The 221,952-nt window shown below is 62.5% G+C and carries 249 protein-coding genes and 3 pseudogenes (2 of these 252 cut by a window edge); 120 read left to right on the top strand and 132 right to left on the bottom strand.

All coding sequences use genetic code 11. The features are described from left to right. On the bottom strand, window positions 1-277 hold the 5' end (the start) of the coding sequence (gene phnY, locus FVF58_RS10105; RefSeq protein ID WP_149669759.1) for a phosphonoacetaldehyde dehydrogenase. Its footprint begins 1,181 nt before the window's first position; 277 of the gene's 1,458 nt are visible here — the first part of the coding sequence; its start codon is at window positions 275-277; its stop codon lies beyond the left edge, outside the window. Window positions 278-290: 13 nt separating this feature from the next. Further along, complete coding sequence (gene phnA / locus FVF58_RS10100) at window positions 291-1,526, bottom strand: phosphonoacetate hydrolase (protein ID WP_149669758.1); 1,236 nt, start codon at window positions 1,524-1,526, stop codon at window positions 291-293. A 225-nt stretch (window positions 1,527-1,751) separates the two neighbouring features. Between phnA and FVF58_RS10095 the strand changes: the two genes are divergently transcribed. The 5 genes from FVF58_RS10095 (at window position 1,752) to FVF58_RS10075 (ending at window position 8,487) form a co-directional block, all read left to right on the top strand. After that, window positions 1,752-2,807 (top strand): putative 2-aminoethylphosphonate ABC transporter substrate-binding protein, encoded by a 1,056-nt coding sequence (locus tag FVF58_RS10095; protein WP_149669757.1) that lies wholly within the window; start codon window positions 1,752-1,754, stop codon window positions 2,805-2,807. 157 nt (window positions 2,808-2,964) lie between these two features. Further along, window positions 2,965-4,056 carry a putative 2-aminoethylphosphonate ABC transporter ATP-binding protein gene (locus FVF58_RS10090; protein ID WP_149669756.1) on the top strand — a complete coding sequence of 364 codons (1,092 nt, stop codon included), beginning with the start codon at window positions 2,965-2,967 and terminating at the stop codon, window positions 4,054-4,056. Beyond that, the gene (locus tag FVF58_RS10085; protein WP_149669755.1) at window positions 4,053-5,780 is read left to right on the top strand and encodes a putative 2-aminoethylphosphonate ABC transporter permease subunit; all 1,728 of its coding nucleotides are present in this window, start codon (window positions 4,053-4,055) and stop codon (window positions 5,778-5,780) included. The genes FVF58_RS10090 and FVF58_RS10085 overlap by 4 nt, the downstream gene beginning before the upstream one ends. 34 nt (window positions 5,781-5,814) lie before the next feature. Continuing rightward, window positions 5,815-6,981, top strand: coding sequence for a 2-aminoethylphosphonate--pyruvate transaminase (locus FVF58_RS10080; protein WP_246217004.1), 1,167 nt, complete (start codon window positions 5,815-5,817; stop codon window positions 6,979-6,981). 117 nt (window positions 6,982-7,098) lie between these two features. After that, window positions 7,099-8,487 carry an FAD-dependent oxidoreductase gene (locus FVF58_RS10075; RefSeq protein ID WP_149669754.1) on the top strand — a complete coding sequence of 463 codons (1,389 nt, stop codon included), beginning with the start codon at window positions 7,099-7,101 and terminating at the stop codon, window positions 8,485-8,487. A 57-nt stretch (window positions 8,488-8,544) separates the two neighbouring features. On the opposite strand, the gene FVF58_RS10070 is transcribed toward FVF58_RS10075, so the two are convergent. From FVF58_RS10070 to FVF58_RS10055, 4 genes are all read right to left on the bottom strand, one after another. Next, entirely contained in the window at window positions 8,545-9,273 is a 729-nt protein-coding gene (locus FVF58_RS10070; protein ID WP_149669753.1) for a phosphonate utilization associated transcriptional regulator, read from the bottom strand. Window positions 9,274-9,369: 96 nt separating this feature from the next. Next, a complete protein-coding gene (locus tag FVF58_RS54690; protein ID WP_149669859.1) occupies window positions 9,370-9,672 on the bottom strand; it encodes a YitT family protein in 303 nt (100 codons plus the stop codon). Window positions 9,673-9,875: 203 nt separating this feature from the next. Then, on the bottom strand, window positions 9,876-10,283 hold the full coding sequence (locus FVF58_RS10060; protein WP_149669752.1) for a PPC domain-containing DNA-binding protein: 408 nt from the start codon (window positions 10,281-10,283) through the stop codon (window positions 9,876-9,878). Between the two features lie 229 nt (window positions 10,284-10,512). Beyond that, window positions 10,513-12,063: a bifunctional AfsR/SARP family transcriptional regulator/alpha/beta hydrolase gene (locus FVF58_RS10055; protein WP_149669751.1), complete on the bottom strand. Its 1,551-nt coding sequence runs from the start codon at window positions 12,061-12,063 to the stop codon at window positions 10,513-10,515. A gap of 118 nt (window positions 12,064-12,181) precedes the next feature. Between FVF58_RS10055 and FVF58_RS10050 the strand changes: the two genes are divergently transcribed. Next, window positions 12,182-13,564 carry an NAD(P)/FAD-dependent oxidoreductase gene (locus tag FVF58_RS10050; protein ID WP_149669750.1) on the top strand — a complete coding sequence of 461 codons (1,383 nt, stop codon included), beginning with the start codon at window positions 12,182-12,184 and terminating at the stop codon, window positions 13,562-13,564. A gap of 123 nt (window positions 13,565-13,687) precedes the next feature. On the opposite strand, the gene FVF58_RS10045 is transcribed toward FVF58_RS10050, so the two are convergent. After that, window positions 13,688-14,593 carry a LysR substrate-binding domain-containing protein gene (locus FVF58_RS10045; protein WP_149669749.1) on the bottom strand — a complete coding sequence of 302 codons (906 nt, stop codon included), beginning with the start codon at window positions 14,591-14,593 and terminating at the stop codon, window positions 13,688-13,690. 125 nt (window positions 14,594-14,718) lie between these two features. On the opposite strand from FVF58_RS10045, the gene phnX reads away from it, so the two are divergent. Both phnX and FVF58_RS10035 read left to right on the top strand, forming a co-directional pair. After that, window positions 14,719-15,609 carry a phosphonoacetaldehyde hydrolase gene (gene phnX, locus FVF58_RS10040; RefSeq protein ID WP_149669748.1) on the top strand — a complete coding sequence of 297 codons (891 nt, stop codon included), beginning with the start codon at window positions 14,719-14,721 and terminating at the stop codon, window positions 15,607-15,609. A gap of 97 nt (window positions 15,610-15,706) precedes the next feature. Beyond that, window positions 15,707-17,152: an MFS transporter gene (locus tag FVF58_RS10035; protein ID WP_246217003.1), complete on the top strand. Its 1,446-nt coding sequence runs from the start codon at window positions 15,707-15,709 to the stop codon at window positions 17,150-17,152. 25 nt (window positions 17,153-17,177) lie between these two features. Here FVF58_RS10035 and FVF58_RS10030 read toward each other — a convergent pair whose 3' ends face one another. Continuing rightward, window positions 17,178-18,098: an AEC family transporter gene (locus FVF58_RS10030; RefSeq protein ID WP_149669747.1), complete on the bottom strand. Its 921-nt coding sequence runs from the start codon at window positions 18,096-18,098 to the stop codon at window positions 17,178-17,180. Between the two features lie 536 nt (window positions 18,099-18,634). Here FVF58_RS10030 and FVF58_RS10025 point away from each other — a divergent pair. The 3 genes from FVF58_RS10025 to FVF58_RS10015 all read left to right on the top strand — a co-directional run bounded on the left by FVF58_RS10025 (window position 18,635) and on the right by FVF58_RS10015 (window position 21,900). Next, a complete protein-coding gene (locus tag FVF58_RS10025) occupies window positions 18,635-20,368 on the top strand; it encodes an IlvD/Edd family dehydratase (protein WP_149669746.1) in 1,734 nt (577 codons plus the stop codon). A gap of 349 nt (window positions 20,369-20,717) precedes the next feature. Next, window positions 20,718-21,257 carry a FadR/GntR family transcriptional regulator gene (locus FVF58_RS10020; RefSeq protein ID WP_246217002.1) on the top strand — a complete coding sequence of 180 codons (540 nt, stop codon included), beginning with the start codon at window positions 20,718-20,720 and terminating at the stop codon, window positions 21,255-21,257. Between the two features lie 94 nt (window positions 21,258-21,351). Beyond that, window positions 21,352-21,900: a glutathione peroxidase gene (locus tag FVF58_RS10015; protein WP_149669744.1), complete on the top strand. Its 549-nt coding sequence runs from the start codon at window positions 21,352-21,354 to the stop codon at window positions 21,898-21,900. 48 nt (window positions 21,901-21,948) lie between these two features. On the opposite strand, the gene FVF58_RS10010 is transcribed toward FVF58_RS10015, so the two are convergent. After that, the gene (locus tag FVF58_RS10010; RefSeq protein ID WP_149669743.1) at window positions 21,949-23,346 is read right to left on the bottom strand and encodes an MFS transporter; all 1,398 of its coding nucleotides are present in this window, start codon (window positions 23,344-23,346) and stop codon (window positions 21,949-21,951) included. 617 nt (window positions 23,347-23,963) lie between these two features. Here FVF58_RS10010 and FVF58_RS10005 point away from each other — a divergent pair. Together FVF58_RS10005 and FVF58_RS10000 are read left to right on the top strand one after the other, a co-directional pair. After that, a complete protein-coding gene (locus FVF58_RS10005; RefSeq protein WP_149669742.1) occupies window positions 23,964-24,917 on the top strand; it encodes a 2-hydroxyacid dehydrogenase in 954 nt (317 codons plus the stop codon). A gap of 251 nt (window positions 24,918-25,168) precedes the next feature. Further along, entirely contained in the window at window positions 25,169-26,068 is a 900-nt protein-coding gene (locus FVF58_RS10000; protein WP_149669741.1) for a LysR family transcriptional regulator, read from the top strand. Between the two features lie 115 nt (window positions 26,069-26,183). Here FVF58_RS10000 and FVF58_RS09995 read toward each other — a convergent pair whose 3' ends face one another. Then, window positions 26,184-27,365: a porin gene (locus FVF58_RS09995; protein ID WP_149669740.1), complete on the bottom strand. Its 1,182-nt coding sequence runs from the start codon at window positions 27,363-27,365 to the stop codon at window positions 26,184-26,186. Between the two features lie 298 nt (window positions 27,366-27,663). On the opposite strand from FVF58_RS09995, the gene FVF58_RS09990 reads away from it, so the two are divergent. Then, window positions 27,664-28,470: a MetQ/NlpA family ABC transporter substrate-binding protein gene (locus FVF58_RS09990; RefSeq protein WP_149669857.1), complete on the top strand. Its 807-nt coding sequence runs from the start codon at window positions 27,664-27,666 to the stop codon at window positions 28,468-28,470. A 170-nt stretch (window positions 28,471-28,640) separates the two neighbouring features. Here the strand turns inward: FVF58_RS09990 and FVF58_RS09985 are convergent, their stop codons facing one another. From FVF58_RS09985 to FVF58_RS09975, 3 genes are all read right to left on the bottom strand, one after another. Beyond that, window positions 28,641-29,756 (bottom strand): succinylglutamate desuccinylase/aspartoacylase family protein, encoded by a 1,116-nt coding sequence (locus FVF58_RS09985; protein ID WP_149669739.1) that lies wholly within the window; start codon window positions 29,754-29,756, stop codon window positions 28,641-28,643. 319 nt (window positions 29,757-30,075) lie between these two features. Beyond that, window positions 30,076-30,858, bottom strand: coding sequence for an ABC transporter substrate-binding protein (locus FVF58_RS09980; protein ID WP_149669738.1), 783 nt, complete (start codon window positions 30,856-30,858; stop codon window positions 30,076-30,078). A gap of 413 nt (window positions 30,859-31,271) precedes the next feature. Further along, window positions 31,272-31,514, bottom strand: a complete 243-nt coding sequence (locus tag FVF58_RS09975) for a hypothetical protein (protein ID WP_149669737.1) — start codon at window positions 31,512-31,514, stop codon at window positions 31,272-31,274. A 634-nt stretch (window positions 31,515-32,148) separates the two neighbouring features. On the opposite strand from FVF58_RS09975, the gene FVF58_RS09970 reads away from it, so the two are divergent. Continuing rightward, complete coding sequence (locus FVF58_RS09970) at window positions 32,149-33,177, top strand: extracellular solute-binding protein (protein ID WP_425468945.1); 1,029 nt, start codon at window positions 32,149-32,151, stop codon at window positions 33,175-33,177. After that, window positions 33,177-34,997, top strand: coding sequence for a diguanylate cyclase domain-containing protein (locus tag FVF58_RS09965; RefSeq protein WP_149669735.1), 1,821 nt, complete (start codon window positions 33,177-33,179; stop codon window positions 34,995-34,997). Before FVF58_RS09970 ends, FVF58_RS09965 begins: the two co-directional genes overlap by 1 nt. Window positions 34,998-35,086: 89 nt before the next feature. Here FVF58_RS09965 and FVF58_RS09960 read toward each other — a convergent pair whose 3' ends face one another. Then, complete coding sequence (locus FVF58_RS09960) at window positions 35,087-36,586, bottom strand: mannitol dehydrogenase family protein (protein WP_149669734.1); 1,500 nt, start codon at window positions 36,584-36,586, stop codon at window positions 35,087-35,089. 258 nt (window positions 36,587-36,844) lie between these two features. Here FVF58_RS09960 and manD point away from each other — a divergent pair, with 258 nt between their 5' ends. The 5 genes from manD (at window position 36,845) to FVF58_RS09935 (ending at window position 42,945) form a co-directional block, all read left to right on the top strand. Continuing rightward, window positions 36,845-38,053 (top strand): D-mannonate dehydratase ManD, encoded by a 1,209-nt coding sequence (gene manD, locus FVF58_RS09955; RefSeq protein ID WP_149669733.1) that lies wholly within the window; start codon window positions 36,845-36,847, stop codon window positions 38,051-38,053. A 54-nt stretch (window positions 38,054-38,107) separates the two neighbouring features. After that, window positions 38,108-39,508, top strand: a complete 1,401-nt coding sequence (locus tag FVF58_RS09950) for an MFS transporter (RefSeq protein WP_246217001.1) — start codon at window positions 38,108-38,110, stop codon at window positions 39,506-39,508. Between the two features lie 31 nt (window positions 39,509-39,539). Beyond that, on the top strand, window positions 39,540-40,586 hold the full coding sequence (locus tag FVF58_RS09945; RefSeq protein WP_149669731.1) for an L-idonate 5-dehydrogenase: 1,047 nt from the start codon (window positions 39,540-39,542) through the stop codon (window positions 40,584-40,586). Window positions 40,587-40,699: 113 nt separating this feature from the next. Continuing rightward, entirely contained in the window at window positions 40,700-41,992 is a 1,293-nt protein-coding gene (locus tag FVF58_RS09940; protein WP_149669730.1) for an MFS transporter, read from the top strand. A 119-nt stretch (window positions 41,993-42,111) separates the two neighbouring features. Then, window positions 42,112-42,945, top strand: a complete 834-nt coding sequence (locus FVF58_RS09935) for a GntR family transcriptional regulator (protein WP_149669729.1) — start codon at window positions 42,112-42,114, stop codon at window positions 42,943-42,945. Between the two features lie 51 nt (window positions 42,946-42,996). On the opposite strand, the gene FVF58_RS09930 is transcribed toward FVF58_RS09935, so the two are convergent. The 7 genes from FVF58_RS09930 to phnG all read right to left on the bottom strand — a co-directional run bounded on the left by FVF58_RS09930 (window position 42,997) and on the right by phnG (window position 49,027). After that, window positions 42,997-44,130 (bottom strand): alpha-D-ribose 1-methylphosphonate 5-triphosphate diphosphatase, encoded by a 1,134-nt coding sequence (locus FVF58_RS09930; protein ID WP_149669728.1) that lies wholly within the window; start codon window positions 44,128-44,130, stop codon window positions 42,997-42,999. A gap of 123 nt (window positions 44,131-44,253) precedes the next feature. Beyond that, window positions 44,254-45,018 (bottom strand): phosphonate C-P lyase system protein PhnL, encoded by a 765-nt coding sequence (gene phnL / locus FVF58_RS09925; protein ID WP_149669727.1) that lies wholly within the window; start codon window positions 45,016-45,018, stop codon window positions 44,254-44,256. An 8-nt stretch (window positions 45,019-45,026) separates the two neighbouring features. Continuing rightward, entirely contained in the window at window positions 45,027-45,797 is a 771-nt protein-coding gene (phnK, locus tag FVF58_RS09920; protein WP_149669726.1) for a phosphonate C-P lyase system protein PhnK, read from the bottom strand. Continuing rightward, window positions 45,794-46,726 carry an alpha-D-ribose 1-methylphosphonate 5-phosphate C-P-lyase PhnJ gene (locus tag FVF58_RS09915; protein ID WP_149669725.1) on the bottom strand — a complete coding sequence of 311 codons (933 nt, stop codon included), beginning with the start codon at window positions 46,724-46,726 and terminating at the stop codon, window positions 45,794-45,796. Before FVF58_RS09915 ends, phnK begins: the two co-directional genes overlap by 4 nt. Further along, window positions 46,723-47,898: a carbon-phosphorus lyase complex subunit gene (locus FVF58_RS09910; RefSeq protein WP_149669724.1), complete on the bottom strand. Its 1,176-nt coding sequence runs from the start codon at window positions 47,896-47,898 to the stop codon at window positions 46,723-46,725. Before FVF58_RS09910 ends, FVF58_RS09915 begins: the two co-directional genes overlap by 4 nt. Further along, window positions 47,898-48,509, bottom strand: coding sequence for a phosphonate C-P lyase system protein PhnH (gene phnH, locus FVF58_RS09905; RefSeq protein ID WP_149669723.1), 612 nt, complete (start codon window positions 48,507-48,509; stop codon window positions 47,898-47,900). Before phnH ends, FVF58_RS09910 begins: the two co-directional genes overlap by 1 nt. Next, a complete protein-coding gene (gene phnG / locus FVF58_RS09900; protein ID WP_149669722.1) occupies window positions 48,509-49,027 on the bottom strand; it encodes a phosphonate C-P lyase system protein PhnG in 519 nt (172 codons plus the stop codon). Before phnG ends, phnH begins: the two co-directional genes overlap by 1 nt. A 181-nt stretch (window positions 49,028-49,208) precedes the next feature. Between phnG and phnF the strand changes: the two genes are divergently transcribed. From phnF to phnN, 3 genes are read left to right on the top strand one after another with little or no spacing between them, the layout of a single operon-like run. Further along, window positions 49,209-49,967, top strand: a complete 759-nt coding sequence (gene phnF, locus FVF58_RS09895) for a phosphonate metabolism transcriptional regulator PhnF (RefSeq protein WP_149669721.1) — start codon at window positions 49,209-49,211, stop codon at window positions 49,965-49,967. Continuing rightward, entirely contained in the window at window positions 49,964-50,686 is a 723-nt protein-coding gene (locus tag FVF58_RS09890; RefSeq protein WP_149669720.1) for a DUF1045 domain-containing protein, read from the top strand. The genes phnF and FVF58_RS09890 overlap by 4 nt, the downstream gene beginning before the upstream one ends. A gap of 2 nt (window positions 50,687-50,688) precedes the next feature. Then, on the top strand, window positions 50,689-51,243 hold the full coding sequence (gene phnN, locus FVF58_RS09885; protein ID WP_149669719.1) for a phosphonate metabolism protein/1,5-bisphosphokinase (PRPP-forming) PhnN: 555 nt from the start codon (window positions 50,689-50,691) through the stop codon (window positions 51,241-51,243). 6 nt (window positions 51,244-51,249) lie between these two features. On the opposite strand, the gene FVF58_RS09880 is transcribed toward phnN, so the two are convergent. Further along, a complete protein-coding gene (locus FVF58_RS09880) occupies window positions 51,250-52,158 on the bottom strand; it encodes a LysR family transcriptional regulator (RefSeq protein WP_149669718.1) in 909 nt (302 codons plus the stop codon). 132 nt (window positions 52,159-52,290) lie between these two features. Here FVF58_RS09880 and FVF58_RS09875 point away from each other — a divergent pair, with 132 nt between their 5' ends. Both FVF58_RS09875 and FVF58_RS09870 read left to right on the top strand, forming a co-directional pair. Continuing rightward, the gene (locus tag FVF58_RS09875) at window positions 52,291-53,493 is read left to right on the top strand and encodes a M20 aminoacylase family protein (protein ID WP_149669717.1); all 1,203 of its coding nucleotides are present in this window, start codon (window positions 52,291-52,293) and stop codon (window positions 53,491-53,493) included. 81 nt (window positions 53,494-53,574) lie between these two features. Continuing rightward, window positions 53,575-54,876 (top strand): MFS transporter, encoded by a 1,302-nt coding sequence (locus FVF58_RS09870; RefSeq protein ID WP_149669716.1) that lies wholly within the window; start codon window positions 53,575-53,577, stop codon window positions 54,874-54,876. Between the two features lie 62 nt (window positions 54,877-54,938). On the opposite strand, the gene FVF58_RS09865 is transcribed toward FVF58_RS09870, so the two are convergent. Then, complete coding sequence (locus FVF58_RS09865; RefSeq protein ID WP_149669715.1) at window positions 54,939-55,763, bottom strand: IclR family transcriptional regulator; 825 nt, start codon at window positions 55,761-55,763, stop codon at window positions 54,939-54,941. Window positions 55,764-55,968: 205 nt separating this feature from the next. On the opposite strand from FVF58_RS09865, the gene FVF58_RS09860 reads away from it, so the two are divergent. From FVF58_RS09860 to FVF58_RS09820, 9 genes are all read left to right on the top strand, one after another. Next, a complete protein-coding gene (locus FVF58_RS09860; RefSeq protein WP_149669714.1) occupies window positions 55,969-56,673 on the top strand; it encodes a FadR/GntR family transcriptional regulator in 705 nt (234 codons plus the stop codon). Window positions 56,674-56,757: 84 nt separating this feature from the next. Further along, window positions 56,758-57,648 carry an L-threonate dehydrogenase gene (gene ltnD / locus FVF58_RS09855; protein ID WP_149669713.1) on the top strand — a complete coding sequence of 297 codons (891 nt, stop codon included), beginning with the start codon at window positions 56,758-56,760 and terminating at the stop codon, window positions 57,646-57,648. Window positions 57,649-57,662: 14 nt separating this feature from the next. After that, window positions 57,663-58,973, top strand: a complete 1,311-nt coding sequence (otnK, locus tag FVF58_RS09850) for a 3-oxo-tetronate kinase (RefSeq protein ID WP_149669712.1) — start codon at window positions 57,663-57,665, stop codon at window positions 58,971-58,973. Continuing rightward, window positions 58,970-59,632, top strand: a complete 663-nt coding sequence (otnC, locus tag FVF58_RS09845; protein ID WP_149669711.1) for a 3-oxo-tetronate 4-phosphate decarboxylase — start codon at window positions 58,970-58,972, stop codon at window positions 59,630-59,632. Before otnK ends, otnC begins: the two co-directional genes overlap by 4 nt. A gap of 67 nt (window positions 59,633-59,699) precedes the next feature. Continuing rightward, window positions 59,700-61,034, top strand: a complete 1,335-nt coding sequence (locus FVF58_RS09840; protein ID WP_149669710.1) for an MFS transporter — start codon at window positions 59,700-59,702, stop codon at window positions 61,032-61,034. Window positions 61,035-61,112: 78 nt separating this feature from the next. Then, a complete protein-coding gene (otnI, locus tag FVF58_RS09835) occupies window positions 61,113-61,901 on the top strand; it encodes a 2-oxo-tetronate isomerase (RefSeq protein ID WP_149669709.1) in 789 nt (262 codons plus the stop codon). Window positions 61,902-61,926: 25 nt separating this feature from the next. Then, complete coding sequence (gene denD / locus FVF58_RS09830) at window positions 61,927-62,907, top strand: D-erythronate dehydrogenase (protein WP_149669708.1); 981 nt, start codon at window positions 61,927-61,929, stop codon at window positions 62,905-62,907. Between the two features lie 459 nt (window positions 62,908-63,366). Next, on the top strand, window positions 63,367-64,569 hold the full coding sequence (gene pcaF, locus FVF58_RS09825) for a 3-oxoadipyl-CoA thiolase (protein WP_149669707.1): 1,203 nt from the start codon (window positions 63,367-63,369) through the stop codon (window positions 64,567-64,569). Window positions 64,570-64,809: 240 nt separating this feature from the next. After that, window positions 64,810-65,388, top strand: a complete 579-nt coding sequence (locus tag FVF58_RS09820; protein WP_149669706.1) for a hypothetical protein — start codon at window positions 64,810-64,812, stop codon at window positions 65,386-65,388. Window positions 65,389-65,505: 117 nt separating this feature from the next. Here FVF58_RS09820 and FVF58_RS09815 read toward each other — a convergent pair whose 3' ends face one another. Further along, entirely contained in the window at window positions 65,506-65,886 is a 381-nt protein-coding gene (locus tag FVF58_RS09815) for a DUF2917 domain-containing protein (protein WP_149669705.1), read from the bottom strand. Window positions 65,887-66,262: 376 nt separating this feature from the next. Between FVF58_RS09815 and FVF58_RS09810 the strand changes: the two genes are divergently transcribed. From FVF58_RS09810 to FVF58_RS09800, 3 genes are all read left to right on the top strand, one after another. Beyond that, window positions 66,263-66,634, top strand: a complete 372-nt coding sequence (locus FVF58_RS09810) for a lysozyme inhibitor LprI family protein (RefSeq protein ID WP_223191140.1) — start codon at window positions 66,263-66,265, stop codon at window positions 66,632-66,634. Between the two features lie 275 nt (window positions 66,635-66,909). Then, window positions 66,910-67,992, top strand: coding sequence for a hypothetical protein (locus FVF58_RS09805; protein WP_149669704.1), 1,083 nt, complete (start codon window positions 66,910-66,912; stop codon window positions 67,990-67,992). Window positions 67,993-68,003: 11 nt separating this feature from the next. Further along, window positions 68,004-68,372 (top strand): hypothetical protein, encoded by a 369-nt coding sequence (locus FVF58_RS09800; RefSeq protein WP_246217000.1) that lies wholly within the window; start codon window positions 68,004-68,006, stop codon window positions 68,370-68,372. A 37-nt stretch (window positions 68,373-68,409) separates the two neighbouring features. Here the strand turns inward: FVF58_RS09800 and FVF58_RS09795 are convergent, their stop codons facing one another. Then, on the bottom strand, window positions 68,410-68,898 hold the full coding sequence (locus FVF58_RS09795; protein WP_149669703.1) for a GNAT family N-acetyltransferase: 489 nt from the start codon (window positions 68,896-68,898) through the stop codon (window positions 68,410-68,412). Between the two features lie 107 nt (window positions 68,899-69,005). Beyond that, on the bottom strand, window positions 69,006-70,142 hold the full coding sequence (locus FVF58_RS09790; protein ID WP_246216999.1) for a sensor histidine kinase: 1,137 nt from the start codon (window positions 70,140-70,142) through the stop codon (window positions 69,006-69,008). On the opposite strand from FVF58_RS09790, the gene FVF58_RS52615 reads away from it, so the two are divergent. Next, a complete protein-coding gene (locus FVF58_RS52615) occupies window positions 70,071-70,856 on the top strand; it encodes a response regulator (RefSeq protein WP_246216998.1) in 786 nt (261 codons plus the stop codon). The two genes, FVF58_RS09790 and FVF58_RS52615, sit on opposite strands and share 72 nt — an antisense overlap. Window positions 70,857-70,905: 49 nt before the next feature. Here the strand turns inward: FVF58_RS52615 and FVF58_RS09780 are convergent, their stop codons facing one another. After that, on the bottom strand, window positions 70,906-71,808 hold the full coding sequence (locus FVF58_RS09780) for a LysR family transcriptional regulator (RefSeq protein ID WP_149669700.1): 903 nt from the start codon (window positions 71,806-71,808) through the stop codon (window positions 70,906-70,908). Window positions 71,809-71,946: 138 nt separating this feature from the next. Between FVF58_RS09780 and FVF58_RS09775 the strand changes: the two genes are divergently transcribed. Beyond that, window positions 71,947-72,828, top strand: a complete 882-nt coding sequence (locus FVF58_RS09775; RefSeq protein ID WP_149669699.1) for an aldo/keto reductase family oxidoreductase — start codon at window positions 71,947-71,949, stop codon at window positions 72,826-72,828. A 183-nt stretch (window positions 72,829-73,011) separates the two neighbouring features. Here the strand turns inward: FVF58_RS09775 and FVF58_RS09770 are convergent, their stop codons facing one another. Continuing rightward, window positions 73,012-73,905, bottom strand: coding sequence for a LysR family transcriptional regulator (locus FVF58_RS09770; RefSeq protein WP_149669698.1), 894 nt, complete (start codon window positions 73,903-73,905; stop codon window positions 73,012-73,014). 89 nt (window positions 73,906-73,994) lie between these two features. On the opposite strand from FVF58_RS09770, the gene FVF58_RS09765 reads away from it, so the two are divergent. Then, complete coding sequence (locus FVF58_RS09765) at window positions 73,995-74,771, top strand: NAD(P)H-dependent oxidoreductase (RefSeq protein ID WP_149669697.1); 777 nt, start codon at window positions 73,995-73,997, stop codon at window positions 74,769-74,771. 221 nt (window positions 74,772-74,992) lie between these two features. Next, window positions 74,993-75,862: an alpha/beta hydrolase gene (locus FVF58_RS09760; protein ID WP_149669696.1), complete on the top strand. Its 870-nt coding sequence runs from the start codon at window positions 74,993-74,995 to the stop codon at window positions 75,860-75,862. 22 nt (window positions 75,863-75,884) lie between these two features. On the opposite strand, the gene FVF58_RS09755 is transcribed toward FVF58_RS09760, so the two are convergent. Next, entirely contained in the window at window positions 75,885-77,177 is a 1,293-nt protein-coding gene (locus FVF58_RS09755; RefSeq protein ID WP_149669695.1) for an aspartate carbamoyltransferase, read from the bottom strand. Window positions 77,178-77,941: 764 nt separating this feature from the next. Here FVF58_RS09755 and FVF58_RS09750 point away from each other — a divergent pair. Genes FVF58_RS09750 through FVF58_RS09725 form a run of 6 tightly spaced genes read left to right on the top strand, consistent with a single transcriptional unit; the run spans window position 77,942 to window position 79,982 of the window. Next, window positions 77,942-78,235, top strand: a complete 294-nt coding sequence (locus tag FVF58_RS09750) for a hypothetical protein (protein WP_149669694.1) — start codon at window positions 77,942-77,944, stop codon at window positions 78,233-78,235. Window positions 78,236-78,239: 4 nt separating this feature from the next. Next, window positions 78,240-78,470: a hypothetical protein gene (locus tag FVF58_RS09745; RefSeq protein ID WP_149669693.1), complete on the top strand. Its 231-nt coding sequence runs from the start codon at window positions 78,240-78,242 to the stop codon at window positions 78,468-78,470. Window position 78,471: 1 nt separating this feature from the next. Further along, a complete protein-coding gene (locus FVF58_RS09740) occupies window positions 78,472-79,077 on the top strand; it encodes an ATP-dependent DNA ligase (RefSeq protein WP_246216997.1) in 606 nt (201 codons plus the stop codon). After that, window positions 79,074-79,400, top strand: coding sequence for a phage protein NinX family protein (locus FVF58_RS09735; protein ID WP_188130771.1), 327 nt, complete (start codon window positions 79,074-79,076; stop codon window positions 79,398-79,400). Before FVF58_RS09740 ends, FVF58_RS09735 begins: the two co-directional genes overlap by 4 nt. 37 nt (window positions 79,401-79,437) lie before the next feature. Further along, window positions 79,438-79,719 carry a hypothetical protein gene (locus tag FVF58_RS09730; RefSeq protein WP_149669691.1) on the top strand — a complete coding sequence of 94 codons (282 nt, stop codon included), beginning with the start codon at window positions 79,438-79,440 and terminating at the stop codon, window positions 79,717-79,719. Continuing rightward, the gene (locus FVF58_RS09725) at window positions 79,716-79,982 is read left to right on the top strand and encodes a hypothetical protein (protein ID WP_149669690.1); all 267 of its coding nucleotides are present in this window, start codon (window positions 79,716-79,718) and stop codon (window positions 79,980-79,982) included. The genes FVF58_RS09730 and FVF58_RS09725 overlap by 4 nt, the downstream gene beginning before the upstream one ends. Window positions 79,983-80,305: 323 nt before the next feature. Here FVF58_RS09725 and FVF58_RS09720 read toward each other — a convergent pair whose 3' ends face one another. From FVF58_RS09720 to FVF58_RS09705, 4 genes are read right to left on the bottom strand one after another with little or no spacing between them, the layout of a single operon-like run. Further along, a complete protein-coding gene (locus tag FVF58_RS09720; RefSeq protein ID WP_149669689.1) occupies window positions 80,306-81,016 on the bottom strand; it encodes an alpha/beta hydrolase family protein in 711 nt (236 codons plus the stop codon). A 1-nt stretch (window position 81,017) separates the two neighbouring features. After that, a complete protein-coding gene (locus FVF58_RS09715; protein WP_149669688.1) occupies window positions 81,018-81,461 on the bottom strand; it encodes a hypothetical protein in 444 nt (147 codons plus the stop codon). A gap of 9 nt (window positions 81,462-81,470) precedes the next feature. Further along, a complete protein-coding gene (locus tag FVF58_RS09710; RefSeq protein WP_149669687.1) occupies window positions 81,471-81,782 on the bottom strand; it encodes a hypothetical protein in 312 nt (103 codons plus the stop codon). After that, window positions 81,779-81,973 (bottom strand): hypothetical protein, encoded by a 195-nt coding sequence (locus tag FVF58_RS09705; RefSeq protein ID WP_149669686.1) that lies wholly within the window; start codon window positions 81,971-81,973, stop codon window positions 81,779-81,781. Before FVF58_RS09705 ends, FVF58_RS09710 begins: the two co-directional genes overlap by 4 nt. Window positions 81,974-82,045: 72 nt before the next feature. Between FVF58_RS09705 and FVF58_RS09700 the strand changes: the two genes are divergently transcribed. Beyond that, window positions 82,046-82,918: an NUMOD3 domain-containing DNA-binding protein gene (locus FVF58_RS09700; RefSeq protein WP_188130770.1), complete on the top strand. Its 873-nt coding sequence runs from the start codon at window positions 82,046-82,048 to the stop codon at window positions 82,916-82,918. Here the strand turns inward: FVF58_RS09700 and FVF58_RS09695 are convergent. From FVF58_RS09695 to FVF58_RS54685, 7 genes are all read right to left on the bottom strand, one after another. Beyond that, on the bottom strand, window positions 82,842-83,213 hold the full coding sequence (locus tag FVF58_RS09695) for an HNH endonuclease (protein WP_149669684.1): 372 nt from the start codon (window positions 83,211-83,213) through the stop codon (window positions 82,842-82,844). The genes FVF58_RS09700 and FVF58_RS09695 overlap by 77 nt on opposite strands. A 45-nt stretch (window positions 83,214-83,258) precedes the next feature. Further along, entirely contained in the window at window positions 83,259-83,579 is a 321-nt protein-coding gene (locus FVF58_RS09690; protein WP_149669683.1) for a phage fiber-tail adaptor protein, read from the bottom strand. Between the two features lie 6 nt (window positions 83,580-83,585). Beyond that, window positions 83,586-84,218, bottom strand: a complete 633-nt coding sequence (locus FVF58_RS09685) for a phage tail fiber protein (RefSeq protein WP_149669682.1) — start codon at window positions 84,216-84,218, stop codon at window positions 83,586-83,588. A 10-nt stretch (window positions 84,219-84,228) separates the two neighbouring features. Continuing rightward, window positions 84,229-85,149 (bottom strand): hypothetical protein, encoded by a 921-nt coding sequence (locus FVF58_RS09680; protein WP_149669681.1) that lies wholly within the window; start codon window positions 85,147-85,149, stop codon window positions 84,229-84,231. Between the two features lie 898 nt (window positions 85,150-86,047). Next, window positions 86,048-86,491, bottom strand: a complete 444-nt coding sequence (locus FVF58_RS09675) for a lysozyme (RefSeq protein WP_223191139.1) — start codon at window positions 86,489-86,491, stop codon at window positions 86,048-86,050. 3 nt (window positions 86,492-86,494) lie between these two features. Next, entirely contained in the window at window positions 86,495-86,713 is a 219-nt protein-coding gene (locus FVF58_RS09670; RefSeq protein ID WP_149669680.1) for a holin, read from the bottom strand. 107 nt (window positions 86,714-86,820) lie between these two features. After that, on the bottom strand, window positions 86,821-87,030 hold the full coding sequence (locus tag FVF58_RS54685; protein WP_149669679.1) for an Arc family DNA-binding protein: 210 nt from the start codon (window positions 87,028-87,030) through the stop codon (window positions 86,821-86,823). Between the two features lie 90 nt (window positions 87,031-87,120). On the opposite strand from FVF58_RS54685, the gene FVF58_RS09660 reads away from it, so the two are divergent. The 3 genes from FVF58_RS09660 to FVF58_RS09650 all read left to right on the top strand — a co-directional run bounded on the left by FVF58_RS09660 (window position 87,121) and on the right by FVF58_RS09650 (window position 89,269). Next, window positions 87,121-87,558: a GIY-YIG nuclease family protein gene (locus tag FVF58_RS09660; protein WP_149669678.1), complete on the top strand. Its 438-nt coding sequence runs from the start codon at window positions 87,121-87,123 to the stop codon at window positions 87,556-87,558. A 53-nt stretch (window positions 87,559-87,611) separates the two neighbouring features. Then, entirely contained in the window at window positions 87,612-88,379 is a 768-nt protein-coding gene (locus tag FVF58_RS09655) for an antA/AntB antirepressor family protein (RefSeq protein ID WP_188130769.1), read from the top strand. Window positions 88,380-88,462: 83 nt separating this feature from the next. Further along, complete coding sequence (locus tag FVF58_RS09650) at window positions 88,463-89,269, top strand: SGNH/GDSL hydrolase family protein (protein WP_149669676.1); 807 nt, start codon at window positions 88,463-88,465, stop codon at window positions 89,267-89,269. Between the two features lie 75 nt (window positions 89,270-89,344). Here FVF58_RS09650 and FVF58_RS09645 read toward each other — a convergent pair whose 3' ends face one another. The 62 genes and pseudogenes from FVF58_RS09645 to FVF58_RS09365 form a co-directional block, all read right to left on the bottom strand. Further along, window positions 89,345-90,439, bottom strand: a complete 1,095-nt coding sequence (locus FVF58_RS09645) for an acyltransferase family protein (RefSeq protein WP_149669675.1) — start codon at window positions 90,437-90,439, stop codon at window positions 89,345-89,347. A 129-nt stretch (window positions 90,440-90,568) separates the two neighbouring features. After that, on the bottom strand, window positions 90,569-92,317 hold the full coding sequence (locus FVF58_RS09640; protein ID WP_149669674.1) for an autotransporter outer membrane beta-barrel domain-containing protein: 1,749 nt from the start codon (window positions 92,315-92,317) through the stop codon (window positions 90,569-90,571). Further along, entirely contained in the window at window positions 92,314-93,204 is an 891-nt protein-coding gene (locus FVF58_RS09635; protein ID WP_149669673.1) for a RodZ family helix-turn-helix domain-containing protein, read from the bottom strand. Before FVF58_RS09635 ends, FVF58_RS09640 begins: the two co-directional genes overlap by 4 nt. Window positions 93,205-93,210: 6 nt before the next feature. Further along, window positions 93,211-93,342 carry a hypothetical protein gene (locus FVF58_RS54135; RefSeq protein ID WP_281291169.1) on the bottom strand — a complete coding sequence of 44 codons (132 nt, stop codon included), beginning with the start codon at window positions 93,340-93,342 and terminating at the stop codon, window positions 93,211-93,213. Window positions 93,343-93,425: 83 nt separating this feature from the next. Further along, window positions 93,426-93,953, bottom strand: a complete 528-nt coding sequence (locus FVF58_RS09630) for a DUF4376 domain-containing protein (RefSeq protein WP_149669672.1) — start codon at window positions 93,951-93,953, stop codon at window positions 93,426-93,428. After that, entirely contained in the window at window positions 93,953-94,951 is a 999-nt protein-coding gene (locus FVF58_RS09625) for a hypothetical protein (RefSeq protein ID WP_149669671.1), read from the bottom strand. Before FVF58_RS09625 ends, FVF58_RS09630 begins: the two co-directional genes overlap by 1 nt. Before the next feature lie 15 nt (window positions 94,952-94,966). Then, window positions 94,967-95,812: a DUF2612 domain-containing protein gene (locus FVF58_RS09620; protein WP_149669670.1), complete on the bottom strand. Its 846-nt coding sequence runs from the start codon at window positions 95,810-95,812 to the stop codon at window positions 94,967-94,969. Between the two features lies 1 nt (window position 95,813). Then, window positions 95,814-97,226: a baseplate J/gp47 family protein gene (locus FVF58_RS09615; RefSeq protein ID WP_149669669.1), complete on the bottom strand. Its 1,413-nt coding sequence runs from the start codon at window positions 97,224-97,226 to the stop codon at window positions 95,814-95,816. 54 nt (window positions 97,227-97,280) lie between these two features. After that, entirely contained in the window at window positions 97,281-97,631 is a 351-nt protein-coding gene (locus tag FVF58_RS09610; RefSeq protein WP_149669668.1) for a contractile injection system sheath initiator, read from the bottom strand. Then, window positions 97,631-98,230, bottom strand: a complete 600-nt coding sequence (locus tag FVF58_RS09605; protein ID WP_246216996.1) for an oxidoreductase — start codon at window positions 98,228-98,230, stop codon at window positions 97,631-97,633. Before FVF58_RS09605 ends, FVF58_RS09610 begins: the two co-directional genes overlap by 1 nt. Before the next feature lie 112 nt (window positions 98,231-98,342). After that, the gene (locus FVF58_RS09600; RefSeq protein ID WP_149669666.1) at window positions 98,343-99,206 is read right to left on the bottom strand and encodes a baseplate hub protein; all 864 of its coding nucleotides are present in this window, start codon (window positions 99,204-99,206) and stop codon (window positions 98,343-98,345) included. 1 nt (window position 99,207) lies between these two features. Further along, window positions 99,208-99,537: a phage baseplate plug family protein gene (locus FVF58_RS55185; protein WP_149669665.1), complete on the bottom strand. Its 330-nt coding sequence runs from the start codon at window positions 99,535-99,537 to the stop codon at window positions 99,208-99,210. 2 nt (window positions 99,538-99,539) lie between these two features. Next, complete coding sequence (locus tag FVF58_RS09590) at window positions 99,540-100,139, bottom strand: phage baseplate protein (protein ID WP_149669664.1); 600 nt, start codon at window positions 100,137-100,139, stop codon at window positions 99,540-99,542. Beyond that, window positions 100,139-101,803, bottom strand: coding sequence for a phage tail tip lysozyme (locus FVF58_RS09585; RefSeq protein ID WP_149669663.1), 1,665 nt, complete (start codon window positions 101,801-101,803; stop codon window positions 100,139-100,141). Before FVF58_RS09585 ends, FVF58_RS09590 begins: the two co-directional genes overlap by 1 nt. A gap of 1,135 nt (window positions 101,804-102,938) precedes the next feature. Then, a complete protein-coding gene (locus tag FVF58_RS09575) occupies window positions 102,939-103,367 on the bottom strand; it encodes a hypothetical protein (protein WP_149669661.1) in 429 nt (142 codons plus the stop codon). Then, a complete protein-coding gene (locus FVF58_RS09570; RefSeq protein ID WP_149669660.1) occupies window positions 103,368-103,799 on the bottom strand; it encodes a phage tail fiber protein in 432 nt (143 codons plus the stop codon). 64 nt (window positions 103,800-103,863) lie between these two features. Then, window positions 103,864-104,418 carry a hypothetical protein gene (locus tag FVF58_RS09565; protein WP_149669659.1) on the bottom strand — a complete coding sequence of 185 codons (555 nt, stop codon included), beginning with the start codon at window positions 104,416-104,418 and terminating at the stop codon, window positions 103,864-103,866. Between the two features lie 94 nt (window positions 104,419-104,512). Further along, complete coding sequence (locus tag FVF58_RS09560) at window positions 104,513-106,021, bottom strand: DUF3383 domain-containing protein (protein WP_149669658.1); 1,509 nt, start codon at window positions 106,019-106,021, stop codon at window positions 104,513-104,515. 62 nt (window positions 106,022-106,083) lie between these two features. Next, window positions 106,084-106,836 (bottom strand): phage neck terminator protein, encoded by a 753-nt coding sequence (locus tag FVF58_RS09555; RefSeq protein WP_149669657.1) that lies wholly within the window; start codon window positions 106,834-106,836, stop codon window positions 106,084-106,086. Next, window positions 106,800-107,183: a hypothetical protein gene (locus FVF58_RS09550; protein WP_246216994.1), complete on the bottom strand. Its 384-nt coding sequence runs from the start codon at window positions 107,181-107,183 to the stop codon at window positions 106,800-106,802. Before FVF58_RS09550 ends, FVF58_RS09555 begins: the two co-directional genes overlap by 37 nt. Then, window positions 107,180-107,893, bottom strand: a complete 714-nt coding sequence (locus FVF58_RS09545) for a hypothetical protein (protein WP_149669655.1) — start codon at window positions 107,891-107,893, stop codon at window positions 107,180-107,182. The genes FVF58_RS09550 and FVF58_RS09545 overlap by 4 nt, the downstream gene beginning before the upstream one ends. Before the next feature lie 52 nt (window positions 107,894-107,945). Then, window positions 107,946-108,362: a DUF4054 domain-containing protein gene (locus FVF58_RS09540; RefSeq protein WP_149669654.1), complete on the bottom strand. Its 417-nt coding sequence runs from the start codon at window positions 108,360-108,362 to the stop codon at window positions 107,946-107,948. Then, window positions 108,359-108,754: a hypothetical protein gene (locus tag FVF58_RS09535; RefSeq protein WP_149669653.1), complete on the bottom strand. Its 396-nt coding sequence runs from the start codon at window positions 108,752-108,754 to the stop codon at window positions 108,359-108,361. Before FVF58_RS09535 ends, FVF58_RS09540 begins: the two co-directional genes overlap by 4 nt. Before the next feature lie 98 nt (window positions 108,755-108,852). Continuing rightward, entirely contained in the window at window positions 108,853-110,007 is a 1,155-nt protein-coding gene (locus tag FVF58_RS09530) for a major capsid family protein (protein ID WP_149669652.1), read from the bottom strand. 114 nt (window positions 110,008-110,121) lie between these two features. Further along, a complete protein-coding gene (locus tag FVF58_RS09525; RefSeq protein WP_149669651.1) occupies window positions 110,122-110,634 on the bottom strand; it encodes a structural cement protein Gp24 in 513 nt (170 codons plus the stop codon). An 18-nt stretch (window positions 110,635-110,652) separates the two neighbouring features. Next, a complete protein-coding gene (locus tag FVF58_RS09520) occupies window positions 110,653-111,939 on the bottom strand; it encodes a DUF2213 domain-containing protein (protein ID WP_246216993.1) in 1,287 nt (428 codons plus the stop codon). A 36-nt stretch (window positions 111,940-111,975) separates the two neighbouring features. After that, window positions 111,976-112,311, bottom strand: a pseudogene (locus FVF58_RS54680) (NUDIX hydrolase); the annotation flags it as partial. Continuing rightward, window positions 112,308-112,475 carry a hypothetical protein gene (locus FVF58_RS51330; protein ID WP_188130768.1) on the bottom strand — a complete coding sequence of 56 codons (168 nt, stop codon included), beginning with the start codon at window positions 112,473-112,475 and terminating at the stop codon, window positions 112,308-112,310. The pseudogene FVF58_RS54680 and the gene FVF58_RS51330, both read right to left, overlap by 4 nt. Next, window positions 112,465-113,280 (bottom strand): phage head morphogenesis protein, encoded by an 816-nt coding sequence (locus FVF58_RS09515; RefSeq protein WP_149669649.1) that lies wholly within the window; start codon window positions 113,278-113,280, stop codon window positions 112,465-112,467. The genes FVF58_RS51330 and FVF58_RS09515 overlap by 11 nt, the downstream gene beginning before the upstream one ends. Continuing rightward, complete coding sequence (locus tag FVF58_RS09510) at window positions 113,261-114,745, bottom strand: phage portal protein (RefSeq protein ID WP_149669648.1); 1,485 nt, start codon at window positions 114,743-114,745, stop codon at window positions 113,261-113,263. Before FVF58_RS09510 ends, FVF58_RS09515 begins: the two co-directional genes overlap by 20 nt. A gap of 3 nt (window positions 114,746-114,748) precedes the next feature. Next, the gene (gene terL / locus FVF58_RS09505) at window positions 114,749-116,128 is read right to left on the bottom strand and encodes a phage terminase large subunit (RefSeq protein ID WP_149669647.1); all 1,380 of its coding nucleotides are present in this window, start codon (window positions 116,126-116,128) and stop codon (window positions 114,749-114,751) included. A gap of 1 nt (window position 116,129) precedes the next feature. Next, window positions 116,130-116,651, bottom strand: coding sequence for a hypothetical protein (locus tag FVF58_RS09500; RefSeq protein ID WP_149669646.1), 522 nt, complete (start codon window positions 116,649-116,651; stop codon window positions 116,130-116,132). A gap of 252 nt (window positions 116,652-116,903) precedes the next feature. Next, the gene (locus FVF58_RS09495) at window positions 116,904-117,629 is read right to left on the bottom strand and encodes an HNH endonuclease (RefSeq protein WP_149669645.1); all 726 of its coding nucleotides are present in this window, start codon (window positions 117,627-117,629) and stop codon (window positions 116,904-116,906) included. A 102-nt stretch (window positions 117,630-117,731) separates the two neighbouring features. Next, complete coding sequence (locus FVF58_RS09490) at window positions 117,732-118,907, bottom strand: oxidoreductase (RefSeq protein ID WP_149669644.1); 1,176 nt, start codon at window positions 118,905-118,907, stop codon at window positions 117,732-117,734. Window positions 118,908-119,350: 443 nt separating this feature from the next. Then, the gene (locus FVF58_RS54130; protein ID WP_281291167.1) at window positions 119,351-119,479 is read right to left on the bottom strand and encodes a hypothetical protein; all 129 of its coding nucleotides are present in this window, start codon (window positions 119,477-119,479) and stop codon (window positions 119,351-119,353) included. A 62-nt stretch (window positions 119,480-119,541) separates the two neighbouring features. Continuing rightward, a complete protein-coding gene (locus FVF58_RS09485) occupies window positions 119,542-119,826 on the bottom strand; it encodes a hypothetical protein (RefSeq protein WP_149669643.1) in 285 nt (94 codons plus the stop codon). A gap of 149 nt (window positions 119,827-119,975) precedes the next feature. Continuing rightward, window positions 119,976-120,740 (bottom strand): hypothetical protein, encoded by a 765-nt coding sequence (locus FVF58_RS09480; RefSeq protein WP_149669642.1) that lies wholly within the window; start codon window positions 120,738-120,740, stop codon window positions 119,976-119,978. After that, window positions 120,737-121,450, bottom strand: coding sequence for a metallophosphoesterase (locus FVF58_RS09475; protein ID WP_149669641.1), 714 nt, complete (start codon window positions 121,448-121,450; stop codon window positions 120,737-120,739). Before FVF58_RS09475 ends, FVF58_RS09480 begins: the two co-directional genes overlap by 4 nt. Then, entirely contained in the window at window positions 121,447-121,959 is a 513-nt protein-coding gene (locus FVF58_RS09470) for a hypothetical protein (protein WP_149669640.1), read from the bottom strand. Before FVF58_RS09470 ends, FVF58_RS09475 begins: the two co-directional genes overlap by 4 nt. A 123-nt stretch (window positions 121,960-122,082) precedes the next feature. Beyond that, entirely contained in the window at window positions 122,083-122,289 is a 207-nt protein-coding gene (locus FVF58_RS09465) for a hypothetical protein (protein ID WP_149669639.1), read from the bottom strand. Beyond that, complete coding sequence (locus FVF58_RS09460) at window positions 122,286-122,540, bottom strand: hypothetical protein (protein ID WP_149669638.1); 255 nt, start codon at window positions 122,538-122,540, stop codon at window positions 122,286-122,288. Before FVF58_RS09460 ends, FVF58_RS09465 begins: the two co-directional genes overlap by 4 nt. Continuing rightward, entirely contained in the window at window positions 122,537-123,133 is a 597-nt protein-coding gene (locus tag FVF58_RS09455) for a hypothetical protein (protein ID WP_149669637.1), read from the bottom strand. Before FVF58_RS09455 ends, FVF58_RS09460 begins: the two co-directional genes overlap by 4 nt. A gap of 38 nt (window positions 123,134-123,171) precedes the next feature. Beyond that, on the bottom strand, window positions 123,172-123,621 hold the full coding sequence (locus FVF58_RS09450; protein WP_149669852.1) for a hypothetical protein: 450 nt from the start codon (window positions 123,619-123,621) through the stop codon (window positions 123,172-123,174). Beyond that, the gene (locus FVF58_RS09445) at window positions 123,618-124,013 is read right to left on the bottom strand and encodes a hypothetical protein (protein WP_149669636.1); all 396 of its coding nucleotides are present in this window, start codon (window positions 124,011-124,013) and stop codon (window positions 123,618-123,620) included. Before FVF58_RS09445 ends, FVF58_RS09450 begins: the two co-directional genes overlap by 4 nt. Continuing rightward, the gene (locus FVF58_RS09440) at window positions 124,010-124,423 is read right to left on the bottom strand and encodes a recombination protein NinB (RefSeq protein ID WP_149669635.1); all 414 of its coding nucleotides are present in this window, start codon (window positions 124,421-124,423) and stop codon (window positions 124,010-124,012) included. Before FVF58_RS09440 ends, FVF58_RS09445 begins: the two co-directional genes overlap by 4 nt. Beyond that, the gene (locus FVF58_RS09435; RefSeq protein ID WP_149669634.1) at window positions 124,420-124,647 is read right to left on the bottom strand and encodes a hypothetical protein; all 228 of its coding nucleotides are present in this window, start codon (window positions 124,645-124,647) and stop codon (window positions 124,420-124,422) included. The genes FVF58_RS09440 and FVF58_RS09435 overlap by 4 nt, the downstream gene beginning before the upstream one ends. 178 nt (window positions 124,648-124,825) lie before the next feature. Continuing rightward, window positions 124,826-125,059, bottom strand: a complete 234-nt coding sequence (locus FVF58_RS09430; protein WP_149669633.1) for a hypothetical protein — start codon at window positions 125,057-125,059, stop codon at window positions 124,826-124,828. Next, window positions 125,056-125,283 (bottom strand): hypothetical protein, encoded by a 228-nt coding sequence (locus tag FVF58_RS09425; protein ID WP_149669632.1) that lies wholly within the window; start codon window positions 125,281-125,283, stop codon window positions 125,056-125,058. Before FVF58_RS09425 ends, FVF58_RS09430 begins: the two co-directional genes overlap by 4 nt. Continuing rightward, window positions 125,280-125,444, bottom strand: a complete 165-nt coding sequence (locus FVF58_RS51325; protein ID WP_188130767.1) for a hypothetical protein — start codon at window positions 125,442-125,444, stop codon at window positions 125,280-125,282. Before FVF58_RS51325 ends, FVF58_RS09425 begins: the two co-directional genes overlap by 4 nt. A 3-nt stretch (window positions 125,445-125,447) precedes the next feature. Then, entirely contained in the window at window positions 125,448-125,720 is a 273-nt protein-coding gene (locus tag FVF58_RS09420) for a hypothetical protein (RefSeq protein WP_149669631.1), read from the bottom strand. Continuing rightward, complete coding sequence (locus FVF58_RS09415) at window positions 125,717-126,403, bottom strand: HNH endonuclease signature motif containing protein (RefSeq protein ID WP_149669630.1); 687 nt, start codon at window positions 126,401-126,403, stop codon at window positions 125,717-125,719. Before FVF58_RS09415 ends, FVF58_RS09420 begins: the two co-directional genes overlap by 4 nt. A 178-nt stretch (window positions 126,404-126,581) precedes the next feature. Continuing rightward, the gene (locus tag FVF58_RS09410) at window positions 126,582-127,106 is read right to left on the bottom strand and encodes a hypothetical protein (protein WP_149669629.1); all 525 of its coding nucleotides are present in this window, start codon (window positions 127,104-127,106) and stop codon (window positions 126,582-126,584) included. Further along, a complete protein-coding gene (locus tag FVF58_RS09405; protein WP_149669628.1) occupies window positions 127,106-127,594 on the bottom strand; it encodes a hypothetical protein in 489 nt (162 codons plus the stop codon). The genes FVF58_RS09410 and FVF58_RS09405 overlap by 1 nt, the downstream gene beginning before the upstream one ends. Beyond that, window positions 127,591-128,067 carry a RusA family crossover junction endodeoxyribonuclease gene (locus FVF58_RS09400; RefSeq protein ID WP_342802398.1) on the bottom strand — a complete coding sequence of 159 codons (477 nt, stop codon included), beginning with the start codon at window positions 128,065-128,067 and terminating at the stop codon, window positions 127,591-127,593. Before FVF58_RS09400 ends, FVF58_RS09405 begins: the two co-directional genes overlap by 4 nt. A gap of 5 nt (window positions 128,068-128,072) precedes the next feature. Then, window positions 128,073-128,240 (bottom strand): hypothetical protein, encoded by a 168-nt coding sequence (locus tag FVF58_RS51320; RefSeq protein WP_188130766.1) that lies wholly within the window; start codon window positions 128,238-128,240, stop codon window positions 128,073-128,075. Next, window positions 128,237-128,506 carry a hypothetical protein gene (locus tag FVF58_RS09395; RefSeq protein WP_149669627.1) on the bottom strand — a complete coding sequence of 90 codons (270 nt, stop codon included), beginning with the start codon at window positions 128,504-128,506 and terminating at the stop codon, window positions 128,237-128,239. The genes FVF58_RS51320 and FVF58_RS09395 overlap by 4 nt, the downstream gene beginning before the upstream one ends. Then, a complete protein-coding gene (locus FVF58_RS09390) occupies window positions 128,503-130,236 on the bottom strand; it encodes a DnaB-like helicase C-terminal domain-containing protein (protein ID WP_149669626.1) in 1,734 nt (577 codons plus the stop codon). Before FVF58_RS09390 ends, FVF58_RS09395 begins: the two co-directional genes overlap by 4 nt. After that, window positions 130,233-131,063, bottom strand: coding sequence for a hypothetical protein (locus tag FVF58_RS09385; RefSeq protein ID WP_149669625.1), 831 nt, complete (start codon window positions 131,061-131,063; stop codon window positions 130,233-130,235). The genes FVF58_RS09390 and FVF58_RS09385 overlap by 4 nt, the downstream gene beginning before the upstream one ends. Window positions 131,064-131,066: 3 nt before the next feature. Then, window positions 131,067-131,267, bottom strand: coding sequence for a hypothetical protein (locus FVF58_RS09380; RefSeq protein ID WP_149669624.1), 201 nt, complete (start codon window positions 131,265-131,267; stop codon window positions 131,067-131,069). A 113-nt stretch (window positions 131,268-131,380) separates the two neighbouring features. Next, window positions 131,381-131,569 (bottom strand): hypothetical protein, encoded by a 189-nt coding sequence (locus FVF58_RS09375; protein ID WP_149669623.1) that lies wholly within the window; start codon window positions 131,567-131,569, stop codon window positions 131,381-131,383. An 87-nt stretch (window positions 131,570-131,656) separates the two neighbouring features. Next, the gene (locus tag FVF58_RS09370) at window positions 131,657-132,022 is read right to left on the bottom strand and encodes a hypothetical protein (RefSeq protein ID WP_149669622.1); all 366 of its coding nucleotides are present in this window, start codon (window positions 132,020-132,022) and stop codon (window positions 131,657-131,659) included. A 113-nt stretch (window positions 132,023-132,135) separates the two neighbouring features. Then, window positions 132,136-132,447 (bottom strand): transcriptional regulator, encoded by a 312-nt coding sequence (locus FVF58_RS09365; protein ID WP_149669621.1) that lies wholly within the window; start codon window positions 132,445-132,447, stop codon window positions 132,136-132,138. A gap of 74 nt (window positions 132,448-132,521) precedes the next feature. On the opposite strand from FVF58_RS09365, the gene FVF58_RS52610 reads away from it, so the two are divergent. The 29 genes from FVF58_RS52610 (at window position 132,522) to FVF58_RS09245 (ending at window position 148,762) form a co-directional block, all read left to right on the top strand. Further along, window positions 132,522-133,286 carry a LexA family protein gene (locus FVF58_RS52610; RefSeq protein ID WP_246216992.1) on the top strand — a complete coding sequence of 255 codons (765 nt, stop codon included), beginning with the start codon at window positions 132,522-132,524 and terminating at the stop codon, window positions 133,284-133,286. A 577-nt stretch (window positions 133,287-133,863) separates the two neighbouring features. Continuing rightward, window positions 133,864-134,001, top strand: coding sequence for a hypothetical protein (locus tag FVF58_RS51315; RefSeq protein WP_188130765.1), 138 nt, complete (start codon window positions 133,864-133,866; stop codon window positions 133,999-134,001). 206 nt (window positions 134,002-134,207) lie between these two features. Then, complete coding sequence (locus FVF58_RS54125) at window positions 134,208-134,333, top strand: hypothetical protein (RefSeq protein ID WP_281291166.1); 126 nt, start codon at window positions 134,208-134,210, stop codon at window positions 134,331-134,333. Further along, entirely contained in the window at window positions 134,330-134,452 is a 123-nt protein-coding gene (locus tag FVF58_RS52275; protein WP_223191138.1) for a prepilin-type N-terminal cleavage/methylation domain-containing protein, read from the top strand. Before FVF58_RS54125 ends, FVF58_RS52275 begins: the two co-directional genes overlap by 4 nt. Window positions 134,453-134,460: 8 nt before the next feature. Then, window positions 134,461-134,607 (top strand): hypothetical protein, encoded by a 147-nt coding sequence (locus FVF58_RS51310; protein ID WP_188130764.1) that lies wholly within the window; start codon window positions 134,461-134,463, stop codon window positions 134,605-134,607. Continuing rightward, window positions 134,604-134,810 (top strand): hypothetical protein, encoded by a 207-nt coding sequence (locus tag FVF58_RS09355; RefSeq protein WP_149669620.1) that lies wholly within the window; start codon window positions 134,604-134,606, stop codon window positions 134,808-134,810. The genes FVF58_RS51310 and FVF58_RS09355 overlap by 4 nt, the downstream gene beginning before the upstream one ends. Window positions 134,811-135,151: 341 nt before the next feature. Further along, the gene (locus tag FVF58_RS09350) at window positions 135,152-135,547 is read left to right on the top strand and encodes a hypothetical protein (protein ID WP_188130763.1); all 396 of its coding nucleotides are present in this window, start codon (window positions 135,152-135,154) and stop codon (window positions 135,545-135,547) included. Next, window positions 135,544-135,732 (top strand): hypothetical protein, encoded by a 189-nt coding sequence (locus FVF58_RS09345; protein ID WP_149669619.1) that lies wholly within the window; start codon window positions 135,544-135,546, stop codon window positions 135,730-135,732. The genes FVF58_RS09350 and FVF58_RS09345 overlap by 4 nt, the downstream gene beginning before the upstream one ends. 1 nt (window position 135,733) lies before the next feature. Then, on the top strand, window positions 135,734-135,919 hold the full coding sequence (locus tag FVF58_RS09340; RefSeq protein WP_149669618.1) for a hypothetical protein: 186 nt from the start codon (window positions 135,734-135,736) through the stop codon (window positions 135,917-135,919). Beyond that, a complete protein-coding gene (locus FVF58_RS09335; RefSeq protein ID WP_149669617.1) occupies window positions 135,916-136,440 on the top strand; it encodes a hypothetical protein in 525 nt (174 codons plus the stop codon). Before FVF58_RS09340 ends, FVF58_RS09335 begins: the two co-directional genes overlap by 4 nt. 33 nt (window positions 136,441-136,473) lie before the next feature. Continuing rightward, window positions 136,474-136,794 carry a hypothetical protein gene (locus tag FVF58_RS09330; protein ID WP_149669616.1) on the top strand — a complete coding sequence of 107 codons (321 nt, stop codon included), beginning with the start codon at window positions 136,474-136,476 and terminating at the stop codon, window positions 136,792-136,794. Beyond that, entirely contained in the window at window positions 136,791-137,984 is a 1,194-nt protein-coding gene (locus FVF58_RS09325; protein WP_149669615.1) for a coiled-coil domain-containing protein, read from the top strand. Before FVF58_RS09330 ends, FVF58_RS09325 begins: the two co-directional genes overlap by 4 nt. Beyond that, entirely contained in the window at window positions 137,981-139,000 is a 1,020-nt protein-coding gene (locus tag FVF58_RS09320) for a recombinase RecT (protein WP_149669614.1), read from the top strand. Before FVF58_RS09325 ends, FVF58_RS09320 begins: the two co-directional genes overlap by 4 nt. Further along, a complete protein-coding gene (locus tag FVF58_RS09315) occupies window positions 138,997-139,641 on the top strand; it encodes a lambda exonuclease family protein (protein WP_223191137.1) in 645 nt (214 codons plus the stop codon). Before FVF58_RS09320 ends, FVF58_RS09315 begins: the two co-directional genes overlap by 4 nt. Before the next feature lie 112 nt (window positions 139,642-139,753). Next, entirely contained in the window at window positions 139,754-140,125 is a 372-nt protein-coding gene (locus FVF58_RS09310; RefSeq protein ID WP_149669613.1) for a hypothetical protein, read from the top strand. Between the two features lie 2 nt (window positions 140,126-140,127). Then, on the top strand, window positions 140,128-140,289 hold the full coding sequence (locus tag FVF58_RS51305; protein WP_188130762.1) for a hypothetical protein: 162 nt from the start codon (window positions 140,128-140,130) through the stop codon (window positions 140,287-140,289). Beyond that, window positions 140,289-140,669: a hypothetical protein gene (locus FVF58_RS09305; protein ID WP_149669612.1), complete on the top strand. Its 381-nt coding sequence runs from the start codon at window positions 140,289-140,291 to the stop codon at window positions 140,667-140,669. The genes FVF58_RS51305 and FVF58_RS09305 overlap by 1 nt, the downstream gene beginning before the upstream one ends. Next, complete coding sequence (locus FVF58_RS09300) at window positions 140,666-141,613, top strand: phiTE_015 family protein (RefSeq protein ID WP_149669611.1); 948 nt, start codon at window positions 140,666-140,668, stop codon at window positions 141,611-141,613. The genes FVF58_RS09305 and FVF58_RS09300 overlap by 4 nt, the downstream gene beginning before the upstream one ends. Then, the gene (locus FVF58_RS09295) at window positions 141,606-141,857 is read left to right on the top strand and encodes a hypothetical protein (protein WP_149669610.1); all 252 of its coding nucleotides are present in this window, start codon (window positions 141,606-141,608) and stop codon (window positions 141,855-141,857) included. The genes FVF58_RS09300 and FVF58_RS09295 overlap by 8 nt, the downstream gene beginning before the upstream one ends. Further along, entirely contained in the window at window positions 141,854-142,417 is a 564-nt protein-coding gene (locus FVF58_RS09290; RefSeq protein ID WP_149669609.1) for a hypothetical protein, read from the top strand. The genes FVF58_RS09295 and FVF58_RS09290 overlap by 4 nt, the downstream gene beginning before the upstream one ends. Further along, window positions 142,414-142,800, top strand: coding sequence for a hypothetical protein (locus FVF58_RS09285; RefSeq protein WP_149669608.1), 387 nt, complete (start codon window positions 142,414-142,416; stop codon window positions 142,798-142,800). Before FVF58_RS09290 ends, FVF58_RS09285 begins: the two co-directional genes overlap by 4 nt. A gap of 38 nt (window positions 142,801-142,838) precedes the next feature. Then, window positions 142,839-143,090 (top strand): hypothetical protein, encoded by a 252-nt coding sequence (locus tag FVF58_RS09280; RefSeq protein WP_149669607.1) that lies wholly within the window; start codon window positions 142,839-142,841, stop codon window positions 143,088-143,090. A gap of 389 nt (window positions 143,091-143,479) precedes the next feature. Beyond that, entirely contained in the window at window positions 143,480-143,665 is a 186-nt protein-coding gene (locus tag FVF58_RS09275) for a hypothetical protein (protein ID WP_149669606.1), read from the top strand. A 303-nt stretch (window positions 143,666-143,968) separates the two neighbouring features. Further along, entirely contained in the window at window positions 143,969-144,217 is a 249-nt protein-coding gene (locus tag FVF58_RS09270; RefSeq protein WP_246216991.1) for a DUF4224 domain-containing protein, read from the top strand. 2 nt (window positions 144,218-144,219) lie between these two features. Next, a complete protein-coding gene (locus FVF58_RS09265; RefSeq protein ID WP_149669605.1) occupies window positions 144,220-145,305 on the top strand; it encodes a site-specific integrase in 1,086 nt (361 codons plus the stop codon). Window positions 145,306-145,537: 232 nt separating this feature from the next. Further along, a complete protein-coding gene (dapA, locus tag FVF58_RS09260; RefSeq protein ID WP_149669604.1) occupies window positions 145,538-146,458 on the top strand; it encodes a 4-hydroxy-tetrahydrodipicolinate synthase in 921 nt (306 codons plus the stop codon). Between the two features lie 330 nt (window positions 146,459-146,788). After that, window positions 146,789-147,769 (top strand): M23 family metallopeptidase, encoded by a 981-nt coding sequence (locus FVF58_RS09255; RefSeq protein WP_149669603.1) that lies wholly within the window; start codon window positions 146,789-146,791, stop codon window positions 147,767-147,769. Next, window positions 147,762-148,172: a hypothetical protein gene (locus FVF58_RS09250; RefSeq protein WP_149669602.1), complete on the top strand. Its 411-nt coding sequence runs from the start codon at window positions 147,762-147,764 to the stop codon at window positions 148,170-148,172. The genes FVF58_RS09255 and FVF58_RS09250 overlap by 8 nt, the downstream gene beginning before the upstream one ends. 119 nt (window positions 148,173-148,291) lie before the next feature. Then, entirely contained in the window at window positions 148,292-148,762 is a 471-nt protein-coding gene (locus FVF58_RS09245; RefSeq protein ID WP_149669601.1) for a bactofilin family protein, read from the top strand. 44 nt (window positions 148,763-148,806) lie between these two features. Here the strand turns inward: FVF58_RS09245 and FVF58_RS09240 are convergent, their stop codons facing one another. From FVF58_RS09240 to FVF58_RS09230, 3 genes are read right to left on the bottom strand one after another with little or no spacing between them, the layout of a single operon-like run. Continuing rightward, window positions 148,807-150,876 carry a putative bifunctional diguanylate cyclase/phosphodiesterase gene (locus tag FVF58_RS09240; protein ID WP_149669600.1) on the bottom strand — a complete coding sequence of 690 codons (2,070 nt, stop codon included), beginning with the start codon at window positions 150,874-150,876 and terminating at the stop codon, window positions 148,807-148,809. A gap of 30 nt (window positions 150,877-150,906) precedes the next feature. Beyond that, window positions 150,907-151,230 (bottom strand): rhodanese-like domain-containing protein, encoded by a 324-nt coding sequence (locus tag FVF58_RS54675; RefSeq protein WP_425468940.1) that lies wholly within the window; start codon window positions 151,228-151,230, stop codon window positions 150,907-150,909. A gap of 3 nt (window positions 151,231-151,233) precedes the next feature. After that, window positions 151,234-152,151 (bottom strand): LysR family transcriptional regulator, encoded by a 918-nt coding sequence (locus FVF58_RS09230; RefSeq protein WP_149669599.1) that lies wholly within the window; start codon window positions 152,149-152,151, stop codon window positions 151,234-151,236. A gap of 103 nt (window positions 152,152-152,254) precedes the next feature. Between FVF58_RS09230 and mdlC the strand changes: the two genes are divergently transcribed. The 7 genes and pseudogenes from mdlC to FVF58_RS52605 form a co-directional block, all read left to right on the top strand. Further along, complete coding sequence (mdlC, locus tag FVF58_RS09225) at window positions 152,255-153,913, top strand: benzoylformate decarboxylase (protein WP_149669598.1); 1,659 nt, start codon at window positions 152,255-152,257, stop codon at window positions 153,911-153,913. 33 nt (window positions 153,914-153,946) lie between these two features. Continuing rightward, window positions 153,947-155,398, top strand: coding sequence for an aldehyde dehydrogenase (locus FVF58_RS09220; RefSeq protein ID WP_149669597.1), 1,452 nt, complete (start codon window positions 153,947-153,949; stop codon window positions 155,396-155,398). Between the two features lie 27 nt (window positions 155,399-155,425). Further along, window positions 155,426-156,349, top strand: coding sequence for a ketopantoate reductase family protein (locus tag FVF58_RS09215; protein ID WP_281291172.1), 924 nt, complete (start codon window positions 155,426-155,428; stop codon window positions 156,347-156,349). A 152-nt stretch (window positions 156,350-156,501) separates the two neighbouring features. Continuing rightward, window positions 156,502-157,914: an MFS transporter gene (locus FVF58_RS09210; protein WP_149669595.1), complete on the top strand. Its 1,413-nt coding sequence runs from the start codon at window positions 156,502-156,504 to the stop codon at window positions 157,912-157,914. Between the two features lie 236 nt (window positions 157,915-158,150). After that, window positions 158,151-159,287 carry a porin gene (locus FVF58_RS09205; protein ID WP_149669594.1) on the top strand — a complete coding sequence of 379 codons (1,137 nt, stop codon included), beginning with the start codon at window positions 158,151-158,153 and terminating at the stop codon, window positions 159,285-159,287. 684 nt (window positions 159,288-159,971) lie between these two features. Further along, window positions 159,972-160,355 carry a nuclear transport factor 2 family protein gene (locus tag FVF58_RS09200; RefSeq protein WP_149669593.1) on the top strand — a complete coding sequence of 128 codons (384 nt, stop codon included), beginning with the start codon at window positions 159,972-159,974 and terminating at the stop codon, window positions 160,353-160,355. Window positions 160,356-160,509: 154 nt separating this feature from the next. Then, window positions 160,510-161,088 (top strand): annotated as a pseudogene (locus FVF58_RS52605) (tetratricopeptide repeat protein); the annotation flags it as partial. Between the two features lie 312 nt (window positions 161,089-161,400). On the opposite strand, the gene FVF58_RS52600 reads toward FVF58_RS52605, so the two are convergent. Continuing rightward, a complete protein-coding gene (locus FVF58_RS52600) occupies window positions 161,401-161,889 on the bottom strand; it encodes a hypothetical protein (RefSeq protein ID WP_246217020.1) in 489 nt (162 codons plus the stop codon). Between FVF58_RS52600 and FVF58_RS52595 the strand changes: the two genes are divergently transcribed. The 3 genes from FVF58_RS52595 to FVF58_RS09185 all read left to right on the top strand — a co-directional run bounded on the left by FVF58_RS52595 (window position 161,788) and on the right by FVF58_RS09185 (window position 166,816). After that, window positions 161,788-162,081 carry a glycosyltransferase family 9 protein gene (locus FVF58_RS52595; RefSeq protein ID WP_246217016.1) on the top strand — a complete coding sequence of 98 codons (294 nt, stop codon included), beginning with the start codon at window positions 161,788-161,790 and terminating at the stop codon, window positions 162,079-162,081. The two genes, FVF58_RS52600 and FVF58_RS52595, sit on opposite strands and share 102 nt — an antisense overlap. Before the next feature lie 365 nt (window positions 162,082-162,446). Further along, window positions 162,447-163,871: an ABC transporter substrate-binding protein gene (locus FVF58_RS09190; RefSeq protein ID WP_246216990.1), complete on the top strand. Its 1,425-nt coding sequence runs from the start codon at window positions 162,447-162,449 to the stop codon at window positions 163,869-163,871. Next, a complete protein-coding gene (locus FVF58_RS09185) occupies window positions 163,868-166,816 on the top strand; it encodes a bifunctional diguanylate cyclase/phosphodiesterase (RefSeq protein ID WP_149669591.1) in 2,949 nt (982 codons plus the stop codon). Before FVF58_RS09190 ends, FVF58_RS09185 begins: the two co-directional genes overlap by 4 nt. Before the next feature lie 110 nt (window positions 166,817-166,926). On the opposite strand, the gene FVF58_RS09180 is transcribed toward FVF58_RS09185, so the two are convergent. Continuing rightward, complete coding sequence (locus FVF58_RS09180; RefSeq protein ID WP_149669590.1) at window positions 166,927-167,985, bottom strand: serine hydrolase domain-containing protein; 1,059 nt, start codon at window positions 167,983-167,985, stop codon at window positions 166,927-166,929. A gap of 34 nt (window positions 167,986-168,019) precedes the next feature. Further along, window positions 168,020-169,312 (bottom strand): MFS transporter, encoded by a 1,293-nt coding sequence (locus tag FVF58_RS09175; protein ID WP_149669589.1) that lies wholly within the window; start codon window positions 169,310-169,312, stop codon window positions 168,020-168,022. Window positions 169,313-169,612: 300 nt separating this feature from the next. On the opposite strand from FVF58_RS09175, the gene FVF58_RS09170 reads away from it, so the two are divergent. Together FVF58_RS09170 and FVF58_RS52590 are read left to right on the top strand one after the other, a co-directional pair. Further along, a complete protein-coding gene (locus FVF58_RS09170) occupies window positions 169,613-170,518 on the top strand; it encodes a LysR family transcriptional regulator (protein ID WP_149669845.1) in 906 nt (301 codons plus the stop codon). A gap of 211 nt (window positions 170,519-170,729) precedes the next feature. After that, a pseudogene (locus FVF58_RS52590) lies at window positions 170,730-171,044 on the top strand (DNA-binding protein); the annotation flags it as partial. A 384-nt stretch (window positions 171,045-171,428) separates the two neighbouring features. On the opposite strand, the gene FVF58_RS52585 reads toward FVF58_RS52590, so the two are convergent. After that, window positions 171,429-171,614, bottom strand: coding sequence for a hypothetical protein (locus FVF58_RS52585; RefSeq protein WP_246217019.1), 186 nt, complete (start codon window positions 171,612-171,614; stop codon window positions 171,429-171,431). 90 nt (window positions 171,615-171,704) lie between these two features. Here FVF58_RS52585 and FVF58_RS09165 point away from each other — a divergent pair, with 90 nt between their 5' ends. The 12 genes from FVF58_RS09165 to FVF58_RS09110 all read left to right on the top strand — a co-directional run bounded on the left by FVF58_RS09165 (window position 171,705) and on the right by FVF58_RS09110 (window position 187,515). After that, window positions 171,705-173,525 carry a coiled-coil domain-containing protein gene (locus tag FVF58_RS09165; RefSeq protein WP_246217018.1) on the top strand — a complete coding sequence of 607 codons (1,821 nt, stop codon included), beginning with the start codon at window positions 171,705-171,707 and terminating at the stop codon, window positions 173,523-173,525. A gap of 164 nt (window positions 173,526-173,689) precedes the next feature. Next, a complete protein-coding gene (locus tag FVF58_RS09160) occupies window positions 173,690-174,100 on the top strand; it encodes a rhodanese-like domain-containing protein (protein WP_188130761.1) in 411 nt (136 codons plus the stop codon). Window positions 174,101-174,252: 152 nt separating this feature from the next. Beyond that, the gene (gene ftrA, locus FVF58_RS09155; RefSeq protein ID WP_149669587.1) at window positions 174,253-175,218 is read left to right on the top strand and encodes a transcriptional regulator FtrA; all 966 of its coding nucleotides are present in this window, start codon (window positions 174,253-174,255) and stop codon (window positions 175,216-175,218) included. 430 nt (window positions 175,219-175,648) lie between these two features. Continuing rightward, window positions 175,649-176,581: a hypothetical protein gene (locus FVF58_RS09150; RefSeq protein ID WP_149669586.1), complete on the top strand. Its 933-nt coding sequence runs from the start codon at window positions 175,649-175,651 to the stop codon at window positions 176,579-176,581. A 172-nt stretch (window positions 176,582-176,753) separates the two neighbouring features. Next, window positions 176,754-177,968 carry a DUF2252 domain-containing protein gene (locus tag FVF58_RS09145; protein WP_149669585.1) on the top strand — a complete coding sequence of 405 codons (1,215 nt, stop codon included), beginning with the start codon at window positions 176,754-176,756 and terminating at the stop codon, window positions 177,966-177,968. 434 nt (window positions 177,969-178,402) lie between these two features. Then, window positions 178,403-179,806 (top strand): GH1 family beta-glucosidase, encoded by a 1,404-nt coding sequence (locus FVF58_RS09140; protein WP_149669584.1) that lies wholly within the window; start codon window positions 178,403-178,405, stop codon window positions 179,804-179,806. A gap of 74 nt (window positions 179,807-179,880) precedes the next feature. Beyond that, a complete protein-coding gene (locus FVF58_RS09135) occupies window positions 179,881-181,119 on the top strand; it encodes an ABC transporter substrate-binding protein (RefSeq protein ID WP_149669583.1) in 1,239 nt (412 codons plus the stop codon). Window positions 181,120-181,129: 10 nt separating this feature from the next. Then, window positions 181,130-182,071: a carbohydrate ABC transporter permease gene (locus FVF58_RS09130; protein ID WP_149669582.1), complete on the top strand. Its 942-nt coding sequence runs from the start codon at window positions 181,130-181,132 to the stop codon at window positions 182,069-182,071. After that, the gene (locus tag FVF58_RS09125; RefSeq protein WP_149669581.1) at window positions 182,071-182,982 is read left to right on the top strand and encodes a carbohydrate ABC transporter permease; all 912 of its coding nucleotides are present in this window, start codon (window positions 182,071-182,073) and stop codon (window positions 182,980-182,982) included. Before FVF58_RS09130 ends, FVF58_RS09125 begins: the two co-directional genes overlap by 1 nt. Window positions 182,983-183,010: 28 nt before the next feature. Then, window positions 183,011-184,183, top strand: coding sequence for an ABC transporter ATP-binding protein (locus tag FVF58_RS09120; protein WP_149669580.1), 1,173 nt, complete (start codon window positions 183,011-183,013; stop codon window positions 184,181-184,183). Between the two features lie 48 nt (window positions 184,184-184,231). Then, window positions 184,232-185,287: a LacI family DNA-binding transcriptional regulator gene (locus tag FVF58_RS09115; protein WP_188130760.1), complete on the top strand. Its 1,056-nt coding sequence runs from the start codon at window positions 184,232-184,234 to the stop codon at window positions 185,285-185,287. Window positions 185,288-185,802: 515 nt separating this feature from the next. Next, window positions 185,803-187,515, top strand: coding sequence for a SulP family inorganic anion transporter (locus tag FVF58_RS09110; protein WP_188130759.1), 1,713 nt, complete (start codon window positions 185,803-185,805; stop codon window positions 187,513-187,515). A 28-nt stretch (window positions 187,516-187,543) separates the two neighbouring features. Here the strand turns inward: FVF58_RS09110 and FVF58_RS09105 are convergent, their stop codons facing one another. The 3 genes from FVF58_RS09105 to FVF58_RS09095 all read right to left on the bottom strand — a co-directional run bounded on the left by FVF58_RS09105 (window position 187,544) and on the right by FVF58_RS09095 (window position 189,684). Then, the gene (locus FVF58_RS09105; protein WP_149669578.1) at window positions 187,544-187,900 is read right to left on the bottom strand and encodes a hypothetical protein; all 357 of its coding nucleotides are present in this window, start codon (window positions 187,898-187,900) and stop codon (window positions 187,544-187,546) included. Between the two features lie 70 nt (window positions 187,901-187,970). Then, entirely contained in the window at window positions 187,971-188,609 is a 639-nt protein-coding gene (locus FVF58_RS09100) for a LysE family translocator (protein WP_149669577.1), read from the bottom strand. A 202-nt stretch (window positions 188,610-188,811) separates the two neighbouring features. Continuing rightward, window positions 188,812-189,684 (bottom strand): LysR family transcriptional regulator, encoded by an 873-nt coding sequence (locus tag FVF58_RS09095; protein ID WP_149669576.1) that lies wholly within the window; start codon window positions 189,682-189,684, stop codon window positions 188,812-188,814. A gap of 120 nt (window positions 189,685-189,804) precedes the next feature. On the opposite strand from FVF58_RS09095, the gene FVF58_RS09090 reads away from it, so the two are divergent. The 6 genes from FVF58_RS09090 to FVF58_RS09065 all read left to right on the top strand — a co-directional run bounded on the left by FVF58_RS09090 (window position 189,805) and on the right by FVF58_RS09065 (window position 198,960). Then, the gene (locus tag FVF58_RS09090; protein WP_149669575.1) at window positions 189,805-190,239 is read left to right on the top strand and encodes a VOC family protein; all 435 of its coding nucleotides are present in this window, start codon (window positions 189,805-189,807) and stop codon (window positions 190,237-190,239) included. A gap of 374 nt (window positions 190,240-190,613) precedes the next feature. Beyond that, window positions 190,614-193,862: an efflux RND transporter permease subunit gene (locus FVF58_RS09085; protein WP_149669574.1), complete on the top strand. Its 3,249-nt coding sequence runs from the start codon at window positions 190,614-190,616 to the stop codon at window positions 193,860-193,862. 37 nt (window positions 193,863-193,899) lie between these two features. Further along, a complete protein-coding gene (locus tag FVF58_RS09080) occupies window positions 193,900-195,123 on the top strand; it encodes an efflux RND transporter periplasmic adaptor subunit (protein ID WP_149669573.1) in 1,224 nt (407 codons plus the stop codon). Next, window positions 195,120-196,634 (top strand): efflux transporter outer membrane subunit, encoded by a 1,515-nt coding sequence (locus FVF58_RS09075; RefSeq protein WP_149669572.1) that lies wholly within the window; start codon window positions 195,120-195,122, stop codon window positions 196,632-196,634. Before FVF58_RS09080 ends, FVF58_RS09075 begins: the two co-directional genes overlap by 4 nt. 188 nt (window positions 196,635-196,822) lie before the next feature. After that, the gene (locus FVF58_RS09070; RefSeq protein ID WP_149669571.1) at window positions 196,823-197,509 is read left to right on the top strand and encodes a heavy metal response regulator transcription factor; all 687 of its coding nucleotides are present in this window, start codon (window positions 196,823-196,825) and stop codon (window positions 197,507-197,509) included. Further along, window positions 197,506-198,960: a heavy metal sensor histidine kinase gene (locus FVF58_RS09065; RefSeq protein WP_149669570.1), complete on the top strand. Its 1,455-nt coding sequence runs from the start codon at window positions 197,506-197,508 to the stop codon at window positions 198,958-198,960. The genes FVF58_RS09070 and FVF58_RS09065 overlap by 4 nt, the downstream gene beginning before the upstream one ends. On the opposite strand, the gene dinB is transcribed toward FVF58_RS09065, so the two are convergent. The 4 genes from dinB to FVF58_RS09045 all read right to left on the bottom strand — a co-directional run bounded on the left by dinB (window position 198,927) and on the right by FVF58_RS09045 (window position 202,313). Continuing rightward, a complete protein-coding gene (dinB, locus tag FVF58_RS09060) occupies window positions 198,927-200,093 on the bottom strand; it encodes a DNA polymerase IV (RefSeq protein WP_149669569.1) in 1,167 nt (388 codons plus the stop codon). The genes FVF58_RS09065 and dinB overlap by 34 nt on opposite strands. A gap of 365 nt (window positions 200,094-200,458) precedes the next feature. Further along, window positions 200,459-201,037, bottom strand: a complete 579-nt coding sequence (locus FVF58_RS09055; RefSeq protein WP_149669568.1) for a YceI family protein — start codon at window positions 201,035-201,037, stop codon at window positions 200,459-200,461. A gap of 48 nt (window positions 201,038-201,085) precedes the next feature. After that, window positions 201,086-201,661 carry a YceI family protein gene (locus tag FVF58_RS09050; RefSeq protein ID WP_149669567.1) on the bottom strand — a complete coding sequence of 192 codons (576 nt, stop codon included), beginning with the start codon at window positions 201,659-201,661 and terminating at the stop codon, window positions 201,086-201,088. Between the two features lie 97 nt (window positions 201,662-201,758). After that, entirely contained in the window at window positions 201,759-202,313 is a 555-nt protein-coding gene (locus FVF58_RS09045; RefSeq protein ID WP_149669566.1) for a cytochrome b, read from the bottom strand. 209 nt (window positions 202,314-202,522) lie between these two features. Here FVF58_RS09045 and FVF58_RS09040 point away from each other — a divergent pair, with 209 nt between their 5' ends. Then, window positions 202,523-203,773: an arsenic transporter gene (locus tag FVF58_RS09040; protein ID WP_149669565.1), complete on the top strand. Its 1,251-nt coding sequence runs from the start codon at window positions 202,523-202,525 to the stop codon at window positions 203,771-203,773. Window positions 203,774-203,842: 69 nt separating this feature from the next. On the opposite strand, the gene FVF58_RS09035 is transcribed toward FVF58_RS09040, so the two are convergent. From FVF58_RS09035 to FVF58_RS09025, 3 genes are all read right to left on the bottom strand, one after another. Then, the gene (locus FVF58_RS09035) at window positions 203,843-204,751 is read right to left on the bottom strand and encodes a formate/nitrite transporter family protein (protein ID WP_149669564.1); all 909 of its coding nucleotides are present in this window, start codon (window positions 204,749-204,751) and stop codon (window positions 203,843-203,845) included. Further along, window positions 204,748-204,993 carry a hypothetical protein gene (locus tag FVF58_RS09030; protein ID WP_149669563.1) on the bottom strand — a complete coding sequence of 82 codons (246 nt, stop codon included), beginning with the start codon at window positions 204,991-204,993 and terminating at the stop codon, window positions 204,748-204,750. The genes FVF58_RS09035 and FVF58_RS09030 overlap by 4 nt, the downstream gene beginning before the upstream one ends. A 311-nt stretch (window positions 204,994-205,304) precedes the next feature. After that, window positions 205,305-205,646 carry a hypothetical protein gene (locus FVF58_RS09025; protein WP_149669562.1) on the bottom strand — a complete coding sequence of 114 codons (342 nt, stop codon included), beginning with the start codon at window positions 205,644-205,646 and terminating at the stop codon, window positions 205,305-205,307. 472 nt (window positions 205,647-206,118) lie between these two features. On the opposite strand from FVF58_RS09025, the gene FVF58_RS09020 reads away from it, so the two are divergent. The 5 genes from FVF58_RS09020 (at window position 206,119) to FVF58_RS09000 (ending at window position 209,181) form a co-directional block, all read left to right on the top strand. After that, on the top strand, window positions 206,119-206,412 hold the full coding sequence (locus FVF58_RS09020; RefSeq protein WP_149669561.1) for an EF-hand domain-containing protein: 294 nt from the start codon (window positions 206,119-206,121) through the stop codon (window positions 206,410-206,412). Window positions 206,413-206,662: 250 nt separating this feature from the next. Next, window positions 206,663-206,926, top strand: a complete 264-nt coding sequence (locus FVF58_RS09015; protein ID WP_188130758.1) for a hypothetical protein — start codon at window positions 206,663-206,665, stop codon at window positions 206,924-206,926. Next, window positions 206,923-207,105 carry an efflux RND transporter permease subunit gene (locus FVF58_RS09010; protein WP_425468937.1) on the top strand — a complete coding sequence of 61 codons (183 nt, stop codon included), beginning with the start codon at window positions 206,923-206,925 and terminating at the stop codon, window positions 207,103-207,105. The genes FVF58_RS09015 and FVF58_RS09010 overlap by 4 nt, the downstream gene beginning before the upstream one ends. Window positions 207,106-207,121: 16 nt before the next feature. Next, entirely contained in the window at window positions 207,122-207,832 is a 711-nt protein-coding gene (locus FVF58_RS09005; protein WP_149669560.1) for a response regulator, read from the top strand. Beyond that, the gene (locus tag FVF58_RS09000; RefSeq protein WP_149669559.1) at window positions 207,832-209,181 is read left to right on the top strand and encodes an ATP-binding protein; all 1,350 of its coding nucleotides are present in this window, start codon (window positions 207,832-207,834) and stop codon (window positions 209,179-209,181) included. Before FVF58_RS09005 ends, FVF58_RS09000 begins: the two co-directional genes overlap by 1 nt. A gap of 40 nt (window positions 209,182-209,221) precedes the next feature. Here the strand turns inward: FVF58_RS09000 and FVF58_RS08995 are convergent, their stop codons facing one another. The 3 genes from FVF58_RS08995 to FVF58_RS51300 all read right to left on the bottom strand — a co-directional run bounded on the left by FVF58_RS08995 (window position 209,222) and on the right by FVF58_RS51300 (window position 210,019). Next, a complete protein-coding gene (locus tag FVF58_RS08995) occupies window positions 209,222-209,488 on the bottom strand; it encodes a hypothetical protein (protein WP_149669558.1) in 267 nt (88 codons plus the stop codon). Between the two features lie 103 nt (window positions 209,489-209,591). Continuing rightward, window positions 209,592-209,756, bottom strand: coding sequence for a DUF1634 domain-containing protein (locus tag FVF58_RS52580; RefSeq protein ID WP_246216989.1), 165 nt, complete (start codon window positions 209,754-209,756; stop codon window positions 209,592-209,594). Continuing rightward, window positions 209,744-210,019 (bottom strand): hypothetical protein, encoded by a 276-nt coding sequence (locus FVF58_RS51300; RefSeq protein WP_188130783.1) that lies wholly within the window; start codon window positions 210,017-210,019, stop codon window positions 209,744-209,746. Before FVF58_RS51300 ends, FVF58_RS52580 begins: the two co-directional genes overlap by 13 nt. Before the next feature lie 169 nt (window positions 210,020-210,188). On the opposite strand from FVF58_RS51300, the gene FVF58_RS08985 reads away from it, so the two are divergent. After that, window positions 210,189-211,064: a hypothetical protein gene (locus FVF58_RS08985; protein ID WP_149669557.1), complete on the top strand. Its 876-nt coding sequence runs from the start codon at window positions 210,189-210,191 to the stop codon at window positions 211,062-211,064. A 226-nt stretch (window positions 211,065-211,290) separates the two neighbouring features. Here the strand turns inward: FVF58_RS08985 and FVF58_RS08980 are convergent, their stop codons facing one another. The 4 genes from FVF58_RS08980 to coxB form a co-directional block, all read right to left on the bottom strand. After that, window positions 211,291-212,616, bottom strand: a complete 1,326-nt coding sequence (locus tag FVF58_RS08980; protein WP_149669556.1) for a ferredoxin reductase family protein — start codon at window positions 212,614-212,616, stop codon at window positions 211,291-211,293. Window positions 212,617-212,700: 84 nt separating this feature from the next. Next, on the bottom strand, window positions 212,701-213,039 hold the full coding sequence (locus tag FVF58_RS08975) for a hypothetical protein (protein ID WP_149669555.1): 339 nt from the start codon (window positions 213,037-213,039) through the stop codon (window positions 212,701-212,703). Next, complete coding sequence (ctaD, locus tag FVF58_RS08970; protein ID WP_149669554.1) at window positions 213,036-215,573, bottom strand: cytochrome c oxidase subunit I; 2,538 nt, start codon at window positions 215,571-215,573, stop codon at window positions 213,036-213,038. The genes FVF58_RS08975 and ctaD overlap by 4 nt, the downstream gene beginning before the upstream one ends. Beyond that, window positions 215,570-216,232 (bottom strand): cytochrome c oxidase subunit II, encoded by a 663-nt coding sequence (gene coxB / locus FVF58_RS08965; protein WP_246216988.1) that lies wholly within the window; start codon window positions 216,230-216,232, stop codon window positions 215,570-215,572. Before coxB ends, ctaD begins: the two co-directional genes overlap by 4 nt. A gap of 75 nt (window positions 216,233-216,307) precedes the next feature. Here coxB and FVF58_RS08960 point away from each other — a divergent pair, with 75 nt between their 5' ends. Continuing rightward, window positions 216,308-216,820: a DUF2231 domain-containing protein gene (locus FVF58_RS08960; RefSeq protein WP_149669552.1), complete on the top strand. Its 513-nt coding sequence runs from the start codon at window positions 216,308-216,310 to the stop codon at window positions 216,818-216,820. On the opposite strand, the gene FVF58_RS08955 is transcribed toward FVF58_RS08960, so the two are convergent. The 5 genes from FVF58_RS08955 to FVF58_RS08935 all read right to left on the bottom strand — a co-directional run bounded on the left by FVF58_RS08955 (window position 216,784) and on the right by FVF58_RS08935 (window position 220,964). After that, the gene (locus tag FVF58_RS08955; RefSeq protein ID WP_149669551.1) at window positions 216,784-217,296 is read right to left on the bottom strand and encodes a CopD family protein; all 513 of its coding nucleotides are present in this window, start codon (window positions 217,294-217,296) and stop codon (window positions 216,784-216,786) included. The genes FVF58_RS08960 and FVF58_RS08955 overlap by 37 nt on opposite strands. Further along, window positions 217,293-218,018 (bottom strand): cytochrome c oxidase assembly protein, encoded by a 726-nt coding sequence (locus FVF58_RS08950; RefSeq protein ID WP_188130756.1) that lies wholly within the window; start codon window positions 218,016-218,018, stop codon window positions 217,293-217,295. The genes FVF58_RS08955 and FVF58_RS08950 overlap by 4 nt, the downstream gene beginning before the upstream one ends. 323 nt (window positions 218,019-218,341) lie before the next feature. After that, window positions 218,342-219,841 (bottom strand): CHASE2 domain-containing protein, encoded by a 1,500-nt coding sequence (locus FVF58_RS08945; protein WP_246216987.1) that lies wholly within the window; start codon window positions 219,839-219,841, stop codon window positions 218,342-218,344. A gap of 23 nt (window positions 219,842-219,864) precedes the next feature. Next, complete coding sequence (locus FVF58_RS08940) at window positions 219,865-220,482, bottom strand: OmpA family protein (RefSeq protein WP_149669550.1); 618 nt, start codon at window positions 220,480-220,482, stop codon at window positions 219,865-219,867. Then, window positions 220,479-220,964 carry a FecR family protein gene (locus FVF58_RS08935; RefSeq protein WP_149669549.1) on the bottom strand — a complete coding sequence of 162 codons (486 nt, stop codon included), beginning with the start codon at window positions 220,962-220,964 and terminating at the stop codon, window positions 220,479-220,481. Before FVF58_RS08935 ends, FVF58_RS08940 begins: the two co-directional genes overlap by 4 nt. 365 nt (window positions 220,965-221,329) lie before the next feature. Between FVF58_RS08935 and FVF58_RS51295 the strand changes: the two genes are divergently transcribed. After that, window positions 221,330-221,479 (top strand): hypothetical protein, encoded by a 150-nt coding sequence (locus FVF58_RS51295; protein WP_188130755.1) that lies wholly within the window; start codon window positions 221,330-221,332, stop codon window positions 221,477-221,479. 164 nt (window positions 221,480-221,643) lie between these two features. Here FVF58_RS51295 and FVF58_RS08930 read toward each other — a convergent pair whose 3' ends face one another. Continuing rightward, window positions 221,644-221,952, bottom strand: the final stretch of a protein-coding gene (locus tag FVF58_RS08930; protein WP_149669548.1) for a LysR substrate-binding domain-containing protein. Its footprint extends 636 nt past the window's final position; only the last 309 of its 945 coding nucleotides appear in the window; the start codon falls outside the window, past its right edge — the gene reads right to left on this strand; it ends in the stop codon at window positions 221,644-221,646.

Raw genomic sequence — 221,952 nt, 5'->3', positions numbered from 1 at the left:
CGGCGATCTCGCCGGTCCGAGCGCGCACGGCGTCGGCGGCGCGGCGCAGGATCGCCGCGCGGTCGTAACGCGTGAGCGTCGGGCGGTAGGCGCGCGCCACCTCGAACGCGCGCTGCACGTCTTGCAGCCTCGCTTTCGGCACCGTGCCGACGAGCGTTCCGTCGTACGGGTTGCGTACTTCGATCACTTCGTCGCGAAAGATCTTTTCCCCGTCGATGCGCAGCGCTTCGTGACGAACCTGAGTGTCGAGCTTCGTGGTTTCCGCAATAGCGTTCATGTCCAGATCCTCTTCACTGAAGATGGTTGAGTGCGATGTCGATCACGTCGAAGTTGCGCAGCCGCTGGCGTTGCGCGGCGGACCTGGCGACGGGCTGGCTGAAGATCAGCGGCACCACCTGCTCCGCGAGGCCGCCGTGCGAGCGCAGCGGCACGTCAAGTCCCGACAGGTCATGCTTAATACGGCGCGTGCCTAGCACCACGTCTTGCGCCGAGATCACGATAAGGTCGCCCATGCGCGCTGGCGGCAACTCGAACCGCGCGCAACCCTCGGCGCCCGTCAGCACCAGTTCGATGCTGGGCAGCGCGGCGAGCTTGCGGCTGATCGCCTCGCCGTCCGCGGATTCGGGCAGATACACGGTCGCAAACGAGCCGAGCGCGCCGTGATGGACCACATACGGATCGGTGATCGGCAGAATCACGCGGGCCGTGTCCTCGCCGAGCCATTCGTCGAGGCGTTCCTGCAGATAGATCACATTGGGCTCGCCTTCGTCGTTGTGCTTCGCGTTCATGCCGTGATCGGCGGTGATCGCGACGATCGCGCCCAGTTCGTCGAGCCGTTGCAGATAGCCGTCCATCATCTGATAGAAGGCGTTCGCGCCGGGCGTGCCGGGCGCGCACTTGTGCTGCACGTAGTCGGTTGTCGACAGGTACATCAGGTCGATCTTGCGTGTCTCCAGCAGACGCACGCCCGCCGCGAAGACGAACTCGGAAAGCTCCGCGCTGTACACGCTCGGCACGGGCTTGCCCACCAGCTCGATCACCTTGTCTATGCCGTTTTCTTCGATCGACGCTTCGTCTGCCTTCTCCGACGAAAAGCAGATGCCCTTGAGCCCCTTGCCGAGCAGGCGGCGCAGCTTGTCCTTCGCGGTCACGACGGCAACCTTGGCGCCGGCATCGGCGAAGCGCGCAAGCACAGTCGGCGCGACGAGGTACTTCGGATCGCTCATCAGCACCTCGGTGCCGCTCTCGCGATCGAAGAAGTAGTTGCCGCTGATGCCGTGCACCGCAGGCGGCACGCCCGTCACGATCGACAGGTTGTTCGGGTTCGTGAAGCTCGGCACCACGCACTCGCCCTTGAGCGCCGTGTCCGGGTGCAGAAGCTGCTTGATGAAGGGCGCGACGCCCGCCGCTGCGGCCATCTCCAGATATTCATACGCGCAACCGTCCACGCAGACAACCACGACGGGGCGGTGCATCCAGTTGTAGTGACGGCCGTTCACTTCGATAGACCGAGGCATTTCGCTCATGGGGCTGCTCCTTTGACCAGGGGTAATCAGGGAATTGTCGATGAGGCGTTTTGTGGCATCGTGTGGCAATACTTGACATTAAAATTGAGTCTTTGTAGATTGTCAACAACAGACAACCAACAAGAACAACAGGCAGGCGGTGGGGTAGCAGTTCGTTTGCAGTAGAGATCGGTTTCCGTTGATTTCGCGTCGCGCCGCGACGGCACTTATCAAAGGGGTGTGGAGATGAAGGAAGAATCGGGATTCACGCGTTGCAAGGCGCTTCTAAAGGCGGTGGCACAGTGCCTCGTGGCCGCGTCGGTGACGTTTGGCGTCGCCCAGTCGGCTCAGCCGAAAACGCAGTTGCTCGTCTACACGGCACTCGAAGACGAAGCGATGAAGCCGTACAAGGACGCGTTCGAAAAGGCGAACCCGGATATCGAAATCCGCTGGGTGCGTGATTCGACGGGCGCGGTCACGGCGAAGCTGCTCGCGGAAAAGGGCAATCCGCGTGCTGACGTCGTGCTCGGCCTTGCTGCATCGAGCCTGACGCTGCTGGACCTGCAAGGCATGCTGATGCCGTACACGCCGAAGGACTTCGACAGCCTCACGCGCAAATACAGCGACACCAACAATCCTCCGCACTGGGTCGGCATGGACGTGTGGGGCGCGACGATCTGCTACAACCGCATTGAAGCCGAGAAGCGTCATCTGCCTAGGCCCACCTCATGGGAAGACCTCGCCAAGCCCGTCTACAAAGGGATGATCGTGATGCCGAGTCCGGTGTCGTCCGGTACGGGCTATCTGGACGTCACGTCGTGGCTGCAAACGTTCGGCAACGAGAAGGGCTGGCAATACATGGACGCGCTGGACAAAAACGTCGCGCAGTACGTGCATTCCGGTTCGAAGCCGTGCACGCTCGCCGGCACCGGCGAATTTCCCATCGGCATCTCGTTTGAATTCCGCGGACACGAACTGCAGGCGCAAGGCGCGCCGATCGACCTGATCTTCCCGAGAGAAGGCCTCGGTTGGGACATGGAAGCGACGGGCATCATGAAAACGACGAAACAGCCCGAAGCCGCGAAAAAACTGGCCGATTTCATGGCGAGCAAGCAGGCCAACGAGATCACCGCGCAATGGTGGGCGATCGTCGCGTATCCGGGCGTGGCGAAAAAACTGTCGGGCATCCCGGACAACTATCCGCAACTGCTCGTGAAGAACGACTTCGTGTGGTCCGCGAAAAACCGCCAGTCGATTCTCGACGACTGGCAGAAGCGCTACGGCAGCAAGGAACAGAAGTAAGGCCGGCTACAACCGTAGTTAGTTCGACGGGTGCGCGAGCCAGCGGCGGCGAGCGCACTGAACGATGCGGCGGCGCGGCATCCGATGCGCGTCCCTGCAATCCAGGCGCAATACAGACGTACAAGCCAGGCATACAAGCGGCCCAGCGGAGGAGCACATGACAGCGTATTTGAGCGTGCAGCAGGTCTTCAAGCGGTTCAACGACACGCCCGTTCTGCACGGGATCAATCTCGGCGTGAAGAAAGGCGAAATGCTCTGTTTTCTCGGGCCGTCGGGATGCGGCAAAACCACCTTGTTGCGCATCATCGCGGGACTGGAGACGCAAAGCGCTGGCCAGATCATGCAGGACGGCCGCGATATCTCGCGGCTGCCGCCACAGCTTCGCGACTACGGGATCGTGTTCCAGTCGTACGCGCTGTTTCCGAACCTGACGATCTTCGATAACGTCGCGTACGGACTCGTCAATCGCAAGATGAAGCGCGCGGCGATTGCCGCTCGTGTGCACGAACTGCTGGAACTCGTCGGCTTGCCCGATTCGCACCGCAAGCATCCGAACCAGTTGTCTGGCGGTCAGCAACAGCGCATCGCACTTGCGCGCGCGCTCGCCACGTCGCCGGGCTTGTTACTGCTCGACGAACCGCTGTCCGCGCTCGATGCGCGAGTGCGTGTCCGTCTGCGCCAGGAAATCCGCCAGTTGCAACAGCGCCTCGGCGTCACGACGATCATGGTGACGCACGATCAGGAAGAGGCGTTGTCGATGGCGGACCGCATCGTCGTAATGAATCACGGCGTGATAGAACAGATCGGCACGCCGCATGAAATCTATCGCGAACCGGCGTCGCCATTCGTGGCGGATTTCATCGGTAAGGTCAACATGATTTCCGCTGAAGTCATGCGCGACGGCAGCCTGAAAGCAGGCTCAGTCGCGCTGCGCTATGGATGCGGCACGGCAGAGCCGCTGCCGGGCTCGCAGGTATCCGCATTCGTGCGGCCGGAAGACATACACATCGGCACGCCCGGTAGCAGCTCGGACAACATCCTCCCGGCGCAGGTCGAGAAGCTGGAGTTTCTCGGCGCTTTTTGCCGCGTGAGTTTCAAGGTAGATGGACTCGCAGGTCAGGAAGTCATCGCCGATCTCTCGTTTCATGAGATGCACCGCGCGGGCGTGCAGGCCGGCGCACGCTTCGACCTCGCGATCAGCCGCGACCACGTTTGCGTCTTCACGGAAGCGAAGGAGCGTTTGCAATGAGCGCCGTTCTGATTGAACGCCGCGACGGCGTCGAGGCACACGTCGAAGTGCGGCAAATCACGCATTGGCACGACCGGATCGCACAACTTGCGCTGGTGCTGATGTCGGCTTCGCTGGCGATATTTTTGCTCGTGCCCCTCGCGCTGGTGATCGGCAAGTGTTTCGTGAACGCCGACGGACATTTCATCGGCTTCACCAACTTCAGCGGTTATCTGGCCAATGACGGCGTGTGGACCTCGGCGCTGCACTCAGTGGCGGTGGCGAGTACGGTCACATCGATCGTCATTCCGATGGCGTTCACGTTCGCCTATGCGCTCACGCGCTCATGCATGCCGATGAAGAACGCCGTGCGCACCGTCGCACTGCTGCCATTGCTCGCGCCCACGCTGCTGTCGGCAGTGTCGTTCATCTACTGGTTCGGCAACTCGGGGCTTCTCAAGCCGCTATTGCATGGACATTCGATCTATGGCTTTCCGGGTATTGTTTGCAGCCTGGTTTACGCGGCATTTCCGCATGTATTGATGATCCTCGTGACGGCATTGGCGCTTTCCGATGGCCGTCTGTACGAAGCCGCCGATGCGATGGGCACGAGCCGCATGCGAAAGTTCATGACCATCACGCTGCCGGGCGCGAAATACGGCCTGATCAGCGCGACGATGGTGTCCTTCACGATCTGCATCAACGATTTCGGCGTGCCGGTGGTGATTGGCGGCCCGTACACGGTTCTGTCGACGGACATCTACAAGCTCATCATCGGCTTGCAGGACTTCAATCGCAGCGCGGTGGTGAGCCTGTTGCTGCTGTGCCCGGCGCTGGTTGCGTTTGCCGTCGACTTCTTCGTTCGACGCAAGCAGCAGTCGCAACTCGGCGCACGCTCGACGCCCTACCAGCCGAAGCCGTCCCGTGGATTCGACATGATGATGCTCGCGTATTGCGCGCTGGTGTGCCTGTTGCTGATTGCCGTGGTTGGCATTTCGGTGTTCGCGTCGTTCGTGAAGTTCTGGCCGTATCAGATGAGCCTTGGCTTGCAGCACTACAAGATGGGGCTCATCGGCGCGGGCATCTTCGACGCCTACGAAAACAGCCTGAAAATGGCCGCGTGCGTGGCGCTGGGCGGCACCGCGATTGTGTTCGGCGGCGCATATCTGGTCGAAAAAACACGCGGACCCCGCTGGCTGCGCGGCTTCATCAACCTGTGCGCGATCCTGCCGATGGGCGTGCCGGGGCTCGTGCTCGGCATCAGCTACATCTTTCTGTTCAACTCGCCCGCCAATCCGCTCAATGGTTTGTACGGCACGCTCGCGCTACTCGCCATCGTGACCGTGGTGCATTACTACTCGTCGAGCCATCTGACGGCGGTCACCGCATTGCGGCAGATCGACAACGAATTTGAAGCCGTGTCTGCGTCGCTGAAAGTGCCTTTCTACAGGACGTTTTTTCGCGTCACCGTGCCGGTGTGTCTGCCGGCCATTCTGCAGATCGCGCGCTACCTGTTCGTCAACGGAATGACGACGGTCTCTGCAGTCGCGTTTCTGTATTCGCCGGACACGCAACCTGCCTCCGTGGCCATTCTCAATCTCGACGACGCCGGCCAGATCGGACCCGCCGCCGCGATGGCAACCCTCGTGCTCGTGACCGCATCGTTTGCCTGTCTGCTGTTTGCCGGCGTGTCGCACGGCGTACTGCATAGAACCCAGGCTTGGCGCACGTCACGCCATGGCTGAACACAATCTTCATCGAGACGTTCAAGGAGAGACCGTGAAAAGTGCCGCGAAAGACACCCTGACCAATGCCGGAAACCCGCCGAGCCAGCCGATTCTGCTCACGCCCGGTCCGCTCACGACTTCAGATCGCACGCGTCAGGCGATGCTGCGCGACTGGGGGTCGTGGGACGGCGACTTCAATCAGATCACCGCGCGCATCCGCAAGGAAACGCTGCGGATCGTGCACGGCGAGGCGACGCACGAATGCGTGCCGTTGCAGGGCAGTGGGACGTTTTCGGTGGAAGCCGCAATCGGCACTATCGTGCCGCGCGATGGACACGTGCTTGTGCCGAACAACGGCGCGTATTGCCAGCGTATCGCGAAGATCTGCCGCGCGCTCGGCCGGCGTTACCGCACGCTCGACTACTCCGAGGATGCGCAGGTCAAAGCCGCTGACGTCGACCGCGCCTTGGCCGCCGACCCGAGCATTACCCATGTCGCGCTCGTTCATTGCGAGACGGGCGCGGGTGTGCTCAATCCATTGCATGAAATTGCGGTGGTGGTCGCGAAACACGGGCGCAGTTTGATCGTCGATGCAATGAGTTCGTTCGGCGCAATCGAGATCGACGCGCGCAAGACGCCGTTCGACGCCGTGATCGCCGCGTCGGGCAAGTGTCTCGAAGGGGTGCCGGGAATGGGCTTCGTGATCGTGCGGCGCAGTACGCTGGAGCGCTGCGAAGGCAATAGCCCTTCGCTCGCAATGGACCTCTACGATCAATGGGCCTACATGAACCGCACGATGCAATGGCGCTTCACGCCGCCGACGCATGTCGTCGCGGCACTCGATGAAGCGATTGCGCAATACGTGGAAGAGGGCGGCCTCGAAGCGCGTGGCGCACGTTATGCACGTAATTGCCGCGCGCTGATTGCGGGAATGGCGGAGTTGGGATTCCGGCCCTTCCTCGATCAATCGATTCAGGCGCCGATCATCGTGACCTTCCATGCGCCCGACGATCCTGCCTATGACTTTAAGAGGTTCTATCAGGAAGTGAAGTCGCGCGGCTACATCCTGTACCCAGGCAAGCTGACCCAGATCGAAACATTCCGTGTCGGCTGTATCGGGCATTTCGGTGAAGCGGGCATTCCCGGGGCTGTCGCCGCGATTGCCGATACCTTGAAGGCGATGGGCATTACCCAGGTGTCGCCCAAGGCGATCGCGTAGTGGCGTAGGGCGGGAAAACGTTTCGGTTAACTGAAGAATGCCGGCGTGCGGAGACTCGTTCAAGCGCGAGTCTTTTCCGCGCCGGCACGGCTAATCCACTTTACTGCGGCTAAAACCATGCGACCGTTCTGGATCGAACAGGCACTTTTCGCCGATGGCTCATTAGCGCCGGCGTTACAAGGCAACACGACCGCCGATGTGTGCATCGTCGGCGGCGGTTTTACCGGTTTGTGGACGGCCATTCAGGCGAAGCTGCTGAAGCCCGACCTGGATATCGTGATCATTGAAAGCGATCTGTGCGGCGCTGGCGCGAGTGGGCGTAACGGCGGATGCATGCTCACGTGGTCGGCGAAATTCTTCACGTTGCGGCGCCTTTTCGGCGAAGCGGAGGCCGTGCGGCTCGTCAAGGCGTCGGAGGCGGCGGTGTACCGGATTCGCGACTTCTGCGGCCGCAATGGCATCGACGCGGAACTGCGCATGGACGGCACGCTTTATACGGCGACGTCGCGCGCGCAAATCGGTGTGCTCGATCCGGTGATTGCGGCGTTGCGCGAGCACGGCATTCATTCGTATCAGCATCTGCGGCCGGAAGAAGTCGCCCGGCGATCCGGCTCGGCGCGCAACCTGGGCGGCGTGTTCTCGCCCGTTGCGGCCACCGTGCATCCGGGCAAGCTGGTACGCGGGCTGAGGCGCGTCGCGCTCGGCATGGGCATACGCATCTACGAACGCACGCCGATGCTCGATTTCGCGGGTGGCGAGCGCGTGAGCGTTCGCACGCCGGCGGGCAGCGTGACGGCCGGCAAACTCGTGCTGGCGATCAACGCATGGATGGCGAGCCGCTTCAAACAGTTCGAACGGACGCTCGCGATCGTGTCGAGCGACATGATCGTCACTGAGAAGTGTCCGGAACTGCTCGAAAGCACGGGGCTCACAGACGGCGTCTCGGTGCTCGATTCGCGCATCTTCGTGTACTACTACCGCAGCACGCCCGACGGACGCCTGATGATCGGCAAGGGCGGCAACACCTTCGCGTGGCGCGGCAGGATTGCGCCGGTGTTCGATCAGCGCTCGCCTTACGAAGCCGATCTGACGCGTGGATTGCATGCGTTTTTCCCGGCGCTGCGCGACGTGGCGGTGACGGCGAGCTGGAACGGTCCATCGGATCGCTCGGTGACGGGCTTTCCGTTTTTCGGGCAGCTAGACGATGCGCCGAACGTGTTCTATGGCTTCGGTTATTCGGGCAATGGCGTCGGACCCACCTATATGGGCGGGCAGATTCTGTCGTCACTGGTGCTCGGGCTCGATAACGAATGGACGCGCAGTCCATTGACGCGTGGCCCGCTCGGGCATTTCCCGCCAGAACCGATCCGCTACGTTGGCTCGATTACCGTACGCAATGCGATTCGCCGCAAGGAGCGGGCAGAGGATGAAGACCGTGAGCCGTGGCTCGTCGACCGCTGGTTGAGCCGGTTCGCGAGCGCTGCGGGAAAGTCGGATAAAGCTTGAGCGCTCGCGCCATGACCGTTTGGGCGATGTGCACGAGCGTCGGCGCGGTGGGCCTCGTCAGGTCTGCGTGAGTGCCGTCGATGACGGTCCCGTGGACGCGGCCCAGTGCTCATGTGCGCGCCGCATTCTGCCAAGACCGTGCGCGACGTGCTCGCGCACCAGCGCGACCGCTTGCGCTTCGTCTCCGGCGGCAAGCGCATTCACGATCTTCTCGTGTTCGGCGACGGATTCGCTCAACGCGCTGAGGTCCGCTTCAAGCGCTGCCTGACGCAGCAGCCCGAGCTGACGCACCAGATGCCGGTAGGTCCCGGTCAGATGCTGATTGCCGACACCGGCAACCATCGCATCGTGCAGTTGGACGTTCAGTGCCGTATAGCGCGCGATATCGCGTGTTTTTCTTGCTGCTTTCATCGCCACGATGATGGCTTTGAGCGCGGCCAGCGTCTGGGGCGTCATATGGTTCGCGAGCCTGCGTGCGACGGATTCGTCCAGCATCGCGCGTACTTCGTAGATCTCTTCCGCTTCGCGAAGCGAGACGATCCGTACCATGACGCCGCGGTTCTTTTCGGTCTTGAGCAGGCCGGCCTGTTCCAGAGCGCGAAACGCCTCGCGCAGCGGGCCACGTGAGACGTTCAGCCGCGTGGCGATTTCCACTTCGTTGAGTTTTTCACCTGGCGCGAATTCGCCGGACACGATGCTGCGTTCCAGGCTTTCCTGCACAAGCATCGCAAGCGAGTGCCGTTGAAGCAGTTCGATGGCGGTAGTCGAAGACTCGTTGCTGCTCATATCAGGGTGGCACGTCGAAGGGATGAAGGGACGATCCCCAGACGTTAATATGCGTCGTTGCCGACTGTCAACAATCTCCGTGGTGTTCCTCCGCTGTTACCCGCCACGCTGCCAGCGACTGCCCAATTGCATAACCCAATCAACTCCTTTTCCTGCGAGGAATATCGCGGTCAGGGTGGCCAACATACTTGCCCACCCAAGAAAAGCCCCGGAAATCACGATCACCGAGGTATTCAAGAGAAGTGAAAGTTGGCCGATGCTAAAACGTGGGTACCTGCGAGACAGCACCACGCAGAGGATATCCATCCCGCCGGTGGATCCACGACACATCAGGATCACGGCAATCGCTGCGCCGTTCAGCAAGCCCCCGAGCAGCGCTCCGAGGACTAGCCCATGAATGCCCGGTACGCCTAAATCGGCAACCCATTAACGCCTTGGGATTGACCTGCAACACGGTCGGCCGGTTTATAGGCACGAGGCCTTCTTGTCTCCACCGTGAGGAGTGGTCCAGACGGATGAGATTGATCTATGAATCGAACCGTCAACCGATCTTGCTAAATCGGGGAAGTCCTGATGAGCGTGAGTGCCGGAAAGTTCGACCTCTACTCCGGAGGCGGTTCACTTCGTATCACCAGTTCCATGAACCCTGAGCTCAAGTCGTACTCCCGGGAGAAGCGATGTTCGGGAAGAAGCGCCAACAATATCTCCGCGGTTGTACGGACCGCGCAGCCGTGTGCCACATGACCGCCGAACACTCGACCGCGCGGGTCGGCAACCGACATGTGCAAGTGCGCTCCATCAGATGATATGGATCCGGCGAGCGTCAGGATTTCCAGATTGTCACGCAGTTCGGTCGGATCGTCGTTCCCGGCAAATCGCAATTGGGCGACGCTGAGGCTTCCGATGCCCTGGATGACGAAGGCAGCTCTCAACTTGCGCTGACGCAGCACGTCTTCGAGGGCGAGACGCAGATCGTCGCCGGGAGAGAGGCGCAAAGGATGTGCTTGCATCGCACGGTTCCAGGTTGGGGACTCGGTGACAGGTTAAGGCGGATCGGGGTCGGCGGCAATTGAGTGCAAGCCTGGCCACGATCGGGCACCCGGAGAGTGGTTAGCGATTAGCACTCGATCGGCCGGTTCGCATGGATATCGGACCATTACCGCGCGTCGGTACGGCGGATTTCCTCTGAATCGTACTCGGCCCCAGCTGGCGCCTTGTGCCGCATCTCCCGCTCACAGTTTACCCAGCGAGACTGCCGACAAATCGCCTGATGTTGTCAAGGACGGGTTGCTGATCGCCCGCGAAGGCCCAGTGATCGGCGCCGTCGAGTTCGACGAATCGCGCCTGCGCGATGTGGCTGGCGAGATGCCGGCCGGCGCCGATGCGAACGGCGCGGTCATCGTGACGATGCAGCACCAGGGTCGGCATCGAAATTCGGCCCAGGAGATGTCGCACGTCCATATCGCGTAACGCCTCGAGCACGCCCTTGATGGCTCCCGGGCTCGACGCCGCGCGAAGCAAGCCTGCCCACCAGGCTCTCGTCTGAGGATCGCCCGACAGACTCGGCGCGAACGTCTCAATGCCCGCGGGCCCGCCCCAAACTGCGACGAGTTGCTGCAGCCACCAGTCATATTGACCAGCCTCCAGTGCGTGGGAATAGTCGTGCGTTGCGCTCCCTTTGGCCAACGAGGCGAACAGAATGAGGCCAGCGACGCGATCGGGGTGATCGACGGCAAACTTGATGCATGCCGGTCCGCCCTCTGACGCGCCGAACAGCACGACCCGGCGGCTGCCGGCGGCGTCGAGCACGGTGCCGATATCCTGCGCGGTCGCGTCGACGCTCGGATTGAACCCGACCCGGTCGGAAAGCCCGATGCCGCGACGATCGAGCAAGATGAGACGACCCATCCCGGCGAGGGAGGACAGGAACGCCCGGCAGCGGGGCTCCTCCCACACCCGTTCGACGTGGGACACGAAACCGGGCAGCACCAGAACATCAATGTGGCCGGCGCCGTAGGTCTGGAATGCAAGATGGACGCCGCCACCGCGGACGTAACGCGTCGGCGGCGGTTCCTCGATCGGCAACGTTGCGCCGGCGTTCAGCAGCGCGCGGGTCTCGGCTTCCGGGGCCACGTTGAACTCGTCGCGAAGGCGCTGCGTCAGGGCTTCGAGGTGCCGCTGGGCCGTGGCCCGGTCTCCGGCGAGCAGAAGGTTGCGGATCAGGTGACGGCCGTACACTTCGCTGAGCGGATCGAGCTCGACAAGACGGCCGGCGTGCGCGGCCGCGGCCGCGAAATCGCCGCCCGCATTCTTGTCGTGTACCACGCGCTCGAGCGCCTGGATCGCCCGGCCTCGCAAGGCCTCCCGGCGAAAGAAAGCCCATTCGTCAAACTGCGGGCAGTCGCCGGGCGAAAAACCTTCGAGAAAGTCGCCGAGATAATGGCGGCATGCCCGCTCGAACTCGCCGCGGTCGCAGGCTTGCTCGAACAGTTGGGAATCCACCTGCAGAATGATCGCTGCCGACCATCGAACGGTTGACCGGTCGGTGGTGAGAACGCCGTCGCCAAGCGTAAGCTGGAGGCGATGCAGCAGACGCCGCAGCCGCGCGCGTACAACTTCTTCGCCGTCTTCCGGCCACAACATCGCGGCGAAGACGTCGCGCCCGACTGAGCCCTTCGCTTCGGCCAGATAGACCAGCAAGGCCAGGCCTTTGCGCAAGGCCAACTGGCACAGCCGGTCGTCCCGACGGATCTCCGGAAATCCAAGCGTCCGCACGCTGAACAGAGCCATGGCGAGGCGACCCTCAATGACGGCGTCCGGGGGACGCTCAGGGGACGAGGCAATCCTACCATTCCCTGCAGATGATGGTCGCTGCACTCGTTGCGACCGATCGAACTGGAGGATTGCCATGAAGAACCTGGGTGAGCATGCGATCGTAATCGGCGCCAGCGTGAGCGGGCTGCTGGCTGCCCGCGTATTGTCGGATTTCTATACCATCGTCACCGTGCTCGAACGCGATGCGTTTCCGGCAGCGGACACACCGCGCAAGGGCGTGCCACAGGGTCGTCATACCCATGGGCTCCTTGCGCGCGGCAGCGCGGTGCTCGAGGAATTCTTCCCCGGATATAACAACGAGGTCGTCGCGCAAAGCGGTGGCTTGATCGGTGATGTAGCCAACGATGTGATCTGGATAGGTCGCAACGTCAGGCTTGCTAACGGCGCGAGCGACCTGAGCGGTCTGCTTGCGAGCCGTCCTGTGCTTGAGGGCCATCTACGCCGAAGGCTCGTGAGGTTGCCGAACGTGCGCGTCATGGAAAGTTGCGCGGTGCAAGGTCTTGCGACCGACCCCGGTCGCAGGAGCGTGACCGGTGTACGCACATGTGTCGAGGGCAAGCAGGAAGAGATCATCAACGCGGACCTTGTCGTTGATGCGACTGGCCGTGGCTCATCCAGCGCGGCGTGGCTCGGCGAACTCGGCTACCCACCTCCCGCCGATGAGAAGGTCGAGATCGGCATCTGCTATATGACCCGTACCTATCGACGTCGTCCGACTGATCTCGATGGTAAGCAGGGTATCGTTGTCGCAGGTAGTGCGCCGAACTGGCGCAACGGCGTCATGCTCGCGCAGGAAAACGACAGCTGGATCGTCAGTACCGGCGGTTTTCTTGGCGACGACGCACCCGACAACGACCAGGGCTTTCTCGCGTATCTGGCGACGCTGCCGACCATGGAGATTCACGACGTTGTCGCAAGAGCGGAGCCGCTAACCGATTACAGGCGCTACCGCTACGTGTCCAACCTGCGCCGGCGGTATGAGAAGCTCGCACGCTTCCCCGGCAATTACCTCGTTTTCGGCGACGCCATCTGCAGCTTCAATCCTGTCTACGGGCAGGGCATGACGGTCGCGGCAGAGGAAGCGCTGACGCTGCAGCGGTGCCTGCGCGCGGGTTCGAACGATCTTGCACGTCGCTTCTTCAGGGCGGCCGCGAAGATCGTCGATATTCCGTGGGACATCGCGGTTGGCAACGACCTCCGCCATCCACAAGTCAAGGGCGCGCGCCCGCCGATGCTGCGTTTCATCAACTGGTACATTGGCAAGCTTCACGTCGCCGCGACGCGCGACAGCACGCTGTCGACCGCGTTTCTGAAGGTTGTAAACCTGATGATGCCGCCGTCGTCGCTGCTCAGCCCTGCGATCGTCAGGCGGGTCTGGCAGGGCAACAGGCGGCCCGTGCTATCGGTTCGCTCGCCTGCAATCGAAGCAGCGAGGCGCAGTAGCGGATCGTCATGACCGGGCGTCGCGCTGTTGAGCGGCGCAGGCGTCTAACGCGTGCGCCAGAAAGTAGACCACTACACCTGTCGAGGGCGAAGCAAATACATGAGTTCTTTGCGCGGATTGGCGAATCGCCATTAGCTACATGGAAGGAATCTGCATTGGTCGGGCGCTCAAGGCTAGTTGGCCAAGCGCCGACACGGCCTCAAAAAATGATGCGACCAATCGACTCTCGCGCCGCTCGCGAAGACAGCACACGTGGATATGCGTCGTCACAGGGTCGCCGTCTATTCTCACCGCCCTCAGACGCTCGTCCGGCACATATTCCGATTTCGACACCGTACCCACTCCGAGTCCACGTGCCACGGCTTCGCGCAACGCCTCGCGGCTGCCTATCTCCATCGCCACGCGCGGGCGTGCGCCGATTTCGTGCAGTGCATCCTCCAGCGCCTTACGCGTCGTAGATCCGGGCTCGCGCATCAGCAACGGCTCGTCAGCCAGTTCGGGCAGCGTGATCGAACCGCGTCGCGCGAACGGATGACTCGCATGGACAAACGCAATCACCGGATAGCTCGCGTACGGCCGCATCGCATACCGCTCGTCCGCGAACGACCTCGCAATCACGCCTACGTCGCAAGCGTACTGGTCCAGAGCGCGCAGCACGATCTCCGAATTGCCAAGCGTCACCGAGACCCGGATCTGTGGATGCATCACGTGATAGGCCTCGATCATCTCGGTCACATGAAACGGACCGACCGCGCCAATCTTCAGCGAGCCGTGCCGCAGTGCGCAGCTATCGCGCAGTAACGAAGAGGCGTCGGTTTCCAGTGCGCTGATTTGCCGCGCCAACGGAAGAAAGCCTAGCCCAATCGCAGAGAGCTCGATGCGCCGGCCGCGCCGGTAGAAGAGTTCCACTCCATGTTCCTGCTCGAGCGCCTGGATCTGCGACGTGATCGTGGTTTGGCTGGTGGAGAGCGCACGGGCGGCGGCCGTGAAGCCGCCATGCTGAACCACCGCGATGAATGCGCGAATTTGCGTCAAGGTCATGATGGTTCATCCATCGAAGATTTCGTTAGAACCATTGGGTATCAACGGGTATTTCCATCATAGCCGCGTCACCTGTCAAATTTATTCTACGGTTCGCACCTCCTTGTCATTTTCTCTATACGAGCATGAAGCAGCTAATCGGTAAGCCTTGCGCAGATGGTCTGCGTTCTCATCACCGCGCATACAGCGGTCCTGTCACTGCGGCGATCTTCGACTGGGCCGGCACCGTCCTCGATTTCGGTAGCATCGCGCCGGTCGTGTCGTTTCGTCAGGTATTCGAAGACGCCGGTGTACCGATCTCCGAAGCGGAAGCGCGCGCACCGATGGGCGCCGCGAAGCGCGAGCACGTCGCGCTGATCCTGCAGAACCCCGCGGTGCGCTCGCGCTTTCAGACCGCGCGCGGCCGGGCGCCAAACGAGCACGATATCGACACGCTGTACTCCGACTTTCTGCGCGAGGACGAACTCAACGTCACGCGGCACAGCGCTCTGATTCCAGGTGCGCTGGAAACGATTGCGGCGCTACGCTCGCGTGGTATCCGCATTGGCAGTACGACCGGCTATCCACGCGAAGTGATGGCCAATCTCGCGCCCGTCGCGGCAAGTCTGGGCTATCGGCCCGATCACTGCTGCACCGTCAGCGATGTTGCGCGCGGCCGTCCGTGGCCTGATATGTGCCTTGCGAACGCGTTGGCACTGGGTGTGCCGGACGTGCGCAGTTGCGTGGTAATCGACGACAGTCCGACCGGCTTGCAGGCGGGCCTCGCTGCCGGCATGTGGACCGTGGGCATTGCCGCGAGCGGAAACGAAGTGGGCCTGCCGCTCGACGCGTGGCTCGACCTCGACGACGCGCAGCGTGCCGCCCTTGTCGAACCGGCACGTGAGCGGCTCGCGCGTGTCGGCGCACACTTCGTGATAGACAGCATCGCCGACTTGTTGCCGGTGATCGAAGCGATCGAAGCACACCTCGCTGCTTCCGCCTGCCCCGAAAACGTTCCACAGGGAACAGCTTCGTGAGCGCCAGGCGGCGCGCAATCGACTGCGGATTTGTTACGTTTCGACTTCGGGCAATCCTTGCCTGCTGTCATCGATCACTGGTAATCAGGAATCCTGTATGACCCCGCAAGTTACCATCAAAACAGATGCTCTCACACGGCTCGACAATATGCCGTGGACGCGCTTTCACACGCTGATGCTGATCGCGCTCGGGGTGGGGTGGGCACTCGACTCGTTCGAAACCAACATCATCGGCAGCGTGTTCGGCGTGCTGAAAGCACAGTGGCATCTGAGCGCAGCGGAAGGCTCACTCGCCGTGAGCGTCTGGGTATTCGGCACGCTGGTTGGCGCGATCGCCTTTGGCTACCTGGCCGATCGTTTCGGCCGCAAAAAACTGTTTCTCGCGACCTTGCTGTGGTACGCGCTCTTCAGCGTGGCCACAGTCGTCTCGTGGAACTACGACTCGTTCCTGTTCTTTCGCGCGATGACCGCGCTCGCGGTTGGCGGCGAATATTCAGCCGTGACCGCAACGATGGGCGAGTTCATGCCGATGCGCCAGCGCGGCAAGACAGATTCGCTGATTCTCGCAGGCTTTCCGGTGGGGGCGCTTCTTTCCGCGGCGGTTTCATACTTCGTGCTGAACCACCTGCGCCCCGACTTGTCGTGGCGCGTGGGTTTCGGCTTCGGCACGACGATGGCATTGTTGTTCTTCTGGATTCGCCGGGTGATTCCCGAGTCGCCGCGCTGGCTGTTGCAGCAGGGCCGCGTGGACGAGGCGGAGGCCATCGTCGAGGCGATCGCCTGCAGTGCACAGCGCGCCGGCAGCCCGCGGTCCGTGTGCGATGCGGCCGCGCGCCGTTATGCGGGCACGGGCATCGTGACTGCGCGTCCGACCTTCTGGCGTAACGCGCGCGAGCTTTTCGGCGCGTACCGTCTGCGCTGCGGTCTCGCGAGCGCGCTGAATTTCTCGCAGGCGGCGATCGTGTATGGCGTGCTTACGCTGATGGCGCTCGTGATTCTTCCGTACATGAAAGTGCCGGCCGCGGATATGCCGCTCTACTACCTTTACGGGAATGCCGCCGCGCTGCTGGGAGGCATTGCCGCCGCGGTACTGGTGCAAGCATGGGGCCGACGCCCGTCGCTATTCTTCGGCTATACGTTCACAACGCTTGCGATCATTGTGATTTACGCGATGCACACGCTGGCGGGCATGGTGCTGGGCTACTGCCTGATCCAGTTTGGCGTGACCTGGGCGTATATCTCGGGCTACGTGGTGTCGTCGGAAATCCTGCCCACGCGGATCCGCGCGAGCGGGCTGGGGGTCTCCGTCGCCATCGGCCGGCTGGGCGCGGTGATTGCGCCGCTGATGCTGACCAGGATGTATGCGGCGTCGGGTACGCCGTCCGCGGCGCTCGTCGGGCTGCTGGTTCTGGCGATACCTGGACCGCTTGCAGCCGCGCTATGGTGGTTGTGGGGCCACGAGACGCGTGACCTTTCGCTTGAGGAAGGCAGCGTTCAAGAGGCTGGCGAGTCATGGCAGAGAACGTCTGCAACCGCGCGATGACACAGACATCGCGGGGGAGAGACCGCTAGAAAATGTGCAGCCAGGCGAGCAGCGTGACGACTGAGAACAGTGTGGTCATCGAGATGACGCCGCTCACGACCGCTTTTTCGACGTCGTATTCAACTGCGAGCACGTATGCGCTCTTCGCGGTCGGCACGGCGGCGCACACCACCGCGGCGACGGTTGCCGTGCGATCGAGCGCCGTCGCCAGGCATAGCAGGTACACCACGAGCGGCACGATTGCCAGCTTGAGCGCGGTCAGTAACGCATAGAGCCTCAGGCGTTGGTGCCGTTCGCTCAGCGTCAGATCAAGCCCGATCGAGAAAAGCGCACAAGGAGTCAACGCTTCGCCCAGAATCGTGAGAAGCGACTTCACCGGTCCCGGCAACGTCACGCCGACGATCGACCAGGTCACTCCGCAAATTGTCGCAAGGATAACGGGGTTGGTCGCGATCTGCCGGATCAGTGCCGCCCCGCGTAAGCTGCGCGAGGTGTCGGGCCGATCGATTTCGAGGAGCACGACCAGCACCGGAAAGATGATTGCGCCGACGAATACCGTCGCAATGGCCGCCGCGAGCACACCGGGTCCGCCGAGCAGGCTCTTCAGTATCGGCAGTGCGACGAAACCGGTGTTGGTCATCGAAACAGCGGCGGCGAGCATCGCGCTCTTTCGCACGCTGGCTCCGCGCGCGATGCGCTCGAATATCATCACGGCCGCAAAGCAGAGCATCGAACCGCCGCCGAACGCGGCAACGAAGCGCCAGTCGAGAAGCGAGTGAAGCGTCTCGTCCGCGATCGTCAGAAACACTAACGCTGGCATCGCGACGTAATAGGCGAAGCGCATCAGCGGCGCGGCCAATTCCCGCGATATGTATCCGGAGACGCCGGCAAGCCACCCCGCCAGGATGATCGCGAAGATCGGAAGGATGGTGCCGGCGAGATGCATAACGACCTCCGTGACGAGCGGACGCCTGGGCGAGAATGAACGCCATTATCCGTGAAAGCTTCGCGCGAAGTCGGTCGAGGGCGGTGGGCTGAACTTCGACGCGGCGCTTCATTTGCATTCCGAGGCTCGGCTGCTCCCACAGCCGGCGGCAACGAACAGGCGACCGCCAGCGCATACGTGAGGAAGACGCATACGCGCATGCTGCGCGCATTCGCGCAACGCCCGGACGTCAAAGCCCTGAGTCGCCGGCAAGCTGCAGCGGGGTTCAACGGCCCCCACCCTGGCTTCATACCAAAACCGATATCAATACCGCCAAAAATTTAATTGGAAAGATATCAACCTGCTCCGTACACTTCAGCATTCCCATAAATTGAGCAACAGCTTTCCGTGACCCGCATTTCAAAGTCTGGCGACGACAGAGCGAGCGCGGAACACGCTGTCGCCATCCGCTTAACCGTCGAATCGCCGGTCGCGCCGCGCCGGTTCGGTTCAACTGGCCGGTGCTGTGTCCCGGCATGTGCATCAAGGAAATAGGCATGTCGGAAAAAAAGCGGAAACTGCGCTCAGCTGAATGGTTCGGCACAGCTGACAAGAACGGCTTCATGTATCGAAGCTGGATGAAGAATCAGGGCATTCCGGACCATGAGTTCGACGGTCGCCCGGTCATCGGCATCTGCAACACCTGGTCGGAGCTCACGCCGTGCAACGCGCACTTTCGCAAGCTCGCCGAGCACGTGAAACGCGGCATCTACGAAGCCGGCGGCTTCCCCGTCGAATTCCCCGTGTTTTCGAACGGCGAATCGAATCTGCGTCCCACTGCGATGCTCACGCGCAATCTCGCGGCGATGGATGTCGAAGAGGCGATCCGCGGCAATCCGATCGACGCGGTCGTGCTCCTCACCGGCTGCGACAAGACCACGCCCGCGTTGCTGATGGGCGCGGCAAGCTGCGACGTGCCGGCGATCGTCGTCACCGGCGGCCCGATGCTGAACGGCAAACTGGACGGCAAGGACATCGGCTCGGGCACGGCCGTATGGCAACTGCACGAATCGCTGAAGGCAGGCGAGATCAACCTGCATCAATTCCTGTCGGCCGAGGCAGGCATGTCGCGCTCGGCGGGCACCTGCAACACGATGGGCACCGCGTCGACGATGGCTTGCATGGCCGAAGCGCTCGGCACGTCGCTGCCGCACAATGCTGCGATTCCGGCTGTCGATTCGCGCCGCTACGTGCTCGCGCATATGTCAGGAATCCGTATCGTCGAGATGGCCCACGAAGACCTCAAGCTGTCGAAGATCCTCACGCGTGAAGCCTTCATGAACGCCATTCGCACCAATGCCGCGATCGGCGGGTCGACCAATGCGGTAATTCATCTGAAGGCGATCGCGGGCCGCATCGGCGTCGAACTCGAACTCGACGACTGGGTGCGTATCGGACGAGACACGCCGACGATCGTCGACCTGATGCCGTCGGGCCGTTTCCTGATGGAAGAGTTCTATTACGCAGGCGGTTTGCCGGCCGTGCTGCGCCGGCTCGGCGAAGCCGACCTGCTGCCGCACCCGGACGCGCTGACCGTGAACGGGAAGTCGTTGTGGGAGAACGTCAGGGACGCGCCGAACACCAACGACGAAGTCATCCGGCAGATCGACAAGCCGCTCGTCGCCGATGGCGGCATCCGTGTGCTGCGCGGCAATCTCGCGCCGCGCGGCGCGGTGCTCAAGCCGTCGGCGGCCACGCCCGAACTGCTGAAGCATCGCGGACGCGCGGTGGTGTTCGAGAACCTTGAGCATTACAAGGCGCGCATCGTCGACGAAGCGCTCGATGTCGACGCCAACTCCGTGCTCGTGATGAAGAACTGCGGCCCGAAGGGTTATCCGGGCATGGCTGAAGTCGGCAACATGGGACTGCCGCCGAAGCTGCTGCGTCAGGGCGTGAAGGACATGGTGCGGATTTCGGACGCGCGCATGAGCGGTACCGCCTACGGCACCGTCGTCCTGCACGTGACGCCGGAAGCAGCGGCGGGCGGTCCGTTGGCGGCGGTGCAGGATGGCGACTGGATCGAACTCGATTGCGACGCCGGCACGCTGCATCTGGATATCAGCGACGCGGAACTGGAGCGGCGCATGGCGCAACACGTGCCGCCACAGCCGCCGAATGGCGGCGGCTACCAGCGCCTTTACGTCGATCACGTGCTGCAGGCCGATGAAGGATGCGACCTCGATTTCCTCGTCGGTTGCCGTGGTGCTACGGTGCCGCGTCATTCTCACTGAGGCGACTGGCGTCGCGCAATCGCTGACGCTGTCGAGATGACTTAGTCTGCTCCAGGATGGACTTCCGCCCGTAGGTGGATACAGTACGACCTTTACAGCGATGGGGATGATCTCCACACGCACAAAGGCAAATATTCTGATGGTGAATCGGTGAAAGTTTCAGGGCAATCTCCCCTGAAACTTGTTACCTGGATAGCGCGAGACTCAGCGAGGAAAGAAGCCGCAATGGAGTATTGCAAAGAGAAAGAATAAAAGATGCTTTTGCGTAAGTTTTAATTTTGATGGGCTGGGGCAGAGCGGAGATTTTTCCTTCACACACAAGCAACTCACCGGCAAGCGCCTGATTGAAGTGATCGGCACACGCGTGCTGCCGTTCTCCGACTGGAATCTGCCCGACCGCGACGTGCTCGCGTGGAGGCTCAACGCGCAGTTCGATTCGAAGATCGTCGAGGACATCTTCGAAGTGCGCCTGTGCTTCGAGCCCCGCGCCTGTTTTCTGGCGGCGCGGCATGACGGCGACGAAGACCTGCAGTTGATCGAGCGCCGCTATCGCGAACTGGCGAATGCGTATGCGTCTCCCGCGGCGCAGTCGGATGTGCGCGCGGTGGGCGAAGCGGTGCTGGGGTTTCACATGGCGATCATCGCGATGTCGCCGAACGGCACGTTCATCACGATCGGCAGCGCGATCAAGGCGGCGCTGCGCGTCTCCTCGGAGATTCCGCTGCGCCAGGCCGCGCGGCCCAGCGAAGACATCGAATTGCACGACGACGTGTGTTGCCGGATCGTCGCACGCGAACCGGAAGCCGCGTCCGCCGCGATGACGCGCCTGCTCGCGGCGTCGCGCGAAAGAATGCTGAGGTACACGATCACGCCGAAAGACTCCGATTGACCGACAGCGCTTCTGCCGAACCGCAGCGGATCGGTTAAGCTTGACAGCTTCGCCGTTCGTCTCGCGGGCGGACCATTTTCAACGAGGAGGCTCCATGGCAGAAGCGTTATTCGATATTCCGCTGAAGGCAATCGACGGTAGCGCAACCAGTCTTGCCGACTATCGTGGCAAGGTGCTGCTGGTCGTCAACGTCGCGTCGAAATGCGGACTCACGCCGCAATACAGCGGCCTCGAAGCGCTGTATCAGGACAAGCGCGCGTCGGGTCTGGAAGTGCTCGCATTTCCCGCCAACAATTTCAAGGGCCAGGAGCCGGGCAGCGACAGCGAGATCGCCGCGTTTTGCAGCACGAGTTATGACGTGCATTTCCCGCTCTTTTCGAAAATCTCCGTGCTCGGCGACGATCGGCATCCGCTGTACGCGCGCCTCGTTCAAGCGCAACCCGACGCGACAGGTGAAGGACCGTTCCGCGAAAGACTGAAGGGCTACGGCGTCGATCCGGCAAATCGCACGGACGTGTTGTGGAATTTCGAAAAATTTCTGATCGGCCGCAATGGCGAGGTGGTCGGTCGGTTTGCGCCCGATGTGACCGCGGACGATCCGCGTCTGGTCGCCGCGATCGACGCCGAACTGGCGAAGGCGTAACGAACGGCGTGGCCGCGAGGGCCACGCCGAGTCAGGGACCCTGCCAGTTTAGTTGCGTTGCTGCGGCCTGTTGCGCTCGTCCTGAACGTCGATCGGCTCGACCACGCTGACCAGCAGCAACAGGCACAGCAGTGACGTTCCGACCATATACATGAACACGCTGGTCCAGCTATAGCGATCCAGCAGAATGCCGACCGCCAACGGTGCGCATGCGCCGCCGATCTGACCCAGGCAATTCACGATGCCGAATGCGGTCGGATATGTGGATTTGGTCGCGAGCCCCATCGGATACGCGGAGTAGCCGGCGAAGCCGATTCCGAGCATGAGCCCCGAAATCAGCAGCGTGATGCCCAGATAGGCGGCGCTATCCGGCGCGTCGATCAGCATCGCCATCATGATCACGGTGCCGAGCGCGCCGAGCATCATCATCGGTTTGCGCCGGCCGCCGAGCAGCCGATCCGAGATCACGCCGCCGAGCATGTTGCCGGCCACCGCGCCGAGAAACGGCGCGGACGCGAGAAAGCCCATTTTCACGGACGCAAAGCCCTTTACCGTGACCAGATAGGTCGGAATCCACGACATGAAGATGTTGCTGATGCCGATCATGCAGCCATAGCCGAGCGCCACGCCGAGAATATTCCACGAGCGGAAAACCTGGCGCAGGGTCTCGAGTTGCGGCACGCGCTTCGTGCGATTGATTGCGTCGAGATACGGGATGCGCGCTGTCTGCGTGGCGTGCGGTGCGGCTTTGTCGCTGCGGTTGGCGGGCATGCCGTCGAGAATGTAGCGCTGCTCGGCGGGTGAGCAGAAGCGGTTCTCGCTGGGCGAGTTCGTCACCAGCACCATCCACGCGATTGCGAACAGGATGCCCGGAATCGCGAACACGAAGAAGATCTCCCGCCATCCCCACAACTGGATCACGAGGATGCACACGGAAGGCACGATCAACGGTCCAAGCTTGGATGCGGCGATCCACAAGCCCGTGGCCGTGCCTTTTTCCCGAGCGGGAAACCAGCGGTTGATTACGTTCGTGCAGCCGATTCCGAGCGGACCCTCGGACAACCCCAACCCGACGCGGTAGGCCTGCAGCAGAAAGACCGACGAGGTGGTGCCCATGAGGCCGGTAAACACCGACGTGAGGATCACGAAGACCGCGAACAGGAAGCCGGTTGTTTTTTCGCTGAGCCGCTTATAGACGAGTCCGACCGGAATCTGCACGAAGCCGTAGGCGAACGAGAACAGACTGACGATGACCCCGGCCTGCGTGTTGCTGATGCCATATTCCTTCTTCAGGAACGGCAGCGCGATGCCGAAGTTCGCGCGATCGGCGCACGCGATCGCCCAGATGCAGAATATGAGCCCCATCACGACCCAGCGATGGTTCGTGCGTTTGTCAGTGAGCAAGCCCGCCTTGGCGGATCTCACCACCCCTTCAGCATTGTTCATTTGAATTCCTCCCAATGCACCGGCATCGGCGCTGGATTGCCTGATGACGGATGCCGTCTCCGATGTTCGAGCTTGCCTGCGAGGGTTCGCCTGATGCTGGCGGCCCGGTCTGGATGAATTGCGCGGCGCCGCTTCAGCGCGCGACGGCGCGTTCGGCGCCGCGCGGGAAGCGGCGCCAGAGACGGCGCTGGCCCGCGTGACGGCAAGCCGGATGGGAGGGGGATGAAGCAGGATCGTGACGCTGTTTCACGCTGTTGTCTCCGTCTGAATTGAAAGGCTCTTTTATGTTCTTCTAGCCGCAATGAGCACTTCAGCAATCGGCATGCGTGCTGTTTTTGTTGTTTGCGTCGACCGCGGAAATCCTCTTCCGACGCTACGAATTGTGGCGACGCGGAAATAGGGCGTCCAATCTTATATTGCTATTACTTGATGCCCGGATTGAATCGATGAAAGCACGCAAGCATCGAGCGCCGATTCGTGGATCAACTGATAGCGTTTTGGGATTGGACGTGACCCTTGAAAAAGATGATGATCCGCCGATGTCGCGATGGCAGGCGTGCGCCGAAGAGGGCGCGCAACCGGTCCGCGGAGTCAACGATCAACAAGGAGCGCGTGAATTGAAGCCGAGCATTTTGCAACTGAACCCGATCCTCGTCCCGGCCATCAACGCCAAACTGGCCGAGTTGTACACGATGCATCGCCTGTTCGAACAGGATGATAAGGATGCCTATATCCGCGAGCATGGTGCGTCGATCCGAGGGGTGATCACAGGCGGACATACCGGCATCTCGAACGATCTGGTCGAACGCCTGCCGGCTCTGGAAGTGATCGCCGTCAACGGCGTGGGCACGGATGCGGTCGACCTCGACTTCGCGCGGGCGCGCGGCATTCCGGTGACGGCGACGTTCGGTGCGTTGACCGAGGACGTCGCGGACCTCGCACTCGGCTTGATGCTCGCGGTCTGCCGCGAAATCTGCCCGGGCAACACGTTCGTGAAAACAGGAAACTGGCAGAAGAACCCGCATCCGGGTGCGTTGCCGCTGTCGCATCGTTTCAGCGGCAAGCGTGTCGGCATCGTCGGCATGGGCAAGGTTGGCCGCGCGATTGCGCAGCGCGCGTCCGCGTTCGGATGCCCGATCACATACACGGATTTGCGCGCGATGGACGACGTACCGCATCGGTTCGTCGGCGATCTTCTGTCGCTCGCGCGTGGTTGCGACATCCTGGTGCTGGCCGCCGCCGCCGATAAAGCGCAAGGCATCGTCAACGCCGCCGTGCTCGACGCGTTGGGCAAGGACGGCTATCTGGTGAATATCGCGCGCGGCAAGCTGGTGGTGGAAAGCGATCTGGTGGAAGCGTTGTCTCATGGCGTGATCGCGGGCGCGGGCCTCGACGTGTTCGTCGACGAGCCGAACGTGCCGGCCGCGCTGCTCGACATGGATCGCGTGGTGTTGCAGGCGCATCGTGCGAGCGCGACTATCGAGTCGCGCACGGCGATGGGCGAAATGGTGATGGCGAGCCTCGCGCAGGCGTTGGCTGGACAGCGACCTGAAGGCAGCTTGACGACGTAACCGGCACCCGTCGCCGCGCGCTCCAGTCGCGCGGTGATGGCCGAGGTGCCGGCAGCGTTGATAGCAGCCAAGTTAGCAGCCGTGACGGCACACCGCGAAGGAATCGCGCCGAAGGGAACCCGGCCACGCCAGGTTCCCTTTTTCTCATGTTCGAAGAAGCCAGCTTGCCCGGCCCGCCACGCAGCGGGAAAAACGCGCCAACCCGCTGCCTCTATAATGGCTGGCCGCTATCCCCTCACTGTCGACCAACAATGCTTGATCTCGGACAAGTGCGTTGCTTCGTCGCCGCCGCGACGGAACTGAATTTCAGACGTGCCGCGGCGCTGCTGAACATGACCCAGCCGCCGTTGAGCAGACAGATTCATTTGCTGGAAGACAGCCTAGGCGTGATGTTGTTCGAACGCGTCGGCCGCACGGTCAAGCTGACGACGGAAGGGCGGGTGTTTCTCGCCGATGCGACGCGTCTGCTGAGTCTGGCCGAGCAGGCCGAAAGCACCGTGCGGCGTGCGAGCAAGGGCAAAACGGGACGCGTGCGGATCGGCTTCACCGGCGCGGCCGGCTATGAGCTGATCCCGCAGTTGCTGGTCGAGGCGTCGCGCGTGTTGCCGGATATCGACGTGGTGCTGCTCGAACTGATCTCGGTTGCGCAGATCGAGGCCTTCGCCGCGAACGCAATCGACCTGGGTTTTCAGCGGCCATTGCCTTCGCGGCAGAAGCTGGAGTCTCTGCTCGTCAATGAAGAGCCGTTGATCGTCGCGTTGCCGAAGGGTCACCCGCTGTGCCGTTACGAGCAGATCGAACTCAGGCAGTTGAACAATCAACCGTTCATCATGCACTCGCCCACGCACGGCAAGTACTTCTACGACCGCATCACGAGCATGACCACCGCCGAGGGTGTGAATCTGAACGTCGCGCAATACATCGATCAGACGCCGACGATTCTCTCTCTCGTGCGCGCTGGACTCGGCCTCGGCATTCTGCCGGCGTCGGCGCAACGATTCCACTACGACAAAGTCGAGTTCCGGTCCATCGCCAACAACACGATTCAGGCGGAGATGTGCATGGTCTGGCGCGCCGATCAGGACAACCCGGCGGTCACCGCGTTCCGGCTGATGGCGGCGGAGTACTTTGCGAAGAAGGCGCAGGGCTGAACGCGCGAGCGTTGACGACGAACCGCATGGTCCAGAAGAAAAACGCCCGGCAGGGCGTTTTCCACAACTTCGACACGGCAAGGAACGCGTGCGCTCCCTGCCGTCCAGGACACGCTTAGAACTTATGACGGATACCGACGCGGAACGCCAGCTGGTTGTCCGCGCCCGTGCCCGACGTGTTGAAGTAGCTCGTGCTCGAACCGATCTGCGCTTGCAGGTTGCCCGACGCAGCGTTGTGGCCCGATGCGATCTGGTAGATACCCAGTGCATACACGTCCGTGCGCTTGCTCAGCGCGTAGTCGGCGCTCAGGTTCACCTGGTTCCAGTGACCCGTGTTCGCGCCGCTCAGGTGCATGTAGGTGTAGCCTGCGCCTGCCGTCACAGCCGGCGTGAACGCGTACTTCGCGCCTGCTTCGTATGCGGCGAACGTCGTCGATTCGCCAGAGATCGGTGCGAGGCGCGTGTTCGTGTACAGGGCCCACAGCGTCGCTGCGCCGATAGCGTAACGGCCGCCAACGCCGACGGTGCGCAGGTCCTGGATCTGGCCGCCGCCGATCGTCGGGAACGTCACGTTAGCCAGCGAAGTCGAGAAGGCCGGGGATGCCTGACCCGGGTAGCGGATGTCCGTGTACGCTACGCCCAGACCGAACGGGCCGTTTGCGTAGTTCGCGCCGAAGCTGTAAGCGCGCGACGATCCTGCAACCGGTGCAGCGGTCGTGCCCGTACCCGGCGTGCCGGCAAAGCCGCCTGCCTGGTTCGAGAAGCCATACATCGCGCCGAAGGTCAGGCCGGCGAAATTCGCGCTGCTGAACTTGACCGAGTTGTTGATACGGCTCGACGTCAGCTGGTCGACGTCGTTGATATGGTAAGCGTAGTTCCCCGCGACGGTCAGGCCGCCGGTCGAGTAGTTGCCGCCCAGGTAGTCCGTCGAAAACGAGTACTGGCGGCCGAACGTCAGCGAGCCGACGTTGTTCTGCGACAGACCCACATACGCTTGACGGCCGAACATCGCGCCGCCCTGGCCCAACGTGCCGTTTCCGCTGTTGAAGCCGTTTTCCAGCACGAACAGCGCCTTCAGGCCGTTGCCCAGATCTTCCGTGCCGCGCAGGCCCCAACGGCTGCCTTGCGCCACGCCGTCGTCGTACTTGAAGAGGTTGTCGTGGCCGGTTGCCGTCTTCGAGTTGTTCACGTAGCTGATACCGGCATCGATCAGGCCGTACAGCGTGACGCTGCTTTGCGCGTGGGCGGCGGTGGCGAAGACGGCGAGGGTAGCGGCGGTCAATACTTTCTTGTTCAAAACATTCTCCGATTAAAAATTAAGCGATCGCGGCGCCGAGCTCTTTGGCCGGTCGTGCGATGGCCCGCAATTTAAGGGAACGCTGAGTACCGTATATGACAGGTTGGGTAATTTTTGAATGTGTCGTGTAAGCGCGACACTCGGGTGGTTTTAAAAGTCGAGCTGCGCAAGGCACCCGGTGCATAAGCTTTTTCCGGATCGCGGATATAAGCGTATGAGAAGCAATTGGTTCTGCCGTGCCGTGCGCGCGTGCGACGATGCGTTCCTCAATTCAATGCAATCGCTCACGGGGTATCGCATGCAACGCCGCACGCTTATTCGGAATCTGCTCGCCATCGTCGCCGTTTCGCTGGGCGCAAGCCTTGCTCACGCGGACGACAAACGCATCACCGTCGGCACGATGAGCGGCCCGGATGCGCAGATCTGGTCGGTCGTCACGAAGGTGGCGGCGCGCGAGGGGCTCGCCGTCAAGGTGATCGAGTTCAACGACTACGTGCAGCCGAACGCGGCGCTCGACGCGGGCGATCTCGACGCAAACGGCTTTCAGCATCAGCCGTTTCTCGACAGCCAGATCAGGCAACGGGGCTACAAGATCGTCAATGTCGGCCTGACCTACGTGTCGCCGATGGGCTTCTACTCAAAGAAATACAAGTCGCTCAAGGATCTGCCGGACGGCGCGAAGGTCGGTATTCAGAACGATCCGTCCAATGGCAATCGCGCGCTCTTGCTGTTGCAGAAGTACGGCGCGATCAAACTGAAGCCGGGCGTCGGCACGAACGGGGTCAACGCGACGCCGCTGGATGTCGTCGAGAATCCGAAGAAGATCAAGCTGGTCGAACTCGATGCCGCGCAATTGCCGCGCGCGCTCGACGACCTCGACGCGGCATCGATCAATACCGACTACGCGGTCAAGGCCGGTTTGCAGCCGACTAAAGACGCGATCGCGATCGAAGACATCAAGGGGCCGTACGCGAATCTGATCGCGGTGCGTGTGCAGGATCGCAATCAGCCATGGGTGAAGAAGCTGGTCGCCGCGTATGAGTCCGACGAGGTGCGCAAGTACATCGATACGCAGTTCAAAGGCGCGATCATTCCGGCGTTTTGAGCGGTGTTTGGCGGGTTTCGCCTCAACCGGCAGTATTTGATCAACGTTCCCGCGTAAACGCAGATCGCCCGCTGAATCAGCGGGCGATCTGGTCTGTTGCTCAAGACTTCAGAGACTGGTGCGGACAGTCGCGGCACATCCGGTCGCGATTCCGGCCGCGCATCGATTCATCAATTGCTCAACAGCGAGCCGCTTCTGAATGCCTTCGCGCCGGCAATCCGCGCGAACTCCACGCCGGCCGTCGCGAAGCGCGTCAGATGCCGCGCGTACAGCACGCCAGCCACGCTGTTTTTCAGCGTGACGACGCGATCCGTCAACGGGTCGACGATATCGGCGATCGGATGGCCGACGTCCACCCACGTGCCGACCTCGCAGCGATACACCAGCACGCCGCTGATCGGCGCGACCAGCGGCTCGGCGCCGGCGAGCGGCGTGGCGGCGAATTCGAGCGGCGGCAGCGGCGCAGCCGTGCCTTCGATCACGCCGCGCGAGGTCAGATATTCGATGATCGCCTGCGCGTCATGCTCGGCGTACTCGTATGACACTTCGCGCTGGCCGCGCAGTTCGACCGTGACGGAGATCGAGCCGTTCGGAATCGGGAAGCGGTCGCCGTAACGGCCGCGCAGATCCGACCAGCAAAAGCTGTGGATTTCGTCGAACGGGTTGCCCACCGAATTGAGCGCCAGCAGCGAGGCCTTGGCGTCGAGATAGCACGCGAGCGGCTCGACTTCCGGCCACAGGTCCGGATTCGTGTACAGGTGCATCGCGGCTTCCCAGTCGCAGTGCAGGTCGAGCACGATGTCGGCGTCGCACGAGAGCTTTTGCAGCGCCAGACGTTGCGATTCGAGTTCGGTCGTGGGCTGTTGCGCGTCGAGCGCTTCGCGCATCGCCGCGCGGATCGCGGTGCGGTTCGCGTCGATGTCGTCGCTCAGACGTGCCTCGATGACCGGCTGCACCAGCGCCGACAGATCGTGGAAGTTGCGGTTGAAATTCTGTGCGGTGTTGGCTTCGAAACGTCCGGTCAGATGGCCGAGAAAGTGCTGGTTCAGGCCGATCGGATTGGCCACCGGCACGATCACGACTTCGCCGCGCAGCTTGCCTGCGGCTTCGAGCGCGGCCAGCTTGCGGCGCAGCGCCCACGACACCAGCATGCCCGGCAACTCGTCGGCGTGCAGCGACGACTGGATGTAGATCTTCTGCCCGCCGCCGGGACCGTAGTGGAAACTCGTCAGGTTGCGGGCGGTGCCGAGCGTCGGGGCAATCAGCGGATGGGTTTGGGTTTGCATGGTTTTCAGAGCCGCGGCCCAATCTGGCATGCCGCGTTATGTCGTTGATTACAGTGGGAAAGCGTGCTGTTCCGGGTGATGCGTCAGGCAGGTAATGCTTGAAGTACTGCATCGAGTGGGGCCGGGCGGGGCGTGTCTCTGGCGGGCCGCCTGGCGGCATCGCGCTCGCACGATCTTAGCCGAAATGTCGCGCGATGTGGCTCGCCGCGGCTCGACGGGGCTCCGCAGGGGGCTGCGGGACCCCGCAAACGAAACGGGCCCCGCAGTGCGGAGCCCGTCTGGCAAGCCGTCAAGCGCGCATGACGCGCGCGAGGCGGGCTTAGCCGCCGTACACGTCGAAGTCGAAGTACTTCTTCTCCAGCTTCTTGTACGTACCGTCCTTGATGATGTCGGCGATCGCCTTGTCGACCTTCACCTTCAGATCCGTGTCTTCCTTGCGCATGCCGATGCCCGCGCCGTTGCCGAGGATCTTCGCATCCACGAGGTCCTTGCCGACGAAGTCGAAGCCCGCGCCGCGCGGCGTCTTCAGGAAGCCGATTTCAGCTTGCACCGCGTCTTGCAGCGCGGCGTCCAGACGGCCCGACAGCAGGTCGGCATAGACCTGGTCCTGGTTCTGATACGGCACGACCTTCGCGCCCTTCGGTTCCCAGTACGTCTTTGCGTAGGTTTCCTGGATCGTGCCCTGTTCGACGCCCACCGACTTGCCCTTGAGCGAGTCGGCCGTCGGCAGGATGCCCGAACCCTTCTTCGCGACGAGGCGCGTCGGCGTGTTGAACAGCTTCGACGAGAACGCGACCTGTTCGGCGCGTTGCGGCGTCATCGACATCGACGACAGCACGCCGTCGAACTTCTTGGCCTTCAGCGCCGGAATCATGCCGTCGAAGTCGTTTTCGACCCACACGCACTTGGCATCCAGGCGCTTGCAGATTTCATTGCCGAGGTCGATATCGAAGCCAACGAGCTTGCCGTCCGAGCCCTTGGACTCAAAAGGGGGGTAGCTGGCATCAACGCCAAAACGGATCGTGGACCAGTCTTTAGCGTGTGCGCCAATCGAGACGGTGGCAAGCAGAGCAACCGTCAAAGCCGCTAGCAGTTTTTTCACTGTTTAACTCCTCGGTGTAGTTCAAATACGCCCGCGTGCGGTTGTGCCGCGGCGGGACGCCCGGCGCGACTCACGACCGGGTTTGGGTTGAAGCCGCCGGCCGGGGCGGCCAGCAGCGCGCGCCAAGCTTATCAGTTCAAAAAAGTTGGGTAGCTAGTGAAACACCGGATGGCGGGCGAGGATGGCTTCTAAACTGCGAACGCATTGCGGATTTCGGCGCGGGCTGCGCGGGGAGTGCCGCGGCCAGGCGCCCGGCGCTGTGTAATAACGTAGTAATGAAGTTGGCTAAGTGTGTCGTCGGGCACGAATTGCGAGGGCCAGAACGACGGGGGCCGTTTGCGCAATTCGTCTGTGTCGCGCCCGGCGCGCCCAGCGCCCAGCGAGTGGCGTGTGGTGCGTCGCGCAAGCCGCTCCTACGCCTTGCCGGGCGCATCTGCGCGCGCTGCGCCGATCGCGCCGCACCAGAGTTCGCCCTTGCCGAGCATTTCGGCGTCGCGCTCGCTCATGTCCACGCAGGCGCCGGGCGAGTCCGACGTGTCGCGCTGGATGCGCGCGAGCGCCGCGCGGTTCATTTCGCTTTGCAGCCAGCCGCCGAAGCACGCTATCGATCCGGCCACCACGGCCACTCCCATCCAGTCGGTTTTGCTCAGGCGCATCGTCTGTTCGTTGTTCGGTCGATCGACAACCCGGGCGGCGCGCCGCACACCAGCTTGCAGCACTGCCGCGCGTGTCGCCGCAGTAGCTGCGCGGACCGTCGTCAGCCGCTGTCGGCGGGTTGGTATAAGCCATGGTTAACGGCAGCGGCGTCGCGCTTCTTTAGATGCGATCGCCGCGCGGTAATTTCCTTCCGGTAAGCGCAATTTGGCGCGGGATATGACGACACCCGGTTTGAATCGGCCAACGCGCGTTTAAAGATTCCGCATGAAATGCCGTTAAATGCGGATGAGCGGTTTTGCCAGATTCGCGGCGATGGCCTGTTTTCCTGGAGCGGTGGGTTCGGAAATAAAAAAGTGCGACCTTTAGCGCTATCATCGGTGCTCTTCGCCTTCGCCATGCTTGCAGCGAACGAGCGGATCAGTCCGGAAAGTCACCGAGCCCACATTCGCCGCTGCCATACCGCGTGTTTGCGCTCGTCCAACGGCCTTCTGCTAAACGGTCTTGTATATGCACATGATGTTGTCGGCGGATGAAATGCGCTGTTTCAGACAGTCCTTTCAGCGGCGACTGGCGGGCGCGTCTCTTTCGGCACTCGCGCGCCTGCCGCGCGGCGGGATGTTTCGCGCCGTATTGATGCTGCTGGTCGGCGCCGTTTTCGGTTTGGGCTTCGGGTCTCCGGCGCAAGCCGAGGCGGGCGAGAAAGTCCTGCGCGTTCTCGCCTGGCCCGGTTACGCGGATGCCGACGTGGTGAAGGCATTCGAGCAGCGCTATCAGGTGAAGGTCGAGGTCACGCTGGTCGATTCCGACGAGGCGCTGTGGGCGCTGATGCATGGCAAGGACGCGCCGTCTTTCGACGTGCTCGCCGCCAACACCGCCGAAATCCGCCGCTATACGCAGGCGAATCTGCTGGCGCCGCTCGATCTGTCCCGCCTGCCGAACACGAAAAAGCAGTTGCCGCGTTTTCAGGCGCTCGACTCGATCGAAGGGCTGACCTCGGCGGGCAAGGTGTACGCGATCCCGTTCACGTATTCGTCGATGGGGCTCATCTACGATCGCAAGCAGATTCCGGTCGCGCCGCGCTCGATGCGCGAGTTGTGGAACCCGCAGTATCGCGGCAAGGTGCTCGACTTCAACAGCGCGCAACACAACTTCTCGTTCACGGCGCTGGCGCTCGGCTATCCGCATCCGTTTCAACTCAGCGCCACGCAAATGCGCACGATCGCCCACAAGCTCGTCGATCTGCGCCGCAACCTGCTGACCTATTACACATTGCCGGAAGAGGCGACCGCGTTCTTCATCCAGCACAAGGTCGCGTTGATGTTCGGCAACTACGGCACCCAGCAGGTCGAGCTGCTGCGCCGCGCGGGCGCGGATGTAGGCTATGTGATTCCCGACGAAGGCGCGCTCGCGTGGCTCGACTGCTGGTCGATCACGCGTTCGGCGAGCGACCGGCCGCTCGCGCTCGCGTGGATCAACTACATGCTCGAACCGGGCGTGAGCGCGTTGCTCACGCAACGCCAGGGACTCGCCAACACGCTGAGCGCGCCCGTGGATAAGAGCGACAGCGCGCACATCGTGTGGATCGGGCCGGTGGAAGACATTCAACGGCGCGAGGAGTTGTGGGCTCGCATCGTGTCCGGCGACCGGTCGGAGCAGTTCTGATGATACGGCCCGCGCTGACCTTCAAGCTATCGGTGCTGCTCGCCTGCATCGGCGTGCTCGCGTCCGGCGCGACCGGCTATTACGCGTACCACGCGAATCGCACGATGCTGGTCAACGAAGCCGAGCACAGCCTGCTGACGTCGACGGAATTGCTGGGGCAGCGCTTTGCCGCGTCGATCGACGATGTGGCCGCCGACGCGCTGGTGCTCGCAACCATGCCGTCGTCGGCAAGCGTCGCGCAAACCGACGACGGCTTCGGCGCGAGTCCTGGGCGCGAGCGGCTGGCGCAGGTGTATTCGAGCTTCATGGTGCATCACCCGGAGTACCTGCAAATCCGCCTGATCACGCGTCAGCACTATGGGCTCGAACTGATCCGCTTCGATCGCGACCGCGATGGGCTGGTGCGCGTCGACGGGCGCAAGCTGCAGGAAAAAGGCCAGTTCGCGTATGTGTTCGATACGCTCGCGTTCACGCCCGGGCGCATCTACACGTCGCCGATTTCGGTCAATCACGAGTACGGCACCCATGCCGCCGAAGGTAAGCCGACGCTGCGCATCGGCACGCCGGTGGCGGATTTCAACGGGAGCGTGGTGGGCGTGGTGGTGATCGATATCGATCTGGCCGGCATGCTCAAGCGCTTGCAGAGCGATCTGCCCAGCGATTATCAGATCTATCTCGCCAACGAATGGGGCGACTTCCTGGTACATCCGGACGCGTCGAAGACCTTCGGCTTCGACCGGGGCCGGCGCGTGTTGATGCAGGACAGCTTCTCCATGACGAAGCCGCTGTTCGAGCAGACCCAAACCCAAAGCGAAGTGCTGGGCAACGGTTTAGCGCACCCGCGGCAAGCGGCCGGCCAGGTGCTCGCATTTGTGCGCAGGCCGTTCGGCGGCTCCGAGGGCAACCGCTTCATCGTGCTGGGTCTCGCCAAGCCGCTCGACGATGTGCTGTCGGGCGCGCATTTGCTGGGCAACCAGATCATCCGCATGGTGCTGATCTTCAGCGGCCTCTCGGTGCTGCTGGCGATTCTGTTCGCGCGCGCGTTGACCAAGCCGCTGCATCTGCTCGCGTATGCGGCGACACATCTGTTCGCCGAACACGCGATGCACACGCTGCCGCTCAAACGCACCGACGAGATCGGCGTGCTGGCGCGCTGCTTCGATCGTTTGCGCCGCGAAATCAAGGCGCAAATGGACGCGCTGCATGCGAAGCAGCGCGAACTCGTGCACCTCGCCACGCATGACGCGCTGACCGGATTGCCGAACCGCATGCTGTTCATGCAGAAGCTCGAAAGCGCGATCGAGGAGGCGGCGCGGCGTGACGAAGGACTTGCCGTGCTGTTCGTCGACCTGGACCGCTTCAAGCAGATCAACGACCAGTTCGGCCACTCGGTCGGCGACAAGGTGCTCGCCGCGGTGGCGCTGCGGCTCAAACAGGTGCTGTGCGCCGGGGATGTGATCGCAAGGCTGGGCGGCGACGAGTTCATCGTGCTGATCGAGGGGCCGCGTGTCGCGGAGGCGGCGCCCGGCATCGCGTCGCGCATCATGGACGCGTTGAACGAAACGCTGCTGATAGAGGGCCATAGCATGACGGTGGGCGCGAGCATCGGCATCAGCCAGTTCCCCGACGACAGCGGCACGGCCGAGGAGTTGCTGCTCAACGCGGACGCGGCGATGTACGCGGCGAAATCCGGCGGACGTTGCGCGTATTTGCGCTACCAGGATGTGCTCGACGCGCGCCGGCGCGAACAGGCCGGGTTTGCGCGCGCCAGAGCGGGCGAAGGCGCGACAGAAGGGCGTGAGGCCGAGCCGACCGCTTGAGCGGCCTGAGGCGCGTCACGCGTCCGGTGCGCTCGACGCGCCGTAGTGCCTGCCGCTTCACACCGCGCCCGTTTCCACCACGCAACGATTCACTGCAACGCGGCAATCGCCCCCCGCGCGCCGTGTTTCCGAAGCAACTCCAGCGCGTGATGAAGCGTCGCCCTGAACTCGGCATGACCGGCGAGCTCCGCCGGAAACACTTCCTGCACCGCCAGTAATGCGTCCATCAACGCCTGGGGTTCCCCGTGCGCGGACGCCGCGAGCGCCGTCAATCTGCCCGCGAACGGATCGCTGATCTCGTAACGCGTGCCGTCGTCCGCGTGGCCGCGCAAGAACGTCATCCATGCCGCGACCGCCAGCGCGAGCCGTCGATAAGGCTGGTCCGCGGCGATGCGCGCTGCGATCGTCGCGAGCAGGCGCGGCGGCAGCTTCTGACTGCCGTCCATCGCGATCTGCGCGCAGCGGTGCTTCAGCGCAGGGTTCGCGTAACGCTCCAGCAATGCGTCGCGGTAGCCGGCCAGATCGAACGACACCGGCATGCGCAGCGTCGGCGCAATTTCTTCGGTCATCATCGCGTGGATCAGATGGCGAAGCGCGGGGTCGCCGATCGCCGCGTCGATGGTGGCGAAACCGCCGAGCATCGACAGATAGGCCAGCGTCGAATGCGTGCCGTTCAGCATGCGCAGCTTGGCCAACTCGAACGGCGTGACGTCGTCGACGAGTTGCGCGCCGGCCGCCTCCCACGCGGGACGTCCCTGCGGAAAACGATCTTCGATGACCCATTGCCGGAACGGCTCGCAAGGCACGGGCGCGGCGTCGCGGTAGCCGAGTTGTTCGGCTGCGGTGGCGCGTTCGGCTTCGGTGGTGGCCGGCACGATGCGGTCGACCATCGTCGATGGGAACGCGACTTCGGCGGCGATCCAGTCGGCCAGCGCGGCATCGAGCCGGCGCGCAAACGAGCAGACCACCTGGCGCAGCGCGGCGCCGTTGTGCGCGAGGTTATCGCAGGACAGCACGGTGAACGGTTTGCCGTTCGCCGCATCGCGGCGCGCGCGCAATGCCGCGACGAGGATGCCGGGCACCGTGCGCGGCGCGAGCGGATGGGCCAGATCGTGTGCGACGGCGGGATCGTCGAGCGCGACCTCGCCGGTTTTCGGATCGCGGCAATAGCCCTTTTCGGTGACGGTCAGCGAGACGATCCGCACGGCCGGGTCCGCGAGGCGCGCGAACAGCGCCGCGTGATCGTGAGGCATTGCCAGCACTTCGCGCAGCGCCCGTAGCACTGTGACCTTCGCGCCATCGGGCCCGCGTTCGACCACGCTGTAGAGACCGTGTTGCTCCATCAGCGCGTCGCGCTTGCTGACATCGCCTTGCAGCGTCACACCGCATATGCCCCAGTCACCGCCGGCGGCGAGCATGGCTTCTTCCGTATACAGCGCCTGATGTGCGCGATGAAAGTTGCCGATGCCCAGATGAACGATACCGATGCGCGGCTCGCGCCAGTGCGGCGACAGCAGATGCGTGGGCAGTGCGGGCAGCGCGTCGCGGGTCAGGCGCGGCAGTGGAGACTGTGGGGCGGCAGAGTTCATGTAACGAAATCCTGTGGCGCGATGGGGCGTAAAAAGGCTTTGAAGCGAGGCGTTCAGCGGGAAAACCCTGATTTGACGATTCGCTATACTTGTATGGTAGCATCGTTCAAACGGCTTGAGACAGTGTGATGCGTCTGATTTTTCGACTCAGTCGCCGTCCTGGGCCAAAGGTTCGAAAGCGCCATGAAAACAGCCAGCCGCATACCGCGCGTCGTTCGCGGTGCACGGCCCGGCAACCGTCTTTGCAAGGAACAAGTCATGAAAATCGTTCGCGCCGACGTGATCGTCACGTGTCCGGGCCGCAATTTCGTCACGCTGAAAATCGTCACCGACGAGGGCGTGCACGGCATCGGCGATGCCACGCTGAACGGCCGCGAACTGGCGGTCGCGTCGTATCTGAAAGACCATGTGTGCCCGCTGCTGATCGGCCGCGATCCCGGCCGTATCGAGGACACCTGGCAGTTCCTCTACAAAGGCGCGTACTGGCGGCGCGGCCCGGTCACGATGACGGCGATCGCCGCGGTGGACATGGCGCTGTGGGACATTCTCGGCAAGGTAACGGGCATGCCGCTCTACAAGCTGCTGGGCGGCGCGTCGCGTGAAGGGGTGATGGTGTACGGGCATGCCACCGGCCGCGACATTCCCGAAGCGCTCGACCGTTACGCCGAACACATCGAGGCCGGCTATCAGGCGATCCGCATTCAATGCGGGGTGCCGAACATGCGCTCGGTCTACGGCGTGTCGAAAGGCAGCGGCATGTACGAGCCGGCCACCAAGGGCGCGGTGGAAGAGCAGAGCTGGTCGTCGGAAAAGTATCTCGACTTCGTGCCGAAGCTGTTCGAAGCGGTGCGCGACAAATTCGGCTTCGACACGCATCTGCTGCATGACGTGCACCACCGTTTGACGCCGATCGAAGCCGCGGGCCTGGGCAAATCGGTCGAGCCGTATCGTCTGTTCTGGATGGAAGATCCCACTCCTGCGGAGAATCAGGCCGGCTTCCGGCTGATTCGCGAGCATACGGTCACGCCGATCGCGGTCGGCGAGGTCTTCAACAGCATCTGGGATTGCAAGCAGTTGATCGAAGAGCAGCTGATCGACTACATCCGCGCGACGCTGACGCACGCGGGCGGCATCACCCATTTGCGGCGCATCGCTGATTTCGCTTCGTTGTACCAGGTGCGCACGGGTTGCCACGGGCCGTCGGACCTGTCGCCGGTCTGCATGGGCGCGGCGCTGCATTTCGACTTGTGGGTGCCGAACTTCGGCGTGCAGGAATACATGGGTTTTCCGGAGGAAGCGCTCGATGTATTCCCGCATGCATGGCGCTTCGACAAAGGCATGATGCATCCCGGCGAAGCGCCGGGCCACGGTGTCGACATCGACGAAGCAGCGGCCGCGCGTTATCCGTACGACCCGGCCTACCTGCCGGTGGCGCGTCTCGAAGACGGCACGCTGTGGAACTGGTGAGCCCGATCCACGCGATCCGTTCGACTCACTAACGAAAAAATCATGGAGACAAGCTTGAACCCAGCCCGCCCACCAGGCGCCGCGCCGGCCAGCACCGCCATGCTGCGCCGGGTGGCCTTCGCCTCGACCATCGGCACCGCGGCCGAGTACTACGATTTCTTCGTCTACGGCACGGCGGCCGTGCTGGTGTTCGGGCAGAAGTTTTTCCCCGCCGCGGACCCGCTGATCGGCACGCTCGCCGCTTTCGCCACCTATGCGGTCGGCTTCCTCGCGCGGCCGCTGGGCGGCATCGTGTTCGGCCATTTCGGCGACCGCGTCGGCCGCAAGAAGGCGTTGATCGTCACGATTTTGATCGTCGGCCTCGGCACGTTCGCGATCGGCTTGCTGCCGGACTATCAGTCGATCGGCATCTGGGCGCCCGTCGCACTGATCGTGATCCGCGTGCTGCAAGGCTTCGGGGTGGGCGGCGAGCAGGCGGGCGCGGTGTTGCTCACCGCGGAATACGCGCCGCCCGTGCGGCGCGGCTTCTTCGCGAGTCTCGTGCAATTGGGCGCGCCCGCCGGCTTTCTGATTCCGTCCGGCCTGTTCGCACTGCTCTCAGCCACGCTGACGCCCGCGCAACTGCTCGACTGGGGCTGGCGCATTCCGTTTCTCGCCAGCGCGCTCTTGGTCGCGCTCGGCCTGTATATCCGCCTGCGCACCGAAGAGTCGCCGATCTTCGCGACCATCCAGCGCACCAAGGCGGTGTCGTCGCGGCCGGTGGTGGAGGTGATGCAGCAGTTCGGCCCGACCATCGTCAAGGGCGTCGGCGCGAAACTGATCGAAGCCTGCACGTTCGCGATGTACACGATGATCGTGCTCGCCTACGGCAAAGCGCACGGGGTCGCGCAAAGCATGCTGCTGCAAACGGTGCTCGTCGCGGTGGCGCTCGAACTCGTGACGATTCCGCTGGCGGGCGCGTTGTCCGACCGCATCGGCCGGCGTCCGACGTTCATCGCGGGTGCTTTGCTGCATGTCGCGCTCGTGGTGCCGTTCTTCCTCGCGATCGACAGCGGCAATCGCGGCGCAGTGCAACTGGTGATGATCCTCGCGATCAGCGTCGGCCACAGCCTTTGCTATGCGCCGCAAGCCGCGCTGTTTCCCGAATTGTTCCCGGCGCGCGTGCGTTGCAGCGGTATCGCGCTGATCTGGCAGATCGGCTCGCTGCTCGGCAGCGGGGTGCTCGGCCTGCTGGCCGTCAAGCTGATTCAGGCGACGCACGGCAGCTCGCTTGCGCTGATCGCCTACGTGGCCGTGCTCGGCATCGTGTCGGCGGTGTCGCTGTTCGCGTTGCCGGAGACTGCGCCGCTGCGCCGCAACGGCGACCTGCACGATTGGGGCGGCGCCGCCGACTTGCAGGACGCGGCGCAAACCTTCGCATCCTCATCCCCGTCTTCTTCTGTCGCGCAGCATTGAGCGCGCGAGCTTTGCCTTACCGGAGTCCATCATGCTGGCAGCAGTGCTTCACGAACCCAAACTGATCCGTATCGACGAAGTCGATCCCCCCGAGCCCGGCCCGGGCCAGGTGCGCGTGCGGGTGCGTGCCGGCGGCATCTGCGGCTCCGACCTTTCGTACTATTTCAAGGGCAGGAGCGGTGACTTCGCAGTGCGCGAGCCCTTCGTGCTCGGCCATGAAGTGGCCGGCGAAATCGATTCGATCGGGGAGGGCGTTGCCGGCGACCTGCATCTCGCGCGTGGGCAGCGCGTCGCGGTCAATCCCGGCCTGGCGTGTGGAACATGCCGCTTTTGCGTCGGCGGCATGCCGAATCATTGCCTGAACATGCGCTTCATGGGCAGCGCGTCGACCTTTCCGCATACGCAGGGGATGTTCCGCCAGTACATCGTGGTGGCGGCGCGTCAATGCGTGCCGGTGCCGGATGGCGTCGACTTCGCGCAGGCATCGATGGCCGAGCCGCTCGCCGTCGCGTTGCATGCGGTGAAGCAGGCCGGTTCGCTGGTAGGCGCGAATGTGCTGCTGGTCGGCTGCGGTCCGATCGGCTGCATTCTGCTGAGCGTCGCGCGCCGCGCGGGCGCGCACCGGGTGGTGGCGCTGGATCTGTCCGACCGGGCGTTGCAGGTCGCGCAGCAACTCGGCGCGGACCAGACCGTGAACGCCGCCGACACCGCGACGATCGAGCAGTGGTCCGCGCAACGCGGCACCTTCGACGTGGTGATCGAAGCATCGGGCAGTCCGGCGGGTCTCGATACGGCGCTGCGTTCGGCACGCGCGGGCGGCACGGTGATCCAGGTGGGCAATCTGCCGGCCGGCCAATCGCCGGTGGCGGCGAACCTGGTGATGGCAAAGGAACTCCGCTATCAGGGCTCGTTCCGCTTCACGACCGAATACGCAATCGCCGCCGATGAAATCGCGTCCGGCAAGCTCGACTTGCGCCCGCTGATGACGCACGCGTTCGCGATGCGCGATGCGAACCGTGCGTTCGAAGTGGCGCTCGACCGTTCGCAGTCGATGAAGGTGCATTTGAACTTCGACTGAGCCGCGCCGCTTTGCGGGGTGTCACATGCTGCACGCGCCGCGTCCTGCGAAGCGAATCAAACTATCAAGCTGGTCCGATCGCCCGCCAAGAGGCGCATCGTAGGAGACACCTGATGATCAAGAGTCAACGCTGGTTCGTCGTCGCGCTGCTGTTTCTGGCTGGCGTTATCAACTATCTGGATCGCGCGGCGCTGTCGATCACCGCGCCGCTGATCCAGAAAGACCTGAACTTTTCGCACGCGCAGATGGGCATCGTGTTCAGCAGCTTTTTCATCGGCTACGCGCTGTTCAATTTCGTCGGCGGTGTACTGTCGGACAAGGTCGGCGCGAAGCGCGTGTTCGGCACCGCGATGGGCGTGTGGTCGGTGTTCTGCGGCGCGACCGCGCTGGCGAGCGGCATCGGTTCGCTCATCGTGCTGCGCGTGTTGTTCGGCATGGGCGAGGGCCCGTTCAGTTCGTCGAACAGCAAGATGGTCAACAACTGGTTTCCGCGCAAGGAAGTGGCGAGCGCGATCGGCGTGATCAGCTCGGGTACACCGCTCGGCGGTGCGCTGGCCGGGCCGGTGGTCGGCTTCATGGCGGTGCAGTTCGGCTGGCGCTGGGCGTTCGTCGCGATCATGCTGTTCGGGCTCGCGTGGCTCGTGTTCTGGTCGGTCACGACGACCGAGCACCCGCACGAGAATGCGCGCGTTGCGCCCGAAGAACTGGAACTGATCCGCGCGGGCCAGGCGGACGAGCACGCGATCTCGCATTCGGCCGATGGCGGCAAGCTCGGCCTGGGCCACTTCCTGCGCAAGCCGATCATTCTCGCAACCGCGTTCGCGTTCTTCTCGTACAACTATGTGCTGTTCTTCTTCCTGTCGTGGTTCCCGACCTATCTGACCGAGGCGCATCACCTGAGCCTGCGCGACATGAGCTTCGCGACGGTGATTCCGTGGGTGCTCGGCAGCATCGGGCTGGCGGCCGGGGGCTTCATCTCCGACCTGATCCTGCGTCTGACCGGCAAGCCGTTACTGTCGCGCAAGATCGTGCTCGGCACCTGTCTCGGCGCGGCGGCGGTGTGCGTCGCGCTGGCCGGCCGCGTGGCCAGCACGCAGGGCGCGGTCGCGCTGATGTCGGTGTCGATCTTCTTCCTGTATGTGACGGGCGCAGTGTATTGGGCCGTGATTCAGGACACCGTGCCGCGCGAACATGTCGGCGGCGTGGGCGGCTTCGTGCATCTGCTGGCGAATCTGGCCGGGGTGATCGGGCCGGCGGTGACCGGCTTCATCGTCGAGGCGACGCATGGTGCGTATGGCAGCGCGTTCGTGCTGGCCGGCGCGATTGCGGTGCTCGGCGCGGTATGTTCGCTGGTGTGGATTCGCGAGCCGCGTGCCAGCACGTTGGCGATGAAGCGTGCATGGTAGTATGGTGCGGCGCATGCCGAGTGCGTGGCAGGGTTGCTTGCCATCGCGGGTGCGCCTGCTACCTCGCGCTCGCTGCGTTCTTTCCGCTACTGATTCGCCGTTACCGTTAGCTTCGCCCGATGCCGACCAAGAACCTCCTCGCTACCGAACCGCCTCTCTCCGCCAACGCGGCGCTCGTCGCGCCTCGCACGCGACGCCGCGCGAGCGCACAGGCCGGCGCGGCCGTCCCGTTGCCCGATCTGACCGCGAACCTCTCGTTCGATTCGCACGAGCCGATCGGCAAGCAGATTTTCCGCGCGTTGCGGCAGGCGATTTTCGTCGGGCAAATGGTGCCGGGCACGCCGCTGTCGGAGAAGGAAGTGTCCGACATGTTCCAGGTGTCGCGGCAGCCGGTGCGGGAAGCGTTCATCAAACTGGTCGAGGCCGGCGTATTGCAGGTGCTGCCGCAGCGCGGCACGTTCGTGAAGCGGATTTCGCCGCGCCAGGTGCGCGAAGGGCGTTTCATTCGCGAGGCGATCGAAACCGCGGTGGTGCGCAAAGCGGCGGTGTCGATCACCGACGAGCAGTTGCAGGCGCTCGCGGATAATTTGCGCGAACAGAAACTCGCGGCGAAGTCGAACGACACGGCCGCGTTTCTCGCGCTAGACGAGGCGTTCCATTACGCGATTGCCCAGGCGATCGACTGCACGGCCGCCTGGGAAACGATTCAGGACATCAAGGCGCAAATGGACCGGGTGCGCTATCTGAGCCTGCCGGATGTGTCGCCGCTCGATCTGCTGATCAAGCAGCACGCGAAGATTCTGGCCGGCTTGCGCGCGCACGACCCGAGCGCCGCCGAAGACGCGATGCGCAGTCATCTGCGCGAGATTCTGATGTCGCTCGGCCCGATCGCCGCGCGCAACCCCGCGTGGTTCGACGCGGACGAGCCGGAGCGCGTGCCGTTGTCGACGTGAGGCTGAGGCACGACGCGGCGCGGCTGCGCGGCAAGCTTTCCACCCACCCCATCAAACGATCCGTACCCCGTTGCGATACGTCGCGCGCGGCACCGGCAGCGTGTCGAGCATCGTCACGCGCACCAAGTCCGCGCGCAGCCCCGTTTCGATTGCGCCCCGGTCGTGCAGGCCGGCGGTGCGCGCCGGTTCGGCGGAGACCGTCGCCATCGCGCGCGGCAGCGTCCAGCCGGCTTTGTCGACCAGTTCGAACACGGCGGTCATCAGGCTCGACGGCACATAATCCGACGACAGAATATCGAGCAGGTCCGCTCGCGCCAGTTCGAGCGCCGACACGTTGCCCGAATGCGAACCGCCGCGCACGATATTCGGCGCACCCATGATGGTCGAGATGCCATGCTCGCGCGCGGCTTCGGCGGCGATGCGGGTGGTCGGGAATTCGGCGAGCACGATGCCTTCGGCCTTCGCCTGTTCGACGTGCTCGATCAGCGTGTCGTCGTGGCTCGCCACTGGAATGCCGAGTTGCTTGCAGCGCGTAACGATCTCGCGGCGGTGCGCATCGGCGTAACGTTCCTGTTCGACCGACAGTTCGGCCAGCGCGGTCGCGACGTGTTCATCGCTCAGCTTGCCGTTGCGTTCCTGGAAGCGGCGCCATTGCTCGCGGTCATGCCATTGCCGCTGACCGGGCGTGTGATCCATCACCGACGCGAGCCGCAACAGCGGATGCGTGCACAGCGAGTCGAATACTTCTACCACGTCGGCGGTGGCGATCTCGCAGCGCAGATGCAGGAAGTGTTCGGCGCGCAACAGTTTGCGCGTGGAAAAACGCAACAGGGATTCGGCGCATTGCGTTTGCAGATCGCGGCCGCGGATTCCGACGCTCGAGCGCGAGCCGATTGCGAGCGCGTCGAACACCGTGGTGATGCCCGCGGCCGCCACCTGGGCGTCGTGGATCACAAACGCGGCATCCGTATTCCATTGCACGCCCGGACGCGGGGCGAGATGCTTCTCCAGGTTGTCCGTGTGCAGCTCGATCAGACCGGGCAGCAGATAATCGCCGTCCCAATCTTCCGCTTCGCGCGCGGCGGTCGTGCCGCGCTCGATGTCGCGAATCACACCGTCTTCGACGCGTAGCACGCCGGTAAATACTTCTTCTCGCGTCACGATGCGAGCGTTCCTGATCAACATCGACTTGCTCCGTTTAAGTCGGGCCTTGGGTGTTGTTCTACTACTGTGTTTTCATGCATATGCGTTACTCCGGCACCGCGCGTAGCTGGTTCATTCTAGTGCCGTTTCACGCCGGGCAACTAGTCAGTGTCGCCGTGGCGGCCGCAGTTCCAGACGGCGCGTCGCAACCTTGTTGCGCGTCTCTTCGTCGTGAAAGATGCCGACGATCGCCGCACCGCGTTCGCGCGCTTCGACGATCAGATCGGCGACCACGTCGCGGTTCTCCGCGTCGAGCGAAGCCGTGGGTTCGTCGAGCAGCAATAGAGGATGCCCGGCGATCAAGCCACGCGCGATGTTCACGCGCTGCTGCTCACCGCCCGAGAAGGTGGCGGGCGCCAGCGTCCACAGCCGCTGCGGCACGTTCAGCCGGGCAAGCAGCGCGGCGGCGCGCGTGCGGGCCTCGGGTTCGGCGACGCCGCGCGACAGCAGCGGCTCGGCGACGAGCGTGAGTGTCGGCACGCGCGGAATCACGTGCAGAAACTGGCTCACGTAGCCAACCACGTTGCGGCGCAGACGCAACACATCATGCGGTTGCGCGCCGGTGATCGATACGCGCTGACCATGATCCGCTGTATCGCGAATCTCGATCGAACCGGTGCTCGCGAGATAGTTGCCGTACAGACAACGCAGCAGCGTGCTCTTACCTGCGCCCGATGGGCCGACCAGCACGACGCACTCGCCGCGCTCGACTTCGAGCGACACGCCCGCAAGCGCTTCGATTTGCACACCGCCCTGGCCATGCAGCGTGAAGGTCTTGCCGATTCCGGCCGCGCGCAGCATCAGGTCGGCGTTGTTGGAGAACGCGTGCTCACTCGCACGCGCTTCAAAGCCTGTATCAATGGATCGCATTGTGAGCCTCAAACCGGCAGAACCGAGGAAACCAGCGTTTGCGTATAAGGGTGCTGCGGATCGTCGAGCACCTGATCCGTCAGACCCGCTTCGACGACTTCACCCGCCTGCATGACCATCAGCCGATGCGCGAGCAGCCGCGCCACGCCGATATCGTGCGTGACGATCAGCACCGACAGATGCAGCGTGGACGTCAGCGTGCGCAGCAGATCGAGCAGACGCGCCTGCACGGACACGTCGAGGCCGGCGGTGGGTTCGTCCATGAAAACGAGCCGTGGACCGGTCACGAGATTGCGCGCGATCTGCAGGCGTTGCTGCATGCCACCGGAAAACGCGCTGGGGAATTCGTCGATACGGGAAGCGTCGAGTTCGACACGCTCCATCCATTGCGTGGCCGCGTGGCGGATCTCGCCATAGTGGCGCGCGCCGACGGCCATCAGCGGCTCGCCGATATTCGCGCCGGCGGACACGCCGCTGCGCAGGCCGTCGCGCGGATTCTGCTGCACGAAACCCCATTCGGTGCGCATCAGCAAACGCCGGCGCGGTTCCGACAGCGCGAGCAGATCGAGGCGCTCGCCATGCGTGGCGGTGTAGTGGAGCGAGCCGCTGTCGGCCGCGGTTTTCAATGCGAGCGTATTCAACAGCGTGGTCTTGCCCGAGCCGGATTCGCCGACGATGCACAGCACTTCGCCCGGATACAGGTCGAAGCTGACGTTGCGGCAACCGTTGCGGCCGCCGAATTGTTTGGTCAGGGCGCGGGCGCTCAATAGCGGCGTCATGCGGATTCTCCGTGGTGTACGGTGGGCGCTGCCGGATCGAGATCCGCGTCGCCGCGCCGCTCGTGGCAGTAGTCGCTATCCGAGCAGACGAACATGCGCTTGCCCGCGTCGTCGACGATCATTTCGTCGAGGAAGCTCTCCGTCGATCCGCACAACGCGCACGCGTGCTGCCACTTCTGCACTTCGAACGGATGGTCGTCGAAGTCGAGACTGCGTACCGGCGTGTACGGCGGAATCGCGTGAATGCGCCGCTCGCGGCCGGCGCCGAACAATTGCAGCGCGGGGTTCATATGCATCTTCGGGTTGTCGAACTTCGGGATCGGTGACGGCGAACTCAGATAGCGGCCGTTGACGATCACCGGATAGTCGTAAGTGGTCGCGATACTGCCGTGATGCACGATGTCCTCGTAGAGCTTCACGCTGATCAGGCCATAGTCCGCGAGCGCATGCAGCTTTTTGCATTCGGCGACGCGAGGTTCGAGCCGATAGAGCGGTTCGGGCATCGGCACCTGATAGACCAGAATCTGTTTGTCGGTGAGCGGCGTTTCGGGAATCCGGTGACGCGTCTGGATGATCGTCGCTTCAGCCGTGCGGCGCGTGGTCGCCACGCCGGTCGTGCGTGCGAAGAAGCGGCGGATGTTGACCGCGTTGGTGGTTTCGTCGGAGCCCTGGTCGATCACCTTCAGCGTGTCGTTCCTGCCGATGATCGCCGCGGTGACCTGAATGCCGCCTGTGCCCCAGCCGAACGGCAACGGCATTTCACGCGATGCGAACGGCACCTGATAGCCCGGCACGGCCACGGCCTTGAGCAACGCGCGCCGCAGCATGCGCTTGGTCTGCTCGTCGAGGTACGCGAAGTTGTAGCCGTGCGCCGCGCTGTCGGGCGCGCTGTCAATGGTGGTGGCTTGGGATGTCCCGGGCGCGTTCATGCTGCCTGCTCCTCGTGATCGCTGTGTTTGTCGTCGCGCTGATGTTCGCTGTGATCGCGCTCTTGCATGCCATGCTGCGCGCGTAGACGCCGCACGAGTTCCAGTTCCGACTGGAAGTCGACGTAGTGGGGCAACTTCAGATGCTGAACGAAGCCCGAGGCTTCGACGTTATCGCTATGCGAAAGCATGAATTCGATGTCCTGCGTGGACGACGCGATCGTTTCGCCGAGTTCCTCGGCACGTAACGCGCGATCCACCAGCGCCATCGCCATCGCCTTGCGCTCCGAGTGGCCGAACGCGAGGCCGTAGCCTTGCGTAAACGCGGGCGGCACCGCGCCGCTGCCCGCGAACTGGTTGATCATCTGGCATTCGGTGATGTCGATCTCGCCAATGTCGACCGCTTCGCCCAGTTCGTCGAGTTCCATTTCGACGGCAATCGTGCCGAAGCGGATCTCGCCCGCGAACGGATGCGAATGCGCGTAGCCGCGCTGCGTTGCGTAACCCATGGCGAGCAGAAAGCCTTCGTCGCCGCGCGCGAGGTTCTGCAGACGCGTCGCGCGGCTCGCCGGAAAGGCGAGCGGTTCACGGGAAAGATCGCCGGGCTCCCGTGCGTCCAGAGTGGGGCGCTCCTGTTCGATCAGCCCTTCCTTGTCGAGCAGGGTGACGACGCGCGGCATGGCTTGCGTTGACGCCGCCGCGTTTTCACGCGCTGCCTTACTTGCCGGCGCGCCGCTGGCATCCGCGCGTTCACCCGTGCCGTCGCCATCGGCGAGCAACGCAAAATCGAGCAGACGCTGCGTGTAATCGTAAGTCGCGCCGAGCATCTGGCCGCCCGGAATGTCCTTGAACGTCGCCGAAATGCGCCGCTCGACCTGCATCGTCTCGGTGTCGATCGGTTGTGTGTAACCGAAACGCGGCAATGTGGTGCGATACGCGCGCAGCAGGAAGATCGCTTCGACCAGATCGCCGGCGGCCTGCTTGATGGCGAGCGCGGCGAGCTCCTCGTCGAACACCGAGCCTTCGGTCATCACCCGCGCGACCGCGAGGCGCAACTGCTCGCGAATCTGCGCGACGCTGAGCTCGGCGAGCCGCGGATCGCCACGGCGTTCCTTGTCGAGCAGGCGCCATGACGCTTCGATCGCGCGCTCTCCACCCTTGACGGCAACGTACATCAGTTCACCTTTGCTTGAGTTGTGCGCGGCAGGCCGATCAGGCGCGTGCCGCAGACGAGATAACAATCGATCCCGCATGGAAACAGCGGGGCGAGCGCGGCGCGTTCGTGCCAGAAATGCTCGGGCAGACCGACCGGTGAAATCGTTTCGGTATCCAGAATGCCGGGGCCGGTGAGTATGACCGGCGTTCCGCCCGTCAGCGCTTCGACGCGAATCAGCAGCGTGACGGATTGCTCGGGCGATTCCGCCGTGCCGAGCCCGAAGCTCTCCAGTGACGGCAATGCGTTCGCATCATGGATATACGCAAACGCGGCCGCACCGGGTTCATCGACCAGCGGCGCGCCGGTATGAAAACGCAACGCCGAGCCGAGCGCGGTATCCGGTTGCGCGAGCCACACGGGCGTCGCGTAGTCGCACAGCGCCAGCAGCGCGGCAAACGCGGCGGGCTCGGCGCGGGTGGCCCGCACTTCGGGCAACACGCTTTCAATCACGCCGATCGGGCCCGGCCGCGACAGCGCATCGAGCAGCGTGCGGAACACCGCCTGGGTGTCGTGGACCGGGTCCGTGAAACCCGGCGTCAATGTAGACAAAGCAATCTGCGAGTTTTCCATCATGCGCCCCGGACCATCGTGAAGAATTCGACGCGCGTGGCCGCGGCGTCCTGTTGCCGTTCGGCGCGGCCCGCAGCCTGTTGCGCAGCGAGCGGTTCGATCAGTTGGCGGTGCAAAGCCGCGTGATGCTCGGGCAGTTGCAGCAGCGCGTCCGCCAGCGCGGCGAGTTCGGCGCGGCGGCGGTCGCGGCCCAGATGGCACGCGACGCCGACAGCGGCACGCACGGCGATGTCTGCATCATCCGTTACACGCAGACGCAAGGTCGCTCGCGTGACCGTGGCCTCACCGAGATTGAACGGGTCGCCGCTGCCGCCGATGCGCCCGCGCACCATCGCGAGGCCGATTTCGGGCGGCCGCAGCCAGTCGTAAGCGGGAGTGGGGATGGCGTGCAGCGCGCGCTCCAGCGCGGCTTCGAGATCGGCGCGCGGCGTGCGCGCCAGCACGGCCATCCATGCGCGCCGGGCCGACGAGGGCGGCACGGCGGAAGCGGCGGTAGGCGAGGCGGGAGTGGCGCTCATCGGATTTCCTGTTGATCCAGCGAATGGACATTTGACCATCTATTCATCTAAACGTCTAGACGTTTAAAGGTATGCTTGCCGAGCGGTGTTACGCGATAGACCCGTTTCACATTTCCATCACGGCTTGCGCACTACAATGCTCGTCATAGCGATGATTTGAACCTATAGGAATGACAGCACCATGACATCGAACGACAGCGCGACGCCGGGCACGACGCTCGAACGCGGCGCGGGCGTTGCCGTCTGGCGGCAGATCGAGCAGATTCTCGCGGCCGAGATCGCGGCGAGCGGATTCGGCGAAGAAGGCCGCTTGCCAAGCGAGGGCGAACTCGCCAAACGCTTCGACGTGAACCGGCACACCGTGCGCCGCGCCATGCTGGGCCTGGCCGCACTGGGCCTCGTCAGCGTGGAACAGGGGCGTGGCACCTTCGTGCAGCCCGGCGCGATCGACTATACGATCGGCCGCCGCACGCGCTTCACAGAGAACCTGCGTCAGCAGCATCACGCGGCGGCGGGCACGATGCTGTCGGCCACGCGCGTGAAGGCCGAGCCGGGCGTCGCGAAGGCGCTCGGTCTGCGGGCCGGCGCGGCGGTCTACCGGATCGAATCGCTGCACGAGTCCGATGGCGTGCCGCTCACGTTCGCGCGCAACTGGTATCCCGCCGCGCGTTTCGCGAATCTGCCCGACGTGCTGGAGCGCACCGGCAGCATCACCAAGTCGATGGCCGAGTTCGGCGTGACCGACTATCTGCGCAAGTGGAGCCGTATCGGCAGCGTGCTGCCCGAGCCGGAAGTGGCGCGGCGTTTGAACATCAACCGTCAGCAACCGGTGCTGTGGGTCGAGAACGTCGACGTCGATCTGCAAGGCACGCCGATCAAATACGGCTTCACGCATTTCGCGGCGGATCGCGTGCAACTGCTGGTGGAGCACGACCTGTGAGCGGCGCCGTCTGGAGCGACACTGCGCGTTTCGCCGTGTATTACGCGCCCTCGCGTGAGTCTGCATGGTGGCGCGCCGGCTCGGTATGGCTCGGCCGCGATGCGCAAAGCGGCGAGGCATGCGTGCCGCCGCAACCGCAAGGCTTGACGCGTCCTCTGATGGAGTTGACCGAAGCACCGCGCCGCTATGGTTGGCATGGCACGCTGGTCGCGCCGTTCCGTCTCGCCGACGGTATGACGCAAGACGACCTGCTGGCCGCGACGCGGGCATGGGCGCTCACGCAACAGGCGCTCAGCTTGCCGGTGCAAGCCGCGCCGCTCGGCGATTTTGTCGCGCTGCGTCCCGCGGATCAGCAAGGCGAAGCAAGCATGCGCGCGCTCGCGGCGAGCGCGCTGCAAAAACTCGACGCCTTGCGCGCGCGGCCGTCGGCGGCCGATCTCGCGCGCCGGCTCGCCGCGCCGCTGAGCGAGCCGCAGCGTGCGTTGCTGGTCAAATGGGGCTATCCGTATGTGTTCGACGAATTCCGTTTTCATATGACGCTGTCCAGTTCGCTCACCGACGCCGGCGAGCGCGCGGCGCTGGTTGCGTGGTGGCGGCAGCAAACGCCCACGCTCGGCCCGCTCGCGGTCGATCACGCCGCGCTCTTCGTCGAGCCGTCGCCCGGTGAGCCGTTCGTGTTGTGGCAGCGTGTGCCGTTTCAGACTCGCGAGGTGAAATAACGATGTCAGGCCGTTTGATCTATGTGATGGGCCCGTCCGGCGCGGGCAAGGACTCGCTGCTGGAATTCGCGCGCAAGCGTCTGATGGGTGAGCCGATTCTGTTTGCGCATCGCTACATCACGCGGCCGAGTGGCCACGGCGAAGCGCATGTCGCATTGAGCGTCGAGGAGTTCGCGGTGCGTTCGGTGCTGGGGCTGTTCGCGCTGGAGTGGTCGAGCCATTCGCTGCGCTATGGCATCGGCATCGAACTCGACACGTGGCTGGCGAGCGGCTGCACGGTGGTCCTCAACGGTTCCCGTCAGCATGTGCGGCATACGCTGGCGCGTTATCCGCAGACCGAAGTCGTGCACGTGGATGCCGCGCCGCATATTCTCGAAGCACGTCTCGCCGCGCGGGCGCGTGAATCGGCAGAGCAGGTCGCGGCGCGGCTCGCGCGGCGTGCGCCGTTTGCCTTGCCCGACAGTGTCCGTTGCACGACTATCGACAACTCCGGCCAACTCGAAGACGCCGGACAGGCACTCGTCGCGTTTCTGCTGGAACGCGCCGTCGTTCAGTAAGCCGAACTAGTCGGCTGCCGCCATCCGCTCGCGCGTTGCCTGCTGCAAACACGACACGAACTGCTGCACGGCCGGCGTCGGCAGCAGATCACGCCGCGAGATGATGCTGAGATCGTAGTTCGGCAGTGCGTCTTCGATCTGCGCGACACGGATGCCGAGCGGCGCGACCATCTGCGCGAGCGGCCTCGTAAAACAGCCGATCACATCGGTCTGCGAGACCAGCCCCAACGTCACCGCGAACGACGACGGCGCGCGCACCAGGCGCTTCGGCACCGGCAGGCCGTGCGCGTTGAACATCGCCATCATCACGCTGTGCGGAAACTGATCGGTGCCGACGGTCGCGATCCACTCCGCGTCGAGCAGCTCGTGCAGCCGCGTGACGTTCGCGAGCGGATGCCCGTCGCGCATCGCGACGACGAACTGCGTGGAGTAGAGCGGCACTTGCACCAGATCGCTGTCGAGCGCCTGCACGTGATGAAGCGCCGCGATGTCGAGTGCGCCGTTGCGCAAACGCGCGAGCGCGTCGGGAATCGTCACTTCTTCCAGGTGCAGATTCACCAGCGGCATTTTCCGGCGAAAGTTCGACACCGCATGTGGCAGCGCGGTGAGCGCGATCGACGGCATCGTGCCCACGCTCACCATGCCGGCCAGTTCCCCCTTCACCTGCTCGACCGCTTCGACCGTGCGCCGCATGTCGCCCAGCAACTGCTCGGCACGCGGCAGCAGCGCGTGTCCGCACGCCGTCAATTCGATCCCGCGCACGCTGCGCACCATCAATTCCGCGTTTAGCGCGCTCTCCAGTTCGCGAATCGTATGCGTGACGGCCGGTTGCGTCACGCCGAGTTCGCGCGCGGCAGCCCGCAAGCTGCGGTGATGCGCGGCTGCGACGAAGGCCTGCAACTGCTGCAGCTTCATGAGGGTAATCCTCTATATAAAGCGTGTTAATCGGGGTGAAAAAAATAGCATCTTATTCGAACAAAATGGGGTGGCTATAGTGCTGGGCTGTTTGCCGCGTGCCGCGCGGCCTGAATCCCCGGAGCAACCGAGATGAGCGAAGCCGACCGTTTTACTGCGCGTTTTACCGAAGTGTCCGACCTGGAGCCCGCCGCGCCGGGCCTGCGCGAGATTCGCCAGCACATTCATCACCATCCGGAGCTGGCCTACGAGGAACTGCAAACCGGCGCGCTGGTCGCGCAGAAGCTCGAACAATGGGGCTGGCAGGTCACGCGCGGGGTCGGCCAGACGGGTGTGGTGGGCACGCTGAAGGTAGGCGACGGCCCGCGCAGCATCGGTATTCGCGCGGACATGGACGCGCTGCCGATCGTCGAGCAAACGGGTCTGCCGTATGCGAGCGGCACGCACGGCAAGATGCACGCCTGCGGCCACGACGGCCACACCACGATGCTGCTCGGCGCCGCGCAACATCTCGCCGCCACCCGCAATTTCTCGGGCACCGTGCATCTGTACTTTCAGCCGGCCGAGGAAAGCGGCGTTGACAGCGGCGCGCTGAAAATGATCAACGACGGCCTGTTCGAACGTTTTCCGTGCGACGCCGTGTTCGGCGTGCACAACCATCCCGGCGCGGAGCCCGGCGTGCTGCTGTTCCGCAAGGGGCCGTTCATGTCGGCGGGCGACAAGGCGATCATCACGATCGAGGGCGTCGGCGGCCATGCGGCGCGTCCGCATCTGACGGTCGATCCGGTCGTGGTCGCGGCGAGCATCGTGATGGCCTTGCAGACGATCGTCGCGCGCAACGTCGATCCGTCGCAGCCGGCGGTGGTGACGGTCGGCTCGATGCACGCGGGCACCGCGAACAATGTGATTTCGAGCAGCGCGAAACTCGAACTGAGCGTGCGTTCGTTCAGCCCCGAAGTGCGCGCGCTGCTGAAGAAGCGCATTACCGAGCTGGCCGAAACCCAGGCTGCAAGCTATGGCGGCAAGGCGGTGGTCGAATACATCGAAGGCTATCCGGTGGTCATCAATTCGGATGCCGAAACGGATTTCGCGGTGCAGGTGGCGCGCGAACTGGTCGGCGACGACAAGGTGGTCGCGCAGACCGACATCCTGATGGGCAGCGAAGATTTCGCGTTCATGCTGCAGAAGCGGCCGGGCACGTTCCTGCGGATCGGCAACGGCGCGGGCGAGGACGCCTGCATGGTGCACAACCCGCACTACGATTTCAACGATCGCAACCTGCCGGTCGGCGCGGCGTTCTGGGCGCGGCTGGTGGAGCGGTATCTGGGGCAGTGACGGCGCAGATGAACCGGTAGTGAACAGCGCCGGCTGCGCGCCGCAGCTGGCCGACACGACAACGAAAAGAAAGACCACGCGATGAACACCACTACCAATGCGAGCCACGCCGTCGGCGCCAGCCGGATCTCCAGCCGGGGCGCGGTCGCCGCGGCGGTGATCGGCAACTGGCTCGAATTCTTCGACTTCACCGTGTACGGCTTTTTCGCGGTGATCATCGGCAGGCTGTTTTTCCCGTCGACGGACGCGACCACGTCGTTGTTGTTGTCGGTGGCGACCTTCGCGGCGGGCTTCATCACGCGGCCGCTCGGCAGCGTGATGCTCGGCGTGTACGCGGACCGCAAGGGCCGCAAGGCCGGGCTCAACCTGACCATCATGCTGATGGCGGCGAGCACCGGCCTGATCGCGATCACGCCGACTTATGCGAGCATCGGCCTCGCCGCGCCGTTGCTGATCGTGTTCGCGCGCCTCGTGCAAGGCTTCTCGCAGGGCGGCGAGTTCGGCGCGGCCACTTCCACCTTGCTGGAACAGGGCGGCGGCACGCGGCGCGGTTTCCGCGCGAGCTGGCAGCTGGCGACGCAAGGCGGCGCGGCGCTAATGGGCGCGGGCGTGGCGGCCGCGCTGTCGGCGGCGTTGTCGAAGGAAGCGCTGGAAAGCTGGGGCTGGCGCGTGCCGTTTCTGATCGGCGTGCTGATCGCGCCGGTCGGCATCTATCTGCGCCGCCGCCTCGCCGACGACGCATCCGCCGCGCACGCCCACGCGATCGAGCGCGGCGTGCTGCACGAACTGTTCACCGCGCATCTGCGTGCGCTCGTGCTGATCACGCTGACGGTGATGGGCGGCACGGTCTCCACGTACATCCTCACGTTCTACATGCCGACCTACGCGATCCACACGCTCGGCCTGCCGATGTCGCTGTCGATGCTGGTCGGCGTCGCGTCGGGCTTCGTGATGCTGGTCACGTGTCCGCTGTTCGGCATGCTTTCCGACCGGATAGGCAGCCGCAAGCGGCCGATCCTGTTCGGTCGTGGCGTGCTGGTGCTGCTGCTGTTTCCGGCCTTCATGCTGATGAACCGCTTCCCGCAGCTATCGGTCGTGATATCGCTGACCGCGCTGATGCTGCTGTTCTATTCGATGGGGTCGGCGTCGGAATTCGCGTTGATGTGCGAGTCGTTTCCGCGACGCGTGCGCGCCACTGGCATCTCGATCGCTTATGCGTTGAGCGTGTGCGTGTTCGGCGGGACCGCGCAGCTGGTCGCGACGTGGCTGATCCGGCTGACCGGCAGCAAGCTCGCGCCGGCCGGATATGTGGCGGCGTGCGTGGTGGTGTCGCTGATCGCGGTCTCGATGCTCAAGGAGACCGCGAACAAGGCGATTGATTGAGCGGTGATGAAGCGCGCAACTGAAGCTTCGTGAGCGGGCCGCGATGCCCGCTCGCGCTTTGATCACCCGCGCCGCGCCACCATCTCCGACACCGTCTGCGCCGCCTGCTGCAACGGCTCCAGAAACGCCTTCACCATCTGCTTCGCCGAATTGCGCTGCGCGTTGCCGCTGATGTTCATCGCGGCGATCACGCGTCCCTGGCGATTGCGGATCGGCGCGGACAGCGAAATCAGCCCGCCTTCCAGTTCCTGATCGACGATCGCCCAGCCCTGGCGGCGCACCTGCGCGATCAGCTTCTTCAGCTCTTCCTTGTCGGTGACGGTGCGCGGCGTGTGCGCGTAGAGCGGCGTCGAGCCGAGGGTCGCGTCGAGCGTCTCGTCGTCGAGCGAGGCCAGCAGCACGCGGCCCATCGACGTGCAATACGCGGGCAGCCGGCTGCCGATCGACAGGTTGATGGTCATGATCTTGTGGGTCGGCACGCGCAGCACGTAGACGATCTCGGTGCGGTCGAGCACGGCCGCCGAGCAGCTCTCGTGCACCTGCGCCGACAGTTGCTCCATCACCGGCTCGGCGAGATTCCAGAACGGCATCGAGGTGAGATACGCGAAGCCCAGGTCGAGAATCTTCGGCGTGAGGCGGAACAGCCGCCCCTCGGCTTCCACGTAGCCGAGCGTTTGCAGTGTCAGCAGAATGCGGCGCGCGCCGGCGCGGGTGAGGCCGGTCGCGGCGGCGACATCGGTGAGCGTCTGTTCGGGGCGCGTCGCGTCGAACGCGCGAATCACCGCGAGCCCCCGCGCGAAGGACTGCACATACGAGTCGCCCGGTTTGTCCGGGGCCGGTTCGGCGCTGACGGGAACGGCGGAAGACGGCGGCAGGGCTTTGCTCATGGGCCTTGAAGGATGCGTTCGGGAACTGCGCCGGCGCCCGCGCCGATTCTCGCGACGCGCTGCTGCGCAAAGGCGTGACGATAGCTTAAGCCTTCTGTTTCGCCAACTTAACGCAAAATTGCTCGCACCTCCCAGGGTTTGCGCGGATGCCGAGCGCATCTTAAATTTGTATGATGACCCGATAACATGATCAATCGAGGCATCGATGTTCGACAAGATTCCTGCGCGGGCGTTGAGCGACACCGTCGCGCAGCAGCTGCTCAAGCAGATCGATAAAGGCACCTTCGAGCGCGGTGGCAAGCTGCCGACCGAAGCCGTGCTCGCGCAGCAGTTCGGCGTGAGCCGCACGGTGATCCGCGAGGCGATCTCGCGGCTGAAGAACGAGGGCGTGGTCGAGCCGCGCCAGGGCAGCGGCGTGTTCATCGCGGCGCACGGCGCGATCCGGCCGTTGCGCATCGATTACGCCGAGGCGGTCGAGCCCGGCTCGGTGGTGCAGATTCTCGCGCTGCGCCGCGCGATCGAAGCCGAGGTGGCGTCGGAAGCCGCGATGCGCCGCAGCGACGCCGACATGGCGTCGATCGATGCGGCGCTCGCGCGCATCGAACAGGCGGTGGCCGAAGGCGAGGACGGCGTCGCCGAAGACGTCGCGTTCCATCGCGCGATCGCGGCGGCCACCGGCAATCCGTATTTCCTCAAAACGCTCACGTTCCTGAATCAGTACCTGGAAGCGGGCACGGTCGTCACGCGCCGCAATGAAGCATTGCGAGAGGACTTCTCCCGCCAGGTGCGCGAAGAGCACGCGGCCATCGCCGCCGCGATTCGCGCGGGCGACCCGATGGCCGCGCGCAATGCGGCGCAAACCCATATGTACAACGCCGCGCGGCGGCTCGCGGAAGCGGGCATTTGCTGAGCCGGGCGGGTGCGCGGGTTGCGTCCGGTGAACGGATGAAGTGAACGGGCGCAACAACGCATAACGAATCTTGAGAGGACAAGCATGTCGAGAAATGTCGGTGTCATCGGTCTGGGCGCAATGGGCCTGGGTGTCGCGCGCTCGTTGTTGCGCGCGGGCTTTCGGGTCCACGCGTGCGATCTGCGCCGCGAGGTGCTGCAGGCGTTCGTCGCCGAAGGCGGCGTAGGTTGCGCGACGCCCGCCGAACTCGGCGCGCAATGCGACGTGGTCGTCACGCTGGTGGTGAACGCCGCGCAAACCGAAGCCGTGCTGTGCGGCGAGCAGGGTGCGCTTGCCGCGATGAAGCCGGGCGGCGTGGTGATCGCGAGCGCGACGGTCGCGCCGGACTTCGCGATCGAACTCGGCAAACGGGTCGAGGCGGCCGGTTTGCAGATGCTCGACGCGCCGGTCTCGGGCGGCGTGGCGCGCGCCGCCTCCGGCGAGATGACGATGATGACGTCCGGACCCGCGGTGGCCTATGCCGCCTGCGAGGACGTGCTGGCCGCGATGGCCGGCAAGGTTTATCGCCTCGGCTCGGCGCATGGCGCGGGCTCGAAGGTGAAGATCATCAACCAGTTGCTGGCCGGCGTGCATATCGCGGTGGCCGCCGAGGCGATGGCGCTCGGCTTGCGCGAAGGCGTGGATCCCGACGCGCTGTACGACGTGATCACGCACAGCGCCGGCAATTCGTGGATGTTCGAGAACCGCGTGCCACACATTCTCGCCGGCGATTACACGCCGTTGTCGGCGGTCGATATTTTCGTCAAGGATCTCGGGCTCGTGCTCGATACCGCGCGCCGCTCGAAATTCCCGCTGCCTTTGTCGGCGGCCGCGCATCAGATGTTCATGATGGCGTCCACGGCCGGTCACGGCGGCGAGGACGATTCGGCGGTGATCAAGATTTTCCCCGGCATCGACGTGCCGGCGGCGAAGTAAGCGAGGAGCAGGCCATGACGGCTAACACGAAACGCGCGCTGCTCGGCTGCATCGCCGACGACTTCACCGGCGCGACCGATCTCGCCAATATGCTGGTGCGCGGCGGCATGCGCACGGTGCAGACCATCGGCGTGCCGGAGTCGAACGAAACGCTCGAGGCCGACGCGCTGGTGGTCGCGCTGAAGTCGCGCACGATCCCCGCTGCCGACGCCATCGCGCAATCGCTCGCCGCGCTCGACTGGCTGCGCGCGCAAGGGTGCCGGCAATTCTTCTTCAAGTACTGCTCGACTTTCGATTCGACCGACGCGGGCAACATCGGCCAGGTGACCGATGCGTTGCTCGATGCGCTGGCCGCCGACGGTCATGCCAGTGCTTTCACGATCGCCTGCCCGGCATTTCCGGAGAACGGCCGCACGATCTTTCGCGGCCATCTGTTCGTCGGCGACGTGCTGCTCAACGAGTCGGGGATGGAGAACCATCCGCTCACGCCGATGCGCGATGCGAACCTCGTGCGCGTGCTGCAACGTCAGACGCAGTCGAAAGTCGGCCTCGTGCGTTACGACGCGGTGGCCAAGGGGGTGTCGAGCGTGCGCGCGGCGTTCGATGCGTTGCGCGGCGACGGCGTGCGTATGGCGATCGCCGACGCGGTGTCCGACGCCGATCTCCATGCGCTCGGCGAAGCTTGCGCAGACCTCACGCTGATCACGGGCGGCTCTGGCGTCGCGCTGGGCTTGCCGGCCAACTTCCGGCGCGCGGGTCTGCTCGCGGAGCAGGGCGACGCCGCGCAGTTGCCGCGCGTCGAAGGCTTGTCGGCGGTGCTGGCCGGCAGTGCGTCGAAAGCGACCAACGCGCAGGTGGCGGCATGGCGCGCGAACCGGCCGGCGTTTCGCATCGATCCGCTCGCGGCCGCGCGCGGCGAAGCCGTCGTCGAGCAGGCACTGGCCTTCGCGCAGACGCATCTCGAACGAGCCGAGCCCGTGCTGATCTACGCGACCGCCACGCCCGACGAAGTCAAGGCGGTGCAGCGCGAACTCGGCGTCAACGAAGCGGGGCATCTGGTCGAAGCTACGCTGGCGTCGATCGCGCGCGGCTTGCGCGAACGCGGCGTGCGCAAGTTCGTGGTGGCGGGTGGCGAGACCTCAGGTGCGGTGGTGCAGGCACTCGACGTGCGCACGCTGCGCATCGGCGCGCAGATCGATCCGGGCGTGCCGGCCACGGCGACGACCGGCGCCGAGCCGCTCGCGCTCGCGCTGAAGTCGGGCAACTTCGGCACGACCGATTTCTTCGACAAGGCATTGCGTCATCTCGACGGAGTCGCGCCATGAGCGCCGGGCCCGCACTCCACACGACCAGCGAGGCCCGGGTACGCGAGGAAATTTGCGTGAATGGCGCGAGCCTGCATCAGCGCGGCTATACGGTGGGCACCGCCGGCAATATCAGCGCGCGTCTGGACGACGGCTGGCTGATCACACCCACCGACGCCTGTCTCGGCCGCCTCGATCCCGCCGATATCGCCAAGGTCGACTTCGACGGCAACGCGGTGTCGGGCGGCAAGCCGTCGAAAACGCTGGCGCTTCATCGCGGCATCTATGCGCGCAACAGCGAGGCGCGCGGCATCGTCCATACGCATTCGACGCATCTGGTCGCGCTGACGCTCGCCGGTGTGTGGAGCGAGACGGACGTGCTGCCGCCGCTCACGCCGTACTACGTGATGAAAGTGGGCCACGTCCCGCTGATTCGCTACAGCCGTCCCGGCGATCCGCAAGTGGCCGCGCAGATCGCCGCGCTCGCCGACCGCGTGCGCGCGGTGCTGCTGGAACGTCTCGGCCCGGTGGTGTGGGAGCGCTCCGTCGCGCAGGCCTCTTACGCGCTCGAAGAACTCGAAGAGACCGCGCGCTTGTGGCTGATGACGAATCCGCGTCCCGCGCCGCTCGACGAAACCGCCATCGAAGAACTGCGCGCAGTGTTCGGCGCGCGCTGGTAGAACCCCGACACAACGAAGCCATGCCGCCCCCGGCGCGCATCCGGCTATTCATGGAAGGAGACAATGCATGAGTTCGTATCAGACCGCAGCCAGCCGTCCCGTTGCCGCTGACGCGGCGCAGCCCGGCGCCGCCGAAGTTGAACGCACCTACAAAAAAGTGTTCTGGCGTATCGTGCCGTTTCTGATGCTGTGCTACGTGGTCGCGTATCTAGACCGCGTCAACGTCGGCTTCGCCAAGCTGCAGATGTCGCAGGATCTCGCGTTCAGCGAAACGGTGTTCGGGCTGGGCGCCGGGGTGTTCTTCATCGGCTACTTCCTGTTCGAGCTGCCGAGCAACATTCTGATGCACAAGCTCGGCGCGCGTATCTGGATCGCGCGGATCATGATCACGTGGGGACTGATGTCGGCGCTGTTCGTGTTCGTGAAGACGCCGATGCAGTTCTATCTGCTGCGCTTCCTGTTGGGTCTGGCCGAAGCCGGTTTCTATCCGGGCGTGATCCTGTACTTGACCTACTGGTTTCCGTCGCATCGGCGCGCGAAGATCATCGCGGTATTCATGTCGGCGATTCCGGTGTCGGGCATTTTCGGCAATCCGCTGTCCGGCTGGATCATGCAGGCGCTCCATGAGAGCTCGGGTTTTGCGGGCTGGCAATGGATGTTCATGATCGAAGCGATTCCCGCAATCGCGATCGGTATCGCGACGATCCTGTATCTCGACAACGGCATCGCCGGCGCGAAGTGGCTGACCGAACGCGAGAAGCGCCTGCTCACCGATGAAATCGCCGCCGCGCAGCCGCAGGAAAAGACCCACAAGCATTCGCTCGGCGCGGTGTTCCGCGATCCGCGCACATGGTGGATGTCGCTGATCTATTTCGCGTTCGTCACCGGGCAATACGGGCTGACGTTCTGGATGCCGACGCTCGTCAAGTCGACCGGCGTGAGCGGCGCGTTCAATATCGGTCTGCTAAGCGCGATTCCGTTTCTGTGCGCGATCGTCGTGATGAACGTGATGGGGCATAGCGCCGACAAGCGCCGCGAGCGTCGCTGGCATCTGATCGTGCCGGCGCTGTTCGGCGCAATCGGCTTCACGGTGGCCGCCTCGTTCGCGGATAACACGGTGGTGTCGATCGCGTTTCTGTCGCTCGCCGCAGCCGGCGTGCTGACCTGCGCGCCGCTGTTCTGGTCGCTGCCCACCGCGTTTATGTCGGGCGCGAGCGCCGCGGCCGGCATCGCAATCATCAATTCGATCGGCAATCTCGCGGGTTTCGCGAGCCCGTACATGATCGGCTATCTGAAGGACCTCACGCACAGCACGCAGACCGGTATGTATGTGCTGGCCGGGATGCTGGTGATCGGCGCGATCGCCACTTGGCTCACGCCGGCGAAGCTGGTCAACCGCTAAATCGACATTGACGCGCGGCGCAGGCAGTCATTGCTCGCGCCGCGCGCCGGATCACACCGCTTTCAAGGAGTTGCCGCCATGCCGCGTTTCGCCGCCAACCTGACGATGATGTACAACGAGCACGCTTTCCTCGACCGTTTCGCCGCTGCCGCGAAAGACGGCTTCGAAGCGGTCGAATATCTATTTCCGTACGATTTCCGCGCCGGCGAGTTGAAAGCGCGGCTCGACGCGCACGGCCTGACGCAGGCGCTCTTCAATGCGCCGCCCGGCGACTGGGCCGGCGGCGAGCGCGGCATCGCTTCGCTGCCGGGCCGCGAAGACGAGTTCCGCCGCAGCTTCGAGACCGCGCTGGAATACGCGCGCGTGCTCGGCAATCGCAAGCTGCATGTGATGGCCGGGCTGATCGGCGCGGATCAGCCGCGCGCGAAACATCGCGACGTGTATCTGAAGAATCTCGCGCACGCGGCGCAGGCCGCGCAGGCCGAGAACATCATGGTGGTGATCGAGCCGATCAACACGCGTGACATGCCGGGCTTCTTCCTGAACCGTCAGGACGACGCGCAGGCGATCTGCGCGGAAGTTGGCGCGCCGAATCTCAAGGTGCAGTTCGACTGCTATCACTGCCAGATCGTCGAGGGCGATCTGGCGGTGAAACTCAAACGCGATATGGCCGGCATCGGCCACATCCAGATTGCGGGCGTGCCGGAGCGGCACGAGCCCGACATCGGCGAATTGAACTACCCGTATCTGCTGGAGCTGATCGACTCGCTCGGCTACGACGGCTACATCGGTTGCGAATACCGGCCGCGCGCGGCCACGTCGGCTGGCCTCGGCTGGCTCAAGCCGTATCTGGACGCTAAGCGCTAACCACTCACTACGACGGACACCCGACATGAAAGTACTGATTACCGGTGGCGCGGGATTTCTCGGCCAGCGCCTCGCACGTGAACTGCTCGCGCGCGGTTCCCTGAAGGACCCGCAAGGCGCGCCGCAAGCGATTACCGAACTGGTGCTGCTCGACGTGGTGCGCGCCGGCGACTTCGGCGACAGCCGCGTGCGCACGGAGGTAGGCGACATCGCCGAGCGCAGCGTGCTGGAACGCGCGATCGACGACCAGACCGCTGCGATCTTCCATCTGGCGGCGATCGTCAGCGGCCAGGCTGAAGCGGATTTCGATCTCGGCATGCGCATCAATCTGGATGCGTCGCGTCTCTTGCTGGACGTGTGCCGGCAGCGCGGGCATCGGCCGCGCGTGCTGTTCACGAGTTCGGTTGCGGTCTACGGCGGCGAGCTGCCCGAGGTCGTGCAGAACGACACCGCGTTGAATCCGCAGTCGTCGTATGGCGCGCAGAAGGCGATTGCGGAGTTGCTGCTCAACGACTACGCGCGGCGCGGTTTCGTCGACGGCCGCGTGGTACGCCTGCCGACCATCAGCGTGCGGCCGGGGCGGCCGAATGCGGCGGCATCGTCGTTCGCGAGCGGCATCATCCGCGAGCCGCTAAACGGTGAAACGGCAGTATGTCCGGTGGCGGGCTCGACGCGCTTGTGGCTGCTGTCGCCGCGCAAGGCGATCGAGAGCCTGATCGCCGGACTCGAACTCGACGCGGCTGCGCTCGGCAACCAGCGCGTGGTGAACCTGCCGGGGATTTCGGTGAGCGTCGACGAGATGATCGCCGCGCTGCGCGAGGTCGCCGGGGACGAAGTCGCGAACCGGATCGTGCGCGAGCCGGATGCGCGCGTGGAGAAGATCGTCGGCAGCTGGCCGGGGCGGTGGGACACGTCGCGCGCCGAAAAGCTGGGCCTGAGCGGCGAGCGGAGTTTCGCGGATGTGATCCGCGCCTATATCGCGGATGAGGGGATCGAGATTCGCTGATGCGCTTCCGCTCAACGCTGGTGCCGGTGTCCCGGCGACGGCCGGCCAGCGGCCCGGCACGTTGGCACCTCGGCGCGGCGGCTCTCACACCGTCCGCCCCCCCGGGCCGCCCGCTCGTCGCAGCGGGCTTGCGATTCGTCCGACGCTTTGCACCACCCCGACGGCCTGCACGTATTCCCTGGTGCGGGCCTGGCTGCGCTTGACATGGTTTCGCGCACGCGCCTATCATCGAGTCTGGTTGTTCGATATATGACCGTATGTTCGTATGTAGAACAAATGACGATTTCGAGGTCGTCGTTCCCGATCCTGCGCTAAGCTGCCCTGACGTGACGGCTGCCGTGCCGTCGCTATCCTCTTGCCCACCGGGCCGATGCTTTTGCGCATCCCGCCCCGCGCCAGTGTCAGAGCGGCGAGCCGGTTACGGCGCAGCGCACGCAGCACATCAACTGGAGACATCACATGACCGAAGCATTCCTGTGCGACGCGATTCGCACCCCCATTGGCCGCTATGCGGGTTCGCTGTCGTCGGTGCGCGCCGACGATCTGGGCGCGGTGCCGCTCAAGGCGCTGATGGAGCGCAACAAGAGCGTCGACTGGGACGCGATCGACGACGTGATCTATGGCTGCGCGAACCAGGCCGGTGAGGACAACCGCAACGTCGCGCGCATGTCGCTGCTGCTGGCGGGCCTGCCGCAAGGCGTGCCGGGCTCGACAGTGAACCGCCTGTGCGGCTCGGGCATGGACGCGGTCGGCATCGCCGCGCGCGCCATCAAGTCGGGCGAGGCCGCGCTGATGGTGGCGGGCGGCGTCGAAAGCATGAGCCGCGCGCCGTTCGTGATGGGCAAGGCGACCAGCGCGTTTTCGCGCCAGGCCGACATTCACGACACGACAATCGGCTGGCGCTTCGTCAACCCGCTGATGAAAAAGATGTACGGCGTCGACTCGATGCCCGAGACCGGCGAAAACGTCGCGACCGACTACAACATCAGCCGCGCCGACCAGGACGCGTTCGCGCTGCGCAGCCAGCAGAAGGCCGCTCGCGCGCAACGCGACGGCACGCTGGCGCAGGAAATCGTCGGCGTGACGATCGCGCAGAAGAAGGGCGATCCGATCACGGTGTCGCAAGACGAGCATCCGCGTGAGACCAGCCTTGAAACGCTCGCCAAGCTCAAGGGCGTGGTGCGTCCGGACGGCACGGTGACGGCGGGCAACGCGTCGGGCGTGAACGACGGCGCGGCGGCTCTGCTGCTCGCTAATGAAGACGCCGCGAAGCGCTTCGGCCTCACGCCGCGCGCTCGCGTGCTGGGCATCGCCACGGCCGGCGTCGCGCCGCGCGTGATGGGCATCGGCCCGGCGCCCGCCACGCAAAAGCTGCTGGCGCGCCTGAACATGACCATCGACCAGTTCGACGTGATCGAGCTGAACGAGGCGTTCGCTTCGCAAGGTATCGCGGTGCTGCGCGCACTCGGCGTCGCCGACGACGACGCTCGCGTGAATCCGAACGGCGGCGCGATCGCACTGGGCCATCCGCTCGGTATGAGCGGTGCGCGTCTCGTGACGACCGCGATGTATCAACTGCATCGCACGCAAGGCCGTTTTGCGCTGTGCACGATGTGTATCGGCGTCGGCCAGGGCATCGCGATCGCCATCGAGCGCGTGTGATGATTTAGCGTGAGGCGCCGTCGCCGGCGCTTCTGTTTTGCCACGCCTCTTGAACAGCCCCATCGCTCGTGCGATGGGGCTGTTTCGTTTGGTGCCGCATGGTTGCCGCGTAGGGGTCGCCGGGGTGGACTCGCTGCGTGCCATCGGCCGCGTAGAATCGTTCGCGCGATACGTTTGAAGAAGGTTGTCCTGTCGAGGCCAGCATGGCTGGCGTTGAACACTTTCTCAAGGAGAGCGCAAATGAAGGCAGCGACGATGCATGCACTGGTGATGGTCGCGGCGCTTGCCGCAGCTCAGCCGGGGTGGGCGCAAGGCGAGATGGCGAGTACCGCGCAGGGCGTGCTCAGCGCAGTGCAGTCGGTGCACATGAAGGCAGAGATCACCGGGGTCGATGCCGGCACTCGCGCGCTCACGCTGAAGGGGGCGGGCGGCAACACAGTGGTCGTGCTGGTGGGGCAGCAGGTCGACGGGTTCGATCAGCTGAAAGTGGGCGACCGGGTCGACGTGCTCTACAAGAACGCGCTGCTCACGAAAGCCGAGAAGGTGAGCGGCGCGGACAAGGGGATTCGCAAGCGTGTCGACAAGGAGGTGTATACGCCCGCCTCGAGCGGTTTCGAGTCGACGCGCCAGACCGAAGTGCTCGCCACCGTGGAGAAGATCGATCACAAGAAGCGGCTCGTCACGTTGCGCGGTGCTTATCAGACGCAAACACTCGAAGCCGGTCCTGATGTCGATCTGAAGGACATCAAGGTGGGCGATACGATTCATGCGGTGTTCGTGTCGGCAGCGGCGGTGCAGATCACGCCTGCGGGGCAGTGAGCGAGTCGATCGGAGTCCAGAATTCAGAATGCGGAAGCACCCCTGATCGCAGGGGTGCCGGCTCTCGTTTCCGATGCCTGCAACGAACGATCGGCCGACGCACGATCACGCGCTGCGCTAACGCGTCACGGGCGCTCCGATACTCGACCATGCGAGCCATCCCAGCCAGCGTCCGATCATCCCGCGTCGCGCGGGCAGCGCGCTGCTCAACGACACGCGCGCGCCCTGTTCGCCGTCGGTGCTGATCCATACGCGCTCGCCGCGTTGCAGCCGGAACTCCGCGCCCGGCGCGAGCCAGTGATCGTAAGGCGAACTGACGCGTGTGAGCCAGACGCGCGCGCCCTGTACCGCGAGCGTGCTGTCGGCTTCGACACGCCAGGTTAGCGTTGCGCCTGACATCACGGGGAAATGCAGCACTACTTTCGGCAGACACTCGTCCTGCTGATACTGAGCCTGACTTGAGTCGTCATCCATGCATTGCGGGCTTGCCTGATCCATCTTGCTCTCCGTTATCGAGCCGGCGGACGGAGGCGCCCACAAAACAAAAGGCCCCTTCCGTTACCGGCGGGGCCTTGGGGTCTTGTTTCGCAGATTCAGACTGCTAACGCGCACATGCTCCCAATGGCCAGCCGATAGTGGCTCGCATCGGGTGATTTTTCGCAATGGCGATGGAGGTGTGCGTCAACATGGAATCGAGTGTGCCGTTTTGCCGCATGGCTTGTCAATCAAAATGTGGCATGCGTGCATGCGATAACGTGAGCGGCGAGGGTGCTATGCAATGCCCCGGCTTTGCATGAGCGTGCATGGCGCTGCTTGACGAGCGAGCGTCCATGCGGGCAGATTCACGGCGACGCGCAGCGAACAGGGAGCGACGATGAGCAGACACCGCAATCACAGGATCAACCGACGCTGGCAATTTGTGCTGTGGATGACGATCACGTTCAGTGCGGGGTCGGCGTTCTCCGCCAGTTTCGATTGCACCCGCGCGCGCTTGCCGGACGAAAGAACGATCTGCGCATCCCGGCAACTGAGCGAGATGGATGTCGAGATGGCCGTGCGCTTTCAGATGCTAACGGGCCTGGTCGCGATGGGCACGCGTGGCGACATGCAGGACGAACAGCAGGCATGGCTGAAGTCGCGGCAAGCCTGCGGCCGCGACGAGTCGTGCCTGCGCGCCGCGTACCGGCGACGCATCGCCGCGCTGAGGACCGAATACGCGCACCTTGCGAGCCGCGGACCGTTCTGAACAACTCGCGCCCGCGCCCGCGTTTGCATGCGCATGCGGCCAGCGCGGAGCACGTAAGGCGTCGAGTGCGGGGCACCTTTCCGGCCCGCAACAATCTATGTCGAGATATGTCACGGCCGCCGCAAATTGCCCGCAAACCCTTGTCCAGCGGACCTCTGCCGGGATGAAACAAGGTGACATATCTTCGTTGCTGATTTAACCGGCACGTCCTTCTATAGTCCGTCTGTCGCCACGCAGCAGTGACACGAGTGGCCCGAACCCAGCAAGGACATACCGTGAAAAATCATTCGTTCATCGCCCCGGCCAACGCCGCCTGTGTTGCGTCATCGGCATCACTTTCATCGACGCGCGGCGCGCTGCGCAAGCTCGTTCTCAGTGCAACCGTCGCCGTGTTCGCGCTCGGCAGCGCCTCGGCGTTCGCGTGGTCGCAGCATGGCACGGCGTACACGTCGCACGGCACGTACAACGGCGCGCGTTACGGCTCATGCGGCGGCGGCAGCTGCTCGCATGCGGGCGGCGTCGCCGGCCCGTATGGCGGCTTTGCGAGCAACACCGGCACGGTGACGCGCAATGCGCCGGGCCAGTTCTCGAATTCGGGCACCGCGACCGGCCGCTACGGCAACTCCGTGCAGCACGCGGGCGATACCAGCTGCGCCGGCGGCACCTGCTCGCACACCGGCACGCTGACCGGGCCGGACGGCAAGACGGCCACCACCTCCGGCAATGTGACGAAGACCGCGCCGGGCCAGTATTCGTCGTCGGGGTCGATCACGGGCTCGAACGGCAACACGGTCGATCATTCCGCATCGACCAGTTGCGCCGGCTCGACCTGCGCACGCTCGGGCACGGTGACGGGCCCGGATGGCGGGAGCGTCTATCACGCCGGCACGGCTACGCGAGTCGCGCCGGGCGTCGTCACGACTTCGGCCAGCGTGACCGGCACGCACAGCAACACGGTGACGACGAGCGGGACGGTGGTGACGAGCGGTGTCGTCGCGACCGGTGGTACGACGGTTGTCGTGGCGCCGAAGCCGGTGGTGGTGGTGCCGCCGCCGGTTGCTTATGTTCCGCCGCCGCCGGTTGTGGTGACGCCGCCGGTTGCTTATGTTCCGCCGCCGGTTGTGGTGACGCCGCCGGTCGCCTACGTTCCGCCGCCGGTCGTGGTAGCGCCGCCGGTCGCCTATGTTGCGCCGAAGCCGGTCGTGGTCACGCCGCCGGTAGTCTATGCACCGCCGCCCGCACCGCGGGCTGTGTATGTCGCCCCGCGTGCCGTGTATGTCGCGCCGGCGCCGCGCGCGGTCGTGTGGGTCCCAGGCCACTGGGTCGGGCGTGTCTGGGTACCGGCGCACTGGGCATGATGGGCGCGGCCATGCGAGTCCGTCGAGCGGTGTTCGAAACGCAGGGCAGCAATGCGAGCGACGCGGCGCGCCGCTCGCGTTGCGCGGTGGCGCCACTGCGCGTTGTTTATAAAGCAGGTGCTCTGGCGGCGCTCATCGTTGCGTTGAGTGCGACTGCGGCGATGAGCGGATTCTTCACTCACGTGCCCGGGCTTCACGCGGATCGCGAGCCCGAGGCATCGCAAGGCTGTTCGGCCCGTTATGCTGCATTGCTCGATCTCGCTGAACTGGCGAGGCGTGACGGCAAATCATCCGAGGTGGTCGTGCGCGGACTGAGCGATACGCGCGGCGCAATGAACGAATGCCTGCCGATCAGCCGAAGCGGGCAGGCATCACGGTAAATGGGCCGGGCGTTCACCAGCACGAAGCGCCACGTGCCTACGCTAACTGATCTTCCTGACGCGTCAGATCGCACTCCAGAAATATCGCGCCGGCAATCGGATTGAACACATAAGCCGGAATCGGTTCGAACCCGAGCGACGCGTAAAGCCGCAACGCCGCGTGCATAGTCGGCAGGGTATCGAGCCGGATACGCCGATATCCCGACTCTCTCGCCAGCGCGCAAATCAGCGTCGCCAGTTGCTTGCCGATCTGCAAACCGCGACCCGGCGGACGAACATAAAGGCGTTTCATCTCGCACGTCGTTTCATCGAGAGGCCGCAAGGCCACGCAGCCGACGACGGCTTCATCGTCATAAGCGAGCAGCACGCGGCCTCGCGGCGCGGCGAATTTGCCGGGCAAGTCGGCGAGTTCGGAGTCGAAGTTCTGAAAGCTGAGATCGATACCCAGACTCTCGGCGTATTCACGGAAGATGGTCCGGACCGCTTCAAGCTGTTCCGGGAATCGCGCGGCTTCGATGTGGATCATGCACACGTCTCCGGCAACTGTTTCGATGCGGCAGCAGCGTCTGCTGCGCGTTGACTTCGAGCAGTTTAACGGAACGCATGCGGCGCAAGATCGCCGCCGCATCGATCTCATTGCTGCGCTTCGAGCACCACGGGAAAGCGGATTTCGAACGTGGTTCCCACACCCTCGCGGGACACGAAATGGATCTGCCCGTTCAACAAGCGGCACAGCTCCTTGACGATCGCGAGACCGAGACCCGTGCCCGGCACATCCTCGCCCGCGGCGCGCTCGAATTCGTCGAACACCCGGTCCGCGTCCGCGGCCGCGATCCCCACGCCGGTATCCGACACGCGTAACGACCAGTGCCCGGCGCCGGCCATCGCGAAGTGAAGTTCGACTTGTCCCGACTTCGTGTACTTGCTCGCGTTGGACAACAGATTGACCGCGATCTGTTTCAGCTTGAGGCGATTGGACGTGACCGCCTGCAGTGCCGGATCGTACGACGCCTGCAACTTCAGCCCTTTGGCTTCGATCAGCGGACGCGAGGACGCGACGAGTTCGTCATAAAGCTCGCGCGGGTCCACCTGTTCGAGCGCGAGCGGCGCGCCATCGCCGAGCATGACCGCGTACTCGACCATCTCGTCGACGAGCTGTTTCATGTCGGCGGCTTGCCGGTTCGCCAGCGCCAACGCGGTATCCGCTTTCGACGGCGCGCGTGCGATCAGTTGCAGCGCGATCGAAAACGCATTCAGGAAATTGCGCAGGTCGTGCGCCACGCTGCGCGTGATCTGCATCCGCGATTCGTAGAGGTCGCTCACGAGCCGTTGCTTCAAGGTCAGTTCGTGGTTCGCGCGTTCGAGTCTGCCGGTGTACTCGTCGATCTTGCGGTCACGTTCACTCACCACTTCCTTGATCGACGTGTACGACACCATGCTGAACGCTTCGGCGATCAAGCGCCGTGCGCGGCTCTCGTGACGGCGTGTGAAGCTGCTGTCTTGCGCGGCGAATTCTTCGAGCGCATCGTCGAGCACCTGCTGAAACAGATCGAGTTCGCGCACGAGTTCCTCGATGCGGTAGCCCTGACGCCAACGTACTTTGCCGTGCTTTTTCGCATTGCGCTCGATCGATGTTTCGACACGTTCGAGATCTTCGCTATCGAGCGCCGCGCAAAGACCGTCTAGTAGTTCCGGCAGATGATCGACGAGTTGCTGGTAAGTGAGCTTGTCGGCTTCGACGAGATCGACATCGCTGGCAACGGCATTCATCCATTGCTCGGTGAAGCGGGTTCGCTCCGTGCGGATGAAGTCGGAAAAATTGCGCAGCGGGCTCTCGTGTGTGTCGGTCATGATGGGGGTAGGTATGAAGTTTCTACAACATGCGTACGCTCGAACCCACCAGACAGGCAGCACATGAATACCTTCTGCCTGCGCCTCGGTGAAAACCTGCGTTTGGCCGGAATGAATCAGAGGCCCGGCTGGCGGGCGCTTCGCTCCTGCGCGTCGAAACGCGCGCCGCCGCAGCCGAAAGTCCGGTTCATTATCGCCGCATTTGCCGCGCAAGGAACACTTGTTGCGGCGTCGTCGCTAGACGCGCACGAAGCGTTGACGCGACGGTCCCTTATGCATTCGATCCTGTTGGTGGATGACGAGCCGGACATCCTGGCGGCATGGCGCCTGATTCTCGAAGGCGAGGGCTATGCGGTGGGTTGCGCGAGCAATGGTGCCGAGGCGATCGCGTGTACTGCATCTCACGTTCCCGACCTGATTATCACCGACTGGATGATGCCGGTCATGGACGGCGCCGAGCTGTGCCGCCGTTTGAAAGCGATGCCGCAGCTTGCTGGGGTGCCCGTTCTGATCCATTCCGCCGTAGCGCCGCCCGACGGCGAAGCGAAGAACTGGACTGCCAGTCTGCGCAAACCAGTAGGCACGGCGCTCTTCCTGACGACGGTCACGCAACTCTGCAAGCACAGGCATTGACGACGCGCCGACCGCTATCGGATGCCTGCCGCAACGACGCATGAGCGCTTCAGTCCCGGGAGTTGGCCGCCTTCACGAAGTCGACGAACGCGCGCAACGGCGCGGGCAAGTGGCGGCGTCCGGGATAGTAGAGGAACGGCCCCGAAAAGCATTGCCACCAAGGTTCGAGAATGGGCTCCAGCGCGCCGCTGTCGAGATGTGGGCGAAGCATGTCTTCGAACAGATGAATGACACCCACGCCCGCGAGCGCGCAACTGACCGCGAGATCGATCGCGGCGCCGGGGCGCACGAGCAGCGGTCCCGACGGATTCAACTGCAGCACCTCGCCATCGCGTTCGAAATACCAGGTCGGCGTCGCGCCGCCGGCGAACTGACCGCGCAGGCACGCGTGAGCCAGCAGTTCGCGCGGATGCCCGGGGCGGCCGTGCACGTCGAGATAGGCGGCGGACGCGGCCGTCGCGAAGCGCTGCACGCGCGGCCCGATCGGGATCGCTATCATGTCCTGCTCGAGGCGTTCGTCGTAGCGAATGCCCGCATCGCAGCCAATCGACAGCACATCGACGAAGCCGTCCTCGACCACCACTTCGACGCGTATGTCGGGGTACAACTTTAGAAATGGCGCGACGACGCCAGGCAATACGATGCGCGCCGCGCTCGAAGGCACGTTCAGCTTGAGGGTGCCGGTCGGCTTGTCCCTGAAGCCGTTGAGCACGTCGAGCGCCGCCTCCATCTCGCCGAAGAGCGGTGTGAGTTTTTCCAGCAGACGCAGCCCGGCTTCGGTTGGGGCGACGCTGCGCGTGGTGCGGTTCAGCAGCCGCAGACCGAGCTTCGTCTCCAGCCGCTGCACGGCAATGCTGAGGCTCGACGCGGACACGCCGCTGATGCGCGCGGCGTCGCGAAAGCCGCCTGCGCGGGCGACTGAGACGAAGGCGGCGAGGTCGTTCAATTCCATCGTGAGATGACGCGGGAAATAACGCGGGAAAAAATGCGATTGTTGAAATTTTTGAACAACCCGTACACGTTAGACCTGTTTATTTAACAATGCAATCGCGGCGATACTGCGGTTCATCCACTTATCGAGGAGCGCGTCATGTCGAATTTCACTGTCAGCGATACTTTTCCGCTAGCCGGCCGCACGGTGCGCCGCATGGGCTACGGCGCGATGCAACTCGCCGGGCCCGGCGTGTTCGGGCCGCCGAAGGACCGCGACGCCGCGCTCGCGGTGCTGCGCGAAGCGGTGGCCGCGGGCGTCAATCACATCGATACGAGCGATTTTTACGGCCCGCACATCACCAATCAGCTGATCCGCGAAGCGCTGCATCCTTATCCGGACGATCTCGTGATCGTCACGAAGGTCGGCGCGATACGCGGTGGCGACGGCGCGTGGCTGCCCGCGTTCGAACCGGCGGATATCGAGCGCGGCGTGCACGACAATTTGCGTAATCTCGGCCTCGACGTGCTGGAGGTCGTCAACATGCGGATCATGGGCAGCGTGCATGCGCCTTCGGAAGGTTCGATCGAAAAGCAGGTTACGTCGCTTGCCGAACTTCAGCAGCGTGGGCTCGTGCGGCACATCGGCCTGAGCAACGTGACGGCCGCGCAGATCGCCGAGGCGCGGCGCATCACGGAGATCGTCTGCGTGCAGAACCACTACAACCTGGTCCATCGCGACGACGACGCGTTGATCGATGATCTGGCCGGCAAGGGAATCGCCTATGTGCCGTTCTTCCCGCTCGGCGGCTTTACGCCGCTCCAGTCGTCGGCGCTGTCGGGCATCGCGCAGACCCTCGACGTGACGCCTATGCAGGTGGCTTTGGCCTGGCTTTTATATCGGGCACCTAACATTCTGCTGATTCCCGGTACGTCGTCGACAGGGCATTTGCGTGAAAACCTGCAAGCGGGGCGCCTGAAATTGACCGGTGAGGTACTCGACGAACTGAACGCGATCGGCAAGCCCGGCGGCGAAGTTTGATTGCGCGGCTCGCGGTTGTGAAAAACGCCGCGCCAAGACGGCCGATCGCACAACGTGCCGGTCAGCACCGCGAGCGTTTACGAAGATTGACGGCGGCTCGTGGAATACATGCGGTGCCCCGGCAACGGTGGCGCGGCTTGACGCACGCGGGGGCGTGCCTGCCGCCGCTCGCCCCGCGTCGCGTCACACCGACTTCGCGATGAACTCCCGCAGCCATTGATGCGCCGGGTCGCGATGCGAGCGCTCATGCCAGAGCATCGCCATCTCGTAGCCCGTCACCTGCACGGGCGGTTCGACAACCCGCAGCGCACGGGAGCCGCGCGCGAGCCGTTCGGGCAGCATGCCCACGAGGTCGGTGCTCGCCAGCACCGACAGCATGAACAGGAAGTGCGGAACGGAAAGCGCCACCTTGCGCGTGAGCCCCGCGCTCGCGAGTACGGTGTCGGTGACACCGACAAATCCGCCGCCCGCCGGTGACACGATCACGTGTTCGAGCTTGCAGAATTGCGCGAGCGACGGCCGGCGCTTCAGGCGCGGATGACCCGCGCGGCCCGCCAGAACATAGCGCTCCGCGAACAGCAAGCGCCGGCGCAATCCTTCGGGGGCGCCTTCGCTGGTGTGGAATGCCAGATCGATCTCGCCCTGTTCCGCTTGCCGCGCAATGCGCTGCGGTGCCGCTTCGACAACCGCCAGACGCGTGCCCGGCGCCGCCGCGCGCAGACCTGCCAGCGCGGGCAGAATGATCGTCGACTCCGCATAGTCGCTCGCGGCGACGCGCCACGTGTGAGCCGCCGCCGCCGGATCGAAGGGGCTCGCCGGGGCCACCGCGCGTTCGAGCGCTTCGAGCGCCTCGCGCAGCGGTTCGCGCAACGCCTCGGCGCGCGCGGTGGGCCGCATGCCGCGCGGGGCGGGCAGCAGCAGCGGATCGCCGAGCGCGTCCCGCAGTTTGGCCAGATGCACGCTGACCGACGGCTGCGAGAAGTTCAACCGTTCGGCGGCGCGGGTCACGTTGTGCTCCGACAGCAGTACGTCGAGCGTGACCAGCAGGTTTAGGTCGAGGCTTCTGAGATTAACCAATGCAATACCTCACATATTGGAAATTCATTTCCAATATACCTGAGCGAGGCCTATCGTCGTGTCATTCAATCACGAAGGAAGGCACGGTCATGAAAGTTCTGCTTGTTTATGCGCACCCCGAACCGAAGTCGTTGAACGGCTCGCTCAAGGACTTCGCGATCAAACGTCTCGAAGAGGCCGGACACGTCGTGCAGGTTTCCGACCTGTACGCGATGAACTGGAAAGCCTCGCTCGATGCGAACGACAGTCTCGACAGACAAGCCAGCGAGCGTTTCTATCCGTCGCGCGAATCGAAGCATGCGTTCGAGAACGGTCTGCAGAGCGAAGACATCACGCGCGAGCAGGACAAGCTCAGGTGGGCGGACGCGGTGATCCTGCAATTTCCGCTGTGGTGGTTCTCGATGCCGGCCATTCTGAAGGGCTGGGTGGAGCGCGTTTATGCGTACGGCTTCGCGTACGGCGTCGGCGAGCACTCCGATGCGCGCTGGGGCGAGCGCTACGGCGAGGGCAAGTTCACCGGCAAGCGCGCGATGCTGATCGTCACGACCGGCGGCTGGGAGTCGCACTACAGTCCGCGCGGCATCAACGGCCCGATGGACGACGTGCTGTTTCCGATCCAGCACGGCATTCTGTACTACCCCGGCTTCGACGTGCTGCCGCCGTTCGTCGTGTACCGCACGAGCCGGATCGACGACGCGAACTATGGCGAAGTTCGCGACGCGCTGGGCCAGCGGCTCGACGATCTGTGGAAGACCCAACCGATACCGTTCCGGCAGCAGAACGGCGGGGCGTATGCGATCCCTGAACTGACCTTGCGGGCCGATCTTGCACCGGAGCGGGTCGGCTTCGCCGCGCACGTCGAATAGGCGGCGCGCGGGAGTCTGGCCGTGCCCGGCACGCATCGGCCGTGTGTCGAGGCGCGAACGTTCGCGCCTCGACACACGGCCCCGTTGCCGCTTCCCGCTGACGGAACCGTATGTTTCGCTGAAATTTGGTTGTAAGTCGCCATTGCTACAGTCGTCCGACCGTTTGCCGACGCATGCCGGACAGTGTTGTTCGGACACCTAGACAGGGAGAGCGACACACCATGAATCCAGTTCGTGCGTTCTGGCTCGTTCTGACGCTGCTCGTCACGTCTCCGGCATGGGCATTTCAATCGCGCGTGGTTAGCATTCCGAGCGCGGCGATGCACAAGTCGTTCGACGCGACGGTCGTGCTGCCCGATCAATATACGTCTGGCAAGGGCGCTGAGCGTTACCCGGTTGTCTATCTGTTGCACGGCTCGGGCGGCGACTACACCGACTGGACCGCGAATTCGCCCATCGGCAAGCTGGCCGACCGCTATCACGTGATTCTCGTGATGCCCGACGGCGGTCGCGAGAGCTGGTACATCGACAGCCCGGTCGATCCGCGCAGCCGCTACGAGACCTACGTGGGCACGGAGGTGGTGGCCTACATCGATGAACACTTCCGCACGATTGCGGCGAAACAGGCACGCGCGATTACCGGCCTGAGCATGGGCGGCTTCGGCGCGCTGCACATCGCGCTGGACCGCCCGGATCAGTTTGGCGCGGCGGGCAGCATCAGCGGCGCGGTGGACCCGCGCGGCTGCGAGAACGAGCCCGGCATCGAACAGGTGTTCGGCGACCCGGCCCGCGACGCCGGCTTCTGGAACAGCGAGGCGATCGTCGAGAACGCGCGCAGTCTTGGCGACGCGCATATCGCGCTGACGATCGACTGCGGCGTGAACGACTCGCTGGTGCAGTCGAACCGCACGCTGCACGAGCGGCTCGTCGAACTCGGCGTGCCGCATGACTACGCCGAGCGGCCCGGCGGCCACACCTGGAAGTACTGGGCCAACGCGGTGCAGTATCAGGTGCTGTTCTTCGCCGGCGCGTTCAGGCACGCGCACGTGGCGAGCAACATGGCCAGCGGCATGACAGGCGCCGCGAGCTGAATCCGCCGCGCGCGGGCGCCGTTCAGTCGATGCCGTGAAACACCGCGTCGTCCGGGCCCAGATACGCGGGCGGACGCCATGCGGCATCGCGCATCGAATGCTGGACCAGCTTTTCGACACCCAGCAGCACCGCGAAAATCGCCATGCGCACCGGTATGCCGTTGTCGGTCTGGCGGAAGATCGCCAGCCGCGCATCGTGGTTCAGGTCCACGCTCAGATCGTTCGCGCCCGGCCGGCTGTCGCGCGGCAGCGGGTGCATGATCAGCGTGTCGGCGCCGCACACGCTGTCCACCAGCGCCTGATTGATCTGGAAGTCCGGCGTATAGCCTTCGAACGACTCGTCGGTGAAGCGCTCTTTCTGGATGCGTGTCGCGTACACCACGTCGGCGCCGCGCAGCCCGCTGGTCAGGTCGTGGGTCTGCTCGATCACGTGGCCGTTGCGCGAAATCTGCTCGACGATGTAGCCCGGCATTTCGAGCATCGGCGGCGAGATCAGCGTGAACTTGATGCCGCGGTACAACGCCAGCAGCTTCACCAGCGAGTGCACGGTGCGCCCGTATTTCAGGTCGCCGACCAGCGCGATATGCGCGCCGTCGACGATCTTGCCGAGCCGCGAGAATTCGCGCTGGATCGTGTACAGATCCAGCAGCGCCTGGCTCGGGTGCTCGCCGGGGCCGTCGCCGCCGTTGATCACCGGCACGTTGGTCGCGCGCGCGAATTCGGCCACCGAGCCTTGCTCCGGGTGGCGGATCACCAGCGCGTCCACGTAGCCGCTCATCACGCGGCTGGTGTCGTAGATCGACTCGCCCTTGGCCATCGACGAAAACGTGAAGCCGGTGGTGTCGCACACCGAGCCGCCCAGCCGGCAGAACGCCGCGCCGAAGCTCACGCGAGTGCGCGTGCTGGCCTCGAAAAACAGATTGCCGAGCACCGCGCCTTCGAGCACGCGGGAGATTTTGCGGCGCCGGGCGATCGGCTGCATGATGTCGGCCACCCGGAACAGCGCCTCCACCGAGTCGCGCGAGAACTGATCCACCGACAACAACTGCGGTTTGCCTTCGAACAGCATCTGGCTGGCGAGCGACTGTGAATCTACGCTTTGCGTATATTTTTCGGCAGGGTCGCCGTGTACGACTATCTCGGACACGAAGCGCTCGACGATCTCCGGCATGGCCCGCGATTCCTGCGAATCATCCGGCAGAAGCCACGTGTCGAGCGCCCGGCGCGACACGCCGATGCGGCTCACGAAGGTGTCGCGCGTCATGTTCAGGCGACGCATCGCATCGCGTAGGAAGGCTTGTTGCGGAACGCTCATGGGGGCACCTGTCGGAGAAGGATTAGGCGGGAAATGTACGCGGTGCGTATATTAGTTTCCTCGGCGCAGAAGTCAAGCGCTTTTTGCGAAGTGCTTTGCCAGCGGGCGCCGGACCCGGTTACACTGCGCCTCATGCACTCCGGCCCCACGCTCCGACTCCGCCCGTCGACCCTCGCTCGCCACGCTTTCGCGAGCGTCGCGCTGTCGCGCGCGGACGAGTCGCGCGTTCGCCTCGCCGCGAACCGCCCGAACGTCGGCGCCAAAGCCAAAAAACAGCCGCTCATCTGACCGGAGCACGCTGTTCCGTCGTCAGAAGATTCGCCATAGCGGCGAGCCTTTATGGGTAAGGCCTGCAGCGAATCGCTGTCTAATGCGTTGCTCAAGAAAGAGGCAACAACCGGCGCGGCTTTGCTGCCTATTGGACAGCACTTATTAGACAGGCAAGACCCTGTCTAATAGCCCAAGTCTTTGCGGCTATACTGTTCATTCATACAGTGTTCAGCGAGCGTCGCCATGGGCCTTTTCAACTCATCAACCACGGACCGACCATGCCGCCTCTGTGAACATTGGGGCGGCGACATTGCAGGTGGATCGCACGCACTTTGCGTGCAAGGCGGGCGCGAGTATGTCCAAGCGATGCCCGAGCGCGGTTGTGTTCATTGGGTGCGGGCGATCGGGGCGGATGACGAGGAAATACCCGACCGGATCCAGACGCGTGACTAGGCCCACTTCCTGCTGCTAACCTGCACCCACAGGAGACCGCCATGAACCAGAAAGACTTCGAGCAACACGTTTCGATGCTGCTACGGGACTTCCCGCCTGGAACGACGGCCGATCTTGACGATGGAATCGTGGCGTATTGGAACGGTAACGCGGTGGTCTATGCGTTCCTGTGTGAAGACGGCAGCGGGCTTGTGGTGGAAGAGTTTGATCTGAACGACTTCGTTTGGTCGGAGTTCGACGCGCAGTTCACGAAATGGTCGGCCGCTCCGAAATTCAGTGCGCGTGCGGAAGTTGCTGGCTGGCTGATGGATGCGCCGCCTTACGAAGCGGGGTAACAGCATGACCGATCGCCCCGATGACCCGGCAGACCAGCCGCCGCTAGTCCAGGCGCTGCTACTCGCCCGCTATACCCTTGTGATCCACAACGGCATGACCGTGACCAGCGAGGGCGAGTCGTGGAGGCTGGACTTCACGACGGAACTGGCGAAGATCGACGCGGCGCTGCAGAGCGCGGGGATAGATACGACAACGGAAATGCTCGCTCCTGTCAAGTGGACAGACGCCGACTGAGATGGACGCGTCAGATTTGATGCTGGCGACGCTTCGATCGCGCCCATTCTCCGACCCGGATTGGCTATTCGAATGGAAATATGACGGCTACCGCTGCCTCGTCCGCAAGACAGGCGATCACGTCGAACTGATATCGCGCATCGGCAACCCGCTGAACGTTTCGTTTACCGACATCGTGCAGGCGGTCGCTGCAGTTCCCGGCGACTTCGTATGGGACACGGAACTGGCGATCGGCAGTGGTCGCGGCAGCGAGTTTGGGTTGCTCCAGCAGCGGGCCAAAACCATCTCACCCAGAAACGTTCCTGCGGCTGTACGGCGATGCCCCGCGAGGCTTTACGTGTTTGACATGCTGGCAAACAGACGAGACTTGCGCGGGCTGCCGCTGATCGAGCGGAAACGCATCCTGCGAGACTCATTTGATGATACGGATGCGCTATCGTTTGTGAGCGGGATTATTGGCGATGGTGTGGCGGTGTTTGGGTTGGTTCAGACCCACGGCTTTGAGGGCATGGTGGCCAAGCGGCTGGCATCGCCCTACGTGCGCGGTCGGTCACGGGACTGGCTGAAGATAAAATGGGCGGGATACAGCAGGAAGGAGAAAGAATGAAAGTTTCTGAATTGTCTGGTCCGCTTCTCGATTTTTGGGTGGCGAGAGCGGAAGGGTACAAGTCAGTCGATGACGTGCCGTCGACGCTCACGGGCGAATGGTCCGATGGCAGCGGCACCAAGAACGATTGGGCACCATCGACCGATTGGGCGCAGGGTGGTCCGATCATCGCCAAAAATTTCGGCGTAATCCACGGCGTCAATCCAGTCGTCGACTCATGGCCTGATGGCGATGAGCTACTGCCGTTCCTGTTGCGGCTTTACGTGCAATTTGAGTGCGGCGAGGAAATAGAAGATTGGGATGCGCCGCAGACTGCGGGCTAGAGACGCGCCAGTCAGACTGGGCTAACGGGGATGGGTGATGACACGAGAACAGGTCGAAGCACTGCTGGCGAAGCTGACGCGATGGGATCTAGCTGGAGACTATGAGGGCGACCACAGCATGGTTCCCTGTGAACTCGACGGCGAATTCGTCAGGTTTGATGACGTGCGGGAAGCGTTGGAAGGGATTTTTCGCAAGGCAGCGGATGAGCTGGAGGCGGCGAACAGGCGCATCGCTGAGTTGGAAGTGCGAGCCGCTCAATCGGCCGCGCTGATCTCGAAGGCAGTCGCGATGATATCGCCGCCGAAGGAGGGGGCGTGACTGAAGCCGAATACCGCGAGAAGGTGCGTGAAGCGCTCGTTGAGGGGCTATTGAGTTTCAACGGAGCCGCCTACAACGAGGAAACAAAGCAGGCGATGATGGAGAAGGTGATCGAGGTGTGGCCGCCACGCGACCCCATTCAATGGGTCGAATCAGTCAGGATCGAGAATGGCGCATTTCACTACAAACTGACGCAGGAGGCGACAGAGTTGCTGAGAGCGCAAGGATTTGAAGAGGTAGAAGCGCCGCGCGAAGCGGGCTGAAGAGGGGTGCCGCCCAAGGCGCAATGCCTCGGACGGGATACAGCGAATGGGGCTGGAGTGGCGGGTGGCTTGTCCCGCTTGCGGTGCTTTCAACAACACTTACTCGGATTTCATCACCAGCGTATCAAGGCGCCTGTCTTCGCTGGATCGTTGTCAAACTCTCTACACTAGCTTTGTCCGGTACTCCGGGGCCGCGCCTACGACACTGCACTCGCTCAGTTATTCGGCTTGCGCCGACCTCGCTCTAGAATCTGGTTGCCAACCAGCGGTCACTCCAGTAGACAGTCTACCGCTTGTAATTGCGGTTTACAACGGTTGGGCTGTTAGGCCGGCACGCCAGCACCGACTATCGCCTGAAGCCGGTTCACAACCAGATTAATCGAGTGATCGCCCAACGATAGTCCGCCAGGCCATTTGCTCGTGTCGATCAACTGAAAGCCAGTCTGTTGCAGATGGGCCATCAAACCGGGCCTGTGCATCCATTCCCCTAGGCGTGGGTAGCCGAACCAGATATCCAGTCCGTTGCCAACGATCACCAGCCTCGCGAGCTCGCGCACATACTTCTGGTAGTAGGCCAGATTCGCGCCTTTGGGCGGCTCGAAGGCGTGGAGCTCGCCGATCTGCGCCGCAGGGATGAACATCGGCGTGTAGGCCGTTCTCCAACCGCCGAGGCTGTGACCACAGACATTGAAGACCGTTCCGGCCGGCGCAAGTTTCAGCGCCCACTCCCAGATCTGTTTGGCACTCTCGTACGCGCCGCGCGTGACCTTCGCACCATTGCCGACATCGACTGGCTCAAGTTGTACGTCATCAAACAGATCGCCAATCTTGCCCGCCGAGAAGCGTGTTCCCGAAATGCTGAGGCATGTTGCACCAGTCGAGTTAAGCGACAGCACGGCCTGGCTATCATTGTCCTTATACTGGCTGACGAACGTGTGGCCCAGGGACTCAAAGGCAACTTTCGCCTGCGTTGGGTCGATAATGTAGGCCGCTTGCGAGCACTTCGCCGCGGCGAGAACCTTGGAGAAGTCCATGTTATTGGCTCGCCGCAACCGGCGCCGAGGCGGCATTAGCGTTAGCGACCGCGGTCACAGTACCAACACCGAGTTCAGCAAGCAGGATCGCGCCTTGAATCTGCGCCTTCATGTTCTGGTTGAGCACATCATCAGGCGCAGCGCCGACGATCACGCTGACAGCCGGGAACACGGTTGCCACGAACTTGGCCGGCGTGTCCGTCGAGATAGTCGCGCCAACAGCGCACGATGCGTCGACGATCGGTTTGGCGTCGGCGATTTTCGTTTGAGCATCTGCCGGGATCAGCGCGGTCAGCGTCGGAGCGATCGTGAACGCTTGTTGAACCGATGGGCACACCGCGGCGACGAATTGAGCGGGAGTGAGCTTGACGGGTGCGTTCGATGCGCAGCCAGAAAACGCGAGCACGGCGAAGCCTGCCGCGAAAGCAGCATATTTGCGAAGCATGGTGGATCCTTAAGGGGCTAGTTTGATCGCCGCGGCAGCGGCATTGGAGACGGCGCCAGCGACGTTGCTGATGACAGCGCCTTGGGCTTGCGTGGGTGCAGTAGCGCCTATGGCAGTAGCGGAGTAATGGACGACGATCGATCCGTCGGCGGCTTTGTTGGCGTCGATGTTCAGAGAGCCTATGTCGCGCCAATCCATGGCCGAGAACTGGCAGCATTCCATCTTGCCGGTGTCGGGATCGAGGAAAGGGCGGACGCTAAACGTTGCAGAGCCCGCACAGCCGCCCAGCGAGAACAGCAGCGCGAGGGCTAGGGCTTTCATGCTGCGGGCGCTGCTGGTGCAGACTTGCCAATGCTGATAGGCAGGCTCAGAACGCCATGCCAGCCAGTGATGACCCCGATCATTGCGAACGCCGCGTCGCGCAGCATCGGGTCATTGATATGCAGGAAATCGCAGACAGCCAGGAAGACGAACAGCAGGCCGACCGAGACGGGTTTGATGAGATCGTTCACAGATGCTCCTTGTCCGATAACGGACGGTTCTTGAGGTATAATTGCTAAGGTGTCCAAAAAGGAAGAACAATCGTGAGCATTGAAGTTTTCGGAATCGTCTACAAAGCGACGAACCTGATTAACGGGAAGATCTATATCGGCCAGACCGCTCAAACCCTATCGAAGCGGCGCAAGGCTCACGAAAACTTGGCTGGCAAATCGACTGCCTACTTCCACCGAGCATTGGCAAAGTACGGATTTGAAAACTTCCATTGGGAAATGGTCGAGGCCTGTCAATCCAAAGACCACCGTTTTGAGCGTGAGATATTTTGGATTGAACACTTCGCATGCATGGCGCCCTTGGGTTACAACTCCGCAGAGGGCGGGAAGGGCGGCGCATACCTCGAAACGCACAAGCAGCGAATTTCTCTGGCCATGTCAGGTCGCAAACTTTCCGCTGAGACGCGCCAGAAACTCAGCGCTGCCCACAAGGGAAAGAAGCTTTCCTTAGATCACATCGCAGCACTCAGGTCGAAGATTGGCGAAAAAAACCATTTCTTCGGCAGGGCTCACTCAGAAGAAACGAGGAAGCGAATCGGTGAGAAAAGCAAGGGCCGCAACTGGGCAACTGGAATGAATGCCGGTTCATGGGCTGATGCTGATCGAGCCTTGATTCTGGAATGCTACTTCCGGAAAATGTCCAACAAGGACATGATCGCCTCCCACCTGGAGCGAACCGGCAGAAAGATTGGCATCAAAGCACTCATGCGCGTCTTCCGAGAACTCGGATTGCATATCTCGGAGACTCGCGGCAGGCGCGGCCTGATTGAGCGTCACGCCTTCATCGAAAGCAATAGCATCGAAGTTTTCTACGAGCGCCTTCGCTCGTTCACTCTTGTTGATGATTCTGAATCCGTTCCTTGTTCTCTGCTAACTTCTTCTTCCACGTCTCTGCATCCTCTTTGACGTTCGGGTTCCAGCCGCGGAAATTAGAAAGATGGCCTACAAAGAGGTGGCATGAGACGCCGCCCTTTCCTGATTCGCACAAGGTGACCAGGTTGTTCGGATCGAGCTCAAGATCGGGATGCAAATGGAATGGCCGGATATGGTGGACTTGCAACTTGTCCTTGCCGCCACAGACCACGCAAACGGGCTGCGACTTCAGGTGTTGCTCACGAACTGCGGGCCAGTGATTCGAGCGCGCAGAGGTAACCGGATGCTTGCCTTGGGCAGCATCGATGAGATGGCGAACGATGGGCATAAAAAAAGCCCGCTCGTGGCGGGCTCAGAAGGGAAGTGAAGGGGCCTAGCGACTGACGCCCTGTATTGCGATGCGTCGCGTAACGGTGCGGCCCTGGCTGGTTATGACGGTCACGTGGACGGAATAGGTCACGCCTACGCTGGGCGTACTGAGCCACCATGTCGCGATGCCGCCGCTCACCAGCGTGGCATTGCCATTGGGGTTGATCGTCAGGAGCCCGTCGCCGTCAGACTGCGATACGGTGGGCGTGCCGGCGATGGTTTCGCCGGGCTGAAGCCATGACGACCAGTTGATACCGAAGTCGAGGACTTCGAGCGGCCCCATCTGATATGTTGCGAGCGGGCCATTCCATTGGGCGGGGAGCATGATTGATTACTGGCCGTTCAGGCTGTAGCCGATCACCAAGGCCCCCGCTGCGACGTTGGGCGAGATGTTCGCAGTGATGTTCGTCGGCGTGCCGCTGGACTGGATGGCGAATTCCCAGCAGTTCCCCGACGTCGAGGCGTCCCACATACCCACGCCCACTACGAGGCCGAGCGAGGTCGTGACTTGAGCGAACGCAATCGCATTGTTGTTGCTGATCTGCCCACTCGTACCAGTTGATGCGACCGTCGTTCCTGCGCCTTGCGTGCCCGCCCAGTTGGCGAGCGACGAAGTGATGGCGACGCGCGCATAACCCGTTGCGGAGCCCTCTGGGATCGTGCCGGCTTGGAGCGCAGTCGTTTGCTCCGTCCATACCGCGGTGCCGTCCGTGACAGTCCCTCCTGCGGTCGTCGGCCATGCGGGCTCGCCCGATCCTGTGGTGCCGGCAGTCGTGCATTTGTACATGCGCCCATTGAGCGCGGCTGGCACGGTGTAGGCATTCAGCGCAACGGCGGTACTCCGCGGAGATTGCCCGGCAGAGGCGACGATCAGGCCGGCATAGCGCGTGGCCGGAAACGCGTTCGACTGACCGCGATACTCATTGTCGATCTTCTTGTTGATCTTGTATTGCGTGTCGAGCATCGCTCGCTCCTTATGCGGTGGCGATGCGGGACTGAGCCGCTACCGCCGAGATTCTGGATTCAGGTTGAACAGCCGTAGTGCGTATTTCATTAGGTACTGCTGTAGTGCGAATTTCACTTGCGACGCCTGCGACCCGCGATTCAGCCGGGACCGTCGCCACGTTTTCGGGAGTGCGGAAGGGATACACGCGAGTGCTGGAAGCCGTCGCGTTTAATGCGGAAACAGAGATGAGTGCTTGGGGCGTGCCGCCTGAGATGACGACGCCCGATACGGCGGCATTGAGCGCAATAGCAGAGACACGGCCATTTCCACTGATCGAAGGCGCCGCGAACGTCGCGTCATTGGCTGCGGCACTGATCTTCCCGGCGCCGCCGATGGCGAGCGTCCCGGCCACGCCATCAAGCGCGGCGAGTGCGACCGATGCGAGCCCGGCAACCGATACCGAGCCTGCCGTTGCGACGCGGGCGCTGACCTGAATCGACCCGGCACCGGGCGCCCAGATGGCCACGTTGGCCGAGGTTGCATTCAGGCCTGATGCAGTGATGCCAGCAGAGCCCCCGTCGAGGACACTGGCTGAGGTGACATCATTGGCCCCGGCACTTATCGCGCCCGAGCCGGATGAGGCCACAGACGCAGTGACAGCCTCGAGCGAAGTCGACGTGACGCCACCTAGACCAGAGACGGTCGCGTTGCCCGCGACGGCATCAAGCGCTGTTGTTGCAATCGCACCGCGGCCGACGACAGCGGTATTCGATGTGGTTGCGTCGAGAGCCGATGCCGATAGCGAAGTCGTTCCCGCAATGGCAACTGTCCCGCTTGACGCTTCGAGCGCGATGGCCGAAACGATGCTGGTGCCGCGAATGGCGACCGCACCGCTAACCGCATTGAGTGCAGTGATAGTGCCGAGGCTGATCGACCCGCCGACGAGCACCGCAGCAAAGACAGCATCAAACGCACTCGCTTGGGCCGGTCCACTGCCACCAATCGGCGCACTTCCGGTCGTAGCATCAAACCCGGATGACGTGACGGCCGATGGAATCGTGTACGTGATTCTGATTTGGGGCCCGCCCCCTGCGACCGGAGCTGCCGCACCGATGCCGTTACCACCAGCACCCGCCCCAGGTGAGCCAGCGGTCCCGCCCTGGCTTGAACTGCCTGCGCCGTTGCCACCGCCCCCGCCACTGCCTCCACTCGCGTTCGATGTTCCCGCACCGCCATTGCCGGTTGTGCCCGATCCCGCAGCACCGCCTGTTGCACCGCTAGAGCTTGCGCCACCAGCTCCAGGCGTTGTTGAGGTTGCAGCACCGCCGACTGTACCGGCGCCTGATGGCCCCGGTGCACCACCCCCGCCGCCGCCATGTTGACCCGTAGTGTTCGCCGCACCGCCGGCCACACCGGGGAGCTTGGTCGTGCCAACCGCACCAGTTATCGATGCGCCCGCGCCACCAGTGGTCGAGCCGCCTGCGACGTCAACCGTGCCGTTCGCGCCGACCAGGGAGGTGGCGAGACTGGTGCCACCGAAGTAGGACGCAGCGCCCGAGGTCGTGCCCAGCACATAGGCAGTGGTCGAACCGGAGAGCGTGACGTTCGCCGCGGACGAGTAACCACCCGTGCCAGCGCCAGCCGTCGCGGACGTGCTGCTCGTGCCGGTGTTACCGCCACGGCCCCAGACCTCTACCAGATCGGCCTTGGTGACACCGGCAGGGTTCGTCCACGAGCTGCCTGTCGTAAGGACAACAACAACTTGTGTCATGGATCGAAGCCCTAGACGGCTAGGAAGTGTTTATGCGTGAGACGAATAAACGGCGAATATTCGTGTGGCGAATAATTTATGAGACAAACAAAGCGCGCTCGGCTTCGCGACGCTTCACGAGTCCGGGCATGACCTTTCCTGCGGCTTGAGTCCACCGAGGAAACTGGTCTGCCGCCGCGGCGAAGCTGCCCGCATTGACGAGGCGGAGCAGGGTGGACGATCGGAAATTGCCCGCGCCGACATTGAAGACAAAATCAACGAGTGCATCAAACTGGTTCTGGTTGAGATAGACATGAACCAGCGAGTTGACGATCTGGGCGGAGCGGGCAATGTCATAGTCAAGCCATGCGTCGGCCTTGGCCTGCGTGATGGTCATCCCCGGCTTCACGTCTGAACCTGTATGGCCATAGCCACAGGTGAACGGAGAGCCACCGCTTGCCGGATCAGGGTAGGCCGTCAATGAACAGCCCTCCATTGATTTGGTAAGCGCTACGCCAGCGGGGGAGACCTGCATGCTCATGACTCACTCCTTTCGATGCTTCCTGCGTTGACGCCAGAACTTGTCGCGGACAAAGACGATGATCTGAAGCAGCGTGTAGACCGCCGTCAGAAGAAGAACCCAGTCCGCCAGCGGAATGCCAAGCAGCGTGGCACTTGCCACCGAGACAGGAGGAAGCGCCTTCGCGGCGCTGGCTACGATGTCGCTGCGCGCGAGGTCTGCGGCTTGGTCGCCGATGGTCATGGATGCCCCGGAAATGAAAAAGCCGCTCGATGGCGGCTGTTGGTTTGGTCTGGACGTAAAAAGCCGCCTCGGTGGGCGGCTTGTGGGTCGGCTAGAAATCTAGCCGTCTACTTATGCTTAAGCGCATGTCGTAATCGGGCTTCTATCGCGTCTAACGATGCCTCGCCTATCTCGACGGTGGGCGCATCAAATGAGCGCTCCAGACGCTCAAGTATCTCGCCATTGAGCGATCGGTTTGTCTCTGTCGTGGCCGCTTCTAGTCGGTCCTTTAGCTCTTGGGGCATTCGGATATTCACCTGCGGGTCTGACCGAGCCATAAAAATTTCTCCTGAGAGATGCTTGACATGTACTAGTACGGTGCTACTATATCACCGTGGTAGCACAAATCATAGCACGGAGAAACCTAGATGAATTCATTGAGCGCCGAGCACATCGCAGGACTAGCCCAGTCGGTCAAGAAGACTTGCGGCGTATATGTCTTGATGAGAGCCGGAGAAATCGTGTACGTGGGGCAGTCGATCAATTGCAATCTTCGCATCGGCAGTCATCTGAATGATGCAGGGAAGATGTTCGATTCGTACTTCGTTATTGAGTGCCCAGAAGACAATCTCAACGAAGTCGAGGCAAGGTACATAGCCAAGTTCGGTCCCAAGCACAACGTGATCATGCCGCTAGGTGGGGGTGATGATCGCGTCCGGTCAATGTATCGAATCCCAAAGGATGTCGACGATTGGCTGCAAGACAAGGCCACTCGGAATGGAACTTCGAAGAACATCGAGCTTGTCGCCGCCCTGCGGAAACTCCGCGAAATCGAAGGACAAAAAGAAAAGGCCCCGAACGCGTGATCTTGGCGGATTACGTTCAGGGCCTGTGTCGCAACCAAAACGAAGGAAACAACGTGTCGAATCTTATCAGTATTTCAAGCAGCAACATCGGTGGCCAAACCGTTCAATCCGCCGATGCGCGTGAGTTGTATGCATTCCTTGGTATCTCGCGAGACTTCAACCAGTGGATGCGCGACCAGATCAAACGCGCCCGTCTCGTTGAGGGCCGGGACTACCTTTCCTACGAACAGGTAGAAAACCTTTCTGGAGGTCGCCCGCGCAAGGAATACACGCTGACCATCGACGCATCAAAGCACATTGCGATGATGAGCGGCAGCGACAAGGGCTTCGAGGTCCGCGACTACTTCCTTGAGTGCGAGCGCCGAGCTAAATCGGCACACACCGAAAAATCACCCGCTACATTGTCCGAGATCCGCGACGCCGCTCAGTTGTTCCCGTCATTCTTCGGGGTCGCCACTTTGATCGGCTGCGACAAGCAGGCCGCCGCGATCAGCGCAAACCAGGCAGTGCAGGCTGTCTCAGGAACCAACGTACTCCAGCTCATGGGCCAAACGCACATCACCGCGGCCAATCAGGAATCGAAGTACTACACGCCAACCGAACTCGGCAAGCAGATCGGTACGTCGGCGCGCGGCATGAACCTGCTTCTCGCTGAATCCGGCTTCCAGATGAAGCGCGGCGAGCACTGGGAAGTGACGGACGCCGGCAAGGACTTCGCGCGGATCTACGACACCGGCAAGAAGCACGGAAGCGGCGTTCCAATCCAGCAGATCAAGTGGTCGGCGGAAGTGATTCCGGCATTGGGAAAAGACGCAGCTTAAAACAGGAGCGCCCCGCATCGGCGGCAACCGAGCGAGGCGCTGTTTGACCCGAAACCCCAACTCTCACGTAAGGGAAGCGAATCATGTTCAAGCATATCACGGCCACAGCCGTGGGGATTGCGCTCGTCTGCGCGCTGACCGCATGTGGCGGCGGTGGCGGCGACTCGGCCCCAAGTGCTGCGCCATCCACGCAAGCGGCCGGCAACCCATGCCTCATCAGCGATCCCGCGGCCAAGCCGACCTGCATCGTCGACGCGTCAGTCCTCAATCGTTCGGTGGTCAACTATGGCGACGACACCCGAATCAAGGCGGTCATAGCCAAGGCCCAATCAGGCCAGCCCATCACCATTGCGGCGATTGGCGGAAGCGTTACCCAAGGCGCATGGTGCACCCAGCCGCAGTTCTGCTATGTCAACCGCGTATTCGGCTGGTGGCAGGCGACGTTCCCGCAGTCAAAGATGACACTGATCAATGCCGGCATCGGCCAGACCGATTCGACCTTCGGCGCGCAGCGGGTCCAGAACGACGTGCTGAAATACAACCCCGACTTCGTGATCGTCGATTTCGACGTGAACGACCAGTGGGACAGCAACAGCACAGCGAGCTATCGCGACCTCGTGCAGCAGATCCTGAATGCACCGTCACATCCGGCCGTCGTGATGCTCGCCGTGATGGACCGCTCAGGGCACAACGCGCAGGACTGGCACGTCCCGGTCGAGCAGGAATTCAACCTGCCGTATGTCAGTTTGAAGAATGCGCTTCTGCCCGAGGAAGCGGCGGGTCAGCTTAATGCAATCGACATAACTCAAGATCCGATTCACCCGAATGACTTGGGGCATCAGATCTTGGGTGAGCTTGTGGCTTACAGGCTGCAATCGGCGATGCATTAGCGGCGCCTTGCGTAAAAAAGCCGCCGAAAGGCGGCTGGTTGTCGATCTTCGCGTTAGGTTTTCGCGCGGGGCAATTCATTCAGGGGCCGCTCGCTCGATAGGGGCGCGCGACTCAAGCCGGCGAATAAGCCGAGACCCGAAGCGGATTCCACGCTGCTCTACGAGCCGGTATTGAGCATACGACAGCCCGGCGACGACAAAAGTGCCGATCGCATAACAAACGAAGAGGCCGTATTGATGCATACCAGAATGGACGATAACCCACGCGAATACCGCAGCCATCAGGTTGAACACCGTCGCGTGCGTAAGGTAAAACGAATAGCTGATGTCACCCATGAAATTTGTTACCCGGTTCGCAACGAACCGGCCGCCGACTTGCGACAGACCGAAGGCGATCGATGCCCATGACAGCGCTTGCTGATAGTCGAGCGGAAGGAGTGGTTCGGATGGGCTCCGGTAGGCAATCGCCATGTACCAAAAGACGCCCGAACCGAGCGCAATGCATCCAGCATAGCGCTTTGCTTCCTGGCTCCATCGGCGCGCGCTCACATATAGGTGATAGACGCAGATGCCAAGGATGAAGATCGGCAGGCGAGACAGAAACCCAAACATCCAGAACGGGCCGGGAACGGCGTGCATTGCTGATTCCCACCAGATGCCCACGAGTCCCGTCACGGCAAGCGCAAGGAATGCCCTCCCGAAGTCACTCAGAGCTCGGAAAATCCACGGGAAAAGTACATAGAAGACCATCTCGACGCCCAAGGTCCACGCTGCCCAAGGAATGCCCTCAACGGTCGACGGCGAGAAGTTGAACAAGAATGTCGCATTCAGAAGGACATCCTTCTCGCTGTGAATGGTGCCGTAAACTAAATAATCTCGGACGCACCCAAGAACGATCCAGATATAGAAGAGTGGCGCGATCCGAAAAAAACGCCTCATGAGGAAGTTTCGGATCGGCGCATTCTCTTCAGCGCGCGAGGCCGTCGACATGCATAGCGTGAATGCGCTGATGACAAAGAACAAGCTCACCGCCGACATTCCCGCATCCGAAAACGGCTGGAACCACGATGGAATTAGGAGCCCAGCGAGATGCGGGAGGTGAAATAATGCGACATAGCATGCCGCCAGCCCCCTCAATGCGCTCACAAAATCCAACTTTTCCTGCTTCATGGCATCCAACCTCCGATCGAATGGAGGTGAATGCTACACGGAATTTAGTCCTGGCGACGCGCAAAAATTGATCTGGTCTATCTTGTCTGCGCGTATCCGCTGCGCCAGAAAGTCGGCGCAGCCCAAGGGTCAATGGCGACGTCGAGCGTAAAGGTTACCGTTGCAAGTCGCAGTGCTCGCACCGAATGAAGCCTGACCTACTACGTATACAGTTGTCGGACTAGATACATTGACTATCTGCATCGGGACAGAAAGAGTCTGTATTTGACCGGTCGCAAATGTCGCGACAATGTCCGCATAGTTACCTAGCGATGGAAGGGTGGCCGATGTCGTGCTGATACCACCATACAGAGCCGCCACAGTAGTAGTCCCCGCAGGAACAAGGGTAACCGTACCCCACACGTCCCAATCCCCCGCCGTGAGAGACTTGCTCGCGCAGTTGGCGGGCGTATTCGTTGTAAGAGACGTGCCGGTGGTGTTTGCCGGTTGATACTCGCCGATGTTCCCCGCCGTTGCTGCTACGCCGTTCGTCACGCCGTTCAGACCTTGCGGAATGGCTACGCCGGTCGAAGTCCCCCACATTTCCGCTTTAACCGCGTTGGTATTGTCAAGCCATCGAAGGGACTGCCCCGTTCCCATCTCGATAGCAACACCACCACCACCAGCGCCGACGCTCGTGTCCAGGCCGCTATTCGTGCCGGCGAAGAAAATGATCCCCTTGCGGAATTTCGCGTTCTGCCCGTCACCTATATAGATGGCCGCTGTGGCATTGTTGAGAGTGTTGTAATACGCGCCCGCCGTGATGCCAAGGCCGAATGTCGTGCCTCCTACGACGCCTCCATTTGGCGTGGCGTCAACTACCGACCCGAAGTTGCTGACGTCCAACTGATTGAGCGAGATACCCGTTACGCCCGACGCACGCATCACAACGCCACACAAGCCACACGCGATCGGATTGCCTGTGCCCGTGTCATCGTTCAAGGCGAAGAAATAACTGCCCGCGCCCCCGCTCGCGCCACCTGTCCACGTGCGATAGTCGCTGGTGCGAGAAGCCGCCACAATTGCATTGACGCCGATTTGGCTGGTGACTGCAATCGATGCAAAAGGCATTGCTGCGGGGAGCCAGGATGAAACCCAGGAGGATGTCGTTTGATTGTTGCCCGTGATCAGATCAAGGCTGCTGAGAGCTTCAGTCCCGACTTGCATGCGATTGAATTTCGCCGCAACGCCCGTCCCCGCATTGCCGAAGTATGTCGGATAGAAGAACGTACCAGGGCTGCCATTTACTGGGGTCGATCCACCAATCGTCAACGAATTACCAGCGCTGTTATTGGTTACGGTGCCGGTGAACGTCGGCGATCCCGACAATGCGGGCCCACCCGAACCCGTTGCGGCATTGCTGAGGCCGGTTGCTACGCCCGTTCCCAGTCCGGAGACGCCAGTCGCGATTGGCAAGCCTATGCCGTTCGTGAGCGTAACCGCCGAAGGTGTGCCGAGTGCGGGACTCGTCAGCGTCGGCGATGTGGCAAGCACGGGCGAGCCCGAACCGGTGACGCCATTGGCCAGGCCAGTCGCAACACCAGACCCGAGGCCAGATACACCCGTCGAGATAGGCAGGCCCGTGCCGTGGGTCAGCGTCACCGCGGACGGCGTGCCGAGATTGGGCGTCGTGAATGTGGGAGAGTTCGACAGCACGACCGAGCCAGTACCCGTGGACGTCGTCGCGCCCGTGCCGCCATTGGCCGGGGTGAGCGGATTCTGGAGAACGAGACTGCCGAAAGTCGGCGCCGGATAGGACTGAGCCGACGCAACTAGCGGCGCGATCACCAATAAAAAAGCCGCCTCGAAGGCGGCCAGCTTGATCAGGAATTTGTTCATGACTTGGAGAGGACTCCACCGTTGTTCCACAGAACGCCAGCCGATGCCGGCAATGTCGTCGGTAGGCTGTTGAACCACGCGAGATACAGCGTGCCGAATGTGGATGTCGAGATGCCGGTAATAGCGCTGCCGACGAAGGCAGTCGTGGCAAGTGCAGTCGATGAATTGCCCGCCGTCTGAGTGACGCCAGTCGTCCCAGTCGGCAGGGAAGGCGTACCGGTGAACACCGGCGACGCCAACGGCGCGTAAGTCGAAGCTGCGCTAGCAGTCGTCAGATAGCCCGTGATCGATGCGCCACTCGGAATCGTCACGGTGCCAGTGAACGTCGGGCTTGCCAGAGGCGCGGAGCCGGTATTGCATGTGAATCCCGTGCCGCTAGTCCATTGCAGAGCACTCGTCGCACTGCTACAGCTCGGCACGGCAAACGCAGTCGGCGATGCGGCCGAGCCCGTTGCGTTCGCAATCACCGTATTGGCCGCCTGAGTCGCATGGTCGGCCAGAGTCACTAGGCCGGTTGCTGTGAAGCTGCCGGTAACGGTTGGGCTTGCGATGGTCGGAGAGGTCGAGAGAACCGAACCACCTGAACCGGTGACGGCCGCGCCCAGAGACGTAGCGACGCCGGCTCCTAGTCCCGTCAGTCCCGCTACTGGAAGGCCGGTCCCGTTCGTCAGCACAACGGCAGATGGCGTACCCAGAGCGGGGCTAACAAGTGTCGGCGAGTTCGACAGAACCGCCGATCCTGTGCCGGTCACGCTCGACGTACCCGTGCCGCCGCTCGAGGAGGGCAGCGGGGTTTGCAGCGTGATGCTATTGAACGTCGGCGAGGGGTAGGTCTGGGCGAGCGCCATCGCCGGCACCAGAAGGGCCGTCAGAAGTATTTTCTTCATGGATTTTTAACTGATGGAGACTACGCCCGCGTCATTCCAGACGACGCCAGCAGTGGAGGGCTTTTCGGTCGGCAGGCCAGTGGCCCACGCGGTGGAACTGGACGATCCGAGCAGCGAGGCCAGTTCGGATAGAGGCATTGAACATTCCGCCCAGTTGCCGTTTTGTAGCTGCTTGATCGTGACGAGTTCAGCGCCCGTCAGAGGTTGGGGGAGGCCGTGGATCATGGGAGAGTGGCAGTCGCTTCCGGCAATGAGCCAGAGTTAGTCAGAATGATTTCTTGCAGGTCAGCGACGTAGGACGCGACCGCCGAGGCGAATGCCTGAAACTCAGCCACACTCGGAAAGGTGACAACCGAACCATTAGCCTGTGACCACGACATCGTTCCGCTACTGCCTGGGAATTTGCCGTTCACCGTGACGTAAAGCTGCGTGGCGGTGATGTTCTGCTGGGCAGTCGAGTTGACCGAATAGACGCCATCCAGCGCGGGTGTGCCGGTCGAAGTGATGGTGAGGCCGGCGGACAGTGCGCCCTGAGCTTGCTGGGCGAGGCTGGGGGTCGACACCACGACCGGCAACGTCGTTAGAGTGCCGTTGACAACACCCCATTCCGGGCCGATTTGGACCCACTGCGCTGGCGTGACGGCGAGAGCGGCCTGCCCATTCGGGACAGAGGGAGATGGACGCACCGCATCATCGTACATACCGGTGATGGCACCGGTTGTTACGTCGTAATAGACCTTCTGGGTCATCAGAGCACCGCCAATACGTCAATGTTGATCGAGGCACTGTTTGCGTTAAATACGGTCGCCGAGGTGTTGCTAAACGAGGAAAACCATATCGCGCTAGGAGTGGCCGAAGGAGGGGTGACAACCGTTGCGAAGAGCTGCGGAGGCGAGGCGAAAGCCAAAGGGAAAGTCCATATTGCTGAGCTATTCCCATTTGCCTGCAAGCTGAAGCGGGAAAGCTGCATGCCACCCGGAAAGACGTAATAGGCGCCGTTGCCGTTGAAACCGGAGATGAACTGGGCGAGATTGACAGCATGGCCCGGCGAAACCGGCGCCCCTACCTGAAGCGCGTCAACAACGACGTTCGCCCCATTCCCACGCAGCTCCGTCTTTCCGCCTTGCGACAACGTGACAGCGACTCCGCCGCTAGTTAGCGCGGTGACCGGGAAAGAACCAGCGGTGAAATTGAGGACCGTCCATTGCTGGACAAGAGCCGGGAAAGTCAACGCGACCGGCGCAGTAAGCGTGCCAGTCAGAACGATAATCGGCTTCGAGTACTGGGCCGCGGACAGCGTGACGTTCGCATTAGTTAGCGCAATCGCGGTCGACGTCGAGAAGAACATCGGCAACCAATTCGCACCACCGGTATCGGGGTTCGAAGTGTTGTTGTCAGCAGTCGACCGCCAGAAGCCAGTCCCGTCTGCGCTCTGCAAAATCGCGCCATTGGGATAGCCGCCGATGGCTGTCGAGAAAGTCGAGTTGTAGATCGGTTGACCGCCAACCTGTTGCCATTGAACGCCAGCAGTTGTCTGGTACAAAATGCCGTTTGTGTCCTGCCCGAATGGCGGCACGCCGCCTGCGGCCACCGGAGAAAAGCATTTGGGCGGATAGCCGTCGTGCAAACTTGCTGCACCATCGGTGATTCCGATCTGCGAGGCAGCCGGGATCGTCCTTATGAAACCGGCGCCGGCCGCATTGGCAAACGGCGCGACAAAGGCTGCGGGTGATTGGGAGGCTTGCATAAACTCTCAATAGGTTCAGGCGACGGACAGAACGCCACCGTTATTCCAGAGCTGCCCATTGGCGAGGCCGGACAGACTGATAGGAAGATTTGCGCCGCCCAGTGCGAGCAGCACTGACGCAGAGGTTGTCGCGAGATAGACGGGAGGTGCGGCCGGGTTAGGTGTCGTCGTTCCGGCTACGCAGACGACGCCGCCATTGCTATAAAGCGCGCCAGCAGAAAGACCCGAGGGTGACGTAGGCCAGCCTACAATCCCGGCGCCCAACGTGACGACTCCGCCATCGTTCACCAGGCCAATCTGGATGATGGTGACCTGTACGCCAGCGGGTCTGGGAAGTACTCCAGATTGAGCGACAATCGCGAACTGAACTGGACTTAGCTGAAATTCGAACGTGTACGTCATGGTCATGTTCTGACCATCGGTACACCAGCATGCCCCAGAGCTCCCGAACAGGATCATCAGGATCTGATTGATGCTCGGGATAGACCCGTTCGTGATGTTGGCTGCCGCCTTCGCGAGAATGAGCGTTCGAAACGCATCGTCCGTCAGCGCGTAATTACCTGTGGTGGCGGTGCCGTTATAGAAGGGCGCTACGTTGAACGGTGTATCGACCGCACCGTCTCCGGCCTCTTCGAAGCCGAGCCATGCGCCAGACGAGACCTGGAGGACGCGTGAAACTCCGACCACCCGACCCCAGACGTCCAGCCCATATCCGGATGCCGTCTCTATATTCCAAACATTTTCATAGAAGGCGTCAATATTGGCGCGCGGATCGACAGCATCATTGAAGCTTTCGATCAGGGATAAGATCGTCGGTGAATTCGCGAACTGCGACAGTATGGTCTGCTCGTAGTTCTGCATATCACACCAACGTCAGAATCACATTCGCCGCGGCAAACGTCGGCTCCTGATTGATGTTCATGGTGACGTCGTTCTGATTCGGAACAACGCCATACATCGTTTCGCTGGCTACCGTCTGCGCGATGCTTACCGTCCACGAGGTTCCGCTACCGGCCGTGATCTGCGTACCCGAGACGATCGCCCCCGCAGCGTCAGCGATATATTGACCAACAGCCAGCGCGCCCGATGCGACGCTCGAGACGGTGAGAGTGTTGCCCGAGATGGAACCCGTGAAGGTCGCGGAAGGGTTGTTCCCGCAGCCGATCTGCACGGAGATGATTTGCGCCCACGACCCCAGCAATGCGATGCCGGCGTAGAACCGGCTCGCGAAAATCATGGAACCGAGGCGCGGCACAATCCCGCCATCTTCACCCGAGAATGCGTTGTCGATCGCGCCTTGAATCTGAGTCAGCGCGGTTGACGGAACGGCCGAACTGTTCTTCAGCGTGACCGCGATGAAGATCGGCGTGTTGACCGCGGCCTGGAACTTCACTGAATAGCTAGGTGGCGTCGAATACTGCGGATTCGGGTCGGTGACCGTGGCCGTCGTATTGCCGGTATAGGCGCAGCCGGGCGGTTTTTTCGTCCAGATGGCCTGCGCTACCGCGAGATTCGTATAGCTGCCCGCCACGCAGACATACAGGCTATTCGCGCCAAGCGTCACGCCGCCGATCGTCGTAGGGCTTCCAGTAGGGTTGTCGAGCACGTACGCATCGACCACGCCGGAAACATTCAGCACGTTACCGAGGATCGAGTCGAGCATGCCGATGCTGTTCATCGCCACGCTTTGCTGCCGGCGTAGTTCGAACGCGGTGCGGCTTTCGACGTTGCGCCCGATTACGCCCGAGATGCACGTAACCGAATCCCAGCCGGAGATAGCCTGGTAGATCGAGACGCTATTGCTCGACGGAACGGCGATCGGGCCGTTTGTCATGCAGGCGAAGGAAAGCGTGATCGATCCGCTTGCGGGGATCGTGCCCGCGGTCGTGCAGGCGTAGAGGTTTCCGCTTGCATCCTGGATCTGCGCGCCAACGGGGATGTTGACGTTAAGGCCACCAGAGCACGAGATTTGCAGCGTGGTCGGGAGTGCGGCGAGGCGCGTGAGGAAGTACAGGCGCCCGATGCCGTCTTGCATCCGGCCAGATGCGAATGCCGGGTCGACTCCGTTTGCGAGCGCCAAGAATTGTGCGTTCGCATCTCCCACAATCGCGGCCTCGGACATCGCTAACTGGCCCTGAGGAGTCGTCAGCGACTGATCGAGCACACCCCCGAAGGCAGTATTGATATCGAGTTGCGCGCCCGCGAGAATTGCCGACTCAGCCGGCGCTACGAAGCCTGTCGCCGTAAATTGCGGTGCGGGGATATTCGTCGGCATTGGATAGACGCAAAAAAGCCCGCACGCGGCGGGCTTGGTTGTTTGGGGTGATGCCTAGAAGCTGGCGGCTGAGACGTTGCCGTTGGCGTCTGTGACTTGCACCTGGCCAGAAAGCTGGCGGTTCACCACGGATGTAATGAAAACTTGCGCGCTCGTTACGCCAGTCACCGTTTCCGCGGCAGCGACGAGATCGGCCTTGACGACGGCTAGTGACGGGAAATGGCCGAGAATATCGGACCAGTATGGAACGCCGATCGTCGTGTCGTAGTACACCTCGCCAAGAAACGTGCGGATCGCGGTCGCGGCGTTTTGCGCAAGCGCATAGGGATCGGCGCAGACGGCGATCGAGCCCGACGCATCCACCGCCAAATCCCAAGTCGCCGGGTCGAGATATAGAGAGTCCATCAGTTTGGAGGTCCGGTATTGCCGCCCTGCGGATCGGGGTGCGTATGATTTTTGAGGCTCTTGCCGCCACCAATCACATCTGTAGTGACGGTCAACGTGCCACCCATCGAGGCGTTGCCTGCATTCGATCCTTGACCCTGCTCAATCGGGCCATTCAGGATGATGTTCGGCGAGTTGATCGCGCACTGCGTTGACGCGTCGATGTTCACGGTCGGGGCGGTGATCGTCACCGCAGTGGGCGACGTAATCGCCACACCGCTTGCGCTGAAGGCAATGTACTGGCTCGGCGTCCCGTTAAGGATTCCACCCATATAGACCGCATCCGCCATTGAGAACTGACGCTTGCTGCCGGGATTCGCCTGGCCCTTGTTCGCCTTCACGCTCGAGATGTCGCGATCAGCAAAGCCAGCGAAGCCGATGTCTCCGACTTGCGGGTCAATAATGATCGCGTTCGCGCCGCCCTGAAGCCTGAAGTACGGCACGTTGTAAATCGGGCCGTGCGGCGTGGCGTTGCCATAGCCGTCAAGCTGATTAACGAGCGGTTGCAGCGTCAGGAAACCAACCGGAGCGACACCGCCATTGTTCGTGACGGCGAGCACCTTGCACGGCTGCATCGTCCGCACACGCGCGAGGATCGACCAGACAAGGAACGTGTTGGCGTTGAAGTCGGAGCCGTTGTCGGTTGGCCCTGCGTTCCCGAGATATCCGATTTCAGCCAATTTGCGGAACCCCGAGAATATGCGTGAACCACTGGCCTTCCGGCACCATGCTTTCGAGCGAATGCGAAATCTGCGTGGCTACGTATATGCCATTGGCCGGCTTGATCGAGCTTTGCACCTGGAACTGACCACCGATCTTGATCGACGGGTTGAACATCGTCGTTACCATCAGGCCGTTACTTGAGAAAGTCGGATATCCGACCATGCCGGTCTCAACCGAAACGACCGGGATGGCAGGCAGGCTGCGAGAGCCATTTTTCGGCCAGATTTCAAGGGCGCCGTTCTCGATCGTGATGTTGCAATCTGCCGCCTGCGCACACTCTCGGATCTGCGCGAGTGCAGTGCCGGGGAAGTATGGATTCGACAGTTGCACGGAAACACCATGATTGACGAACGACAGACCGGCCAGCGAGGCTAGGGACTGCATGATCGTTTCGACATCGGCCGATCCGGTGTAGCTCGTCGCCGCAACAGGTTTGAGCGAGGCCGCCAGTCCACCCACTGCGGAGATGTTCAGCGCCGATTCGGGGATCTGGTTGTAGTCGGCCCAAGCCTGCCAGATGCTCCCGCTATAGACGGTCGTCAACGTTTTCCCGCTATCGCCCGCCGCGATGAGCACGGAGTTCTGAAACAGCACCGCCGAGTTGATCGGGCCGATGGCAGTCAACTGGTTCATCATGCTCGCCGGCAAGCCGTAGACGAGCAACTGAACCTGCGGCATCGCATCGCCGCCGAACTGCTGGATCTCGGCCCTGACTCTCAGGCCGCTGAGGGTGACCGTGTTCGCACCAGTGTCCCCGAATTGACCTTGACCGAGGCTGATCGTGATCTGGAGTTGTTTCTCGGTAAAGGCCATATCAGCCCTGCAGATCCGTTGCGCTAAGGTAGCAAAATAGGTATCGCGTACCCAAGCCGGGGGAGGATGGATCGAGCCCGGTGCTCGGCGGCGTCGTGGTGCCTTGAGTATCCAGAAACATGACGTCGCCAACGAATCCGAGGTACGAATCTCGCACGATCCGAACGAGGTTCCTGCACCGAACTCCGGTGATGATCGGGGCGTTGTTCACGTACACGTCGCAGTACAGATCGTCGCTGCTCTTCTGGTAGAGATTGAACTGGCAGTTCTGCCCACCCAGCAAGGACGTTACCTGCTGCGAGTACGTGTCATTGATGGGGATGATCTGCATGGCTATTGTGATTGGCTCGCCGCCGATGATTGCGCCGATGTAGGCGCTTGAGGTTGAACGGCGCCAGTACTCGTCGGATCGGATCCGCTCGGTTGAGCCGTATTCGAAAACGCCGACGTTGCCGTCACGCGAACCTCTTTGAGCGCAACATCAACCGTCACCAGACCGACGCCATTGGTTGATGTTCGACTGAGATTGAAATGGTTGATGTTGACGCTTTGGATCATCTTGCCCTCTGGCATGGAGATATTGAGCAGAGTCAAAGATCTCGCAAGCGCAGAGAGTTGGCCTAGAAAGTGATACCGATCCGCATCCGATCCACCCTTGGTCATCCTGATCCGGGTCTCGGACGGGAGAACGACCTTGTTATAGGATTCGAATGATCCCTGCTCGACAGGATAGTCAGGAATCCGCCACTCTCTGGAAAATTCCAGCGCAACAATCGAATCCGGCTGAAGCGCTAACGAACCATCCTGATTGAAGACTCCCCACTTTGGCCCGGAGAAGAAACCGAGAATGATGGCGGCGTCGGCGACAACCAGGGAGACCGTGTTGGTGACGTTGGCAACCTTGCCAAGCAGAGCGGGGATTCCATTCGCCATTACGTCAACCCTGTGTTTGCCTGCGGCACGGTGAAGCTGTATTTCGCCACGGCCTTACCGAACTCGCGGGCGATTCCTTGAGCGTCGGTCGCCTGCGTCTGGATCGTGATCGGGCCGTTGATGTTGGTCGACGCGGTCGTGGTCGAGTTTGAGACACTACCCGAGGAGCCGGGCCCTCTAACCGCAGCGGAATTGCCCGCGATCTGCGACGCATTCGCCTGCCCGACGCCCGCATATAGAACGCGCGCATAGGCTTGCCGGTTGGCGATATTGGCCTCTGCCGTTCCAGGGCGCTCATAGTATTGCGAGTGAATCGCGGCAGCCTCCTCAGCGGTTCTCGCCGCTCTCAGCCGGCGCCCTGCGCCCTGCTCATTGCCTTTGGTCAACTCGTACTGCATGAAACCGAGTTGATCTTGAAAGGAGGATCCCTGGAGATCGTGACCAGACCATTTCTTGAAGTCCTGGACGCGTCCGCCAAGCCACTGGCCGATTCCATACGCACCGGACGATTTATTTCGAGACGTGGAATCCACGCCGCTTTCCTGCGTGAGACTTCCAACAATCCCGGCCGCTTGAGCGGGCGTCCACCCCTGGCTCAGGAAGTAATCCATAGCCTGCTTTTGACGGCCGGCCTCGGAGTTTCCGAAGGAGTTTTTCAGCCATGCGCCGAGCTTGCCAAATCCCCCAGGGGGAGGTTGGCTGACATTCGGGGTAACCGCGCCACCCGCGACCGCTTCCGCGACATACTGATCGTGGCTCGGCCCCTTCGGGATGGCCTTGTCAAATGCGCTTTGCCGCATCTTCTCGGCGGCAGCCGATAGCCCGACAAGCGCAACGAGCGCGCCAGGGCCAGACAGGGCAATCGCGCCCAATCCGCCGCCTACGCTCGACAGCGCGCCGGCCAATTGAAGCAGGGGAGATACTGTCGACAGCACTTTCAGCGCTGCCAGGGCAATCAGGACGTTCTTCCAGCCGCCCACCGCATCAGCCGCCTTGTCAGCCGCACTGATGAACGATTGAATCGCGTTGACCGTCTCATTGACCCAGTTCGAGATGTCCTGTTTATGATCCGCAACCCAATCGGCCATGGCCTGAAGCTTCTGCAGCCACAATTCGAAGGTCGGCATCAACTGCAACAGAATCGTCGTGCCGACGTATTGCAGCCGGTCGCGAAGGTCGAGCCACGCGTTTTGAAGCTTCAGCGCTTTTTCTGCCTGTTCTTCGGTGACGGCTGAATTTTTCTTCTGCGCATCGACGAGAGCAAGAATCGCCTGCGGACCCTGCTTGATGAAGTTGAACTGATCGCCGCCGACGCCCATCATCTGGGCGACAGCTTGCGCACGACCCGGATCAACCGCAAAGAGACGCTGGACAATCTGCGCCCGAGCCATCAGATACGAATTGCCATCCTTCAGATCGCTGGTCTTGCCGCCGAAGCGGAAGAACGCCTGCATCTGGTCGCCAACCTGGCCGAGCCGAAACTTTGCGATCTGTTGCTGCGAGTCTTGCAGCGCACTCGTGATGCCATCAGCGCTTCCGCCCGCACGTTCCGCCGCACGCTGCCACGCGGAAAGCTCCTGCGTGCTCATCTGCAGATTCTTGGCCATGTAGCCAAGTTGCACGGCCGAGCCGATCGTGTGCTGCGTGAACTCCTTCAGGCCCATGCCGGCAGTGAAGATCGCCAGCAGTGCGAGGACTTCGTTACGCACCGACTTGAAAGACTCGACCGCGCGTTTGTTGCGTTCCTCGATCTGCTTCTGTGCCTTGTCGTGAGCGGCCGAAAGATCCTTCGTGGCCTGCTGGGCCTTCTTCTGGCCCGAGAGGAAGTTCGACGGGTCAAGGCCGAGCGTCACGAATAGGGCGTCTACGACCTGCGGCATGCTTAATCCTTGGGCAATAAAAAAGCCCACCGAAGTGGGCTACTGTTTTCTTAAGGCATGTCGGGCCAGTGGCTATTCGACTTTTGCCTATTTTCAGATCCGGGGATGATTCTCAGATTAGCCTCGCAATGCAGCCCGCAGACCAGCTTTGATCGCAATGGCACGATGTGATCTACGTGATGCGGGGCTCCCGTCTCGCGAGTGATGCGCGCAGACTCCTCATATATCTCTGCGATCTTTTTGGGGCTTGCCCAAATCGGAGTGGCCTGAGTCTTCGCCGCGTACCGCTTAGCCGTTCTGGCATTGGCTCGCCCCTTGTGTCGGGCGTTGTACTCTTTGCTCAACTCCGCAATTCGCTCTGGATTGCTCGCGTATCGTTTTCTTCTGTAAATCCTTTGGTACTCTCGTCTTTTGTCGACGTCATCCAAATAGTCGGCGCGCAGCCTTTCAGCATTGGCCTTATACCATTCCTTATACTTCTGCTTCTTAGACTCATACGCCGCTCGGGCGCGCAAATTATCGCACGCCTTACACTCTGTTTTGAGCCCGTCTCGGTTGTCTCGTTTTATAGAGAATTCTTCGTGCGGCTTGTCAACGCCACACTTCGCGCATTTTTTTATTCCCATCGTTGCCCCTATAGCAACCCTAGTTTATGTGGGCGCGGCCAACCCGGCTAGGAACCGGGCTTTCGGGGATCAGCCTAGGCCGCGCATGGCGATTATATCAATCCTTTCTTTCGTTTAACGTGCGCTCGTTCGCCGCGTCTACAACGACGATTTCAAGAAAGTCATAGAGGTCTTCTGCCCCATATACGGTCTGCAACTCATGCAACGTCGCGTACTTTCTCGAAACCACCATGCCGATCGAGCGAGAGACATTGGGATAGTCGATTAAACCCTCGACGCTCCCTCCGCCCCCTCTAGTTTTGATCGGGCGGCGAGAAGAAAAAATCGAGATGCAATTCGAGGACTGCCTTGCGGAGTTGCAGGCGCGTCGAGACTTCCTCGATGTCGTCCTCGATCATCGGACCGACACCACCGTAGCCGCGCTTCACAAGAGGTTGTTTCGGATCGGGAACGACGGCGATGCAGGCCATCATTTCATCGAACAGCGGCTTCGCCATCTCGTACGGAACACGCGACAGCGACTTGATGCCGATCGCTGCGATGCCGGCAAGACCGGCCGACATGAGGTCATCGGGAACCTCCACGCCACAGTTCATCATGACGAAGAGGGCGCGCGTGGCCCAGGCTTCAGCTTCGGATGCCGACAGCTCCGTGATGTGGAACATCTTGCCGGCGTCGCGGCCAGCGGTCTCAATGACCAGCGTCTTAGTCTTGCGGGCCATTTAGATCGGCGCTCCGATAACGGTCTGCCAATGCACCTCGAACTTGCGCGGCTGAAGGGTTCGGCCGGCATGCGCGAGAGGCGTGTAGTTCTTCAGCACGCCGTTCGTCAGGGTGTAAATGCGGCTGACAGAAGGTTGATTGATGACGCCGAAGGCGAAGAAGGGGGTTTTCGCGGCTTCTTCTGACGCGGCCCAGCTCTCAAAAAATGTATTCGACGCGCTGTCAGCCTGAAGCGTCACGGTCATGACCTTCACCGCGGGAATCCAGCCGGCAGACAGGACGCCATCAACGCCGATCATGACCTCTTTGTTATCAACGCTGGCAATTTCGTACATGTCGTCGGCACTGAAGCCGGCGAGATGCTGGGGGATCGTGAAAAGCCCACTAACACCGATTAGGAGCGAACTGTTCGCTGAGGTGATGTCTGCCATCTAAGGCTCCAGAAATGAAAAAGCCACCGCGAAGGGTGGCTTTGTTGAATTCGGTGAATGCTGCTTACGGCATATCCGGCCAGTGCCGATTATGCTTTTGGAGATTCTCTTTCCCAGGCAGCACTTGCAAGTTGAACTGGCAGTGAAGACCACAGACGAGTTTTGATGTCATCGGTACGACGTGGTCGACGTGATGAGGCACACCCGTGGATTCCGTCAAAGCGCGCGCTTCGATGTAAAACTTCTCGATTTCCACCAGATTGGCCCAAGTCGGTGTCGCTCGGCGCACACACTCTCTGCGCTTTGCAGTTAGTGCATTAACACGACCTGGATTATTTCGCTTCCATTGGACTTGATACAAAAATCCATTCTTCCCGAGCCAGACTTTTTGAGATCGAGCCGCGACTTCCGGGTGATCCTTGGAATATGCCTTTTGATAGGCAAGAACCTTTTCTCGGTTGTTAGCGTAATACCGCCTGGCCCGCGCCGCTGCGCCGGGATCTTCGCTCTGTCGACAAGTTTTGCACGTTGAGCGCTTACCGTCTTTCGATCTGTTATGCGCGTGGAAATGATCAAACGCCTTCGTCACACCGCACTTTGTGCAGGTTTTCAGATTCATTGTTTGCCCCTAAGCAAACCCTAGTGAGTGGTGCGGGAAGCCAGCTAGGGAACTGGCTTGTCGGATGCCTCCTATCCCGCACATTAATATTTTACTACTGAACTTCCACGGATGCGACATTGATCTGCTGCACGGCACCTCCGGAACAGTACCAGAGCGTTACCGGTGGTGATTGGCGATTTCCGCGAGCCTGGGAACTGGCCGGAAGAACTTGCAAGTAATACCCCTGCGATTGAAGGTTGCCCGCAATGCTCTTTCCAGCCGCATTATTCACTTCCGCCTGCTGCGCTGATGACAGGGTTACGTTCGGAGTAATCAAGCCAAAGTTAAGTGCAGCATTGATGGGGTCCATCATCGCTGCGCTGATGAGCGCATAGCCGGAAGGGCTATAGGGGATGCTCTTTACGTTAACCAGCAGCTCGATAAGCGCAAGTTGCAGTGCGCTATTCAACCAAATCTGGCCGACATACGCGTCGATGTACTCAAAAGGCCCAGAAATCGTTCCGGGATAGAAGAATTCAAAGCCTTGGTTTGCCGTGGCGTACGCTCCATACCAGCAATACCCATTGGCTTGCAGGTTCGCCGCCACGGTCTGGTTGGTGACGCTCGGCACGATGCCCGACTGCGACTTGAACGCCAGCGTCGCCTGACCGTTCGTTTCGGTGAAGTCGATCGATGCGACCGAGCCCGAAGCGAAAGCGGCGAGACCGTACGGAATGCTCGGCACGTAAATAGGCGCCGTGCCCGAGATACCGGCCGCGATGATCTTCTGGCCCAGCGAGGAAGCGGCGTTCGTCGACTGGGTCGGCGTGATGTCTGCGTCTTCGCAGAAGTAGACGAACTCGTCTTGAGTCGTACCAGCCCATGCCGCAAATGCGTACTTGAGCGCGTTGCCGCTGCCAGCGTCTGGATCAAAGTCCGTGAAGAAGCTTGCCCAGTTCGTCGTCTGCGCGACGATGCCATTCATGTAGGCAGCCGGAGCGGCAGCCGCAGCCGCGCCTTGCGACAGGGTTGCGCCCGCAGCCTGCGTAAGCAGAAGCCCCGCGGCCAAAGTGCCCGTGGCATAGGTGATCGTAGCCGTCGCGCCCGACGCCGTGCTCGTGAACACGAATGCACCCGACACGCTGTCGTAGGTGACCGCGAACGGGGGCGACGTGAAAGCGGCCTGAATGATCGTGGCCGCGTTCGAAAAGCTCGTCGCCGACGACAGGTTGATGGTCGACGACGTAAGGCCAGTGCCAGCGAACGTGATCGTCAGCGTTCCGCTTAGTGCCTGCAGTTGTGTGAGCGTCAGGCCCGACACACTGCCGCCACGCAGATAGCCCGGAACGGCTGCAAGGTTGTACTGTGCGAACAGCATTGCAGCCGGCAGCACATTCGAGCCTTCGAAGCCGGCGAAATAGATCGCGGCTTGCGCGGCCTGAACCGATACCGGGCCGAAATAGGACGACACGGCCGATGCCGAGGGGAACGAGAGGACTTGACCGGTCGGAACGCGGGGGTTCGACGTAAGGCACAAGCCGATGAGTTCAAGTGCACTCCCACCAGCCGAAATTACGGAGGGCACTACGGATACGATCGCGCTGGCTGGGATGCTCGCCATTTGGGCTCCAGAATGAAAAAAGCCCGCTCAGTGGCGGGCTCGAAAGAAAGGGGTGATGCGGATTAGGCGGGGTATTGCGCTTGAACGCTAATGACGCTGGCTTCGAGGCTGGATGCGAACTGCTGAGGAACCGTCACGGACGGATTGCATTGCAAGGTGCAGCGGATGGTCCAGCGCTCTTCATACTGGGACTCGCCGTCGATCAACGGCATCTGATTCGCGTCGTCGGCATGAAGTGGCGCGACGTCGAATCCGGACGATGCAAACTGGTCGACCGCGTATCCGTCACGAAACGTCGTGGTCAGGATCTGTGCGTAGTCGGCAGAGCCAGGCCCATAGAGGTCTAGCTGCACAACCACCTGAGTAGCCTGCAACATGCTCTTGCTGCCGCAAGCCATGACTTCGCTTGCTACGGTCTGCGGCTGGCTGACTGCGTAGGTTCCAATGCCGCCCGTGCCAGTTCCCTGCGCGGTGATCGTCGTTCCTGCTGTGATGCCAGCACCGAACAGCGTTGCGCCAACAGCGATCGTTCCGAGGCTCATCTCAGTCACGGTCAGCGTGTTTCCAGCGATTGAGCCGACGAAGGCGCAATCCGAATAGGTGTCGACGTTCGTCGCAAGCCTCGTTCGCGAGAGCGGCGTCATGGCAACAAACGCCCCTTGCGGCATCGCCACACGGTTTTGCTGCGCGAGAACTACTTCGATGCTCGCCGGAAGAACCGACTGTATGAACGATCGCAGCGCCGCGAGGGTCTGCGATTCGGTGAGGGATAAGGTCGTCATGGGTTTTGCAAGGTGACGATCACGCGACACCATTCAGACCAGGTTTCCATAACCTGCGTGACCAGCCAGTCATGCATCGTGCCGCCCGGAGACATCGGGAACTGGAGAATGTCGCCGCCTTGGCCGTTGGCGCGCACGATGCCTTCCACGTCGCCATACAGGTAGACCGAGCGCATAACGCCCTGGATGTTCAGGCCATCCATATGACGAAGATCAGTGCCGCTTAATGCCTGGACGTTGGCCCAGACCGGCGTCGACGCCTGATTAGGCGTCCGGGTTCCATCCGCCGCGGTCGTATAGCCGCTGTTCTGCACCCACGTGATCTGCTGATTGCGGTTGATGCCCTGTATCGCGCCGTTGGCGATTGTCCGCAGCTTCATGATTTGTCCACCGCGTTATGAGAGATGGACTTAAGGAGCAACCCGGTGCCACCCTCGGCCTCAGCCGGGACAAGCGGCTTGGTCGTCGCGCCGTAGTCCGTCAGCCCTTCCGCAACGCGTTGTGCGGCCTCGCCCACAGTCTTTCCCGTGACTTTGAGGTTACGGTCGTGGCTACGCATCCCGCGCAGCATGATCGTGATCGGACTCAGGGCGGGCGCGTTGATTTCTGATATCTTCTTCTGGATGTCGGCCGCCATCAGGGAGCCGACTGCCTCCATGAGGTCTTCCGCAGTGAGTTGACCCGCAGCGACCGCCGCGATGCCTTCGCCGAGGTGCTTCGTCCAGTCTTTCTGGTTGTCCGCGGCGGCAGTTGACAGGAATGGGCGAGGGGGTATCTTTGCAGCAGGAGCGCCGTATTCCTGGATGGCCGCCACGTAGGCGATGTTCGTGCCGTCCTCGTATTGCCCGCCGAGAATCCCCGCCTGGATTACCTTTTCTTTGAGCGGTTGAAGGCGCTCGTTGATCTTGTCAAGGTTCAGCCGCATGTACAGCTCGCGCACATTAGAGGAGTCGATTCCGTTCGTTTGCGAACGGTGCGGGTTCAGTTTTTTCAGGAATCTCGACGAGTACCTGAAGATCGGGATCAAGTGCCCGCGGTGCTCGTACCGGTTCGAACTGAGTCCATCAGAGGTCGAGGAAATCGCCGACATGATCGAGTCGTGTCATCAGGCAGAGGACATGAGCAAGGAGGACGATCCGTAGTTACCGAAACGTCCCGCCCACCTTACGAAACGCATGCCGCTCAGGCAGGCCGCCGACATACACCCCGCCAGCAGAACTGATATTGAGCATCGCCCACAGCATCTGCCCGTAGGTCGAACTCGATAGGTAATACTCCAGCCCATCCTTGACCGGGGGCGCAACGAACGAAGCCGATACGCTGCCTTCCGTGCCGCTCACCACAGCGCCGCCACCCTGCGAATTGCCGATCGAGTTGGCGTTCGCCAGCATGTAGCCGATGTGCGCCACGATCAGTTGTTGCTGGGTCAGCGGTGCACAGGCGAACCACGACGCCATCGGTGATTGCTCAACGATGCTCGCCCATACCAGGATGGCGGCATCAGGCGTCTCCTGGAATGCCGGAAACGCTGCCCGGAAGGCAACGGGATCGAAGGTCATACTTTGATCGGGCCGGTGTTGACGGACAGGATTTCAGGACGGTCTTCGTCCTTCTTCTGATACATCTGCGGATTGAGCGGCTGCGACTTGTCGCCGAGCGTCATGCCCGATGCGGCCTTGTCGCCGTCAGCCGAGCCGCCCTTCACGACCTTCACGAAACCCTTGTCCTGGTGCATCTTGAATTGCGAATGCTGCTCGAGCGATGCAAGCTGCTCGTCCGTGATCGGCGTCAGCGTCGCGCCGGTCGGCGTCACGAAATTCTTGGTGGCGAGACCGAAGCCGCCTTTGATGACAACGGTTTTGTCTTCGATCTCGGTCAGGAAGCCGTCAGCATTGCGGCTGAAATGCGTGTACTTCTGGTCGCAAGTGAGGGTCGATGCGATGTAAGGCATGTTCTTTTCTCCTGCCTCCGAAATGAGATGCCCGGACGCGCCACGTTAGGAGGTATGGCGTGGCTTCGGCTCGCGCGGCCTAGTCCGGGCAAAGCTGCTTAGATCCCGCTGTAACGCACGACGGCCCACGGGCGTTTCGTCATCACGCCAGCGCTAGCATTCGTGAAGTCCTCGATGTAGCGCTTCGACTCCTGCTGCACGCCGAGCGTCTGGAACTTCGCCGGCACTGCCTGCAGGAACGTGCGGCCATCGTCCGTCGAATCCGGCTCGCTCGAAACGCGATCGGCAAACAGATAGAACACGTTCGCGCCACCGTTCGCCGCGGCAAACTGCGGTGCGGTGATCACGCGGCACTTCGGATAGTTGTCGCGCAGCCATGCCGAAGCCGAGTAGCCGAGGGTCGTCGGCAGGCCGAGGTACGTGTCGAAGCCGGTCGGGAGAACGAGCGTCGTGTCGTCGACCTTCGGCTGGATGTTGCCGCCCGACTGGATCTCGATCGTCTTGAACGCAACCAGCAGGTCGGAGATGATGTCCAGCGTCGTTTTGGTCGACCACAGGGGCGAGCCCGACGTTGCGCCGTTCGCCACCGTCACGTATGCCGGCAGGTACGGGTCGTTCAACAGACCGTACGTGCGGTCTGCGCCGCCGTTGTAGCCGAAGAAGCCAACTAGGTTACGCTGGATGTCGAGCGCCGTCGAAGCGCCGATACGCTTTTCAGCTTGCGACGAAACACGCATTGCACCGGCACGCGCTTCTTCTAGACGACCAACCGCGAAGCCCTTTTCGAAGCGGACGATGGTTCGGCGCTCGAAGTTCACGTTCCACGATGCCAGCGGCACGTTCGACAGGTCGCCGTACGGAACGGCGTCACCCATCGATTCGATGGAGCCTTGCACGACTTCTTCGTCGTGCCATTCGCCGACCGTCGACATGCCGACGATTTCGTCGATCTGGCGGATTGCGAACACGGCGCGCACGAGACCCGGCAGCCATGCTTGCAGGAACTGAACCGGCGTGCCGATCGACGCGGTGAAAACGCCGCCTTGCGGATCGTCCATCGCCGCGGCGTCCATTGCGAAACGCGCAGCCTTTGCCGCCCAGCCTTGATCGATGCCGAGGCCGGCGAGCTTCAGTTCGACGTAGTGCTGTACGTCAGCGCTATCCATCGCAAAGAGCGGCTTGCCCTCAGCGCGACGTGCGGCGGCCTCGCGACCACTCACGCCGGAATAAGTTTTGGAGATTTGCAGAGCCATTTTGTCCTTTTCCTTTTGGCGATAAGCCCAAACGAAAAAGCCCCGCATTTAGCGAGGCCAATAAAAACCCCGCTCAGGGCGGGGCCAGGGGATTTGGGCTTAAAGCCCCGTGAGTTAGTTGGTCAGACGAACGACGGTGATGCCGCCGCCGACTGCTGCGACCGGGTAGCGATACACGATCGCGTTCGGGATCGTTGTGGTACCAGCCGGAACCGTGCCGCCCGGAGCGTACGTGCTCAGTGCGCCGGTCGTCGTGTTGTACGACACGAGATCGCCGATGTTGCACGCGGTGTTGACAGCCACCGTGACATCACCCATCGTCAGGAAGTCGGCTTGCTGGTTGTCGGGAATCGCCAGCGTCGGTGCCAGCGTGCCCGAGGTCGTGCCGAACAGCGTTGCCGCTTTCGGATTGACCATCAGGCCGGCGAATACAGTCGAGCCGTTGGTGATGGCGCCGCCCATCTTGGCGATGTTGGTCGCGTTCGATTTCGTGGCTGCGAAGCCGTACACGTTCGGCGTTGCGCCGGCCGAGTTGATGATCAGGCTTTCGACGCGTTTCGGGCTCGCGAGCTGCACTTCACCCGGCACGCCGAAGCCTTGCATGACATTGACAGTCTGTTGGAACATGGTTTCGTTCTCCGTGGATTAAGCGCGCTTCGCGTGCGACTGCTTCGCGAACCAGCCGTTAGCCGAATCCATGCCCGCAGCCTTCACGGTCACAGCCTCGGACGGGGCCTTGTTGCTGGCGAGGAAGCCGGACAGGAAAGCGAGTTCCTGGCCCTTCGGTGCCTTCAGTTCGAGCTTCTTGCAGCCGTACACCGCAACGGCCTGTTCGTCCATGCCAACGGCATTGAACGTGCCGACGTGCTTCGAGAGCTTGGCGGCGAGGGTGTTACGCGCTTCGGTGCGCGCTTCGAACTTCTTGAACAGGGCTGCTTCGTCCATGGCTGCGTCCTTCTTCTCCACTGCCTCTTTGGCTTGTTCGGTGCCAGCCGATTCAGCGGCGGCGTTGTCCTTGCCGACTTCTGCGGCTTCCTTCTTCTCGGCGCCTTCGCCTGCAGCGGCAACGCCTTCTTCTGCGTCGGAGGTTTCTTCTTCGCCCGATTCTTCGACGCCTGCCTCTTCAGAAGCCTCGCCGCCGCTTTCTGCGCCTGCGCCGAGTGCTGCCTTCATTGCCGCTGCAGTTTGAATTACGTCGTCCATCTTTGCGACGAATTCAGCAAACTGTGCGCGCATATCCTCCAGCGACGCTCCGCCGCTGGAACCGCCAACGGCGGCGGTGTTGCTGGTTTCAGCCATCTTGCTTTCCTTTTCAGGGAGGGAATCACACGTAAATGCGGCGTCTAGCACCGCGACGCCTTGGCCCATGCGACCTCGCTTAACTGAGGCCAAATGATTGCCACGGGGTTGCCGTTGCACGCAGTCGTAGGGCTCGCCGTTGAATTCACCCGGCGTCCAGTCGTACGTGCAGCGATAGCCGAGCGAGAGATCTTTCTTGCCGGCGTTTATCGCATCGGCGAGCGCCGATGAGAAAAGCTTGAGATTGCCGAGTAGCGCGCCGTGCCCAAAGGCTTCCGGATCAAAGCGAACTTCCTGGCCAATGACGCCTTGCACGCCCTTTTGTTCGGGCGGCGTCAATCCTTCTTCTTCGTCGCCGAGCATCACGTGGTTGTCAATCCACGGGATGAGCTTGAACGACTCGATGGTGTCGGGGTCGCTCAGTTCTTCGGCAGGGCGGTAGACCCGATACATCTTGTTCGGATCGGGTGCGCCGGGGAGTTGCGAGCCCTGATAGTCGAAGATGCCGACCTTGCTGATCGGGTTATCCTTGATTTCCGGCCAGCCGTTGACGTCCTCAACGCGGGACGACTTGTCCTGCGCCCAGGCGTCGGCGAACTCGATGCGTGACTTCACTGCGGCGATTTCATCCATCGCTTCCGCCGCAACGAGACTGGCCAGCGACTCAGCCACGCCAGGATGCAGCGGTTCGGGAAGATCGCCAACAGGCGCCCACATCACGTCGCTGGATTCGGCATTGATGATCGGCGTGAAGATTTCGCCCCTGCTCAGAAACAGAGCGAAGTCGGGCGAGTTGCTTTGCATCGGCGTCAGGGCGAGCGGCATATGAGCCACTTCCTCGGACGACTCGCGCGCTGCGGCAAGCATCGGATCTTCACCGGGCTCTACGTGACCCGCGGGAAACGACCACGTGTCCGGATAGTCCTCGGAATCCGCGCTTCGCTTAACGAGCAGCACCTTGCCGTCAGTGAGATACAGGACACCAGCGGCTAGGATTGGAGTCACAGTGCCGCCTTCGCCTGAGCGACGAGCGCCTGAATCTTCACGCGCAGCACGCCGGCCTGATCGTGAGAGGCGTAGAGTTCCGCCTTGCTCGCGAGGTCATTGATGGCGTCGAGCGCGTCAGCAACAGCGTTGGTCGGTGCGGCGGTGGTGGTCTTAGGAGGCATCTTTGTATCCAAAATTCAGAATAGGACGGGCAAAGCAGCGGCAGTTGATCGCTATGCCAGGAAGTACTGGCCCGAATGTGTCGTCAACAGGAGGCTTGTCGAAGCGGAAGATCTTCCCGCCCCATGCGACGTGCTGAGGGCGCGGCACCTTGCCGCCGCGCGAATGCACCCACTCGAACTCCTCGACACCAGCCGCCATCATCCGCGCATTGGAGATATTGGAGTACGCCTTGCGCGTCTGGTCGTGCGCCACGCTGCGAGCCTTCCGCACGTTCTGCCCGTACTTCTCGCGCAGAAACGGCACCAGCGTTTGCAATCCGGTCCCGGTCGTGATCGAGCGCATCACCTGGCCTTGCACCTGCGACAGGTACTGTTCGGGCAGCGTCTTGATGAGTTGCGCGGCCTCTTGCGTCGAGGCGGTCACAATCTCTTTGAAGCGCCCGGTGTTGAGGAATGCAGGATCGAGTTCGATCTCTTTCGCAATCTCTTTCAGCGAGATATTGAGCGTGACCGTCGAATGCTTGATCGTCTGCCGGATCATCCGCTCGGTTGCGGTCTGGGCCAGCTTGTTGAAGTACTTGCCGTACTTGCGCTTGAGGTAGTTGATGATGATCCGCGCACGCGAGGCAGGATTGCCGTCAATGGCATCCATCGCATAGCCCGGATCGTCGAACATCGCCCGCAGTTCGCTCACCGTCTCTTCGGTCATCTTGCGAAGCAGGGCGACAATAGCCTTTTCGTACTGGTCGGCAATGGAAGCGCTAGATATGAGCGCTCCACCGCGTTTAGACGATGCCGAGTTCACGTGCCGCCCCTATCGCTGCATCTGAAAGGCCGAGTTCTGCCAGTGCGTCGTCGCTGTCCTGGCCAAGCTGGAAATAGCCCGAATCCGGGTCTTGTGCGACACGCTTGAGCACATCTGACGACTGGATGCCGCCCGATTGAACGAGTTGAACATCCGTCTGCGCCTTGACGAGATTCGTCTCGGCCAGTTCCTTCGCAGTCGGCGCGTCAAGCGGACGCCATGAGACGGTGGTCTCGACAGGCTCTTTGCCTTCGGAAAGCATCGACAGAAGGTGATGACGCTCGAGAAACGGCGTCAGGTCGTGCTCCTGGATGCTTTCGAGTTCCTCGTGATAGCTGGCTTCTTCGTACTCGCCAGTAGCGTTGAAACCTTTCGGCGATGTTCCGAGAAGCTTCGTGGCCGGCACGCGAGCGGCCGCAGCAACGATCTGGAACTGGTTCATGATGACCGCATCCAGATCAGCAAGCGACGTCTCGAACTGCTTGAAATCGTCCGCTTCCTTGTCGCCGATCTTGATGCCGAAGTTGTCCCGGAAGGCAATCCATTGCTGCATCTTCTGCAGGGCTTCGTCGCCGGCCATCTGGAACGCCGACATGTTCGTCAGCCAGACGTTGGTGCGCTTCGACATCGCGAGCAACGGGCCTTCGTTAGCCACGCGCTCTGCGGCGTAGACGCGCTCCATGATCTGTTGCGCGACGGGGATTCCGCCGTACATGTACATCGGCTTCAGCACATCAGGCGGTTCAGCCGTGCGGAAGATGTGCAGATGCGAGCGGTGATAGGTCACGCCCCCAATAATCCAGAACGTCGGCTCGTAAAAGTGAATGTTGCCCGGATCGCTGGTCGCCGCGGCATCGAGGAGCGGGGCGCACCAGTACGGATCGACTTGCGAGATGCCTTTGTACGAGCCCGGTTCCACACCGTCCGGATTGAACGGCTTCTTGTAATACTCGGGGTCGGTGGAATTGACCTTGAAGATCGCCATGCGGATGCCGAAGATCCGGCCCATGCGGACCATCTGCTCAGCCTGCCACTTGACGCGATACTTCTTATCGTACTTCTTGAGGATCTTCGCGGATTCGTCGTCGAGTTCATCGCCGTCGACCGTGACTGCGTCCCATCCGTTGCGGGTCGCATCACGCGCCGGCATCGAGCAGGCCTTGTCAATCAGCCAGTGCTGGGCGAGCAGGGCGCATGCCTGCCAGCCGATAAACGACTGCGAGGCGTACCAGTCCATCAATGCGCCGTTGGTGACGGTCGGCGTAGGGGTGAGCTTGAGGGCGGAATAGTCGGCCTCGTCCATCGTGCCGCCCACCACCTCCGGCATCATGCGGATTGCCTGCTCCATGTGGGCGGCGTACCTCTGCCCCGCGTCCCTGCTGACCGGCAAATGCGTCGAGAAAATGGTATGCGGCTCCCGCGCTGCTTCCTTCGCCGGGGCTTTGCGCTTGAACCAGTTGAACATGGATTAACCGAAAAATGAGGCGCGCTTGGCTATGAGTTCTGCAAAGGCGCGGCTGCATCCGTCGACCTGATCGTCGAATGAGCCATTGGGAAACATCCGCATCTCGTCAATAAGCGCAGCGTTCCACGGTCCGCGAACCATTACGACGTTGCCTACGTTGACCTGAGATGCAAAGGGTTCGGCGCGCGTTACCTTGTCGCCGCTTTCTGGCGTGGCAATGATGCGATAGCCGGCGAACATTTTTGTGAGATAGGCGACTTGCGTCTTGCCTGCCTGGCCGGGGTCCTGCGGAATGCTGATCTTGGTTCCGGTTCCGTCCCGCGTGGCCGTCGCCTTCATCGTTGAATCGCGTTGGTCCGGGCCTTCCTGGACTCGCACCATATCTGCAATGACGTATCGGCCATCGGGCAATTTCCCAATGCGAGGCCCGGCAGTCCAGTCGCCCGCATTCACGACTGACGCCAGGTCCCATCCGCGAACAAAGCTGTGAGCGCCAGCGGGCAATGCATCAATGACTTCGATGCGATCCGGCTTGAACAGGCCGCCTTCAGCCGGTGACGGCCGTTGCTGATACTGGCCGGCGAACGTGTAGGGCGCCGCGGCTTCCATGCGCCGGAGTTCTTCGACGCTGTGCTTTTCAGGCCAAAGTGCAGTGCCGTCATCGCGCAGAGCAGGCAGACAAACGTGCTCCCACTTCTCGCCATTGCCGCCAGCTAGCAGCCAGCCAGCCAGATCGCTCTCATGCAAGCGCTGCATGATGAGGATGATCGGCGTTTCTGGACTGTTCTTGCGCGACTCGAACGTGTTCTGGAACCAGTCGATCACGTTCTGGCGCATCACATCGGATCGCGCCTCATCGGCCTTGTGCGGATCATCGATCAGCAGTGCGCCGCCGAAACCTGGGCGCAGTTTGCCGGCGCCGTAGCCGGTGATCGTGCCTTCCGAGCCCACCGCGTAGACGATGCCGCCTGCGCTGGTTCGCCACTCGTCCTTTGCCTTGCTGTCGTCGCGAAGCTGAACGCCAGGGAAGATCGCCTGATACTCAGGTTCCTGCACGAGCCCACGAACGTCCCATGACGAAGCCGCAGCGAGCCGGGCAGAGTAGGACGTGTAGATGAACTCGCAGTCGGGGTAATGCCCAAGGGACCAGCCAATGAAATTCTTGACGATCTCCGTTTTTGAGTATCGCGGCGGGATATTGATGATGAGTCGCTTGCATTCGCCATTGAACACGCGAGTCAGGGCTTCACACACCTGTATATGGTGCGCCGCCTGCTGCCACGTATAACCGCGACGATTGACGAACATCCAGCGCGTGAACCAGTACAGGTCGGCCATCGACAGCGAACGGAACGAGCGCCGCTCTTTGTCGGAGAATTCCATGCTAGACCTTTGGTGTCGCCGCGTTCTCCTGAATCACGGATCGGATTTCGTCGACGGTGGCCTGTGCGCCGCCGATCTGGCTGACCGTCACATTGGTAACTGGCGCCACCTGGGTATCGATGCCCCAAGCCTTGCGCTCAGCTTCCTGCCGAATCTTCAGCGTCTCCGCTGTGATCTTGGCGAGCTTGGCCGATTCGAAGTCTTTCGTGCCGATCGCGGTGTCGACGATCTCTTTGTGTTCGTCCCACTCATCCCGGTGGCGTTGCACCACATCAGCACGGCGGGTAGCTTCGGCATCAATCGCCTCGGCCTTTTTTTTAGGGTCGCAGGCTGCTACTACCCCTGCTACTTTCTCTGCTACTTTGCGCTGAATGGCCGGCTCAAGGTCTTGCGTCCAGCCCTCTGCGGCAATGTGCTTCTGTATTGCGCCCCGGCTTACGCCGTGCTTCTTGGCGAGCGATGCCTGACTTCCACCGGCCTCATACTCGGCGCGGATGGTGTCCCAGTCGATATTGCGTGGCATGGTTTAGTGGCGGCATGCGCGCTCAAGAGACTGGGCTTCTGATAGCCAGTGCAAATAGGCGGCTTTGGGTGAGCGACTGAAGTATTGGAAATGGAACCCCGGACGCGCTACAGGCGGAGTCAGCATCCATATCCATCCATTGAAGCGGAGGCGCGGCTTTTCACTGAAGGGTGTCATCAGGCGACCTCGAACATCTCAGGCACGACGGTATTGCGCGCCACCTCGCCATACTCGACGTGGTAGGTGGTGCGGCTAGAACAAGCGCCCGACGCTCGCCGCGAATTCCAGCGGGTCTTTGGCGTTCTTGCGTAGATTGCATGTCGGGCAGGCGATCACGAGATTTGAAATCCTGTGCTCGCCACCTTTAGACAGGGGCTCGTAATGGTCGATGTGGTAATCATCGTCGCATTTCACACCGCACCAGTAGCAGACTTTCTTGGCTGCCTTGACCCAAGCACGAATGGCTTTTGTGCTATCGCCTTGCTTGGTTTTGGCGCGTCGCCGCCCGTCATATGAAAACGTGATGGTCGCGCGCTTGTCTGGATTAGCCTTGATCCAAGACCTAGCGTTCTCAACCTTCTTGGCTGAATTGGCGATAGCGTATTGCTTGTCGTATTCGCGCTTCTTCTCGCGATTCGCCAAACGCTTTTCTGATTCCCGCTTTTGCCATTCCGGGTCGAGCTTGACTCTCTCGTAGTACGCCTTCTTGCCAGCCAGAAGCTTTTCGCGGTTATTCATGCGGCTGCGCTTAGCATTTTCGGCCAACCTTTCGGTGTTCGCTGCGTAGTATTCGCGACGATTCGCCCGCGACTTCTCAAGATCCGCCTTATATTGAGCGGACTTCTTGATCCTATTGCATTCGCAACAGGTGTAGTTGACTGTCTGGCACTCGGCAACATGACCGTACTTGCACGGCTTGCCAGTGAAATACGTCTTGAGGCCGGCGGCTTTCGCCTCGGCGCGAGAAATGATCTTCATTTAGACCTGACTAGGATCTTGACCGTTTCGGAAGGCACGGCAGGCGGGCGGTCAAACCCGCTTTTCTCTCCGTCGAGATAGCCGTGCTCTTGAATTATAACGCTATGCAGCCTCTTGCAGCATGCCGATGTCGGCTCGATGCCGCTCGATCTCACCGTGAATGCGATGATGCACAATCAGGCGCATATCGCGCCCAGCGCGGTAACCTTGGCCAGCATGCCAGGCGTCGCGAGCGGCTAGGGTGCGGAAGTACTCCACAGTGCCGCCGCGGTATTCCTTAATGTCCTGGTGGTGGACGTGGCCCACATACCAGTAACGGTGCGTCGTTTCGCCCCACTTCTCGGGCTCGTCTGCCGCCATGATAGGCAGCATGTCCGGTCCCTTGATCGTGTCGCCATGGGTTGATCCCATCAGCACCTTGCCGAACTGGAAGTACCAGGCGACAGCAGGCGACAGGTCAACCTCGACGCGCGGCTCGTCATGGAAGTAGCACGAAATCATCAGGGCCAGCGCATACGCCGAATGGCCATCGTGATTGCCGCGGTTAATGCGAAGAATCACGCGTTTATGCTTCTCGAGCAGTCGGCGCACACAATGGAGCATCGCGCGCAGACCGACTTGCTGGACTTTCGCCCAACGCCCATCTACGTCGAGCTTGTGACCCGACTGGCTTTCGTTCTTCTGATTGTCGGCGTGGAACATATCGCCGAGGTTCAGGAGAAGGGCAGTTTCAGCAGCCGGCGCGATTGCTACCAGCCGATCGATTGCGGCGCACATCAGGCGCTCGGCAATCTTCAAATCAAAATCTTCTCCTGCTTCGGCCCACCAGCTATGCAATCCGACGTGCGGGTCGCCTTGCGGGTAGACGCACAGAAGGTCGGATAGGGTGTGTTCTGGCGGAGGCGTGATCGGCGCGAGAGCTTTGACGCCATCTGCCAGCGATTCAGCAAACTCCCTCAGAATCGCTTCATCTTGGGATTTGTCGACTTCCGTCTTCACCCACTGCATGGCGATCGTGCCATCGCCTTTGACGAGCGTCGACGTGCCGCGCGACCGGAATCCCGGAGGACAGGCGCGCGTCATGTCATGCCGCGGACTGAAGCCCATCTTCGCCGCCCGCTTCTCCAGATTATCCAGAGCGCGGATCACGACGCTGTGATGCAGGCCGAGCGCCTTGGCTGCGAGAGTGGGCTTGCCGTGCTTCTCGATCGCGTCGAGGAATGCGGCTTCCCTGACATCAGCGAATTCACGCAAGCGCGGATCGTATTGTCGTGCCAAGGATTTGCCTGGAATAAAAAAGCCGTCCGAAGACGGCAATGTCGAAGGGGGAGTCGACAAATGGTAGGGTGAGAGCTACTGCGTTCAGTCCGCTAACCCGCAGGGTGCTATCGCACTGCGCGACCTCTTCGGTTCACCCTCAAGGGAGCGGACTGGCATGCGGCTGCGCGCAAAGCCACCAGTCCAAAGTACTGCGCGCTCCCTTGAAGATGCTCTTAGGCTACCGAATCCGCCATTCAGACGATTCGCGTAGCTTTTCGGCTACATATAGTAGTGCTTCCCGCACCCGGGAGTACTCCGCATAGCCGACCTATGCGTGACGAGGGAAGCGGGGGGGCATCACATACCCCAAAGCGCCAACGCCCATTGGTCGCAGTATTTTGACCATTGGTGATGAGCGCGGGCAGCGGCATTTAGCCACTCTGCGATGACGTGATTGGGATTCATAGGATCAGCTTCCTCAGCGCTTCCAGCCGGGCAATCATGGATGCCTTCAACGCCGGATCGATCGCGCCGCGCATGCGGTCGAGGTCAGTTTCCAGGCTGTCAATCAAGGCTTGAGCTTCGGTCATTTCAATCTCGAATTCTGGCCGGAGATTCCCGGCGAGAGACGCGTTGCACGTCTGCGGGCGGGTTACTCCACAGAACAGGGAGCGGCAGGGTGAAACAGTTCTTCAGCGCGCTTTCTCGCTTCGCTCCAGCCTTCCTGCTTGCGTGGCTTGAGCGTCAGAGTAGGGCGCTTGTGTTCTTGCTGGGCTTGCCGTTTCTCGCGCGCCTGGGTGGCTGCATAGACGTCCTCCGGGTTGCCGTACTGGCTGGAGGGGAGGGCATATGAGCGCATGGCGGGCGGAAATGAAAAAGCCCCGCGCGGCTTTGGACCGAGCAGGGCTTCAGGGAATTCGGAGACGAGTTTACCCACTCGCGGGGATTTGGGGTGAGCCTTTCGGCCCTACCGTTCGATTCAAAAGCCTGTAGGGCTGAAGAACCACTACTGAACAGTACGGACACAGTATATACCAGATCTAGATGCGTGCAACAACTTTTTTCTAGATTTGGTGTGTGACACGGTTAAGCCGCCCAATCCAATTTCTCCGGCATCGCCGGAATCGTCTCCAGCGTCGCCAGGTCGATGTCGTTCACATATGAGCCCGTCCAGCCTTTGTGATGTTTCTCCTTGCCGCGAAGGACAGCCGCCATATGCCCATAGTTAAGCCCATACGCCGCGCAATGCTCCTTGAGATTCCTCCCCTCATGCATTTGCCCACCGGGACTTCGAATGACGAAATCCCGCGCCAACTTGTCAGCAATTCCAACCATGCGCGGGTCGTTCTGTTTGGTGCGTCCCCGCAATGCATTGGCGCTCGCTATAGCATTTTTGGCGATGTATGAATGGGTTTCCGCTGTTCGCCCGGAAAGCGCCTCGGAAATCTTCCTATATCTCTCCGACGTGTGCTTTGTCTGGCCAGCCAAGAGAATCGAGTCAAGTCTACCTCGCTCTTCAAAACGGCTGTTTGCCCTGGCTTCACAGTGATTTTGGTATGCCGTGATGAACCTGCAGTTATTCTCTTCGTAGTCGCCAACGTCGCCAATGCGGCCCATCTGGAATTGATCTCGCTTCCGCCCAATTTGCGCGGGAGAGGAAATGCCCGCATCCCTAACTTTGGTCATGTATTGACTAAAGGTCAGAAGGCTTTTGATCGACCGGTCTAGCGCATGGTTTTGATGTTTAAGAAACTTCCCATACCACTCATCAGCCAATTCTGCGGAGAACCCCAGTTCCTCGACGACCTTAATCTTCTCCGCAATCAACACTCTGCCGCGCCACTTCTTCATGCCGTCTCCACAGACTGATATTTCAAGGTGCCAAGATCAATGAGCGTGAAATGGCCGCTTCTTGGCAGCCAGCCGCCCGTGTCGATGTGATAGACGTTGCCAAGCGCAGCCGGACTACTCAGCGGAGTGTGTCCCACGATCACAGCGCGCACATCAGGGACGCCAGAATGATCCTCCAGCGAGATACGGTCTCGACACCAAAGAACCATGTTCGTGATGGCCTTGAGACTGTTGCTGCTCTTGACCTCAGCGAATCGCTGCACCATGCCGCCCCACGTCGGGCCGCAAATATCTGCGTGAACAATACCGATCAGGCCGTCTGCGGTTTCGACCTCGATAGCGTAGGGAAGGGCGGCAAGCCCAAGCGCGTAGTCCTGCTGTTCGTGCGGCGTCTTGCCGATCAGCCATGCACCGCCATTCATCGCATAGTGGGCGGCGTCGCGTTGGCCGGGATTGACGTACCGAATCGCTAAGTCTTCGTGATTGCCTTGTACCGCATGAAACCAAGGCTTGTCGATCCACTCCAGCGCCATCTCGGAATCGGGCCCGCGGTCTACCAGATCGCCGACGCTGAATAGACGATCGACCTCAGGATTGAAACCGACGCCATCAAGCACGGTTTGCAGCAGGCGAAAGCATCCATGAATGTCACCGACCGCGAAATCCCGACCGGTGGTGTTGCGCTCGTAGTGGTGGACAAATGCGTTCATGCTGCGTCCCTCAACAGTTGGCGCGTCTTAGCGCCCGTCGCCGCCACCGACGCCATCATGCACGTCATTACCTGGTCGAACTTCTTTTGATGGTTCCGCGCAAAGTTCTCAACCGGCAGCCCAGCAGCCAGGGCGCGCTCCGAATCGGAGTGGCGCTTGACCCCGGAGCCGCCGCACTTGCCGCACTTGTCGTACCGCGCGCCATTCAGGATCAGGCCAGTTCCATTGCAAGGAACACAATTGTCCAGAACGAACTCTTTAATGCATGCCGTCGCCAACTTCGTTGCATAGCTCAGTTCCACGCCGAGATTGCACTTGGCCTTGTGTGCCAGCAAGTGAATTGCTCGCTTCCCGGAGAAAGCATCCGACCCAAACTTGAACCGGAACAGGGCGGCTCCAAGCTGGTCCGACATGCCGATAGCCGTAAGACGATCAATCGCCTTCTCCTCGCGCTCATTCCAGGCGAGATTCGAACTTCTGACGTCGCTTGCGTACTTGTCTTTGAACATTCGGAACCCCGCACATGAGACACAAAATGTAGTTGAAAAACAACCTGAAATACTGTCCGATATTTTAACAGAAAAGCGCTTCGTAGTCCTTATCTGAAGCGCTGTCAATCATATATTTCGCGATCATTCTTCAAAGCCCGTCATCCCAAGATGCTCGTATCGAATGCCGCCCACTCCCGCATCCACGACAGGAATCGGCACCACCTCGGGCAAGCGGTCGCGGTTCTTCCGGCGATAAAGTGTCGGTGCCGGCGTCCTGTGCCTCAGTTTCATGAGCATGAACACGCCGAAGGTGATGACGCCGAGTAGGTAGGCGGCGACGTAGGTCATTGCTTCGTCTCCCCGCTAGCTGCGCTCGTATCGCTCTCATAGACGCCGGCCGTCCAATGGTGGTAAGCCTCAACCAACCCAGAATTCAGGGCAGGACGACCGTCGAGCAGCGCCCTCATCCGCCGCACCTCGGCGATGATGTCGTCAATGTATGTTGCCAACTCGTCGTATTCGGATGACCGGAAGAAGTTGTTGCCATCGCGCACGTTCTCAAGGAACTCGCGCCACGGGTTATACGGTTTGTCGCTCAAGCTGCCTCCTGATTGAGTTGCCGCCCATTGGCGTTGAACACTGCACGCGCAAATCCGAGCGGTGTAGCGCTTCGAATGTCGCCGCGGTCGTCGGATGGCGGTGCGGCGTGAATGCGGTTATCGGGCTTCTCCAGTCCTGCAGCGCGGTTCGGTGCCGGCATCACGAAGCCGTTGCCAGTCCACAGGCAGGTTTTCTTCGTGTAGTTGTCTGCGAGCTCGAACTCGGTGAAGTCATACGGATGGAAAGCGTGATCCGGTTTGCGCCAGTACGTCGAGATAGTTGATACAGGGTTCTCGATCCCGTAAGGCGCGCCCATGGATTCGCAGAACTCCGCGGCCGACGCGAACATCTCGATCGACTGCGCCAGCGAGCGCAAGCCTTTTCCCTGAAACCAGCGCGCACCACTAACGGCCAGGTGAGTGCAGGGCGGAAAGGCGAACACGAACTCAACCAGGCTATCGGGCGGAATGGCCGGCAGGCCGAGCAGGGCGTCCCAATGGACGAACATGACCCCGTCGCGTACCAATCGGCCGACATGCTGCACATCGAAGCAGATGCAGCGATAGCCGGCGTCGCGCCACGGCTGGGCCATGTTGCCTGTCTTGTCGAACAGGAAGATTGCTGTCGGGGTCACGCCGCCTCCTTAAATTCCAGTCCCATTTTTCTCGCGCGCCGCGGCACCCATCGCTCCAGCGCGCCGTCAAACGTCTCCAACTTCAAATCGTATGGCGCCGGCCCGGTATCGAGCCATGCATGACATGCCATACAGCCCGGTACGCTAAATTCGTGATCTGCCTTCCGCGCGCCGGCCTTTCCGTGCTTGCTGAAATTCGAATGGCAGGGCACGACCGTCGGATCAGCCCAATCCGTCCACGGACAACAGACGTTCAGGTAGCACGGCTCCCCGCGGCAAGCCGCCAGATACTTCGATCCCTCCTCGACGGTCGGCCGCTTAGCCTTCCGCTTCAGGCCGATCCGCCTCTTCGCCTCCTGTCCGCGCTCGAATTGCTGGCGGGTGGGCTGGGCGAAGGGAGAGCGCTTGAGGGTTGATTTGCGCGGCTTGAATCCTGAGCGCTTCATTGCCATGTCACTTCTCCGCGAGGCATCATCACGTCAGCGCCAGTGGTGAATACTTGACCGCAGTCACAGCGCCTGATCCCCTTGTATGGTCGGTAGACGTGACGGTGAACCAGTTCGCACTCGTCCTGGTAGTAAAGCTTTCCGGGGTGCTTTTCGCCTGGTTCCAGAGTCCCGCACACACTGAACATCAAACGGCACGAGCCGGACGAAAAGTCCATGTAATGCGCGCTGTTCACGTGCAGATCTTTGCCCGTCGCTTTCACGCGAACGTGGTCCATCGGCAGAAACGAGGTGTCGTATTTCGGCTGGTAGCACTCGGCGCAAAAGCCAATGCCGTGCTCTTCGGTTTCTTTCCAGCACCGCCAGCAGTAGCAAATCCGTTTTTCGCTCATTCGAATTGGACTCCAAGTGTTTCGCCGGCATATGCCTGCACGCTATCAAGATATGTCGAGAACTCCCCCACGCTCATCTGCGTCGTCGACTTCCGGCGCGTGATGATCTCGCCATCGGGCAGCGTCAGTTCGTCAAGTACGCCATACCGGCGAGCAAAGAACTCGTGCCAGGTGTCCTTGTCGTACTGGCGGCCTTCGACCCAAGCGGACTCGGCGATCTGCTTCAGCACGGCGCCCCAGTAGAAGCGGTTCTGCTGGGCGTTGCGCTGCCGCTCTTCGGCCGTAACGATCAGGCGAAGCGGCTCGCCCTTGTCGGCAAAGACCGGTGCGTTGGCCTTGATGAAGGCGACGACGGCATTCCAGACGCCGCCGTTACGCAATGTGAACTCGCGGTATAGGGCGGCGGTCATGCTTCTACCCCCATTTCCCTTGCAACCTGACTCACGCGCCATGCAAACTCCTTAGCGGCTTCTTCACGCCCGACCTTGCGAGCCTCATTCAGAAGTTGTGCAATGGCGTGATAGTCCGTAAATTCGTTGAAATGCACGGCCCGCTCGATCTCGCCGACTTTGAACAGAGCATCGCCGCTGCGGTCGGTTTCGTTGCCGGCCCATTCGGATTGAAAGTTGGTCATTTGACGCTCCCGTAACATTCACGCTCACATACCGGACACGCGATCACCAGCGCGTCACCTTCGCGTTGATCTGACACCAGGCGTCCCTCGCTCTGCATACACTCGAAGACCGAACGGCAATGAACACACCTGAAGCGCCATTCCCTCTCGCGTGGCGGCGTACCTCGTTGGATGATCTTCATACCGAACCCCGCTTGATCCAATAACCGTAGAACCCGCGCACCCACGAGAATGCATACAGAAAGCAGAGCGCGAATATCCCGTACTGCCCGGCCTTCCACGTCATCCAGAACCAGAACGGCTGCGATGCGAGTCCGAACAGGCACGCATAGCGACGGCGCGACTCCCGCTTGTCCTGTGACAGAAACACCGCAGTAACGCCGCACAGTCCAATTGCAATCTGATCGATCATTGCGTCACCCCCGCTGCAGCATCCCGTTGTGCACGCTCGCGCGTTTCCGTCGCCAGGCGTGCCATTTCGTATTCCGCCTCGGCTTCCCAGCGAAGGACATTCGCCACGCCCGCGAACCGCGCCACTTCAAGCAAGACAGAGCCGTCTTTCATGCCACGGGCCGCCATTTCTTCAATGCGGGTGAGATGCGCCTTGCAACGCACGATGAGTTCAGGTGTATTCACTCTGTTTCCTCCTTCTCTTCCTTCTTCGCGCTGTCGAGAGCGATCCTCTGTAACTCGGTCGCGAATTCGATAAGCTGATTTAGGCTGCCAGCATGAATCCCATGGTTGCTCGCGAACTCATAGAGAGCAGTGGGGCGGTCGAAGCCGAGTAGGGTGGTCATGTCTTACCCCTTGATCCGGTGAACTAGGCCGGTCGGCGTCGGCGTAACGCCGCTTGGCAGCCGGGACGGATCGTTGGTGACCGATGCCATGAACACCGATTCGCCTTCCGTGCCCGTCGCCTTGATGTAGTCGACTTCGACTTTTGCGCTGTCCACCAGCACGCCGGCCACCTGGGCGACGGCGCGCGCACGGTCGACGTCCATCGGGTTGTCCCGGTCGCGAAGCGCAGCAAGCGTCTGCATCAGGTGTTCGCGCATATCGGTGATCGTGCTCATGACTGTCCTTCCTTCGCCTCGCGGGCGATACGATTAAGCTGGCGCGTGATGGCGCCCTTCAGTTGAACGAGTTTCGCCAGTTCGGGCGAGCGCGAAACCGGATGGTTGCGGCGTGCCAGTTCTTTGCGACTGACCAGCTCGAGCGCGTCGAGCGTGATCTTTTCGGCTTCTGCCGAGCGACGGCCGGCGAGAAAACACACGACGTGGCCGCGCGGGACCGGCCCGTTTGCGGCCTCCCATACCAGGCGGTGCACGCCGACCCAGCGACGCTGCGGCGCAATGCTCGGATCGTCCGTGACCTTGCGCTCGAGGTATCCGTCCTTGCTCAAGCGCTCCGATCCGATCGGTACATAGTTATGCTGCGCGGCCCCGCTCATCTCGCCCTTCTTGAACTGCGTGCGCCGGCAGTTTTCGTGCGTGCCGCAAACACCTTTGACGCCTGTATTCCATGCTTTCTGGCCGGACCTGAATCGCGAGGCCATCCCGGCGACAGCGGCGTGACGGCCGGCAGCGGCGAGCGATTCGGCCATATAGGCGGCAGACTTCTTCAATCCCATGCCGAGAGCCTTCTGATAAACAGAAGTGGGCGTGCGATCCATCTGCTCTGCCAGCGTCGCGGTGTTTGTGTCCGCATACGCGCGCTCGAGCAAAGCAATATCCGCTGGCAGCCATGGCTTTTTCATTTCTCACCTCCGATCTCGCGCCATCTGTCATACGGCATCACTTCGAGTCCAAAACTTCCGACCCAGCGTCCTTCCCACTTAAGTACTTCCGGCTCTGTCAGCGGCTCGCCGTCCGGGAACAAACACTGGACTTCAACCCATCCATCCCGCTCTGGCGGCGTCGCACAAGAGGTCCAGGTCATGCGGCCTCCCGGTGGGTTTCGCGCGCATAAGCAACCAACTGGCCGAAAGGGTTATTCGCGCACTTCGCCGGGCTTTTATGCTTCAGCCGGTTACGCATAGCAGCGGGTTGCGGCTTGCGAACGTCGTCACCTTCGCCCCACGCGTAAATCGGGAACGGCGGCCCATTGAGTTCCGTCTTTCGCCAACCGGTGATATGGATGCGGTTGTCATCGTGCATGACCTTGAGAAATTCACCGACGCGGCGATAGGAAACTCCGGTCCTTTCGGCGAGACTCTTGGCGTGATCCGACGACGTTTCAAGCGCATGCTTCAGAATGGCAAACGCGGGCGAATACTCTGACTTCACGTTATGTCTCGCTGGCAGGCCCAGGCTCTGACCTTTGAAGAGCGTGGCGCGCAATGAATGCCGCGGCAAAAGATGCATCTTGGTCTTCATGGGCTCATTGCATGCCCAGATCTCCTTGAGGATGCGGATTTCTGTCGTCGTCCACTCGATCCATACTTTTGGCTTCTTTTCCATTACGCGGCCTCCTTCATCTGAAAATCGGCGTAGATATCGCCGTTGTTCGCGCGGCCGACGATGGTCTTTGCTGCCGCACGAAGTTCGCTACGCTCTGCCACTTCGAGCTGGGCGTCATGCACTGCGAGGGCCGTCTTGAGCGACTGGATTGCATCGGCGTCGAGCGCATAGCTGCCAGTGCGATCGGACCGGTACTTGGCGCGCATCATCCCGATCATTGCTTTCTTGATGTCATCGATGTACTCGCCACCATGCCCGCGCTCACACAGGATCAGCGCCATGTTTAGATTGCCAGCCAGGTCATACCAGGCTTCTTCGGTCGGGCAGCGCATCAACGCTTCGAATGACAGGTGATGGCCGAGTGCGATTTCGTTCTGGCGCTGCTCGTTCAGAGGCTTGGTATCCATGCGCTTTTCGTTGGCGACGATGGCGCGATTCAACCAGCGTGTCGGGTTGTACTTCTTTCTTGGCTTTTGGCTGCGGCTCATGCGGCCTCCCTTTCTGCGTACTCTTGAATCCGCACAGCGATGTGCGGCACCGTTCCGTATTGCTTCGCTACCGTCGCGCTGACAATCTGCTTGTCGTCTACGTAGGCGATTCCGTTCATCGCGTCGGCCACCAGCTTTCCAACGTTGTCCCAATCGGGTTTGACGGTGGCGCCAATCAGGCCACGCACGGCCAGATCCTTGCGCTTCTTCGACCAGCTTTCCGGGATCGGCATGTGGATCGTCAGAAGCATCGAAAGAGGGCGCTTCATCGGTGCTGCGCCATCCATCGCTTCGACTGCGGCCATCTTCACCAGGTTCTCGTAGCTTGCTGTCTTGGCCGGCGTGTAGGTCGATACGAAGTTGCCTCGGCGAGCGAAGCGGGGACGACCCTTACCGACCGGAACGCCGGGCACCGTGAACATCACCCCGTTAGCACTACTACCCGTCGAATCTGCCATTTCTTTCATCTCCATTTCGCTTACCCCCTACGTTCTTTCCAATACCCCGTTAGCCCGTCCTTCAGTTGCCTCTCTGCCGCTTCTCCGAATACCTTGCGCATGTCGGCTAGATATTCGCGGCGCCGATCAATCGTCCAGTCTGCAATCTCCTCGAGTACTTCATGCAAGCGCTTGGGATCGGCGATCATTGGTATTCGTCCCGCATCGAGATCCCTTTCTCAGCAAGCCACTTGTGCCATTCGTCATCCGTATCCGCGTCTTCGTACGTGATCGGCTCATCTGAATACCGCTCAAACGAATAGAAAGGGTTCTCATCGTTCAACCACTTTTCGAATGCCTCGGCCTCGAATTCCAGCCTTTCGTAAAACGCGAATCGCTTCTGGTCCCTGTCCGGATAGATACCGTTCTGATAGTCTGAAACGATCTTTCCGATGATTTGAGTAACTGGCGTCATGCCGCCTCCTTCTTACGGTGATGCATGTTGTACGTGTTCGGCAGGACGCTCTTCTTGTATGGCTGGTAACGTCCGCAAATGTGGTCATAGACGAACTCGACCATTCCGACCTTGCCATTGGTCTTCTTCCGGACCTTCTGCACGTGCACCTGGACGGGCGAGCCGGTCTGCACAACATCCCGATAGACCGTGATGCAGTTGTCGGCCTTATTGCGCCAGTGGGCCGAACCGCTGACGTCGTACGGTGTCGGGACCGGGTAGGCACCTGTCGTCTTGTCCTTCTGCAGCTTCGTCGGGTGAGCGACCAGCCACACGTGCACCTGATTGCGACGGGCGAATGTGCGGATCTTCGTCAACGCCTGGCTGATGTAGTCCGTTTCAGTAACGTTTCCGTCACGGGCAGGGTTGATCTCATTCCACGGGTCGATAATCAGACCGCGAATGCCGTAGCGCAGCACCAGTTGCTGGGATATCTCGAGCAAACCATCGACGGTCGGGTAATCCGGCAGCATGAAGTGGAAGTGATCGTTGATGAATTTCAGCGACTCGCTCATTTCCTTGAAAGACATGCGATCCGTAAAGCCTTCCATGAAAGGCTTGCCGACGATCTTTTCTGCCATCTTCTCGACGTGATACTTGAGCGGCTGATTTTCCGGCGAGAAGATGCCGAAATTCCATCCGTAATGGTTCGCGAGGTTCAGAGCAAGGGCGTCCAGCCATTCCGACTTGCCGTGCCCAGGGATGCCCGTTACAAGCGTCCATTCGCCGGTCATCACGCGATACGTCTCATCCATTTCCGCCCAGCTCGTCGACACGCCGCGCTCCGGGCCGTATTCGTAATCGTTGAAGATCGCTTCGATGATGTCGTCGACGCTGTAGGTTCCCTCGATCGGCAGGGCACGAGCGTTGCCGATGCAATCGGCCAGGATCTCGGCGCCATGCTTCAGAAGGACTTCGTTGGCATCCTTGCAATCCTTCGGCCATACGACGATCAGGCACTTCTCGCGGCCCAGGCGGCGCACCAACTCTTCCTGAAGGCGCACGCCCGGTTCATCGCTATCGACTGCGATGATGTGCAGCTTGACGGCCTCAAGCGCCTTCTCGGTGAGAAAATCGAACTTGTTGCTGTACGACTTCGAGTCGGCGGCCGGCGCACCGTCGGGGACCGATACGCAGCTCTTCAGGCCCGCCATCTCGACGGATAGCTTGTCGATCTCGCCTTCGACCCAAACCAGCACGTCCGGGTTGATATCGTTGATGCCGTACAGAATCCGCTCAGCGCCGGCTGCCATGCGGAAGTGCTTGTCCTTCGATCGATATTTGATGTTGACGACTTCCTCGCCGCGGAAGTAGGGGAACATGATGCAGTCGCGCTCTTCCTCGACCTGCGGGAAGTAGATCGAACCCTTGGTGATGCCATTCCGCTCGACCACTGCAGCATCAATGCCGCGCGTCTTGAACCAGGCTACGGTGCCGTCCGGAACTTGCGTCGGCGTGGCGAACACGGGCCGGCTGTAGACCTTGCGGATTTCCGGCTTCTGCCATTCGCCGCCCTTGAGCGTGCCGCTCCATCCGCAGTGCCAGCAGTTGAACAAACCCTGTTCCGTGTTGACGTTCAGGCACGGGTAGTTCTTCTTTTTCCGGCTGGGCGAGCATTGCGGGCAGGTCGTCTTCACCTCTACGCCGCTCTTGCCGCTGATGTCGATTCCAAAATCGCTAAATGTCTTCACAGTACAAGCCCCGTCGTGTTGCCTTGTTGACCGCTCGGCTTCCCGCCACGTTGATTCCTAACCCAGTTCCGCCAGGTAGCGGGCCAATCGAGCTTTGCGCCGTCTTTCCCACCCTTGGCTATCCAGAAGTCACGAAATTGCGCAGCGACGCTTTCGACATCCAGATCCGGTCTTTCTACTTGGCAGAATTCGATGTCGATATCACTCGGCTCCCAGTCGGCAGGCAAGCGCGTAGCGCGTCGCGTCTCTGCTTTTGTTTCTCTCTTCTCTTCTCTCCTCTTCTCTTCTCTGTGCGTTACTGTCACGTCGTCTGTCACGCTATCCGTCACGTTACTTGTCACGTTACTGTTTCTGGATTTCTCTTCCGCCTCAAAACGATCCTTCTCTCGCTTACGGGCTTGGCGCTCAGCCGCTTGCCGCTTATGCTTTTCGTCCGGAGTCTCGTTCTCGCGGAAGAACTTCGGGAACATCACGGACCCGTCTTCCGTCAGCCTTGCCCATCCCACAAGTGACATTGCGGGACCAAAACAGGGCAGGTCAGACATAGCGGAAATCGTGTCGAGATCGCATTGCGAGAGGATCAAATCGTCTCCGTCACGGTCCCCTTGTTCGCGTGCCGTACCCCATGTCACAAGCAGTGCTGTGACGCATAACGCGACCGTCACGTGACGCGTAACGTGACCGTACGCAGATGTCACGGAGGACTCCTTAGCGGGAACCGTAAGCCAAGAAACAAAATCAGCTTGCCCCGCCAACCAGTCGGCCATGCGGATCACACGCGGGTCGCGCGTCAGTGATACCCTCATCTTGATCCAGTCGCCGGCCATTGCTTATTCCGTGCGCGTGAATTTCCAGACGTACAGCAGAGCGTCAGCAAGACGCTTCGCCTCCTCTGGCGCCATAAAGATCGACGAGGACTTATCAAGACCGAGATTGCCCTCGATTTCAACGTGATAATCGGCGGGGCCATGCTCACGCACGGTCACGCATTGGTCGCTAAGATCGATAGCCAAGACAACGCCGTTTTCCATTCAAAACTCCTTCAGATCGAACTTTTCCATTGCCCAGTCGACGAATGAACCGCGAATAAGCTGGTGGTTCACAAGCCACATGAGCGTTTGTTTGAGGCAGGTTTTGCACGTGTTCATCGCAACCCCTTCTGCGCTTCCATCTTCACCACCTGTGCCGGCGAGCGTGCCGCGATCTCATCCTTCAGTCGGCGCCATAGTCGCGCGCGTTCGGTCAGATCCGTTGCGAGAACCATCGCGGCACCCAATTGCTCTATCCGCGACTCCCGTTCTTCGTCGGTAATCGCGCGATCAGCTGCATTCATATCAACCTCCAAAGAACGGAATCAGGATCGTTGCAACCAGGCAAGCGCCGAAGGCAACGACACAAAGGATGAAGATCGCGGTGCGCATTACGCCGCCCTCTGCGCAATAACTTCTTCCATGATCGTCAGCCCGCGGTCCCGCATCTCGAACTGAGAGATACCGCGCCAGCCGGTGTACTGCTCGAACAGCTTCACGTACTGCGACTGCATGTCCATCGGCGCCTTGGTTCTCTGATTCAGGCAGCGCGACATATGCGGTGCATGCATCCCGACGAACCGAGCGCACATCGACTGGTCATCAGGTTCATTCATTCCACGCTTGGGGCGGTGGGCCCAGCACCATGCAACTGCATCGCGCTTGCAAGTCCATGTGCGAACGATGTCGTCGCTCACGAAACTGATCTTCGGGAGCACTTGGAACCACGGCATTTCTGCTTGATTGTTATCTTTCATGGCTTTACCTATTGCTTTACAGGTTGAAGGAGGGCGAGATTAAGGGGGTCCGAAGACCCCCATAAAAACGCGATATGACCTACAACCCCCCGCCCCTTAGTTATGTTGTGTTGTTAGATTGCTTGCCCACGCGCCTTTGCTTCTTTGCTCTTTCCGCCCGATCCACCACCAGCCTTTCCGCGACCCTTCGCACACAAGACTTTGCGAAACATGGCCCAGTCATATTCCGGGCGCAGTTCTTCGCAGAGAACGCCAGTGATATGCTCGATGGATGGACACTTGTCGATCGGCGCACCGCGATTAATCCAGTTGGAGACGGTGTTCGGCTGCTCGCCAAGTGCATCGGCGAGAGCCTTCAAACCGCCTGCCTCTTTGATGGCGCGGCGCATCGCTTCAGATTCGGGTTTGGTGTTTGTCGGTTCCATGCTCACAAATATACACGCGCCGTGAGTTTTGCGCAAGATATTTGTGAGTTCACGTTGTGAGTCACAAGTCGTGTATGAACAAGTACCCTTCGCAAATGGAAACGACAAATATTCCGTGGCCTGTGATCGCCCAGAAGTTGGCGACGCTCGGCAAGAAACCGGCGTGGTTAGCGGTTCAGCTGAGGACGGGGACCAACACGATTACAAACTGGAAAAAAAGGGGCGGGGCACCTCTGTCGAGGGTCCGCGAAATCGCTGATGCATTGCAGTGCAGCGCTGATGACCTGTTGTCGGCTGCCGCAAATTCCAACCACAATTCAGCAACTACTGATGAGTCGATAAAGCGTCAAATCTCAGGCATGATTACCGATTCGCTCAGGGTGGTGGGCGATAAGATCGGTAACAACAACACTGAGCCAGGACCTGAAGGGACGGGACCGTACCCGTTGATCTCTTGGGTTCAGGCTGGAGCTTGGGAACGCATCGTGGACAATTTTGCGCCGGGAGACGCGGAGCAATGGATCGAGGCACCTGTCAGGGTGTCGAAGAGTTCTTACTGGCTGAGGGTGTGTGGCGAGAGCATGTACGACCCTACTGGCAAGCGCTCATTCAAAGACGGCGATCTGGTGCTGGTCGAGCCTCACGCTTATGCTGAAAATGGATCGCTGGTCGTCGTGCGCCTGGATGATGAATCCGAGGCTACGTTCAAGCAACTCATCATTGAAGGAGGGAGGAAATTCCTGAAGGCTTTGAACCCGAATTGGCCTAACCGCATCTTTGAAGTCAACGGCAACGCCACCATTTGCGGCGTCATCAAAGCCAAGACAGAGGTCTTCTAGGTGTCATAGTTTCCCGCCGGTTACTCACGCAGTTTGCATACAGCCCGCCATCGAGCGGGCTTTTTTGCGTCCATACAACGGGAACTCACAAATTACCCCGAAATAAAACTCACAAAAAGAGTTTGACGAAAACTCACACGGTGTGTAGTATGAACTCATTCGCAGCAAACACGCAGCACCAGCGCAACGGCGCACCTCGAAGCCTGAGGGTTCTTTAAAAATCTAGTTTGGGATGAATAGGCGCGATGGCTTCGGTCGACAGCGCCCAGCTCCTGGCCGTGGCGGCTGCATGTAAAAGCCACGAAATGGCGGACAGATGATCCGTTTCCGAAAGGCGCCCAGCTAACCCTGGCGAGGTAAAGGTTAGCACCCGCCAGGCCGGCCAGATGCACGGTCGGTCTGGATGCAGTTTCAGTGGAGCGCCTTGAGCGAAGCCGCCCCAACGGTCAGAACCGGCGCTGGCGGCAATCAGTGCGTAGGGCGCTCCACTGAGACTGTTGTATCAAACATACCCGCGTGCCGCGTCGTGCGGTGCGCCGTTAGGACAACTATGCGCTGCGGCGCAATGGAGACCACCATGTCCTTACTAGCGAAAGACCTAATTGAACTTAATGCCTTGCCATTACCGCACGGCACATTGACAGACCATCTCCTCCGGGAGATCGCGCTGAATCTGATCGCTCCGGGAGTTAAAGATGAACGCGACGGCGCTTGATGCCTGGCGAAACCGCCCCATGACCGTCCGCACTCTCGATCACTGCGACAAATGCAAGACGCTCGCCGAGGGAGTCGAGACTCGCACTCACAAGAGTTATTGGCCGACATTCGAAATCAGCCTGAAATCGTGTTCGCCATGCTTCGAAGCGGCCAAGCGCGAAGCGTCGGCGGAATTCAACGTGACCATATGTTAGGAGCGTTCAAATGAACATCTACCACTGGATCGCCTTGCTCTTTGTCGCCGACCTCGCGCTCATTCTGTTTGTGCGTGGCGCCGATGAGCGCCGTCAGGATTCGCAGAAGCGGAAGACCGAATGGAGGCGGGCATGAGAAAGCAACGCGGATTCACAGCGATTGAGGTTCTAGCCATCCTGCTGACCTTGTGCGCGATAGCAGGGGTTGGAGGGTTGATCTACATCGCCATGCATTTCATCAGCAAGTTTTGGTGAGGTGAACCATGAAAAGCGACTTAGACGAGTGGATCGAGTTCACTCGCGCATGGGTGGACGAGCAGCAGGGCATTCAGGATGCGGTTGATGCGGCGGCATTTGCTCGCTTCATGGCAGCGCTGGGTTTGAATAACGAAACGAGAGGAAGGCAATGAGCGCCATTGAAAACCTCGGCACGGCAATCGAAAAGGCGTTGGATGATGAACCAGTTTCCGATGTTCTCGCCGTTCTGACTGGCGCGTTCGTCAGCCTCACGGTTGAACTGGTCCGCCGCCAGGGGCACGACGTGACGAAGGAAATCAAGGTTGATGGTGGGCGCCAACGCGACATCACCATTCACGCCCCGAAAGAAAACTGATTTTACGCCGGGAGCAATGCCCATACCGCGAGACCGATTGGGGAGCAGCGGAGCGAGCATGAGACCGAATGCAATTTCCGGCCTATCGGCGAGGCCGGAGCCCTGACGAATTCCAGTGCGTGACGCTCAAATCCGCCAGGGCCGACACCCTACAAATAAGGACTACACATCATGAAATCGAGACAGAGATTGGTCGATACGCTGCCATGGCATGACGATGCGTTGCTGGCCGGATCGGATGGCGAGCCGGAACCGCTTACCGAATCCGAGCGCGCGTCCAGTTGGGACGACGACCGATGGCTTCTGCTTGACGCTGAGGCCCGGTATTTTGGAGGTATGGCATGAGCGAGATCGAAACCGGAGGCCGCGCGTTCCCATGGTGCGGCGATTTGAACGACATGCCGAGCATCAATCTCGGGTTGACGGCGCGTGATTACTTCATTGCGCATGCACCAGCAGAGCCGCAGCCGTGGTTTAAGCCAGTCATGCCACCCCCGCCTCCGAGCGTGCAAATTCCCGCCGAAATGACGGATGAAGAGCGCAATGAGTATTACGGCTGGGACGAATACCTCGGGATTGAAGATATGAAGTGTCCGCGCATACGCGACTACTGCGAGCGCGTGAACGCTCATCGAACTCTCGCTCAAGCATGGAATTCGGAGTTTGAGAAACAGCACTATGTGCAATGGCCGGCTGCGTGGGCCGACGCCATGCTCCGCGCGCGAGGTGCCGAATGAGCGCCACATACGACTACGACGACGGCATGACCGTCTGCATCTCCGACACCGGCCGCCAACGCCTGGCCGACGAGCAACGCCTAACCCGCCTCGACCGCCTGTACGTCGAGATCCGCATCTGCGCACTCGGCGGTGCATTGCTCACCATCGCTGGACTGATTACAAAACAACTACTGGGGATTTGACATGTTCGACGCATTTGAGGCCCAACGCAAAGCCATGCTTCGCCAGATGGTCGAGGCCGCAGACAACAGCCCTGAAGCGAAGCGCAAGCGGGCGATTGAAGCGCTGGGCGAGCGGTGGGTGTTTCATCCGAAGCATGCGCCCGAGCGAGGTGTCTACAACCCGTTGACGGGCCGGAGGTTGGCGTGAGCGATTGGGTTGAAATCCTTCGCCATACCATCGGCGCCGATCAGTACGGACATATCCGGCATGACCGGAACTACTTCATCACCGGCGAGGGCGGTAAGGACTGGCTAGCGTGCGTCGGGCTGGTCTCCGCTGGCTATATGACGAGTCGCAAGGGCAACGCGGCCACTGGCGGCGATGACATTTTCTTTGCAACCAGGGCAGGAAGGGAGTTCGTGCAACTCAACAACGAACCCGCGCCAGAGCCGCGCAAGCGCACGAAAGCGGACGAATGGCGTGATCGCGACGGCTGCGAATCATTCGGTGAGTTTTTGACGAACGGCCGCCTTCCGGTGTTCGAGCAGCGTCAAGCATACGGCAACGCGCCGCGCGATCGATACGGCTACGAATACCGCATGTACCGATACGAAGCCTATCCGTATGACTATCGACGCGACGTTGAGGGTGAATGGTGCGGCACGAAGAAAGAAGCCAAGGCGAGCTACAAGGCAGCGCTGAAAGAACGACAACGCGCGTCGGCTTGACGCACCGAGAACACAGAGAGGAAGGGGAAAGAGATGAAGGTAACGATCAAAGGTTTCATCAATGCCCGCAAAACATCGCGGTATGACCTGGACAAGCACGGCTATGTCGAGGGGATGGAGTTCGATTTCTCAACGTATGACCGCACTGCGCACGATTCCGAAATCGTCATCGTTCGCCAGCACGAGTTCGAGATCGACGTGCCGGATGACTTTGACCCGCGAGAGGGAATGGTCGCCAACCTGGAACGTGAGAAGCGCAAGTTGACGGCCGAATTTCAAGCACGAGTGACGCAGCTGAATTCGCGCATTCAGTCGCTTCTGGCGATCGAGAACAATCCTACGGAGGTAGCGTGAGCCAAGCCACGGAATTGACGGTCCCCGAGCGCGCAGCAGTAGCACTAGGCGCCGCAGAGCATGAAAAGACGCTAATCGAACTGTCGAAGAAATACGCCGACATCGTCGAGATCAAAAACCCGGCCGGGCGCGAGCAGGCTCATTCCGCCTACATGACGCTGAAGAACGCACGGATTGCCATCGAGAAGGCTGGCAAGGATGCACGGGACGATGCGACGAAGTTCAGTAAGGCGGTGATTCAGGAAGAGAAGCGCCTGATCGAGATCACCCAAGCTGAAGAGGCGCGGTTGCAGAAGCTGCGCGATGCGTGGGACGCAGAGGTAGAAGTCGAGCGGCAGCGCAAGGCCGCCGCGGACAAAGCCCGCATCGACGGCATCCGCGCCAAGATCGACGAGATCAAGGATTGCGTGGTCGTTGCGATGGGCCGCACTTCCGATGAACTTGAATCGGCGATCAGCGAACTGGAAACGACCGAGATCACGCTCGAAGAGTACTTCGAGTTCGCGGGCGAGGCCCAAGCCGCACAAATGGCGACGGTCGCCAAGCTGAAGGAAATGCTTATCGCCCAGATCGTGTTGGAAGTGGAGCAAGCCCGACTCGCCGCAGAGCGCGAATCGATCGAGCGCCAACGTGCGGAACTGGCCGAGCGGGAACGCAAGGCCGAAGCCGCCCGCCGTGAGCAGGAAGCGAAGGATAGGGCGGAGCGGGAGCGGGTTGAGGCTGAGCAGAGAGCCGCCCGGCAAGCAGAGGAAGCCAGGTTGCGGGCCGAACGCGAAGCCGCCGCGGCGAAGTTGCAAGCAGAGCGAGAAGCGGCAGAAGCCGAGCTTCGAAAGCAGCGCGAGGAAATCGCTCGCCAGCAAGCCGAGATTAACGCAGTGAAGGCCGAGCAGGAACGAGTCGAACGCGCGCGCCTGGCAGCGATTGAGGCTGAGGCACGGGCCAAACGTGAGGCAGAGGAAGCGGCAGCGCGAGCCGAGGCCGCCCGCATCCGCGCCGAACAGGATGCGGCGATTGCCGAGCAGAAGCGGCGCGAACGAGTCGAGTTCATCAAGAGCGGCCCGGGCGACGTTGAAATCCTAAATCTCGTGGCCAGCCACTACGGCGTTACGTATCAGACGGCATGCAACTGGGTCGGGAAGATCGAATTCATCGAATTTCCCGACACCATCGAATCGGAGAAAGCAGCATGAGCAACGCCGTCGCACTAATTACGGACGAGATTTACGGCGTCCGCGCCAGCTTCGAGGCTGTGAGCGTCGACAGGTCGATCAATTTTGAACGCGAGGCAGGATTCGCGATTCAGATGATTTCTGGAAACGACTATGCGCTCACGCAGGCGATGAACAACAAGCAGTCTGTCATCGATGCCGTGACGAACGTAGCCGCCATAGGGATCAGCCTGAACCCTGCCAAGAAGCAGGCCTATCTCGTTCCGCGTAAGGGCAAGATCTGTCTCGAAATCAGCTATATGGGCCTGATTGACCTCGCAATCCAAGACGGCGGGATCAAATGGGCGCAGGCACAACTGGTGCACGAGAAGGACACGTTTGCGCTCAACGGCATGGACAAGATGCCGCTGCACCAGTTCAACCCCTTCGCGAAGGACCGCAGCGAGATCGTCGGCGTCTATGTGGTCGTGAAGACGGCTGACGGCGAGTATCTGACGCACACGATGGATATTGACGCGGCCTACGCGATCCGCGATCGGTCGGAATCGTGGAAGCGCAACGGTCCCGGCAAGCGCGGGCCGTGGGAAACCGATCCGGGCGAGATGATCAAGAAAACGTGCGTGAAGCAGGCGTACAAATATTGGCCGAAGACCGACAGGCTTAACAAAGCGATCCACTTCCTAGACACGGAAGGAGGCGAGGGGCTGGAATCCATTCGGCCCCAGCAGTCTGCCGGTTGTGCGCCCGATGTCCTCACTGCATGGTGCAACAAGGCCAAAGAGGCAGCAAGTGAGGCGGCATTGCAAACGGTCTGGGAAGGCGGCCTGGCGATCATCAATGCGAGTGGCGATAAGAAGGCCTACGACACGTTCAAGGCGACCGTGAAGAACCGCAAGGAGGAACTGATGAGGGCTCCGGATGATGGCAAGACCATCGATATGCCAGCGACTACGCCGCAGCGCGAACCCGGCTCCGATGACGCGGAGTTGCAGGCCGATTTTCAACGTCAAATGGCTAAAGAAGGGGCGCCGCAATGATCCCGTACATTCTTTCTGAGCATGCCCAAGGGACACCCGAGTGGAAGGCGGATCGCGCTGGACGTGCGACCGGCTCCAAGGCGTCTGCGATCCTCGCTAAGGTCAAATCAGGCGAGGCAGCCACGCGGGCCGACTATCGCGTGCAACTGGCGCTTGAGCGCCTGCTGGGCGAACCTTGTGAAGATGAATTCACGTCGCGCGATATTCAGAACGGTATCGAGCGCGAGCCATTCGCCCGCATGGCTTACGAGGCGAAGACCGGCCTGTTCGTGCAGGAAGCCGGGTTCGCCTACTGGGAAAAGCTGATGGTCGGTTGCAGCGTCGATGGCTTCGCGGAACAGCGGCAGCGCAAAGGCTTCGTCGAGATCAAGTGCCCCAAGAGTAAGACGCACTTGGAATATTTGACAGGCAATCGCCTCCCGCCTGTCTACAAGCCTCAGGTGCTGCATAACTTCCTCATCACCAACGCCGACTTCGCAGACTTCATCTCGTTCGATCCGAAGATGCCCGAGAAGCTTCAACTGTTCGTCTTTCGCGTCGAGCGCGACGATGAAGAGATCCGGGCATACGAAGCGGAGTTGCGCCAGTTCCTGATCGAAGTCGATGCGACACACAAGCAACTGGCGTTGATGGCCGCCTAACTTTACTGCCGCAGCATCGCACGGATTGGCTAACGCGTATTCCCGGTAAGCCGATGCAGCGGCACCCCCCCAGCATCATCGTTGGCGCCCTTCCGGCTCCACGAGAGTGCGTGTGATTTTGCCGACGCCGGTATGGGTCGGCTTTTTTTCGAGGTCGATGAACGTGAGATTCCATATTCATTGCGTGAAAGGCGAAACCTTAGAGATGGTTGGCGATCCAGTCGATCTGCCGAACAATTGCGGCGAAACGTTCGTCGTTCACTTCAATCCTTTCTTCGATAAGCAAATAGTGCAGCTCGGCGTGCTGTTCGACATCGATGCCGAGCGTTTTCGAGTGACGCATGTGGGAACGGGTTTTCGGGTTGCGGGTGGCGACACAATCGATGAAGCAATCGGGTTTGCCATCGCAAAGATGAAAGACGCGGGCGAAGAAAAGATGCATTACGTACTTGATCGCGCCAGAGCTACGCTGTCTGCCGCTTAGCGATGAGTGAGGACGCCACGACCAACGCCCTAAACCTGCGCCTCATCGCAGCGATGGCCGAGAAGACAGCGCAAAGCGTAGAGCGCCGCGCGCTGTGGCCCGGCGAACTAGCGATGGCCGTCGCGCAGATGCAGAAATGGCTTGCTGAGATAAAGGATGGGTGATGACAGACGAACAGATCCGCAAGAGCATGACATCCGAGCAGATCCAGCTTGAGCGCAAGCTCACTTGTGAAGCGATCGACGGCGCAATGGCTTTTGGCTACCAGAACATGAATGTTCCGCCGAGCGATGATCATTGGCTCACGCCATACTGGAATATTGGACGCAAGCAGGCCGAACTCGAACTGCTATCTGCAAGCAAATCGGCCGCGCCGGATGGGTGGGGGCACGTCGCAATTGCAAATGAACTCTGGCAATTGGCCGAATGCGGTTACGAGCATTTTAGAAACGCTTTGGCTAACCACATCAAGAAGGCCTACCAAGACGGGTGGGATGATCGTAAAAACGGCATCGTATCAGTGACATATGGTGATTTGAAATGACACATGACGAGATCATGAAGACCGCGAGTTACTACTCTGATGTTGATAGTGGGGGTCGAATTCGGTTCGACGAAGACTCGCTGATGGATTTTGTACGCGCCTTGCTCCCCGCATCCCCTGCCGCGCCAGCGCAATCGGGGGAGGCGGTGGCTGGTTCGCCCGCGTATGCCCTGCGCGGACTCTACAAGCCTGCGATGGAGTATTTCATTGATGGCAAGCCTGTTACGCCCGATGAATACATCACGTGGCAAGCCGGAATTATTGAGGCAGTTACGAAGGCGAAACTGCCCGATCCGAAATATTACGGCGGCTCGGCAGAGGAAGGCGATCAACACGAAGTGAAATGTGCCTACGTGGACGGCTGGAATGAATGCCGCGCTTCGATCCTAGCCGCCCCGCAACCATCCCGGCCCGCATCTGCCGTGCAGGACGATGAGCGGGCGGCGTTTGAGGCGTGGGCACGCGTCGAGTTCGATCTACGGGCCGATGGTCTGACGCGGAATGGCCACGACTACAAGTACACCGCGATCTGCGACGCATGGGCAGCATGGCAAGCCCGCGCAGCATCCCCGCAAGCCACGGCGACGCAGCCAGCACAGACGGGGGAGGCGGTGTCTGCCAGTCATATGGACGAGATGAAGCAACGCGGACTTGATGAGTGCATTCGACGCGCTGAAGAACAGGGTATGAAGCAGGAAGAAGATGCTCGCCCGCATGGCTGGAAGGGCAACCCTGATATTGCGCCTCTCTCCACCCAGCCCGCGAAAGCTGGCAAAGCGTGCAAGTGCGCGAGACTTGGCTATTTCGCAGGCATTGTGCATCACCCGCTTTGCGACCAAGCTCCGGGGCAATCCGCCGCGGTGCTCGTTTCGCTGACACCGGAAGGCCGTGCGCTGTATGCGATGACCGCTGCCCAGCCAGAACCCGGATCAGGCAATGACTAAAGATGAACTGGAGCAATCGATCTACGCGCGAACGCGGCGTTATGTCGATGATGACGTAATGGACGCCGTTCTTGATCTGCTGGCTGCATCCCGCCGCGCTGCGCTAGAGGAAGCAGGCGCATTCATGGACGCGCGAGCCGATGAATTCGCGGCATGTGGCAATCACACTTCCGACACGATGGCGATGATTTATCGGTCAGAAGCCAACGCTATTCGCGTCCTCGCCAATGGAGACAAACAATGAGTTACCTGATTAACAAGCTTCGCGAGCGGGCCGCATACATACGAAGCATTTCCGCCCCAAGATACAAAGACCAGGCTGCCCAAATTTACGACGAAGCCGCCGATGCTCTCGAATCCGCGAACGCCCGCATTGCCTCCGTCGAATCAGATCTGGCATTCCAGAAGTCAGTAACCGACGCAGCGCGCCAGCATCAAACCGATTTGCTGGAGCGCGCCGAGGACGCAGAGGCCCGCACCGCTCTTGCATCGAGCGATGCGCAAGCCGAGGGTGGCAAGAGTGAGGCGGTGCCATTCGGCTGGATCGCGAGAAACGATTTCGACATAGGCGATGGTGTTGCCCTTGTCGGAGCCAAGGTTCGAGATGACGACGTTCCGCTCTACACCGCCCAGCCAGCCGAGTGCGCATCGCGTGATGTGTTGAAGGCGCTTTTCGAAGTGCTCATGCGCCGGAACATCGAAATCACAAGCGAGGTCTACCTGACCCTCCGATGCGTCGGCGTCCCACCTTCGAAGAAGGAATTTGTGGGCGCCATCGAGCAGGCAGCGAAGGAGAAGGCATGAAACGCGAATGGACATTCCGCGTCAAATGCTCCCATCCCGACTGCAAGGAATGGGACATATTCCGGTATGACACACAGCGGGACATGGTCAACAGTTTCGAGGTGAAGCATTACAGCGGCGACCGGTGGAAGTGCTTGCGACACAAAGAACCGAATCGGGTTCTGTCCGCAAGCAACCCGGAAACACGCTTCGAAGTCGTCTCCGACCAGAAGGAGCACGGCAGATTCTTCGGCAATAGCGGGCTCGTGACGGGGCCGGGATTCCTGGCCTATGCCGAAGACTTGCCGGCCGGCGCAAAGCTGATCATAACGGCACGGATTGAACTGCCGCCCGAACCAGGGCGCGACACAAAAACAATCGACATGTTTGCGGAGGCCAAATGATCCACGTACACGACAGAAGCAAAACCTACAGCCTTTGCATGAACATCGACGGCTTCATCCGCAATGCTCGCTACCCCAAAGGCTATAAAGGCCTCTTCGTTGAGGATGGGAAAGAGTTGAGCGCTCCCGAAGCACGAACGTTCCTCGCACTCGAAAAGGCCAAAGGCCGGGTTGTCATTCCGTGCTCGTCTGAGTGCGGCAATCCCTGCCAGCATTCCGACAACGGGTGCGCCGGGTTCGACTACGCGGGCGGCGGTTGTCCGGGGCGCTATACGAAGGAGACGGAATGACTCATGACAGCCTCCACGCATTCACCGAATCCGCCCGCTCAATCTCGCTATCAAAGCAACCCACCGCGCAGCAAGTACACGACGTGTGCTCGAAGTGCGTGCAGATGGCCGCGGACTATTTTGACGGGCCTGTCACGATGACGTTAGTTGGGTTGAGGGTGGTGCGGGAGCCGGTTAGGGCTAGGAGGGCGTGATGAAGATCCGAAAAATCGCGAAGCGAGCGCAAGAGGCGTCGCGTCGCTGGCAAGTTATGTTCGAAGAGTTCTATGACTGCTGGTACTTCGCGCCATTCGAAGATGCGTATGACTGCGGGCTAGGACATTGGACGGACAACACGTACTGCGATCACGGCGTTGCATACGCAAGCGCGTGCGAAGAATGCGGAGACTATGAAGATGATCGGTGACAAGTGCAGCCACGGTGTGAAGTGGGGCGATGAGTGCCGCGAGTGTCAGTTGGTCTGGGACCGCGAGTTGGTCAGGCGCTGGAAGCCGGAAGTTGAGGCAGCGGAGCGAAGGATTAGGGCGACCGAGGTCGCGATGATCAAAACGGAGTATGTGGAGGTGAAGGCGTGAGCGATCAAATAAAACCATGCGACTTGCCGTGCCCGAAGTGCGGCAGCGCCAACGTGATGCGTCGATTCTGGCCGAAGGGCGAGCGTCGGCAGGCGAAGGAGTACGGCATGCCCTCATATCGGTGGACGCGAGTCGTCGCCTGGAACGAATACGCAAACAGGGACCATCTGGTCCATCACTGCCGATGCTGCCAGTACGAGTGGCAGACGCTCCCAATGAAGGCGGAGAAGCAGGCGGCATGATCGAAGCAGCACAACGCATAATCGAAACCACAAAACGGATTTGGGGTTTGGGAGGTAGGGAATGAATACCCAGGGGACTATGATGGCTAGTCGGCTCATGTCGCCGGGCGACCTCGTCGAGATCACCGGCAAACGCCGTTACTCCAAGCAGGCGGAGTGGTTCAAGGATCAGTTCGGCGTGACGGTGACGCAGCGCGACGATCGCAGTATCGTCATGACCTGGTCGACGTATGAAGCGCTCGCGGCCAGAAAGGTCGGGCTTGCGACAAATGGCGACGGCCCGGGAATCGTTGAACTCTGCTTTGACTGACCATGGCCACACGCAAAAAAGCAAAATACCCGCGCGTCTATCCGAAGCACGGTGCATGGTACTGGGTCGAGCCGCGCACCGGTCAATGGATCAGGCTATGCGAACAGACCGAGCCCGAATCGAAACTGCTCGAGCGGCTCGGCCAGGAGCGCAAGCGTTTCGAGAGGCCGGAAGGGGTGGGCGACATGCGCCCACTGATCGACGAGTACGTGCAACTGCACAAGGCGAAGCACAAGGAGCGGGCGTGGAAAAGCTACGGCAAGTACGCCGGCAGCGGTTTCCGGAACGCGAACGTCAAAGATGTTCGGCCAACGCATGTATCGAAGTGGCTGAAGACAAAATACGAAGACAAATTGCCGATGCAACGCGTGATGCGCGCGTTCCTGTCAGGATTCTTTCAGTGGTGCGTCGATGACGGCAAGATCGACGCCAACCCATGCAAAGAAGTGAAGCTGAAGAAGCCAAAGCCGAGCACGGTCTACATTACAGACGAGCATTTTTCCGCCATCCGCGCCGCGATGGTCAGCTATGAGTACACCTGGCGGGGCAAAACCCTAACCTCTCACGTGAAGACCGGGGCGATGATGCAGTGCTTTGTCGACCTGTGCTATCTGACCATGCAGCGCTCAACCGAAATCCGGCTGCTCAAATGGTCGCAGGTCGACGAGGCGGCAGGCGTGATTCACTTCCTGCCTACCAAGACTGAGGATTCTAGCGGTATCGCAGTAGACATCGTGACCTCGCCCGAGATTGCCGCAGTCATTTCTCGCATCAGGGAGATCGACGGCAAGGTGAAGCGCATCGGCGAGGCGAACGTCATCCACGCGATAGACGGGTCGGAGTATGAGGCCACCGCCGTTCGGGCAGCATGGCTTCGGGCCGTCAAGCGGGTAGGATTGCAGGGCTTGGGGTACACGGTAAAGTCGATTCGAGCCAAGGGGCTAACAGACGCCAGCAAAGCTGGATATGACATTACAGACCTGCAGGAAGCAGCCGCGCACTCGACGTCGAAACAGACTGAGGATTACATCAAGCGGCGAACCGTGCCGGTCAGCGAGGTACGTCTAAAAATTCCCAAGCGCGCGTGAGGTCAGCAATTTATTAGACAGCGGTTAGACAGCGCATTAGACAGGTGCAAAAGGAAGATCCTGAAAGCGTTGCCTGGATTGACCGGAAAGCAGGATGAAAATCCATCGTGCGTCTGTTCCGTCGTCAGATGTGCGACGGAATAGCCGGTCAACCGCCCGCCTGCGGCCTGCCCTGAGTTTTCCCTCGTACCGCTGAACGGAATCGATACGGTCGCGTCATCGAGGTAAAAGCATGTCTGATTTTTCGGGTATCTGGGTTCCGCTCATCACGCCGTTCGCCGACGGCGCCGTCGATCACGCCGCCTTGCGCGCGCTGGTGCGCCGCTATGCCGACGCGGGCATCGCCGGGCTGGTCGCGCTCGGCACGACCGGCGAACCGGCCGCGCTCGACGCCGCCGAACAGGACGCCGTGCTGGCAACGATTCTCGACGTCGCACACGCCGCCGCTCATCACGCGCCTGCCGCGCGGGCGCTGCCGGTGCTGGTCGGCGTGTCGGGCAATCACACGGCGAGCATGCGCGAGCGGATCGGGCAACTGAACCCGCTGCCGATCGCCGGCGTGCTGATCGCCGCACCGTACTACATCCGGCCGTCGCAAGCGGGCATTGTCGGCCATTTCACCGCGCTTGCCGATGCAAGCGACAAGCCGGTCGTGCTGTACGACATTCCGTACCGCACCGGCGTGCGGCTCGAACTCGACACGCTGCTCACGCTCGCGGCGCATCCGCGGATTCGCGCTGTGAAGGATTGCGCGGGTTCGCTCGACACCACGCTCGCGCTGATCCGCGACGGCCGCCTGCAAGTGCTCGCCGGCGACGACATGGCGATCTTCAACACCCTTTGTTTGGGTGGCAGCGGGGCGATCGCGGCGTCCGCGCATCTGCGCCCGGAACGTTTCGTCGCGCTGTATCGCGCGCTGGCCGAGGGGCAACTCGCTGAGGGCCGACGCATTTTTCACGCGCTCACGCCGCTGATCCAGGCGGCGTTCGACGAACCGAATCCGGGGCCGGTGAAGTCACTGCTCGCCGCGCAAGGGCTGATCCGTGATGAACTGCGCATGCCGATGACGCGCGCGAGCGACACGCTAGCCGCGCGGCTCAAGATGCTCGATGGGCCTGACGAAATCGTGCAGGATACCGAACGATCGGCTTGAGCGGATCATCGCACAGCTTGCGCAACGGGAATGGCGGCGGCGCCTGCGGGACGTTGCTGATGCACCGCACGCGGCATGTCCGCGTGCCGCTCCGTATTTGAGATGGAGCGTCGCGCAGCCGGGCGATATTCGACGCCCTTTGTAATCTATCCGCCGCCGGCCTGTGTCCGGTGGATGTCGTATGCAGTCAGTCCCGTTCACCAATCTCCTGTCCCATTTCTCCTCGCGTCGCGTCGTGCACGCGTTCACGGTGTCCATGTCGCCATGCGTTCGCCGGGCCGCGTTTGCACGCCTTCGCACCGCGGGCACGGCGCGCGCGGGGAGCCGTTAATGGCTTCCGTGTTCCACGCCGGCAACTGGCTTTCCAGTGGCTCGGTCCGTTTCGTCACGCGCCGCACGGCGCTGTCGATCGCGCTCGGCGCAGCTTGCGGCGCGGCGCTGCTGGCGCTTGCCGGGGGCGTTGCGATCGGCATGCATTGGCCGGTCCATGAAGCGCCCGGCGCGCACGGCGACAAGCGCGTCGAACACGATTACGCAATCGATCAACTCGGCAAACTGAGCGCGTCGGTCGCGCAGATCGAGCCGCGCATCGCGCGGCTGACCGCGCAAGTCGACACGTTGCGGGATTTCGAAGCTCGCCTGAATACGCCGCGGCCGGCGCCGCGCGCATCGGGTGCGCCGAGTGCACCGGCTACGCCGGGCCCGGCGTCCGCAGTCGACATGTCGTCCACCGACGGCGCAGGCGGTCCCGCGTTGCCGCCCCGGCGCTGCAGCGAGCTGGTGCCGCTCACGCGCGGCCGCGCCGATGCCGCGCACACGCGCGAACAGCTCGATTGCATCGCCGCGACGCTGTCGGCGCTGGAGCAGCAGACCGCCGATCACGCGCTCGCGTACGCCGCCTTTCCCGGCCGCATGCCCGTCGACGGCGCTCGCTTTGGCTCGTCGTTCGGCAATCGCAGCGATCCGTTCACGCATCGATTGAGCTTTCACCCGGGCCTCGATCTGGTCGCCCGGACCGGCACGCCGATTCGGGCGGCCGCGGGCGGCCGCGTGGTGTTCGCCGGCGAGAAGGCGGGCTACGGGAACGCGGTCGAGATCGATCACGGCAACGGGCTCACGACGCGCTACGGTCACGCGTCGCGCATTGTCACGCATGTCGGCGAGCTGGTGCTGCCGCGCCAATATATTGCCGATGTCGGCTCCACCGGCCGCTCGACGGGGCCGCATCTGCATTTCGAAGTGCTCGTCAACGGCGCGCCGGTCAATCCCGCCGACTACCTCGCGCTGTTCGCGCCGACGCCTCATGGCTGAGTGGCGCATCGGCCGGCGCGTCGATCGCCGGGCAGGCCGCATCGCGCACGGTCTCAGCCGGCGCGACTATACGTTGCAGCCTGCGCGGCCATTGGCCTGGCGAATCGCCTTATGGTCCGCCGCGTGTCTGCTCAGCGCCGTGCTCGGCGCGACCGCGCTGGCCGGCTGGCACGCGTCGCGCGGCGGCGCGGCGGTGAAGTCATGCGCGGCTGAATCCGTCGACGAAGGCAACCAGCAGACGGAGCTGGCCCGTGCGCGGCTGGCGCTGGCGGAGGAGTCGGCCGCGCGCGCGGCGGTGCAGAAGGCAGCGGACAGCGCCGCCGCCGAGGTCGCCCGGCTCAGTGCGGAATTGCAGTTTTTGCGCGGTCAGAGCAACGCGCGGCCCGGCACGCCGCGACATTGAGCGAGCGCTGCAGCGGGTCGATCTAGACGAGTCGCCTCAACTAGCCACCGCAACAAACCACCCGTCCCGTCGGCCCAGCGCCATCACGCGACGATCCTTTTTATTTCCAGGAAACCATTATGTTTAGCAAGAAAAAACACACGGGCATCGAACAGACCAGGCTCGCGACCCTGATCGCCCAGGACGTGCGCATCACAGGCGACCTTCAGTTCAGCGAGGGCCTGCGCATGGACGGCCACGTGAAGGGCAACGTCAGCGGCGCGCCGGGCAGCCAGGCGCTGCTGGTGCTGAGCGACCGTGGCTCGATCGAGGGCACCGTGCACGGTTACGACGTGGTGGTCAACGGCAGGATCGTCGGCGATCTGATTGCCGATCACTTCGTCGAGTTGCAGGGCAACGCGCATGTGGTCGGCAACATCTATTACCAGCAACTGAGGATGGATTGCGGCGCGTCGGTGGACGGCAAGCTCACGCGGCGTGAAGCGGCGCAGATCGTGCAGGCTGCGCCGCCGCTTCTGGTCACGGCGAACGAATCCTCACGCGACGAACATAACGCACATAGCGAGCATAGCGAACGCAAGGCCGGCTAGCACAGCCTGCGTACCGCAACAAGACTGCAAGCGAGCCGGCGTGCTCACGCGGCCATCATGCGTCCCCTCAGCAGCGCGCCGAAGTCGTCAGCGCTGACGGGCTTGCCGAGCAGGAAGCCTTGCATCTCGTCGCAGCTCATCGAGCGCAGCAGCCCGAGTTGCGATTCGGTTTCGACGCCCTCGGCCACCACGTCCATTTCCAGCGAGTGCGCGAGCGCGATGATGGCCGACACGATCGCGCTGCCTTCCGCGCCGTGCTCGTCGAGTCCGTTGGTGAAGAAGCGGTCGATCTTCAATTGCTTCACGCGAAAACGCTGCAGATAAGCGAGGCTCGAATAGCCGGTGCCGAAATCGTCGATCGCGATCTCAAAGCCGCTCGCCTGAAACGCGTGGATCATCTCGACGGTTTTCTGCGCGTCCTGCATCGCCACGGTTTCGGTGATCTCGAACATGATCTGTTCGCACGCGACGCCTTCGGCCTTGACGATCTCCAGCATGTTCGCGACGAGGTCGGGCTGCAGAAGTTGACGCGGCGACAGGTTGATCGCCACCTTCATGGCCGGCAGACCCTGTTCGATCCAGCCGCGAATCCGCCGACAGGTTTCGCGCGCGACCCAGTAGCCGATCGGCACGATCTGGCCGGAGCGCTCGGCGATCGGAATGAACTCGGCCGGCGTCAAGGTGCCCAATTGCGGGTGATGCAAACGGATCAGCGCTTCGGCCCCCGCGAGCGAGTCGTTGCCGCCATGAAACTTCGGCTGGAACTCCAGCGAAAAAAGGCCCGCGGCGAGCCCCGCGTGCAACGCGCTCTGAATCTGCAGCGTGCGCGTGGCGGCCTCGTTCATGCTGCGCTCGAAGAAACGGTAGGTGCTGCGGCCCGCGCGCTTGGCTTCGTACATGGCCGCGTCCGCGTGCTTGAGCAGCGTTTCCACGGTGTCGCCGTCGTGCGGATAAAGCGCGATGCCGATGCTCGGCATGACCTGCAGCGGCTGCGAATCGGCCCACATGCCGCGGCGCATCCTTTCGAGCACGGCTTCGGCCAGCGCGGCCGCGTCTTCGCGCGAGCCGAGGTTTTCCGCCAGCACCACGAATTCGTCGCCGCCCAGCCGCGCGACGGTGTCGGCGGCGCGCACGCAGTGCTGCAGGCGCTGCGCGAACGCGGACAGCACGGCATCGCCGGCCGAGTGGCCGAGTGAATCGTTGATGGTCTTGAAGCCGTCGAGGTCCATGAAGAGGATCGCGAACGACGCGGGCTGACGGCGCGAGCCGTTGATCGCGCGTTCGATGCGCTCGGTCAGCGTGCTGCGGTTCGGCAGTCCGGTCAGCGTGTCGAGGGTGGCGAGCCGCACGATCTGTCCGTTCAGCCGCGACACCGCGCCGGTGAGCAAACTGGTGCGCGCGTCGAAGCGCGACAGCATCAGCGTGAGGATCAGGATCGCGAACGTGAGCAGGATCAGCGAGGTCGCGAGCCATGCGGCATTCACGTCTTTGGCCGCGCCGCAGATGGCGCCTGGTGCGAAGTCGGCCGCGGCCATGCCCGCGTAGTGCATGCCGCTGATCGCGATGCCCATCACCAGCGCCGCAGCGAAGCGCTTGCGCACCACGTGTCGCGCTTCGTCATTGCTGAGCGCCTGCGCCATCCACAGCGCGGCGCTCGACGCGCCGATCGCAATCACCAGCGAGCCTGCGAACCACGCCGGCTGGTAGTGGATCGCGGGCGTCATCTGCAGCGCCGCCATGCCGGTGTAGTGCATGCCGGCGATGCCGAAGCCCATCAGCACGCCGCCTGCCAGCAGGCGGCCGGGTGTGAGCCGGGCCTGGGTCGTGACGAATAGCGCCAGGTACGACACACCGATCGCGAGCCCGAGCGAGCAGGCAGTGGTCGCGAGGTCGTAGCCGAGCGGGATCGGCAGCGAAAACGCCAGCATCGCGATGAAGTGCATCGACCAGATGCCGACGCCGAGCGCGAGCGCGCCGCCCAGGCGCCACGCGTGCCGCAGCCGCGCTGACGCCAGCAGGAAAATGCGGCCGGTCAGGTCGAGCGCCGTGTATGACGCCAGCGTGGCGACCACGAAAGAAATCGCCACGAGCCAAAAGTTATATGAACTCTGCATGTTAGTTCCAACCGCCGGGAAGGAAGCGGGTCAACATGTTATCGACCGTTCGTGGGGTTTATTTAGCCAATCGTCATATTTAGCCGATGGCCGGCAGGGGACGATCCTGCCGTGCGGCAGGTTGAGCGCGCCCCGCATGTGGCTCTGCGCGAACAGCGGCGGGCGGCGCACGTCGAGCAGCACGAAAGCGGGCGCGCCGCTCGCGAGCGCCGCAGGACTGTCGGCGGCGGGAATGGGAATGAGCGGCGGATGGCGGAAGTCAGTGGCTGTGAACACAAGACCCGACAAGGAGCGCGATGCCGCGGCCGAACCCGGTCCGCGCTCATAGCCTGGCGTACCCTTCGCGCGCTTCATGCGTCAGGCGGTGTCGACCCCCTCGGCCGTCAATTGCCGCAACTGTTCGAGCAACTTCACCGCGGGGCTCGGCAGGATGCCTTGCCGCCGTCGGAACGCCGTGAGCGTGCGCCGCCCGACAACGCCCGGCAAGCCGAGCGTATCGAACACGCCAGCCTTGCTCTCGGTCACATACATCGTCGACGCCATCCAGCTCAAAAAACCGGAGCGCGCGACGAGGCTCTTCAACACGGTGATCGAGCGCGTTTCGACAACCACGTTCGGCAGGCCCAGGCCCTGGTCCGCAAAGACGCGCTGCATGTGCTCGAACGGTCCGGTGCCGCGCGGCGGAATCGCCCAACGTTCGTCCAGCGTGTCGGCGAGCGTGAGGTGGGGCTTGCGCCGCAGCGGATGATCGGGCGCCGCGACCACGTAGCTTGCGTCTTCCCAGCGGCAATCGGCGATGGCCGTGATTTCTCCGGTGTCGGGCACGGCCATGCTGAGCGCGAGATCGATCTCGCGCTTGACGAGCGCATCGGCGAGCCGGTCCCATACGCCTTCGATAATCTGCACGCGCAGATTCGGCCACTTGCCGAGCACGCCGCTCACCGCGAGCGGCAGCACGAGGCTCGCGATGCTGCCCACCGCACCCACGCGGATCGTGCCGCGCGCGAGTCCGCGCAACGCGTCGATTTCCTCGCGTGCCTGCTCGGCTTCGCGTTGCAGGAGGATGGCGTGCGGCAGCAGCGCCTCGCCGATCGCGGTCAGATGCATGCCCCGCGAGTGGCGCTCGAAAAGCGGCGCGCCGACCTGTTCCTCGAGACGCCGGATGGTCCGGCTCAAAGCCGGCTGGGTAATGTGCAGGGCTTGCGCCGCGCGGCCGAGGCTGCCGCTCTCGACGATCGTCGCAAACGCCTGAAGTTGCTGGAGGTTGTAAGTCATGCCGAAAGGTAATGCCTTTTTACGATTTAGGCAATTTTCGGTGACCCAGGCTACCGCGATAATGACCGTTCGATTTTCGCGCTCACCAGACAGGAGGCCTCGCATGACACCCAGCGCGCCGCAACAGAATCACGGCCAGGCAAACGAACAGGGCGCGGGCTGCGCCCGCCCATGGACCGTACGTGACGCGGTCATCGACTTCGCGCGTCGCGTCGGCATGACGTCGATCTTCGCGAACCCCGGTTCGACCGAGTTGCCGATGTTCCGCGATTTCCCCGCTGATTTCCGCTACGTGCTGGGTCTGCAGGAAGCCGTGGTGGTCGGCATGGCTGACGGCTACGCGCAGGCCACCGGCAACGCGGCGCTGGTGAACCTGCACTCGGCGGCGGGTGTCGGCAACGCGATGGGCAACATCTTCACGGCGTTTCGCAACCGTACGCCGCTCGTGGTCACCGCCGGCCAGCAGGCGCGCTCGATCCTGCCATTCGATCCGTTTCTCGCCGCCACGCAGGCCACCGAGTTGCCGAAGCCCTACGTCAAATGGAGCATCGAACCGGCGCGCGCGCAGGACGTGCCGCTCGCGATAGCGCGTGCGTACGCGATCGCGATGCAGGAGCCGCGCGGTCCCGTGTTCGTGTCGATTCCCGCCGACGACTGGGAGCAGGCCGCCGAGCCCGTGCCGCTGCGCGAGGTCGCGCACACGATGCGTCCCGAGCCCGCGATGCTCGAGCGCATCGGCGCGTTGCTCGACGCGTGCGAGCGGCCCGCGTTCGTGGTTGGCGGCGCGGTGGATCGCGCGGATGCGACGGCGGACGTCGTGCGGCTCGCGGAGCGCCATCACGCGCGAGTCTATGTCGCGCCGATGACGGGCCGTTGCAGCTTCCCCGAGAACCATCGCCTGTTTGCAGGTTTTCTGCCCGCGATGCGCGAGCGCATCGTCGAGTTGCTTGGCGGCCATGACGTGATCTTCGTGATCGGCGCGCCCGCGTTTACGTATCACGTCGAAGGCAACGGCCCACACGTGCCGCTGGGCGCCCAGCTGTGCCAGTTGATCGACGACCCCGGCGTGGCCGCGTGGACGCCGCAAGGCATCGCGGCGGTCGGCAACGTGCGGCTCGGCGTGCAGGATCTGCTCGCGCGCGCCGCGCCGAAAGCGCGCGACTTGCCCGCGCCGCGCGCCGTGCCGCCGCGCGCGCTGCCGCCGGCGGGCAGCGGCGAGCGCATGTCGGTGGCGTTCGCGTTGCAGACGCTCGCTGAAGTGCGCGATCCGGAAGGCATCGTCGTCGAGGAGGCGCCGAGCGCCCGGCCCGTGATGCAAACCTACCTGCCCATCACGCGTGCCGGTGGATTTCTCACGATGGACAGCGGCGGCCTCGGCTACGGAATGCCGGCGGCGGTCGGCGTGGCGCTGGCGCGGCCGGGCCAGCGCGTGATCGCGCTGATCGGCGACGGCTCCAGCATGTACTCGATCCAGGCGATCTGGAGCGCGGTGCAGATGCAGCTGCCGATTACATTCGTGATCCTGAACAATACGCGCTACGCCGCGCTGCAGGACTTCGCACCCGTATTCGGGTTTGCGCCGGGCGAGACGGTGCAGGGCACGGACCTGCCGGGTCTCGACTTCGTGACGCTCGCGATGGGCATGGGCTGCCCCGGCGAGCGCGTGAGCGACGCGGCGAAACTCGCCGACGTGTTGCGCAATGCGCTCGCGATGCACGGTCCGAAAAACGGCCCGATGCTCGTCGAAGCGATGGTCGCGTAACGGGCACTTTCCACCAGAACAAGGAGACAGACGATGAAAACCGTATCGATGCTGATCGGCGGCGAACAGGTGCAGGCGCGTAACGGTGCGACCTTCGAGCGTCGCAACCCTCTCGACGGCGAGGTCGCCACGCGCGCGCCGGCTGCGACGGTCGAAGACGCCGTGGCCGCCGTCGATGCCGCCGCCGCCGCGTTCCCGGTGTGGTCGGCGCTCGGCCCGAGCGAGCGTCGTGCGCTGCTGACGAAGGCCGCGCACGCGCTCGAAGCGAAGGCCGACGCGTTTGCCGCCGCGATGGCGGCCGAGACCGGCGCGTCGGGCATCTGGGCCGGCTTCAATGTGCACCTCGCCGCGGCCGGCCTGATCGAGGCGGCGGCGCTCACCACGCAGATCGCCGGCGAATTGATCCCGTCGGACGTGCCGGGCAGCCTTGCGATGGGCGTGCGCCAGCCGGCGGGCGTGGTGCTCGGCATGGCGCCGTGGAATGCGCCGGTGATTCTCGCGGTCCGCGCCATCGCGCTGCCGCTCGCCTGCGGCAACACGGTCGTGCTCAAGGGCTCGGAGATCTGCCCGGCCACCCATGGCCTGATCATCGAAGCGATGCAGGAGGCTGGCTTGCCGCGCGGCACGGTGAATTTCGTGACGAACACACCCGCCGACGCCGCGCGGATCGTCGACGCGATGATCGAACACCCGCAGGTGCGTCGCGTGAACTTCACGGGCTCGACGCGCGTGGGTCGCATCATCGCCGAAACGTGCGCGCGCCATCTCAAGCCCGCCGTGCTCGAACTCGGCGGCAAGGCGCCGCTCATCGTGCTCGACGACGCCGACATCGACGCTGCGGTGAACGCAGCCGTATTTGGCGCGTTCGCGAATTCCGGGCAGATCTGCATGTCGACGGAACGCATCATCGTCGACGAGAGCATTGCCGATACGTTTGTCGACCGGCTCGCCGCGCGTGCGCGCGCGTTGCCGCTCGGCGATCCGCGCAACGGGCCGGTCGTGCTCGGTTCGGTGGTCGACATGAGCACGGTGGAGCGCTGCAACGCGCTGCTCGACGATGCGCTCGCGAAAGGCGCGACGCTGGTGTGCGGCGGCAAGAGCGAGACCACGCTGATGCCCGCTACGCTGCTCGATCGCGTGAGCCCCGACATGCGCATCTATCACGACGAATCGTTCGGCCCGGTGAAAGCGATCGTGCGTGTGCGCGGCGAAGAGGCCTCGATTGCCTGCGCGAACGACAACGAGTATGGCCTGTCGGCCGCGGTGTTCAGCCGCGATACCGCGCGCGCGTTGAATGTCGCGAAGCGCATCGAGTCGGGCATCTGCCACATCAACGGCCCGACCGTGCACGATGAAGCGCAGATGCCGTTCGGCGGTGTGAAGGCGAGCGGCTTCGGCCATTTTGGCGGCAAGGCGGGGATTGCCGAATTCACCGATCTGCGCTGGATCACGCTGCAGACGGCGCCGCGCCACTATCCGTTCTGACCCGGAGGGGCCGCGATGCTTCAGGCATTGGATATTGCGATTCTCGGCGCGGGCGCGATGGGTTCGCTGTTCGGCGGCGTGCTCGCCGAGGCGGGCCACCGTGTGACGCTTGTCGATATCGACGACGCGCATCTCGACGCGATTCGCCGCGAGGGGCTGCGCCTGACCACGGACACGGCCTCGCGCATCGTGAGCAATCTGCGCGTGAGCCGTCCCGAGCATGCAGGATCCGCGCCGGAACTGCTGATCGTCTTCACGAAGACGATGCATACCGAAGCGGCGCTCACGTCGGCGCAGGCGTTGCTCGGGCCGCATACGGCGGTGCTGTCGCTGCAGAACGGTCTGGGCAACGTCGAACGGATTGCGCGGTACGCCGCGCGTGAACGCGTGATGGTCGGCATGACGACGTGGCCTGCGGACAAGTCCGGTTCTGCGCAGGTGAGCTCGCATGGCTCGGGTGAGATTCGCCTGATGAGCGCGGACGGCCAGTCGTATGCGCACGTGCAGCGCACGGTCGATGCGCTGAACTCAGCCGCGTTGAACTGCGCCGCCGATCCCGGCGTGTGGTCCGCGATCTGGGAGAAAGTCGCGTTCAATGCCGCTCTCAACAGTCTTTGCGCGCTCACGCAATGTACGGTGGGCGCGCTCTCGAACGTGCCGGACGGCGAGGCGTTGACGCTGAAGATCGTCGCCGAGGCCGCAGCGGTTGCACGCGCAAACGGTATCGCGTTCGATGAAGCGCATGTGGTCGGCAACGTCCGGCATGCGCTCGCGCACCACCGTGCGCACCGGCCGTCGATGCTGCAGGACGCGCTCGCGGGCCGCAAGACCGAGATCGAGGCGATCAACGGCGCGGTCGTCGCGGCGGCGCGCGCGGCGGGCATCGCGACGCCCTGCACGGAGTGCTTGCTGCAACTCGTGCGGCTCGTCGACGCGCGCGGCGCATGTTGATCACCCAAGTCGATCGCTTCCTGAAGTCATGCACGAACGTCATGGCTTTGGCGCAAATCGGAAATGCCCATCGCATGCCGCGCTGGCCATACTGACGGCAACAAAAAAGTCCATAAACGCGCGCGCAGCGCACAAAACGGAGACAGCCTCTCATGAGTTACGTTCCCCCCGCTTCCGCAGCCGGTTCGGCCGCGCACGACGACGCAACCGTCGCGGGAATAACGCGTGGCGGCAGCGTGGTCGACATCGGCCATGTGCTCGACGACGGTCCCTATACGCTGTTGCAGAAGATGGCGGTGCTGCTCGCGGCGCTGTCGATTGTCGTCGACGGATTCGACAGCCAGCTGATCGGCTTTGCGATTCCACTGCTCACCAAGGAATGGGGCATCACGCGCAACGCGTTTGCGCCCGTGGTGGCGTCGGGGCTCATCGGTATGGGCATCGGCAGTGCGTTCGCCGGTCTGTTCGCGGACCGTTTCGGCCGGCGCTGGGCCGTGATCGGGAGCGTGTTCGTGTTCGGCACGGCGACTTGCGCGATCAGCCTCGCGCCGAATGTCGCGGCCATCGCGGCGCTGCGCTTTATCGCGGGGCTCGGCATCGGCGGGGCGCTGCCCACTTCGACCACGATGACCGCCGAATTCACGCCCGCGCGTTTTCGCACCTTCGCGGTGACGGCGACGATTCTCTGCGTGCCGCTTGGCGGCATGGTCGCAGGATTGTTCGCTGGACAGGTGTTGCCGGTCTACGGCTGGCGCGGCCTGTTTGTCGCGGGCGGCGTGCTGCCGCTCGTGCTGGCCGTCGCGCTGCTCGCCGCATTGCCTGAGTCGCCGCGCTTTCTGGCGCGCCGGCCGCGCCGCTGGCCGGAACTCGTCGGCCTGCTGCGGCGCATGGCGCGTGAAGTCTCTGCCGATGCGAGTTTCACCGATGTGCGCGAGCAAAGCGCGGAGAAGCACGTTGGCTTCACGGCGTTGTTCCGCGATGGCCGCGCGCGCGACACCGTCGCCATCTGGGGGGCATTCTTCATGTGCCTGCTGGCGGTGTACGCCGCATTCAGCTGGCTGCCGTCCATGTTGACGAGCGAAGGGTTGAGCGTGTCGCTGGCGGGCTATGGCCTCAGTGCATACAACCTCGGCGGCGTGATCGGCGCGTTGCTGTGCGCGCTCGCCATCGGGCGCTACGGCTCGCGCTGGCCGTTGCTGCTCTGTTGCCTGGGCGGTGTTGCGAGCGCGTGGATGCTGACCGGCGTCAATGCGACCCAACACACGGCGCTTCTGATCGTCGGCCTCGGCCTGCACGGTCTCTTCGTGAACGCCGTGCAATCGACGATGTATGCACTTTGTGCCTACGTTTATCCGACCAGCGTGCGGGCAACCGGCACGGCGTCGGCGCTCGCGTTCGGACGCGTCGGCGCGATCTTCAGCGCGTTCGCGGGCGCGGCGGTCATCACCGCGGGCGGTGCGTCGGGCTATCTGCTGATGCTCGGCACCGCGATGGTCATGGTATTGATCGCGCTCGCGGTGGTGCGCCGTCATATCCCGCGTGAAGGCGCCGCGCGAGGGCGCTGATCGATCGTCCCTCGCGGTGCGTCCGTATCGCGAGGGACATGTCTGGATGGTCTGATTCTTTTTCGTTGCTGCTACCCACTCCTTGTATCTCACGAGTGGTAATCGCGCGCCTGTTTAATAAGTTATACGAATCAAAATGTAGTGGGTGTGATGAACGTGCATCGTCATGCACGTCCTATAGAAGCCGGTCGCGTGTTCATTCAGGCAGGCCGAAAAGACAGGAAATCATGCAGACTATGAAACTTCGAGTTGCAGCAGGACTTGCGCTGTCCAGCATGAGCGCGGTGGCGTTTGCTCAGAGCAGCGTGACGCTTTACGGCATCGTCGATACGGGGATTGAATACGTTTCGCACGCGACTTCCGCAGGCGACAGCGTCGTGCGCATGCCTGGCATTACGGGCGAAATGCCGTCTCGCTGGGGCTTGCGCGGCACCGAAGGACTGGGAGCCGGCTGGTCGGCGATCTTCGCGCTCGAAAGCGGCTTCAACACGCGCAGCGGCACGCTGAATCAGGGTGGCCGCCTGTTCGGGCGCCAGGCATGGGTCGGGGTGAACACACCGTACGGTGCGCTGACGTTCGGGCGCCAGTACACGATGACCTTCTGGGCAATTGCCGATGCCGACCTCCTCGGCCCCGACATCTACGGTGGCACGGCTTCGTTTGACCAATATCTGCCGAGCTCGCGCAGCGACAACACCATCGTGTACAAGGGCAGCTACGGGGGATTCACACTCGGCGCGACGTGGTCGTTCGGCCGCGATTCGGCCGGCACCGGTAATTCGCCGGGGCAGGGCACGTGCGTGGGTCCGGTGCCGGGCAACTCGCAAACTTGCCGCGAGTGGTCCGCGATGCTGCGCTACGATCGCAACGGCTACGGCGTTGCCGCGGCCTACGATCAGCAGCATGGCGGCCCCGGTGCGTTGGCGAACCTGTACGACGGGACTCCTTCGTTCGCGTTCACGGACCCTGGCGATACTGACGTGCGTATGCAACTGAACGGCTACGGCCACATCGGCGACCTGCGGCTGGGTGGCGGCTGGCTCGGTCGACGTGTCGACACGGTTTCGCCGGCCACGCCGAACGTGCGTACCGATCAGTTCTATCTGACGGCGTCGTATCCGGTGACGCCGGCGTTCGTCGTCGATGGCGGGGTGTATCACATCGTCAACAACCGCGACGATGCGCGTGGCACGATTGCCGCACTACGCACGACGTATCTGCTGTCCAAACGCACTGCGGTGTATCTGCAGGGAGCGTATCTGTGGAATAGCGAAAAGGCGGCGTATACGGTCAGCCAGGGAGGCGGCGGCACCACGCCCGCGCCGGGTACCGGTCAGCTCGGCGTGATGGCGGGATTGCGACACAGCTTCTGAATGCATGTTGCGCGCAGTAGCAACCGCGGTCCGGAATCTGTTTCGATCCGGTAAGTTGTTCGGACATCAGGAATAACATCGGAATGAATTCCGGCCACCTTGCTATCACCCTTCAACTGCGGACCTTCGAGCGTGGCTGCATTTCAATGGGGCGTTGCGGGGGCCATCAAACCGCATGGTAATAGCAAGGCGATTGGCCAAAAGCGCGACATTCACGGACAAATTGGGGCCGTGCTCTTGCAGGTCCAGCATATTTCATGTCGAGTGGTTGCGAAGGCCTATACTCGTGTCGATTGGTGGCCCAGAATCGAGGGTCCCGTCAGACCGACTCTGAGGTAAGAGTGCGCTTCTGCTTCGTCCGATGATGCCCATTCACCTGTTATGCGGGGCCAGAAATACGTCTGTACGGTGAATCGAAAGCTAACGTTCGATGTGCCCGTGGATAGGGGTGCTCACGCTGTTTATCTCAATGCGCGTAGCCAGAAAGGATCATAGGCGCACGGTAAATTCGCAGTGTGGCGTTCAGGACGACAGCCCCAATTTTGTCCCTTAATGATGTGTTTTTGACTCGTAACGTGGACTTCATTTCTTCTATAGTCACGAAGTTGCACCTGCCGACGAAGCGGGTTTCGCCTTCCGCAAGGGGCGAGCCAGATCGACGTGAACGGTATCCGGAGGCATTCCATGCAGAACGAACAAATACTTGAAGTCATCAATGCGCACTGGCGTGCGTCGGCGGCCGGCGATCTCGACGCGGAACACGATATTTACGAGGACGACGCGATCTGTGACTATCCTCAATCGGGTGAACGAATCCTCGGGCGCATTAATTTGCAGGCACTGCGCAGTCATCATCCCGATAAGCCATCGGGTTTCGAAGTCAAGCGAATCCAAGGAGAAGGCAATCTCTGGGTTACGGAATACGTTATTACCTATAAAGCGCGAACGACTTGCACGGTAAGCATTATGGAGTTCCGCGACGGCAAGGTTGTTCACGAGACTCAGTATTTTTCGGATCCCTTTAAGGCGCCGGATTGGCGGCGTCAATGGGTTCAGCAGATCCCGTGACATCGCGTTGCGGCGCCGGAATCGTTCGGTATTTCCGCGTGCAGGCATCGGCGCTGCCATCGCGCTGATATGGAGGCCCGATTTACGTTACCCGGTACAATGAACCGCTTCTGACCCGCCGACCGGTCGCATTTTTGCGCCGGCCTTTATCGCCATGAACCATGATATTGAACATGCTCTCGCCGCTGCGCAACAGAGCTTCACAGCCGGGCAATTCGACGACGCCTCACGTCTGCTGCGCAGTATTCTGGCGAGCGTTCCCGATCACGGCGAAGCTCTTGAAGGGCTTGGTTACATCGCCGCCGGACAGGGCGATCATGCACGCGGGGCCGAGTACCTGATACGGGCTTCGGCGCACATGTCCATGTCCGTGGAGCAGCTGAATTTCGCCGCGAAGGTCTGTCAGTTGGCGCAGCGCCACAATGACGCAAAAGCGCTGTTCGAGCGCTGCCTGGTTCGGGTTCCGAATCATATCGCCTCGTTGCATGGCGCCGCAATGTCGCTGATACAGCTTGGCGAACTGGAGCGTGCGCTCGGGATACTGGTGCATCTGTGCAAAATCCAGCCGCAATCCGCCGAAGCGCATTACAACCGGGGGACGCTGCTCGGTACGATGGGGCGCCATGCGGACGAACTCGATGCCTACCGGCAGGCGATCGCGATCAACCCGCGTTTCGTACGCGCATACGTCAATCTCGGGGTCGCCTTGCGAGATCTGCAGTGCTTCGACGAGGCGTTGCTTCAATTCAAGAAGGCGCTTTCGCTCGATCCGAACGACGCTGGCGCCCGCACCAATCGAGCTCAGACGAATCTGCTGCTCGGGGAATTCGAACACGGCTGGCGCGAATACGAGTGGCGTTGGCGCGATGGCAGCCAAAGCCACGGCTTTGCGCCGAGTACCCAATGGACTGGCATCCAACCGATAGGTGGCAAGACAATTTTCGCTCATCATGAGCAGGGGTTCGGTGACACACTGCAATTCCTGCGCTTCGTGGATCGACTGAGTGCGGCTGGCGCTCGCGTCGTGTTGCGAGTTCAGGATGCGCTACTGCCACTTCTCCAGGATTATCCGGGTGCGGCCGAAGTCATCGGCGAGACAGCCGAGGTTCCACGGTTCGATTTTCATATCCCAATCCTCAGTCTGCCGTTTGCGCTCAAGGTTCGTGCACCCGATCTGGCGACGCCTGGTCCATATCTGCACGCGGACGATGCGCTTGTCTCTCAGTGGGACGATTTGTTCGCAGGCACCCGTCGACGGCCGAGCATTGGGATCGCATGGTCGGGCAGCGTGACGCATTTGAACGATCGCGAACGGTCCATATCGCTCGAACAGCTGAAGCCGTTGTTGGATGCCGATGCGAATTTCTTCGCGCTGCAACGGGACGTCCGCGACAGTGATCGAGCGTCCCTCGCGCTGCTCGATCAGCGCGGGGTGCTGCGTGATGTTTCTGCGCGCCTCACCACGTTCGCTGAGACCGCTGCGCTGATCGCTCGCCTCGACCTCGTCATCAGCGTCGACACGGCTGTGGCGCATCTGGCGGGGGCGCTTGGGAAGCCCGTATGGATTGCATTGCCGGTCATGCCGGACTGGAGATGGCAACTCGACAGAAGCGATAGTCCCTGGTATCCGCAGGCGCGGCTATTTCGACAAACGACGCGAGGTGACTGGACTGCCGTAGTCGCTGCGCTTCGCACCGAAATCGACGCTTTGCAGAGCGCTGCCTGAACGGTGCCAGACGGCCACGGTTGCCACTTTCAACCGGTAGCGGACATTTTCCGGCACGGGGCAGCAGGCTGCTGCGGGGCGAACAGCGGCCCCTGACAGCTGGCGCAGACTAGATCTCCCGCGGAGCAATGGCAGCCTGGGCGGTAGAGGCCGCCATTTTCGGGCTTGCTTTTCGCTAAAGTAATGACGTCTGTTGCCGATATGCCGTATAGGTATCGACCTGTCAAAGGCATGTAGGCACACCCATTTTTATGAGGAATCAGGTTCCGATTGCGCTGCACTAGTCAACGAAACAATATCAACGGGCTTGAGAAAGTTTTGGTAATGGAGGTGCGGCGGCCTGCGGACGCCGTCACGGTTTAGCGATGCAAAGACGCCAGCATGTTCATGCGATCGACACTTTCGCGATGCAGGTCAACGGCTGGCTGCCCAGGACGCCGTTAGTGCCTGCCGATGCCCGCGCTATTCCCCCGAACCTGAAAAAGTCAACCCAAGTGCGACGAACCGAGCTCACTTCCTGGCTGTCCGCTTTGGCCTGCCTCATTCTTCTGTCGCTGTGCGGTTGCGACCGGCACGACCCCGCTTCTTCGAGCGCGAGCGGGCCAACCAGCACCACCATCACCGCGTTGATCTGGGCTCCTGACTGGCCGGAGGAGATGCTCCAGATTGCCGCTGAATTCAGCAAGCTCAATCCGGACATCCACGTGAACGTGCAGTTCATGATTGGCAATTCCGTCGAAGAGAATATCAAGCCTCGGATCGCCTCCGGCAACTTGCCCGATCTGATGAGTCTCAACCCGAATGCCTACGCGGCGGACCTGGCCGATCAAGGGCTGCTGGCCGACGTTAGCAAGACATCTGCATGGAACAACATGCTCGATCCTCTCAAGGAGGACTGGACCAGTCGCCAATCCAGACGCTTTGGAATAGCGGGCGGTGTGGCTACGACGCTGATCTATTACAACCGCGGCATGTTCGCGAGGGCAGGGATCAAGGAATTGCCGACCAATTTCAACGAGTTCCTGGCGGTGTGTGAAAAGCTCAAACATGCGGGCTATACGCCTATCATGTGGAACGGCGGCTTCCCGAATATGCTCGGAAATGGGCCGTTCAGCTCAGGCTTTGCCAACAATGTGGTGGCGCGCGAGCCGGACTGGAAGAACAGAATCAGTGACGGCACGCTGAACTTGAATACGCCTCAGGTAGCCGATATTTTTGCCAAGTTGATGCTGATGCCGGAACGTGGTTTCGTACAAAGGTCATTCATGGCGACCGGTTACGATGACGGCATCACGCAATTCAAGGAGGGCGCGGTCGCGATGGCTTTTCATGGCAGTTGGGCAGCGGGCCTGTTGCTGCATGGCAATCCTTTCGACGTCGGCGTGTTCATCCCGCCCTGGAATGCCCCCGGCAAGCAGGTGGTTCCTGTGATCGGCAGCGAAACCGGGTTTGCAGTGCTTGAAACGCCCAACAAGGCCGCAACGATGCGTTTTCTCGAGTTTATCGCCGGGCAGGGCTTCTCCATTATCCAGAGAAAGCGCCAGAACATTCCGCCATTCAAGCACCCATCGGGGACGGTGGTGAGCGATCTGAAGATTGTCGACTACACAAACATGGTCAGTCGCTATTCGGTGACCGGCAGCCCGTACTATTCGGCTCTGCCGTCCAATTCGATCGAGCGCTTGCATCGATTGATGCAGGATGTGCTGTTCAGGAAGATCACGCCCAGGCAGGCGGCAAAGTTCCTGGACGAGTCTGTTAAGAATGAAGCGAAGATGCACTACAAATGAGCTTAGTCATCGATTGGCTGCGAAGCGCATTCGCCTACTTCTCGCTGGATCTGCTGCGCCGTGTCGAAATTCGCTACCGGCTGATAACCGCGTTCATCCTGCTTTCGCTGCTGCCGTTACTTATTTCCGGCTACATATCGTATGTGGAGTCGACCGCAGCCATCGAGCAGAAGGCGGAGATATTCTCGAAAGAGGTGGTCAAGCAGGTATCCAGGAACATCTCGCTGCGCATAGAGCAGATCGAGACAGAGAGCAGTCTCCTGGTGCTCTCTGATCGGGTTCAGGACGCGCTGACCCGCGCCGCGAACGGTAACGAAAAAGAGCAGAGTGAGGCTCGCCTGGATATGACCCGGCTGCTCCTCGAACACTACGGATCGGTCGAATTCATCAACCAGAAGTATCTGCTCGACCAGAACAACCGGATCATGGACACCCAGGCGTTCGCGCAACTGACGCAGGGGGTGATGCGCCTCGTCAAGCAGGCTCCCAATCACAACGGCCGACCGTACTGGGGCAGCTACGACAACGGCCTCGGACAACAAAACCTCGGGATGGTGCGGGCCATTATCGGCAAGAGCAACAATCGGCAGATCGGCAATCTGGTTCTGGTTATTCGCCCCGAACATTTTTCGTCGATTTTCAATGATGTCGCCTTGGGCAGTGGAACGGAGATCTATGTCCTTGACGCCAGCAACGACAAGCTGATTGCTCGTGCCGACGGCGCGTCCATGACGAGCGATGGCACAGCCGAACCCGGGCTGATCGAAAAGATCGCAAACGCCGGGACGCACGGCGGGCCGAGCGCTTTCGTCGACTTCGACGGCAAGAGCGGCGGCCGATACCTTGCCGCCTACACGAGCATTCCCGGCACGACATGGTTTGTGGTCAGCACGATTCCCGAGCAGAAGCTGACGGCGCAGGCGCAGTCCGTGCGCAACCAGATCGTACTCGTCGGCATCTCGGGGTTCCTGCTTTCGATCTTCCTTGCCTACTTCATTTCGCACAGCATCTCCGCGCCGCTCAAAGAGCTGGTGCAAGAGATGCACGCCACCGGCAACGATGCGGGCGCCGAGGTCGAGACGCAGGCGGACGCTCGCACTGATCCGGGTGCGAAGGATGAACTCGGCAGACTGGCACATCGATTTGAACGAATGAGTGCGGCGATCAGGCAGAAGATCCAGAAGATCAACGAGATCAACGCCTCGCTTGAGCAGACCGTCATCGAACGAACGGCGGAACTCGTTACCAGGGAGCAGCAATCGCGCACGTTAATCGAGAACTCGCCTGACACGATTACGCGCTACGACCGGGAACTGCGCCGCACCTATGCCAATCCCGCTTTCTGTACTTCGGCGGGGCGCAGCCTGGGCGAAGTGCTCGGAAAGCGGCCGTCAGAGGTGCCGGGCGGCGCTAACGCACTGATCTACGAGAAGAAGATCGGCGAAACCATTGCAAGCGGAAAGAGCGGCCAATTTGAACTGAGATGGCTCAGTAAGGACGGACAGGAGCAATGCAGCCATATCCGTCTGACGCCAGAGATCGACCGGTCGGGCGAGGTGAACTCGGTGCTGGCAGTCGGCCGTGATTTATCGGACCGGATGGTATTCGAAGCAACGATATGGAAACAGGCCAATTTCGATGCGCTGACCCGTCTCCCGAATCGCCAGATGTTTCATGACCGTCTCGACCATCAAGCCAGAATGTCGGATCGTTCCGGCCGGCCAATGGGCTTGATGCTGATCGACCTGGATCGATTCAAGGAGGTCAACGACTCCCTGGGCCACGATACGGGCGACCTCCTGCTGATCGAGGCGGCGAGGCGCATCACGTCGTGTGTGCGCGAGTCCGACACCGTAGCCCGTCTTGGCGGCGACGAGTTCACGGTGATTCTGCCGGAGCTGGACGACACCGCAAGCATTGAACAGATCGCGAAGACTATTATCGGCACACTCGCCGAACCCTTCCGGCTTGGCCCGGATGAAGTGTTCATTTCTGCGAGTATCGGCATCACGCTTTACCCGCAAGACACCCGCGAACTGGATGTGCTCTTCAAGAATGCGGATCAGGCCATGTATGCGGCCAAAAGCGCTGGGCGCAACCGTTTCAGCTACTTCACGCCCGACTTGCAAGTGGCGGCAGAAAGGCGCCTGCGTCTCACGAACGATCTGCGCGCTGCCCTGCAGGCCGAACAGTTCCGCGTCTATTACCAGCCCATCGTCGACCTGGCGACTGGCGAAATCTACAAAGCCGAGGCGCTGATTCGTTGGCTGCACCCCGAACGCGGCGCGATCAGCCCGCTGGATTTCATTGCATTGGCCGAAGACACGGGGCTCATCGTTCCAATCGGCGATTGGGTGTTCAGGCAGGCCGTGCACCAGGCCCGTCAATGGCGCCGCCGATTCCATCCGTCGTTTCAGATCAGCGTCAACATGTCACCCGCGCAGATTCGTCAAGACAATCTGGTCTGTATTCAATGGGCGGAGTACCTCAAGCGGGAAGGAATGCCCGGAACGAGCGTTGCTATTGAAATAACCGAAGGGTTGTTGCTGGACGCCGAATTGAACGAGAAGCTGCTGACTTTCCGTGATGCGGGGATTGGGATCTCGATTGACGACTTTGGGACGGGGTACTCATCGCTGGCCTATCTGAAGCGCTTCGACATCGACTATCTCAAGATCGATCGTTCATTCGTACAGAACCTCGGCTTTGACGCCGACAATCAAGCCCTTTGCGAAGCAATGGTGATGCTCGCGCACAAACTGGGATTGAAAGTCATTGCCGAGGGGGTGGAGACGACAGATCAACGCGATTTTCTCGTCGCCGTGGGTTGTGACTTTGCTCAAGGGTTTTTGTATTCCGAGCCGGTTCCGTCGGATCAATTCGAGGGGCGCGTCTGGCCGGCAATCAAGGATGTCGCTGACGAGGCAGTGCGCGACTGGTCTTGAACTATCGCCGGGCGACGGTAGCGCCATCCCGTCGTGAGCAACGCGGCTTCCGCTCATCGCGGAGGCCGCATGCGCAAGTCAGTGCTTTCACGCAGTTGCGCTTCGACGCATTACCTCGTGTTTGTTAGATCAACGGCTTTGAGAACCCGCCCAAAGAACTCATCAGCGCTGGCCGGATTCAACCAGCGGACGATGACCGTCATGCGCCGCTCCGGCTCGATCCACGTAAAGGAGCTACCCGCGCCGACGCCGAAATAACTCGACGCCGGCACGCTCGGGAAAATCTTGCGATCCGTATTGAGCCATACCAGGTAGCCATAAAACGGTGCAAGCGCGCACGGCGTTCGCATGCGCGCGATCCACTCACGGGACAGGATGCGCCGCCCGTCCACCACGCCCTCGTTCAGCAGCATCTGCGCGACCTTGAGTTGATCGTTCGCGCTGACCGACATTCCGCCGCCCCAGTGCGTGCCGCCAGGAACGGATTGCATGCGCCGTCCGTCGATCTCGACCCATGCATTGTCGTAGCCGACCCATTGCCAGTTTTCACTCGCACCGGCCGGACGCATGATCGTTTCGCGGAACACCTCAGGCAACGGTTGCCGGAACAGATGAAGCAGCGCCAGCGAAAGCTGGTTGATACGAACGTCGTTGTATTCCCAGTATGTACCGGGCTTGTGCAGCGGACGCAGGTCGCCCTTTTTCCCGTTCGGCGGGGCGGCGAAATTGACGGCTCGATAGTGGTCAGCCTGATCCGGGAGACCGAAGTACGAACCCTGCCATTCGCTCGTCTGTTGAAGCAGGTGCGCCCAGGTCACGGCGGCATTGTGTTCGTCATCGAAGCCAATGCCGGGCGCACGCACATGGACCGCTTCGTCGACATCCGGCAGCAGTCCGCGGTCGAACGCTACACCGGCGAGCAAAGCGAGGCACATCTTGGCGACGCTGAAAGTCAGATCGGCCCGATCGGGCTCGCCCCATGACGTCAACACGCGGCCATTGACCGCAATCGTGCCGGAGACGGGGCCACGATCATGGACCGGGCCGAGCAGCCGGTTCCACGGCGGCGGGTCGTTCACGTGCACGCCCCACGCGCCACCGACGTGGCGATCCCAAAGCGATTCATGTTCCACTGCGAACTGCACTGCCTGTTGCAAATCGTATTGCATGCGTAAAGTCCTGTTGATCCAGCCGGGCTCCGGTTTAGCGCGCATTCAGGCGCACACGGGCCCATACGATAGTGAAGAGACTGATGACGGCCGCTAGCATCAGATAGAGGCCAGGGGCGAGGTTGTTGCCGGTCGCCGCGATCAGCGCGGCCACGGCAAGCGGGGTGAAGCCGCCGAACACCGTAGTGCCGATGTTGTAGCCGAGCGCCATGCCCGTGGTGCGCGTGCGGGTTGGAAAGAGCTCCGACATCAACGCGGGAATGGGCGCGAAATACGTGGCCTTCAAGATGGCGACCCAAACGACCGCGGCAAGCAGCGTCGCAAGCGACGGGTGCGCGTTCATGAACATGAACGCCGGATAGACCGTCGCGAAGAACAGCATGCCGGCGCCCAGCATGATGCGGGTACGGCCTACCTTGTCGGACCAGTGGCCGACGAGCGGCGTTAGCGCCATCATGATAAAACCGGCCAGCAGCGTCGCAATGAAGCCGGACGAGGGCGCGAGACCGAGTTGCCGCGACGCATACGTCGGCATGTAAAGGAGCATGTAGTTGGCCGTGGTCGTGAGCACGAGCGAGCCGATCGACACGAGAATGCGCTCCTTCTGCGTAGCCAGCAATTCCCGCACGGGCGACGCCGACTTCTCCGCGCGCTCGAACTCGGGCGTTTCGTCGATCCGCCGGCGGATGTACAGGCCGACCGGACCGATCAGCATGCCGAACAGAAAAGGAATGCGCCAGCCCCAGTCTTCGAGCTGAGCCTGGGTCAGCACACCGGTCAGCACCGCGCCGAACGCTGATGCGATCAGCGTGCTCGCACCCTGGCTCGAGAACTGCCAGCTTGCCATGAAGCCTTTGCGGGCCGGCGCGTGCTCGATCAGAAACGCCGTAGAACTGCCGAATTCGCCGCCGGCGGAAAAGCCTTGCAACAGGCGTGATGCGAAAATGCCGATCGGCGCGAGCAGGCCGATCGCCGCATAGGACGGCATCAGCGCGACCATGCCGGTGCCGAGCGTCATCATCGCGATGGACAGCGTGAGCGACGCCTTGCGGCCCTTGCGATCGCTGAACGAGCCGAGCACCAGCGCGCCGATCGGCCGCGCCAGATAGGACAAAGCGAACGTGCCGAGGGTCAGCAGCAGCGAAACCGTCTTGTCGTGCACCGGAAAGAAGGTCCGCGACAACACGGTGGCGAAGTAGCCGTACACAATCAGGTCGTAGAACTCGAGCGCGTTGCCGATGGAAGTCGCGAGGATCAGGCGCGACAAGCCCGAGCGCGACGCGGGTTGGGCGATCCCGCCGGCCGCGGTGGCGGAATCAATGCTCATGGCGGTGTCCCTGGGCGACGTTATGCGGGAGTGTGGATGCGCTGTCGGCTCCCTGGCTCTCCATACGGAAAGCGACACGGCGTTGAAGGACTTCGGGAAAACGACCGGAATCGCGGGGATCCGTCGCGGATTGAATAGCCGTGTCACGTGTCAACGTTGTTCTCCGGTGTCGCGCTCCGTGGGCGAGAGCGCTTGATTCGAAGCGATGTGGCGATCTTGGCGTGGACGATATTTGTGGACAATTACAATATTTGGCAGATATCGTTGCCGAAACGGCAAAGCGGGACAGTCATGACCCAAATGGACAACACAGCGCTGCGTTACTTTCTTGAAGTGGCGCGCAGCGGTTCGCTCAGCAAGGCGTCGGAGCGGCTGTACGTGGCCGTGTCGGCGCTGAGCAGGCAGATTGCGAAGCTGGAGGAGGAAGTCGGCGCGGCGCTGTTCGAGAGGCGCCCGCGTGGAATGGTATTGAGCGACGCCGGGCACTTGCTTGCCGAGCATGCGCGCCGCACGCTGCTGGACGCGGAGCGCGTGACCGAGGAGATTCGCGGACTGAGCAACGGCGGCCGCGCGACGATTCGCGTGGCGAGTTCGGAGGGCGTCGCCCCCCATTTTTTGCCGCAGGTTTTTGCGCGCTTTCTGAAGACGCACCCGGCGACGCATTTTCAGCTCGACGTGTCCGCGCCGTCTGTTGCGACGCAGCGCGTGCGCGACGGCGTCGCCGACATCGCCGTGTGTTTCAGCATTTCGCCGGAGAAGGACATCAATGTGGTGTACTCGCAGCGCGCACCGATTTTCGCGCTGGTGCGGCGCGGTCATCCTCTCGCGGCGCGCGAGTTCGTGACGCTCGCGGACCTGCTGCCGTGGCCGCTCGCAATAGACCATCAGGGCGTGACGATCCGTCAGCTATTCGACATTTCATGCAGCGTGGCAGGCCTGGTTTTCGACCCGGTGTTCGTCAGCAACTATCATGCGGCGCTACAAACCTTCGTCCTGCAGACCGATGCCGTCACCGTGACAGGGCTCCTGACCGTGCGCAGCCGGCTGGAGGTGGATGGCCTCGCCGTCGTGCCGATCCGCAATCCCGAACTCCAGCAGCGCACGCTCCAGATCCAGACGATGGCCGGGCGGACTTTGCCGCATGCGGTGCAGGCGTTCGTCGAACAGCTGACGGGCGCGATCGATGATCCCGCGCTTCTCGATTGAAGCGGTGCGAACCCGAATCGGGCGCCCAGCGTGAATCGAGAGCATGCCTGTTGCGCCGGACATCAACCGCTTTATGGTCGTGACTCATCCTGGCAACACGGTTCATCTGATGGTCTAATGCCATTCCTTTATCATTTCAGGTCTCGTTGAATGGAGTGATGTATTTGAAAGCTCCATTTTCTTGTTAGGCCACGTGGATTTAGAGGCACTTATGTCGACGGACGCAGACGCAATCACGGATGAACGGATCGCTGGAATTGCGGATCGCATGGTCGAAGAAGGTCGGAACGTATCTCCGGTGACAATCTGGTCCGAGGTCCGGGGCGGTTCGATCATCGCCATCGCCGCGGCGCTCGACCGCTGGCGCGAAGCGCGTCAGCCCCGGGTTCCGCAACCTCAGGCTCACGCGTTGCCGGAAAACATCGCCGAAAATATCATGAGCGCGGCCGGCCGGATCTGGTCGGCCGCTCATGACGAAGCGGAAAAGGCAGCCAGTCAGCGCCTGGGTGTCGTGCACCAGCATCTCGACACTACGCTCGCGGAGCGGGGCGAAGCCCTTGCCGAGTATCAGAGAATGGCGGAAGAAGTCGAAGCCGGGCGCGAGCGTCTCGCTGCTTTGACGGATGCGCACAGCGCCTCGCAGGAAGCTGCGCGGCGGCTCGAAGCGGAACTCGCGGCGTCGACACGTCGCGGCGAAACCGCCGAGGCACGAGTGGAAGAGCTCGTGCAGCGCGCGTCGGTCGAACATGCCGAACTCGAATCGACCAAGGCGGCGCTCGATGAGGAGCGCGCGGCGCGTGCTGCGTTGGGTGTCGATATCGCCAGCAAAGATGAAGAGATAACCCGGCTCACGCACGCGCAGCATGCTTCGGAGGAAGCTGCGACGCGCCTCGAAACGGAACTCGCGGCGTCAACACGTCGTGCTGAAACCGCCGAGGCACGAGTGGAAGAGCTCGTGCAGCGCGCGTCGGTCGAACATGCCGAACTCGAATCGACCAAGGCGGCGCTCGATGAGGAGCGCGCGACGCGTGCTGCGTTGGGTGTCGATATGGCGAGCAAAGATGACGAGATAACGCGGCTCACGCACGCCCAGCATGCTTCGGAGGAAGCTGCTACACGCCTCGAAACGGAACTCGCGGCGTCGACACGTCGCGCTGAAGCCGCCGAGGCGCGAGTGGAAGAGCTTGTGCAGCGCGCATCGGTGGAACTTGCCGAACTCGAAAAAACCAGGGCGGCGCTTGATGAGGAACGTGCTGCGCGTGATGCGTTGAGCGCGACCGTCTCAAGCAAAAACGACGAGATAGCGCGGATCACTCGCAAGCGCGATGAGGCGTGGAAGGAAGCCGCGGCTTTGGGCGAAGCCTATCGGGCGATGTCAGACGAAGTGAAGCGATGGACCGAGGCATCGGGCGCGGCTTCCTCGCGCGCTGAAGCCGCCGAGGCGCAGTTGAACGAGAGCCGCGCGCAACTCGCCGCGCGGGAGGCCGAGTTGGACGATGCTCGCAATGCGTTGGCCGTCGAGCACCAGGCTGCTGCGGCGCGCCTGGAAGAAGCAACGGCCAATCTCGGCGAATTGCAGCGCGTAGCCGGGGAACTCGAGGAGGCGCGGAAAGAGATAAGCACCATGGCTGACACGAAAGCAGCCGCGACCGATGAAGCCGCCCGAGTCGCGCAGGAAGCGACCGCTGCGACAGAACGAGCGGATGCCGCCGAGCAACGAGCAGCAGTGCTTGAGCAACGCTTTACGGAACTCGATGCCGCGCGCATGCAGGAGTTGGACGATGTTCGTAATGCGTTGGCAGTTGAGCGCCAGACAGCGGCGGCACGCCAGGAAGAAGCAACGGTCAATCGCGGCGAATTGCAGCGCGTAGCCGGGGAACTCGAGGAGGCGCGGAAAGAAATAAGCGCCATGACTGACGCAAAAGCAGCCGCGACCGATGAAGCCGCCCGAGCCGCGCAGGAAGCCACCGCCGCGACAGAACGAGCAGATGCCGCCGAGCAACGAGCAGCAGTGCTTGAGCAACGCTTCACGGAACTCGATGCCGCGCGCGTGCAGGAGTTGAACGATGCTCGCAATGCGTTGGCAGTCGAGCGCCAGACAGCGGCGGCACGCCAGGAAGAAGCAACGGTCAATCGCGACGAATTGCAGCGCGTAGCCGGCGAACTCCAGGAAGCCCGCAAAGAGGTCAGCGCCCTGGCTGACGCGAAAGCGTCCGCGATCAATGAAGCCTCCCGGGTCGCCCAGGAGGCATCCACCGCAAGAGAACGTGCAGATTCTGCCGAGCACCATGCGGCAGAACTCGCACAACGCTTCGCGGAACTGGACGCCGCGCGCGTGCAGGAATTGGACGATGTGCGCAATGCGTTCGCGCTGGAGCGTCAGACTGCTGCGGCGCGGCTGGACGAAGCGTCGGTCAATTTCGGTGAACTGCAGCGCGTAACCCGGGAACTCGAGGCAACCCGCAAAGATGTCAGCGCCATGACCGATGCAAAAGCGGCCGCGATCGAAGAAGCGGCCCGGGTCGCGCAGGAAATCACCGCCGCGAGAGAACGTGCGGAGGCCGCCGAGCAACGTGCAACTGCACTTGAGCAACGCCTCGCAGAACTCAATGCTGCGCGCATCCAGGAAACGCAACGCGATGAGTCTGCGAGAGCGGACGAAGTGGCTGCGTTGCGGCGTCAACTATCGGCTGAAACCAAAGCGCATGAGAAGGCCTTCAACGAGCTTCGCGCACTGGCTGAACAGTGGGTCGCGCATGCAAAGGATCTGAAGCAGCGGCTCGGTTCGGCCAACGAGAGAATATTGTTCGTCGACGCGCGCAGTACAGGAGAGGTGGCGCTTCTACGGCGGCTCTCGGCTGAACTGGAACGGCTTAAGCCGGATCATGAGTTGGCATCCCGCGACGCGCAGCAAAAACTGATTGGCGCGACGATGGCCGAACGACTCGCTCAGAAGGGTTACCGATATGACCCGGCTACGGCGGTTATTTCCAAAGTGGAAAGCTGATGATGTAGACCGATTCGACTATGGGGCAGTTTCAGCAATCGCAACGATGTTGAGCGCGGATATCGGCGTGGCGTGATGTTACCGGAATACGTCATTTACGCCGCTAGCCGATCGAACATGTGAACGGGACAATGCGATCCAACGATACGCACAAGGAGATCTGTATGTCCCCGGTTTCAGCCGTTCCGGCCGCCGACAGTGGCGCGGCGCTCGCTCACTTCAATACGTCGTTGTCATTCGAAACCGATTGCGCCGACGTCCATGCGTCGCTTGAAAGCGACGACCCGCTTTCCGTCGATTTCGTCCTGCTCGACGTGCGTAGTCCCGCACTTTTCGCACGCGGCCATGTGCCGGGCGCCGTGAACCTGTTGCACGGCAAGATTGTCGCGTCGAAGCTCGCTGAGTATCCGCCCAATACGCTGTTCGTCACGTACTGCGCGGGCCCTCACTGCAACGGCGCAACGCGCGCCGCAATAAAACTTGCTCAGCTCGGCCGGCCGGTGAAGGTCATGATCGGCGGCATCACGGGCTGGCTCGACGAAGGTTTCCAGTTGGCTGTTGGCAATGAAAAGTGATCCGCAGCGCGATTGGCAGGATGCGGGCGCATCTTGCGAATGCGTCTGTATTTCATTTTTCTCAGTCTACTGTTAGCGGCGCCAGATCCTTTTCCGAGTCTTTGGCATTTTTTCTTGCCTCTATTGTGCAGGGACACCGGTAACATCGCGCCATGCACAATCATCTCGTCGTCGCGCTGGCTTACGACCGGCTCTGCACCTTCGAATTCGGTTGCGTGACCGAACTGTTCGCGCTCGAGCGTCCCGAACTCGGCGTCGACTGGTATCGCTTCGCGGTATGCGCCGGCGAAGCCGGGCCGATCCGCGCGGCGGGCGGCATCACGATTGCCGCGCCTTACACGCTCAAGCTGCTGGAGCGCGCCGACACGATCGTCATCCCCGGCTGGCGCGATGCGGACGAAGTGCCGCCCGAACCGCTGCTGAGAAAAATTCGCACCGCGTACGAGCGCGGCGCGCGCCTCTGTTCGATTTGCTCGGGCGTGTTCGTGCTGGCGGCCGCTGGCGTGCTCGACGGCAAGACCGTCACGACCCACTGGCGTTATGCCGCGAAATTGCAGCAGCGCTATCCGCAATTGCACGTGCAGCCGGATGCGCTGTATGTCGACGAAGGCCGGATCATCACGTCGGCGGGATCGGCGGCGGGACTCGACATGCTGCTGCATCTGGTGCGGCGCGATCACGGCATCGCGGTGGCGAACCGGGTCGCGCAGCGGCTCGTGGCGCCGCCGCATCGCGAGGGCGGTCAGGCGCAGTTCGTGCCGCGCCCGATGCCGCCCGACGACAGCGGCCGTCTGGCGAAGCTGATGGACTGGGTGCGCGCTCATCTGGCCGCGCCGCACACGCTGCGCTCGCTTGCCGAGCGCGCGGCGATGAGTCCGCGCACGCTGCAACGGCAGTTTCACGACGCCACCGGCATGGCGCCTTACGAGTGGCTGGTGCGCGAGCGGGTGGCGTTCGCCCGCGAGTTGCTCGAGGGGCAGGCGCCGCTGCCGATGGCGCGCGTCGCGGAACTGGCGGGCTTCGGCTCCGAAGAGTCGTTGCGGCGGCATTTCCGGCGCATTGCGCTGACGAGCCCCGGCGCATATCGCCGGAGATTTGGCGTGCAGGCCGGGGTCTGACCGTGCAGTGTCGCGGGGCGCGCGGGTCTGCGTGTGACTGCGCCCGATCGTCCGATTTCTCCAGGGCCACGATTGCTGGTGCTGCCGGTGTCGATGCCACTGCATCCACTACCGCCATTGCGCCAAGCCGCGCCCGACGCGCATCGGCACCCCGCTTCAATGCACGCAGCATCGCTGCGCGGACGACCTAATGACGCATTTCCGGTTCATGCATATCGCATAGCGCGTGACGCAGCGCGGTTGTCGGGCTAGCCGCGCCTTAGAGCCACGCCTCGCGACGCCCGAACAGGTTCGCGCGATCGCTGATTTTCTGTCAGCATCACGGCCAGCGTCCGTGCCGGCGCGTCGAGCGTGCCGCGCATCCGCGATACAAAACCAGTGCTTCGCAGCGGAGCGCCGCAACGCGTCCGCCGCCACGGTCTTATTGCTCATGAACGTCAAACTCGTCCTCGCTGCCGCCGTGATTGCCGTATCGGGCGCAAGCACCGCGCTGATGCCGGCGCCTGGCGCCGCGCAGACGCCGCATGCCGACTCGCGCGCTGAGTTGTATCGCCGCAACCTGCTGGCGGGCGAGGACGTCCCGTGCCGCACCAATGCGTCGTGCGCGGCGCTCGGCGTGGCCGCGCTGGAAGCGGGGCGCATCAAGGACGCGCAAACGCTGGTGGCGATGGAGGCCGCGCTCGCCGAAGCCAGCGCGATGCAGGCCGCCGAGGGGAACTCGCCGAAAGCCACCAGTTCGGCGCGCGCGCGCGTCGCGATGGCGCTCGTTCATCAGGGTGATGTGCAGCTGAAGCTGGGTGCGCTGCCCGACGCGCGCGCCTACTACCGGAGCGCGGCGAGCCGTGGCGACGACTATCCCGGCGACGCGCTGCTCGGCCGCACGGTGGCCGCCGCGCGTGAACGGCTGGAAGCGATCTCCCACCAGGCGGTGGTGACGGGCGTGCCACCGGGCGGCGCGCGCTTTAGCCGCTACATGTTTTTCGGCGCGTGGAACAGCATCGACGTGAAGCCGGTGAAAGGGCGGTGCGGCGTGTACCGGCTCGACGGCGAGTTCGTCTATCCGACCGTGAGTCCCAACGGCGAGCCGAGTGCGAACATGGGCAGTCTGTTGGCCCTCGTGCGGTTCTACGACGGCGCCGCGCGCGTGCCGGTGACCGATGCTCGCGGCGATGGGCCCATCGACGCCACTGCGAAGATCGCCAACCTCGCGCCGCTCGACCAGCGCGACGACAAATGCCTGATCGAGTTCAAGCTCTCCGCGCCGGAGACGCTCGACGTGCGCACGCACGGCTCGGTGACGGCCTGCGGTTTCGGCTTCAATGTGAGCGCTGACGGACGTTACTACCTGATGACGGGTTCCTGACGACGTCAATACGAACCTGACAAGGTCGAAGCCTTGAAAGGCTGAACCGGCAGCATGCAGTAGTCGATGTGGTCTACAGTGAAGGATGCACTGGCTTCGAGCTTGCTGAAGCAGCCTCACTGAAGAAGTCCCCGCTCGAAGCCCCGTCAAGCAGCCGTCCAACGGAACCCCCATGCCCGACATCGAGAAAATCATCGCCGGTTTCAACGCCGGCCGAGATCCCGAACGGCTCGCGATGAAATACAAAGCCATGCGCGGCTCGCCGTTCGTGTTTTTGCGCGGCACCTGTCATCTGTTCTATGAGCGCCTGCCGCGCGAAAAGGTGCTCGACGACGCGCCGCCGGTGTGGATTTGCGGCGACATGCATCTGGAGAATTTCGGCAGCTACAAGGCCGATAATCGCCTGATCTACTTCGACAACAACGATTTCGACGAAGCCTGTCTCGCGCCCGCGCTATACGAGCTGGTGCGCCTGCTGACGAGCGTGCTGGTCGGCGCGGCCGATCTCAAACTCAGCCGCGCGCAGGCGTTCGCGCTCTGCCATACCGCGGTGGATGCTTACGGCGCGGCGCTCGTGTTCGGCAAGGCGCGCTGGATCGAGGCGGAAACGTCGGTCGGCATGGTGCGCGATCTGTTCGACGCGCTGGCGAGCCGCACGCGCGCCGCGCATCTTGACCGGCGCACGGTGCTCAAGGGCAAGACCCGCGTGCTGAAAGTGGACGGCAAGAAAGCGCTGCCGGTGAGCGACGCGCAGCGTTCGGCCGTCACGCAGTTCATGCAGCGCTTCGCGGCGGGCGAACCCAATCCGGAGTTCTATCGCATTCTCGACGTGGGGCGGCGGATCGCCGGTACCGGCAGCCTCGGCGTGGATCGCTACGTGATTCTCGTCGAAGGCAAAGGCTCGCCGGACGGCAATTTTCTGATCGACCTGAAAGAAGCGCTGCCTTCGTCGGTCGGGCCGCATCTGCACACGCCGCAGCCGAAGTGGCAGACCGAGGCGCAACGCGTCGTCGAAGTGCAGCGGCGCAATCAGGCGGTGTCGCAGGCATTCCTGCGAGCGGTCGACTTCAACCAGCGCTCGTATGTGCTGCGCAGCCTGCAGCCTTCGGAAGACCGGGTCGCGCTGAGCGACTGGAACGGCAAATTGCCGCGGCTCGAAGAAGTGGTCAACAGCATGGCCGAATTGAGCGCGTGGGCACATCTGCGCAGCGGCGGCCGGCAGACGTCGTCGATCGCCGACGACTTGATCGCGTTCGGCAATCGACGCGACTGGCAGTTGCCGCTGATCGAGATCGCGACGCGCTGCGAAGCCCAGGTGCAGGTTGACTGGAAAGCGTATTGCGAGGCTTACGATCGCGGTGCGTTCGAGTTGGCGGGGAAGGTTTGAGCGGATTCGCTGTGGTTCGCTGTGGTGGTTCGCGGCGTGAGCGTGGCGGTCGGTGTTCAGCGTGCCGTGCAGCACGTATTCGCGCATTGCGTCCGAGCAGGTGACACGTGGCGAAGGCGCTGCGAAATAAGCTCATGACCGACGCGTAAGCACACCGTAGCGACGGCGGATGCGGCAGCGAAACCATCGCCAGGCCGCGCAAAACCCGCGCAAAACAAGTCGCGTCGGCACGCGCCAATCACCTCCCGGATGCACTCCGCATCAACCGTCACCGATGCGAGTTCCGCTCCAGACAAACCCCGATTGCTGCGGTGAATCGGCCGCTGATATCGTTCGCTGGTCCATGTGGAAGCGCTTCCACTCAAGTGTTTAACGAGCTTGGCGCGGCGTCTTCCATCCCACCAGGTTCCATCGATCTCAGCGTAGGAGAAGCCGTGGCAAACGACGCATCCGCAGTAATCGAACCAGTCTCCCCCCAATCGCTCGCCGATCCGTTCACGCCGCCCGCGGACTCGTCGCTGTGGCGCAAGAATTTCCTGCTCGGCGCGGCCACCGCTTCGTATCAGATCGAAGGCGCGATCCACGAAGACGGCCGCCTGCCGTCCATCTGGGACACCTTCTCGGCGACGCCCGGCAAGGTGCTGGCCGGCGACACCGGCGCGGTGGCCTGCGATCACTACCATCGCTGGGAAGCGGATGTCGACATGCTGGTGGGGCTCGGCCTCGAAGGCTATCGGCTGTCCATCGCATGGCCGCGCGTGATGGACGCGGCCGGCGCGCCGAACCGCAAGGGCATCGACTTCTACAAACGCCTGCTCACGCGTCTGAAAGACAAGGGCGTCACGACCTTCGCCACGCTGTATCACTGGGACTTGCCGCAGCATCTGGAAGATCGCGGCGGCTGGCTTAACCGCGACACCGCGTACCGTTTCGCCGACTACGCCGACCTGATGAGCCGCGAACTGTCGGGCCTCGTCGACGCATGGGCGACGCTCAACGAGCCCTGGTGTTCGGCGTATCTCGGCTACGGCAACGGCCACCATGCACCGGGCCTCGCGAACGAGCGCTTCGCGACGCAAGCGATGCATCATCTGCTGCTCGCGCACGGTCTTGCGCTGCCGGTCCTGCGCGCCAACGATCCGCGCTCGCAAAAGGGCATCGTCGCCAACATCGGCCGCGGCACGGCCAACGGCGACAGCGCCGCCGACCAGCGCGCGGCGGAGCTGTTCGAGGTTCAGCACAACGCGTGGGTTCTCGATCCGCTGCTGAAGGGGGAATATCCGCAGGCGCTGTTCGAGTTGTGGCCGGGCACCGAGCCGCTCGTGCTCGACGGCGACATGAAAGTTATTTCGACGCCGCTCGACTTCCTCGGCATCAACTATTATTTCCGCACCAACGTCGCGAGCGACGGCGCGCACGGCTTCAAGGACGTGCCGCTCGAAGGCGTCGAGCGCACGCAGATGGGCTGGGAGGTACACCCCGACGGCTTGCGCGATCTGCTGACCGGGTTTAAGGAGACTTACGCGAACCTGCCGCCGATCTACATCACCGAAAACGGCATGGCCTCGGACGACCAGGTCACGGACGGCCGCGTGGACGACAGCCAGCGCATTTCGTTCATCAAGCGCCATCTGGCCGCCGTCGACCAGGCGATCAAGGCGGGCGTGGATATCCGCGGCTATTTCCTGTGGTCGCTGATGGACAACTTCGAGTGGGCGTATGGTTACGAAAGGCGTTTCGGCATCGTGCATGTGGATTACAACACGCAGAAGCGCACGCTCAAACGCAGCGGGGAACTGGTGGCCAAGTTTTTGAAGGAACGTAAGGCACAGGCGTAGCGGAGTGGGGAACAGCGGCGAGAGCTGGTTTGTATGTCGACTTGAACACGGGCACAAAGCCTGGAGGAGACGGAATGAACAGCAGAAAAATGGTCTTGCGAGGCGTGGTTGCAGCACTGACGTTGTATGGCGTCGTCGCGCATGCGGAGCCTCTGAAGGCCAACGTGATTCACTGGTGGACCTCGGGGGGCGAGTCGGCCGCGATTCGCCAGTTTGCCGATGCCTATGACAAGGCCGGCGGCCAATGGGTCGACAACGCGGTGGCGGGCGCCGATCAGGCGCGCTCCACGGCGATCAACCGGATCGTCGGCGGCGATCCACCCACGGCCGCGCAGTTCAATACGTCCAAGCAGTTTCACGACCTGATCGATCAGGGCCTGCTGAACAACGTCGACGACGTTGCCGCGAAGGAGAACTGGAACGGCGTGTTCCCGGCGTCGATCATCGACAGCATAAAGGTGAAGGGCCACTACTATGCCGCGCCGGTCGACATCCACATGCCGGCCTGGTTCTTCTATTCGAAGCCGGTGTTCCAGAAGGCCGGCATTGCCGCCGAGCCGAAAAGCTACGACGAGTTCATCGCCGACCTCGGCAAGCTGAAGAGCGCGGGCGTGATTCCGCTCGCGTTCGGCGGGCAGCCGTGGCAGGAGAAGATCACCTTCGACGCGGTGCTCGCCGACGTGGGCGGCCCCGATCTGTACATGAAGGTGTATCGCGACCGCGACATGAACGCGGTGAAGTCGGATGCGTTCAAGAAAGTGCTGGTGTCGTTCAAGCGCCTGCACGATTTCGTCGATCCAGGCTCGCCCGGCCGCAACTGGAACGACGCGACCGCGCTCGTGATTTCCGGCAAGGCCGGCGTGCAGATCATGGGCGACTGGGCCAAGGGCGAATTCTCGGCGGCCAACCAGAGCGCGGGCAAGGACTTCGGCTGCTTCCCAGGCTTCGGTCCGCATTCGCCGTATCTGGTCGCGGGCGATGTGTTCGTGTTCCCGAAGACCGACAACGCCAATGCGATCAAGGCGCAGAACCTTCTTGCCACGGTGATGACCTCGCCGTCCGCGCAGGTTGCGTTCAGCGCGAAGAAGGGCTCGATTCCGATTCGTCCCGACGTGGACGCCGGCAGTCTGGACATCTGCGCGAAGGAGGGCATTGCGATCATGAAGGACAAGTCGCGTCAGCTGCCGAATCCGGAAATGCTGCTCTCGCCTGACACGCAAGGCGCGCTGATCGACGTCGTCACCAACTTCTGGAACAAGAACCAGTCGGTCGACGATGCACAGAAAGCGTTTGCCAGCGCGTTGAAGAGCTAGGCGTCCGGCGATGCACGCGCTCAAGCTGCCAGCCACCGGTTCCAGGCGGGGCGACAAGCCCCGTCACAAGCCGCTCAGCAAGCGCATTTCCATCGCGGCGTGGCTGGCGCTGCTGCCGATGGTCCTGACCGTCGTGTTCGCGTATCTCGGCACAATGGTCTGGACCGCGCGCGTGTCGCTCAGCAATTCGCGCACGTTTCCTTCCGGCGACTTCGCGGGCTTTACGCAATACGTGCGCCTCTTCCACAACGACCGCTGGTTGCTGTCGCTGCAAAACATCGTGATCTACGGCGCGTGCTTCATCGTCGCGTGCATGGTGATCGGTTTGCTGCTGGCGATTTTCATCGATCAGCGCGTGGTCGCCGAAGGAGCGTTGCGCACGGTGTTTCTCTATCCGTATGCGATGTCGTTCGTCGCGACGGGGCTCGTCTGGCAATGGATTCTCAATCCGGAGCTGGGCGCGCAGGCCGTGCTGCACAAGCTCGGCTTCGCGCACGCGCGCTTCGACTGGATCGTCGATCAGGACTGGGTGATCTACACCATCGTCATCGCGACGGTGTGGCAGGCCTCGGGTCTCGTGATGGCGTTGCTGCTCGCGGGCTTGCGCGGCATCGACGACGAACTGTGGAAGGCCGCGCGCATCGACGGCATTCCGCGTTGGCGCGTGTATGCGAGCATCGTCGTGCCGATGCTCGGGCCGTCGATCTCCACTGCGTTCGTGCTGCTGTTCGTGATGGTCGTGAAGCTGTACGACGCGGTGGTCGCGATGACCCAGGGCGGCCCCGGCACCGCCAGCGAAGTGCCGGCCAAGTTCATCATGGATTATCTGTTCGGGCGCGCCAATATCGGCCTCGCGTCGGCGGCGTCGATCGTGCTGCTGGCGACGGTGCTCGCGATCCTCGCGCCGATCTTCTATGCCCGCAGCCGCGCGGCCAGGCGCCAGGAGGTGTGATGAACACGCTCAGTTCCCCGCTGAAAAGCGGCGCGCCGAGCCGCGCGCACAAGCGGCGCACGGTTTTCACGCCGGCGCGCCTCGGCATCTACGCGTTTTTGCTGACAGCGGCGCTGTTCTTCCTGCTGCCGCTTTACGTGATGCTCGTCACGTCGGTCAAGCCCATGAGCGAGATCCGGCTCGGCAATCTGCTGGCGTTCCCCACGCATTTCACGCTCGACGCATGGAGCGCCGCGTGGCAGTCCGCGTGCACCGGGCTCGATTGCAATGGTATCCAGGTCGGCTTCTGGAACTCGGTGCGCATCGTCGTGCCGAGCACGATCCTGTCGATCGCGGTCGGCGCGGTGAACGGTTACGCGCTGTCGTTCTGGCGGCCGCGCGGTGCCGGCGTGCTGTTCGGCGTGCTGCTGATGGGCGCGTTCATCCCGATTCAGGTGATGGTGTATCCGCTCGTGCGCGTGCTGGCGAGCGTGCATCTGTTCAGTTCGCTGCCGGGCATCGTCGTGATTCACACGATCTTCGGCATGCCGGTGATGACGCTGCTGTTCCGCAATTACTACGTGTCGATTCCGCAGGAGCTGTTCAAGGCGGCGCGGATCGACGGCGGCGGCTTCTGGCGCATCTTCCTGCAACTGATGCTGCCGATGTCCACGCCGATCATCGTGGTGGCGCTCATCATGCAGGTGACGAACATCTGGAACGACTTCATTCTCGGCCTCGTGTTCGCCGGCACGAAAAACCTGCCGATGACGGTGCAGCTGAACAACATCATCAATACGACGACCGGCGAGCGCCTCTATAACGTCAACATGGCGGCGACCATTCTGACTTCGATGGTGCCGCTCGCGGTCTACTTCATTTCGGGGCGCTGGTTCGTGCGCGGCATTGCGTCCGGCGCTGTCAAGGGATAGGGCAAGGGCAAAAGCAAAAGGCAACGGCATGACAAACATGGCTGGTGTGGCAAATGCGGCTGACGTGGGCGACGGGGTGAGCGGGGCCGGCGTGGCGGACGCGGCGGATCTCACGAATCCGGCCAACGTGGCGGTGCGCAATCTGACCATTCGGCTCGGCACGAACACCGTGATCGAGAACCTCGATCTCGACGTGCAAGCCGGCGAGTTCATCGTGCTGCTCGGCCCATCGGGCTGCGGCAAGTCCACGTTGCTGCACAGCATCGCCGGGTTGATCGACGTGAGCGACGGCAGCATCGAGATCGCCGGCGAAGACATGACGTGGGCCGACCCGAAAGACCGCCGCATCGCGCTGGTGTTCCAGTCGTATGCGCTGTATCCGACCATGAACGTCGAGCGCAATCTGTCGTTCGCGCTGCGCATCAACGGCACGCCGAAGGCGGAGATCGCGCGGCGCGTGGCGCGCGCCTCCGAGATGCTGCAACTCGGTCCGCTGCTCAAGCGCAAACCGGCGCAACTGTCGGGCGGGCAGCGGCAGCGCGTGGCGATCGGCCGCGCGATCGTGCGCGAAGCCGACGTGTTCCTGTTCGACGAACCGCTGTCGAATCTCGACGCCAAGCTGCGCACCGAACTGCGCCGCGAACTCAAGCAGCTGCATCAACGTCTCGGCGCGACGATGATCTACGTGACCCACGATCAGGTCGAAGCGATGACGCTCGCCACCCGCATCGCGGTGATGCGCGGCGGCGTGATCCAGCAGTTCGGCACGCCCGCCGAAGTCTACGCGCGCCCTGACAATCTGTTCGTCGCGACCTTCCTCGGCACGCCCGCGATGAACCTGCTCACGGGCTCACTCGAAGAGCGCAACGGTGCGCTGCACTTTTGCACCCCGCACTGGCAACTCGACATGTCGGCTTACGCGTTCAGGCAAACGCCGGCGCGAGGGCGCCCCCCTATGCCCTGTGTGCTCGGCGTACGCGCCGAAGACGTGCGGCTCGCCGAGGGTTCGAGCGAGCGCGCAAAAGTTTCGCTGGTGGAGCCAATGGGCAACCATCGCATCATCTGGCTCGACTATCATGGCGAGCAGATCGCGTCGATCGACCAGGGCAGGGCGCCGCTCACGCCCGGCGATAGCGCGGCGTTCTGGTTCGACGCCGCCCACGTCTCCCTGTTCGAGGAGGCGAGCGGCGCGCGTTTGTAGCGCTGGAGACGGCGCGGTTGCAATCAACCTGGCATGACGGAGAACCGCGTGGCAACACTCAAGGATGTCGCGGCACTGGCCGGCGTTGGCATGTCCACTGCTTCGCGGGCCATTTCCGGTAAAGGACCGATCTCGGCCGATGCCGCCGCCCGCGTGAAGGCGGCGATCGAGGCGCTGAACTTTCGCCCGTCGTCGATCGGCCGGGCCATGGCGACGCAGTCGCTCGGCATCATCGGGATTTTTGTGCCGACCTTTTTCGGCTCCTACTACGGCACCATTCTCAAGCAGACCGACGCCGAACTGCGCGCGGTGCACCGTCACGTGGTGGTGGCGACCGGCTGCGGGGAAGTGTCGCCGCGCGAACAGGCAATCGAGGCGGTACGCTTTCTGATCGGCCGCGATTGCGACGGCGTGGTGGTGATCAGCCACGATCTGCATGACGAAGACCTCATCATGCTGCATGCGATGCATCCGAAGATGGTGTTTCTCAACCGCGCGTTCGAGCAGTTGCCGGAGGCGTCGTTTTGCGCCGACCATCGGCGCGGCGGCGAACTGGCGGCGCGCACGCTGCTCGATCATGGGCACCGGGACATCGCCGTGATTTCGGGGCCGTTCACTTCTTCGGACAACCAGGCGCGGCTCGAAGGCTTCTTTGCCGAACTGGCGCGCGAAGGCATAGCGCGTGACGACGTCACACTGATCGAATCGGACTTCTCGCCGGAAGGCGGCTACGCCGCCGCGCAGACGCTGCTCGATTCGAAGCGGCGCGCAACCGGCCTCTTCTGCGCGAACGACACGATGGCGGTGAGCGTGCTCGCGCGTCTGCACCAGGCGGGCATTGCGGTGCCGGACGAAATGTCGGTGATCGGCTACGACGACGATTACTCGGCCGCTTATGCGGCGCCTGGGCTGACATCGGTGCACATTCCGACTGCGGAACTGACGCAGAACGCGGTGCGCTGGCTGATCAACCAGTGCTACCGGACCACATGGGAAATCTTCCGCGAGTTTCCGGTGAGCGTGACGATGCGCGAGTCGGTGGGGCCGGCGCCGGGGGCGGCGGGTTCATCGGTGAAGGCGGGGCCTTTTCGCGGCGGGGCGTAGCTTGCTTACGGGTTTGCCTGCATAGCTTACGGCTTCGCTTGAAATGTTCCTCTAATTGCCGCGTGAAGATGGCCGACGCGGCTCTCTACACTCGAAGTCCGCTGCGGACCGCAAAGGTTTGCAGCTTGATTGTTCTTGGTTTTCCCGCCGTTTCTCGATGAATTCCAGCCTCTCCGGGCGTAAGCAGATCCAGGCGTTTGGAAAAAATGTTGTAATTATTCGCAACAGAGCTTTGCTGCTTTCCCTCATTCAATTCGCTTAACAATCCCTTAAACTTCCCAGTAACATTTTGTTACGGGGTGTGTGATGTTGGCCGTCTTTCTGGTTGCCTGTCCAATTTGCATCGCCGCGCTGTTCGGTTTCGCACGGCACGTCGATCCGCAAACAGGTCACTTCAAGCGTTGAATTTTCAGGCCGTGGGCCATTGCCCCCGGCTGATCGTCCTGCAAGTCTTGCCTTTGCGTGCCGAGTCGCGGCACGATGCGCGATAACCTATGTTTGGGGCGGTATCGCGTATGCGGGATTTTCTGGCGAATATGATGGCGCGCGCCGGCGTGCTGAAAGGCGTTCTTCCGTTGAGCCGTGCCGCGGCGGCGCGCGATGCGCTGGCCGGCGTGCAGCTTGCGTCGATGGATATTCCGCAAGTGCTCGGCTATGCCCGCATTGCCGGCATGCCCGCCGTTACCGGGCTTTACACGGTCTTTCTGCCGCTTGTCGCGTTCGCGTTGTTCGGCGCATCGCGGCATCTGGTGGTGGCCGCCGATTCCGCGACCGCCACGATTTTCGCGAGCCGTCTCTCGACGATGGCGCCGGCGGCGAGCGCCGAATATGCAGCGCTCGCCGCCATGGTCGCGTTGCTCACCGCCGGGCTGCTGCTGATCGCGCGCGTCTTCAAACTGGGCTTTCTGGCCGACTTCCTGTCGCGCACTGTGCTGGTCGGCTTTCTCACCGGCGTCGGCATGCAGGTCGGCATCGCGATGCTGGGCGACATGTTCGGCCTGCCCGGACACGCCGCGCGCAGCATCGATCAACTGCTGCTCGTGGTGCACGAGGCCGCGCTAATCAATCGGCCGACGCTCGCCATTTCGTTGCTGGTGGTCGTCGCGATTTTGGCGTGCAAGCACTTCTTGCCGCGCGTGCCGGTGCCGTTGATCGCCGTCGTCGCGGGTATCGCGGCAAGCGACCTCTACGATTTCGCGGCCCGTGGCATCTCGGTGCTCGGGCCCGTCGCGGGCGGACTGCCGCCGTTGAGCATGCCATCGGTGACATGGCAGCAGATGCTCGATCTGCTGCCGGTCGCGGCCTCGTGCTTCGTGATGATCGTCGCGCAAAGCGCCGCCGCGAGCCGCGTGTTCGCCGAGCGCTATCACGAATCGGTCGACACCAACGCCGATCTGCTCGGGATCGCCGCGGCCAACGCGGCAGCGGCGTTATCGGGCGCGTTCGTGGTGAACGGCAGCCCGACGCAAACCGCCATGGCCGATCTCGCCGGCTCGCGCAGCCAGTTCGCGCAACTCGTGTTCGCAGCGGTGGTGGTCGTGGTGCTGCTGTTTTTCAGCCGCTATCTGCGATATCTGCCGCACTGCATTCTCGCCAGCATCGTGTTCACGATCGCGATCGGCCTGATCAATCTGAAGACGCTGTTTGCGATTCGCCGCGAAAGTCCCGGCGAATTCGCGCTGGCCCTGTTCACCGCGGCGGCGGTTGTGCTGATCGGGGTCGAGCACGGCATTCTGGTCGCGGTGGCGCTATCGCTGCTGCGTCACGTGCGGCACAGCTACCGGCCTCACACGATGGTGCTCGTCCCGGGCGAGGACGGCGTCTGGGTGCCGGTGCCCGCCGCACCGGGTATCCAGACCATGCCGGGGCTGATCGTCTACCGCTTCGGCGCCGACCTGTTCTACGCCAACGATCATTTTTTTGTCGACGACGTCCGCCGTCTGGTCGATCGCGCGCCGAGCGCGGTGCGCTGGTTCGTGGTCGACGCGAGCGCGATCACCGATCTCGACTATTCGGCGGCGCGCTCGGTGGGCGAGCTATTCAACGCGCTCAAGCAGGGTGGCATCGAGGTAATCTTCGCGCGTGTGAACCGTTATCTGCGCTCGGACATGGATCGGCATGGCATCACGCCGATCGTCGAGGAGCGCTGCATTTTCGGCACGCTGCACGAGGCACTGCGCACGGCGGGTATCGAGCAGCCGGATGCGCATGTGAAGCACGCGCCGTAGCGGAAAAGTTTTCGCGGGGGAGCGGTGGCTAGCGCTGCGGGTCGTCGGCGAAAAAGTAGCCGATGAAAAAGCATGCGCCAGCGATCGCGATGCCCAATACGGCCACGGTGTAAGCGAGCGCGGTGCCGTGCCACAGACCGTCGAACCATTGATGAAGCTGCGCCATCAGCACCGCCGCATTGCCGCCGATTTGCTGCAATTCGATCTGATAACGCGGATCGACGATGCTGTATCGGGCGATCGCCTCGTCGGGCGGCGGGGTGTTCGCATAGATCAGCGCCGCCGCGATCAGCGCCGCGAGCAGCACGGCCGTGCCCGCCAGATACAGGCGCTTCCGCAACGGCGAGCGTTTCGCCGCCGGGTTCACATCGTTGCTGCCGCTCATCGTGTTGGCTTGTCCACTTCGTTCGTCACGGCGACAGTATCGCAGAGCGGCGGCGCGCGCCGAACGCGCGCTAGCTTTTCGAGGTCAGCATCTTGATGCCCGCGATTCCGAACATCAGCGCGAGCGAGCCGTCGAGCCAGCGCCGGATCGCCACGTAGATGCGCCGTGCGGAAGCGGTCGAAAACAGCACCGCGTAGCTGCTGAATACCGTCACGCCGATCGCCATGCAGCCGAGCACCACCGGCAACGTGTGTGACGTGCCGGTTGCGGGCGACACCGCCAGCGAGACGATCGACAGCCAGACCAGCACGGCTTTCGGATTGGTGAGATGCAGCAGCAGGCCGCGCAGATAGAGACGCTTGAGCGGCTCGCTCGGCCGCGCGTCGCCGGTGGGCAACTTGCCGGGGCCGAATGCGGAACGCGCGGATTTGAAGCCGAGCCATAGCAGATACAACCCGCCGGCGATCCGGATTGCCACCAGACACTCCGAATACCTGGCGAGCAGCGCCGATAAACCGAGCGACGCCAGCAGCGCCCAGGAGAACGAGCCCGACACCACGCCGAGCGCGAACGCCAATGCCGAGCGCCGGCCCGCGTTCATCGCGAGCGACATGATCGCGAGATTGCTGGGTCCGGGGCTTGCGGTGCCGACGAAGTAGGCGCTGTAGGCGATCAGGACATCGGCGGTGAGAATGGGGCTGGCGATCATGGTCTCTGGCACTTGGTGGCAGTTGGCGCTGGCGGCACGTTTGGCGCGGGCGCGGGCGGAAGCGGCACGAACATGGGATGAGCGCGCGGTTCGATGTGTGGTTCGATCCGCGCGCGACGATTCTGCGCGCCATCGCGCGAATCTCACAGATACAGTTGACGGGGCGCGCAACAGGACAATCAGGCATGCGCGCGCGTCATGCCTACACGGCCGCCGCCCCAATGCAATCGGCCAACACGTCGGCCACCGCTTGCCGGCTATGCCGCGGACGCTGCACGAGCCCGATCTCACGCTGAAACGTCGCGTCGCCGAGTTCGAGCGCGACGACGTTCGCCGGCCATTTGCCGAGCCCCACTGTGCTCGGGATCAACGCCACGCCGATGCCGCGCGCCACCAGTTGCACGATCGCCTGCAATTCGTCCACCTCGATCACGTCGCGCACGTTCAGGCGCGAGCGCCGCAGAAAGCGGTCGACCAGCCTGCCGCCGAACGACGTGCGATCGTAGCGGATGAACGGCTCGCTTTTGAGCAGATCGCGCCAGCCGCGCTGGCTTCGCGCGAGTTGCTTCGGCACGAGCAGCACGAACGGCTCGGTGACGAGCGTGCGCCATTCGAGTTCGGACGGCAGCGCGAACGGCGGCTTGATGATGACGGCCAGATCGAGTTCGCCGGAATCCACTTGCCCGAGCAGACCGAGCGATACGCCGGGCACGACGCGGATCCGCCAGCCGGGCCGGTCGTCGCGAAAACGCGCCAGCGCGTCGGGGAGAAACGACACTTGCGCGGAGGCGATCGCGCCCACTCGCAGCATGCCGCTTTCCGCCGCGACCGCGCCGCGTTCGGAGAGCCGCGCATAGAGCGTCATCATTTCCTCGGCGAGCGCGAGCGTTTCGCGGCCGGCGTCGTTGAGCGTCGCAGAGCGGCCGGTGCGGTCGAACAGCGCGAAGCCGAGTTCCTCTTCGAGTCGCTGCATCTGCGCGCTCACCGCGGATTGCGTGAGCCCGATGCGCGCGCCCGCGCCGGAAAAGGTGCCGTACTGGCTCACGGCGATGAAGGTCTTCAGCTCGCTGAACATTTTGATTGATCGAAATAGGTGATAGTGAGGTCAAATATATATCGTTTTCCACCAATTTTAGTCATGGTTAAACTTGGCCCCACACGTACACCACTCCCACTACCAGCGAGTCTTACCATCATGAGCGTTGCCGAAAACGTTTTGCCGCCGTTCCATCTGGCGTTTCCTGTTCATAGCCTCGCCGCCGCCCGCGAGTTCTACGGCGAACTGCTGGGCTGTCCGGAAGGACGCAGCTCGGACGCGTGGGTCGATTTCAACTTCTACGGGCATCAGATCGTCGCGCACCTCGCGCCGGAAGAGATCGGCCACCGTCAGACCAGCGCGGTCGACGGGGATGCGGTGCCGGTCCGTCACTTCGGCGCGGTGCTGTCGATGGAGCAATGGCAGGCCGCCGCCGACAAGCTGAGCAACGCGGGCATCGACTTCATCATCGAACCGCACGTGCGCTTCAAGGGCGAAGTCGGCGAGCAGGCGACGATGTTCTTCCTCGATCCGTCGGGCAACGCGCTGGAGTTCAAGGCGTTCGCGGATATGTCGTCGCTGTTCGCCAAGTAGGTTTTGGAAGCGCCGCGAAGCTTGCGGCGCTGCGAAGAAATAAGGCCGGTCGACCATCGAGGTCGACCGGCCTTATTCACAACCGGGGCCTGACATATTTGCTTTCCACAAATCAGTCTGAACGAACATTTCACAAGACTTCGCCGCCGCCGCGACACGCCGCGCGCACCAACGTGCATCGAACAGCGGCTATTTCGATTCAACAAACGTTTGCATACCGCCAAAGCTCTCGACGCCTGAACCACCCACGCTGCTTACATTAAGCTTCCTGACATTTCTGCCATTTTGGCGCCATGCAGGTGTTGGTGCTACCGATCTAGCATAAGCGCTGATTCCCTCCATCTTCCTACCTGCACTCTCTCAGGCGCGTTTCAATGTGGATCGTCAACGTAGCGCTTAAGCGGCCATACACGTTCATCGTGATGGCCATTCTGATCTTGCTGGCCACGCCATTCGTGCTGTTCACCACGCCGGTCGACGTGCTGCCGGAAATCAATATTCCGGTCGTCAGCATCATCTGGACGTACACGGGTCTGTCGGCCGAGGACATGGCCAACCGCATCACGTCGGTCAACGAGCGCAGCTTGACCACCACGGTCAACAACATCGAGCACATCGAATCGCAATCGCTCGCGGGCATCACGATCCTGAAGGTGTTCCTGCAGCCGAACGCGAACATCCAAACCGCGATTGCGCAGACCGTGGCCGTCGAACAGGCGCAGGTCAAGCAGATGCCGCCGGGCGCGACGCCGCCTCTGGTGATCAGCTACTCGGCCTCCAGCATTCCGGTGATCCAGCTCGGCCTGTCGAGCCCGAAGCTCTCCGAGCAATCGCTGAACGACACCGCGCTGAACTTTCTGCGCCCGCAGCTCGTCACGATTCCCGGCGCGGCCGTGCCGTACCCCTATGGCGGCAAGTCGCGTCTGATCTCGGTCGACCTCGACACGCGCGCGCTGCTCGCCAAAGGCCTGACGCCTTCCGACGTGGTCAGCGCGTTCAACGCGCAAAACCTGATTCTGCCGACCGGCACGGCCAAGATCGGGCCGAAGGAATACACGATCAACATGAACGGCTCGCCCGCCACGGTGGAAGGGCTCAACGACATTCCGGTGCGCACGCTCAACGGCGCGACGACTTACCTGCGTGAAGTCGCGCACGTGCGCGACGGCTTCTCGCCGCAGACCAACATCGTGCGGCAGAACGGCCATCGCGGCGTGCTGATCTCGGTGCTGAAGAACGGCAATGCGTCGACCCTGTCGATCGTCGATACGCTCAAAGGGCTGTTGCCGAGCGCGCGTGCCGCGTTGCCGCCGGACCTGAACATCACGGCGCTGTTCGATCAGTCGGTGTTCGTGAAAGCGGCGGTGCAGGGCGTGGTGCGCGAGGCGCTGATCGCCGCCGCGCTGACCGCCGCGATGATCCTGCTGTTTCTCGGCAACTGGCGCAGCACCTGCATCATCGCGATCTCGATTCCGCTGTCGATCCTGTCGTCGCTGATCATGCTGCACGCGCTCGGGCAGACCATCAACATCATGACCCTCGGCGGCCTCGCGCTGGCAGTCGGGATTCTGGTCGACGACGCGACGGTGACGATCGAGAACATCGAACGCCATTTGCACATGGGCACGAATCTGCATGATGCGATTCTCGACGGCGCGGGCGAAATCGCGGTTCCCGCGCTCGTGTCCACGCTGTGTATCTGTATCGTGTTCGTGCCGATGTTCTTTCTGACCGGCGTCGCGCGTTACCTGTTCGTGCCGCTCGCCGAAGCGGTGGTGTTCGCGATGCTGGCGTCGTACATTCTGTCGCGCACGCTGGTGCCGACGCTCGCGATGATGCTGATGGGACACGCGCACAAGCCCAAGCCCGATGCGAAGCCGAATCTGTTCATGCGTCTTTATCGGCGCTTCGATAGCGGCTTCGAGCGCATGCGCTCCGCGTACATCATGATTCTCAGCAGCCTGCTGGTGCGTCGCGGCCGCTTCGGCAGCCTGTTTCTTGGCTTCTGCGTGGTGTCGATGGGGCTCGTGTTGGTGCTCGGCGAGGACTTCTTCCCGAGCGTCGACGCGGGCGACATCCGTCTGCACATGCGCGCGCCGACCGGCACGCGTATCGAGGAAACCGCGCGTCTGGCCGACGAAGTCGAGCAGGTGATCCGCGAGGTCGTGCCGCCGCGAGAGCTAGGCACGATTCTCGACAATCTCGGCTTGCCGTATAGCGGCATCAACCTCTCGTACAGCAACTCGGGCACGATCGGCACGCTCGACGGCGAGATTCAAGTGGCGCTGAACGAAGACCACAAGCCGACGCAGATATACATGGACAAGCTGCGCACCATCCTGCCGCAGCGCTTTCCGGGCGTCGAGTTCTTCTTTCAGCCGGCCGACATCGTCACGCAGATTCTGAACTTTGGCTTGCCCGCCGCGGTGGACGTGCAGATTTCCGGCGCGAATCAGGAGGGCAACTTCGACGTTGCGCGCACGCTGATGAAGCAGGTGCGGCTGATTCCCGGCACCGTCGACACGCACATCCAGCAGAAGCTCGACGAACCGGCGATCAACCTTCAGATGGACCGCACGCGTTTGCAGCAACTCAATCTGAGCGCGAGCAACGTCGCGCAGAACGTGCTGATTTCGTTGTCGGGCAGTTCGCAGACGTCGCCGGGCTTCTGGTTCAACAACAAGAACGGCGTCGAGTACAACGTCGCGGTGCAGACGCCGCAGTACCAGGTGTCGTCGATCGACGAACTGTTGCGCACGCCGGTGTCCGGCTCGGCCAACGGGCCGACGCAACTGCTCGGCAACCTGGTGCGGGTCTCGCCGCAGACCCAGTTCGCGGAAGTCACGCACTACAACATCAGGCCGGTGATCGACCTGTACGTGAGCGTCGAGAAGCGCGACCTCGGCAGTGTGGCGAATCAGGTCGACAAGCTCGTGGACAACGTGCGCGCGTCGCTGCCGCGCGGCAGTCAGATCACCGTGCGCGGCCAGGTGCAGACCATGCGCAGTTCGTTCTTCGGCCTCGGCCTGGGCGTGGCGATGGCGATCGTGCTGGTCTACCTGCTGATCGTGGTGAATTTCCAGTCGTGGGTCGATCCGCTGATCATCATCAGCGCGTTGCCGGCGGCGCTCGCGGGCATCGTGTGGATGCTGTTTTTGACCGGCACGCATCTGAGCGTGCCGGCCCTGACCGGCGCAATCATGACGATGGGCGTCGCCACCGCCAACAGTATTCTGATGGTCTCGTTCGCGCGTCAGCGGCTGTCCGCCGGCGCACCGCCGCTCACCGCCGCGCTCGAAGCCGGCGCGAGCCGGATCAGGCCGGTGCTGATGACCGCATTCGCGATGATCATCGGCATGATTCCGATGGCGCTGGGTCTTGGCGAGGGCGCCGAGCAGAATGCGCCGCTCGGCCGCGCGGTGATCGGTGGCTTGCTGTTCGCGACGGTGTCCACGCTGTTTTTCGTGCCGATCGTGTTCGCGGGCATTCATAGCCGCCTCGCGCGCCGTCACCGCAACGACGACGACACGAACCATCCGGACCACGGCGGCGACGGTGGCAAAGACAAAGACGGCAACGGCGGCCCCGCGCCGGATCACGACGGCGCTGCCGCGCCCGCGTAAAAAGTTAAACGACGGCTGACTGAGATGGCTGACTGAAATGACCGAAAAAACTCATGCATCGCTAGCGATCCCGACGCGGGAGACCGAAGGGGGGCACGTACTGCCGCCGCGCCATCGCGAATGGAAGCGCGCGAAAATCGCCATCTGCATCGTGCTGCTGCTGCTCGCGGTGGGCGCGTTGCGCACCGTGATCGCGAACATGATGCAAAACCGTGCTGTCGAGGCCACCACGCAACAGAACGCCACGCAATACGTGACCGTGGTGAGCCCGACGCAGACCGAAAGCGGCGGCAACACGCTGTTGCCCGGCACCTTGCGCGGCTACGTCGAATCGCCGATCTACGCGCGCTCGACCGGTTATCTGCTGCACTGGTACGCCGACATCGGCACGCAGGTGAAGCAGGGTCAATTGCTCGCCGAACTCGACACGCCCGAAATCGATCAGGAACTCGCGCAGGCCTTGGCGCAGCGTCAGCAAACCAGTTCGAGCCTCGGCCTTGCCAAGAGCTCGCTGGAGCGCTGGCAGCAATTGCGTCAACGCGATGCGGTCTCGCAGCAGGAGCTCGACGAGCGGCAAAGCACCTACACGCAGGACGTCGCCAACCTCGCCGCGGCCGATGCCAACGTCAAGCGCCTGCAGCAGCTCGAATCGTTCAAGCGGATCGTCGCGCCGTTCGCGGGCGTGGTCACGCAGCGCAACGTCGATGTCGGCGATCTGATCGACGCGGGCAGCGGCACGAGCCGCGCGCTGTTCGCGCTGGCGCAGTCGGACCCGCTGCGGGTCTACGTGCAATTGCCGCAGGCGTATGCGCAGAACGTGTCGGTTGGACAGAAGGTCGTGGTCACTCAGGCGGAGCTGCCGGGCCAGCAATTCAACGGCACGGTCACGCACATTTCCGGCGCGATCGACGTGCCCACCCGCTCGTTGCAGATCGAAGTGACGCTGCCCAATCCCGACAGCAAGCTGCGGCCCGGTGCGTACGTGCAGGTCGCGGTGCCGCAGACGGCGCACGCCGAACTGTCGGTGCCCGGCAATGCGCTGCTGTTTCGCGCCGAAGGTCCGCGTCTCGCAGTGGTCGATGCGAAGGGCAACGTGCAGTTGCGCAAGATCGTGATCGCACGGGACCTCGGTCAGTCGCTCGAAATCGAAAGCGGGATCGAGCCGAACGACCGGATCATCATCAACCCGAGCGACTCGATCGCCGACGGCGATCACGTGCGGGTCACGCAGCCGGGCAAGAACGGCAAGGGGGCGTCGTGAAGTTCACGGGTCCATGCCGGGCGATCACGACGCTCGCGGGCGCGGCGAGCGTCGCGAGCGTGGCGTTGCTGGCCGCGTGCACGGTCGGCCCGGACTATCAGCGGCCAGCGGCCGACGTGCCGCCCGCCTGGCACACCGATTCGTTCTGGCGGCTCGCCACGCCGTCGCATGCGCCGATCTCGCCGGACTGGTGGAGCGGCTTCGGCGATCCGACGCTCGCCACGCTCGAAACCCAGGCGCTCGCGCAGAATCAGACGCTGATCGCCGCGAGCGCGCACTACGAGCAGGCCAAGGCGACGCTCGCGGGCACCAGCGCGCAACGCGTGCCGGAAGTCGATCTCAGTGCCGCGGCAGCGCGCTTCAGGATTTCGCAGAACCGGCCGCTGACCAACTACGCGACGCCGACGGAGTCGACGGTGCAGAACAATCTGCAACTCGGGCCGACGATCAACTACGACACCGATCTATTCGGCCGGATACGTCGCGAAGTGGAGGGCGCGAAGGCCTCCGAGCAGCAATCGGCGGACGATCTCGCGAATGCGCGGCTCGTGCTCACCACCGACCTCGCCACCGACTATTTCTCGCTGCGCGAACTCGACGCCGAGATCGACGTGCTGAATCAGTCGGTGAAACTGCAACAGAAGGCGCTCGATTACGTGAGTTCCGAGCATGACCTCGGCTCGGTGTCGGGGCTCGAAGTGTTGCAGCAGAAGTCGCTGCTCGAGTCCACCCAGGTGCAGGCGCAACTGCTGCTGAACCAGCGAGCGCAATTCGAGCATGCGATCGCCGCGCTGGTCGGCGTGCCGGCCCCGCAGTTCGCGATCGAACCCAAGGTGCTCGACGCGAAGGCGCCGCCGATCCCGCTCGGCGTGCCCAGCGACGTGCTGCAACGGCGCCCGGACATCGCGTCGGCGGAACGCGCGATGGCGGCGGCCAACGCGCAGATCGGCGTCGCCAAGGCGGCGTTCTTTCCGAGCCTGACGCTGACGCCGGGGATCGGCTGGGAGAGCACGCAGTTTGCCAGTCTGCTGAGCGCGCCCTCGCTGATGTGGACGCTCGGCGCGACGGTCGGCCAGGTGCTGTTCGACGGCGGCCGCCGCGCGGCCAACGTCCAATTCGCGAGCGAGGGCTACAAGGCCACCGAGGCGAACTACCGGCAAACCGTGCTCAACGCGTTCCAGCAGGTGCAGGACGGCATCACGGGCCTGTCGGTGCTGGACGGCGCGGCGAAGCAGTCGCACGAGGCGGTGGGCGATGCGCAGCGTCTGCTGTCGCTCGCCACCGACCGCTATTCGGGCGGCCTCGTCGCGTATCTCGACGTGATCACCGCGCAGCAGTCGCTGCTCAACATCGAGCGCCAGGACGTGCAGATCCACGGCCAGCAGATGACTTTGTCGGTGGCGCTGGTGAAGGCGCTCGGCGGCGGCTGGGATGCCGGCGCCGACCTCGCGAGCGCGCCGAAGGAGGCGCAGCCTGCTGCGACGAAGGAGGCGATGGCTCCCGCACGGTGAGCCACCGGTCCATGATGCAGCAGCACTCACAGCGGGAATTCAAGGGCGTTTCGTATAATGCAAAGTCAGGCAACTACGTTGCATGGGACCGGAGCAAGCGCTAAAGGGCTCACTGCGATCGACACAACTACGTTGCATGGGATCGGAGTAAGCGCTAAAGCGCTAACTCCGATCGACAGGGGACGCGCATGAAATTGCTGATTGTTGAAGACGAGCACAAGGTGGTGGACTACCTGCGCTCCGGTTTGACAGAGCAGGGCTGGGTCGTCGATGTGGCGCTCGACGGCGAGGAAGGCATGTATCTGGCCACCGAATTCGATTACGACGTGATCGTCCTCGACGTGATGCTGCCCAAGCGCGACGGCTTCAGTGTGCTCAAGGCGCTGCGCATGCGCAAATCGACGCCGGTCATCATGCTGACCGCCCGCGATCACGTGAACGACCGCGTGCGCGGCCTGCGCGAAGGCGCGGATGATTACCTCACCAAGCCCTTTTCCTTCCTCGAACTGGTGGAGCGGCTGCATGCGCTCGCGCGCCGCACGCGCTCGCAGGAGTCGACGCTGATTTCGGTCGGTGATCTGTTCGTCGATCTGATCGGCCGGCGCGCCACGCGCGACGGCGTGCGCCTCGACCTGACCGCGAAGGAATTCCAGTTGCTCAGCGTGCTCGCGCGGCGGCAGGGCGACATTCTGTCGAAAACCGCCATCACCGAACTGGTGTGGGACGTCAATTTCGACAGCCACACCAACGTGGTCGAGACCGCGATCAAACGATTGCGCGCGAAGCTCGACGGCCCGTTCCCGTCGAAGCTGCTGCACACCGTGCGCGGCATGGGCTACGTGCTGGAAGTGCGCGAAGAGGCGGAGTCGACATGAACCGGTCCATCGCCCGCCGTCTTGCGCTGATGTTCGCGCTCGTCGCGCTGTTCGTGTTCACGCTGGTCGGCACCGGGCTCTTTCTCATCCTGCGCACGCAGCTCGAACATCACCTGCGCGAGTCGCTCGACGATCGCACGCAGATCGCGCGCATCATCGTCTTTCATGCGGGCACGCCGGAAAAGTGGCGCATGACCCGCGAAAAGCTCACCGACATGACGCCGCACGACGGCAGCACGGTGTACTCGGTGTCGAGCGCGGACCCGTATTTCAACTACGGCAAGCCGGTCGACGGCCAGGTCGTGAAGAGCTGGTCCGGCGGCTACGCGCGCGTGAGCCCGGCCGGCGGCGGCCAGGACATGCTCACGTCCACGCAGACCCTACCCGCATACGGCACGCGTCCGCCGGTGCAACTGCAGGTGGCGTCGAGCTATTCGCCCAACGTGCGCACGATGCGCGTGTTCGGTTCGGCGCTCGCCGCGTTGTCCGCATTGGGCAGTCTCGCCGTGCTGCTGCTCAGCTATTCGGTGACGCGCCTGGGCCTCGCGCCGCTCACGCGCCTCACGCGCGATGCGTCCGTGGTGAGCCCGAACAACCGCTCGCAACGTCTGAACACCGCATCGCTGCCGCTCGAACTGAACGATCTCGCGAACTCGTTCAACGGCGCGCTCGAACGTCTGGACGGCGCGTATGGCCGGCTCGAATCGTTCAACGCGGATGTCGCGCACGAGCTGCGCACGCCGGTGACGATCCTGATCGGCCAGACCGAAGTGGCGCTGACGCGCAACCGCTCGGTCGAAGATCTGCGTCATACGCTGCAATCGAATCTCGAAGAGTTCGAGCGCATGCGCGCGATCATCAACGACATGCTGTTCCTCGCTCGCGCCGATCAGGGCGAGCGCGCAACAGGGCTGATCGAAGTGTCGCTGGCCGCGGAAGTCGCGCATACGCTGGAGTTTCTGGAGATTCCGCTCGAAGAGGCGCGTGTGCATGCGAAATTGCATGGCGACGCGCGGGCGCGCGTGAACCGCTCGCTGTTCGGCCGCGCGTGCGCCAACCTGCTGATGAACGCGATCCAGCATTGCGAGCCGGGCGCCGGAATCAGCGTGACGATCGTGCGCGACGGCGATCATGTGCGCGTCGCGGTCGCCAACCCCGGCGAGCCGATTGCGCCGGACGTGCTCGAACATCTGTTCGACCGCTTCTATCGCGCGGAAGTCTCGCGCACCAATAGCCGCGAAAATCATGGGCTGGGTCTGGCGATCGTGAAGGCGATCGCGGAGATGCATCGCGGCACCGTGTCGGCGCATAGCGAACGCGGGATCAACACGTTTGCGTTTTCGGTCGCGCTCTCGCAGATCGACAGCGGCGCGCAGACGATGCGCCCGAGCGCCGGCGTGACGGTCGAAGCGGGCGGTTACTCGTCGCTGGCGAAAGGCAAGTCGGCCTGAACCGGCACACGCGGCTTCGGCGCTTGCGCGTTGGCCGGCGTCAACGCGCTCACGCGCACGCCGAGCAGCCGCAGCTTGCGATTCAATTCCACTCGCCGCAGACATTCGGTCGCCGCGCGGCGGATTTCGATTGCGTCCGCGGTCGGCTCGTCGAGCGTCAGATCGCGGGTGACCGTGCGGAAATCGTCGTAACGCAGCTTGATCCCCACGGTCCGGCCGACGTAGCCCTTGCGCACGAGATCTTCCGCGACCCGCACGCACAAGCCGGTAAACGAACTGGACAGCGCGGGGCGGTCGTGGCGCGGATGCAGATCGCGTTCGAACGTGGTCTCGCGGCTCATCGACTTGGGCTCCGATTCGACCACCACCGGCCGCTCGTCGTGACCCTGGGCGACCTGCATCAGCCAGGCCGAATAGCTGCGCCCGAAGTTGTCCTGTAACAGTCCCGCGTCCGCCGCCGCCAGATCGCCGACCGTCGCGAGACCGAGCGCCGCGAGCTTTTCAGCGGCCTTCGGGCCGATCCCGTTGACCTTGCGCACCGGCAGCGGCCACACGCGCAACGGCACGTCGGCCGGCGTGAGGATCGTCAGGCCGTCGGGTTTGTCGAGTTCCGAGCCGATCTTGGCGAGCAGCTTGTTGGGCGCCACGCAAATCGAGCAGGTGAGGCCGGTGGCCTGATTGACCGCCTGCTTGATACGCGCGGCAATCTCGTGCGGCTCGCCCGGCGAGTCGGTGAGGTCGATATAGATTTCGTCGATGCCGCGATCTTCGATGCGGTCGGTGAAGGTCGCGACCGCCGCCTTGAACAGACGCGAGTAATGGCGGTACGAGTCGAAGTCGGTGGGCAGCAGGATCGCATCCGGCGCGAGCGCGGCCGCTTTCATCATGCCCATCGCCGAGAACACGCCGAGCGCGCGCGCTTCGTAAGTGGACGTGGTCACGACGCCGCGGCCCGCATAATCGCGCAGCTTCGCAAAGCGGCGGCTGCCGTCGGCGAGCGTTTGCGGCACGCCGTTGCGGCCGCCGCCGATCACCACCGCCTGGCCGCGCAGTTCGGGATAGCGCAATAGCTCGACGGACGCGTAGAACGCGTCCATGTCGAGATGCGCGATGCGGCGGACGGGGGCACTCATGGGCGGTGAAAGCAGATGACGGAGACGGCGCGATGCAGGTCGGGGGGGCGGGCGCCAAACCGTAATAGTACCTTGCTCGGCCGGCGCGGGCGCGGTCTGTACCGCTGGATATAGCGCTGAGCGCCATGCGTTCGAGCGGCGCGGTTCAGAAGGGAGACAGCGGGTGCTGAAGGTTTTGCCGCGCGGCGAGACCGCGCGTCATGAGCTGGAAATTCTGCGAACAGGCGATTCAATCCGCTGTTTCGAGTAAAACAGTCCCTGTTTGAAGGGCTATTTCGTAAAGACCGGTCGCGGCAACCTGGTCGACTATCTCGACCGGCCCGTTGCCGCAACCGTGTGACGCAAGCTTGTGTGAAGCCCGGAGATTACTGCTTGATGCCCTCAGCCTGAATATTCAGCGTGGTCAGCATCTTGAAGCCGTAAGCCTTGCCGAAGTCGATGCCGAAGTCGTCGCGATTGAACGTCCCGGTGGATTCCGTGCCGCACACTTCGCGCTTGAGCACCGGATGCGTGAAGCACTTGAACGATTCGATCTTCAGGTTGACCGGTTTGGTGATGCCGTGCATCGTCAGCGTGCCGATCACTTCCACCGGCTTGTCACCGTCGAAGCGGATCTGCGTGCCCTTGTAGGTGGCGCTCGGGTACTTCGCGGCGTCGAAGAACTTGTCGGTGACGAGCTCCGCGTCGAGCTTGTCGTTGCCGATGTCCACCGAGTTCGCGTCGATCGTCACGTCGACCGTGCCGGTCTTCGCCGCGCGATCCAGCACCACGGTGCCGCTGCTCTTCTTGAACTTGCCGCGCCAGGTCGAGATGCCGCCGAAGTGGTCGGTTTCGAAGCTCGGGTACGTGTGGGTCGGATCGAGCTGATACGTATCGGCGGCCATCGCATTGAACGACAATGCAGCGGCGAGCGCGCCTGCGGCGAGCAGAAAGGATTTCTTCAAGGTGTTCTCCAGGTATTCAGAAAGTGCAGCGATGCTTCGGTGTTTTCGTTACTTCTTCGAAGCGACGAGGTGAAATTTGATGACGACTTCGTCGGCGACGACCGACGTGTCTTTCCATTCGCCCGTGCCGACGTCGAACTGCGAGCGTTTGATCGGCAACGAGCCGTCGAAGGTTTGCGTGGCGCCCTGGCTCGCGATGACGACCGGCACCACGACGGTTTGCGACTTGCCCTTGATGGTCAGCTTGCCGGTGATCTTGTACTGGTTGCCGCCGGCCGGCGCGATCGCGCTCGACACGAAGGTCGCGGCCGGCCAGGCCGCGCTGTCGAACCATTCCTTGCCTTGCGCCTGCTTGTTGTAGTCGTCGGCGCCGAGGTCGTAGCTGGCGGTGTCGATCGTCACGTTGGCGTTGCCGGCGGTCGGCTTCGCCGGATCGAAGTTCAGTTGCGCGGAGAACTTCCTGAACTTGCCGTCGACCGGCACGTTCATCTGCTTCGTGGTGGCGACGACCGTGCTTTTGCTCAGGTCGACGTCGGCGTGCGCGAGGCCGGCGCCGAACATGGAAAGAGCGGCGAGACCGGCGAGCGCCGCGCGGCGAACGGAGGGGAGAGGGGTTGATTTCATGGTGGTACACATCCTATCGAACCAGCGTGCATGAATTGCACGCTGTTGGGAATTAGATTGCCAACCAGTGGTGACCAATCGGCAGTGGTCGAGGTCGTTACTTGAGGAACGGGATCATCCGCGCGAGCAATCCGTCGCGGTCGACGAACTGATGCTTGAGCGCCGCCAGCACATGCATGACGACGAGCGCCAGCAGCGTGTAGTCGAGCAGTACGTGGAGCGTGCGCAGCGTGGCCTTGAGCGCTGGATCCGGGCCAATGAAGGTGGGCAGCGGCACGACGCCGAGGTACACCACCTGAATGCCGGCCGCCGAACTATAGAAGTAGCCGGACAGCGGGATCGCGAGCATCAGCAGGTACAGCACGCCGTGCACCAGATGGGCCGCCGCCTTCTGCCACGCGGGCGTGGCGTCATCGAGCGGCGGCGCGCGGTGGGTGGCGCGCCATAGCATGCGGAGCGCGGCGAGCGCGAACACGGTCACGCCGATCCACTTGTGCCACGAGAAGTACTTCAGCTTGGTGGGCGTGAAACCGGGGATATCGGTCATGATCCAGCCGAGATAGAACCCGCAGATGATCAGCACGGCGATCAGCCAGTGCAGTGCAATGGCCGCGCCGTTGTAGCGTTCGGAACCGGAAGGGCGTGATGGCATTCTCTTGGGCTCGGGGTTGGCGAGGGATCGAGTGAGAATGTGGATGGTAAGCAGGCCGATAAACACTGAATAGCCGGGTGCGAGAGAACAGATTGTTGTGGCGGCGACGCTAATCTGAATGAAATGCGCTCGCGCTGTGGTAATTTTCCGGCTGACTCGCAACGAGACCACATCAGCAACCACGCAACTCATCTTCCAGGGCCTACGCTGTGAATTCCGTTTTCCTCTCCTGGGGTATCGCCGCGCTGGCCACGGCCGGCGTCATCACCCGGCCGTTCAAATGGCCTGAGGCCGTATGGGCCGTCGCGGGCGCGCTGCTGCTTGTGTCGCTCGGCCTGTTGCCGGTGCATCTCGCGATCGAGGCAATCGGCAAGGGCACCGACGTCTACCTGTTTCTGTTCGGCATGATGCTGCTGTCGGAAGTGGGCCGCCGCGAAGGCCTGTTTGACTGGGTCGCCGTGCTCGCGGTCAATCACGCGCAAAGCTCGCCGCGCAAGCTGTTTGTGCTGGTGTACCTGGTCGGCGTGGTGATTACAGCGTTTCTGTCCAACGACGCCACCGCGGTCGTGCTCACGCCGGCCGTGTTCGCCGTCGCGAAGAAAGCGAAGACGCCGCCGCTGCCGTTGCTGTTCATCTGCGCTTTCGTCGCCAACGCGGCGAGTTTCGTGCTGCCGATTTCGAATCCGGCCAACATCGTGCTGTACGGCAACCACACGCCCGCACTCGGCGCGTGGATGATGCGCTTCACGCTGCCGTCCGTGCTGTCGATCGCCGCGACTTACGTGATGTTGCGCTGGACCCAGCGCGGCGCGCTCGCGGGGGTCTGCGAAGCGAATCTCGAAGCGGTCGAATTGTCGTCGAGCGGACGGGTCGCGCTGGCGGGTATCGCGGTGACGGCGGGCGTGCTGCTGACGGTGTCCGCCTACGACATTGCGCTCGGCATGCCGACCGCGATACTCGGCGCGCTGACCGCGCTGGTGGTGCTGATTCTGGAGCGCAAATCGCCGCTACCGATGATCCGCGAAATTTCGTGGAGCGTGCTGCCGCTGGTGGCGGCGCTGTTCGTGCTGGTCGAGATGCTCGATCACACGGGTGTCATCGGGACACTCGCCACGACGCTGCGGCGCGCGACCGAACACAACGAAATGGCGACGGCGGGATGGGCCGGCGCGCTCATCGCGTTCGGCAGCAATCTGATGAACAACTTGCCGGCCGGCCTGATCGCCAGTTCGACGGTGATCCAGGCGCAGAGTCCGGAGCGTGTGATCGACGCGCTGCTGATCGGCGTCGATCTCGGCCCGAACCTGTCGATCACGGGCTCGCTCGCGACCATTCTCTGGCTCAACGCGATTCGCCGCGAAGGCGAAGACGTGAGCTTCATGAAATTCCTGAAGGTCGGCGCGCTCGTGATGGTGCCGGCCCTCGTGCTGGCGCTCGGCGCGCGGCTGCTGACCGGTTGAGCGGGCGGCGTGCCGTCCTGATGGGCCGCCGCGTGTGCAGTCATCGCGCGCATTCGCTCACGCGGCGGCTCAGCGGCTATGGTTGATCTCCGGCGCGATCGCCGCATGATTGAGCAGCGCCACCAGCGTCATGCCGCCGATGATGTTGCCGGCAAGGGTCGGCACGAGGAAGCGGAAGAAATAGTCATGCAAGCTCGCGTCGCCGGCGAGATATACGTAGGCCACTTCAGTCGATCCAGCGATGATGTGCGACAGGTGGCTCACGGCCACCACATACGTGATCAGCAAAACGGTCAGTAGACGCGCCGAGCGTGCACTCGGCAACAGCCACACCATCAGCGCGATCAGCCACCCGGCGAAGATCGCGCGCACAAAAGTGGGCAGTGTGTCCTGCGGGCCGAGCGCGGCGCGCGACACCTCGCCGAGCGCGTCCTCGACGGCGGGTGAAAACACTTCAGGAATCCGTAGCATCGCGGCGAAGATCCAGGTGCTGATCAGGTTGAACACCAGCACGACGACCCACAGACGCAGCGCCTTGAGGAAGGTCGGCATATCGCGCCGCGTCAATACCGGCAGCACGACGGTCAAGGTGCTCTCGGTGAACAGTTGCTGCCGGCCCATGATGACCAGCACGAAGCCCATCGAGTAGCCGAGGCTCGCCACCAGATAGCGCCAGGGCACGTCCGGCAATCCGGCTTGCAGCACCGCTTGCGTGAGAAACGAGAAGCCCATCGACAACCCCGCCGCCAACGACGACCAGATCAACGCGCCGATGGTCCGCTCGAGTGCGGCTTCGCCTTCCGCACGAACGATTTCGTGAAGGACGAGCGCATGGGGCGCGGTATGGTCGGCGGCCTGATCCTGTTCCTCCTCGTCCAGATGCGGCGAGTCCGCGCCCGCGTCCCGCGCGCGTGCGCCTGGGTCGACGGTGCTCGCCGCCGCTTGCTCTGGCTGCTTTACCTTCAAGGCCTGCGTCATGGCCCGGCGACCGTCGAAGTGTGCGGCGGCTCGGCGCTCGCCGTTTCCTCCGCCTCACGCAGCGAGCGCAATGTCGCTTCGAGCCGTGCGACGCGCGCGCGTTGCGCCGGCATCATCGACGCGCTGTGCAGCATGCGCAGGCGCTGATGCCAGTACGACAGGGGAAAGCGGTCACATGTGGAGATCAGCCCGAAGACAACTTCGAGGTGGGCGATTTCCTTGTCTATGTTCTGGTAAGTCATCTGATGTTTCCGGGAAGCGGGGGTGAGTTCGGCACTCGCCAGAAGGCAGCAGCAAGCGCCGTTCCCAACGAATGTGGCGCGCGTTGCCGCGACGTTCATCGCGCCACGCAGCGCGATGGCGCGAGCAGCCCGGCCTTCTCCCACGGGGCCTCGGCAACTGTTCAGGACAACGGGAATTCACCAGGCGTGCCGGCGCGAAGCATGTCCTATGCTGGTTCGACTGTCTCCGTTGTAATCAGCACATGGGCAACGCGTGCAGCGGGTGCGCGGACTGCCGGGGCTAGTGAGCCGCTCGCAAGCCGATGCGCGCGTTAGCGCGGCATCATCATGACCGGCTGAGCGTACGTCACGGCAGGCGCGGGCATGACTGCGTAGTTGGCCGGCGGCGGCACGACGACGGTGGTGTAGAGCGCACCCGGTTTGAGCGGCGCGACCGTGACGGACGCGGTGACCGGCACCGCGACGGGAGCAACAACTGGCGGGGGCGCCGTCACGTACACCGGACTGACCAGCACGGAGTAGTAGACCGGCCGCGGCGGCGGCGCATAGACCACGGCGGCGGGCAGGTATATGACGACCCTGGCGAACGCGGTGGATGAGCAGGCGAGACCGATCGCGGTAAAGGTAGAAACGCAGGCGAGACGAATAGTCACTGGGTACTCCTAAGACGTTGAGCGGCGCATGTCCTGTTGAAACGACGCGCCGGTAGTCCGGCTTCGCGTAGACGCTCAGCCGTTGCGTGGATGCGCTCGTGGCGCGGGCGGCGCGAACGGTGCATACGCTGTTTGCGATGCTGTGCTGCGCCGGCAAACGAAAGATACGCAACGCAGCGTCGAAACGACACGGCAAAGTCATTTCATTCGATGTCACGGCAGGCCGCACGGGCTAGACGGATTGCCGCTCCGCCGGCACGCGCCGCTGTATGAAGCGCATGCTGCAATTCGCACGCGGGGCGCATCGTGCCCGCTGCCGCTGTGTGCGAAAAGCCATGACACACGTCGACATGATTCTGAAATTGCCATCCGGCGTCGCATCCACAAGAATTCGGCCTGTCATCGACGCGGATCGCGGCACAAGCAGGCGACGCCCGATGAATCAAGCAAAGATCAATCGAAGGAGTCGGTCATGAAGAAGTTGCTCGCCGCCATGCTGCTGTGCTGCGCATCCACCATCACGTTCGCCCAGAGCGCCGCGCCGCAGGGCGGCAACCCGCAGCGTATGGAACGGATGGCGCAGCAGTTGCAGATGCGCTTTTCTAACGCCAACACCACGCACGACGGCAAGCTCACGAAGCAGCAAGCCGAGGCGGGCATGCCGATGGTGGCGCAACATTTCGACGAAATCGATACGCAGAAGGCGGGCTACATCACGCTGCCGCAGATCGCGGCATTCATGCAGGAACGCGGGGCAGCGCACTGAGCCGCGCGGGCATCGGCGAGATCGTAGGGGCGTGGCGCGGGCGGCCGTGCGGTCTGCGCCGAATCCCGCGACGCCCGGCGCCGCAAAGCGGTGCTGGCTGCCTGTCGTTCAAGCGTGTCCCGGTCCGGTGACCTGCTGTGTTCCGCTCGCTCATGCCTGGTTCCGCGTCCTCCTGCGTCGTGCCGCGAGCCGTTCCGTCGAACCCGTTGCCGTACCTTGACGCCCCAAAAAACGCGCGATGAATCCTGCCATGTCCCGCCGCCTGCGCCTGGCCAGCGCGTCGCTCATCGTGTCGTTCGGTGCGGCGTTGAGCGGCTGCGTGACAGTCGGCCCGGATTTCAGGCAGCCGGACGTGATGCTCGAAGACCGCTGGCTCGAGACTTTGCCGGACAGCGCGCAGACCGCTCCCGCCGCACAAGCGGCCTGGTGGACCGCGTTCAACGACCCGGTGCTCACTGCGCTCGAACAACGTGCACCTCGTTCGCGTTCATTCTCGGCGTGGTGCCGCTCGTGATCGCGACCGGCGCCAGCGTGAGCGCTCGCCGCTCGCTCGGGATTGCGGTATTTTCGGGGATGCTCGCTTCCACCTGCATCGCCGTGCTGTTCATTCCGTCGTTCTACGTGCTGTTGCAGCGTCTTTCCGAGCGGCATGCGACGCAGAAGGCGCTACCTGAGGCGCCGCCCGACGCTTAAACCGAGGAGCTTTCGCATGGATCGCCCCGCCAAGATCATCGTGCTCGACGACGAAGTCGAACTGCGCAACATGCTGCAACGGTTTCTGCGCAGCCACGGCTTCGATGTGCGCGTCGCCGAGGACGGCAGGCGTCTGGACCGTTACCTGGAGCGCGAGCCGTTCGATCTGCTGGTGCTCGACCTGATGATCGGCGAAGAGGACGGCCTGCAGATCTGCGCGCGCCTGCGCGAGCGGGGCCAGACCTTGCCGATCCTGATGCTGACCGCGAAGGGCGATCCGCTCGACCGCGTGGTCGGCCTCGAAACCGGCGCCGACGACTACCTTGCCAAACCGTTCCTGCCGCGCGAACTGGTGGCGCGCATCAACGCGCTGCTGCGCCGTCAGAAGATTGCGTCGGGCGATGTCACCGTGACTTCGCAAAGCGTGCGTTTCGGCGACTTCACGCTCGACGTCGGCAAGCAGGAGCTGTCGCGCGCGGGCGTGCCGCTCGAGCTTCACTCGGCACAGATGCTGCTGCTGGTCGCGCTGGCGTCGTCGCCGAACCGGCCGGTGAGCCGCGATAACCTGCTGGCGCGCGCGCGGGGCCGCGATCATGACGCGCTCGATCGCAGTATCGACGTGCAGGTGCTGCGGCTGCGGCAGATCGTCGAGGACGATCCGTCCAAGCCGCGTTTCATCAAGACCGTGTGGGGCGTCGGCTACATGCTGGCCGCGGACGTCGAGTGATGGTGCGCCCGCTGCTGCGCAGGGTGCTGCCGCGCACGCTGCTCGCGCGCAACATCGCGCTTCTGATCGTGCTCGTGATGTTGACCCAGGTGTGCTCGCTCGGCGTGTTGCTGCATTACGTGCAACGGCCTCGCGTCGATCGCGCTGCGGCCGTGTTCGCCACCTATGTAACCACGCTCGACAACCTGCTCGCCGCCACGCCGCCGGGCGCGCGCAGCGCGTTGACCCCGCGTCTCGACGCACGCGCGCAATTGCCGCCCGAGGCCACCGACAAGCCGCCGCCGAGTCTCGCGCACGCATACCGCAACTATCAGCGCGACATGTTTCTCGACAGTCTGCGCGCGCATCTGCCCGCCGACATGCCGGCGCGCTGGCAAACCGAAGGCGGGGAGCGTCTGTGGATTCGCCTGCACGCGCCGGCCGACGCACCGCAAGCGCCGTACTGGATCGCGTTGCCGATTCCCGAGGACGCGCAGGGCAACGGACTCGAAGTGGCGATTTTTCTGTCGCTCGGTCTGGGCGCGCTGGCTGCATTGGCGGGCTATGCGATCCAGCTTCACCTGAACGAGCCGCTTCAGGAGTTGGCGCGGGCGGCGCGCCGCGTAAGCGCCGGCGAAGCGCCCGCGCCGCTGCCCACCGACGGCCCCACCGAAATCGCGGCGGTGAGCAGCGCTTTCAATCAGATGACGCACGCGTTGCAGGAAGCCGACGCGACACGCGCGTTGATGCTGGCGGGCATTTCGCACGACATCCGCACGCCGCTCACCAAGCTGCGCCTGTCGATGGCGATGGCGATGCCGCACGGCAGCGACAGCAGTTTCGTGATTGCCGCCGAGTCGTATCTGGACCAGATCGAGACGATCTTGCAGCAGTTCATGGACTACGCGGGCAGCGGCGAGCGCGAGGCGCCGCTGCCCGGCGACCTGAATGCGCTGATCGAACGGCTCGCGGGCGACTTCGCGGGACTCGGGCACGAGTTCGAGTTGTCGCTCGCGCCGCTGCCGGCGCTCCCATACCGGCCGATCAGCATGATGCGGCTGCTGATGAACCTGATGCAGAACGCGATCGTGTACGGCGGCAGCGGTCTCGCCGTGCGCAGCTGGGCCGCCGCCGGCACGGTGACGGTCGCGGTCGGCGATCGCGGCAAGGGTCTGTCGGCGCAGGAACTGGAGCAACTGAAAGCGCCGTTCCAGCGCGGCCGCAATGCACGCGCGCATAGCGGCGGAACGGGGCTGGGGTTGTCGATCGTCGAGCGGATCGCGCGGCTGCATGGCGGCAGCCTGCAGTTTCATCCGCGCGAGGGCGGCGGGCTGGAAGTATGGGTGGTGTTGCCGGTGGCGGCCGGCTAACCGGCCGCGCGGGCCCGGCTCATTGCCGCTGGCGCGGCACTCACTCGCGGTCCAGCCACGCGTCCAGCCCGACGCGGAACGCCACGCCCGCGATCACCGGCACGGTCAGCATCAGGATGATGCCGAAATTCGGAATCTCGTCGCCATACATGACCGTGCTGTAGAGCACGACGGTCGCCACGATCGCGAACACCACCACGCCAACGGTGACCATCAGCAGATTGCGCACGGTGATGGACAGCGTCTTGCGCTTGACCTCGCCCGGCGTGGCGCTGGTGGCGGGGACTTCGTCGTGATGGGCAGTCATGATGGTTCTCGTGGCTGAATAATGCGTGAGAAGCGACGTTAGATGCCGCTCCGATGAGGGCGCGCGCCAGGCATCATACCCGCACGCGCTGCGGCTGCGCGGATCACGCCGCGCCGACCAGCAGTCCCGCCGCGACGATCGCCAGCACGAGCGCGGCGATCGCGCTGAAGCGGTAATCGCGTTGATGCAGGAACACTCCTAACATCAATATAAGCCGCATTGCCGGCAGCAGGATGAAAAGCGCGATTCCTGCCGTCACGATCGACATGCCGGACGGTGCCGCATGGGCTCGCGGCGCGGGTTCGGCGCGAACGCCGAGCCCAGCGCAAGCGCGAGGCCGACCGCGATCGTGCCGCCGGCAATCCATGTGCCATGGTGCACCAGGCTCGCGAGCCACGATTCGAGCCGCACGCCCGCCGATGCGACGCGCCTCATGCCGACGCCCCGAACAGGTTTTGCCAGTCCCGCGGACGAGCAGCCGACCTTTGCCTCTATACAGGTTTGCAGCACGAACAAAAAATAATTCTGCAAACCCTTAATTTTTCCGGCGAGTTGCCGAATAGAAGTTGACGCGGTCTTTGGGGCGTGGCTTCCCGCTGCGGGAAAACCCACGTGATGACCGTTTCGGACGCAACGGGAAAGCTGCAATTCCCGGCTGTCAGAACTTATAAAAACACCGACCTTGGCAATTCAAATCAGCATGGTTAAAAACTCGTTGGTTCTTCTTGGCGGCGCGGCATGCGCCGCGGCTCTTTTGCTGAGTGGCTGCGCGCAGACCAGTCAGGCGACGATCAGCAGCACGCTCAATACGCCGCTGCGCTTTCCGGCAGACAGCATCTCGGGTTCCCCCGTTAGCCAGAGCGATGTGAATCGCGCGGTCGCCGAAGCGATTGCGCGCGACACGCGCTATCCGTTCCGGCAGTCCTGGAACGGCAATTTCTATGTGTTCCATGGCGCGTACGTGACGCAGAAGCCCGACAACCATGTCGTCGTGACCTACGCGCATGGCAATAACATGTCGCCGTCCCAGTTGGGCTATCAGACCACCAAGTATCAGTCGAACGCCGCTTTTTCGGTTCGTGTCGGCGAGGTCAGGAACAATACGGCCATCATCAGCCTCGAGCCGAACGTCAGCGTGACGCGCGGCACCGATGCGATCGGTATTCCGCTTTCCGCGCTTGCGCCCACGCCTGCGCTCGAAAGCGAACTGCACGACGTGCTTTCCAATCCCGACCGGATCATCGTGCGCCGCCAGACGCATGTCGAAGGCGAAATCAACGTCGCGTTCAACTCTGAATCGACGTACGCGAACTTCATGAGAAAGCTCGGCAAGTACTCGTTCGCGCGAGGCGATGAGCCGAAGACCAACGATATCGAAAAGAGCGGCGCGTACAAGCTGACGATCGGCGTCGAAACGATTCCGCTGTTCGTCGATGTCGTGCCTTACCGGAACGGCTCGAAGGTGATGTACAAGATGGACGTGCCTTACATGCTGTCGGCAAGTGGCGCCGCGTCGCCGCGTCAGGGGGATATCGACGAAGCGAAGAAGCAGATCGCGCGGGTCGCGAACGATTGAAGTGTGTGCGAACGCGCTGCGTGTCGAAGGGCGTTGAATGGCGGCAGGTCCTACTGCCGTCATTCAGTGAGAAGGGCGAACCGGTCGCCGCGCGCGCTGCCCGCCGCCTGGCCGCTAATGCAGCGAACTCACCCGCAAGACCGCGAACACCAGCGACAACACCACCACGATCACGCCCGTCGCAACAGCCAGGCGGTTGGCGAACAATCGACGCATCGCAACTCTCCTAGACGAAGCTGTAGCGTTCGGAATGGTAACGGGCGAGCGGCACCTTCATCTCGCCCAGCGCGGTTTCGATCGCGTCCATCATCACGTCGGGTCCGCAGATGAAGTACTCGTGCGCGGCGTACTCGGGCGGCAGATGACGCCTGAACACCTCGGCGGTGATGCGCCCGCTTTCGCCGGTCCAGCCTTCAGGCGGCTGCGAGAGCACATACACGACTTTCAGATCGACCCTCGCTTTCAGCGTCTCCAACTCCTCGCGGAAGGTCAGCGAGTCCCACGTCTTGCTGCCGTACAGCAGCACGAGCGGGCGCGTGTCGCCGCGATCGGCGAGCGTGCGGATCATGCTCATCATCGGCGTGATGCCGATGCCGCCCGCGATCAGCACATGCATGTCCGTCGGATTGCCGATCGTGAACGCCCCATACGGCCCGTCGAGATAAACCCGCTGCCCGGCCGCGACCGTTTTGACCGCGCTGGTGAAATCGCCGAGTTCGCGTATCGTCATCTCGACGCGGCCGTCAGCGGCCTCGGCGCTCGATGAAAACGAAAACGGGTGCCCGGTGATGCGGAACGGGCTGGCCCATAACGTGAGCCAACCGAACTGGCCCGGCTTGAAGCGAAAGCCCGCGTGGCCTTCGGGCTGCATCACGAGGGTGGTCGTCTCGCCGCGTTCCGTGCGCACCTCGGTCACGCGATAAGGACGCCTCAGCATGAAAAGCGGCTTGAACAGGCGCACATAGAACAGCAAGCCGATCCAGAAGATCGTCATGCCGATCCACAGCGTGCGCTTGAGCGGATCGATCAGATAAAAGCCCCAGCCGACCATATGCAGCATGCCGGCCGCGATCGCCACCAGCGCGAGCACGATATGGGACAAGTGCCACAGCTCGTAACGGATTTTCAACTGCTGGCGCCACAACGCCGTGACGACCAGCAGGATCAGCGAGCCGATCGACAGCACCGCGAAGCGCGCCCCCCACGGAATATCCCACACCGAATCGGGCAGCGCGAGCGACGGCGAGCCGATCGCGATCAGAATCAGCGGATGCGCGACAACGAGGCCGACCGCCATCAGCGAGATGCGCCGGTGAAAGTGGTAGATGACGTCTTCGCCCCACGGCTCGGTCACGTGACGAAAACGCGCGGTGAGGCCGAATTGCAGCCCCATCATCGCGAGGCCGCTATAGCCGAGCGCCACTGAAAACTCGGTGCCGAAATTGCGCGCGGGCGGCAGGTTGCCCGCGAGCAGCGCGAACAGCGGCGCGAGAATGAACAGCAGATAGATGGCAGACCAGATGGCCTTGCGCACGAGATCGCGATACTGCATGAAATCCCTCTCTGTTTCAGCAGCGAAGCGGATTGAGCGGACCGTGGCGCTGGCCGTCGTCGCGGCCGCGTGGAATGGCGCGCGTCAGATGCACGTGGTCAGCAGAAGCGCGGGCCCGAACGTGATGACAGTCGCGACCAGCGCCGCGATCAAGGTCCAGATGACGACGGTATGCATGAACGTGCTGATGCGCTCGGGACCGGGGTCGCGAATCGCGGCCGCACGATAGCGCCACAGCCAGCCGATCGCGACCAGATGCACGAGCAGCACGACCGCGAGGCTCACGCGCAGCGGGCCGGTGGGCCAGCCGAACGCACAGCCGATCGCGTGCAACGCATACAGGATCACCAGCGCCACGCACCAGATCGTAAAGCCCACGGCGAGCCACCATAAGCGCCGGGGGGGAAGGGTGCGTCCGTTCATGGTCTCGCTCCCAGCATCGCCACCAGCGCGGGCAACGCGAGCACGAGGCCCAGCGCGATGATGCCCGTCGCCAGCGTGTAGTCGATCCATAAGCGCGTCAGGCGCAGGTCCGTGAGCCGTCGCGGCGAAACGAAGCCGGCCCCGATGCGCAGCACATTGCTGATCAGAAACAGCAGCCCGATGCCGGCATGAATCCCGACATACGTGAGCAGCGCCGCGGCTGTCGCGCCGAGCGCGTGCTCACGCGGATGCGGCGTGACACGGGCGATCAGCGTGACATCGGCGGCGATGGCGATGACCAGCGCCAGCACGGCGACGCCGATCCAGCGCTCCGCGCGACGGTCCGCGGCGGCGGCGCGCAGCGAGCCGCGCGCCGCCGCCACCGCGGCCGCCAGCGCGACCACGGTGACGAGCGCGAGCAGGCGGCTCGGCGCGGGCGTCACGGCGGCCGGCCAGTTCGGCGCGGCGATCCACAGATAGAACGTGCCGAACACCAGCGACGTGAACAGCGTGCCGTTCGCGACCAGCGTGCAGATCAGCGCGAGCCACGCCGGCGCGCCGGCCACTTCGGTATGCGGCGGCACGCTGACGCCGCGTCCCACCGGCAGCGGTCCGTAGTCGCGCGCATGACCGGCGCTCTGGCCGGCGTAGATGAACAGGCCGAAGGTCACGAACGCGAGCGCGAGCGACAGCAGATAGAACTTGAACAGCATCGCCAGCACCGCCGCGCAGGTCACGAGCGCGGTGACGAGCGGCAGATAGGTCGAGCGCGGCAGCACGATCAGTTGCTCGGGCTCGCCCGAGGTCATATGCACGCCGAGCGTCTCCTGCCAGCCGTTGCGCGTGAAGCCGAGATAGCCGTCGCCGCGCGCGAGCCGCGCCGCGAGCTGACCCGGCGCGACGCCGTCCGTTTCGTCACCGATTCGCGGGATCGACGCGAACGCATAGGGCGCGGGCGGAATCGGCATCGCCCATTCGAGCGTCGTCGAATCCCACGGGTTGCGCCGCACGCGCCGCCCGTAGCGCAGTTGCACGACGATGTCGATCGCCACCAGCGCAAAGCCGATCGTCATCACGAAGCCGCCCACCGACGACAGCAGATTGAGCCAGTTCCAGCCCTCGTCGCCGCGATAGGTGAAGATGCGCCGCGGCATGCCGAGCAGGCCGGTCAGATGCATCATGAAGAACGTCATGTTGAAGCCGATGAAGACCAGCCAGAAGGCCGGCAGCGACAGCTTGTACACGGCGGTGCGGCCGGTCAGCAACGGCAGCCAGTAGTAGAACGCGGCGAGCATCGGAAAGGCGAGCGCACCGGCCACCACATAGTGCATGTGCGCGACGACGAAATAGGTGTCGTGCGCCTGCCAGTCGAACGGCACCATCGCGAGCATCACGCCGGTCAGCCCGCCCGCCGTGAACACGAAGAAGAAGCCGAACACGTACAGCATCGGCACGTCCCAGCGCGGCCGGCCGTGCGACAGCGTGGCGAGCCACGCGAAGAACTGGATCGCGGTCGGCACCGCGACGATCGCCGAACCCGCCGAAAAGAACGCGAGCGCCAGATGCGGAATGCCCACCGTGAACATGTGGTGCACCCAGATGCCGAAGCTCAGGAACGCCAGCGCGATGATCGCGACGACGATGGCCCGGTAGCCGACCAGCGGCCGTCGCGCGAACACCGGGATGATGGTCGACAGCACGCCCGCCATCGGCAGGAAGATGATGTAGACATCCGGGTGGCCGAACAGCCAGAACAGATGCTGCCACAGCAGCGGATCGCCGCCGCGCCGCGGATCGAAGAAGGGCAGGCCGAACGCGCGCTCGACTTCGAGCAGGATCGAGCCGAGGATCAGCGGCGGAAACGCCACGATCATCATCATCGCGGTGACGAGGATGTACCACGCGAAGATCGGCATGCGGTCGAGCGACATGCCGGGCGCGCGCATCTTCAGGATCGACACGACGATCTCCATCGCCAGCGACAGCGCCGAGATTTCGACGAAGGTGATGCCGAGCAGCCACACGTCGGCGTTGATGCCCGGCGTGTAGACGTTCGAGCTGAGCGGCGTGTACATGAACCAGCCGCCGTCGGGCGCCGCGCGCAGGATCAGCGAGACCGTCAGGATCGTGCCGCCCAGCAGGTAGCACCAGTAGCCGTACGCGGTGAGCCGCGGAAACGCGAAGTCGCGCGTGCCGAGTATCTTCGGCGTGAGGTAGACCGCGAAGCTCTCCACCATCGGAATCGCGAACAGGAACAGCATCATCGAGCCGTGCATGGTGAAGACCTGGTTGTAGGTCTCGGCGTCCATGAAGGCTGCGTGCGGCGTCGCGAGCTGCACGCGCGTGAGCATGCCCAGCACGCCCGCGATCGCGAAGAACAGGAACGACGTGATCATCATGCGCATGCCGAGGACCGTATGGTTCACGGCGGCAAGCCGTTGCACGCCCGGTCCGGTGGTCCAGATCGCGGCGAGCTGACGGTGCAGCCGCAACGCATTGGTGCCCTGTGACGGCGGCTCGACGGGCACACTCATTTTTTCTCCTCCGCGCTGGCGGCCGCCTGCTTGACGGCGGCGGCAAAGTCTTCCGGACGATCGACGATCACCGTGAAGTGCATCTCTGCATGCCCCAGCCCGCAAAACTGGTTGCATTGCCCTTCGTAGCGGCCGGGTTGATCGGCTTGCACACGCAGACGGGTGGCGTGTCCGGGGACCGCGTCGATCTTGCCGGCGAAACGCGGAATCCAGAACGAGTGCACGACGTCCTCGCTGGTGACGACGATATCGACCGGCGTGCCCGCGGGCAGATGCAACACGTCCTGCGTTTGCAGGCCGCCCTGGTCCGGATAGCGGAAGGTCCAGCGCCATTGTTGGGCGACCGCGTCGATGCGCGCGGGTGCATGGCCCGGCAGCGGCAACAGCCGTTCGCCGGCAAGGAGCGCATAGCAGATCAGCGGGATCAGGATCACGGCGGGCAGCACGAGGCCGCCCAGCACGATCCAGCGCGCGGGCGACACGCGCGAGCCCCAGCCCGGTTGCCGCATCACCAGCGCGAACAGCACGAGCACCAGGGCGAACAGCACGGCCGAGCCTGCCAGCATCACCCACCACAGCCCCGCGATCGACGCCGCGGCGGGTCCGGACGGCTCCAGCGTCGACAGCGGCCCGGTGCAGCCGGCGAGCGCCGCGAGCAATCCGCCTTGGACCGGTAGACGCCAGCAGCTATGATGGTTCGCAGGCTCACCCATTCGACGTAAGGGGTACGAACCATGGCAAGGAAAGACGATTCCGGATCTCATCCGAAAAGCGAAGTGCTGCTGGAGTTGCTGCGGCTCGACGCGGGTTCGGCGGTGGCCTTCGTCGGCCATCCGATCCACGTGATGATGGTGCACTTCCCGATTGCGTTCGTCGTCGCCACGCTCGGCGTGGACGTCATCTACTGGTGGTCGGGCGATCCGTTCTGGATCAGGGCGGGTCTCTGGGCGGCCGGCTTCGCGTTCTGGAGCGGCGTGGGCGCGAGCCTCGTCGGCACCGCCGAACTGCTGCTCGTGCGCGGCATCCGCCTCAGGGAAGCGAGCTGGTCCCACGCGGTGGCCGCGATGACGCTCGTCGCGATTGCCGGCGCCAACTGGGGCGTGCGTCTCTACTTTCCCGAGCAGATCCTGCCGCATGGGCTCGCGCTGTCGGCGCTCGCGTCGGTGATGACGGGCTTCGCCGGCTGGCATGGAGGCAAGCTCGTGTTCGATCATGGTGTCGGCATTCTGGTGTCGCCGAAGGAGTGATGCAGCCATCGGGCGAGTCCGCCGGGCTCGAACAGATGCGGGGCGAACAGGGTTGAATCGACGTGCGGCTTCGCGAGCACGATCCAGATGATCGCGACGATCACCAGCACATAGGCGCTCGTCAACGCGATCGACGACAGCCGGCTGAAGTGTCCGTCGGGCATGAACAGATGCAGCATGACGAGGCCCGCCACCACGTGCAGCATCGCCATGATGCCGACCAGCACCATCTTCAGGGAGAACCATTCGACGAAGGTGGCTTGCAGGAAGATCAGCGCGGTGCCGCTCGCAATCGCGACGAACGCGGCGGGCGAAGTCAGCTCCACATAAACCAGTCTCGTGATGCGGTGCAGCCGGTCGAGTTCGGAGCCGGGCGCGAGCGCAAGGCGCTGCCGGAACAGAAAGGGCAGCACGATCAGGCCGCCCGACCAGATTGCGATCGCGGCGAGATGGATGAACTTCAGCAGGGTCGTCACAGGGCGGGCTCTCTGGCGCGCAGGCTGGACCAGGCGATCCAGAGTCCCGCTGCGAGATAAGGGATCATCGCCAGCACCCACATCAGCAGCCCGGCCAGTTGCTGGTCGGCGAGCGGGGTGAGCCCCCACGCGGCGGTGCTGGCGAAATGCACGACGTACAGCGGCGCGGGCGCGAAGACGATCAACGCGCCGAGCAGACCCATCTGGCCGATCGTCGCGACCAGCGCCATCAGCGCGGCGCCCGTCTGCAGCGACGGCGCGAATACGCCGCGCCACATCAGCCACGCGCTCGCGAGCAGCGTGATCTGCATCAGCCAGTAAGCGGGCACCGTGGCGAGTCCCCACGTATACGGGCCCGGCGCGTGCCACAGCCAGACGATGACCGCATGCGCGGCGACCACGGGGACGAGCGGTGGATAGCCGACACGCGGCAGCGGAAACGCGCGCGCGAGCAACGGCGCGACGGCGGCGATGAGAATGATGTGATGCGTCACGCGTGCCGAGAACAAGGCCGACGACAGCGCGCACAGCGGCGAGACGAACACGACGGCCATCAGTGCAAGCGCGGCCCAGCCCGCGCGCGCATCGGCGCAGCGGCCGCTGGCGATCACGAACGCGAGCGCGGCAAGCGCGGCGAGCAGCAGCGGGTCGGTGTTCCAGCGCAGCCACAGATCGTCGGGGACGGCGGCCGGCCCGCAGTAGGCGACTAGAAAATAGGGCATGGCGCGCTGTTTTCCGAAGGGCCGCTTGCCGTGCCTCGATACGTTACCGGTTTTTTTCTTCGCGACCCGCGCGCGCTCGTCGAATGGGAGAACTGATCGCCGACCTGCACGCTCACCGGGAAGCTTTCCGCATCTGCCATTTCCGTCACCTCGCACGTCGATACGTTGAACGCGTTGGAAGAACCTGGAAAATCGTCGAGACGGTTCGCGATCTGAGTGATCGTGCATGTACTGTAGTTCAAATCACGCGCTTTAGGGTCAGCTATGCGAACGCGGGCTGTTGTGCGCCGCGTCTGACAGCGAGCTTACGCTCGGTCGCGGCGTCAAGCCTCGGGCGCTTTGCCCGCGCCGTTCTTGTCGGCTGGGGGCCTTTGCGCGAGGGCGGCTTCCGCGCGCGCCTGTTCCTGCTGATGGAGCAACGCGGGTGACAGAAAGCACCCCATCACGGCTGACAGGATGATGAAGATCGCGGCCGCGTCGATCAGAAATCCGAAGTGCATGAAGATGTAGAAGCAGCACAGGAGATTCAGCAGATGCAGGGACAGCCCCAACATCGCGACCCCTTTGGGCACGGCTCTGATGAATTCCGCGAGCCGCGATCTCTTGCGCGGCACGTACCAGACGATCAGTAGACCGAAGGTCATGATGAAGCCGCTCTCCGCCCATTTCAGCCAGGTGGGGCGGCGCAGGAAACGTCCCTCGAAGATGGTCTCGATCACCTGAGCCTGAATCTCGATACCCGGCACCAGTTCGCCCAGCGGGGTCGTGCGCATGTCGGTCACACCGGCGCCGGTCAGTCCGACCAGCACGAGTTTGTCGCGGATGCGGTCGGCGTCGACCTTGCCTTGCAGGATGTCGCGCGCGGACACGTAGCGGCCCAGGGTCGAGCGGATCGACGCGAAATGCAGCCAGATGTCGCCGCCCGGTTGCGTGGGCACCTGCACATCCGCGACGCCCACCGCCTGCACGCCGGAGCTGTCGGCATAGACCTCGAGCGCCGCCGAACCCGTGGCGACGCGCAGCATTTCCATCGGCAGGCTGGGCACCAGCCGGTCGCCCAGGCCCATCACGAGCGGAATATGCCGGACCACGCCCTGCTCGAGCGCCACGCTCAGCAGCGCTTGCCCGTGGGCCGCCGCCTGCAGTTCGGGCAGGCTCGCGAGCACGTATTCGAAGCGCCGCACATGGTCCAGCGGATCGGCGCCGTGCACGAGGACCAGCGCGCTGCGCAGCGTGGTGCGGGTGGCGAACGCGGCGTGATCGAGCGCGGCCGCACCGAGGATGCTCGGCGCCGCGCGCAGCGAGCCGGCGAGAATCGCATCGTGACTCGGCAGCGCCCGCAACCCGGCGGCCAGCGCCGCGGCTGTCTTCGGCAGATTGTCGGCGACCCGGTCGGGCGAGGTCTGATCCGGCTCCGGCATGTAGATGTCCAGACCGATGGCGAGCGGCTTGTACGCCGCAATGGCGTCGATCAGACCCGCGAGCCGGTTGCGCGGCCACGGCCATTGACCGACGCTGGCCAGCGTCTCCTCGTCTATCTCGACGATGGTCACGGGCTGCGTCGCCGGAATCCTCTTGTAGTGACGTTGATACTGATCGAACAGCAGCTGGCGGGCCGTCTTGAACGAGTCCGGCAGCGCGTCGTCGAGCGTGTCGACGAAAGCCGGACGCGGGATGTCGCTCGGCCATTCGCTGGTCAGATTGAGCAGGCTCAGCCCGAACAGCACCACCAATGCCACCGGACGCCCCTGAAGCGCCTTCAGCAGTTTTCCGATCCGCTTACGCCATGGGTCGTAGTAGCGTTTCATCGAAGGGAGGGGCATTCAGCGGCGATCGGCGGATCGCGTCATTGAATGGTGATGACGACCCGCCGGTTCATCCGGTTGGGCACGCCGTCGGCCGTCTGGACCAGTGGCTCGCGCTTGCCCCGGCCGGCGATCTCAATCTTGCTGGCGGGAATGCCTTGCTTGACGAGGAACGCCGCCGCACTCTGGGCGCGCCGCAGCGACAGCCGGTCGTTGAACTCCTGGGAGCCCGCCAGATCGGTGTGACCGATGACCACCACCTGCGGCGCGGGCCAGGTCGCCAGCACGGCTTTCAGCTTTTCGACCGTGGCGGGGGAATCCGGCGCCAGTTCGGTGGCCGAGTCGAACAGGAAGAACAACGTGAATGTCATCGGACGAGGCGGCCGGGCAGCGAGCAGTGCGCCATACCGGGCTTGCACGCTGGACTGGCTTTCCATGGTCTTTTCTATCGCGCCGTTCTGCGCGACGTCGACACCGGCGTAAGCCTTGTCGATGGTCTGCTCGGCCTTCGCGCTGTGGACCACGACCGCGCCGACGTTGCCTTCCGGATCGGGTAACAGGATGATTTTGTCCGGCGGCGTGCTGCAGCCGGCGAGTGAGGCCAACGCGACGAATGCCGCCGCTGACGCGAGGCGCTGAGGTCGGATGACGGCTTTCAACGCGCACTCTCCCCTTGGTCACCGACTTCGATGATGAATGCCGTGCCGCGCACGCCCAGCGTGGTGGTCGGCGTGCTGAAGCGGACCGCGTCCGGGTTTGCGTGAGCCAGCTTGCCGGAGATCACCGACAGCGAACCATGTTTGACGCTCGCATGGAGCACGCCGTCATGGGTCGTGCTGTTGAACGCGAACTGGTCGAGTTCGAGCGTAGTGTTGGCGCCGGCCGAGAGTTGGGTCGTGTCGCGCAGCGTGATGCCGACGGACGATTCCGGGCCGGTCACGACGCGATCGCTGCTGTACACGTCGCTGCCGATGACCGCGCCCGAGCTGCCGCCGCCCCGCTCGATGCGCACGGTGCCCTTCACGGTTTTGACGACGCCGGCGACATCGGCGGGGGTGGCTGCGTCGGCTGCGAACGCGTTGGCGGCGGCCATGCAGCCGCAGGCGAGAATCAGGACACGGGTGAGGGACTGGACACGCATCGGTGGCACCTGCTGGCGTAAGCGCTACTTTCCACGGGGCAGCGCGGCTTGCCGATGTCAACGTGGTGTTGTGACCGATATTTGCTCGACTGCTCGTGGAGCTAGGACTGGCGTACGGCACGCGGGAAAAGCGGGTCCCGGAAACCGGGGCGTCGTTTTCGCGGCATCCCGCAGAATAGGGCGCCCGGCGCCGATCGCTCTGTGCGGTTCCACGCATATCGTGGTCAGACGCATTGAAGTTCGCGCAATGCGGACATTCGGTTCGAGCGGCAGGCTTGGGCCGCGAGCAAGCCCCAACGGACGCCATGCCGTCCGATAGTTGCTACCGGCGTAAGATGGCCGGATCACGTGGTGGAGGCCCCGTCATGTTCCACGATCCTATTCAGATCCCCGCGTTCATCGAATTGACGCTGCTGGCGATCGTGCTGATTTTCGTCAGCATCGCGCGCGCGCGCCGGAGCAGACAGCGGCAGCGCAACGCCGGCGGCGCTGGCACGCCGGGCTCAGGAAGCTAGAGCCTGGGTTGCCGCTCGGAGCGAAAGAGCGGCGAGTCAGCGGGTTCGTCGTGTGCAGATCGGGGCGATCCGCTTTGCGTTGAAGCGGTCAGCGCCGAAGTCCTGGCTTCCATCCGGCACGCGCCTCGGCAGAAAACCGCGGCCTTTGAACCGCGCCTGACCCCTCACGCGCCGGACGCTTCTTCTGTTTCGTCGACATCGAGTTGCGCGCACGCCCGCAGGCTCTCCACCGCGAGCGCAACTGCGGCGCGGTTGAGGCTGTCGGCACGCCAGTACATCGACACCGAGCCGAAGCCCGAGAGTTGCATCGGCAGAATCCGCAGCGTGTTCAATTGCACGAAGCGGCGTGCGGCCCGGTGCGACGCCACGCCGACCAGATCGGTGTGGTTGAGCAGCGTGATGTTGAGGATCGATGAGTTCGATTCGATACAACGGCCCGGCAGCGTTTGTCCCGCCGCGGCGAGCGCCGTCTC

Source organism: Paraburkholderia panacisoli (assembly GCF_008369935.1).
In the GTDB taxonomy this organism is placed as follows: Bacteria; Pseudomonadota; Gammaproteobacteria; order Burkholderiales; family Burkholderiaceae; genus Paraburkholderia; species Paraburkholderia panacisoli.
The sequence above is the reverse complement of the archived record's forward strand: the minus strand, read 5'-3'. Positions and strand labels throughout refer to the sequence as shown.

Bases quoted from the DNA above. Each gene is read 5' to 3' on its own strand.
- FVF58_RS09530 (WP_149669652.1), bottom strand. From the start codon at position 110,007: ATGGCTCTGCAAATCTCCAAAACTTATTCCGGCGTGAGTGGTCGCGAG.
- FVF58_RS09735 (WP_188130771.1), top strand. From the start codon at position 79,074: ATGAAAGTTTCTGAATTGTCTGGTCCGCTTCTCGATTTTTGGGTGGCG.
- FVF58_RS09520 (WP_246216993.1), bottom strand. From the start codon at position 111,939: ATGGATGAAATCGCCGCAGTGAAGTCACGCATCGAGTTCGCCGACGCC.
- FVF58_RS08975 (WP_149669555.1), bottom strand. From the start codon at position 213,039: ATGAACGGACGCACCCTTCCCCCCCGGCGCTTATGGTGGCTCGCCGTG.
- FVF58_RS09675 (WP_223191139.1), bottom strand. From the start codon at position 86,491: ATGAGCATGCAGGTCTCCCCCGCTGGCGTAGCGCTTACCAAATCAATG.
- FVF58_RS09135 (WP_149669583.1), top strand. From the start codon at position 179,881: ATGAACAGCAGAAAAATGGTCTTGCGAGGCGTGGTTGCAGCACTGACG.
- mdlC (WP_149669598.1), top strand. From the start codon at position 152,255: ATGACACCCAGCGCGCCGCAACAGAATCACGGCCAGGCAAACGAACAG.
- ftrA (WP_149669587.1), top strand. From the start codon at position 174,253: ATGCACAATCATCTCGTCGTCGCGCTGGCTTACGACCGGCTCTGCACC.
- pcaF (WP_149669707.1), top strand. From the start codon at position 63,367: ATGACCGAAGCATTCCTGTGCGACGCGATTCGCACCCCCATTGGCCGC.
- FVF58_RS09525 (WP_149669651.1), bottom strand. From the start codon at position 110,634: ATGTTCCAACAGACTGTCAATGTCATGCAAGGCTTCGGCGTGCCGGGT.
- FVF58_RS09465 (WP_149669639.1), bottom strand. From the start codon at position 122,289: ATGACCTACGTCGCCGCCTACCTACTCGGCGTCATCACCTTCGGCGTG.
- otnI (WP_149669709.1), top strand. From the start codon at position 61,113: ATGCCGCGTTTCGCCGCCAACCTGACGATGATGTACAACGAGCACGCT.
- denD (WP_149669708.1), top strand. From the start codon at position 61,927: ATGAAAGTACTGATTACCGGTGGCGCGGGATTTCTCGGCCAGCGCCTC.
- FVF58_RS09935 (WP_149669729.1), top strand. From the start codon at position 42,112: ATGCCGACCAAGAACCTCCTCGCTACCGAACCGCCTCTCTCCGCCAAC.
- FVF58_RS09915 (WP_149669725.1), bottom strand. From the start codon at position 46,726: ATGAACGCGCCCGGGACATCCCAAGCCACCACCATTGACAGCGCGCCC.
- FVF58_RS09480 (WP_149669642.1), bottom strand. From the start codon at position 120,740: ATGAAGAAGTGGCGCGGCAGAGTGTTGATTGCGGAGAAGATTAAGGTC.
- FVF58_RS09765 (WP_149669697.1), top strand. From the start codon at position 73,995: ATGAAAGTTCTGCTTGTTTATGCGCACCCCGAACCGAAGTCGTTGAAC.
- FVF58_RS09990 (WP_149669857.1), top strand. From the start codon at position 27,664: ATGCAACGCCGCACGCTTATTCGGAATCTGCTCGCCATCGTCGCCGTT.
- FVF58_RS51320 (WP_188130766.1), bottom strand. From the start codon at position 128,240: ATGATCGCCGATCCCAAGCGCTTGCATGAAGTACTCGAGGAGATTGCA.
- FVF58_RS09435 (WP_149669634.1), bottom strand. From the start codon at position 124,647: ATGACCAACTTTCAATCCGAATGGGCCGGCAACGAAACCGACCGCAGC.
- FVF58_RS09500 (WP_149669646.1), bottom strand. From the start codon at position 116,651: ATGCCACGCAATATCGACTGGGACACCATCCGCGCCGAGTATGAGGCC.
- FVF58_RS09345 (WP_149669619.1), top strand. From the start codon at position 135,544: ATGAGCGCCACATACGACTACGACGACGGCATGACCGTCTGCATCTCC.
- FVF58_RS55185 (WP_149669665.1), bottom strand. From the start codon at position 99,537: ATGCAGATCATCCCCATCAATGACACGTACTCGCAGCAGGTAACGTCC.
- FVF58_RS09285 (WP_149669608.1), top strand. From the start codon at position 142,414: ATGAAACGCGAATGGACATTCCGCGTCAAATGCTCCCATCCCGACTGC.
- FVF58_RS10090 (WP_149669756.1), top strand. From the start codon at position 2,965: ATGACAGCGTATTTGAGCGTGCAGCAGGTCTTCAAGCGGTTCAACGAC.
- FVF58_RS51310 (WP_188130764.1), top strand. From the start codon at position 134,461: ATGAAAAGCGACTTAGACGAGTGGATCGAGTTCACTCGCGCATGGGTG.
- FVF58_RS09150 (WP_149669586.1), top strand. From the start codon at position 175,649: ATGAACGTCAAACTCGTCCTCGCTGCCGCCGTGATTGCCGTATCGGGC.
- FVF58_RS09840 (WP_149669710.1), top strand. From the start codon at position 59,700: ATGAGTTCGTATCAGACCGCAGCCAGCCGTCCCGTTGCCGCTGACGCG.
- FVF58_RS09330 (WP_149669616.1), top strand. From the start codon at position 136,474: ATGAAGGTAACGATCAAAGGTTTCATCAATGCCCGCAAAACATCGCGG.
- FVF58_RS09110 (WP_188130759.1), top strand. From the start codon at position 185,803: ATGCGGGATTTTCTGGCGAATATGATGGCGCGCGCCGGCGTGCTGAAA.
- FVF58_RS09080 (WP_149669573.1), top strand. From the start codon at position 193,900: ATGACCGAAAAAACTCATGCATCGCTAGCGATCCCGACGCGGGAGACC.
- FVF58_RS09045 (WP_149669566.1), bottom strand. From the start codon at position 202,313: ATGCCATCACGCCCTTCCGGTTCCGAACGCTACAACGGCGCGGCCATT.
- FVF58_RS09180 (WP_149669590.1), bottom strand. From the start codon at position 167,985: ATGCAATACGATTTGCAACAGGCAGTGCAGTTCGCAGTGGAACATGAA.
- FVF58_RS09000 (WP_149669559.1), top strand. From the start codon at position 207,832: ATGGTGCGCCCGCTGCTGCGCAGGGTGCTGCCGCGCACGCTGCTCGCG.
- FVF58_RS10085 (WP_149669755.1), top strand. From the start codon at position 4,053: ATGAGCGCCGTTCTGATTGAACGCCGCGACGGCGTCGAGGCACACGTC.
- FVF58_RS09280 (WP_149669607.1), top strand. From the start codon at position 142,839: ATGAACATCGACGGCTTCATCCGCAATGCTCGCTACCCCAAAGGCTAT.
- FVF58_RS09050 (WP_149669567.1), bottom strand. From the start codon at position 201,661: ATGAAATCAACCCCTCTCCCCTCCGTTCGCCGCGCGGCGCTCGCCGGT.
- FVF58_RS09820 (WP_149669706.1), top strand. From the start codon at position 64,810: ATGAAGGCAGCGACGATGCATGCACTGGTGATGGTCGCGGCGCTTGCC.
- FVF58_RS52580 (WP_246216989.1), bottom strand. From the start codon at position 209,756: ATGTCGATCGTGACGGCAGGAATCGCGCTTTTCATCCTGCTGCCGGCA.
- FVF58_RS09385 (WP_149669625.1), bottom strand. From the start codon at position 131,063: ATGGCCGGCGACTGGATCAAGATGAGGGTATCACTGACGCGCGACCCG.
- FVF58_RS09105 (WP_149669578.1), bottom strand. From the start codon at position 187,900: ATGAGCGGCAGCAACGATGTGAACCCGGCGGCGAAACGCTCGCCGTTG.
- FVF58_RS09570 (WP_149669660.1), bottom strand. From the start codon at position 103,799: ATGGCAGACATCACCTCAGCGAACAGTTCGCTCCTAATCGGTGTTAGT.
- FVF58_RS09555 (WP_149669657.1), bottom strand. From the start codon at position 106,836: ATGGTGTCGCGTGATCGTCACCTTGCAAAACCCATGACGACCTTATCC.
- otnK (WP_149669712.1), top strand. From the start codon at position 57,663: ATGACGGCTAACACGAAACGCGCGCTGCTCGGCTGCATCGCCGACGAC.
- FVF58_RS08945 (WP_246216987.1), bottom strand. From the start codon at position 219,841: ATGCCCCTCCCTTCGATGAAACGCTACTACGACCCATGGCGTAAGCGG.
- FVF58_RS09440 (WP_149669635.1), bottom strand. From the start codon at position 124,423: ATGACCGCCGCCCTATACCGCGAGTTCACATTGCGTAACGGCGGCGTC.
- FVF58_RS09970 (WP_425468945.1), top strand. From the start codon at position 32,149: ATGCTGCTGGTCGGCGCCGTTTTCGGTTTGGGCTTCGGGTCTCCGGCG.
- FVF58_RS09090 (WP_149669575.1), top strand. From the start codon at position 189,805: ATGAGCGTTGCCGAAAACGTTTTGCCGCCGTTCCATCTGGCGTTTCCT.
- FVF58_RS09800 (WP_246217000.1), top strand. From the start codon at position 68,004: ATGCGAGTCCGTCGAGCGGTGTTCGAAACGCAGGGCAGCAATGCGAGC.
- FVF58_RS09710 (WP_149669687.1), bottom strand. From the start codon at position 81,782: ATGAAAGCCCTAGCCCTCGCGCTGCTGTTCTCGCTGGGCGGCTGTGCG.
- FVF58_RS09810 (WP_223191140.1), top strand. From the start codon at position 66,263: ATGAGCAGACACCGCAATCACAGGATCAACCGACGCTGGCAATTTGTG.
- FVF58_RS09650 (WP_149669676.1), top strand. From the start codon at position 88,463: ATGTTCAAGCATATCACGGCCACAGCCGTGGGGATTGCGCTCGTCTGC.
- FVF58_RS10030 (WP_149669747.1), bottom strand. From the start codon at position 18,098: ATGCATCTCGCCGGCACCATCCTTCCGATCTTCGCGATCATCCTGGCG.
- FVF58_RS09565 (WP_149669659.1), bottom strand. From the start codon at position 104,418: ATGAATCTGAAAACCTGCACAAAGTGCGGTGTGACGAAGGCGTTTGAT.
- FVF58_RS09695 (WP_149669684.1), bottom strand. From the start codon at position 83,213: ATGCCCATCGTTCGCCATCTCATCGATGCTGCCCAAGGCAAGCATCCG.
- FVF58_RS09975 (WP_149669737.1), bottom strand. From the start codon at position 31,514: ATGCGCCTGAGCAAAACCGACTGGATGGGAGTGGCCGTGGTGGCCGGA.
- FVF58_RS09355 (WP_149669620.1), top strand. From the start codon at position 134,604: ATGAGCGCCATTGAAAACCTCGGCACGGCAATCGAAAAGGCGTTGGAT.
- FVF58_RS10070 (WP_149669753.1), bottom strand. From the start codon at position 9,273: ATGAGCAGCAACGAGTCTTCGACTACCGCCATCGAACTGCTTCAACGG.
- FVF58_RS09445 (WP_149669636.1), bottom strand. From the start codon at position 124,013: ATGAGCGAAAAACGGATTTGCTACTGCTGGCGGTGCTGGAAAGAAACC.
- FVF58_RS09880 (WP_149669718.1), bottom strand. From the start codon at position 52,158: ATGAAGCTGCAGCAGTTGCAGGCCTTCGTCGCAGCCGCGCATCACCGC.
- FVF58_RS10045 (WP_149669749.1), bottom strand. From the start codon at position 14,593: ATGACCTTGACGCAAATTCGCGCATTCATCGCGGTGGTTCAGCATGGC.
- FVF58_RS09365 (WP_149669621.1), bottom strand. From the start codon at position 132,447: ATGGAACCGACAAACACCAAACCCGAATCTGAAGCGATGCGCCGCGCC.
- FVF58_RS09205 (WP_149669594.1), top strand. From the start codon at position 158,151: ATGAAACTTCGAGTTGCAGCAGGACTTGCGCTGTCCAGCATGAGCGCG.
- FVF58_RS09945 (WP_149669731.1), top strand. From the start codon at position 39,540: ATGCTGGCAGCAGTGCTTCACGAACCCAAACTGATCCGTATCGACGAA.
- FVF58_RS08935 (WP_149669549.1), bottom strand. From the start codon at position 220,964: ATGCGTGTCCAGTCCCTCACCCGTGTCCTGATTCTCGCCTGCGGCTGC.
- FVF58_RS09420 (WP_149669631.1), bottom strand. From the start codon at position 125,720: ATGAGCACGATCACCGATATGCGCGAACACCTGATGCAGACGCTTGCT.
- FVF58_RS09590 (WP_149669664.1), bottom strand. From the start codon at position 100,139: ATGGCGAATGGAATCCCCGCTCTGCTTGGCAAGGTTGCCAACGTCACC.
- FVF58_RS09685 (WP_149669682.1), bottom strand. From the start codon at position 84,218: ATGCTCGACACGCAATACAAGATCAACAAGAAGATCGACAATGAGTAT.
- FVF58_RS54675 (WP_425468940.1), bottom strand. From the start codon at position 151,230: ATGAAGCGCGCGAAGGGTACGCCAGGCTATGAGCGCGGACCGGGTTCG.
- FVF58_RS09145 (WP_149669585.1), top strand. From the start codon at position 176,754: ATGCCCGACATCGAGAAAATCATCGCCGGTTTCAACGCCGGCCGAGAT.
- FVF58_RS09550 (WP_246216994.1), bottom strand. From the start codon at position 107,183: ATGAAGCTGCGGACAATCGCCAACGGCGCGATACAGGGCATCAACCGC.
- FVF58_RS09960 (WP_149669734.1), bottom strand. From the start codon at position 36,586: ATGAACTCTGCCGCCCCACAGTCTCCACTGCCGCGCCTGACCCGCGAC.
- FVF58_RS09320 (WP_149669614.1), top strand. From the start codon at position 137,981: ATGAGCAACGCCGTCGCACTAATTACGGACGAGATTTACGGCGTCCGC.
- FVF58_RS09645 (WP_149669675.1), bottom strand. From the start codon at position 90,439: ATGAAGCAGGAAAAGTTGGATTTTGTGAGCGCATTGAGGGGGCTGGCG.
- FVF58_RS09450 (WP_149669852.1), bottom strand. From the start codon at position 123,621: ATGAAGCGCTCAGGATTCAAGCCGCGCAAATCAACCCTCAAGCGCTCT.
- FVF58_RS09375 (WP_149669623.1), bottom strand. From the start codon at position 131,569: ATGAATGCAGCTGATCGCGCGATTACCGACGAAGAACGGGAGTCGCGG.
- FVF58_RS10010 (WP_149669743.1), bottom strand. From the start codon at position 23,346: ATGAACAATGCTGAAGGGGTGGTGAGATCCGCCAAGGCGGGCTTGCTC.
- FVF58_RS09305 (WP_149669612.1), top strand. From the start codon at position 140,289: ATGACAGACGAACAGATCCGCAAGAGCATGACATCCGAGCAGATCCAG.
- FVF58_RS09340 (WP_149669618.1), top strand. From the start codon at position 135,734: ATGTTCGACGCATTTGAGGCCCAACGCAAAGCCATGCTTCGCCAGATG.
- phnX (WP_149669748.1), top strand. From the start codon at position 14,719: ATGAAGCAGCTAATCGGTAAGCCTTGCGCAGATGGTCTGCGTTCTCAT.
- FVF58_RS09625 (WP_149669671.1), bottom strand. From the start codon at position 94,951: ATGCAAGCCTCCCAATCACCCGCAGCCTTTGTCGCGCCGTTTGCCAAT.
- FVF58_RS09540 (WP_149669654.1), bottom strand. From the start codon at position 108,362: ATGACCTTCGATCCCGTTGCCTTCCGGGCAGCGTTTCCGGCATTCCAG.
- FVF58_RS09070 (WP_149669571.1), top strand. From the start codon at position 196,823: ATGAAATTGCTGATTGTTGAAGACGAGCACAAGGTGGTGGACTACCTG.
- FVF58_RS09750 (WP_149669694.1), top strand. From the start codon at position 77,942: ATGAACCAGAAAGACTTCGAGCAACACGTTTCGATGCTGCTACGGGAC.
- FVF58_RS09405 (WP_149669628.1), bottom strand. From the start codon at position 127,594: ATGAGCCGCAGCCAAAAGCCAAGAAAGAAGTACAACCCGACACGCTGG.
- FVF58_RS09755 (WP_149669695.1), bottom strand. From the start codon at position 77,177: ATGAGCGTTCCGCAACAAGCCTTCCTACGCGATGCGATGCGTCGCCTG.
- FVF58_RS09030 (WP_149669563.1), bottom strand. From the start codon at position 204,993: ATGACTTACCAGAACATAGACAAGGAAATCGCCCACCTCGAAGTTGTC.
- FVF58_RS09790 (WP_246216999.1), bottom strand. From the start codon at position 70,142: ATGAATGCCGTTGCCAGCGATGTCGATCTCGTCGAAGCCGACAAGCTC.
- FVF58_RS10000 (WP_149669741.1), top strand. From the start codon at position 25,169: ATGCTTGATCTCGGACAAGTGCGTTGCTTCGTCGCCGCCGCGACGGAA.
- FVF58_RS52600 (WP_246217020.1), bottom strand. From the start codon at position 161,889: ATGCGCCACAGCCGTGTCGACGCTGATGACGAGGTCGAGGCGAGCGAT.
- FVF58_RS09230 (WP_149669599.1), bottom strand. From the start codon at position 152,151: ATGACTTACAACCTCCAGCAACTTCAGGCGTTTGCGACGATCGTCGAG.
- FVF58_RS10015 (WP_149669744.1), top strand. From the start codon at position 21,352: ATGGCAGAAGCGTTATTCGATATTCCGCTGAAGGCAATCGACGGTAGC.
- FVF58_RS09190 (WP_246216990.1), top strand. From the start codon at position 162,447: ATGCAAAGACGCCAGCATGTTCATGCGATCGACACTTTCGCGATGCAG.
- FVF58_RS09775 (WP_149669699.1), top strand. From the start codon at position 71,947: ATGTCGAATTTCACTGTCAGCGATACTTTTCCGCTAGCCGGCCGCACG.
- FVF58_RS09660 (WP_149669678.1), top strand. From the start codon at position 87,121: ATGAATTCATTGAGCGCCGAGCACATCGCAGGACTAGCCCAGTCGGTC.
- FVF58_RS09780 (WP_149669700.1), bottom strand. From the start codon at position 71,808: ATGGAATTGAACGACCTCGCCGCCTTCGTCTCAGTCGCCCGCGCAGGC.
- FVF58_RS09100 (WP_149669577.1), bottom strand. From the start codon at position 188,609: ATGATCGCCAGCCCCATTCTCACCGCCGATGTCCTGATCGCCTACAGC.
- FVF58_RS09200 (WP_149669593.1), top strand. From the start codon at position 159,972: ATGCAGAACGAACAAATACTTGAAGTCATCAATGCGCACTGGCGTGCG.
- FVF58_RS09620 (WP_149669670.1), bottom strand. From the start codon at position 95,812: ATGCAGAACTACGAGCAGACCATACTGTCGCAGTTCGCGAATTCACCG.
- FVF58_RS09930 (WP_149669728.1), bottom strand. From the start codon at position 44,130: ATGTTGATCAGGAACGCTCGCATCGTGACGCGAGAAGAAGTATTTACC.
- FVF58_RS09095 (WP_149669576.1), bottom strand. From the start codon at position 189,684: ATGTTCAGCGAGCTGAAGACCTTCATCGCCGTGAGCCAGTACGGCACC.
- FVF58_RS09865 (WP_149669715.1), bottom strand. From the start codon at position 55,763: ATGAGCAAAGCCCTGCCGCCGTCTTCCGCCGTTCCCGTCAGCGCCGAA.
- phnN (WP_149669719.1), top strand. From the start codon at position 50,689: ATGTCAGGCCGTTTGATCTATGTGATGGGCCCGTCCGGCGCGGGCAAG.
- FVF58_RS09170 (WP_149669845.1), top strand. From the start codon at position 169,613: ATGGACAACACAGCGCTGCGTTACTTTCTTGAAGTGGCGCGCAGCGGT.
- FVF58_RS54135 (WP_281291169.1), bottom strand. From the start codon at position 93,342: ATGCCTCTATCCGAACTGGCCTCGCTGCTCGGATCGTCCAGTTCCACC.
- FVF58_RS09255 (WP_149669603.1), top strand. From the start codon at position 146,789: ATGGCTTCCGTGTTCCACGCCGGCAACTGGCTTTCCAGTGGCTCGGTC.
- FVF58_RS09455 (WP_149669637.1), bottom strand. From the start codon at position 123,133: ATGGCCCAGCCGTGGCGCGACGCCGGCTATCGCTGCATCTGCTTCGAT.
- FVF58_RS51315 (WP_188130765.1), top strand. From the start codon at position 133,864: ATGTCCTTACTAGCGAAAGACCTAATTGAACTTAATGCCTTGCCATTA.
- manD (WP_149669733.1), top strand. From the start codon at position 36,845: ATGAAAATCGTTCGCGCCGACGTGATCGTCACGTGTCCGGGCCGCAAT.
- FVF58_RS10060 (WP_149669752.1), bottom strand. From the start codon at position 10,283: ATGCAAGCACATCCTTTGCGCCTCTCTCCCGGCGACGATCTGCGTCTC.
- FVF58_RS10055 (WP_149669751.1), bottom strand. From the start codon at position 12,063: ATGGCTCTGTTCAGCGTGCGGACGCTTGGATTTCCGGAGATCCGTCGG.
- FVF58_RS09575 (WP_149669661.1), bottom strand. From the start codon at position 103,367: ATGGCCCGCAAGACTAAGACGCTGGTCATTGAGACCGCTGGCCGCGAC.
- FVF58_RS54130 (WP_281291167.1), bottom strand. From the start codon at position 119,479: ATGACCGAAGCTCAAGCCTTGATTGACAGCCTGGAAACTGACCTCGAC.
- FVF58_RS09630 (WP_149669672.1), bottom strand. From the start codon at position 93,953: ATGACCCAGAAGGTCTATTACGACGTAACAACCGGTGCCATCACCGGT.
- FVF58_RS51330 (WP_188130768.1), bottom strand. From the start codon at position 112,475: ATGCCTCCTAAGACCACCACCGCCGCACCGACCAACGCTGTTGCTGAC.
- FVF58_RS09020 (WP_149669561.1), top strand. From the start codon at position 206,119: ATGAAGAAGTTGCTCGCCGCCATGCTGCTGTGCTGCGCATCCACCATC.
- FVF58_RS09350 (WP_188130763.1), top strand. From the start codon at position 135,152: ATGAGCGAGATCGAAACCGGAGGCCGCGCGTTCCCATGGTGCGGCGAT.
- FVF58_RS09610 (WP_149669668.1), bottom strand. From the start codon at position 97,631: ATGGACTCTCTATATCTCGACCCGGCGACTTGGGATTTGGCGGTGGAT.
- FVF58_RS54125 (WP_281291166.1), top strand. From the start codon at position 134,208: ATGAACATCTACCACTGGATCGCCTTGCTCTTTGTCGCCGACCTCGCG.
- FVF58_RS09585 (WP_149669663.1), bottom strand. From the start codon at position 101,803: ATGGGCCTGAAGGAGTTCACGCAGCACACGATCGGCTCGGCCGTGCAA.
- FVF58_RS09940 (WP_149669730.1), top strand. From the start codon at position 40,700: ATGATCAAGAGTCAACGCTGGTTCGTCGTCGCGCTGCTGTTTCTGGCT.
- FVF58_RS08985 (WP_149669557.1), top strand. From the start codon at position 210,189: ATGGTTAAAAACTCGTTGGTTCTTCTTGGCGGCGCGGCATGCGCCGCG.
- otnC (WP_149669711.1), top strand. From the start codon at position 58,970: ATGAGCGCCGGGCCCGCACTCCACACGACCAGCGAGGCCCGGGTACGC.
- FVF58_RS09185 (WP_149669591.1), top strand. From the start codon at position 163,868: ATGAGCTTAGTCATCGATTGGCTGCGAAGCGCATTCGCCTACTTCTCG.
- FVF58_RS08950 (WP_188130756.1), bottom strand. From the start codon at position 218,018: ATGCCCTATTTTCTAGTCGCCTACTGCGGGCCGGCCGCCGTCCCCGAC.
- FVF58_RS52610 (WP_246216992.1), top strand. From the start codon at position 132,522: ATGAACAAGTACCCTTCGCAAATGGAAACGACAAATATTCCGTGGCCT.
- FVF58_RS10075 (WP_149669754.1), top strand. From the start codon at position 7,099: ATGCGACCGTTCTGGATCGAACAGGCACTTTTCGCCGATGGCTCATTA.
- phnL (WP_149669727.1), bottom strand. From the start codon at position 45,018: ATGCGATCCATTGATACAGGCTTTGAAGCGCGTGCGAGTGAGCACGCG.
- FVF58_RS51295 (WP_188130755.1), top strand. From the start codon at position 221,330: ATGTTCCACGATCCTATTCAGATCCCCGCGTTCATCGAATTGACGCTG.
- FVF58_RS09985 (WP_149669739.1), bottom strand. From the start codon at position 29,756: ATGCAAACCCAAACCCATCCGCTGATTGCCCCGACGCTCGGCACCGCC.
- FVF58_RS09245 (WP_149669601.1), top strand. From the start codon at position 148,292: ATGTTTAGCAAGAAAAAACACACGGGCATCGAACAGACCAGGCTCGCG.
- FVF58_RS09370 (WP_149669622.1), bottom strand. From the start codon at position 132,022: ATGAAAGATAACAATCAAGCAGAAATGCCGTGGTTCCAAGTGCTCCCG.
- FVF58_RS09495 (WP_149669645.1), bottom strand. From the start codon at position 117,629: ATGAAGATCATTTCTCGCGCCGAGGCGAAAGCCGCCGGCCTCAAGACG.
- FVF58_RS09715 (WP_149669688.1), bottom strand. From the start codon at position 81,461: ATGCTTCGCAAATATGCTGCTTTCGCGGCAGGCTTCGCCGTGCTCGCG.
- FVF58_RS09635 (WP_149669673.1), bottom strand. From the start codon at position 93,204: ATGAAGAAAATACTTCTGACGGCCCTTCTGGTGCCGGCGATGGCGCTC.
- FVF58_RS09065 (WP_149669570.1), top strand. From the start codon at position 197,506: ATGAACCGGTCCATCGCCCGCCGTCTTGCGCTGATGTTCGCGCTCGTC.
- FVF58_RS09125 (WP_149669581.1), top strand. From the start codon at position 182,071: ATGAACACGCTCAGTTCCCCGCTGAAAAGCGGCGCGCCGAGCCGCGCG.
- FVF58_RS09670 (WP_149669680.1), bottom strand. From the start codon at position 86,713: ATGACCATCGGCGACCAAGCCGCAGACCTCGCGCGCAGCGACATCGTA.
- FVF58_RS09265 (WP_149669605.1), top strand. From the start codon at position 144,220: ATGGCCACACGCAAAAAAGCAAAATACCCGCGCGTCTATCCGAAGCAC.
- FVF58_RS09535 (WP_149669653.1), bottom strand. From the start codon at position 108,754: ATGCCTTACATCGCATCGACCCTCACTTGCGACCAGAAGTACACGCAT.
- FVF58_RS09965 (WP_149669735.1), top strand. From the start codon at position 33,177: ATGATACGGCCCGCGCTGACCTTCAAGCTATCGGTGCTGCTCGCCTGC.
- FVF58_RS08995 (WP_149669558.1), bottom strand. From the start codon at position 209,488: ATGACTGCCCATCACGACGAAGTCCCCGCCACCAGCGCCACGCCGGGC.
- FVF58_RS09760 (WP_149669696.1), top strand. From the start codon at position 74,993: ATGAATCCAGTTCGTGCGTTCTGGCTCGTTCTGACGCTGCTCGTCACG.
- FVF58_RS09210 (WP_149669595.1), top strand. From the start codon at position 156,502: ATGAGTTACGTTCCCCCCGCTTCCGCAGCCGGTTCGGCCGCGCACGAC.
- FVF58_RS09005 (WP_149669560.1), top strand. From the start codon at position 207,122: ATGGATCGCCCCGCCAAGATCATCGTGCTCGACGACGAAGTCGAACTG.
- FVF58_RS09410 (WP_149669629.1), bottom strand. From the start codon at position 127,106: ATGGAAAAGAAGCCAAAAGTATGGATCGAGTGGACGACGACAGAAATC.
- FVF58_RS08980 (WP_149669556.1), bottom strand. From the start codon at position 212,616: ATGCAGTATCGCGATCTCGTGCGCAAGGCCATCTGGTCTGCCATCTAT.
- FVF58_RS52615 (WP_246216998.1), top strand. From the start codon at position 70,071: ATGATCGACGAGTTGCTGGTAAGTGAGCTTGTCGGCTTCGACGAGATC.
- FVF58_RS09240 (WP_149669600.1), bottom strand. From the start codon at position 150,876: ATGCAGAGTTCATATAACTTTTGGCTCGTGGCGATTTCTTTCGTGGTC.
- FVF58_RS09910 (WP_149669724.1), bottom strand. From the start codon at position 47,898: ATGTACGTTGCCGTCAAGGGTGGAGAGCGCGCGATCGAAGCGTCATGG.
- FVF58_RS10035 (WP_246217003.1), top strand. From the start codon at position 15,707: ATGACCCCGCAAGTTACCATCAAAACAGATGCTCTCACACGGCTCGAC.
- FVF58_RS09270 (WP_246216991.1), top strand. From the start codon at position 143,969: ATGAATACCCAGGGGACTATGATGGCTAGTCGGCTCATGTCGCCGGGC.
- phnF (WP_149669721.1), top strand. From the start codon at position 49,209: ATGACATCGAACGACAGCGCGACGCCGGGCACGACGCTCGAACGCGGC.
- FVF58_RS09740 (WP_246216997.1), top strand. From the start codon at position 78,472: ATGGACGCGTCAGATTTGATGCTGGCGACGCTTCGATCGCGCCCATTC.
- FVF58_RS52585 (WP_246217019.1), bottom strand. From the start codon at position 171,614: ATGCTGGGCGTGCGTGAGCCGCGTTATCTCGTCATCTTTGCTCGCCAT.
- FVF58_RS09640 (WP_149669674.1), bottom strand. From the start codon at position 92,317: ATGAACAAATTCCTGATCAAGCTGGCCGCCTTCGAGGCGGCTTTTTTA.
- FVF58_RS09430 (WP_149669633.1), bottom strand. From the start codon at position 125,059: ATGATCGATCAGATTGCAATTGGACTGTGCGGCGTTACTGCGGTGTTT.
- FVF58_RS09290 (WP_149669609.1), top strand. From the start codon at position 141,854: ATGAGTTACCTGATTAACAAGCTTCGCGAGCGGGCCGCATACATACGA.
- FVF58_RS09860 (WP_149669714.1), top strand. From the start codon at position 55,969: ATGTTCGACAAGATTCCTGCGCGGGCGTTGAGCGACACCGTCGCGCAG.
- FVF58_RS09160 (WP_188130761.1), top strand. From the start codon at position 173,690: ATGTCCCCGGTTTCAGCCGTTCCGGCCGCCGACAGTGGCGCGGCGCTC.
- phnG (WP_149669722.1), bottom strand. From the start codon at position 49,027: ATGAGCGCCACTCCCGCCTCGCCTACCGCCGCTTCCGCCGTGCCGCCC.
- FVF58_RS10095 (WP_149669757.1), top strand. From the start codon at position 1,752: ATGAAGGAAGAATCGGGATTCACGCGTTGCAAGGCGCTTCTAAAGGCG.
- FVF58_RS09380 (WP_149669624.1), bottom strand. From the start codon at position 131,267: ATGGAAAACGGCGTTGTCTTGGCTATCGATCTTAGCGACCAATGCGTG.
- FVF58_RS09015 (WP_188130758.1), top strand. From the start codon at position 206,663: ATGTCCCGCCGCCTGCGCCTGGCCAGCGCGTCGCTCATCGTGTCGTTC.
- FVF58_RS09300 (WP_149669611.1), top strand. From the start codon at position 140,666: ATGACACATGACGAGATCATGAAGACCGCGAGTTACTACTCTGATGTT.
- ltnD (WP_149669713.1), top strand. From the start codon at position 56,758: ATGTCGAGAAATGTCGGTGTCATCGGTCTGGGCGCAATGGGCCTGGGT.
- FVF58_RS09615 (WP_149669669.1), bottom strand. From the start codon at position 97,226: ATGCCGACGAATATCCCCGCACCGCAATTTACGGCGACAGGCTTCGTA.
- FVF58_RS09815 (WP_149669705.1), bottom strand. From the start codon at position 65,886: ATGGATCAGGCAAGCCCGCAATGCATGGATGACGACTCAAGTCAGGCT.
- FVF58_RS51305 (WP_188130762.1), top strand. From the start codon at position 140,128: ATGAGTGAGGACGCCACGACCAACGCCCTAAACCTGCGCCTCATCGCA.
- FVF58_RS09315 (WP_223191137.1), top strand. From the start codon at position 138,997: ATGATCCCGTACATTCTTTCTGAGCATGCCCAAGGGACACCCGAGTGG.
- FVF58_RS09745 (WP_149669693.1), top strand. From the start codon at position 78,240: ATGACCGATCGCCCCGATGACCCGGCAGACCAGCCGCCGCTAGTCCAG.
- FVF58_RS09175 (WP_149669589.1), bottom strand. From the start codon at position 169,312: ATGAGCATTGATTCCGCCACCGCGGCCGGCGGGATCGCCCAACCCGCG.
- FVF58_RS09545 (WP_149669655.1), bottom strand. From the start codon at position 107,893: ATGTCGGCGATTTCCTCGACCTCTGATGGACTCAGTTCGAACCGGTAC.
- FVF58_RS09415 (WP_149669630.1), bottom strand. From the start codon at position 126,403: ATGAAAAAGCCATGGCTGCCAGCGGATATTGCTTTGCTCGAGCGCGCG.
- FVF58_RS09475 (WP_149669641.1), bottom strand. From the start codon at position 121,450: ATGAACGCATTTGTCCACCACTACGAGCGCAACACCACCGGTCGGGAT.
- terL (WP_149669647.1), bottom strand. From the start codon at position 116,128: ATGGAATTCTCCGACAAAGAGCGGCGCTCGTTCCGTTCGCTGTCGATG.
- FVF58_RS10025 (WP_149669746.1), top strand. From the start codon at position 18,635: ATGTCGGAAAAAAAGCGGAAACTGCGCTCAGCTGAATGGTTCGGCACA.
- FVF58_RS09275 (WP_149669606.1), top strand. From the start codon at position 143,480: ATGAAGATGATCGGTGACAAGTGCAGCCACGGTGTGAAGTGGGGCGAT.
- FVF58_RS09085 (WP_149669574.1), top strand. From the start codon at position 190,614: ATGTGGATCGTCAACGTAGCGCTTAAGCGGCCATACACGTTCATCGTG.
- FVF58_RS09600 (WP_149669666.1), bottom strand. From the start codon at position 99,206: ATGGCCTTTACCGAGAAACAACTCCAGATCACGATCAGCCTCGGTCAA.
- FVF58_RS09220 (WP_149669597.1), top strand. From the start codon at position 153,947: ATGAAAACCGTATCGATGCTGATCGGCGGCGAACAGGTGCAGGCGCGT.
- FVF58_RS51325 (WP_188130767.1), bottom strand. From the start codon at position 125,444: ATGACCACCCTACTCGGCTTCGACCGCCCCACTGCTCTCTATGAGTTC.
- FVF58_RS09875 (WP_149669717.1), top strand. From the start codon at position 52,291: ATGAGCGAAGCCGACCGTTTTACTGCGCGTTTTACCGAAGTGTCCGAC.
- FVF58_RS09120 (WP_149669580.1), top strand. From the start codon at position 183,011: ATGACAAACATGGCTGGTGTGGCAAATGCGGCTGACGTGGGCGACGGG.
- FVF58_RS09720 (WP_149669689.1), bottom strand. From the start codon at position 81,016: ATGGACTTCTCCAAGGTTCTCGCCGCGGCGAAGTGCTCGCAAGCGGCC.
- FVF58_RS09400 (WP_342802398.1), bottom strand. From the start codon at position 128,067: ATGGAGATGAAAGAAATGGCAGATTCGACGGGTAGTAGTGCTAACGGG.
- FVF58_RS09510 (WP_149669648.1), bottom strand. From the start codon at position 114,745: ATGTTCAACTGGTTCAAGCGCAAAGCCCCGGCGAAGGAAGCAGCGCGG.
- FVF58_RS09795 (WP_149669703.1), bottom strand. From the start codon at position 68,898: ATGATCCACATCGAAGCCGCGCGATTCCCGGAACAGCTTGAAGCGGTC.
- FVF58_RS52275 (WP_223191138.1), top strand. From the start codon at position 134,330: ATGAGAAAGCAACGCGGATTCACAGCGATTGAGGTTCTAGCCATCCTG.
- phnH (WP_149669723.1), bottom strand. From the start codon at position 48,509: ATGGAAAACTCGCAGATTGCTTTGTCTACATTGACGCCGGGTTTCACG.
- FVF58_RS09395 (WP_149669627.1), bottom strand. From the start codon at position 128,506: ATGACGCCAGTTACTCAAATCATCGGAAAGATCGTTTCAGACTATCAG.
- phnK (WP_149669726.1), bottom strand. From the start codon at position 45,797: ATGACGCCGCTATTGAGCGCCCGCGCCCTGACCAAACAATTCGGCGGC.
- FVF58_RS09250 (WP_149669602.1), top strand. From the start codon at position 147,762: ATGGCTGAGTGGCGCATCGGCCGGCGCGTCGATCGCCGGGCAGGCCGC.
- FVF58_RS09035 (WP_149669564.1), bottom strand. From the start codon at position 204,751: ATGACGCAGGCCTTGAAGGTAAAGCAGCCAGAGCAAGCGGCGGCGAGC.
- FVF58_RS09870 (WP_149669716.1), top strand. From the start codon at position 53,575: ATGAACACCACTACCAATGCGAGCCACGCCGTCGGCGCCAGCCGGATC.
- FVF58_RS54685 (WP_149669679.1), bottom strand. From the start codon at position 87,030: ATGGCTCGGTCAGACCCGCAGGTGAATATCCGAATGCCCCAAGAGCTA.
- ctaD (WP_149669554.1), bottom strand. From the start codon at position 215,573: ATGAGTGTGCCCGTCGAGCCGCCGTCACAGGGCACCAATGCGTTGCGG.
- FVF58_RS09690 (WP_149669683.1), bottom strand. From the start codon at position 83,579: ATGCTCCCCGCCCAATGGAATGGCCCGCTCGCAACATATCAGATGGGG.
- FVF58_RS09130 (WP_149669582.1), top strand. From the start codon at position 181,130: ATGCACGCGCTCAAGCTGCCAGCCACCGGTTCCAGGCGGGGCGACAAG.
- dapA (WP_149669604.1), top strand. From the start codon at position 145,538: ATGTCTGATTTTTCGGGTATCTGGGTTCCGCTCATCACGCCGTTCGCC.
- FVF58_RS09560 (WP_149669658.1), bottom strand. From the start codon at position 106,021: ATGGCGAGCATCCCAGCCAGCGCGATCGTATCCGTAGTGCCCTCCGTA.
- FVF58_RS09295 (WP_149669610.1), top strand. From the start codon at position 141,606: ATGACTAAAGATGAACTGGAGCAATCGATCTACGCGCGAACGCGGCGT.
- FVF58_RS09470 (WP_149669640.1), bottom strand. From the start codon at position 121,959: ATGTTCAAAGACAAGTACGCAAGCGACGTCAGAAGTTCGAATCTCGCC.
- dinB (WP_149669569.1), bottom strand. From the start codon at position 200,093: ATGAGTGCCCCCGTCCGCCGCATCGCGCATCTCGACATGGACGCGTTC.
- FVF58_RS10050 (WP_149669750.1), top strand. From the start codon at position 12,182: ATGAAGAACCTGGGTGAGCATGCGATCGTAATCGGCGCCAGCGTGAGC.
- phnA (WP_149669758.1), bottom strand. From the start codon at position 1,526: ATGAGCGAAATGCCTCGGTCTATCGAAGTGAACGGCCGTCACTACAAC.
- FVF58_RS08960 (WP_149669552.1), top strand. From the start codon at position 216,308: ATGGCAAGGAAAGACGATTCCGGATCTCATCCGAAAAGCGAAGTGCTG.
- FVF58_RS09730 (WP_149669691.1), top strand. From the start codon at position 79,438: ATGACACGAGAACAGGTCGAAGCACTGCTGGCGAAGCTGACGCGATGG.